Source organism: Methylobacterium sp. E-041, from assembly GCF_022829665.1.
GTDB lineage: Bacteria > Pseudomonadota > Alphaproteobacteria > Rhizobiales > Beijerinckiaceae > Methylobacterium.
In genome coordinates, this window is sequence record NZ_JAKSYQ010000228.1 from 112,721 (window position 1) to 285,689 (window position 172,969).

At 69.5% G+C, this 172,969-nt stretch carries 173 protein-coding genes, 3 tRNA genes, 3 pseudogenes and 1 riboswitch (1 of these 180 only partly in view); of the genes and pseudogenes, 73 read left to right on the top strand and 106 right to left on the bottom strand.

Going from position 1 to position 172,969, the window contains the following annotated elements; all coding sequences use genetic code 11:
* The 3 genes in view from MKK70_RS21020 to MKK70_RS21030 are tightly spaced (at most 51 nt apart) and all read right to left on the bottom strand, a layout consistent with a single transcriptional unit that may run on beyond the window.
* A protein-coding gene (locus MKK70_RS21020) for an ABC transporter permease (RefSeq protein ID WP_409568305.1) crosses the window boundary here: on the bottom strand, nucleotides 1–182 show its 5' end (the start). 724 nt of this gene lie to the left of the window's left edge; 182 of the gene's 906 nt are visible here — the first part of the coding sequence; it begins with the start codon at nucleotides 180–182; its stop codon lies beyond the left edge, outside the window.
* 44 nt (nucleotides 183–226) lie between these two features.
* Nucleotides 227–1,141: an ABC transporter permease gene (locus MKK70_RS21025; protein WP_243949671.1), complete on the bottom strand. Its 915-nt coding sequence runs from the start codon at nucleotides 1,139–1,141 to the stop codon at nucleotides 227–229.
* A 51-nt stretch (nucleotides 1,142–1,192) separates the two neighbouring features.
* Complete coding sequence (locus MKK70_RS21030; RefSeq protein ID WP_409568310.1) at nucleotides 1,193–2,719, bottom strand: ABC transporter substrate-binding protein; 1,527 nt, start codon at nucleotides 2,717–2,719, stop codon at nucleotides 1,193–1,195.
* Between the two features lie 171 nt (nucleotides 2,720–2,890).
* On the opposite strand from MKK70_RS21030, the gene MKK70_RS21035 reads away from it, so the two are divergent.
* On the top strand, nucleotides 2,891–3,799 hold the full coding sequence (locus MKK70_RS21035) for a LysR family transcriptional regulator (protein ID WP_243949675.1): 909 nt from the start codon (nucleotides 2,891–2,893) through the stop codon (nucleotides 3,797–3,799).
* A 30-nt stretch (nucleotides 3,800–3,829) separates the two neighbouring features.
* On the opposite strand, the gene MKK70_RS21040 is transcribed toward MKK70_RS21035, so the two are convergent.
* Nucleotides 3,830–4,840, bottom strand: a complete 1,011-nt coding sequence (locus MKK70_RS21040) for a 1-aminocyclopropane-1-carboxylate deaminase (protein WP_243949676.1) — start codon at nucleotides 4,838–4,840, stop codon at nucleotides 3,830–3,832.
* A 343-nt stretch (nucleotides 4,841–5,183) separates the two neighbouring features.
* Between MKK70_RS21040 and MKK70_RS21045 the strand changes: the two genes are divergently transcribed.
* Entirely contained in the window at nucleotides 5,184–6,455 is a 1,272-nt protein-coding gene (locus tag MKK70_RS21045; protein ID WP_243949677.1) for a D-serine ammonia-lyase, read from the top strand.
* A gap of 226 nt (nucleotides 6,456–6,681) precedes the next feature.
* On the opposite strand, the pseudogene MKK70_RS21050 reads toward MKK70_RS21045, so the two are convergent.
* Nucleotides 6,682–6,972, bottom strand: a pseudogene (locus MKK70_RS21050) (transposase); the annotation flags it as partial.
* A gap of 1,021 nt (nucleotides 6,973–7,993) precedes the next feature.
* Between MKK70_RS21050 and MKK70_RS21055 the strand changes: the two are divergent.
* A complete protein-coding gene (locus tag MKK70_RS21055) occupies nucleotides 7,994–13,102 on the top strand; it encodes a beta strand repeat-containing protein (protein ID WP_243949678.1) in 5,109 nt (1,702 codons plus the stop codon).
* A 160-nt stretch (nucleotides 13,103–13,262) separates the two neighbouring features.
* Here the strand turns inward: MKK70_RS21055 and MKK70_RS21060 are convergent, their stop codons facing one another.
* Nucleotides 13,263–14,270 carry an inorganic phosphate transporter gene (locus MKK70_RS21060; protein WP_147725666.1) on the bottom strand — a complete coding sequence of 336 codons (1,008 nt, stop codon included), beginning with the start codon at nucleotides 14,268–14,270 and terminating at the stop codon, nucleotides 13,263–13,265.
* A gap of 2 nt (nucleotides 14,271–14,272) precedes the next feature.
* Nucleotides 14,273–14,917 carry a DUF47 domain-containing protein gene (locus MKK70_RS21065; protein WP_147725667.1) on the bottom strand — a complete coding sequence of 215 codons (645 nt, stop codon included), beginning with the start codon at nucleotides 14,915–14,917 and terminating at the stop codon, nucleotides 14,273–14,275.
* A 107-nt stretch (nucleotides 14,918–15,024) separates the two neighbouring features.
* Here MKK70_RS21065 and MKK70_RS21070 point away from each other — a divergent pair, with 107 nt between their 5' ends.
* Nucleotides 15,025–15,261 carry a hypothetical protein gene (locus tag MKK70_RS21070; protein ID WP_147725668.1) on the top strand — a complete coding sequence of 79 codons (237 nt, stop codon included), beginning with the start codon at nucleotides 15,025–15,027 and terminating at the stop codon, nucleotides 15,259–15,261.
* 170 nt (nucleotides 15,262–15,431) lie between these two features.
* On the opposite strand, the gene MKK70_RS21075 is transcribed toward MKK70_RS21070, so the two are convergent.
* On the bottom strand, nucleotides 15,432–15,839 hold the full coding sequence (locus MKK70_RS21075) for a MucR family transcriptional regulator (RefSeq protein WP_147725669.1): 408 nt from the start codon (nucleotides 15,837–15,839) through the stop codon (nucleotides 15,432–15,434).
* A gap of 424 nt (nucleotides 15,840–16,263) precedes the next feature.
* Here MKK70_RS21075 and MKK70_RS21080 point away from each other — a divergent pair, with 424 nt between their 5' ends.
* The gene (locus MKK70_RS21080; protein ID WP_243935205.1) at nucleotides 16,264–17,358 is read left to right on the top strand and encodes an NAD(P)/FAD-dependent oxidoreductase; all 1,095 of its coding nucleotides are present in this window, start codon (nucleotides 16,264–16,266) and stop codon (nucleotides 17,356–17,358) included.
* A 10-nt stretch (nucleotides 17,359–17,368) separates the two neighbouring features.
* Here MKK70_RS21080 and MKK70_RS21085 read toward each other — a convergent pair whose 3' ends face one another.
* Genes MKK70_RS21085 through MKK70_RS21095 form a run of 3 tightly spaced genes read right to left on the bottom strand, consistent with a single transcriptional unit; the run spans nucleotide 17,369 to nucleotide 18,964 of the window.
* A complete protein-coding gene (locus tag MKK70_RS21085) occupies nucleotides 17,369–18,085 on the bottom strand; it encodes an LrgB family protein (protein ID WP_147725671.1) in 717 nt (238 codons plus the stop codon).
* Nucleotides 18,082–18,480 carry a CidA/LrgA family protein gene (locus MKK70_RS21090; RefSeq protein WP_243949679.1) on the bottom strand — a complete coding sequence of 133 codons (399 nt, stop codon included), beginning with the start codon at nucleotides 18,478–18,480 and terminating at the stop codon, nucleotides 18,082–18,084. Before MKK70_RS21090 ends, MKK70_RS21085 begins: the two co-directional genes overlap by 4 nt.
* Nucleotides 18,481–18,493: 13 nt before the next feature.
* A complete protein-coding gene (locus MKK70_RS21095) occupies nucleotides 18,494–18,964 on the bottom strand; it encodes a TerB family tellurite resistance protein (RefSeq protein WP_243949680.1) in 471 nt (156 codons plus the stop codon).
* Between the two features lie 217 nt (nucleotides 18,965–19,181).
* On the opposite strand from MKK70_RS21095, the gene MKK70_RS21100 reads away from it, so the two are divergent.
* From MKK70_RS21100 to MKK70_RS21130, 7 genes are all read left to right on the top strand, one after another.
* Nucleotides 19,182–19,257 (top strand) — tRNA-Thr (locus MKK70_RS21100).
* A gap of 135 nt (nucleotides 19,258–19,392) precedes the next feature.
* Nucleotides 19,393–19,653, top strand: a complete 261-nt coding sequence (locus tag MKK70_RS21105; protein ID WP_243949681.1) for a hypothetical protein — start codon at nucleotides 19,393–19,395, stop codon at nucleotides 19,651–19,653.
* Nucleotides 19,650–19,859, top strand: a complete 210-nt coding sequence (locus tag MKK70_RS21110) for a hypothetical protein (RefSeq protein ID WP_243949682.1) — start codon at nucleotides 19,650–19,652, stop codon at nucleotides 19,857–19,859. Before MKK70_RS21105 ends, MKK70_RS21110 begins: the two co-directional genes overlap by 4 nt.
* Nucleotides 19,860–20,242: 383 nt before the next feature.
* Entirely contained in the window at nucleotides 20,243–20,545 is a 303-nt protein-coding gene (locus tag MKK70_RS21115; protein ID WP_243949684.1) for a hypothetical protein, read from the top strand.
* Nucleotides 20,546–20,586: 41 nt separating this feature from the next.
* Nucleotides 20,587–20,820, top strand: a complete 234-nt coding sequence (locus MKK70_RS21120; RefSeq protein WP_243949686.1) for a hypothetical protein — start codon at nucleotides 20,587–20,589, stop codon at nucleotides 20,818–20,820.
* Between the two features lie 101 nt (nucleotides 20,821–20,921).
* The gene (locus tag MKK70_RS21125; protein ID WP_243949687.1) at nucleotides 20,922–21,272 is read left to right on the top strand and encodes a hypothetical protein; all 351 of its coding nucleotides are present in this window, start codon (nucleotides 20,922–20,924) and stop codon (nucleotides 21,270–21,272) included.
* 639 nt (nucleotides 21,273–21,911) lie between these two features.
* Nucleotides 21,912–22,706, top strand: a complete 795-nt coding sequence (locus MKK70_RS21130) for a glycosyltransferase (protein ID WP_243949688.1) — start codon at nucleotides 21,912–21,914, stop codon at nucleotides 22,704–22,706.
* A gap of 305 nt (nucleotides 22,707–23,011) precedes the next feature.
* Here the strand turns inward: MKK70_RS21130 and MKK70_RS21135 are convergent, their stop codons facing one another.
* The 9 genes from MKK70_RS21135 to MKK70_RS21175 form a co-directional block, all read right to left on the bottom strand.
* Nucleotides 23,012–23,524 carry a hypothetical protein gene (locus MKK70_RS21135; protein WP_243949689.1) on the bottom strand — a complete coding sequence of 171 codons (513 nt, stop codon included), beginning with the start codon at nucleotides 23,522–23,524 and terminating at the stop codon, nucleotides 23,012–23,014.
* Between the two features lie 81 nt (nucleotides 23,525–23,605).
* Nucleotides 23,606–24,013, bottom strand: a complete 408-nt coding sequence (locus MKK70_RS21140; RefSeq protein WP_243949690.1) for a hypothetical protein — start codon at nucleotides 24,011–24,013, stop codon at nucleotides 23,606–23,608.
* The gene (locus MKK70_RS21145) at nucleotides 24,013–24,279 is read right to left on the bottom strand and encodes a hypothetical protein (protein ID WP_243949691.1); all 267 of its coding nucleotides are present in this window, start codon (nucleotides 24,277–24,279) and stop codon (nucleotides 24,013–24,015) included. The genes MKK70_RS21140 and MKK70_RS21145 overlap by 1 nt, the downstream gene beginning before the upstream one ends.
* Nucleotides 24,280–24,289: 10 nt before the next feature.
* On the bottom strand, nucleotides 24,290–25,069 hold the full coding sequence (locus MKK70_RS21150) for a hypothetical protein (RefSeq protein WP_243949692.1): 780 nt from the start codon (nucleotides 25,067–25,069) through the stop codon (nucleotides 24,290–24,292).
* A 75-nt stretch (nucleotides 25,070–25,144) separates the two neighbouring features.
* The gene (locus MKK70_RS21155) at nucleotides 25,145–25,444 is read right to left on the bottom strand and encodes a hypothetical protein (RefSeq protein WP_243949694.1); all 300 of its coding nucleotides are present in this window, start codon (nucleotides 25,442–25,444) and stop codon (nucleotides 25,145–25,147) included.
* 8 nt (nucleotides 25,445–25,452) lie between these two features.
* Nucleotides 25,453–27,777: a hypothetical protein gene (locus tag MKK70_RS21160; protein WP_243949696.1), complete on the bottom strand. Its 2,325-nt coding sequence runs from the start codon at nucleotides 27,775–27,777 to the stop codon at nucleotides 25,453–25,455.
* 10 nt (nucleotides 27,778–27,787) lie between these two features.
* Complete coding sequence (locus MKK70_RS21165; RefSeq protein ID WP_243949698.1) at nucleotides 27,788–28,141, bottom strand: hypothetical protein; 354 nt, start codon at nucleotides 28,139–28,141, stop codon at nucleotides 27,788–27,790.
* A 68-nt stretch (nucleotides 28,142–28,209) separates the two neighbouring features.
* Complete coding sequence (locus MKK70_RS21170) at nucleotides 28,210–28,620, bottom strand: hypothetical protein (protein ID WP_243949700.1); 411 nt, start codon at nucleotides 28,618–28,620, stop codon at nucleotides 28,210–28,212.
* 7 nt (nucleotides 28,621–28,627) lie between these two features.
* Nucleotides 28,628–29,779 carry a hypothetical protein gene (locus MKK70_RS21175; RefSeq protein WP_243949702.1) on the bottom strand — a complete coding sequence of 384 codons (1,152 nt, stop codon included), beginning with the start codon at nucleotides 29,777–29,779 and terminating at the stop codon, nucleotides 28,628–28,630.
* Between the two features lie 291 nt (nucleotides 29,780–30,070).
* Here MKK70_RS21175 and MKK70_RS21180 point away from each other — a divergent pair, with 291 nt between their 5' ends.
* Complete coding sequence (locus tag MKK70_RS21180) at nucleotides 30,071–30,223, top strand: hypothetical protein (protein ID WP_243949703.1); 153 nt, start codon at nucleotides 30,071–30,073, stop codon at nucleotides 30,221–30,223.
* A 197-nt stretch (nucleotides 30,224–30,420) separates the two neighbouring features.
* Here MKK70_RS21180 and MKK70_RS21185 read toward each other — a convergent pair whose 3' ends face one another.
* From MKK70_RS21185 to MKK70_RS21220, 8 genes are read right to left on the bottom strand one after another with little or no spacing between them, the layout of a single operon-like run.
* Entirely contained in the window at nucleotides 30,421–33,684 is a 3,264-nt protein-coding gene (locus MKK70_RS21185; RefSeq protein WP_243949705.1) for a hypothetical protein, read from the bottom strand.
* 12 nt (nucleotides 33,685–33,696) lie between these two features.
* Nucleotides 33,697–34,869 (bottom strand): hypothetical protein, encoded by a 1,173-nt coding sequence (locus MKK70_RS21190; protein WP_243949707.1) that lies wholly within the window; start codon nucleotides 34,867–34,869, stop codon nucleotides 33,697–33,699.
* Entirely contained in the window at nucleotides 34,869–37,133 is a 2,265-nt protein-coding gene (locus MKK70_RS21195; RefSeq protein ID WP_243949708.1) for a hypothetical protein, read from the bottom strand. Before MKK70_RS21195 ends, MKK70_RS21190 begins: the two co-directional genes overlap by 1 nt.
* 10 nt (nucleotides 37,134–37,143) lie before the next feature.
* Entirely contained in the window at nucleotides 37,144–37,821 is a 678-nt protein-coding gene (locus MKK70_RS21200; RefSeq protein WP_243949710.1) for a hypothetical protein, read from the bottom strand.
* Complete coding sequence (locus MKK70_RS21205; RefSeq protein ID WP_243949712.1) at nucleotides 37,818–37,973, bottom strand: hypothetical protein; 156 nt, start codon at nucleotides 37,971–37,973, stop codon at nucleotides 37,818–37,820. The genes MKK70_RS21200 and MKK70_RS21205 overlap by 4 nt, the downstream gene beginning before the upstream one ends.
* The gene (locus MKK70_RS21210) at nucleotides 37,970–39,391 is read right to left on the bottom strand and encodes a hypothetical protein (RefSeq protein ID WP_243949714.1); all 1,422 of its coding nucleotides are present in this window, start codon (nucleotides 39,389–39,391) and stop codon (nucleotides 37,970–37,972) included. Before MKK70_RS21210 ends, MKK70_RS21205 begins: the two co-directional genes overlap by 4 nt.
* Nucleotides 39,391–39,765, bottom strand: coding sequence for a hypothetical protein (locus MKK70_RS21215; RefSeq protein WP_243949716.1), 375 nt, complete (start codon nucleotides 39,763–39,765; stop codon nucleotides 39,391–39,393). Before MKK70_RS21215 ends, MKK70_RS21210 begins: the two co-directional genes overlap by 1 nt.
* Nucleotide 39,766: 1 nt before the next feature.
* Nucleotides 39,767–40,324, bottom strand: a complete 558-nt coding sequence (locus tag MKK70_RS21220) for a hypothetical protein (protein WP_243949717.1) — start codon at nucleotides 40,322–40,324, stop codon at nucleotides 39,767–39,769.
* Nucleotides 40,325–40,334: 10 nt separating this feature from the next.
* Here MKK70_RS21220 and MKK70_RS21225 point away from each other — a divergent pair, with 10 nt between their 5' ends.
* On the top strand, nucleotides 40,335–40,538 hold the full coding sequence (locus MKK70_RS21225) for a hypothetical protein (RefSeq protein ID WP_243949719.1): 204 nt from the start codon (nucleotides 40,335–40,337) through the stop codon (nucleotides 40,536–40,538).
* Between the two features lie 19 nt (nucleotides 40,539–40,557).
* On the opposite strand, the gene MKK70_RS21230 is transcribed toward MKK70_RS21225, so the two are convergent.
* Both MKK70_RS21230 and MKK70_RS21235 read right to left on the bottom strand, forming a co-directional pair.
* Nucleotides 40,558–41,817, bottom strand: coding sequence for a P22 phage major capsid protein family protein (locus MKK70_RS21230; protein ID WP_243949721.1), 1,260 nt, complete (start codon nucleotides 41,815–41,817; stop codon nucleotides 40,558–40,560).
* A 12-nt stretch (nucleotides 41,818–41,829) separates the two neighbouring features.
* Complete coding sequence (locus MKK70_RS21235) at nucleotides 41,830–42,720, bottom strand: hypothetical protein (RefSeq protein WP_243949723.1); 891 nt, start codon at nucleotides 42,718–42,720, stop codon at nucleotides 41,830–41,832.
* 817 nt (nucleotides 42,721–43,537) lie between these two features.
* Here MKK70_RS21235 and MKK70_RS21240 point away from each other — a divergent pair.
* Entirely contained in the window at nucleotides 43,538–43,834 is a 297-nt protein-coding gene (locus MKK70_RS21240; RefSeq protein WP_243949725.1) for a hypothetical protein, read from the top strand.
* 236 nt (nucleotides 43,835–44,070) lie between these two features.
* Here the strand turns inward: MKK70_RS21240 and MKK70_RS21245 are convergent, their stop codons facing one another.
* The 14 genes and pseudogenes from MKK70_RS21245 to MKK70_RS21310 all read right to left on the bottom strand — a co-directional run bounded on the left by MKK70_RS21245 (nucleotide 44,071) and on the right by MKK70_RS21310 (nucleotide 55,417).
* Nucleotides 44,071–45,258 carry an SGNH/GDSL hydrolase family protein gene (locus MKK70_RS21245; RefSeq protein ID WP_243949726.1) on the bottom strand — a complete coding sequence of 396 codons (1,188 nt, stop codon included), beginning with the start codon at nucleotides 45,256–45,258 and terminating at the stop codon, nucleotides 44,071–44,073.
* A gap of 155 nt (nucleotides 45,259–45,413) precedes the next feature.
* On the bottom strand, nucleotides 45,414–46,829 hold the full coding sequence (locus MKK70_RS21250) for a beta strand repeat-containing protein (protein ID WP_243949727.1): 1,416 nt from the start codon (nucleotides 46,827–46,829) through the stop codon (nucleotides 45,414–45,416).
* 7 nt (nucleotides 46,830–46,836) lie between these two features.
* Complete coding sequence (locus MKK70_RS21255; RefSeq protein ID WP_243949728.1) at nucleotides 46,837–47,361, bottom strand: hypothetical protein; 525 nt, start codon at nucleotides 47,359–47,361, stop codon at nucleotides 46,837–46,839.
* Entirely contained in the window at nucleotides 47,361–47,693 is a 333-nt protein-coding gene (locus MKK70_RS21260) for a hypothetical protein (protein ID WP_243949729.1), read from the bottom strand. The genes MKK70_RS21255 and MKK70_RS21260 overlap by 1 nt, the downstream gene beginning before the upstream one ends.
* Nucleotides 47,693–49,996: pseudogene (locus MKK70_RS21265) on the bottom strand (portal protein). Before MKK70_RS21265 ends, MKK70_RS21260 begins: the two are co-directional and overlap by 1 nt.
* The gene (locus MKK70_RS21270; protein ID WP_243949730.1) at nucleotides 49,996–50,346 is read right to left on the bottom strand and encodes a hypothetical protein; all 351 of its coding nucleotides are present in this window, start codon (nucleotides 50,344–50,346) and stop codon (nucleotides 49,996–49,998) included. Before MKK70_RS21270 ends, MKK70_RS21265 begins: the two are co-directional and overlap by 1 nt.
* Nucleotides 50,339–51,961: a hypothetical protein gene (locus MKK70_RS21275; protein WP_243949731.1), complete on the bottom strand. Its 1,623-nt coding sequence runs from the start codon at nucleotides 51,959–51,961 to the stop codon at nucleotides 50,339–50,341. The genes MKK70_RS21270 and MKK70_RS21275 overlap by 8 nt, the downstream gene beginning before the upstream one ends.
* On the bottom strand, nucleotides 51,909–52,346 hold the full coding sequence (locus tag MKK70_RS21280; protein WP_243949732.1) for a DUF2280 domain-containing protein: 438 nt from the start codon (nucleotides 52,344–52,346) through the stop codon (nucleotides 51,909–51,911). Before MKK70_RS21280 ends, MKK70_RS21275 begins: the two co-directional genes overlap by 53 nt.
* 7 nt (nucleotides 52,347–52,353) lie before the next feature.
* Nucleotides 52,354–52,992, bottom strand: a complete 639-nt coding sequence (locus tag MKK70_RS21285; RefSeq protein WP_243949735.1) for a putative metallopeptidase — start codon at nucleotides 52,990–52,992, stop codon at nucleotides 52,354–52,356.
* A complete protein-coding gene (locus MKK70_RS21290) occupies nucleotides 52,992–53,309 on the bottom strand; it encodes a hypothetical protein (protein ID WP_243949737.1) in 318 nt (105 codons plus the stop codon). The genes MKK70_RS21285 and MKK70_RS21290 overlap by 1 nt, the downstream gene beginning before the upstream one ends.
* 109 nt (nucleotides 53,310–53,418) lie before the next feature.
* Nucleotides 53,419–53,625, bottom strand: coding sequence for a hypothetical protein (locus tag MKK70_RS21295; RefSeq protein WP_243949739.1), 207 nt, complete (start codon nucleotides 53,623–53,625; stop codon nucleotides 53,419–53,421).
* Nucleotides 53,622–53,807, bottom strand: coding sequence for a hypothetical protein (locus tag MKK70_RS21300; RefSeq protein ID WP_243949740.1), 186 nt, complete (start codon nucleotides 53,805–53,807; stop codon nucleotides 53,622–53,624). Before MKK70_RS21300 ends, MKK70_RS21295 begins: the two co-directional genes overlap by 4 nt.
* Nucleotides 53,804–54,745, bottom strand: a complete 942-nt coding sequence (locus MKK70_RS21305; protein WP_243949742.1) for a site-specific integrase — start codon at nucleotides 54,743–54,745, stop codon at nucleotides 53,804–53,806. Before MKK70_RS21305 ends, MKK70_RS21300 begins: the two co-directional genes overlap by 4 nt.
* A gap of 405 nt (nucleotides 54,746–55,150) precedes the next feature.
* The gene (locus tag MKK70_RS21310) at nucleotides 55,151–55,417 is read right to left on the bottom strand and encodes a hypothetical protein (RefSeq protein ID WP_243949743.1); all 267 of its coding nucleotides are present in this window, start codon (nucleotides 55,415–55,417) and stop codon (nucleotides 55,151–55,153) included.
* A gap of 335 nt (nucleotides 55,418–55,752) precedes the next feature.
* Here MKK70_RS21310 and MKK70_RS21315 point away from each other — a divergent pair, with 335 nt between their 5' ends.
* A complete protein-coding gene (locus MKK70_RS21315; RefSeq protein WP_243949744.1) occupies nucleotides 55,753–56,532 on the top strand; it encodes a hypothetical protein in 780 nt (259 codons plus the stop codon).
* 135 nt (nucleotides 56,533–56,667) lie between these two features.
* On the opposite strand, the gene MKK70_RS21320 is transcribed toward MKK70_RS21315, so the two are convergent.
* The 21 genes and pseudogenes from MKK70_RS21320 to MKK70_RS21420 form a co-directional block, all read right to left on the bottom strand.
* A complete protein-coding gene (locus MKK70_RS21320) occupies nucleotides 56,668–56,934 on the bottom strand; it encodes a hypothetical protein (RefSeq protein ID WP_243949745.1) in 267 nt (88 codons plus the stop codon).
* A complete protein-coding gene (locus MKK70_RS21325; RefSeq protein ID WP_243949746.1) occupies nucleotides 56,931–57,593 on the bottom strand; it encodes a hypothetical protein in 663 nt (220 codons plus the stop codon). Before MKK70_RS21325 ends, MKK70_RS21320 begins: the two co-directional genes overlap by 4 nt.
* Before the next feature lie 693 nt (nucleotides 57,594–58,286).
* Entirely contained in the window at nucleotides 58,287–58,628 is a 342-nt protein-coding gene (locus MKK70_RS21330; protein WP_243949747.1) for a hypothetical protein, read from the bottom strand.
* A gap of 39 nt (nucleotides 58,629–58,667) precedes the next feature.
* Nucleotides 58,668–59,078, bottom strand: a complete 411-nt coding sequence (locus MKK70_RS21335) for a MucR family transcriptional regulator (RefSeq protein WP_243949748.1) — start codon at nucleotides 59,076–59,078, stop codon at nucleotides 58,668–58,670.
* Between the two features lie 48 nt (nucleotides 59,079–59,126).
* Entirely contained in the window at nucleotides 59,127–59,891 is a 765-nt protein-coding gene (locus MKK70_RS21340) for a hypothetical protein (RefSeq protein ID WP_243949750.1), read from the bottom strand.
* Nucleotides 59,892–60,599: 708 nt separating this feature from the next.
* Nucleotides 60,600–60,839 (bottom strand): hypothetical protein, encoded by a 240-nt coding sequence (locus tag MKK70_RS21345; RefSeq protein WP_243949752.1) that lies wholly within the window; start codon nucleotides 60,837–60,839, stop codon nucleotides 60,600–60,602.
* Nucleotides 60,839–61,072: a hypothetical protein gene (locus tag MKK70_RS21350; RefSeq protein WP_243949754.1), complete on the bottom strand. Its 234-nt coding sequence runs from the start codon at nucleotides 61,070–61,072 to the stop codon at nucleotides 60,839–60,841. Before MKK70_RS21350 ends, MKK70_RS21345 begins: the two co-directional genes overlap by 1 nt.
* Nucleotides 61,069–61,638 carry an MT-A70 family methyltransferase gene (locus tag MKK70_RS21355; RefSeq protein ID WP_243949755.1) on the bottom strand — a complete coding sequence of 190 codons (570 nt, stop codon included), beginning with the start codon at nucleotides 61,636–61,638 and terminating at the stop codon, nucleotides 61,069–61,071. Before MKK70_RS21355 ends, MKK70_RS21350 begins: the two co-directional genes overlap by 4 nt.
* A gap of 308 nt (nucleotides 61,639–61,946) precedes the next feature.
* A pseudogene (locus MKK70_RS21360) lies at nucleotides 61,947–62,222 on the bottom strand (DUF2312 domain-containing protein); the annotation flags it as partial.
* Nucleotides 62,223–62,417: 195 nt separating this feature from the next.
* Nucleotides 62,418–62,624 (bottom strand): hypothetical protein, encoded by a 207-nt coding sequence (locus tag MKK70_RS21365; protein WP_243949757.1) that lies wholly within the window; start codon nucleotides 62,622–62,624, stop codon nucleotides 62,418–62,420.
* A 30-nt stretch (nucleotides 62,625–62,654) separates the two neighbouring features.
* The gene (locus MKK70_RS21370) at nucleotides 62,655–63,005 is read right to left on the bottom strand and encodes a hypothetical protein (protein WP_243949758.1); all 351 of its coding nucleotides are present in this window, start codon (nucleotides 63,003–63,005) and stop codon (nucleotides 62,655–62,657) included.
* A gap of 29 nt (nucleotides 63,006–63,034) precedes the next feature.
* On the bottom strand, nucleotides 63,035–63,382 hold the full coding sequence (locus MKK70_RS21375; RefSeq protein WP_243949759.1) for a hypothetical protein: 348 nt from the start codon (nucleotides 63,380–63,382) through the stop codon (nucleotides 63,035–63,037).
* A 3-nt stretch (nucleotides 63,383–63,385) separates the two neighbouring features.
* Nucleotides 63,386–63,979 carry a Gp49 family protein gene (locus MKK70_RS21380; RefSeq protein ID WP_243949760.1) on the bottom strand — a complete coding sequence of 198 codons (594 nt, stop codon included), beginning with the start codon at nucleotides 63,977–63,979 and terminating at the stop codon, nucleotides 63,386–63,388.
* Between the two features lie 58 nt (nucleotides 63,980–64,037).
* Entirely contained in the window at nucleotides 64,038–64,346 is a 309-nt protein-coding gene (locus MKK70_RS21385; RefSeq protein WP_243949761.1) for a DUF2829 domain-containing protein, read from the bottom strand.
* A gap of 2 nt (nucleotides 64,347–64,348) precedes the next feature.
* The gene (locus MKK70_RS21390; RefSeq protein WP_243949762.1) at nucleotides 64,349–64,801 is read right to left on the bottom strand and encodes a hypothetical protein; all 453 of its coding nucleotides are present in this window, start codon (nucleotides 64,799–64,801) and stop codon (nucleotides 64,349–64,351) included.
* Nucleotides 64,794–65,117: a hypothetical protein gene (locus MKK70_RS21395; RefSeq protein WP_243949763.1), complete on the bottom strand. Its 324-nt coding sequence runs from the start codon at nucleotides 65,115–65,117 to the stop codon at nucleotides 64,794–64,796. The genes MKK70_RS21390 and MKK70_RS21395 overlap by 8 nt, the downstream gene beginning before the upstream one ends.
* Nucleotides 65,111–65,263 carry a hypothetical protein gene (locus tag MKK70_RS21400; protein ID WP_243949765.1) on the bottom strand — a complete coding sequence of 51 codons (153 nt, stop codon included), beginning with the start codon at nucleotides 65,261–65,263 and terminating at the stop codon, nucleotides 65,111–65,113. The genes MKK70_RS21395 and MKK70_RS21400 overlap by 7 nt, the downstream gene beginning before the upstream one ends.
* 1 nt (nucleotide 65,264) lies before the next feature.
* Entirely contained in the window at nucleotides 65,265–65,831 is a 567-nt protein-coding gene (locus MKK70_RS21405; RefSeq protein WP_243949766.1) for a hypothetical protein, read from the bottom strand.
* Entirely contained in the window at nucleotides 65,831–66,085 is a 255-nt protein-coding gene (locus tag MKK70_RS21410) for a hypothetical protein (protein WP_243949767.1), read from the bottom strand. Before MKK70_RS21410 ends, MKK70_RS21405 begins: the two co-directional genes overlap by 1 nt.
* On the bottom strand, nucleotides 66,082–66,423 hold the full coding sequence (locus tag MKK70_RS21415) for a hypothetical protein (RefSeq protein ID WP_243949768.1): 342 nt from the start codon (nucleotides 66,421–66,423) through the stop codon (nucleotides 66,082–66,084). Before MKK70_RS21415 ends, MKK70_RS21410 begins: the two co-directional genes overlap by 4 nt.
* Nucleotides 66,420–66,713 carry a hypothetical protein gene (locus tag MKK70_RS21420; protein WP_243949769.1) on the bottom strand — a complete coding sequence of 98 codons (294 nt, stop codon included), beginning with the start codon at nucleotides 66,711–66,713 and terminating at the stop codon, nucleotides 66,420–66,422. The genes MKK70_RS21415 and MKK70_RS21420 overlap by 4 nt, the downstream gene beginning before the upstream one ends.
* An 86-nt stretch (nucleotides 66,714–66,799) precedes the next feature.
* Between MKK70_RS21420 and MKK70_RS21425 the strand changes: the two genes are divergently transcribed.
* The 10 genes from MKK70_RS21425 to MKK70_RS21470 all read left to right on the top strand — a co-directional run bounded on the left by MKK70_RS21425 (nucleotide 66,800) and on the right by MKK70_RS21470 (nucleotide 72,404).
* Nucleotides 66,800–67,573, top strand: coding sequence for a helix-turn-helix transcriptional regulator (locus tag MKK70_RS21425; RefSeq protein ID WP_243949770.1), 774 nt, complete (start codon nucleotides 66,800–66,802; stop codon nucleotides 67,571–67,573).
* Between the two features lie 389 nt (nucleotides 67,574–67,962).
* Nucleotides 67,963–68,304: a hypothetical protein gene (locus MKK70_RS21430; RefSeq protein WP_243949771.1), complete on the top strand. Its 342-nt coding sequence runs from the start codon at nucleotides 67,963–67,965 to the stop codon at nucleotides 68,302–68,304.
* A 112-nt stretch (nucleotides 68,305–68,416) separates the two neighbouring features.
* Entirely contained in the window at nucleotides 68,417–68,764 is a 348-nt protein-coding gene (locus tag MKK70_RS21435; protein WP_243949773.1) for a hypothetical protein, read from the top strand.
* Between the two features lies 1 nt (nucleotide 68,765).
* The gene (locus MKK70_RS21440; protein WP_243949775.1) at nucleotides 68,766–69,077 is read left to right on the top strand and encodes a hypothetical protein; all 312 of its coding nucleotides are present in this window, start codon (nucleotides 68,766–68,768) and stop codon (nucleotides 69,075–69,077) included.
* Nucleotides 69,074–69,367: a hypothetical protein gene (locus MKK70_RS21445; protein ID WP_243949777.1), complete on the top strand. Its 294-nt coding sequence runs from the start codon at nucleotides 69,074–69,076 to the stop codon at nucleotides 69,365–69,367. Before MKK70_RS21440 ends, MKK70_RS21445 begins: the two co-directional genes overlap by 4 nt.
* Nucleotides 69,364–69,804 carry a helix-turn-helix domain-containing protein gene (locus MKK70_RS21450; RefSeq protein ID WP_243949779.1) on the top strand — a complete coding sequence of 147 codons (441 nt, stop codon included), beginning with the start codon at nucleotides 69,364–69,366 and terminating at the stop codon, nucleotides 69,802–69,804. The genes MKK70_RS21445 and MKK70_RS21450 overlap by 4 nt, the downstream gene beginning before the upstream one ends.
* Nucleotides 69,801–70,094, top strand: coding sequence for a hypothetical protein (locus tag MKK70_RS21455; RefSeq protein WP_243949781.1), 294 nt, complete (start codon nucleotides 69,801–69,803; stop codon nucleotides 70,092–70,094). The genes MKK70_RS21450 and MKK70_RS21455 overlap by 4 nt, the downstream gene beginning before the upstream one ends.
* Nucleotides 70,091–70,429 (top strand): hypothetical protein, encoded by a 339-nt coding sequence (locus MKK70_RS21460; protein WP_243949783.1) that lies wholly within the window; start codon nucleotides 70,091–70,093, stop codon nucleotides 70,427–70,429. The genes MKK70_RS21455 and MKK70_RS21460 overlap by 4 nt, the downstream gene beginning before the upstream one ends.
* Before the next feature lie 5 nt (nucleotides 70,430–70,434).
* Complete coding sequence (locus MKK70_RS21465; protein WP_243949784.1) at nucleotides 70,435–71,409, top strand: PD-(D/E)XK nuclease family protein; 975 nt, start codon at nucleotides 70,435–70,437, stop codon at nucleotides 71,407–71,409.
* Nucleotides 71,406–72,404 (top strand): ATP-binding protein, encoded by a 999-nt coding sequence (locus MKK70_RS21470; RefSeq protein WP_243949786.1) that lies wholly within the window; start codon nucleotides 71,406–71,408, stop codon nucleotides 72,402–72,404. Before MKK70_RS21465 ends, MKK70_RS21470 begins: the two co-directional genes overlap by 4 nt.
* Nucleotides 72,405–72,477: 73 nt before the next feature.
* Here the strand turns inward: MKK70_RS21470 and MKK70_RS21475 are convergent, their stop codons facing one another.
* The gene (locus MKK70_RS21475; protein ID WP_243949787.1) at nucleotides 72,478–72,744 is read right to left on the bottom strand and encodes a hypothetical protein; all 267 of its coding nucleotides are present in this window, start codon (nucleotides 72,742–72,744) and stop codon (nucleotides 72,478–72,480) included.
* 196 nt (nucleotides 72,745–72,940) lie between these two features.
* Between MKK70_RS21475 and MKK70_RS21480 the strand changes: the two genes are divergently transcribed.
* Nucleotides 72,941–73,372 (top strand): hypothetical protein, encoded by a 432-nt coding sequence (locus tag MKK70_RS21480; RefSeq protein ID WP_243949789.1) that lies wholly within the window; start codon nucleotides 72,941–72,943, stop codon nucleotides 73,370–73,372.
* A complete protein-coding gene (locus MKK70_RS21485; protein WP_243949790.1) occupies nucleotides 73,369–73,740 on the top strand; it encodes a DUF4031 domain-containing protein in 372 nt (123 codons plus the stop codon). The genes MKK70_RS21480 and MKK70_RS21485 overlap by 4 nt, the downstream gene beginning before the upstream one ends.
* A 114-nt stretch (nucleotides 73,741–73,854) precedes the next feature.
* Here the strand turns inward: MKK70_RS21485 and MKK70_RS21490 are convergent, their stop codons facing one another.
* Nucleotides 73,855–75,114 (bottom strand): tyrosine-type recombinase/integrase, encoded by a 1,260-nt coding sequence (locus tag MKK70_RS21490; RefSeq protein ID WP_243949791.1) that lies wholly within the window; start codon nucleotides 75,112–75,114, stop codon nucleotides 73,855–73,857.
* A gap of 583 nt (nucleotides 75,115–75,697) precedes the next feature.
* On the opposite strand from MKK70_RS21490, the gene MKK70_RS21495 reads away from it, so the two are divergent.
* The 3 genes from MKK70_RS21495 (at nucleotide 75,698) to MKK70_RS21505 (ending at nucleotide 79,087) form a co-directional block, all read left to right on the top strand.
* Nucleotides 75,698–75,964, top strand: coding sequence for a hypothetical protein (locus MKK70_RS21495; protein WP_147725674.1), 267 nt, complete (start codon nucleotides 75,698–75,700; stop codon nucleotides 75,962–75,964).
* A gap of 267 nt (nucleotides 75,965–76,231) precedes the next feature.
* Nucleotides 76,232–77,650, top strand: coding sequence for an FAD-binding oxidoreductase (locus tag MKK70_RS21500; protein ID WP_243949792.1), 1,419 nt, complete (start codon nucleotides 76,232–76,234; stop codon nucleotides 77,648–77,650).
* 147 nt (nucleotides 77,651–77,797) lie between these two features.
* Entirely contained in the window at nucleotides 77,798–79,087 is a 1,290-nt protein-coding gene (locus MKK70_RS21505; RefSeq protein WP_243949875.1) for an MFS transporter, read from the top strand.
* A gap of 84 nt (nucleotides 79,088–79,171) precedes the next feature.
* Here the strand turns inward: MKK70_RS21505 and MKK70_RS21510 are convergent, their stop codons facing one another.
* The 3 genes from MKK70_RS21510 to MKK70_RS21520 all read right to left on the bottom strand — a co-directional run bounded on the left by MKK70_RS21510 (nucleotide 79,172) and on the right by MKK70_RS21520 (nucleotide 80,654).
* A complete protein-coding gene (locus MKK70_RS21510) occupies nucleotides 79,172–79,360 on the bottom strand; it encodes a hypothetical protein (RefSeq protein ID WP_243949793.1) in 189 nt (62 codons plus the stop codon).
* Between the two features lie 189 nt (nucleotides 79,361–79,549).
* The gene (locus tag MKK70_RS21515; RefSeq protein WP_243949794.1) at nucleotides 79,550–79,942 is read right to left on the bottom strand and encodes a nuclear transport factor 2 family protein; all 393 of its coding nucleotides are present in this window, start codon (nucleotides 79,940–79,942) and stop codon (nucleotides 79,550–79,552) included.
* Between the two features lie 136 nt (nucleotides 79,943–80,078).
* On the bottom strand, nucleotides 80,079–80,654 hold the full coding sequence (locus MKK70_RS21520) for a L,D-transpeptidase (protein ID WP_243935198.1): 576 nt from the start codon (nucleotides 80,652–80,654) through the stop codon (nucleotides 80,079–80,081).
* 279 nt (nucleotides 80,655–80,933) lie between these two features.
* On the opposite strand from MKK70_RS21520, the gene MKK70_RS21525 reads away from it, so the two are divergent.
* The 3 genes from MKK70_RS21525 to MKK70_RS21535 all read left to right on the top strand — a co-directional run bounded on the left by MKK70_RS21525 (nucleotide 80,934) and on the right by MKK70_RS21535 (nucleotide 82,725).
* Nucleotides 80,934–81,620 carry a response regulator transcription factor gene (locus tag MKK70_RS21525; protein WP_147725679.1) on the top strand — a complete coding sequence of 229 codons (687 nt, stop codon included), beginning with the start codon at nucleotides 80,934–80,936 and terminating at the stop codon, nucleotides 81,618–81,620.
* A gap of 7 nt (nucleotides 81,621–81,627) precedes the next feature.
* Nucleotides 81,628–82,206, top strand: a complete 579-nt coding sequence (locus MKK70_RS21530) for a methylated-DNA--[protein]-cysteine S-methyltransferase (protein ID WP_243949795.1) — start codon at nucleotides 81,628–81,630, stop codon at nucleotides 82,204–82,206.
* A gap of 66 nt (nucleotides 82,207–82,272) precedes the next feature.
* Nucleotides 82,273–82,725 (top strand): cyclic nucleotide-binding domain-containing protein, encoded by a 453-nt coding sequence (locus MKK70_RS21535; RefSeq protein WP_243949796.1) that lies wholly within the window; start codon nucleotides 82,273–82,275, stop codon nucleotides 82,723–82,725.
* A gap of 25 nt (nucleotides 82,726–82,750) precedes the next feature.
* Here MKK70_RS21535 and MKK70_RS21540 read toward each other — a convergent pair whose 3' ends face one another.
* Entirely contained in the window at nucleotides 82,751–83,653 is a 903-nt protein-coding gene (locus tag MKK70_RS21540) for an alpha/beta fold hydrolase (RefSeq protein WP_243949798.1), read from the bottom strand.
* Nucleotide 83,654: 1 nt separating this feature from the next.
* Entirely contained in the window at nucleotides 83,655–84,686 is a 1,032-nt protein-coding gene (locus MKK70_RS21545; RefSeq protein ID WP_243949800.1) for an SDR family oxidoreductase, read from the bottom strand.
* 321 nt (nucleotides 84,687–85,007) lie between these two features.
* Between MKK70_RS21545 and dapD the strand changes: the two genes are divergently transcribed.
* Both dapD and MKK70_RS21555 read left to right on the top strand, forming a co-directional pair.
* Nucleotides 85,008–85,853 (top strand): 2,3,4,5-tetrahydropyridine-2,6-dicarboxylate N-succinyltransferase, encoded by an 846-nt coding sequence (gene dapD, locus MKK70_RS21550; protein WP_147729790.1) that lies wholly within the window; start codon nucleotides 85,008–85,010, stop codon nucleotides 85,851–85,853.
* Between the two features lie 20 nt (nucleotides 85,854–85,873).
* Complete coding sequence (locus MKK70_RS21555; RefSeq protein WP_243949801.1) at nucleotides 85,874–86,734, top strand: alpha/beta fold hydrolase; 861 nt, start codon at nucleotides 85,874–85,876, stop codon at nucleotides 86,732–86,734.
* Nucleotides 86,735–86,740: 6 nt separating this feature from the next.
* On the opposite strand, the gene MKK70_RS21560 is transcribed toward MKK70_RS21555, so the two are convergent.
* Complete coding sequence (locus MKK70_RS21560) at nucleotides 86,741–88,003, bottom strand: SfnB family sulfur acquisition oxidoreductase (RefSeq protein ID WP_243949803.1); 1,263 nt, start codon at nucleotides 88,001–88,003, stop codon at nucleotides 86,741–86,743.
* Nucleotides 88,004–88,091: 88 nt separating this feature from the next.
* Entirely contained in the window at nucleotides 88,092–89,195 is a 1,104-nt protein-coding gene (gene sfnG / locus MKK70_RS21565; RefSeq protein WP_243949805.1) for a dimethylsulfone monooxygenase SfnG, read from the bottom strand.
* A 553-nt stretch (nucleotides 89,196–89,748) separates the two neighbouring features.
* Here sfnG and MKK70_RS21570 point away from each other — a divergent pair.
* The 7 genes from MKK70_RS21570 to MKK70_RS21600 all read left to right on the top strand — a co-directional run bounded on the left by MKK70_RS21570 (nucleotide 89,749) and on the right by MKK70_RS21600 (nucleotide 95,344).
* Entirely contained in the window at nucleotides 89,749–90,330 is a 582-nt protein-coding gene (locus tag MKK70_RS21570; protein WP_243949808.1) for an NAD(P)H-dependent oxidoreductase, read from the top strand.
* 8 nt (nucleotides 90,331–90,338) lie between these two features.
* Nucleotides 90,339–91,292 (top strand): aliphatic sulfonate ABC transporter substrate-binding protein, encoded by a 954-nt coding sequence (locus tag MKK70_RS21575; protein ID WP_243949811.1) that lies wholly within the window; start codon nucleotides 90,339–90,341, stop codon nucleotides 91,290–91,292.
* 75 nt (nucleotides 91,293–91,367) lie between these two features.
* On the top strand, nucleotides 91,368–92,324 hold the full coding sequence (locus MKK70_RS21580; protein WP_405044343.1) for a sulfonate ABC transporter substrate-binding protein: 957 nt from the start codon (nucleotides 91,368–91,370) through the stop codon (nucleotides 92,322–92,324).
* On the top strand, nucleotides 92,321–93,100 hold the full coding sequence (gene ssuC / locus MKK70_RS21585) for an aliphatic sulfonate ABC transporter permease SsuC (protein ID WP_243949814.1): 780 nt from the start codon (nucleotides 92,321–92,323) through the stop codon (nucleotides 93,098–93,100). Before MKK70_RS21580 ends, ssuC begins: the two co-directional genes overlap by 4 nt.
* Entirely contained in the window at nucleotides 93,100–93,996 is an 897-nt protein-coding gene (locus MKK70_RS21590; protein ID WP_243949815.1) for an ATP-binding cassette domain-containing protein, read from the top strand. Before ssuC ends, MKK70_RS21590 begins: the two co-directional genes overlap by 1 nt.
* Nucleotides 93,997–94,016: 20 nt before the next feature.
* On the top strand, nucleotides 94,017–95,192 hold the full coding sequence (gene ssuD, locus MKK70_RS21595) for an FMNH2-dependent alkanesulfonate monooxygenase (RefSeq protein ID WP_243949817.1): 1,176 nt from the start codon (nucleotides 94,017–94,019) through the stop codon (nucleotides 95,190–95,192).
* A gap of 78 nt (nucleotides 95,193–95,270) precedes the next feature.
* A tRNA-Gly gene (locus MKK70_RS21600) sits at nucleotides 95,271–95,344 on the top strand.
* 55 nt (nucleotides 95,345–95,399) lie between these two features.
* Here the strand turns inward: MKK70_RS21600 and MKK70_RS21605 are convergent.
* The 8 genes from MKK70_RS21605 to gyrA all read right to left on the bottom strand — a co-directional run bounded on the left by MKK70_RS21605 (nucleotide 95,400) and on the right by gyrA (nucleotide 102,463).
* Nucleotides 95,400–95,651, bottom strand: coding sequence for a hypothetical protein (locus MKK70_RS21605; protein WP_147841842.1), 252 nt, complete (start codon nucleotides 95,649–95,651; stop codon nucleotides 95,400–95,402).
* Nucleotides 95,652–96,115: 464 nt separating this feature from the next.
* Nucleotides 96,116–96,256, bottom strand: coding sequence for a hypothetical protein (locus MKK70_RS21610; protein ID WP_187275419.1), 141 nt, complete (start codon nucleotides 96,254–96,256; stop codon nucleotides 96,116–96,118).
* 114 nt (nucleotides 96,257–96,370) lie between these two features.
* Complete coding sequence (locus MKK70_RS21615; RefSeq protein WP_147841843.1) at nucleotides 96,371–96,829, bottom strand: peptidylprolyl isomerase; 459 nt, start codon at nucleotides 96,827–96,829, stop codon at nucleotides 96,371–96,373.
* 70 nt (nucleotides 96,830–96,899) lie between these two features.
* Nucleotides 96,900–97,397, bottom strand: a complete 498-nt coding sequence (locus tag MKK70_RS21620; RefSeq protein WP_147726644.1) for a hypothetical protein — start codon at nucleotides 97,395–97,397, stop codon at nucleotides 96,900–96,902.
* 6 nt (nucleotides 97,398–97,403) lie between these two features.
* Entirely contained in the window at nucleotides 97,404–97,952 is a 549-nt protein-coding gene (locus MKK70_RS21625; protein ID WP_147841844.1) for a peptidylprolyl isomerase, read from the bottom strand.
* 31 nt (nucleotides 97,953–97,983) lie between these two features.
* The gene (gene coaD, locus MKK70_RS21630) at nucleotides 97,984–98,487 is read right to left on the bottom strand and encodes a pantetheine-phosphate adenylyltransferase (RefSeq protein ID WP_147841845.1); all 504 of its coding nucleotides are present in this window, start codon (nucleotides 98,485–98,487) and stop codon (nucleotides 97,984–97,986) included.
* Between the two features lie 157 nt (nucleotides 98,488–98,644).
* Nucleotides 98,645–99,478: an outer membrane protein gene (locus MKK70_RS21635; RefSeq protein ID WP_147726649.1), complete on the bottom strand. Its 834-nt coding sequence runs from the start codon at nucleotides 99,476–99,478 to the stop codon at nucleotides 98,645–98,647.
* 249 nt (nucleotides 99,479–99,727) lie between these two features.
* A complete protein-coding gene (gene gyrA, locus MKK70_RS21640) occupies nucleotides 99,728–102,463 on the bottom strand; it encodes a DNA gyrase subunit A (protein WP_243949819.1) in 2,736 nt (911 codons plus the stop codon).
* A gap of 420 nt (nucleotides 102,464–102,883) precedes the next feature.
* On the opposite strand from gyrA, the gene treZ reads away from it, so the two are divergent.
* From treZ to MKK70_RS21670, 6 genes are all read left to right on the top strand, one after another.
* Nucleotides 102,884–104,689: a malto-oligosyltrehalose trehalohydrolase gene (gene treZ / locus MKK70_RS21645; RefSeq protein ID WP_243949820.1), complete on the top strand. Its 1,806-nt coding sequence runs from the start codon at nucleotides 102,884–102,886 to the stop codon at nucleotides 104,687–104,689.
* Nucleotides 104,686–109,572, top strand: coding sequence for a malto-oligosyltrehalose synthase (locus tag MKK70_RS21650; protein ID WP_243949822.1), 4,887 nt, complete (start codon nucleotides 104,686–104,688; stop codon nucleotides 109,570–109,572). The genes treZ and MKK70_RS21650 overlap by 4 nt, the downstream gene beginning before the upstream one ends.
* 90 nt (nucleotides 109,573–109,662) lie before the next feature.
* Nucleotides 109,663–113,061, top strand: a complete 3,399-nt coding sequence (locus tag MKK70_RS21655) for a maltotransferase domain-containing protein (protein ID WP_243949824.1) — start codon at nucleotides 109,663–109,665, stop codon at nucleotides 113,059–113,061.
* Between the two features lie 159 nt (nucleotides 113,062–113,220).
* A complete protein-coding gene (gene treS, locus MKK70_RS21660) occupies nucleotides 113,221–116,484 on the top strand; it encodes a maltose alpha-D-glucosyltransferase (RefSeq protein WP_243949826.1) in 3,264 nt (1,087 codons plus the stop codon).
* Between the two features lie 115 nt (nucleotides 116,485–116,599).
* Complete coding sequence (glgB, locus tag MKK70_RS21665; RefSeq protein WP_243949828.1) at nucleotides 116,600–118,888, top strand: 1,4-alpha-glucan branching protein GlgB; 2,289 nt, start codon at nucleotides 116,600–116,602, stop codon at nucleotides 118,886–118,888.
* Between the two features lie 67 nt (nucleotides 118,889–118,955).
* Complete coding sequence (locus MKK70_RS21670) at nucleotides 118,956–119,828, top strand: alpha/beta fold hydrolase (protein ID WP_243949831.1); 873 nt, start codon at nucleotides 118,956–118,958, stop codon at nucleotides 119,826–119,828.
* A 65-nt stretch (nucleotides 119,829–119,893) separates the two neighbouring features.
* Here MKK70_RS21670 and MKK70_RS21675 read toward each other — a convergent pair whose 3' ends face one another.
* The 5 genes from MKK70_RS21675 to minC (MKK70_RS21695) form a co-directional block, all read right to left on the bottom strand.
* Complete coding sequence (locus MKK70_RS21675) at nucleotides 119,894–120,295, bottom strand: PRC-barrel domain-containing protein (protein WP_147726433.1); 402 nt, start codon at nucleotides 120,293–120,295, stop codon at nucleotides 119,894–119,896.
* Between the two features lie 166 nt (nucleotides 120,296–120,461).
* Entirely contained in the window at nucleotides 120,462–120,788 is a 327-nt protein-coding gene (minE, locus tag MKK70_RS21680; RefSeq protein WP_147726434.1) for a cell division topological specificity factor MinE, read from the bottom strand.
* The gene (gene minD, locus MKK70_RS21685) at nucleotides 120,785–121,600 is read right to left on the bottom strand and encodes a septum site-determining protein MinD (protein WP_147726435.1); all 816 of its coding nucleotides are present in this window, start codon (nucleotides 121,598–121,600) and stop codon (nucleotides 120,785–120,787) included. Before minD ends, minE begins: the two co-directional genes overlap by 4 nt.
* A 53-nt stretch (nucleotides 121,601–121,653) precedes the next feature.
* Nucleotides 121,654–122,271: a septum site-determining protein MinC gene (gene minC / locus MKK70_RS21690; RefSeq protein WP_243949877.1), complete on the bottom strand. Its 618-nt coding sequence runs from the start codon at nucleotides 122,269–122,271 to the stop codon at nucleotides 121,654–121,656.
* 314 nt (nucleotides 122,272–122,585) lie between these two features.
* On the bottom strand, nucleotides 122,586–123,329 hold the full coding sequence (minC, locus tag MKK70_RS21695; protein ID WP_243949833.1) for a septum site-determining protein MinC: 744 nt from the start codon (nucleotides 123,327–123,329) through the stop codon (nucleotides 122,586–122,588).
* 270 nt (nucleotides 123,330–123,599) lie between these two features.
* On the opposite strand from minC (MKK70_RS21695), the gene MKK70_RS21700 reads away from it, so the two are divergent.
* The 4 genes from MKK70_RS21700 to typA all read left to right on the top strand — a co-directional run bounded on the left by MKK70_RS21700 (nucleotide 123,600) and on the right by typA (nucleotide 127,784).
* Entirely contained in the window at nucleotides 123,600–123,917 is a 318-nt protein-coding gene (locus MKK70_RS21700) for an iron transporter (RefSeq protein WP_243937300.1), read from the top strand.
* Nucleotides 123,914–125,452: a PepSY-associated TM helix domain-containing protein gene (locus MKK70_RS21705; protein WP_243949835.1), complete on the top strand. Its 1,539-nt coding sequence runs from the start codon at nucleotides 123,914–123,916 to the stop codon at nucleotides 125,450–125,452. Before MKK70_RS21700 ends, MKK70_RS21705 begins: the two co-directional genes overlap by 4 nt.
* Nucleotides 125,449–125,796: a DUF3325 domain-containing protein gene (locus tag MKK70_RS21710; RefSeq protein WP_243937304.1), complete on the top strand. Its 348-nt coding sequence runs from the start codon at nucleotides 125,449–125,451 to the stop codon at nucleotides 125,794–125,796. Before MKK70_RS21705 ends, MKK70_RS21710 begins: the two co-directional genes overlap by 4 nt.
* A gap of 155 nt (nucleotides 125,797–125,951) precedes the next feature.
* Nucleotides 125,952–127,784, top strand: coding sequence for a translational GTPase TypA (gene typA, locus MKK70_RS21715; protein WP_147728668.1), 1,833 nt, complete (start codon nucleotides 125,952–125,954; stop codon nucleotides 127,782–127,784).
* 293 nt (nucleotides 127,785–128,077) lie between these two features.
* On the opposite strand, the gene MKK70_RS21720 is transcribed toward typA, so the two are convergent.
* The 4 genes from MKK70_RS21720 to carA all read right to left on the bottom strand — a co-directional run bounded on the left by MKK70_RS21720 (nucleotide 128,078) and on the right by carA (nucleotide 130,302).
* Nucleotides 128,078–128,242: a hypothetical protein gene (locus MKK70_RS21720; RefSeq protein ID WP_243949837.1), complete on the bottom strand. Its 165-nt coding sequence runs from the start codon at nucleotides 128,240–128,242 to the stop codon at nucleotides 128,078–128,080.
* Nucleotides 128,239–128,556, bottom strand: coding sequence for a hypothetical protein (locus tag MKK70_RS21725; protein ID WP_147728666.1), 318 nt, complete (start codon nucleotides 128,554–128,556; stop codon nucleotides 128,239–128,241). The genes MKK70_RS21720 and MKK70_RS21725 overlap by 4 nt, the downstream gene beginning before the upstream one ends.
* Entirely contained in the window at nucleotides 128,556–128,885 is a 330-nt protein-coding gene (locus MKK70_RS21730) for a hypothetical protein (protein WP_147728665.1), read from the bottom strand. Before MKK70_RS21730 ends, MKK70_RS21725 begins: the two co-directional genes overlap by 1 nt.
* Nucleotides 128,886–129,042: 157 nt before the next feature.
* Nucleotides 129,043–130,302, bottom strand: coding sequence for a glutamine-hydrolyzing carbamoyl-phosphate synthase small subunit (gene carA / locus MKK70_RS21735; RefSeq protein WP_147862853.1), 1,260 nt, complete (start codon nucleotides 130,300–130,302; stop codon nucleotides 129,043–129,045).
* 190 nt (nucleotides 130,303–130,492) lie between these two features.
* On the opposite strand from carA, the gene MKK70_RS21740 reads away from it, so the two are divergent.
* From MKK70_RS21740 to MKK70_RS21755, 4 genes are all read left to right on the top strand, one after another.
* Nucleotides 130,493–130,954: a GatB/YqeY domain-containing protein gene (locus MKK70_RS21740; RefSeq protein WP_243937646.1), complete on the top strand. Its 462-nt coding sequence runs from the start codon at nucleotides 130,493–130,495 to the stop codon at nucleotides 130,952–130,954.
* A gap of 200 nt (nucleotides 130,955–131,154) precedes the next feature.
* On the top strand, nucleotides 131,155–133,065 hold the full coding sequence (gene dnaG, locus MKK70_RS21745; protein WP_147859423.1) for a DNA primase: 1,911 nt from the start codon (nucleotides 131,155–131,157) through the stop codon (nucleotides 133,063–133,065).
* Between the two features lie 196 nt (nucleotides 133,066–133,261).
* Complete coding sequence (gene rpoD / locus MKK70_RS21750) at nucleotides 133,262–135,256, top strand: RNA polymerase sigma factor RpoD (RefSeq protein WP_147842138.1); 1,995 nt, start codon at nucleotides 133,262–133,264, stop codon at nucleotides 135,254–135,256.
* A gap of 172 nt (nucleotides 135,257–135,428) precedes the next feature.
* On the top strand, nucleotides 135,429–136,688 hold the full coding sequence (locus tag MKK70_RS21755; protein WP_147842139.1) for an adenylate/guanylate cyclase domain-containing protein: 1,260 nt from the start codon (nucleotides 135,429–135,431) through the stop codon (nucleotides 136,686–136,688).
* Between the two features lie 8 nt (nucleotides 136,689–136,696).
* Here the strand turns inward: MKK70_RS21755 and MKK70_RS21760 are convergent, their stop codons facing one another.
* Complete coding sequence (locus MKK70_RS21760) at nucleotides 136,697–137,200, bottom strand: TIGR02281 family clan AA aspartic protease (RefSeq protein ID WP_243934744.1); 504 nt, start codon at nucleotides 137,198–137,200, stop codon at nucleotides 136,697–136,699.
* Between the two features lie 210 nt (nucleotides 137,201–137,410).
* Nucleotides 137,411–137,539: riboswitch (TPP riboswitch) on the top strand.
* Between the two features lie 75 nt (nucleotides 137,540–137,614).
* Between MKK70_RS21760 and thiO the strand changes: the two genes are divergently transcribed.
* Genes thiO through MKK70_RS21780 form a run of 4 tightly spaced genes read left to right on the top strand, consistent with a single transcriptional unit; the run spans nucleotide 137,615 to nucleotide 140,479 of the window.
* Nucleotides 137,615–138,841 (top strand): glycine oxidase ThiO, encoded by a 1,227-nt coding sequence (gene thiO, locus MKK70_RS21765; RefSeq protein WP_279603746.1) that lies wholly within the window; start codon nucleotides 137,615–137,617, stop codon nucleotides 138,839–138,841.
* Nucleotides 138,838–139,050: a sulfur carrier protein ThiS gene (gene thiS, locus MKK70_RS21770; RefSeq protein ID WP_243949839.1), complete on the top strand. Its 213-nt coding sequence runs from the start codon at nucleotides 138,838–138,840 to the stop codon at nucleotides 139,048–139,050. Before thiO ends, thiS begins: the two co-directional genes overlap by 4 nt.
* A gap of 3 nt (nucleotides 139,051–139,053) precedes the next feature.
* Nucleotides 139,054–139,854, top strand: coding sequence for a thiazole synthase (locus MKK70_RS21775; protein ID WP_147842141.1), 801 nt, complete (start codon nucleotides 139,054–139,056; stop codon nucleotides 139,852–139,854).
* Nucleotides 139,855–139,876: 22 nt separating this feature from the next.
* Nucleotides 139,877–140,479 carry a thiamine phosphate synthase gene (locus MKK70_RS21780; protein WP_243949841.1) on the top strand — a complete coding sequence of 201 codons (603 nt, stop codon included), beginning with the start codon at nucleotides 139,877–139,879 and terminating at the stop codon, nucleotides 140,477–140,479.
* 199 nt (nucleotides 140,480–140,678) lie between these two features.
* On the opposite strand, the gene MKK70_RS21785 is transcribed toward MKK70_RS21780, so the two are convergent.
* From MKK70_RS21785 to map, 6 genes are all read right to left on the bottom strand, one after another.
* Nucleotides 140,679–141,431 carry a peptidase gene (locus MKK70_RS21785; protein WP_147726286.1) on the bottom strand — a complete coding sequence of 251 codons (753 nt, stop codon included), beginning with the start codon at nucleotides 141,429–141,431 and terminating at the stop codon, nucleotides 140,679–140,681.
* A gap of 31 nt (nucleotides 141,432–141,462) precedes the next feature.
* Entirely contained in the window at nucleotides 141,463–142,290 is an 828-nt protein-coding gene (locus tag MKK70_RS21790) for a transglutaminase domain-containing protein (protein ID WP_147842143.1), read from the bottom strand.
* Between the two features lie 154 nt (nucleotides 142,291–142,444).
* A complete protein-coding gene (locus tag MKK70_RS21795) occupies nucleotides 142,445–143,389 on the bottom strand; it encodes an alpha-E domain-containing protein (RefSeq protein WP_147726288.1) in 945 nt (314 codons plus the stop codon).
* Nucleotides 143,390–143,472: 83 nt separating this feature from the next.
* Nucleotides 143,473–144,912, bottom strand: a complete 1,440-nt coding sequence (locus MKK70_RS21800; RefSeq protein ID WP_147726289.1) for a circularly permuted type 2 ATP-grasp protein — start codon at nucleotides 144,910–144,912, stop codon at nucleotides 143,473–143,475.
* 90 nt (nucleotides 144,913–145,002) lie between these two features.
* A complete protein-coding gene (radC, locus tag MKK70_RS21805) occupies nucleotides 145,003–145,749 on the bottom strand; it encodes a RadC family protein (RefSeq protein WP_409568306.1) in 747 nt (248 codons plus the stop codon).
* A 4-nt stretch (nucleotides 145,750–145,753) separates the two neighbouring features.
* On the bottom strand, nucleotides 145,754–146,572 hold the full coding sequence (gene map, locus MKK70_RS21810; RefSeq protein WP_147726291.1) for a type I methionyl aminopeptidase: 819 nt from the start codon (nucleotides 146,570–146,572) through the stop codon (nucleotides 145,754–145,756).
* Between the two features lie 170 nt (nucleotides 146,573–146,742).
* Between map and MKK70_RS21815 the strand changes: the two genes are divergently transcribed.
* From MKK70_RS21815 to ettA, 4 genes are all read left to right on the top strand, one after another.
* On the top strand, nucleotides 146,743–146,997 hold the full coding sequence (locus MKK70_RS21815; RefSeq protein WP_243949843.1) for a zinc-finger domain-containing protein: 255 nt from the start codon (nucleotides 146,743–146,745) through the stop codon (nucleotides 146,995–146,997).
* Between the two features lie 4 nt (nucleotides 146,998–147,001).
* Complete coding sequence (locus MKK70_RS21820; protein ID WP_243949845.1) at nucleotides 147,002–148,201, top strand: FAD-dependent monooxygenase; 1,200 nt, start codon at nucleotides 147,002–147,004, stop codon at nucleotides 148,199–148,201.
* Nucleotides 148,202–148,241: 40 nt separating this feature from the next.
* Nucleotides 148,242–148,327, top strand: a tRNA-Leu gene (locus tag MKK70_RS21825).
* Between the two features lie 214 nt (nucleotides 148,328–148,541).
* Nucleotides 148,542–150,194, top strand: a complete 1,653-nt coding sequence (gene ettA, locus MKK70_RS21830; protein WP_147728950.1) for an energy-dependent translational throttle protein EttA — start codon at nucleotides 148,542–148,544, stop codon at nucleotides 150,192–150,194.
* A 168-nt stretch (nucleotides 150,195–150,362) separates the two neighbouring features.
* Here ettA and MKK70_RS21835 read toward each other — a convergent pair whose 3' ends face one another.
* On the bottom strand, nucleotides 150,363–151,535 hold the full coding sequence (locus MKK70_RS21835) for an amidinotransferase (RefSeq protein ID WP_147842102.1): 1,173 nt from the start codon (nucleotides 151,533–151,535) through the stop codon (nucleotides 150,363–150,365).
* A 207-nt stretch (nucleotides 151,536–151,742) separates the two neighbouring features.
* On the opposite strand from MKK70_RS21835, the gene MKK70_RS21840 reads away from it, so the two are divergent.
* From MKK70_RS21840 to MKK70_RS21865, 6 genes are all read left to right on the top strand, one after another.
* Nucleotides 151,743–152,873 (top strand): flippase-like domain-containing protein, encoded by a 1,131-nt coding sequence (locus MKK70_RS21840; RefSeq protein ID WP_147842103.1) that lies wholly within the window; start codon nucleotides 151,743–151,745, stop codon nucleotides 152,871–152,873.
* On the top strand, nucleotides 152,864–153,469 hold the full coding sequence (locus tag MKK70_RS21845; RefSeq protein ID WP_409568307.1) for a phospholipid-binding protein MlaC: 606 nt from the start codon (nucleotides 152,864–152,866) through the stop codon (nucleotides 153,467–153,469). The genes MKK70_RS21840 and MKK70_RS21845 overlap by 10 nt, the downstream gene beginning before the upstream one ends.
* A 76-nt stretch (nucleotides 153,470–153,545) precedes the next feature.
* Nucleotides 153,546–154,730 (top strand): bacteriohopanetetrol glucosamine biosynthesis glycosyltransferase HpnI, encoded by a 1,185-nt coding sequence (gene hpnI / locus MKK70_RS21850; protein ID WP_243949849.1) that lies wholly within the window; start codon nucleotides 153,546–153,548, stop codon nucleotides 154,728–154,730.
* An 84-nt stretch (nucleotides 154,731–154,814) separates the two neighbouring features.
* Entirely contained in the window at nucleotides 154,815–156,248 is a 1,434-nt protein-coding gene (gene hpnJ / locus MKK70_RS21855) for a hopanoid biosynthesis associated radical SAM protein HpnJ (RefSeq protein WP_147725743.1), read from the top strand.
* A gap of 129 nt (nucleotides 156,249–156,377) precedes the next feature.
* Nucleotides 156,378–157,229, top strand: a complete 852-nt coding sequence (gene hpnK / locus MKK70_RS21860; RefSeq protein ID WP_243949851.1) for a hopanoid biosynthesis-associated protein HpnK — start codon at nucleotides 156,378–156,380, stop codon at nucleotides 157,227–157,229.
* A 243-nt stretch (nucleotides 157,230–157,472) separates the two neighbouring features.
* Nucleotides 157,473–158,234 carry a YfdX family protein gene (locus MKK70_RS21865; protein ID WP_243949852.1) on the top strand — a complete coding sequence of 254 codons (762 nt, stop codon included), beginning with the start codon at nucleotides 157,473–157,475 and terminating at the stop codon, nucleotides 158,232–158,234.
* A 116-nt stretch (nucleotides 158,235–158,350) separates the two neighbouring features.
* Here the strand turns inward: MKK70_RS21865 and MKK70_RS21870 are convergent, their stop codons facing one another.
* A complete protein-coding gene (locus MKK70_RS21870) occupies nucleotides 158,351–161,008 on the bottom strand; it encodes an MMPL family transporter (protein ID WP_243949854.1) in 2,658 nt (885 codons plus the stop codon).
* Between the two features lie 627 nt (nucleotides 161,009–161,635).
* On the opposite strand from MKK70_RS21870, the gene hpnH reads away from it, so the two are divergent.
* Nucleotides 161,636–162,799 carry an adenosyl-hopene transferase HpnH gene (gene hpnH, locus MKK70_RS21875; RefSeq protein ID WP_147725747.1) on the top strand — a complete coding sequence of 388 codons (1,164 nt, stop codon included), beginning with the start codon at nucleotides 161,636–161,638 and terminating at the stop codon, nucleotides 162,797–162,799.
* A 207-nt stretch (nucleotides 162,800–163,006) separates the two neighbouring features.
* On the top strand, nucleotides 163,007–165,493 hold the full coding sequence (locus MKK70_RS21880) for an esterase-like activity of phytase family protein (protein ID WP_243949855.1): 2,487 nt from the start codon (nucleotides 163,007–163,009) through the stop codon (nucleotides 165,491–165,493).
* 33 nt (nucleotides 165,494–165,526) lie between these two features.
* Here MKK70_RS21880 and MKK70_RS21885 read toward each other — a convergent pair whose 3' ends face one another.
* From MKK70_RS21885 to hpnA, 6 genes are all read right to left on the bottom strand, one after another.
* Nucleotides 165,527–166,291: a phosphorylase gene (locus MKK70_RS21885; protein WP_243949856.1), complete on the bottom strand. Its 765-nt coding sequence runs from the start codon at nucleotides 166,289–166,291 to the stop codon at nucleotides 165,527–165,529.
* Between the two features lie 148 nt (nucleotides 166,292–166,439).
* Nucleotides 166,440–168,437, bottom strand: a complete 1,998-nt coding sequence (gene shc, locus MKK70_RS21890) for a squalene--hopene cyclase (protein ID WP_147725753.1) — start codon at nucleotides 168,435–168,437, stop codon at nucleotides 166,440–166,442.
* 142 nt (nucleotides 168,438–168,579) lie between these two features.
* Nucleotides 168,580–169,866 (bottom strand): hydroxysqualene dehydroxylase HpnE, encoded by a 1,287-nt coding sequence (gene hpnE, locus MKK70_RS21895; RefSeq protein ID WP_243949857.1) that lies wholly within the window; start codon nucleotides 169,864–169,866, stop codon nucleotides 168,580–168,582.
* A complete protein-coding gene (gene hpnD, locus MKK70_RS21900) occupies nucleotides 169,866–170,717 on the bottom strand; it encodes a presqualene diphosphate synthase HpnD (RefSeq protein WP_243934676.1) in 852 nt (283 codons plus the stop codon). The genes hpnE and hpnD overlap by 1 nt, the downstream gene beginning before the upstream one ends.
* Nucleotides 170,714–171,613, bottom strand: a complete 900-nt coding sequence (gene hpnC / locus MKK70_RS21905) for a squalene synthase HpnC (protein ID WP_243949858.1) — start codon at nucleotides 171,611–171,613, stop codon at nucleotides 170,714–170,716. The genes hpnD and hpnC overlap by 4 nt, the downstream gene beginning before the upstream one ends.
* On the bottom strand, nucleotides 171,610–172,650 hold the full coding sequence (gene hpnA / locus MKK70_RS21910) for a hopanoid-associated sugar epimerase (protein WP_243949859.1): 1,041 nt from the start codon (nucleotides 172,648–172,650) through the stop codon (nucleotides 171,610–171,612). The genes hpnC and hpnA overlap by 4 nt, the downstream gene beginning before the upstream one ends.
* Nucleotides 172,651–172,969 lie beyond the last annotated feature (319 nt).

The window sequence follows — 172,969 nt, forward strand, 5'->3', positions numbered from 1 at the left end:
TGGGCGTAGGGATCGTGGGGCGCGATCAGCGGGGCGGCGAGCGCGCAGAGCAGGATGGTCCCGAGGATGCCGGCACCGATGACAAAGCCGCCGTGGCGGAGACCGCGCCGAAGCGCCAGGGCGGTGGGCGAGCGGGCGGCGGGCAGCGCCGTCGGCCTTTCGGCCGGGAGGGCCGCCGGCATCTCGGGCAAACCGGCGCTGAGCGGGGAAGCGGATGGCTGGAGGGTCATTGGCGCAGCCGGGGATCGAGGAAGGCGTTCAGGAGGTCGGCGGCCAGCGTCAGGGCGATGTAGATCATCGCCAAAACCAGCACGATCGCCTGCACCACCGGGAAGTCGTTGCGGGCGATGGATTCCCAGGCGAGCTGGCCGAGCCCCTGGAGCGAGAACACCGCCTCGATCACGATCGAGCCGCCGAGCATAAAGCCGAACTGGACGGCGGCGAGCGCGATCACCGGGATCACGGCGTTGCGCAACGCATGCCGGATCAGGATCTTTCGCGGCGGCAAACCTTTGGCGCGGGCGGTCCTGACATAGTCCGAGGCCAGCACTTCGAGCATGCCGTTGCGGGTCAGCCGCATCACCGCCGGCATGGCGTAGTAACCGAGCGCGATCGCCGGTAGCACGAAGTGCTTCCAGGTCGTGTTGCCGGAGACCGGCAGCCAGCGCAGGTTCACCGAGAAGATCATGATCAGGGTCAGGCCGAACCAGAAGCTCGGCATGGCCTGGCCCAGCACCGAGACCGAGAGCGCGGCCCGGTCGATCCAGGTGTCGCGCCGGACCGCGGCGAGCACTCCGAGGGGGATGGCCACGAAGAGCGCCACGGCCAGGGCCACCACGCCGAGGAACAGGGTGATCGGCAGGCGGGCGGCGAGCAGGTCGATCACGCTCTCGCGGAAGTAGAACGAGTTGCCGAAATCGAGCCGGATCGCCCGGCCCGCCCACGCGGCGAACTGAGCCAGGAGGGGCTGGTCGAGCCCGTACTGGACCCGGATCGCCTCGACCTGGACGGAGGTCGCCTCCGGCCCCGCGATCGCGGTGGCCAGGTCCCCGGACAGGTGCAGCAGCATGAAGCTCGCCACCGACACCGTCACGGCGACCGCCAGGGCCACCAGACTTCGTTGGATCATGAATCGCAGCATGGTCCGGCTCCCTCGGTCGGTCGGCGGTCGGTCGGCTTCAGGCGCCGGCCGTCACTTCCATTGCGCCGCGTAGAAGCGCGGCAGCTCGTCGGGCTGCGCCGTGAAGGTCAGGTCCGACGTGAAGGCGTAGTTCGTCGAGTACGAGAACAGCGGCAGGGCGTAGGCCTGGCCGGCGATGCGCTTAAGCGCTTCGGCGTACTTGACCTTCCGCACCGCAGGGTCGGTCGCCCCGTCCCCGGCTTGGAGAGCCGCGATGGTCTCGGGGTCCTTGGTCAGATCCTCGTCGCCGCCGCGGAAGTAGACGCCCGTGAAGGCCGAGACGTCGAGGACCGAGAACGACCCCCAGGTCTGGAAGGCGATCGAGATCTTGCCGCCGCGGATGAGGTCGCGGAGCGCCGCGTAGCGCAGGTAGTTCAGCCGGGCGGTGATGCCGACGGCGCGCAGGTAGCCGATCACGGCCTCGGCGTAGTCGCGCTCGCGGTAGGCGCCGAGATCGATCTCGAAGCCGTTCGGGTAGCCCGCCTCCTTGAGGAGCGCCTTGGCCTTGGCCGGATCGTAGCTGTAACGCGGCACGCCCTCGTCGGTGCAGCCGAACTGGTCGATGAAGCAGGCCGCGTTCATCACCCGGCTCCCGCCGCGCACGAGGTTGTCCACCATGGCCTTGCGGTCGACGGCGTACGAGATCGCCTGCCGGACGCGGGGATCCTTCAGGGGCGAGTTCTCCTTGGCCCGGCCGAGAGTGTCGAACTGCAGAAAGCCGACCCGCATGGTTTCGGCGCTGAGGACCGAGACGTTGGGGGCGCCCTTCAGCTGGTCGGCCTGATCGCTCGGCACGCGCCAGATCCAGTCGATGCCGCCGGTGACGAGCTCGGCCATGCGGCTGTCGGCGTCGGGGATGACGCGGAACTCGAGCTTGCCGATCTTGGCCGCGCCGATCGGGCTGCCGGGCCAATACTTGGCGAAGCGCTCCATCTTGACGCCGCGCCCGTTCTCGACCGCGGTGATGCGGTAGGGGCCGGTGCCGACCGGCGCCTTGGCGAAGCCGTCGAGGCCGACGCGCCTGAAATAGGTCGCCGGGAAGATCGGGGTCGGCCCGGCGAGGTATTCGAGCGCCGCCGGGAAGGCCGCCTTCAAATGGATGCGGACCGTGTGGGCGTCGACGACCTCCGTCGACTTCATCCAGTCGACGTTCTGCTTCGTCACCGTGCGGGCTTCCGGCGTCAGCACGTAGTTGAAGGTGAAGGCCACGTCTTCCGGGCCGAAGGCGTCGCCGTTGTGGAAGGTCACGCCCTCACGCAGGGTCAGTTCCAGGGTGACGGGATCGACCCACCGCCAAGAGGTGGCCAGCATCGGCTGGTAGGTGCCGGTCTTCGGGTCGCGGTAGATCAGGGTGTCCCAGACGTTGCGGGCCAGGATGACGCCCTCGCGGGCGCTGTTGTGGTAGGGGCTGACGTTTTCCGGCTCGGTGTCGGAGGCGTAGACCAGGGTGTCGTTCGCCTTGCCGGCAAGGGCCGGGACACTGGCGGCCAGCATCAGCAGGGTGAGCGCGGCGCGTGCCGTGGAGCCGTGTCTCGCCATGATCCCGCTCGCCATGATGTCGGTCCTTTTCGCCCGTCCGCGCGGTCGGCCTAGTGCCAGCCGCATCGGTATGCCGCTTTTTTCGTCGTGCCATGGTGTTGTGCAATTGGCATCGCAACAAGTAGAATTTCGCGATTGCTGCCGTGCCGTTTCGGCAATCGACAGGTTTCCATGAACGTTTCGGGCCTCCGCTACGTCTTGGCCGTCGCCAGAACCGGGTCGATCGCCGCGGCGTCGACGCACTTGAACATCGCGGCGTCGGCGATCAGCCGGCAGATCTCCAACCTCGAGAGCGAACTCGGCTGCGTCCTCTTCGAGCGGCGCCCGCGCGGCATGGTGCTGAGCCCGGCCGGGGAGCTGCTGGCGGAACACGCGCGCCAGACCCTCCTGCGCGCCGAGCAGGTCGCGGCTGACATCCAGGAATTGCAGGGCCTCGCGCGCGGCTTCATCCGCGTCGCCACCTCGGAGGGCTTCGCCCTCGACCTGCTGCCCAACGCGATCGCGGAGTTCCACGCCGCCCATCCGGGCATCCGCTTCGAGGTGCAGATGCTGCCCCCCGCCCAGGTCACGCACGTCGTGGCGGCGGGCGACGCCGACATCGGCATCACCTTCGCGCTCGCCCCCTCGAGCCTGGTCGCGGTCGCCTACGACAACGCCGTCGAGATGGTGGCGCTCAGTGCCCCCGATCATCCCCTGGCGCGCCGACCCGCGATCCGGCTCGCGGACCTGAAGGCCTACCCGATCGCGGTGCCGACCCTCGACACTACCGCTCGCCGGGTCTTCGACGCGGCCTGCCTCGCGGAGGGCATCACCATCGAGCCGACGCTCACGGCCAACATCCTTTCCGCCCTGCTGCCCTTCGTCCGGCGGACGAAGGGGCTCGCGCTGATGTCGGCCCTCACGGTGCAGACGCCGGTGCGCCTCGGCGAGCTCGTCTGCATCCCGGTGCATGCGCGGATGAGCCTGATGCGGGGCATCCAGGTCCAGGTGATGCGCGACCGCAAGCTGCCGCACGCCGTCCAGGCCTTCCTGCGCCGGCTCGTCGCCGCGCTGCCGCCGACGGAGCCCGGCGGCGTCTGACATCGGTCGGCCGGTCCGGCGCAAGTCGGCTCAGCCGTTTCGGAAGGTGTAGCTGTAGCCGTTGAGCGCGGGGGCGCCGCCCAGATGGGCGTAGAGCACCTTCGCGCCCTTGGGGAAGAAGCCCTTCCGCACGAGGTCGATCATCCCCTGCATCGACTTCCCCTCGTAGACGGGGTCGGTGATCATGCCCTCCAGCCGGGCCGAGAGGCGGATCGCGTCCACCGTCTCCTTCGAGGGCACGCCGTAGACCGGGTAGGCGTAGTCCTCGTTGAGCACGATGTCGTCCTCGGCGATCGCCGGCGCGCCGACGAGGGCGGCGGTATTTTTTGCGATCTCCAGCACCTGGGCCTTGGTCTGGGCGGGCGTGCAGGACGCGTCGATGCCGATGACGTTGCGGGCGCGCCCGTCGGCGGCAAAGCCCACCACCATGCCGGCATGGGTCGAGCCGGTGACGGTGCAGACCACGATGTAGTCGAAACGCAGGCCCATCTCGGCCTCCTGGGCGCGGACCTCCTCGGCGAAGCCGACGTAGCCGAGCCCGCCGAACTTGTGCACCGAGGCGCCGGCGGGGATCGCGTAGGGCTTGCCGCCCTTGGCTTTCACGTCCTCCAGGGCCCTGGTCCAGCTCTCGCGGATGCCGATGTCGAAGCCGTCGTCGACGAGCTGCGTCTCGGCGCCCATGATGCGGGACAGCATGATGTTGCCGACCCGGTCGTAGACGGCATCCTCGTGCGGGACCCAGGCCTCCTGGATCAGCCGGCACTTCATGCCGATCTTGGCGGCGACCGCCGCGACCATGCGGGTGTGGTTCGACTGCACACCGCCGATCGAGACCAGGGTGTCGGCCCCGCTCGCGATGGCGTCGGGCACGATGTACTCGAGCTTGCGCAGCTTGTTGCCGCCGTAGGCGAGGCCCGAATTGCAATCCTCGCGCTTGGCGTAGATCAGCACGTCGCCGCCGAGATGGGCCGTTAGCCGCGGCAGGTGCTCGATCGGGCTCGGGCCGAAGGTCAGGGGATAACGCTCGAACTTCGACAGCATAGGCGACGTCCTTTGTTGGTCAGCCCGAGAAAGCTAGCAAAGTCGGTGCGGAAGGTGCTCTCGAAATGCGCCGTTGTTTCCTATTGCAATGAGACGACCGGCGGTCTTAGCCGAAAGATCGTTGCGCCATCACCCATTGGAATGGAAGGATCGTTCATAAGCGCTCGGCGAGGGCGAACGAGCCGTGAGCTTCGCCGACGGCTTTATGATGGGCGGCCGCATGTGCGATGCCGTCCGGGCCCGGTGGACGAGGCCAGCCGCCCGGCCGCCAATTCGTCCCCGGCCGGCTCGGCACGCCGGCCCGGGCGATCCGAGCCGATTTCCGTCACAGGACACCGCCCGTATGAGCGCCGCCTGCACGCCCCCGCTCGATCTCCCCGATGCCGTGCGGGATGCCAAACCCACGGTCTGGCGCAACCCGCGCCTGGGCCGAGCCGCCGAGATCCTGCCGGGCCTGGCCTTCGGCCTCGCGGACGTCGCGGCGGCCGAGGCGCGCTGGCGCCGCTTCGATCCGCTCCTCGCCCGGCTGTTTCCCGAGCTCGCGACCGGTCGGATCGATTCGGCTCTCCTGCCGCTCTCCGCCGACTTGGCCGCCCTGGTGTCGGGACGCCCGGGGGCCTCGGCTTGGGTGAAGGCCGACCACGACCTCCCGATCACCGGCTGCATCAAGGCGCGGGGCGGCGTCTACGAGGTGCTGGTCGAGGCCGAGCGGCTCGGCCTCGCGGCGGGCTGGCTGTCGGGCGCGCCCTCCTATGCCCGCCTTGCCGACCCGGATGTCCGGGCGGCCTTCGGCGCCCATACGATCGCGGTGGGAAGCACCGGCAACCTCGGGTTCAGCGTCGGGGTGATCGCCCGCGCCCTCGGCTTCCAGGTCGAGGTGCACATGTCCCACGACGCCAAGGCGTGGAAGAAGCGCCGCCTGCGGGACCTCGGCGCCCGGGTGGTGGAGCATGCGGGCGATTACGGCAGCGCCGTCGCCGCCGCGCGGGTCGCCTTCGAGGGCCGCGCCGACGCGCACTTCGTCGACGACGAGAGCTCGGTCGACCTGTTCCTCGGCTACGCGGCGGCGGCCTTCGACCTGCAACGCCAGCTCGAGGCGGCGGGCGTGAGCGTGGACGCGGCCCATCCCCTGTGCGTCTACCTCCCCTGCGGCGTCGGCGGCGCCCCGGGCTGCGTCACCCTCGGCCTGAAGCTGCTCTACGGCGACGCCGTGCGCTGCGTCTTCGTCGAGCCCGTCGCCGCGCCCTGCATGCTCGTGCAACTCGCCGCAGGCTCGGCGCGGTCGGTGAGCGTCTACGAGATCGGCCTCGACAACCGGACCGCGGCGGACGGCCTGGCCGTGGCCGCCGCCTCGATGCTGGTGGCCGGCACCGTCGTCGCCCTCGTCGAGGCCGTGGTGACGGTGAGCGACGCCGACCTGTTCGCCTGGCTGCGCGATCTCTGGGACCGGGCGGCCTTGCGCCTCGAGCCGTCGGCGGCGGCGGCCTTCGCGGCGGTGGGGCCAGCCTGCGGCGTCCTGCCGGACGTCGCCCACGCGACGCACGTCGTCTGGACCACCGGCGGGGCGCTGCTGCCGGAGGCCGAGTTCCAGGCCGCCCTCGCGCAAGCGGCCTGAAATCTAGCCGCGGAGGCTGAGTGCTCAATCCGATGAAGGCCTGTCGTTCAATAGGCTGCGGCGCCGGCGCCATACGGCAGACGTCATAACGTACCGGGACCGCCGTTCGTCCGCTTTCGTGAGAATATCGCCAACCGTGGTCCGACCGCCTCCACCGAGGCAGTGTGGGAACGCGGTGTGCTGTGTTGGATTGGGGCGGCGATGGCGCACGGTGCGCCGCGTGCCCTCACGCCCGCAAGGCGGTGAGCAGCGGTCCGGTGCCGAGGATCGCCATCACCCGCTTCAGATCGTGGGCCAAGACCTGCAGGCTCATCTCGGTTGAGGCGTTCTTCAGCCTGTGCATCCGGAAGTGGGTCGCCCCCATCCAGCCTTTCAGCGTCCCGAACACGTGCTCGACCGTCTGCCGACGCGTGCGCATCGCGTGACGATCCTCGTCGAGCCGGTGCTGCACGGCTTCCAGGACCGCCTCGTCCCCCCAGCACGTCACCCGTCATTCTTTGGCCGGCGTGCTCCTCGCGCTACGGTGAAGAAGCCCGATAGTGCACCTAGGCGCAGCCTCCGCCGTTAACCGCGCGACGGTGTTGAGGTCGCCGCGAGGCGTTCCGTCGGGCACCGCACGTCGGTCGGTCCGTCGGCCCTTCGCAGCCGACGATGAATCAGAGATCCGCGCGGGGCGCACAGCATCACCGTCGGTGGGTATTCCTATCCGTGATGCAATCTGAGGGTATCAAGGACTCTGGTCCCCGACGACTCGTTCCGCGTTCACTGGCCGGCAGCTTCGTGGGTCCGTTCGAGTGGCACTGGCTCGTCGGCGGCGACGGGCCGAGGAAGGTTCAGGAAGCGGTCACCATCGACACGTTGTCCAGCGCTACATCGTTGTCATAAAATGATTCTTTCGACGGCGAGAGCGCTGTCGGCAGCGTGTGATCGTCCGGGCCGCGGCAGCTCAGCGTCGATGCATTCAACGTCCACACACCGCCAACGCCGACCTCGGCCGCGTTACAAATGCGGGGGCGTGTTGATATATTTCCTAGGTTGGTCATTGCCGAGGCCGCATATGGCTAATAGTTCTTAACACGCATGAAAAAAAGCAGCTCCAAAAGCTGCTCTCGATGCAGCGTGACCATGTCCCCCTGCGTCGGGTTCGTCTGGGAGGCGGGCCGATCGATGTCGAGACCAATGAAATACATCCTGTGCAACCAGGAGATGTTGCCCCTGGCCGAGACTGTCGACCGGGCGACGCGTCGCGTTGCGGATGGTGCACGCCTCTCGTGGGACGCGCCGCCGCATCCGGCCCGCTGCGATCGGCCATCCGTGCGACCGAGGATCTTCCTCCTCTCACGCCACCTAGCCTGATCTCTTTCGCGAAAAAATCGTCCGCGCCGATGCATCGCGCGTCGTTCGAAGGCTGAAGCGGTCAGCGCGGCGCGCGTTGCTGGCGCGCCTCGCTGCAAGCGTCGCCGCGTTCGCGGCGGATGCCCTCACGGCACCTGCCTCGAGACAATCAACAACGACGATCAGACCGGGGAGAGAGCATCATGGCCGTCTATGGCAGCCTCAAGGGGCACACGTTCTTCGACACGAACGGCAACGGCACGCAGGAATACGGTGAGGGCAACCTGTTCGGCGGGTTCCCGGTCGGCCTGTACAGCGCGGACGGCAAGACCCTGATCGCGACGACCTTGACCGACGCCAACGGCAACTACGATTTGGGCCAGCGCCCCGACGGCACCTACGCGATCCGATTCGGCAGCGGCGGCGGCTTCCGCGGCGACCAGGCCACGATGACCGCGGACGGCGCCAGCTGGATCACCAACGTCACCGTCGGCCGCGGCGCCACCACCACGGTCGATCAGGGCTTCTACGTCGGCGCCGGCGGCACGATCGGCGGCACGGTCGGGACCGACCTCGATGGCGACGGGCAGGTGACGGCAGGCGAGGGCCAGGGCGGCGCCATCGTCCGCGCCTTCGACGGCGTCGGGAACCTCGTCGGAAGCACGAGCACCGACGCCGACGGCCATTACGGCTTCTCGGGGCTCGCCGGCGCCTACACCGTGCAGGTGGTCAACCCGCTGGGTCAGACCGTTGTCGGAAGCGCCTACAAGGCGGTCGCGACCTCGGTCGCCTCGGGGTCCGACGGCAACAGCTTCGTCCTGGCGGCCGCGCCGACGCTCGCGCCGTCCGCCGGCAGCGGCAGCGTCGGCGGCCACACCTTCTTCGACACGGATGCCGACGGCAGCCAGCAAGCCGGCGAGTACAGCCTCGGCGCCGGCTTCCCGATCGACCTCTACAATGCGGCCGGAACGGTCCTCTACGGCAGCACCGCCACCGAAGCGAACGGCAACTTCATCTTCGCCAACCTCGCCGACGGACCCTACGCGCTGCGGTTCCACACCAGTGGCGGCTTCCACGGCGACCAGGGCATCACCACCGCCGACGGCTTCAACTGGCAGGCCGTCTCCGTCGATCACGGCGCGCCGACCCTCGTGAGCCAGGGGTTCAACCTGGCCCCCGCCGGCAGCATCAACGGCATCGTCTACGCGGATTCCAACGGCAACGGACGGATCGACACCAGCGACGGCGGAAAGACCGGCGCCGTCGTCACGCTGTACGACCCGAGCGGGCACGCGATCCAGTCCACGACGACGGGCCCGAACGGCGCCTGGGCCTTTCTCGGCCTGGGCGGCGGGCAATACACGGTCGCGTTCGATCCCGGTCTCGGGAACGCCGTCGTCGACGCGCCCGCGAGCGTCTCGCGGACGGTCGTGAACGGCACCGCCGTCAACTACGAGCACACCCTCGTCACCGGAGCTGCGAAGGTCGCGGCCAGCCTGTCGGGCACCGTGTTCGCCGACGCCAACGGCAACGGGCGCTTCGATGCCGGCGAGGCCGGCGTCGCCGGCGCGCACGTCGCGGTGATGGACGGCGGCGGCTACGTCGTCGCGACCCTGACCGCCGATCCGAACGGCCACTACACCCTGCCGGACCCCTATGCCGGGCAGAACTACCGCGTCGTCGTCAGCCCGCCCGCCGGCTTCGCCAGCGAGGACGCCCGCGGCGTCTCGGGCCTGGCGCTCGTCCCGGGCCAGGCTCTGGACCATGTCGACCTCGCCGTCGTCGCGGCCATCCCGCCGGCCACCGTGGTTCCGCCCACGGTCAGCAAGGTCATCAACGTCGTCGTGCGCGGCCAGTCCAACACCTACTACCCCACGGTCGAGGGGCAGATTGAGGTGATGCGCCAGGAGATCCAGAAGCTGCTCGGCTTCGACGGCATCAACCAGCGCGTGAACGTCGTCGCGTCGAGCAACGATCCGAACAAAGCCGACACCGAGATCGGCGGCACCTCGCTGACGGCCGACTGGCTCCATCCCAACGGAACCGACTGGTCCTCGACCTATCTCGAGCGCGGCTATCTCAGCGCGATCAACCAGTTGCCGGCCACCGACCGCGGCGCGCCGACCGCGATCGTGATGCTCCACAACGAGTGGGACAGCAACTTCACCACCGGGCTTACGGCCGACCGCTGGATGAGCGCCATGCGCTACGAGGCCGGCCTCGCCCGCGCCGTCCTCGGGCTGAGCGCCAACGACGCGCCCTACCTGTTCGTCTCGCCGATCCCCTTCGCCGCCGGCGCGCCGCAGCAGCCCCTGCAGAATCAGGCGATCGCGGTCGGGCAGGCCGAGCTCAGCGCCGACGCGGCGTTCAACGCGAAGGTGGTCACGCTGCAGAGCAGCGACGTGACCATGGATCACGACGGCGCCAACGGCGGGTTCCACCTCAATACGCAGGACCAGCAGGCGCTCTACGGCCGCGCCGCCCTCGGCCTAGCCCAGCAGTTCGCGGCATCGGCGATGCCGGGCTCGCCGTTCAGCCTGGCCAACGGCAACATCGACAATCTCGGGCCGCAGGTCACCCAGGTCTCGGCGGTGGCCGGGCACGCCAACCAGCTCCTCGTCACCCTGGCCTTCGATCAGGCCGCGAGCCTGCAGGGACTCGACGGCGTGGCCGCCTCGGGCACCGGTTGGTCCGTTCGCGCGGGCTACGACGACGCGACCGCGGAGGCCAACGGCACCGCCGCCCAGATCGTCGACGCCAACCACGTGCTGCTGACCTTCGACACCGCGGTGCCGGCCGGCGAGCGGCTGTTCTACAGCTGGGGCAGCTTGCGCCTGCAGCAGAACAACGGCCCGGGCAACGGCAACGCGATCTACGACAACAACGGGCTGCCGCTCTCCGTCGATCCGCACGGCCTGCCGATCGGCTACGTCGCCGCCGGGGGCCCGGCGATCACCGGCACGGTCGCCAACCAGACCACCGCGCAGGCCGCGATGAGCCCGTTCGCGACGACGACCCTCGCCGACCCGAATCTCGGCGCGACCGATACCCTGCGGATCACCGTCACGGGGGCCGGCGGCACGCTGTCCGGCGCCGGGCTCGCCGCCACCAACGACGGCGCCTACATCCTGTCCGGCTCGGCCGCGACCATCACCGCGGCCCTGCACGCGCTCACCTTCGCGCCCACGATCGGCCAGCCCGGCACGACGACCTTCACCCTGCAGGCGATCTCGAACGCCTACCCGACCGCCGCCACCGACAGCACAACCTCGGTGGTGATCAAGGCCCCCGGGATCACCACGGCGCTGGCACAGGACACCGGCACGTCGGCGATCGACGGCATCACGGCGAACGCCACGGTCAGCGGCGTCACCAATGCGGGCGCGACGGTGACGCTGGTCGACGAAGCCGGCCGCACGGTCGGCCGCGCGACCGCCGATGCGACCGGGCAATACACCATCGCCCCGGCCGGGCTCGTCGACGGCGTCCACACGTTGACGGCGACGGAAACCTATCTCGGCGTCGCCGCGGGCTCCGCACGTGTCGGCCTCGTCCTGGACCGTGCCGCGCCGGGCACGCCCGGGCTCGCGCTCGCCCACGACACCGGCGCATCGGCGAGCGACCGGATCACCTCGGACGCATCGCTCACCGTGAAGGCGGCGGAGACCGGCGGCAAGCTGGGCTACGTCGTCGACGGCAGCGCGGTCGGGGCCTACGACCCGAGCACGCTGAAGGACGGCGCCCATACGGTCTCGGTGACCCAGTCGGACGCCGCCGGAAACGTCTCCGCCGCCCGCACGGTCGGCTTCACCCTCGACCACACCGCGCCGGTTGCGCCGACGATCGCGCTCGCCCACGATACCGGCTTCTCCTCGACCGATCGGATCACCGCCGACGCGACCCTCAAGGTCACGCCGGCCGAGGCCGGCGGCAAGCTGAGCTATGTCGTCGACGGCAGCGCGGTCGCCGCCTACAACCCGAGCACGCTCAAGGACGGCGCCCACACCGTCTCCGTCGTGCAGACCGATGCCGCCGGCAACGCTTCCGTCGCCGGGTCCCTCGGCTTCGTGCTGGATCACGTCGCTCCGACCCTGAAGGCCGACACCGCCTCCGGCACCTTCGCGGCGGCGCTCGCCGGCAACGTGCTGGCCAACGACACCGGTGCCGCCAGGCTCCACCTGGTGGCGGTGCAGTTCGGCAACGGGCCGTCCCACGTCGTCCCGGCCTCGGGCACGGTCCAGGCCTACGACCCGAGCGGCACGCTCACCGTCTCGGCCGACGGCAGCTACAGCTACCAGCCGACGAAGGTCGGGCACGCGGTGTACACCGAGACGGTGGCGGATGCGGCCGGCAACACCAGCCAGACCACGCTGACGCTGAACGTCGCCAAGGCGGCGATCCCGTCGTCGCTGAGCTTCGGATTCGCGCTGACCGAGGCGCATTTCGACTTCCGCGACGGTCACGACCTGATGACGGCGCCGAACGGCACCGTCACCGACCTCACCGGCGTCGCCACCATCGCCTTCACCGACGGGACCGTGCGGGAGAAGGACGGGTCGCCCCTGGTCGACGACCTGTACTACGACGCGCACAACCTCGACGTCTGGCGCGCCCACATCGATCCGGACACGCACTACGCGCAGTACGGATGGCACGAGGGCCGCGACCCGAACGCCTCCTTCTCGACCAACGCCTACCTCGCGGCCAATCCGAAGCTCGGTCCCGCCGGCGTGAACCCGCTGACGCATTACGACGTGCCCGGGTGGCTGGACGGTCGCAGCCCCGGCGCCGACTTCTCGGCCGAGGCCTACCTAGCCGCGAACCCGGACGTGGCCGCCGCGAAGATCGATCCGCTCAAGCACTACCTCGCGACCGGACAGGCGGAGGGCCGCGCCGCGTTCCCCGGGCTGACCATCGCCAACGGCACGGGCGACCATCTCTACGGCGACTTCGACGCGACCTACTATCTCGCCCACAACCTCGACGTGGCGGCCGCCGCACGGTCGCAGAGCGGGTCGGCGGATTCGTTCGCCTTCACGCACTACCTCACCACCGGCGCGCATGAGGGCCGCGACCCGAACGCCTACTTCTCGACCGACGACTACCTCGCCGCCAACCCCGACGTCGCCGCCTCCGGGACCAATCCGCTGCTGCACTACGAGCAGACCGGCTGGTTCGCGGGACGCGACCCGAGCACGGCCTTCCACACCGACGCCTACCTCGCCGCGAACCCGGACGTGGCGGCTCTCGGCATGGATCCGCTCCACCACTACCTGCAGTTCGGCATGGCGGAAGGGCGCCATCTCGCCTGAAGCGCGCCGCGCCGGTGCGCCGCCTCGGCGGGACGCACCGGCGCTCTCAGGCCGGCGAAGGATCCGGCTCGGCGCGGGAGCGTGCACCGGGGCCAGGGTGCGCTCCGTCAGCCGGAATGTGCGAATCGGGGCAGGCTCGCGCGGCGACCCCGACGGCGGGTCAGGCGAACAGCCCGACGAGCGCGTAGCACCCCGCCGCGATCAGTGCGGCGGCGGGCATCGTCAGCACCCAGGCGATGACGATGTTGCCGGCCACGCCCCAGCGCACCGCGGAGGTGCGGCGAGCGGCACCGACGCCGACGATGGCTCCGGTGATGGTGTGGGTGGTCGAGACCGGAACGCCGAGCCAGGTCGCGGCAAACAGCGTGATCGCCCCGCCGGTCTCGGCGCAGAACCCCTGCATCGGGTTCAGGCGGGTGATGCGCGAGCCCATGGTGTGGACGATGCGCCAGCCGCCGAGCAGCGTGCCGAGCGCCATCGCGCCCTGGCAGGCGAGCACGACCCAGAGCGGGATATAGAACTCGGATCCGAGCAGCCCCTGCGAGTAGAGCAGCACCGCGATGATGCCCATGGTCTTCTGGGCGTCGTTGCCGCCGTGCCCGAGGGAGTAGAGCGAGGCGGAGAGGAACTGCATCACCCGGAATGTGCGGTCGACCGCGAACGGCGTCGCGCGCACGAAGCTCCAGGAGACAGCGAGCACCAGCAGCAGCGCCAGCAGGAAACCGAGCAGCGGCGACAGAACGATCGCGGCGATGGTCTTGCCGAGGCCGGCCCACACGATCACCGGCGGCCCGGCCTTGGCGAGGCCCGCGCCGACGAGCCCGCCGACGAGGGCGTGCGAGGAGCTCGACGGGATGCCGAGCACCCAGGTGGCGACGTTCCAGGCGATCGCGCCGATCAGCGCGGCGAAGATCACCGGCGCGTCAACGATGCTGGCGTCGACGATGCCGGTCCCGAGCGTCTGCGCCACGTGGAGGCCGAAGAACAGGAAGGCGATGAAGTTGAAGAACGCCGCCCAGATCACGGCGTAGCGCGGCCGCAGCACCCGCGTCGAGACGATGGTGGCGATCGAGTTGGCCGCATCGTGCAGGCCGTTAAGGAAGTCGAAGACCAGCGCGACGGCGATCAGTCCGACGAGCCAGGGCAGCGCGAGCGCGGTGATCGTCATCCTCAGACGTTCTCGATGACGATGCCGCTGATCTCGTTGGCGACATCCTCGAACCGGTCGACCACGCTCTCGAGGCTGCCGTAGATCTCGCGTCCGATCAGGTAGCGCATCGGGTCGGTGTGGCCGTGGGCCTGGTACAGCGCCTTGAGGCCCTGGTCGTGCAGCTCGTCGGAGCGGCCCTCGACGCGGGTGATCTCCTCGGTGAGGGCGGAGAGCCGCGTGGCGTGGGTGCCGATCGCGCTCAGCAGCGGGACGGCCTCGGCGGTGAGGCGGGCCGCCTGCACCACCGTGTCGCCCATCTCGCGCATCAGCGGCTCGAAGGTGCGGATCTCGTAGAGTTCGATGGTCTTCACGGTCTTCTGCATCTGGTCGATGGCGTCGTCCATCGACTGGATCAGGTCCTTGATGTCGCCGCGGTCGAACGGGGTGATGAAGCTGCGGCGCACCGCGAGCAGCACCTCGCCGGTGATCGCGTCGGCCTCCGCCTCGCGCGCCACGATCGTGCGGCCGAACTCCGGCACGGCATCGCCGCCCTGGAGCAGGCCGTGAAGGGCGTCGGCTCCGGCGACCAACGTCTCGGCGTGGCGCGCGAACAGATCGAAGAACCGATCCTCGCGCGGCATCAGCGCCCGGAACCATCCCAGCATCGCGGCGATACCCCTCGGCGCCCGACCGTCGACGCGCCGCTTCCGGTCCCTCGTGGCACGCTTTGCGGCTCGGCGCGAGGGCGGGCGCGTGAAAGGCTCGACCGATCATGCCGAAGCGTATCGGACGGCGCTACACCACCTTCCTCGTCGCGGTGACCGCGGACGCGGCCACAAGCACGGTGCCGGCTTCGGTCTACGCGGTGATGGCGCGACGCCCGGACGAGGCGTTGGAGATCGTGCGCGCGCAGGCCGATGGGAGCGACGAGGTCGTCGTGGTCGGGTCGCTGTCGAGCCGCATGGCGAAGGCGATCCGGCTGTCAGCGGGCGAGATGCGCGCGATCTGACAGGCGAGCCCGCGCATCGCCGCGACGGCGCCCGGCCGGGATCGTCGGATCCCGGGGATGGCATCGGATCGGGCCCGCACGGCGGTCGCCGCGGCAGCCCGATCCGGTTCGGCCCATCCATGCGCCCTCGGCGCCGACGTCGGACGCGAGGGCGGTCGAGGTTCAGCGGATCACTCCGCCGCCTGCTGCAGCCGCAGGCGCTGGTTCTGGCCGATGGTCCGGGAGATCACCGAGCGGCGGGCGCTGTAGCTCGCCGAGACCAGGGGGTAGTCGATCGGGAGGCCCCACTTGCTGCGGTAGGCCTCCGGCGACAGGCCGCGGAGCGTCAGGTGCCGGCGCAACGCCTTGTAGGGCTTGCCGTCCTCGAAGCTGATGATCGAATCCTGGCGGATCGAGGCGCGGATCTGGGCGTCGGTCGGCCGGGCGAGCACCGGCTTCGGCGGCGTCTGCAGGCCGGTGATCGAGCCGTGCACCGTCCGGATGAGGTCCGGCAAGCCGGCGGCCGGCACCGAGTTTCGGGCGACGTAGGCGGCGAGGATCTTCGCGGCGAGATCGATGGGGTCTGAGGTGGTCTGCACGGTCGTGTCCTTCCGAATTCAATCTGGTGGGTGCGCCGGGGCGCGAAGTCGTCGAAACCAGGATGCTTGAGCGGTCGATCGCTCTAGAGGGACGCGGCGGGAGGAGCCGCTGCCGAACGATTATGCGCCTGCGCGCTCAAAACACAACTTATGCGCGACCCATTCAGTGCGTTAAATCTACTTAGAATTGATTAACGCGCTCAAGCGGGTTGCAAATGCACGCACGCAGCGCGCTCGGGTCGCCAATTTCGCTCACGGCGACACACCCTTAGGTGAACCCTAAATCGTCCGCCACTCGCGCGAATCGCTATACACTTTCTAGTTGTATATCTCGTGCTGCCGCCCGGTGCGACGCCCTCGACGAGGCACCGGGCCTTTACCGGTCCGGCGACCTCGCCGAGAACGGGCGGCGGAGGATCGCATCATGGAAGTCCTGGTCGTCGGTGCGGGCGTCGTCGGCCTCGCGACTGCGCGCGCCCTGGCGCTGCGGGGGCACGAGGTCGTCGTCGCGGAGGCGGCGGAGGCGATCGGCACCGGCGTGTCCGCGCGCAACTCCGAGGTGATCCACGGCGGGATGTACTATCCGGCGGGCTCCCTGCGGGCGAAGCACTGCGTTGACGGCGCGCGCCGGCTCTACGCGCTCTGCGAAAGCCACGGCATCGCCCACCGCGCCTGCGGCAAGCTCATCGTCGCCACGACGGAGGCCGAAGCGGAGACGATCGCCGCGATCCGGGATCGCGGCGTCGCCAACGGCGTCGAAGGACTCGATCTGCTCGACGCCGCCCAGGCCCGACGCCTGGAGCCGAACCTCGCCTGCACCGCAGCGCTTCTGTCGCCGCGGACGGGAATCGTCGACAGCCACGGCCTGATGCTGGCGCTGCAGGGCGATCTCGAGGATCGCGGCGGCGCGATCGCCCTGCACACCCCCGTCACCGGCCTGGGGCGCCGCGACGGACGCTGGGCGGCGGCGTTCGGCGGTGCGAGCCCCGGCGACTATCCGTGCGACGCGGTGGTCAACGCGGCGAGCCTCGACGCACAGGCCCTGGCCGCGCAGACCGAGGGCTACCCGGCCGAGCGGGTGCCGCGCCGTGTGCTGGCGCGCGGCAACTACTTCGGCTTCACGGGAAAGCCCGCGTTCTCCCGGCTGATCTATCCGGCACCGGTCGAGGGCGGCCTCGGCACCCATCTCACCCTCGATCTCGCCGGGCGGATGCGCTTCGGCCCCGACGTCGAGTGGATCGAGGCGGTCGACTACCGGGTCGATCCGGCGCGCGGCGACGCCTTCTACGCGGCGATCCGGCGCTACTGGCCCGGCCTGCCCGACGGCGCGCTGGTCCCCGATTACGCCGGCATCCGCCCGAAGCTCACCGGCCCGGGCGAGCCGGCCGCCGACTTCGTGATCGACGGGCCGGCCGAGCACGGCCTGCCGGGCCTCGTCCACCTATTCGGGATCGAGAGCCCGGGCCTGACCGCCAGCCTGTCCCTGGCCGAAGCGGTGGCCGACCGCCTCGGCGCGTGACGGCGCGCCCTCAGGACAGGATCCGCAGCGCCAGCGGCACGAAGATCGCGGTGAGGAAGGCGTTCAACCCCATGGCGATGCCGGCGAAGGTGCCGGCGACCTCGCTCACCTGGAACGCCCGCGCGGTGCCGACGCCGTGGGCGGCGAGCCCGACCGCGAAACCGCGGGCGCGCATGTCGCGGATGCCCAAGGCCTGCATCAGCGGCGTCACCAGGATCGCGCCGGTGATGCCGGTCAGCATCACCAGCACCGCCGTCAACGTCGGGTCGCCGCCGAGCGCTTCCGAGATGCCCATCGCCACCCCCGACGTGACCGATTTCGGGCTGAGCGAGACGATGACGGGCTCGGGGATGCCGAGGAGGCGCGCCAGCACGATCGCGCTGCCGAGCGCCACCGTGCAGCCGGCGACGAGGGCGGCGAGCATCGGCAGCAGCGCCCGCATCACCGTGGCGCGGTGCTCGTAGAGTGGCATCGCCAGCACCACCGTCGCCGGCCCGAGCAGGAAGTGGACGAACTGCGCGCCGTCGAAGTAGGTGGCGTAGGGCGTGCCGGTCAGGGTCAGCACCGTGCCGGTGATCGCGATGGCGATGAGCACCGGGTTCGCCACCGGGTGGCGCCCGCTCGCGGCCGAGATCCGGTCCGCCACGAGGTAGGCGGCCAGCGTCACCGTCAGCCACAGCAGCGGCGTGCGCGCGAGGTAGACCCAGACCGCGAACTCGCCGCTCACCGGTCGCCCCCGACCCGCGCCGTCAGCCGCGCGACCCAGAGGAACACCAGAACCGTGGCGACGAGCGCCGCCGCGGTCGAGACCACGACCACGATTGCGAGGCGAAGCCCCTGCGCCTGCACCACGTCGAGGCGCCCGACGATCCCGGCGCCGGCCGGAACGAACATCAGCGACAGGTTCGCGAGCAGCCCGCGGGCCGTGTTCTCCAACGTCCCGTCGGTCAGCGGCTTCGGCAGGACCCGCGCCAAGTGCAGCGCGCGCCGGTCGCGCAGCACCAGGAAGCCCAGCATCAGGGCCATGCCGAGGACCGGGCCGGGGAGGGGCAGCCCGGCGCTGCGGGCAAGCACCTCGCCGAGGAGCTGCGCCAGCAGGATCAGGGTCAGGCTCGCGATCATCGATCGCCGCCGCTCAGGCCGGATCGGCGGCGATGCCGGGGATGCCCTCGCCGCGCGCCCGCGCGATCCCGGCCTCGTCGAAGCCGAGGAGCTTGCCGAGCCGCCAGACCAGCGCCTCCTCGAACTCGTCGACGTGGCCGTCGGCGGCGGCGACCGACCACGCCATCGCCAGGATGCGCCCGCGCTCGCCGGCATCGGCCTCGTGCGGCAGCATCTCGACGAGGCTCGCCACGTCGCGGGTCTCGGAATCGAAGGCGGCGGCCCGGGCGATCAAGGCGTCGGCGGCCTCGGCGCTCTCGGCGTAGCGCCCGCGCACCAGCCGCGCGAGGCGCTCCGATTCCGCCGGCGCGAGGATGCCGTCGGCCCGGGCCACGTGGACGAGGAGCGCGGTGGCGGCCAGGTGGGTGTCGTCGCCCGGCGTCTCGTGCGCAGCGACCCCGAGGGCCTCGGCGGCATAGGCCCGCAGGCGTGCGATCAGCGACATGGCGATGTTCCCGCGACCGGCGCGCCCGGTGCGGTGGGACCCTTCCCGCCGCATCCGCCCCCGTCAAGGACGCGAAGCGCGCCCCCGACGCTTCCCCGCGCCGCCGTGTCCCGCCTGCATCGCCGCCGACCTCGCGAATGGTGCCGCCTTGCCAACGGCAGACCGGACGGCTATGCACCGTGTCCTCGGCGATCGCACCCTGCGACCGCGGACGGATGCCGCTTTAGCTCAGCTGGTAGAGCACCTCATTCGTAATGAGGGGGTCGGGGGTTCGAATCCCTCAAGCGGCACCAACACTTAGCCTTCTGCTTGCTTACCGGAAATGATGACCGGTAAGCACATGGTAAGCAGACTGGGAAATCGGCATTCTTCGACACCGCCTCGATCCGCGTGTGGCGCCAGCATCCGCCGGTCGTTAGGATCGCCCCATGGCAGACCCGACGACCGGCGACCTCATCAAGGCCAAGACGATCGCCTCCGACGAGGTGAACGCCGCGGTCGACGTGTTCATGCGCGACCCGACGGTGAGCGTGTTCCGGTTCGCCAGCGGGCACACCGTGGATCCGGCCGCCGCGGTGAAGGACCACGAGCCATCGCGGAAGGCGGTCGCCGAGCCAGGCGCGTCCGACACCTTCCGTCGCGGGATGGTGCGGACCGCGATCCTGCTGGCGCGACCGGTGGCGTCATGAGCGATCCTGCGAACAGCAACACGCCGGCGCAGCTTTTCGACATGCGGAAGGACGACGAGGGCTGGACCGTCTACGACATCGCCACCGGCGAGCCGGCGCGCGTCAACGGCGTGCCGCAGACTGGCCTCGACATGGAAGCGGCCGACGACCTCGTCGACCTGCTGACCCTCCTCGCTCGGCAGAAGAACGAGAGTTCCGAGCATTGAGCGACGACCCCGTCGACGAAGCCGCCGAAGCCCTCCGCGCAATTGGCCACAAGCTTCCAAAAGATGAACAAGCAATCAAGCAAACAAGATCGATGTTAGATCGGAGAGTGCATCTTAGAGACCAGCACGCTAAGATAGTAAAATCATCTCAGATAAAGATCATTGCCACGAGAATCATTCTAGTCCGACAACCTAAAATCTGGATATAAATCTGTGATTGCTATGCGGTGTATTCCGACGCTCGATAATAACACAACAGAATTTATAGCGTTGGTCCAGTTGCCTCATGAGGCCGCAAACTACACGAGGAACCGCCTCCCGCTCTACCTGTTCGGCTCGGGCTTCCTGGTGATGCTTGCGGCCGAGATGTGGATGCGGCTGGCGTGACCGGCGTCCCGAGGCACCTGCGCAACCCGCGCCGCTGGTACGACGCCGACGGCATCGAGCAGCCGCCGGCCACGATCGCGAACAGCAAGGCGAACGGCGCCCGTGGGCTGCTCGTGTTCTGCGAGTGCGGGCACAGCGGCGCCATGTCTTTCGACGGCCTACCGGACGACTTCCCCGTGCCGGATGTCGCGCTTCGGCTGGTGTGCTCGGCCTGCAAGCGGAAGGACCGGATCAGCACCCGGCCCGACTTTACGGGCGTGCACACCGGGGCGGGGCCGAAGCTGCGGTCGGTTGATTAGCGCGGCGTTGATGATCGTCTGATCCACCCTACAAAATCGCGATGGCATCAAACGACCAGCCCATCCGGAAGCGCGCCCTGGAAGCCCTTCGCGCGGCAGCGATGCACCCGCTCGGCCTTCGGCTCTCCGCCCATCCAAAATCGATGCAGGCGCTCGTCGAGCTCGGCTACATCGACGTCCGGCCGGCGCAGTACCCCGGACGCCGGCGAGACGAGCAGGCGTGGTTCCTCAGCGACAGCGGGCTCGAACTGCTGAAGGTGCTCGGCCCGGGATAGGCCAGCGCCTGTCCGCCGCGTTGCGCCGCCCCGCCCGCGCCCCTATCCCCGCCGGCCCACATCCGGCGAGACCCATGGCATCACCCGCACCGATTCGACCCGTGCCTTCCGACGTCCAGACCTGGCGCGATGCGCTCGAGGCCATGAAGCCCACGGTGCCGCCCTGTCCCGGGTTCTCTGCGCAGCGCTGGCAGGAGATGCGCGAGGCGGCGATCGACTTCCTCGACCGGTTCGGGGAGGAGGTCGTCGCCCTGGGCTGGACAGTCACCGACCTGTTCGGCGTGCACCCAACGGTCGGCGTGGTCCGGGTCGACTACTGCGGCGGCCTGATGATCAACGCGCGCCGCGTCGAGGCGATCGGCGACACTTGGATCCGGTACGGGAACCAGACCTTCCGGCGGGACCGGCCGGGGCGACCTATCGGGGTGCCGGTGTGGGAGGCCGCGCGGTAGGCGACGCGCACGGAGAAGCCCGCCGCGGCGGATGCCGGGCGGACTGATGTCGTCCGCGACTGTGTAGGAGGCTTAGCTCATTTCGCAGAGCCGTGCGTTGGCTTCAGCAAGGGCGGTCTCCACAGACTCGTACTCGGTCTGAGACGCCTCGTAGAACAATGTCGTAGTCCCATAAATGGTCCAGAGGTACCGCTTCGGGTTGCTAGGCGCCGGGCGGACGCCAATCCGATAGCCGCTGTTTGATCCCGACAACGTTGCGCCTTTCTACAGAACCGGATCAGCGGGATAAAGACCGCCTCGGTGACCACAAATCCCATGCTCAAGATTTTACGCTGCAGCTTGTTCCAGCCAGACGAAAATGCCCCGCGCGGCGGTTGCCGGCGGGGCTGAAGTGCGACTCGGGTAGGAATGAGTAGGAAACGGGATTGCCTCACCGGGTTGGCATAAGCGATCCATGTGCCACTCGGACGAAAGACGTGAAAAGACCGCCACAGCGCTAAGGTGGGCGGACCCAATGGTGAGCTTGACGCGCCGTATGCTATCTCCCGCACATCGGTAGCGGCGCTCGGTTCATCCAGGATGCACAGCAGCAGAGACGCCTTCATGGCGCTGCTTTGCTCAAAGGAAGGTGGCTGATCAATGATTTCGGCACTAGCAATCTTATGTGTGCGCAACGAAGCTATTCACATTCATAGATGCATTGACGACTTAATATCCTCCGGTCTAGAAGTATATTTGATTGATAACGGCTCAACAGACGGCACTCGCGAAGCCGCCGAGACTTATTTAGGGAAAGGTTTAATTGGCATACACGACCTCCCATGGAGGGGCGCGTTTTCTTTAACAGATCAACTCGTCGCAAAGCGGGGCATCATAAGCGAAGCGGAGCACGACTGGATTTTACATTGCGATGCTGATGAGTGGTTGATGAGTCCAAATGATGGTCAGTCACTCTTAGAAGGGTTTGACGCAGCCGATAATGCTGGTTTCAACTGTGTAAATTTTCACGAAATAGTATTTTTGCCTCTGCCGGGCGAAGATTTTGAGCAAGAAGATTATGCCGAGAAAATGCAGAGCTATTATTTTTTCCAACCCTCCTACCCGCGCCTATACCGTGCTTGGCGACGAGATGCAGGTTTGGATAATAGCGCTTACGGCGGGCACTTGCTCATAGGAGAAGGACTGAACCCCTATCCGATCGATTTCATCTTGCGTCACTACATCGTGCTCAGTATGGCTCATGCCCAGCGTAAATACTATGGCCGGATTTTTTCCACTGAAGATCGGTCAAAGGGTTGGCATGGGAACAGAATTTCGATCACGAAGGACAACCTTGTGGTCAAGCCGGCCCCAGAGCTTCGAAGACTCGATGATCCCAATTCGCGCGAATTTGATTTAAGCGCGCCAGCGGGGCGTCATTTCTGGGAGTGGTAAAAAAAGACTTATGGATACTCCTAACAAGATCTTACAATCACTTTCATTCCCCTTTTATTACCCAAAAAGGCCCGCTTCGGCGAACCATGCAAGGCTGCGTTGGGGAGGAACCTGACTGCAGGGTCTCACCCTTCGGACGGTGGATCTCGGGATGCCGCGAGATCGCGAAGAACCGCCACCAGCACCAGCACGGCGATCGCGCCGCACAGCGCCGCCATCCAGAGGTGGCCGGCGGTGAACGTAGAAAAGGCGCCCCAGCCGAAGCCAGGGCGCCGAGGGTGTGAAGTAGGGTGTGAAGCGGCGGCTCAGGTCACGATGTGCGCCGCCGCCATGATGACCTTCACCAGCAGACCGACCGCGCCGAGGAGCACGGCCGAGGTCAGGCCCCAGCCCATCTTGCGCAAGCCGGCGACCTCGCCCTTGATCTCCGTGGCCGACTTCTCGATCTTCCGCTCGATCCCCTCGCGGGTCATGAACGACGCGATATCCTTCTGGTAGGCGACGCCGTCCAGACGGCGGCTGATCGCCTCGAGCTTCTCATCCATGCGGAACACCTGCGCTCGCGTTTCGTCGATTTGGTCGCCGTTGGCCTCGCTCCGGGCCAGCAGCTGCCCGAGCAGGTTCGCGATATGCCGATCCTGCATCGTGTCCTCCCGGGCGGCTCGATCCAGCAGCCCTTCGCCCAGCCCGGGCGGCACCGGCGGCTGGATTGCGGCACCGAGTTCGGAGCCGATGTGCTCCAGCGCCGATCGGCGCAGGGCGGTGGGATCGTGGCGGCGCGCGCGACGCGCCCGCTTCGGTTCGGCGGTGTCGGACATCGTGCAGCCCCGAGAGAGGCGCGCCGGTGTTCCGGTCGCGCGATGATCCCTCCCCCTCCTGCGGGGGAGGGTGAAGCGATTTCAGGCCTTCAGCAGGCGCGCCGCGCCCGCGCGGGCCAGCGTCGTCAACGGAGACGAGATGAAGAAGGCCGTCAGGATCGTCGCCTCGATCGGCACGTACTCCGTCGGCAGCGGGGTGATCGGCCAGCCGAGGTCGAAGGTGTGCGACAGGCACGTCGCGCCGAAGTGGATCGCCGGCGGGATGCCGATGCCGTAGATCAGCGCCTTGAACGCCGGCGCGATGGCGGCGCGGGCCTGGTTCGCGGCCATCTCGGCCTGAATGACCGAGACCGCCACGTCCTTCTGGGCGTTCTGCCCGTTCTGCATCGTCTTCAGGATCGGCCCGAGCACGCTGTCGCCGAGCACCTTGATGATGCCAGAGCCGAAGAACGCGGCGATCTTGCCGATGGGATTGAGCAGCCAGTCCATCAGCGCGGCCCTCCGTCCGGACCGTCGCCCGGCCGCGGACCGGCCATGCGCCCGGCGTCGCGGACGTTCTTGAGGATCGGCGGCAGGGCGAGACGGGCGAGCGCGAGCATCGAGCCGATGCGAGCACCGTAGCCCGCGTATTGGGCCGGCAGCACCGAGCTCCAATCGAACCCAACGACAGCGTTCAGGATGTCCGGCAGCGCGAACAGGACCGCGAGCAGGTAGAGCCTCGCGCCGGCGAGGCGGGCGTTCGCGCGTCTGAGCATGTCCATCGGATCAGACCTTTCGAGCCAGGGCGTTGTGGATGCCGGTAAAGAGGGCGTTCAGCAGGCCGCGCGTCGCGCCGCCGGTGGCCTGTGCCCCGGAACGAACAAGCCCGCCGGTGAGGGCGGGCTTGGCGGCGGGCGTTACGATTTTCGACGGACTGGGCGGCCCTGTGAGGGTTTTCGACGGCTGCGTGACAGAAATCGCCGGAGGTACGCCCTCCCGGATCCGCACCGACGCCATCAGGGCGACGCGGAACTGCGCGTGGTAGCCAGCGATCAGCTTGTCGCAGTCGGTGCCGTTGATGATGCGCCGGGCGCCGACGGCGTCGGCCCGGCCGGGCCCGAAGTAGTCGCCGAGCTTCTTGCCGGTGAACCCCCCCTCGATCATCCCGTAGAATAGGATGGCCGCCGCCACGTCGGGGCGCATCGCGAGCGCCGGCGTCTTCACCAGGTCCTCGCCCGCATTCAGGATCCCGAGCGCGCGAAGCCGCGCCGTCGCCTTGGCGTAGTTCGCCTCCCAGGTCAGCTGGACGTAGCCCCGCCCCCAGAAGCCGGTCCGGCCGTATGCCTTGCCCTTGCCGCGGCCGAACTCCTCGATCGGGCGCATGGTGCGCGCCGTCTCGTGGAACGTGGTCGCGAGGCAGTAGGCCGGCTTCTCGACGCCGAGGTCGGCCGGGCAGGCGTCGAGGATCGCTTCCATGCCGGCGACCTGGTCGGCCGTGAGGTGACCGGCGAACGGCTGCCGGCGCACGGCGTCGAAGAACGCTGCGCGGTCGATGTCGAGGGCCATGTGCGGGCATCCCTGCAATAGAAAAAGGCCGCACAAGGCGGCCAGGATGGGGGGCACTTCAGGGACGGGGCCGGTCTAGCGCGCGCCCTGGTCCCGAAGGGCCTGGACTGCGCGACCGCTGATCGTGGCGACGACCTTGCCGTCGGCATCCACGACCTCGAAGGGGCCGATGTTCGTGGCCCCGTCGCAGAGCTGCAGCCAGTCCGGGCCCTGCGTCGGGCCCGGCGTGACGCGATTGTCGCCGGGCGCGACCGGCGTGCCGGCGGCGCCCGCTCCGGTCGGATTGCCGGCCGGGCGAATGCAGCTCGTCGAGGCGGCCGAGGCAGGCAGAGCGAGCGCAAGCATCGCGGCCGCGGCGAGGGCGGTTCGGGTCATGGCGCGCCTCAATGGATCATCTTCGAGACGGTCGGCGCGGTGCTGTAGAGCAGCTGGTAGATCCCACCCGCGGGAACCGTGAACTGCCCACCGCTCGTGCCGAACGTGATGCTGTTCGTCTCGTCCCGCACGATGACGGACGCTCCGCCCTGGACGAAGTACGTCGTCGTCGTCGGGCCGGCCGGCAGAGGCATCGGCGAGGCCGTGACCGTGACGTTCGACGGACCGACCGGGTTGTAGCCCGGGTTGTCGTGGACGACGTTGTTGCGGCCGGTGGCGTTGAAGCCGACCGCCGCCACGGTGTTTCCGAAGAAGCGGTTGTCGTGAGCGACGATGAAGTTGCCGGCGCCGCCCTGCGCACGAAGGCCGATCCCGTTGGTGCGGGCCGAGGTCGCGACGTTGAACGGCGAGTAGGCGCCGATCCCGTTGTCGCCGATCGTGAAGTGCCCGCAGCCAGGCGCCAGGTCGATACCGACGCCCCAACCCGAAATCATCGCGCCCGTCACCGAGGTATCGATCGGGGAGGCGTCAGCGCAGACGAATCCGCTGCCGTTCAGACTGGTGCCCTGGCCGGTCGTCGATGCGATAAGGCCGCCCGACCAGCGCGTGTTCATCACCGGGCTTGTGATGCCGGTCAGCAGCGAGGCGCCCGCCCCGTTGATGATGAAGCCGTTCGTGTTGAGCGTGCCATCGCTGGCATTCGTGTTGGTGATCCAGGAATTGTAGATCCCGGTGTCGAAGACGTAGCCGGAGCCGACAGGCGTGATCGATCCGTTGTCGCGCTGCGCCGAGTCGAGATACGTCGAGTTGACCCGCGTCGCCTGGACCGTCTGCACCCGCGTAATGAAGGCCGCGCCGGTACCAGATCCCGAGCTCGTGGTGTTGCCGATCGTCAGCTTGGCGCCGGTCCCGGAACCCGAGGACGTCGTCGAAACGGGGTTCGTCGGGTAGGCCGTATAGCCGGCCGGCGAGACGGTGTAGGAGGCGCCGTTGTTGAGGCCGACCGAGGTCACCGCGCCGCTGCTCACCGACTTGACGGTGAAGGTCAGGGGGGCGCCGCCCGAGGCGAGCGTACCGCCGGCGGGCGTGAGGGTATCTCCGACCGCGTACCCCGAACCGCCCGCGCTGACTGCCGCCTGGGCATTCGGCACGGCGGTGTAGCCACCAGGCGTCGCGACCGTGAATCCGGTCACGGCCCCATTCGCGTTGACCGCGGTGACCTTGATCGTCATGGCCGCGCCGCCGGACGCGAGCGTGCCGCCGGTCAGCGTCAGGGTGTCGTTGACGGCATGCCCGCTGCCCCCGGCCACCAAAAAGGCGACGTTCGACGGCTGGATCAGCAGGTTGGTGCGGTTGCTGATGTAGTCCGAGTCCGTGATGACGGTCTCGCCGGTGTCGGACAGCTTCACCGCGAACGTCGGGTACCGCCGGTTTGCCGCCGTCGGGTCGATGAAGTTCGACATGATGATGGCGCGGTTGATCCAGTTCGCCGGACCGACCACGTCGTTTTCGACCAAGATGCCGTCGGAGCCGGGGTTCGTGCCGCCGTCCGCCATGTACTGCAGCATGACGTGGTCAGCGGAGTTCCAGCCGGCCTGCGCGCCCATGCGGAGGCAGACGAAGCAGTTCCGCATCGAGACGTTGCGGACGTAGCCGTAGCCGTTGGCGAGGTTGACGGTGAAGCCGGAGGTGCGGACCGCGTTGGTGTCGGTCGCGACGTGCTCGAAGGCGACGTCCGAGATGCCCGAGTTCAGGCCGGTGAACTTGAAAACGTCGCCGGTGGTGAAGCCGGCCGTGGTGCGTAGGCGCGTGCAGTTCTGGCCGCCGCCCTGGACGTGCAGGTACGAGTTCGTAACGAGAGCGGTCGAGGACAGCAGGTAGGTGCCGCACGCCAGCCGGAGGCGGGCACCGGTCGCCGGAAGCGTCTTCGTCGCGTTGACGATGGCCTGTGAGACGTCGACGCCCGTGTCCGGTTTCACGCCAAGGTTGGCCATCGAGTAGTCGGGCAGCAGCGCGTCGAGCTGATCGCTGAAGCGCGTCGCGATCAGCTTCTGGACGCCGTTGACGGTGGCCGAGAAGCCGCCGAGTTCGCCGGTCGAGCCCTGATCGGTCGAGGGCAGCACGATCTTGTTCGGCGTCGAGACGAAGCCGTGGGTGCTCGTGTCGACGTAGCCGAGCGGCACCATCGTGCTGTTCGAGCGGTCGCGGATCGCCAGAGAACGGGTCGCCCCCGAACTCTGCACGCCGAGTTCCGGCAGGGTGTAGGTCTGCGCGCCGGCCTGCGCGCACAGCGTCGCGAACGCGACGAGCGCGAGAATGGTCTTGCGGAGCATCGGGCGAGCCTCAGTTCGGGAGCGCGGCGGCTTGGGCGAGGACGGACGCGAGCAGCGCGTCAGAGAGGCCGAGCGTCGCCTTCACGAAGGTCGCGAGCGCGCATCCGGCGGTGACGAAAGCGGTGCCGTTGAAGGCCCGGTTGATCGGGTCGCCCGGATCGGACGGCACGGCGGCGGCCAGGACCGCGGTCGCTCCGGGCGTCAGGGCCTCAAGCGCACCGAAGAATTGGCTGCGGCTGGGTCCGGGGGTGCCGCCGACGCCGGTGGTGTCGAAGCGGAAGGCCGTGCCCTCGCGCGTCACCACGACCGTCGGCGTGGAGCGCACGTCGATCGGGAAGGATGGGCGGATCGGGTAGGAGGGCATGGCGGCTCCGGGCAAAGAAAAACCCGCCGGCGAGGGCGGGTTGGGCAGAACGGTGCGCGAGGCGCGCGTCAGGCGAATTCGATGGGCTCGTCGAAGATCTCCGCCGTCTCCGGCCCGATCGTGACCGAGACGCGGACGTCGTAGAGGCCGGGCGGGATCGCGAGCAGCGAGCCGGCTGGGAAAAGCGCCTCGACGAGGCCGGGGTTCGAGACGACGAGCGTCCCGGTGGACAGGGAAGCCAACAGGACGGGCGGCGCATCGCCGGCGCAGCACCCGATGCTCGACCAGCACCACAACTCGCGCCATTTCGGCGCGCGCGGCGTCACGGTGAGCACCACGTCGGACGCGGCCGAGAAGTCGATCAGCCCCGCATCGGTGATGTCGAGCCGCCCGGCCGGATCGGCGCTGCGGAAGACATGCCGGAACCGCCACTGCCCCCGCCGCGAGACCGCGCCGAGCGTGTTCATGAACGATGGCATGGCGCGCTCAGAGCTTGAGGTAGTAGGTGCCGAGGCGCGTCGGCTGCAGCGTCGAGATCGGCACGCCGCCGCCCGGGTTCGCGTTTGACACGTCGAAGTCCGCCGAAGGCTGCTGAACCGTAGGCGTTCTGACGCTGTGCCAGAGATCGTTGACTGCCACGCCGCCGGCGCCCTGCGACGCGCCGACCAGATCAACGAAGGTTGGCGTCTGGAATGGCGGGTAGTTGACCGTCACATGCCCGTTCGGCAGCGCGGCCGGAAGGTTCGGGTTGGCCAGTACCTCGGCGATGTCGCCGCCGGTCGCGCCCGGCAGCTGCGCATCACCAAAGGCCGAGAACCGCGCGGAAACGGTGCCGGTCGAGCCCGCGGCCGCAACCTGCGACAGCGTGATGTTGGTCCCGTCGATGGCGACGACGCGCGTGCCGGACGAGAGGCCGACCGCGGTCACGAACATGCCGAGCGCGAGACGGCCCGGGTCCACGACCTGTGCCGCCGTCGATCCGTCCGTCAGGGTGATGTCGGTCGTCACCTGGAGCCGGTTGGTAGGCGACGACCCCATGTCGTCCAGGCCGCCGGCCACGAAGCCCTGCATCGTCGGGACGGCAATCTGCTTGCCGGTGGCGAAGTCGTCGGCGGCCGACGTGCCGCGCCCGCCGATGACGGAGGCGATCCCATCCCCGAAGGTCGACCACAGGTAGATGAAGAGTGCCCGGGTCGTGTCGTCGGCGAGCTCCGTCGCGCCGGAACCGCTGCCGCCGACGGTGCGCTGGTTCATCCGAACCCAGCCCGGCTGGATCGAATTGTCGAGGCGCCACTTCACGTCGCCGGTCCGCGCGAGCGCGTTGGGGTCGACGGCCGCCACCGGATCGGTCGTGTCGACCACCGGGGCCTCGCCGAGCCCGTCGTCGTTCCAGATCAGGTCGCCGTAGGGGCCCAGGACCTCTTCCCGGTAGAGGACCTGCGGCAGGTACACCCGCGGGAATCGTCCGGTGCCGTCGGCGACGACCGGCTGCGTCAGCGGAACGGACAGCGCGGCATCGCTGAAGACGGTCAGCGGCTTGGTGGTGCCGGCGTCGAAGAAGAACGCGCGCGGCACCAGCAGCGGGCGGCCCGACGCATCGAGCACCTGCTGCCGCGAGAGCGGCCAGGATTGGGTCATTTCAGGGGTCCGACATGCAAAAGCCCCGCATGGGGGCGGGGCTTGCGGGCTGCGCGGCAGGTTGCTCACGCGCGTCTCGGGACGGTGGCTTATTCGGCGGGATTGCCCGTCGGGTCAAGGGTGCCGCACGCGGACCGTATGGACACCGGCACGCAGGCATGATGGAAAAGCGTGGCAATAGGGGCTTCTGGGGCCACTTCGATGATACGCCGCATCCTTGCTCTTGCCGTAGGTCTTGGCCTTTCGGCTTGCGCCGACCGTAGTCAGCAGCCGGGTCGCGGCGAGATTTTCATGGCACCCGCCGAGGTCGCCGCGAAGGATGATGCGATCTGTCGAGGCTATGGAGCCGTGCCAGGAACGCCGGTCTACATCCAGTGTCGCACCACTCAGGACCAGCGGCGTGATGCGGACAAACAGGCGCGGGCCAAGATCGTGAACGGGTGATGAGCCGTGCTCTCTGGATGATCGGACAGGCCATCGCCATCGCCACGCTCTCGTGGGCGATGCTTGGCGGAGCCGAAACCCATCCTGACCCGAAGCTCTCGACGCCCCTCGCGTTCGTCGTAATGCCGGTTTTCGCGACGATCCTCGTCGCCTTCGGCACCGCGGTCTTGGTCAACCTCGGGGACTGGATCGCTCGCCTACTCGGCCGGTCGAACCCGAAGCTGCAGAGCGCTCCCGTCCGATCGGTCCCCACCCTGCGCACCGCGGATCCCGAGCCGCGTCATGCGGTCGAGCAGCGCGATGGTCGCAGCGCCTGGCTTCGCCGTTGCCAGCTGGGCAAGCCGCCGGCCGCCCTCCGCTGAGGTCATCAGTTCGGCGAGCCGATCGAGGTTCTTCCCGAGCTGCCAATTCTGCAGCGCCTCCACGACCCGCTTCGGGTAGCCGAGGCCGCCCGACGCCAGAACCTTCGCGCCCTCGACCTTCGCGCCGCCGTTCCGCATCTCGGCGAGCGCCTCGTTGTTGAAGCTGGTGCGCGAGCCGACGCCCTGGCGCTGGCCGGTCGCCTCCAGAATGTCGAGCAGGCGGGAGAATCCGGCGTCGAGCGCCGCCCCGTTCGGCAGGGCCTGGATTGCCGCGCGCAGGCTGTCGTTCTGCAGGCTGTCGCCACGGATCGCAGTCGCGAACTTCGCACCGCCGGCTTGGTTCGGGCCGGACTGCAGGCGCTCCGTCTTCGCGGCGAACTGCGTCCCGAGGTAGTTCCGCACGAGCTGACGGGCGGCGAGCGGGTTGCTGCGCGAGATCGCCGTGACGGCCTGCCCGACCTCGTCTGCCGAGCCCTCGACTGTCTTGCCGATCGGGAACAGCACGTCGGCTGCGGCCTTCACGTCGGGCCGAGCCGCGATCCGGCCAAGCGGCGACCGCTCGATCGCCTCGCGCGCCTGGTGGGCGAGGGCGAGGCGCTGGAGCCGGCCGCGGGCTTCCGGCAGCTGCACCAGCAGATCCTCGTTCCGGCGCATGGCGGTCCGGAGCGCGCCGGCGGAGATCCCGCCCTCGCCGGAGCCGACCTCGTCGAGGATGCGGGTCACCTCTCGATCCGAGAAAGCGCGGCGCGCCGTCGGCGTAGCGTTGGCGAGGAACTCGCGCGCAGCGGTCGCGCCCTGCAGATGGGTCGGCACCTGCTCGGCCGGCGTCGCCATGCGCTGGGTGAGCGGATCGCGCTGCACGACACGCCCGAGCGGCGTGTTGCCGGTGAACGGCTCGACGGCGCGGCTGTTGCCGGCGAAGTTCCTGTCGGCGGTCGCGACCTCGGGCACACCCTTCAACTGCCCGTCGAGCGTCGAGCGGGCGATCTGCAGGTCGCGCACCTTCGTGTTGTCGCCGACCTCGCGTGCACCCTGGATCGCGGTGTCGAGCCGCTCGCGAGCGTGCAGCAGCCCCTCGACGCTGAGGTCGGTTTCGCCGCCGGGGCCGAACAGGTCCTTACGGGCCTGCGCGAGCGCGCCACGCACGTCGCCCTTGGCGGTGCGCAACTGCCCGTCGATCGCGTCGAGGGCGGCCTGCGGGTTCACCTGCCCGAACCGGACGTCCGGGATCTCCTCGGTGACGGTCGGCGTCTTCGTGTAGGGCTCGAGCGGCCCCTTCATCTTGCCCACGACCGCCTCGTAGGCCTCCACCGGGTCGGCGTTCCCGTCACGCATCAGCGTGCCGAGCACGCGATCGCGGATGTCCGGATGCACGCTCTCCGGATCGACGCCGACGCGGGTCAGGTCCTCGTTCAGGCGGCTTTCGGCGAGGTCGCGCGCATGGCCGTAGTCGTCGGCGATCTGGCCGGCCTTCAAGCGCTCGCCGAGTGGCGCGCGCTCCTGCCCGATCGGGTACGACGGCACGCCGCGGCGCTCGTTCGTGAGCTTGCGCATCAGCTCGCCGCGAATGTCGCGCGCCATGCCGCCGTCGGCATCCGGCCGCAGGTAGCCCGCCTCCATGAGCTTCACGCGCCAGAAGCTGTCGAGCGGCTTGCCGCCCTCGCGTGCCACCGTGCCGGCGCCCGGGATGTTGAACCGGTGGAAATCCTGGCTCTTGAGGTCGCTGGTGAGGTCGAGGCCTCCGTTCCGCGCGATAAAGCGGGCAAGGCTCTCGCCCTGCGCATCGGCCTCGGTCGCAGCGCTACGGCGCGGCGCCGGGTCGGCCGGGAGCGGCGCATCAGCCTCGAACTGCGGCCGGCTGTAGGCCGGCTGGGTTTCGATCGGCTCGCCGGGGCGCTCCACCGTGATGGTGCGCTCGACGCCGACGTTCTCGGGCGCGGCGCGGGCGGCCGCATAGTCGCGGGCTGCCTGCTCGGTGCGGGTCGCCTCGCGGGCGTCGGCGGTGGCGCGGAGGTCGCGCTGGATCACCTGGCCCGCCTGTTCCGGGCTGACGCGCGGGCCGGCGCCCTGCGTCGCCCGGATCACGCCCTGGCCCTCCGCCGTTCCGGCCACGCCGGCACGCGCCGCGGCCTGGACGTCAGCACCGAGGCGGGTCGGATTGGTCGTGGCCGGTGCGATCGCGTCGAGCCCGGCCTTGCCGGCGGCCTGGATCTGGTCGGGCCGAGCCGCGAAGAACTCTGAGAGGCCGCCCTGTCCCTCGACGACGCGCTGCAGGTCGCCCATCCGCCGGGGGCCAACGACCTGCTGCAGCGCCTCGGGCCACGTCAGAGCGACGCCGCGTTCGGCTGCATCCGACACGAGCGCCTGCGTCGCGGTAACCTCGTCGGGCGTGATCTTGCCGGCCGCGCGGTCGAACATGCGTTCGGCAGCACCAGGACGGCCGGCAATCGCTACGCCGGCGCCGGTCGCGAGCGCTGCGGCGCCACGCGCCCAAGGTTCGGCGGCCGTGCCCTTGGTGACCTGCCCGGCCGTCTCGCTGGCGACGGCCGGCGCGACCACCTGCTTTCCGAACGCCTTGGCGGCACCGGCGGCACCGGCTTCCAGGGCCTTCGCACCGACGCCGCCCGGGACGAACTCGGCAATGGTGCCGGCGTACTCACCCGCGGTCGTCTGCGGCTTGTAGAGGGGCCCGGTAGCGGCTTCGAGCCCGCGCAGCGCGACGTCGCCCGGATGCGGGAGATCGGCCGGGCTCGGCAGCGAGCCACGCATCCCCGTGTCTCGGCCGAGATCCGAATTCGGGGTCACACCGATGACGGCGCCGATTCCTTTCGCGGCGAGGTGCGCGAGACCACCCATGCCAGCATCGGCCAGCGCGTAGATGTTCTGCGGCAGGTCGACGAGGCCGGCCGCGCCGCGGATGATGCCCGCACCGGCACCCTGGACGACGTCGCCAACGACGGACGGCCCGGACGCCTTCGCATCAGGCACGTCGTCGAACAGGCCGCCGCGCGAGGCTGCAGGCGCAGGTGCCGCGCGACCGCCTGAGGGCGCGTACGCCTGCGGCGCGGCGTCGGGAACGTCGTCGAACAGGCCGGCCATGCGGGCTCCAGGTTACCGGTTCATGTAGGAGGCGACGAGCGCGTCCCGCAACGTCGAGGGGGCGGGCTGCTGTCCGCCGGATGTGGAGAGCGCCGTGCCCGCGGCAGCGCCGCCCGGGCCGCCGGAGTAAAGCAGCTGGTCGGGCGCGTAGAACGAGCGGACGCGGTTCGGGGTCAGGGCGATCACTTGGTCGTCGCCGCCATGCTCGCCGAGCCCCCGTAGAATCGCAGTATCTAGCCCGTCAGCCTTCGCTCGCTCGACAGCTGCTCCGATGTGCCCGTACCCGAACGGCACACCATCAGGACGTGAGGCTGGATAGCCCATCGCCTCAGCCTGAGCAGAGAAGGCGCGATGTTCGGTGCGATTGCGCGCGAAATCGGCCATGGCGTCGTCGAACACCGGCCCCCACGTCGCACCCTCATGTTGCGTGGTCAGCGCGCGAGCCCGCGCATTAAATTCGGGATCGTGCTCGACGAGGTGCTGTAGGTCGTAGACCGCGGTCTTGCCGGGCTCGACAGTGGTGCGGAAGACGCGCGGCCCGGCCTCGCCACCCTTGGTCGCGCCCGTTCCTGCGTAGCCGCTTGCTGTCACTGCGTCGGGGGCGAAGAACACCGCGCCGCGCTCCGCCGGATTGCTGCCGGCATTCGCATCGAAGCGCTTGAAATCCGGTCCCGCGTTGGAGCCATGGTAGAGATCCCAGGACTTGGCGTTCGGGTCCAACAAGCGAGGCCCGGCCGACGGCACTTCCGGGGCGATCTTTGACAGCGCCGCCTCTAGCCCAGCCAGTGGATCGTCCTTCCCCATCCCGCCGAACATGCGCAGCGCACCCTTCGGCGCCGAGAACGGCATCGAGCCCGTCATCGCCAGCCCGGCGATTCCGTTGGCGGCACCCATCGCTTCATCCGAGACGTGGCCAGTGCGCGGGTCGAAGATGTTCACCTCGCCCCGTGCCGCCCGCCCAGGAAAGCGCGCGGCGTCGATCGCGTCGAAGATGCTCTGCGGGACCGCGGGGACGAGGCGGCCGGAATCGTCCCGGCCAACCGGCAGCAGGCTCGCGCGCTGGCGCACCTCGCCGGTCGGCGCCGACGTGACGACGGCGTTGCCGGTCTCGGGATCAACTACGCCGCGCCGGAGCCCGGAGTACGGCCCGGTCAGCGCATCGAGGAAGGACACGCCGGCCGACATCAATCGAGCCGGGCGGGGTCGATGCCGTAGCGGCGCAGCTTCTCCGCGACCCCGGCCCTGTCCTTGCCGGCGGCGATCGCGGCCTTGCCCTCGGCGACCGCGCGCGCGCCGGAATAGCCCTCGGGCAGGGGCAGGCGGTCCGGCCCCTTCGCGACGGCGGGCGCCGGTGCGGATCCGGACGGCGCACTACCACCCTGCGCGGCCCGGTATTCCTTAAACCGCGCGTAGGGGCTGGCGAGCGACCGGATGCCCTGATCGGCCTCGGCCTGGCTGATCTCACCGCGCAGCGCCTTGCCCGCGATCTCGCCGACCTGCGCTTGGTAGTCGGCGAGGCCCTTGAAGGTGTCCGCGATCATGGCGTTGCCGCCCGGCGTCTTCAGGAGCGACGGCAGCGAGTTCCGGAACGCCCGGCCCTCGCTGTCCGAGGTCGAGCCGGAGCCCGGGACGCGCATGCGCGGGGTGAGCTTGTCGGCGAGCGCCGTGAAGGCTTCCATCTCGCCCATCTTGCCGCCCGTCAGGCTGCTCGCGATGGAATCGAACCCCGCCTCCTTCGCGTACTGCGCAAGGCCAAGGCGCGCCTCGGCCAGCTTGCCGGTGTTCAGCTTGGCGGCGAGGTCGGCCATCGTGTCGATGTCCGCACGGAGCGGCACGGCGTTGTCGGCCGCGTCGACCATCTCGCCGTAGCGCTTGGCCTGGATCTCGTTCGCCTTCTCGGAGAACTTGCCCGCGCCCTTCGTGTCGACGTTGACCTCGGTCTTGCCGCCGCCGATGCCGAACGGCTTGCCGTCGGCGCCCATGCCGCCGGCCTGGCCGGCTGGGATGCCGTAGGCCGAGCGCTCGTCGGCGGTGAGCGGGCGCGGCTGCTGGCCCTGGATGATGACCCGCGACTTGTCCGGATCGGTCGGATGCAGCGCGACCATGCCGACGCCGGGCATGCTCTGGTAGGTGAACTTGTCGTCCTTGCCCTCGTAGACGACGCGGCCGTCCGGATTCACCAGGGCGCCGCCTACCACCATCGGCTTCTCCGGCGCCTGATAGATCGGCTGGCCGGTCGCCGTGTCGACGATCGCGTTCCCCACGGTCGCCGTCTGCCGCTTGCCCGCGCCCACCGGCACGATCTGCGCGGTGCGTTCGTTGAAGAGCACCGGCTGGTCGCCCATCTGCTGCAGTTTCCAGGGGCTGGCCTGCCCCTTCAGCATCTCGCCGTAGATCTGCGTCGCCATCGGGCGCGTCACGGGGTTCTTCCATGCGGCCTGGAGCGCGGCGGCCTGCTCCGGCCCCATGCGGGAGGCGGTCGAGCCGAAGCCGGCGAACCCGGCCGGAGCGGCAGGGGCGGGCGCCGCCACGGGGGCAGCCTGCGGCGCCGGCTGGCCCGGGATCTGGAAACCGGCCGGCTGGGCGTTCGCGACGGGCGTGTCGGCCTCGTCGGTGTCCGGGGTCGGAGCGGCGGCCGTGCGCGTCGCCGGCATCATCCCCATGCGCTGCTCGAGCGCCTGCGTCTCGGCTTCGTTGTTGGCGATCGCGACCGGCGCGGTGCGCGGTCCGGCCGAGGCCTGCGCCACGGGCGCGCCACCGCCGCCGAAGCGGCTGGTGCGCTCGGCGTAGACCGCGCCGGCCGTCTTCGGGCGACCGTCCGCGTCGAAGAAGATCGAGCGGTTCGCCCGCGCCGCCCCGGGCGACACGAAGGCGACGGCCGGTGCATCCGGGTTCGACATGGCGCCGGCGATGAACTTCGGGCCGCCGGCCTCGCCCAGGAAGTGCGAGACGTAGAGGTTGCCCGGCGTGATCGGAATGCCGGCCGAGGTCAGCGCCTTCGCGTTGTCGTTCGTGAAGGCCTGTGCGGCCCTTTCCTGCTGCGCAGGATCCGAGCGGCCGTTCGGGGTCAGGCCGAGGTCCGGGTACTTCCGAGCCAGCCCGTTCCACGTGTCGGTGGTGAACTGGTAGCGGCCGGTCGCTGACGAGTTCGGGTTCTTGGCGTCGTCGTTGCCGCCACTCTCCTTCGCTCGCATGGTCGCGAGGTAGTCGCCGGCCCCGCCGCCGGTCGCAGCGAAGGACGGAAGGCGCGGAGAGGCGACGTCGGTCGCGGCCGCGACCGGCGGGGGTTGGGCGCCCCCCTGATACCCGCCGATCAGCTTTGCGATCAGGTCGGGCGCCTCGCGCTCGTTCCGGGCCTGGATGATCCCGTCGATGTCCGACGAGAACGATTTCCCGATGTTGGCGAGCGACGAGAAGTCGACGCGCGGGGGACCGTAGCCAGAGCTCATGTCGATCCCCTTACGCGAAGGCCGTGTAGGCCTTGCCGATGCCGCCAGCGAGGCTGCCGAGGCCCGACAGGCCGCCGATCAGAGCGCCGAACGTATTGGCGCTGGCCTGCTGCCCCGCCATCAGTCCGTTCGCGCCCGCCTGCCCGATGCCGGCGGCGGTCTGCTGGGCGAGGCCAGCCTTCGCCTGCCCGACGCCGAGCGCGGCCTGACCAAGCGCGCCGAAAGTGCCGGCCTGCCCCGTCGTCGCGGTGAAGCGCTTCGTGTCGAGCCCGGACAGGTTCGTGAGCCAGTTGTTGTAGTCCTGGCTCGCCAGCCCCGAGGCGAACTTCATCGCATCGGTGTCGGCGTTGCCCGACGCGAGCGTGCCATTCACCGCGCGGGTGCGGTCGAGGGCTTGCAGGCCCTGGTCCATGTTGAAGGTGTAGCCCGGGGCGGTCGTGTAGGCGGCCTTGGCCGCGGCCGATCCGTCGGCGCCGTTCACGCCGAGGGCGTCCTGGTAGAGCGTCGAGCCCGCGCTGTAGCTGTCCGCGAGGTTTCCGAGCGTCGTGCCGGCCTGCCCGTAGGCGGCCGATGCGCGGTCGTAGCCGGTGTCGAGCGCCGCGTTGCCCTCGTCCTGGCCCTTCTGAAGCTGGCCGGCCTGGAACATGGCGGCCTGTCGGCCAGCCTTGCCGGAGAAAATGCTGCTCACGGGCGGGCCTCCAAGATAGCGATGCGGGCCTCAAGCGCCTTCGCGTAGGCGAGGAGGGCGACGAGGAAGCGAAAGGCCTCAGCCGTCGGGGTGCCGGTCTTCGGATCAACGGCGGGCGCCTGCGCGCTCGGCTGGGTCGGGGCGGGGATCATTCGGTGCGAGCCTCCACGGCCATGGCCCCGCCGAGCAGGGCGCAGTAGACCGGATCGGAGACGTCGATCCGCCACGTGCGGCCCTGGACGCCGGTCATGCCGTTGCGCAGGAAGTTGATGCGGGTCCGGGTCGCGCCCTGGCGGCCGAGCGGACGCGACCGCGGGCTCGACCAGCGGTTCCCGCCGTCGTCCGAGTAGGACATGAGCATTTGCGGATCGGAGATCGTCGGGTCGGCCGAGAGCCGCCCGGTACCGAGCACGAAATCGAAGTCGACGCGGGGGATCGCGAGGCGCTGCGGGAAGCCCTGCGCCGGCAGGCTCTCGACGCGGAACCGCAGCGGCGCGCCGTCCTCGACGAACACGTCCTCGCGGACCTCGAGCAGGCCGGTGCCGGAGGTATCGCCGATCAGCCAGCGCCCGAAGGCCTTCACCGACTGCGACCCGCGCCAGCGTCCGGCCTGGTGGCTCGCCCGCTCGTGCCACTGCGCCGTGATCAGGTCGTAGACCCAGGTTCGGCCCGGCATCGACACGACCCAGAAGGCGTGGCCGGCGACGATGTGGACCGACGCCTCGATCTCCGTCGGATCGACCGCGGCCGCCGCAGCTAGATCCCGCTCGACGTCATGGGTCGAGAGGCGGACCGGAGCGTAGCCCGAGAGCTTGTAGACGACGGAATCGTCGCCGACCCAGATCATCTCGTTCGACCAGCCCTCTTCGTGCCCGGCGACCGCCCACGGCCCGATCAGGCCGCGCGGAATGCCGGTGACACGGGAGAGGGGGAAGCCGTTGGCCTGCGCCGAGCCGCCGTAGACGCCGATGCCGGACGGCCCGAACAGGAAGAGCTCGTCGCGGAACGGGATGCCGCGCAGCAGGCCGCCGGGCCGGGCCTGCTCGTAGGTGTAGTCGAGCGTCGAGAACGTCTTCTGGTTGACGCCCGTCGCGTAGCACTCGCCGTTTCCGGCGGTGAAGAACAGGAACCCGAACAGCTCGCACACCGAGTTCGGCGCCGGCAGGTTGCCGGGAATCGAGAGCGGCGCAGGCGCCATGTTCGGGAACAGGCTATAGGCGCCGTACTCCGTGACCGCGACGGCGTCCGGCGAGGGCGTCCGGTTGTTACGCGCGATCGTCACCCGCTTGGAGCCCGGCAGCGCGCCGAGGTTCGCCACGCTCCCGTCCTCGCTGACGCGCACCAGCGTGTCGCGGTAGGCCGCGAGCACGGTGGAGCCGACGAGGCGCGCACCGCGCGGCCCGTGAAGCGCCGTGTCGACGAACCGCGACAGGCCGGGGGTGCGACGGACGGAGATCGGGGCGCGGGCGCCGTCGCCGAGCTTCTCGACGAAGGCGTTGATGAGCCGGCCGGCGCCTTCGGCATTCGAGAGGCCCGGGCGGGACGAGGTCGGCCAGGAGATCGCGGGCATCAGCGGCAGCTGTGGTTGCGCCGCCCCCAGAACGGTTCGACCCGCATCGGCGGCCGTGCGTCGTAGACCCGGTAGGCGAGCTTCAGGTCCATGCGGGCCTGCTCGGCGAGCCCGCGGAGTTCGGCGGCCTTCGTGCCGCTGATCCCGAACGGCACCAGGGCGGTCTCGGCGATGATGGCGGCGAGCGGCAGGTAGGCCGCGTCGTCGACCTCGTCGCCGTTGAGCTTGGCGACGCCGTCATCGAGGAGCTTGGCGCAGATCGGCTCGACTAGGTCGTCGATCTCGGCCCGGTCCTCGTCGCTCGGCGCCTCGCCCGCGGCGAGAACGCCGAGGTCCTTCAGAACCCGGACGATCAGCTGCTCGCGGGTGCGCATGCTACTTGGCCTTGCCGGCGGACTTCGGCGCGGTCAGCGCGTCGAGGTCGGTGCGGGCGGTGGCGAGCTCGGCGGAGATGGCATCGACCTTGGCGACGAGGTCGGTCTTGTCCGTGATGGCAGCGTCCAGGGCCGCGCGGAGCGACGCGAGGTCGGCGGTGGCGGTGTCCAAGTCGGACGTCAGTCGATCACGGGCGGCGGCCGCCGTCGCGGCGTCGGCGATCGCGGCATCGCGCGCGGCCTCGGCGGCGTCGAGCTCCTCGAATAGGCGCTGGTTCTCGGCCATGCCCGCCTCGATCACGCCCTTGAGGCGGTCGATCTCGACCATCGCAGCACCGGCCGAGGCCGGCGGCGGGGTCGGATCGGCGCGGGGCGGCTGGTAGGCGCGGCCCGCGGCGGCGGCCGTGAGTGCATCCGCGGAGGCGAGCGCCGGGTCGGTGATGCAGGACGGGGAGGCGTTCCAGCCCTCGGGCAGGTCCGCGCCGGCCGCCAGATCGAAGATCCGGGCCTCGCCGTCGGGCTTGTAGCCCCAGGTCGGGATGGTGGTATCGTCGAGCATGGAGGCTCCGATGGCGGACAAAACGATGCTGACGTGGAAGGGGAGACCGCTGGCCACGATGAGCCACGAGGATCTCCACAAGGTGGCGGAAGAGATGCACGCCTACCTTGAGCAGCAGGCTCGGAGGCTGATCGAAAACGGCATCAGCGCCAGGATCGCAGCCGACGGGCCCCAGAACGACGAAGGGCGCCACGAGGGCGCCCTTTCGTCTTAGCGGTGGTGGAGCGGCTGGATCAGCCGTTCATGCGGACGGCGAGGCGCGGATCGACCGCCTTCACGCCGTAGAGGATGTCCAGGCGCCAGTTCGAGACGTCGTTGGTGCCGTCGTAGTACGGGATCAGGCGGACGCTGAGGTTCTTGTAGGACTCGCGCTCGCAGGACACCGCGCCCTCGGGCTTCACCAGCGGCACACAGGTGAGCGCAAAGGCGCTCTTATGGGCCATGATGTTCTGGGTGTAGGGCGTGGCGGCCGCACCCATCCAGGTCACGACGGCGCCGGCGGCCGGGGCGGCCGAGACGGTCGCGAAGGCCGAGGCCGGGAAGGCGCCGGGCGCGATGATCGCCGGGGAGATGGCGACGGTCGCGTTGCCGGAGGCGTCGGCGATCGCCGCGGTCATCACGGTGAACTGGCGCAGGTACGGCAGCACCTGCTTGGTCACGTGGTTGACCGCGAAGACGCCGGCGATGGTGAACACGTCACCCTTGGCGAGCGTGCCGGCGGCGCCGAGGCCGGACAGGTTGAGCAGCTGGCCGCCGAAGTCCTTCACCGCCACGCCGTTCGCGAGGGTCTGCGTGTAGGTGACGTTCTGCCCGGCGCCGTTGACCGTGCCGTTGGTGCGGGTACCGGTCATGTGCACCGGCACGTTCTGGCTCATGTAGGTGTCGACCTGCGCGATGCGGCCGACGGCGCCGTCGCGGTAGGCCTCCTCGACGAGCTTGTCCGAGTAGAAGGTGCTCTGCGCACCCGCCAGGCCGGACTCGTCGTCGGGCGAGAGCATGCAGAAGCGCGAATCCTTCGGGACCGAACCGTTGTTCATGCGGGTCGTGCCGCGCAGGAAGCCGGCGTAGCTCGACAGGACGTTGCCGGGGGTGCCGACCCAGTTCGGGACGCTCGCGTAGAGGCCCATCACATCCTGGTCGACCTGGTTCGCGAGCGAGACCATGGCCGGCTTGATGACGCGCTCGGAGAGCTCGCCGATCGTCAGGGTGCGATCCGTCGAGGAGATCTTGAGGTCGATGCCCTTGAACTTGTCGACGGTGACGGAGGTCGAGCCCTCGGTGATGTCCTGCGGCTGGGCCACGGCGCCGTCGCGGACCTGGAACTGCGGCGGGCGCTTGATGGTGACGGCGGCGCCGACGTTGTAGCCGTTCTGCTTGGCGGCGAACTCGTCCTCGTAGCCGCGGAACACCTTGGAGGCGGCCACGAGCTCGTTGTCGAGGATCTTGACCGCCGCCTTGGCGATCACGTTGGGGGTGAGGAAGGTGTTGGCCATGGGTGCTGGTCCTTATCGACTGGCGCGAGCGCGAGCGCCGTAGGTCTTGGCGAGGTACGCATCGATCTCCGCATCCGGAGACGAGGGCGCAGCTCCACCGGCGACGGGCTTCGCGGGGGCGGGGGCTGAGGGGGCTTTCTTGGGTTTCGCCAGGGTCAGGCGATGCTCGAGCGCGCCGACGGCCTTGGCGGCCTGCAGCGGGCTCATCCGGTTGAGCTTGTCGAGCTCGGCCGGGTTCTTCGCGAGGTAGTAGGAGAGCAGCCCACCCTTCTCGCTTTCGATCACGAGCTCGCCGACGTGCGACGAGACCGTGCGGTCCTTGGCGGCGCCGATGACCTTGTCGAAGTCGGGGATCGCGTCCCGGGCCTCGTCCATGCGGTCCTGGAACGCCTCGACGGCGGCCTCCTTCGCCTGCGACTGCCGGCTGGAGGTCTGTGCCTCGCGGTCGGCGACACGCTGCGTCGCGAGCGCCTTGGCGATGCGGTATTCCGCCTTGGCATCCTCGAACGCGACGTAGTCGTCGAAGTCCGATTCCTTCGGCGGTGCGCCGATCTCCTTCTCGATGGCGGCCTTCCGGTCCTCGCTGGCGCCCGTCGGCGCACTGCGGTTCTCGGCGAGCGCGGCTTCGAGCCGGGCGATCTTGTCCTGCATCCGCTGGATGCCGGAGCGCTTCTTCGGCGTTGCCGCTTCGCCGTCGTCCTCGCCATCGCCCTTCGGGGCGGGTTTCGGAGCGTCGGCGGCCGGTTCGGCCTGCTCTGTCCCTGGCTTGACGACCTGGTCCTCGCCGCCGGCCACGTGGCCTTCGACGGTGGATTCGGTCGCGTCCGAGGTCTCGCCACCTGCCGCCTGCGTTTCCGCTGGCGCGCCCAGCACGATCAGGTCCTCGTCCATGTTGTCGTCCATGAAAAAACCCGCCGCGCGCGAAGCGTGACGGGTCGGGGCATCATCGCGGCCTGCGCGGGGTGCACTGGCCTGCGTGAAGGGGAGCGGACATGCGTCGGCGCCCGTGTCGAGCGGGACGCGTCCGTGGGGATCATGGGGTGGCGCGAGGAAAGGGGCAGCGTGCCCGCACGTCTCGCGACGCTGGTCTGATGACGGGGTTCGCCCGTCGGGTCAAGGGGTGGGCCGGGCGCTTGTGGAAGCGGCCCGGCCCGGTCATCCTCGGAGATGCGACTCAACCGATGGATGATACAATTTAGCAGACGCTTTATGGCTCATCCAGCATCCTGGAAGCGCTATGCGCATCGGCATTAATCAGTGTATTTTTTGCGGAAACGGTGAACTTACGGGCGAGCATTTGTTCCCTAAATGGTCGCGAGATCTAGTTCGCCAAAGATACAAAAAATCGCAACATACTCTCCGGTCATTCGGAAGTGCGAGTTCCGGTTGTTTGACAAAAAAAATACCTCCCAGCGATCTTAGGCTTACGATAGTATGTGGCGCATGCAATAATAATTGGATGGGCGACCTACAAAAACGCGTTAAGCCGATACTAACCCCAATAATCAAGGGTGTGGATAAGCCAACAATTAATTATAGTGATGTCGAATATCTAATATCTTGGACTATTATGACAGCAATGGTCCTTGAGTACACTAACCCACGTCTCGTCAGCACACCCACTTCGGTGTGCCGAAAGTTCTATTCTTCTCGTACATTGCCGCCGCGATGGCGCGTTTGGATAAGCGCTTCGACGACGCATGAGGCTCCAGGCTTCCACGTGTCAGCAGCTGGCATTTACCTGAAAGAAGGCGCACCTTCGCCCGATCATGCGAGCGCAAATGTTTTTACCGCCAGCTTTGTGATCGGGAGCCTGTTCGTCCATGTTTACGGACGCGCTGCGGATTTAGATACAGATCCAGTCTCAAATTACAATATTGATTGCATGCTTGATTTATCAAATATTTCACCGGAGAATAGCGTTAGTGTTCCAAAAATCTTACCAGAACAATTTTGCGCCACGGCACTGTCTCTGGAAAAAGGACTGCTAGCCCGTCGTCTTGCGCTCGAACTATAACTCGCTAGGTTTGGAACGCGCTGCGGCGTGGGTTGAGGTGCCTCAGCAGGACTGATGACCACGACGTCCCGGGTGGCGAGAGGCTGTATCGTTCAGGATTAGCTCTAAGCCTGAGCGTTAGCGGGGTTGAATTCCCCCACCGGGCCGACCGATGAGGTTAGAGCCGAGCAGTGATGCCGGCCAGCGCGCGTGGATTTAATGCTTCGGCTCGGCGTTTGAGACGCCGAACTGAGGCATCAGTAGCCGGCCGCAGCCTGCCAAGTGGCTTCGCTGATAGCCGGGAATACCCCGTTGTGGACGAGGTTCGGTACACGGCCGCCGACGCCCGGGGAGCCCAGGTTAAGGACACCAGAGAAGAGGCGGCTGGCGCTGGGCTTGCGGCCGGTGCGGTACATGTCCGCGATGGTCTCAGGCCGCAGGGCCGACGCCCAGATATCGATGTCGGCGAAGGTGGAGCCGGTGGCCTGAAAGGCGTTCCCACTCTCGGCCCGGCCGCCGATCACGAACGTCTTGCACGGAGCGAGAACGGTACCCGGCGTGCCGCTCGTGAACTGCGTGCCGTCGATGTAGCCGATGATCGTGTTGGCCGCGTGGTTCACGGACAAGACGATGTCGTGCACCGTGGCGTCGGCGGTTGGGTTCACGGTCGAGGCAGTGCCGACGAGGCCCACGTTGTCCGCGACATCGTAAGGTCCGGTGCCGTTGCGGAACCTAATCGGCGCGGCGTTTCCGACATCTCCCTCGGCGTAAGCGCTCAGGTACGCGACGGCCTGTTTGCCAGCCGACGCCTGACCCTTGACCCGAGCCCGCATCGTGAACGACCGCGGGTTGGTCAGCAGCCCGGTTGTGCTGTCGATCATCAACCCCTTGCCGTTGGGGCTGTCGCTGCGCACGGCCCACGCACCCGACGATGCAGGATCCGGCCGGGTGAAGGCGGCGCCCCGAGTGAAGATGCCGAGGTCGATGGCGCGGAAATGCACCTCCTGCCCGGCATCCGTCAGGTGCAGGTTGTCTCCGACCTGATAGGTGGAGCCGCCGATGATGCCACCCGATCCGTTGTCGAGGGTGGACATGTGGTCGATGCGGTGGCGACCAAGCAAGTCTAACTGTTGGTTCAGCGACAGCATCGCTTGGTACTGCGCCGCAGTGTAGCCCCCATAGGTGTACGCGCCCCGGATAATCGGGATTGCCCCAATAGCGTCGCACATGCGGCACAGCTTCGCGGTGTTTTCGAAGTACGCCTGGGGATCAATGCTAGCTTCGTTGAAGGGGTGTGTCCCGAGAATAACATGCGATGGCCTGTACGGCTCAACAGCAGTCTTGAAGTTCGCAATGGTATCAGCGGTCTTACTTCCGCTCACAGCCCTATTGTAGATTTTCCAGTCGGGGTCGATAGCCTTGAGCGCAGCCGTGAGAAGGCCCATCGACGAGGTTGCAGGTGACGCATACCCGTTCGAGGCGCTAGGGTCACCGCTGTAGGTGCTGCAACCCTGCCCTGCTATGTTCGATGATCCCGTATAAACCATGGTCCTAGGCGACACGGAGCTATTTAAAGCAGTAATAAAATCAGTCGCCATTGCTATGCTCCATAGGTGACTAAGTCCCCGTTGTAAGTGACAGGATCGCCGCCATAGGTGACGGCATTGGAGGGCGCAGACCCCGAAGCTGGCGTCGTCGTTGACCCGCCCGAAGATGTGGTCTCGCTGAGGATAAGCGCGTTCAGGTGCACGAACGCTGCCGTGCCGACCTGGGCGAAGACGATGTCCAAGTTGCCGTTTGTATCGGCGACAGCGGAGGGGATCGAAACGATCGTACTGTTGCCCAGCGCATCGACCTGAACGGTTCCGCCGCCGGCGGTGATGCTCAGGGGGCGGGCCGCCGAGCCGTTCGCGGTCCGGCTGTTGTAGCTCTGGATCTTGTAGGCGTTGCCGGCGACCAGCCCAGCAAGCCGCAAAGTCATAGACTTCTGGCCGGTGTCCGTCTGAACATAGACCGAGCTTATTGCGATGTTGTCGGGGATGCCGGCAATGCCTGTATTGCCGAGCGTGTTGTCGTACTGCGGCGCCAGCGTCCACGTTGCGGTCCAGCCCGTCGCTACACCGCTCGGGTCTTTCAGGGCGATTGTCGCGGGCGATTTGTACGTGTTCGTGACGACATCGTTCCAGGCAGCGTTGTTCGCCGGGTTCGCCTGGGTGAAATTCATCTGCGCCGTTCTCAGCGCGGCGGGCGATGCGGCCGCGGTGACGGTGACCAAGCCGGTCGTCGTTCTTGGCGAGTTCGTTGCACCCGCGAGCGTCTCGATCACGTCAACGGACCCCGCCGTTGTGGGCGTGCCTGACAGCGTCGCACCGGTAATCGTGAGGCCCGCTGAGCCTGCTCCAGAGACCGAAAGGGTCGAGCCTGAGGTCTTCCCTGTGATTGTCCCGGTGTAGGCGACGCCAACCGTAGCCGTGCCGCTCGAGATGGTAAGGGCATTGAGCGTGACGCTCGCTGCAGCCGTGACTGTCACTAGCCCGCTCGTGGTCCGCGGCGAGTTCGTGGCGCCGGATAGCGTCTCCACCACGTTGACCGATCCGGCCGCGGTCGGCGTCCCAGAGATGGTCGCGCCCGAGATGGACAGCCCAGCCGCGCCAGTGCCCGAGAGCGAGAGCGTCGAGCCCGCGGTCTGGCCTGAAACCGTGCCGGTGTAGGGCGTGCCGATTGTTGCAGTGCCGGAAGACACGGTGAGGGCGGTCAGTGTCGTAGCCGGAGCGGACACCGTGAAAGCAGCGGACACCTGCGCGGATGCCGTCACGGTTGCGTTGACCGCCGGCGCACTCGGGAAGGTGTAGGTCCACAACCCGGTCGCATCGGCTTTCGGGGAACCTACCTGCGAGCCGTCCGTGATGGACACGGTCGAGCCGGCTGGGGCCTTTCCCATGAAGGTCTTGCCATCGGCGCTCGGCCCGAAATTGGTCACCGAGGCGCCGCCGGCACCGAGAAATTTGACTGCCATGCGGGCCTCAGGAGAACTGCTTCCAACCGGTCGCGGCGTCGAAGAAGAAGCGCTGCGTGCCGCCGAATGCGAGGGAGAGGAGGCCGCCGACGTTGAGCCCGGCGAGCTTCAGCGCGCCGAGGCCGGTCATGTCGTTGCGGACCTCGAACGAGGCGCCGGGGTAGGCGAGGGCCTGGGACAGCGTCAGGGTGCGCGTGACGCCCGTTCCGACCGCGCCAGTCAGGAACATCACGGACGGGCTCTTGAGCGCCGTCAGGGTCATGTCGGCCGCCACCGGTACGGTCGCTGCGAAGATTGGGCGGACCGGCTTCCAGTAGGCGAGCGAGCCTGTCTTAGCCGCGAGCACCAGGTCGCGCGTCGAGCCGAACAGGTCGGTCACGCGGGCGTAGCGGTCGACGTTCGCGGCCGGGTCCGGCAGCGTGTCGACCGTAAAGACGCCGTCGAGGATTGCCGACGAGCCCGCAACGGCTGTTGCTGCCGCTTCCTGCGCCGCGAGGATCGCGGGCCCGAGGCCTTGGACCCGCAACACCATCAGAGACCGCCACCGACCGTGACCTCGACGTCCGGCGTACCGGAGGCGGCGAGGACAGCGACGTGCCGCTGATTGGTCTGGAGCGTCTGGACCTCGACGGCGCCGGGCGGGATCCTCTGCGCGCCGCCGGTCGAGCTCGTGGGCGCAACCGGCAGCGGCATGTCGACCTTGCCGCCGAACTCGATGGACACCGGGACCGACCCGCGGTTCCAGATCCGGACCTGACACCCGCCACCGGCCGGGAAGCCAGCGAGCAGCGGCGCCGCGCCCGCGACGGTCGCGGCCTGGAGGCGGATCGTCCCGTTCGGGACAGCTCGGAATGCATGTTCCATCACGGGGCACCCATCATCGGAGCACCGGCCGGCTGGCCCAGCATGCTCGGGTCAAAAGAAAGGGCGCCCTGAGGCGCCCCGGTCGGTTCGGCGGGCATCTGGCCCGGCGGCATGTCGGCGGGCCCGGGCGGGCCGCCCTGGTCGGGCGCGGGGCCTTCCGGAGGCGTGTTGGCCTCCATCAGCATCGAGACGACGTGCGCGAGGTCCTGCAGGCCCTGCGCGATCGCATCGACGCGCGGATCCTCGGCCGGCGCGCCGGCGGCGGGCATGCCCTCGGGCGGGCGGGCGGCCTCGGCCATGCGCGCCTGGTGGTCGAGCGCCGCCTTCTGGATCTCGCCCTGGATCTTGGCCATCTCGGCCTCGATCTTCTGGTGCTCCACCTGGAGCTTCGCGCCTTCGAGCTGGTGCTGGGCCACCGCCATCTGCTCCTGGCGCTGCTGCGCGGCCATGGCGGCCTGCTCCTGCGGCGAGGGCGGCGGCGGTGCGGGCGGCGGCTCGCCGCTCTCCTGCGCCTCCTCGGCCTGGATCTGCGGCGGCAGCATCGTGCGGATGCGCTTGGCGATCTTGTCCGCCATCGGCCAATCCTGCGCCTTGGCGAGGAGGTCGAGCACGAGCGGGGCGACCTGCGGCGCGGCCTGGACGAGGGAGATCATCCCGTCGAGAGCGGCTTCGCGGCGGGTCGTGTAGCTCGGCCCCATCTCCATCGCGACGTCGTACGCGCCGACCGTGACGTCGTTCTGGATCTTCTCCGCGACGTTGTCGTCGGCGAGGCCTTCGGACTTGTTGATGTCGACGAGGTCGACCTTGCCGTCCTCACCCACGACCCGGAGCGTGCGCGACGTGTCGTAGATGTGCGGGATCATGCAGGTGACGATCGCGTCGGTGTGCCGGATCGCCCGGCTGAAGTTCACGATGTAGCCGAACGAGCCGACGTCGCCTTCCTGCTGGCGCGCGCGGATCGCCTTGCCCGAGGTCTCGTTCGAGCGGGCACCGAGCGAGGCGTCGTAGACGCCGGTCACCGCCTTGATGTCCTCGGCCGCCTCGCGGGTCAGTTCGGCGAGGCCGGCGCTGGCCACCGGCGGAGGGACGCGCTGCGGAGCGGCCAGCGGCGACTTCGGGTCGGTGTTGTAGGGCAGGAACGGGTGGTTGGCGGTGTTGGCGGTGGACCAGACGTCCTCGTAGCCCTTGAACATCACTTCGGAGCCGATGAATGGCGCCTTGGGCTGTAGGGCCACGACCTCGGTCTGGGTCGAGCGCGAGTAGTTGTAGGCGCGCTGAGCGTCCTTCGCCTTGCGGACGATGCCGCGGCGGACCCGGCGCTTGCCGATGACGGTCTCGATGCCAATCACCGGCACGATCGGGATGAAGGGCCCCGGGATCAGGTCCGGACCTTCGAGCACATCGGTAGCGGTGATGAGGTAGCGCTCGACCTTGTGGCCCGGGCGCTTCTCGATGCGGGCCTTCGCGGCCTGCGCCATCGCCATCTTCTCGGCGTGGTCCTCATCGTCCTTGTCGGTCAGGTCGAGGATCTCGCCATCGGGCATCAGCGCCAGCGTCTTCGAGACCGGCGTCTTGGTGTAGTACTCCGCGATCCGGACGGTATCGTGGGTCGCCCACTCGGCCAGGCCGGCCTCGGAGAGGTGCGTGTCGCCGATCTCCGCCGCAGACGTGTCGGGATACTTCTCGTCGTACACGTCCCGGCTCATGTCGACCGGCACGAAGCAGAACAGGCCATCCTCGCGGGTCGGAAGCACTGCATCGGGGTCTTAGCGCACGCCGATGCCGTCAGGGATCGGCGCGATGCGGATCTCTTGCTCGAACGTGGTGTCCGAGCCGTATTCCGTGATGACCTTCCAGTGGCCGATGCCGGCGGCGACCTGCTGGTCGGCGGCCGCGAAGTAGGCGGCCGGCGCGTCGGACCGGTTCTCGATGTAGCGGACCATGCCGGCGATCACGTCGGCGGTGTCGGGGTCGCCGCGACTGTCGACCGGCACGCCCTTGATCGCCGGCCGCATCTGCCGGATGTCGCCGGTGATCTGCGCGATGGTGGTCGCGAGGCGGTCGAACTCCAGGCACGGCCGGTCGCCGCGCATGGCCTTGGCCTCGGTGGTCCACTGCGCGCCCGGCACCTCGATGAACTCGAGGTCGGCATAGGCGTCGTCGCGGTTCTGGCGGTCGGCCGCGTCGGCACGCAGCCAGCGCTTCATGGCGACGTCGATCACCTTGTCGACGACGCGCTCCGGCTTCGGGTCGGGCTTGGCCGACGCGGGCTTGGCCGGGCGACGGGGCTGTTTCGCGGCCATCAGCGAGCGACCTTCGTGGCACGACGGCAGACGAATTCATCGGTGAGGCCGTCGTAGTCGACGACCCACTCACGACCGTCCTGGACGATGCGGACGCGCTCGGCGTTGCCGGGCATCTCGACGACATGCTCGCGGATGACGGCGCGAGCCTTGGCGAGGCGTTCCTGCCATGCCTTCTCCGGCATCATCACAATGAGATCCGACTGCGGATCGTAGGTGAGCCGGTACCGGTCACCACCAACGATGATCGGCGCATCCATCTGCACGTTCACCGGGTCGATATGCGCGACCGACGTGCAGTGCTGGACGTGGGCGCGGGCGGCTTCGGTTCGGGTCATGTCGTCAGGCACCCATCCATCCGCCGCCGCGTCGGGCGCCGAGGTTCAGCTTGAGCGGAGCGGTTTCGATGACCGGCTCGGCGAAGGTCAGCGCGATGGCGTCCCAGAGGTCAGGCGAGGGGATGCCCATGCCGCGCATCTTGTCCTTCGACCAGAGTTGCACCTGGCCGCGGGAGTTGTGGCCGTAGCCCGTCGAGCAGGCGTCGGCCTGGATCTCATCCTCGTCGGGCAGGTCGACGCCGGCGACGTCCTCGAGCCATTCGAGGGAGTTCATCCAGATCTCGGCGCGGCGGTTGAGCGGGCCCGGGAGCTTCTCGCCGGTGGTGGGCGAGAACCGGTCCTCCTGGATCGGCGCGCCACCGAAGTTCACCGGGACCACGATGCCGCGGCCGGGCGTGCCGTAGCCGCGCTCGACGAGGATGTCGTAGACGCCGGCGCCGTAGCCGCCCGTCACGTCGATGAAGGCCTTCACCGGGCTGTCCCGGTCGATGTGGCCGGCGAGGTAGTTCGCGCTCTCCGGGATCGACATGCCGGGCTTGCCGCCGGCCCAGAGCACCTTGCGCCCGCGGCGCTTGGCCAGCGCGTGGCGATCGCCGCCCTGGTGCGCCGGGTCGTACCCGAACACCAGCGGCCCGGAGGCCTCCACGGTGCGCTTGCGGGCGGCCATGACCAGCTTCGCGCTGATCAGCCCGTTGGTGTTCGCCATCTGGAAGGCCTCGGCCGCCGTCGCGGGGTATTCCTGCCGGAACAGGCTCTCGCCGAGGTCCGCGATCTTGCGGCGGCGCCAGAACATCTGCTCGTGGTCGAGGCCGTGCGCCTCGGCGTAGTCGACCTCTGTCTCCCCCTGCTCGTCGGGGTCGGTGGTCAGCGTGAAATCGGGCGGTGGGACCTTCCGGTAGCCGTCGTCCCAGAACCACGGAACGAAGATCGCCTGGAACTCGCTCTCGCCGCGCTCGGCCTTCCGCCACTGCTGGTGGAAGTAGTTGCCGACGCCGTTCGCGGTGCTCTCCAGGATCACCTCGGTGCCCGGCTCGTCCGCGATCGCCTGCAGGATGCCCGACGCGTGGCTGTGCGCGTGCGGCCAGAAGCCGACCTCGGAGCCGTGGAAGAACTGCAGGGTGTTGCCGCGGCCGACCGCCTTCGATCCGGCCGTGCCGACCTTGTAGCCGCTGTCCAGGCGGTCGAAGAGCAGCTCCTTCGCGTTGGCCGCGCCCGTCGAGGGCTTCACCAGCTTCGGGCAGTGCTCGTGGTAGCGCGACACCATCTCGAACAGCGCCGCGGTCGAATCCTCCTGGTGGGTCAGGATGAAGGTCCGCACGCCCCGCTTGTGGCTCGTGCGCCAGAAGAACCGGCCGCCGATGTAGGTCGAGGCGCCCTGCTGCCGGCCCTTCAGCACCAAGGCGCGGACGCTGCCGGTGGTCAGAAGCTGTTCCTGCAGCTTCGCGTGGATGTAGCGCTGGGCCTTGTTCAGCGTGAAGGCGACGATCTTGCCCGACTTCGTCCGGATGCGCAGGCAGCGCGGCGCGTAGTGCTCGAAGTCGTCCTTGAGCCGCCGGCGGATCGCCAGCTCGCGCTCACTCAAGATCGCCGAGAGCGTCTTCGTGGCTTCGGACGGTGTGGCTGGCATCGATCCGCTGCCGGTTCGTGAAGACGTCGCCGACTTCCTTCGCGACCTGCGCCAGCAGCTGCGCGGCGAGCGCCACGTTGCCCTGCGTCTCGGCGCGCTCGATCAGGCGATCCAGGAGGCGCAGGCGCGTGACGCGGTGCGCGACGCCGATGCTGGCCTGGTCCTCGAGGAAGGTCGCCCGGGTGCGGTCGAACAGCGTGCGCCATTCCTCCGCGAGATCGGCGCCAGCGACCTTCGTCGGGTCGTAATACTGGACGGCCTGCCGGCTGATGGTCTCGCCGAACTGATCCTTGACCGCCTTGGCCACGGTCGAGGGCGAGTCCCAGCACGCAAGGCTCTGGACGATGAAGGTTTTCACCGGATCGGGCAGCGTCGGGTTGGACATGGCGATGTCAGGGTCCGGTCAGAGCGCGGCCACAGGTCCCGCAGGCGCCGGCGATGTCCGCCTCGCAGACGAACGGGGTGCGCCGAGCCGCCTCGACCAGCGCCGCGGTCTGGCCCGCCGCGTTGCCGACGCCGTAGCGCTCAACGATGCCGACGAACTCCTCGACGTCGTGGCCGCGGATGCCGAAGACTGGCCGGCCGGTCTGGCTGTTGAAGCGCGGCGCGCCCCAGCGGTCCTTCTTCTGGCCCGCGTGGTAGAGCTCGTGTTCGACCAGCGCGCAGAACGCGGCGTCGGAGCACTGGTCGGCGTAGTCAGCGTGGAAGGTCAGCAGGAAGTCCGGGATCGACCCGAACCAGCCCGCGATCTGCATCGCCCACCGGGCCTTCGCCCAGCGGTTGCCGATGAAGGTCGCCTCCTCGCACATGCCGACGACGCCGTTGCCCTGGCGCTCGTTCGGGATCGAGCACCACAGGACGCCGAGGCTGGCGTCGCGGAGGTGGGCGTGATCCTCGTTCAGGAGCGGCGCGTCCTCGTCGATGAAGGTCGCGCGCATCCAGGCTTCGAGATCGATCGCGGGGGCGACCGGACTGGCGGTGTCCGCGCCGGCCTGCCCGAGCAGGTCCGCCGGCGGGCGCGGGCGCTGCATCACGCGCCGGCTATCCCATCGACCGCCGCGCAGCGCGCCCGGATCGTCCAGGCGCCCTTCGGCAGGCCGCGCACCGGCGGCAGGGCGTCGGCGTAGCGCTCGATGGTCTCGGCGTGGCCCTGGCAGGCGTAGCGACCGGCCCAGCGCCGCGCGGAGACCGGCAGGAGCCGGCATTCGGCGCCGCGGCAGGCACGGACCTCGATGCGGTAGGCGATCGTGTCGGCGTGCGCCGGCGTGAACGCCCAGACCCAACCCCAGCCGGCGGCGAGGATCAGCGCGACGCCGGCGGCGTGACGGAGGCCGACCACGTTGCGCATCAGTGCCTCGTCGGCGAGAGCGGGTGGACGTAGCGCGCCGGACGGGGCCGGGCGGACGTCGCTGCGGCCGCCATGCCGGCGAGCAGCAGTAGGGCGCAGAGGCGGGGCATCAGCCGATCACCCGCAGCGGGCGGCCGCACATGCGCTCGACCTCGTCGGCCGAGAGCTTGCGCGGCGGGTCGCGGTCCTCGCCGAGGTGGTCGAAGCCGGCGCACAGCTCGTGCTCGCCGCGGTGAACGATCGGCGCGTCGTCGTCGACGGGCGCGGCCGGCGCCGGCGCGAGCAGCTCGCGCAGCAGGGTGACGTAGCGCTTCATCGGAACGGCTTCTCGGTGATCCGGGCCGAGCCGCCCGGCGTGAACTCGACGTGGAGCGTGTGCCGGGGCGCGCGGACCGTGTTCGCGAGGATCGCGAGGGCGTCGACCCACTGCGCGGCGGTCGGGCGGCCGCGCTGGACGTTGAGCCCGGCGAGGGCGCGGGCGGTGGTCGCGGGGCTCACAGGAAGCTCCGGCCGGCGTTCTCGCGGAACAGCTCGCCATCTTCCATGTAGCCCAGCGTCGTCTCGAGCTTCGCGTGGCGCATGTGCTTGGCCGTCAGCCGGAGGTCGGCCCCGTCGTCACCGGCCGACGTCGCGAAGCCGCGGCGGGGCGAGTGGCCGCTGAAGGCCTCCGGGTCGAGCCCGGCCGCCGCACAGCGCGATTTCAGGATGCGGGCGAACTGCCCAGCGGTGAGGCGATCGGCGGAGAGCCGTCCGCGGTCGGCGCCGCGGAACACCGGGCCGTCGGCGATGCCCGAGACCTCGAGCCAGGCGGCGACGGCCGCGGGGATCTTCAGCTTGCCGTCGAGGATCGCCACCGAGCGGCCCATGCCCTGCTGGTCGGTCTTGCTCTTGCCGATCCGGACGAGGAGGCCGCGGCGGTGGCGCTCGAGGTCGGCGACGTCGAGCGCGACGAGCTCGGACCGGCGGAGCGCCGCGCCGAAGCACAGCAGGATCAGCGCGCGGTCGCGGTGGCTCGCGAGGTCCGTCCCGCGGATCCGCTTCACGACCTTCGCCACCAGGTCGGCGGTGAGGGCCTGTTTCTTGTCCGGGCGGCGCCCGAGCGTGTTGCGGATGCCGGTCAGGATCGACCGGACCTCTTCGAGCGCCGTCGGCGCGGTGTGGCCGGCGGCGCGGTGCACCGCGGCGATGGCGGCGGCCCGGCGGTCGATCGTCGAGACCGAACGGCCGAGGCCGGCGAGGTGGGTCAGGTAGCGCCCGACCGTGCGGCCCGAGGCGGGCAGGGTGGCCTCGCCGTGTTCGGCGCACCAGCCGAGGAAGTCGCGCCAGTCGGCGGCGTAGGCCCGGCGGGTCGCGGCCGACTTCGAGGCTGCCGCGAACCGGGCCGCGGCCTCGTCGAGCGCATCGGGAAGGGTCGCCGCATCCGTCGCCGGACGCACGATAATTGCGCCTCCGGCCATGCCGAAAAACCCCGTTTGGATGCACGAGAAGGGCGATTATCGTGCAGCCGTCCCTACCGGCTGAACGATGGGATGGACCTCTTTTTTCGACCCCGCGTTAGGCCGCCAAGGTGAGGTCCGATGTCCTGGTCGAAGGTGCTGCTCGTTGCCCTGCTGATCGACGCGGCATCGATCGCCGAGACCCACGCTCAGGGGATGGCTTTGACGGTTCCGCGAGCTGCGGTTCCGGCCGCCGAACCTGCGCAAACGCCGCCCAAACGAGGGCCATTGGAGCCTACGAACGAGAGGCCGGCCCCGGCTGATCGGCTTCCAAATCAGAAAACAGGCCCGAAGCGCGAACCTCGCACGGTCCGCGACATCTGCATCGGTTGCTGACGGCGCCGATCAGCCCCGAGCCGCGACCCGCTTCTGGGACGTGCGATCCCGGATCACGACCTGGACCGAGCGAGCGCCGAGGCGACGGGTACCGGGCTGGATCGAGAGCAGCGGCGGCGTGCCGATCGCGCGGACGAGGTCGGCGAGCAGCCGGTCCATGCGGCGGCAGTGATCGTCCTTGGCCTCGAGGTATTCGGCCTGGTCGCCGAAACGGGTGCGGCGCCCGAAGTCCCGGGCGGCGGCACGCATCTCGTTGGCGATCTGGATCGCGCTCATCGTGGAACCGATCATGGCACGGAACTGCGCTCACGTCTGCCGAGGCAACGCCTAAGCTGTTGAGCGGGTTCGCGGGATAAGGTGCCGGGCTACTGGCCCCCGGCAAGCCGCCCCAGGATCTTTTCGCAGGTTAGGGGTCAGAGCGCCCGGAGGCTCCTGCATCGGCGGTGGCAGCGGGTAGGGAGTGGCCGTCCCGCCGGTCCCGAATGGAAACGCCCGGCGGCTTGTGAGCCCCGGGCGCATGTCTTCCGACGGTGGTGATGTCTCAGGTTTTGCCCGACGGGTCAATTCCCTACTAACGTGCGTCGCCTCGGTGACCATCACAGGAGAGTTGAGTGTCAGTCGAAAAATTCACTTCCATCGCGCTGCTGATTCTGGCCTTCGCCGCTTCGATCGTGACCCTCATTTTGGCCTTCAAAGAGAGGAATTCGTCCGCAAGTATAAGCGCAGCCTTCGCGGTTGTTCTATTCCTTTTAACGAGCTTGCCAAATATCGAATTTTTTAAAGGATGGGGCGTTGAAACGAGGATAAGAGAACAAGTTAACAGAGCAGAAAACGCTCTAGAGAATATAAAGCTTTTGACCGCCACATTCTCTAAGCAAGCATACACTTGGCTTTCCTACGTTGGGCGCATCGATTCGCCTACATGGGAAGAAAGATTTTCGTTAAGCAGAGACATAACTTCGGCGATCGAGAAAACAGGGGTCAACGACCCTCAGCTGATTGAAGCAAAACACAATTTTGACAGGTTTTTTGTCATAAGCGTAGCCAGATTATACTTGGGCTTTCGGAACGATAGGCTGAGAAAAAGCGTAGAATACACGCAGCATGGGCAGACCGATCAGGCCGAAAAAATGGGGCTACTACTTTCCAGTATTTCTATTAGCAACTTCAAGTACACACTCAAAAACGATCCAGATGCTAAATATCTGGATCAAGCAGATCGTGACAAGTTAAATGTTTTTATCGATAAACTTGGCGATGAAATGGTAAAGTCTCTTAGCCAAGCAAAACCAACGCCATTTCTAAATTCAGTTATAGATCAATATGGCCAAGGTTTGAACGGAGCATATTCTGATGTATTTGGAGAAAAGCCAATTTCTGATATCTATTAATTTATATTCGGTTCGATCATGACGGAATGGCCTAAACAAATTCTCAATCTGTCTCACCCATCGAACCAATCCCGCGCCCAGACCCGGTCCCGCACCTTTGCGGTCCGCCCGGTGAGCGCCCGGGCCGTAGCGACTTCAAGGGACGATGCGAGAGTCCGCAGCCTTCTTGGCCCCGCGCAGCATTTCCAGGCTGGCGGCTGGTTTCACCAGCTGCCTCAGGAGCCGATAGCTTTCGTCGAAGAACTTCGGATGCGCTGGGCCGCCGGTACCGGCCGCGTTGCCGAAGTATCGATCGAACTCGGCAAGGAACAGTTGCGCCCCGGCCTCGACGCGAAGGTCCTTGCTGACGGCTGGATCCGTTGCGCGCTCGTAAAGCGCCGCTCGCTCGCGGTAGTCGTTCATCGCGCCGAGATCTCCCGAGCCCGAGCCGCGTACTGATCATCCGGGACCGCCCGACCCGCCCCGGTCGCGGTGTGCTGGCTCTCGACCAACCCTTCCAAGAGGAGCCGGAAGTGCCCCGCGATCTGGGCCGCGCCGCGCTCCCCGGCCTTACCGCGGGCCGCCGCGTAGGTCGTAAAGGTCTGGCCCTCGGAGAGGATCGCCCGGAGGAACCGGACACCCACCGCGCCGATCGCGCGCTCGAGGTGCCCGACGAATTTCTTGACCTTCTCGGCGTCCTCGATGGCGAAGATGATCTGCAGCTCGTGGGCGATGGTCTGATCGCGCGACCCGCCCGGGTTCCACCCGCCCGATCCGAGCTTCGCGCCGGACCAGCGCTCGAACACCGCCTGGATCATCCGGCCGACGAGGAACTGCGATTCCGTGATCCGGCCGGCGCCGTGTTCGGTGGCCAGCACGTCGACGCGGCGGTTGACCTGGCCAGTGCGGAACGATCCCATCGCGTAGGGATCGGCGATCGACGCCTCGCCGACCTCGATGTTCACGTCGCGGGCGGTGAGCGGACCGAGGCGGCCGTTCTTCGCGCGCCGGCGTTCGGCCGTGGTGGTGGCGATCCGGATGCTGCGGGTGGTGCTGGACGACTGGCTGGCCGACGCGGTCACGGTGCGTTCCCCTATGGCGCGGCGTCGTTGCCGGGCCCGTATTTCGGGGGTCGGACCAAATTGGCACAGCGGTCAAGTCGGATTGTATTCACTTTTTGCCATACCTGATCGGCACATAGCTATGGATTGGATACCGTGAGCGGAGATAGATGGAGCTCCACCCTACAGGTGCCTGATCGCTATGTCGGATAAGATACCTGTTTCCTCAATGTACCCCCCGTTCTGGCGAGTTGCCATTGGTTTCGTTGTTGCTCCAGCCTTAGCTGCAACAGTAATGCATGTATGTCTCCGGTGGGAGGGGGGATTTCATGCTATAACAAATAGGATTTTTGACGAAGTTCTCTTTATATCGCTTATCGGAGCATATCCTGCAGCGCTGTTTTTGGGCGTTCCTACATATTTGGTTCTTAGACAGATAATTAAGCCAAGGCTTATCAACTTTATAATAGTTGGAGGTCTCGTGGCGGCAGCACCCTGGCTGGTTTTAGTTATTTTCGGCCCACGCCCAGACAGCGCAAGCATCGGCGGCATACCAACAGAGATTGAAGGCGCGCGAACATTGTACGGGTGGTTCAGCGCAGCAATGCTTGTTCTACAAGCGGGGGGCCTCGGTGCGGTCGGGGGCGGAACGTTCTGGTTGTTGAGCATCGCCGGTTGGAGTGGGGCGAAGAAGCCTGCAAATCGACCGGCCCCTTAATCGTCGATCGCGCTCATAACGAGGAAGATCTGCGCGAGCGCGAGGTCGACGTGGCGCTGGGCGGTAGTGCGGTTCCAGCCTCGCAGCCGGCAGGCTTCGCGGAACGCGCCTTCATCCATGTGCGACCGGCACCAGGCCTTCAGCTGCTCGCGGTGTTCCCGGTCGGTCACGTGCTGCTCGACGAGGCGTCGCATCCGGAGGTCAGCCGGCGCCTCGCCGAACCCCGGCATCAGCGGCTTGTCCGTCAAGCCGGACGCAACCCACGCGACGACCTGTCGGTGGCTGTAGCGTGGCGGGTAGGCCAGGGCGCGCGGCCCCGGCGTCGGTGTGTTCGTCACGCATGCCGGCCTCTCCCGGCGGTTCGATAAGGGTCGGGGCTATTCGGCAGCCTGCAGGACCGGCGCGCCACGTCCGGCCTGGATCGCCTGTGAGATCGCCGACCGCCGTGCGGAGTAGTCCGCCGACGTCATCGGATAGTCGATCGGCAGCCCGTGCTTCCGGCGGTAGTCCGCCGGCGACAGCCCCCTTATCGTGAGGTGCCGTCGCAGCGTCTTGTAGGGCCGGCCGTCCTCGAAGCTCACGAGCGCGTCCGGGCGGATGGAGGCGCGGATCTGCGCCTCGGTCGGCTTGGCGGGCGCCGGAGCCGCTGCGGGCCGCCCCAGGCCGGCGAGCGCCCCGTGGATCGTCCGCAGCGCCGCGGGCAGGTCGGCAGCCGGCAGGTGGTTGCCGGAGACGTAGGCCGCCGCGATCCGGGCGGTGTGGGTCGTGAGGTCGTGGGCTTGGGACATCGTGGTCTCCTCGGGGTCAGGCGCCGGACCGCGGCGCGCGGTGAAGGATCAGGGCCGCCGCACGTCGAGCCGCGCATTCAGGCGAGCGAGCGTGCCGGCGTCGAAGGACCGGGCGGCGGCCGCACCCATCTCGCGAAGGCTGGCCTCGCGCGCGGCGGTGACCTCTTCCGGCGCTGGAGCGGGCCGGCCCCCATCCGTCGGGAAACCGCGGCCCGATAGGTAGGCGGCGGTCGCCTCGCGCACCTTCGCGGCATCGGCCTCCGTCGGCGGGTCGTAGACCTCGGCGTCGAGGACCCGGCGGACGTGCAGCAGCCTCGTGCGCAGCGCGATCAGGCCCTTGCGGACCTCGGCGGCGAACTCACCGGGCGAGGGACGAAACCGGCGATTCCAGGGTTCGAGCGTCGTGTCGTTCCGATACCGCTCGGCCGCCGCGTGGATCGCCGCCAGCGGGAAGCCCTTCAGCCCGTCGAGGTATTCGCCGACCAGCACGTCGGTCTCGTCGTCGCTGCGCCCGCGCCCCTGCTCGAAGCCGGTCAGGATCCGGGTCACGATCGCATCAACCGCGAGGTGGTCGGCCGTCGGACGGTCAGCCCCGGGCGGGGTGCGGCGCCACGGGGCCAATTCAGCCTCCAGCCGCTCGGCGCATGCGGAGAGCGCGTGACGCTCGGCTGTCGTGGCCGCCTTCACCCGCGGCACGCAGTAGCGCGTCGGATGGGCGGGATGCGCCTCCAGCCGACCATGCAAGGCCTCGATCTTCGCCTCGGGTAGGCTCTGCGGAAGGTTCGTTCGCGTCGACGGAAGGCGGTTCGACATCGTAGGCCCCGGTCAGGGATTGCTCGTGGAGACGGATCAGGCGGCCGGCGAAGCCGGAGGGGCGGTCGCGGGGCGGTGGCGATCGGCGGCCCGATGGCGGATCGTCATCCGGTCCGCGGTCGCGCCGCTGCCGGAGCTGCGCGCCGACCCAGGACGAGAAGTCGATCAGTTCGCGCCCGTCGGCCTCCTCGATCGTGGCCAGCACGACCGTCGCCTCGTCCCGGGCGATCCCGAGCCAATGGCCGATCAGGGCGCGTGCCGAGTGCTTCGACCGTCCCGTGTTCGCGCAGACCAGGTCGACGCCGCGACCGAGCAGGACGCGTCGGACCGCGTTCGGTCCCTCAGCGTCGCCGGCCCCGTCGCATTCCTCGGACCCGTCCCGTTGCTCGCCAGCGGCGCCCGCCGCCGACCCGGTAGGGTCGGAACCGGGGATGGCGGGGGGGTTAAGGGGGGGTGTAGGGGGTGCAGGGGGAAGAGGGGGACCACCAGGGGGGGCGGAAGGGGGTAACGCGTTACGCGCGTTACTGGCGTTACGATGCGTTTCACGGTGCCGGCGTACCCGTTCGGCCGTCGCCTCGCGGCGGTGCCTGGCCTTCTCGTCGACAGCGTTCGCCTCGGCAGCCAGCTGCGCCTTCAGGAGCGTGGCCATCTGCTCGGCGGTGAGGCCGGCCGAGACCATGGCGTCTATCATCGCGGGGGACATCGCCATCAGAGCATCCCCCGCAGGTCCGCCAGCATCCCCGCCTGCGCCCAAGTCTCACGGACCACGCCGACGGCAGCCCGCTCGCAAAGGACGCGCGCCATCGGGGCATCGCCGGCGGTGCGGTAGGCGATGAGCAGGCCGGCCGATGCCACCAGCTTCGCCAGCAGGTCGTCGGCAGCGACAGGATCGTGGCCGCACGCCGCGATGGCACCGGACAGCGAGCGGTCGAGGGTCTGGAGATCCATCACGTCCGCGCCTCCATGGTTGCGATCTTGGCCTGGAGCTTCGGGGGCAGGGCGTTGAGCACCGCCAGCGCGCGGGCGCGGCGGGCCGGATCGTGAGGGTCGCCGAGCGCAAGGAAGGCGTCGCGTGCCTCGGGCGTCTTGGCGATGGAGGCCGAGAGGCTGGCGCACGCCTCGCCGCGCGTGAACACGCCGGGCGTTCCGACGGCAAAGCAGGGGTGATCGGCGAAGGTCATGCGGCCACCTCGTCGAACCGGCCGACCTCGTTGCCCCAGGCCTTCCAGCCGGGTCGCGTCTCGCGCGAGAACAGGTCGGCGCGGCGGAGCGCGTCCGGCGCCAGGGCCTCGGCCGCGGCGTAGGCCTCATCGGGCTTCCGGCTATGCTCGCGGACCGGCGCCATGATCACGCTGCGGACCGAGCGCCCGGCGCGCGGCCGGCCGAACTTGCCGATCAGGAAGGGCTCGGACGCGGAGCGCAGGACGTAGCCGGTGCCGAAGGCGAGCTTCCCGCCGGTGGTCGTCTTCACCCACGTGCCTGAGGTCGAGAACGTGAAGCCCCAGGCGGCCATCACCTCGAGCGCCTGCGGCAACATCGGGTTGGTGGCCCAGAGCCAGAGGAAGGCATCGCCGCGGGCGAGCTGCGCGACCGGTAGGGCCTTGATCGCGTCGAGGGGCATGCAGGCGTATTGCGCCTGAGCGCTTTTGCCCTCGCCCTTCTCCGAGCGGAGCGCGAAGGCCCATGGTGGATCGACCATGAGCAGGTCGAAGCCGAAGGGCTGGAGGTCGCCGAAGGGCCAGGTCATGCCGCTCACCGGCTCGCCGCGATGGCGTCTTCGATATCGGTCTGTTGAGCACGGAGGTTCTCCTCGACGCGCCTCGCGATGCCTGAAGCGCCACGCCCGACCTGGATGGAGCAGCGCGTCCCGTCCTTCATCTCGAAGGCAGCGACGTCGCCTCTCGCCTTCTCCTCGTCGGTGCGAGGCATCGGCTTCCCGAACCCCTTGATCGCGGCTTGAACCTTGGGATCACGGGCGATCCGCCCAACGGCGCGCTGCCCTCCGAACTCACGCTCGACGGCGCTTGCACCGAGCGGGGTGTCGGCCAGTGAGCCGAGCATCCCCAGCGCCTGCATGTACAGTTCGAGGATCGCTTCCTCTTCCTGCCGCTCGCTATGGTCCTTCTTGCGCATGCGCAGGATGGTGCGGACCGCCTTCACGTCGAAGCCGCGGCCCTTCAACTCGGCGAACACCTCTTTTATGTCGCCCGCGATACCAGCTTTTTCTTCTTCGAGCCGCTCGATGCGCTCGATGAAGGCGCGCAACTCATCGGCGGCCACGCCCTCTGCGGCATCCTGAACTTGATCGACTGCTGATCTTGTGTTTTTCATCGGTTCGACCCGTCGCAGGGACTTCATCGACCGCTCGGCCTGTTAGCGCAGGCCGGGCGGTTTTCATTCTGGGGAAGGTCAGGCCGCGATCGCAGCCGGATCGGCGGCCGCAGCGGCAGGCGCGGCCTCTGCTGGCGCCGGCAGAGCCGACGTCAGTTGCTCGTGGAGCGCCGGCACTGCCGACAGGTCGCCGAGCTACGTCGTCAGGCCGGCATCGCCTGTGACGGCGGTGGCGTGGGCTTCGAGGTCCGCGATGCGCGCGGTGAGCGCGTCGTTCTCCTTGAGCAGCGTCGCGCGGTCGGCCTGCAGCTCGGCGATCTGGGCCTGCTGCATGACGACGCCGCCGACGATGTCCTTCAGCAGCGAGACGACGGAGGTCGGAACGGTCTGGGAATCGGCCATGGTGGGCTCCTGGTGCGGGACGGTGAAGGGTTAGGCAGCCGGCCGCGCGGCGGGCGCAGCGGCACGGGGCGGCGTGGTGCCGGTCGTCGCAGCGGGCGCCTTCGCAGCCTGCTCGACAGCCTCGAGGCGGCGGTGCAGCGCGTCGAGCGTGTCGGTGAGGTCGGTGGAGGCAGGCGCGACGGCGGCGACGGCGCCGCTCTTCAGCGCCTCGAACTCGGCGCGCATCGTTGCGACGTCGTCGCGGATCGGCTTCAGCGCGGCCTCGATCTCAGCCGCGACGTGCTCCTCGATGGACGAGACAGCGTTCTCGAGGTGCTCGACGGGCGCGCCGCTCATCTGGATGCGGAAGAAGGCGACGAGCTTGGACAGGGGATTCGACACGGGGCTCTCCTCAGGGTGACGGGGGAAGGTCAGGGGTGCGGGCGGCCGTGCGGCAGGCCGACGTCGCGCCGGGGCACCAGCGGTTCCTCGACGACGGGCGTTCGGGCCGGCGCGCGGGCGGGCTCGACGAGGTTCGCGTCGAGCGGCATCGCGTCCCGGAAGAAGACGTCGGCCGGGCAGTGCGAGAGGTAGCCGTCGACGTACCGGACGAGCATGTCGCCGACCGCGGGCGGGCGCGCCGAGAAGGCCTCCGTCACCGGCACCGAGCGTTGGCCGCCGTTCGGCAGATCGACCGTGACCCACGTCGGGCCGACAGCGGCGATCGGGTACGCCTCGACGCGCTTCACGGTCTCGTAGTTCGGGGCGAAGGGGGCCATCGGTCAGGCGACCCGATCGGTGGCCGCCGACAGCTGCTCGCGCAGCAGGTAGGCCTCGAAGGCCCAGATCTGCCGGAATGCGTCGTCGTAGGAGTAGCGCTCGCCGGCGGCCTGGTCGTAGTTCTCCACCGAGACGCAGGCCGACTTGCCGACGAAGGTGAAGCCGCTCACCATCTCGATGATGCAGATCGTCAGCACGCCAGAGCGGAAGAAGTCGGCGCTGGCGATCTTGGCCTTGATCGCGTCCGCGGTGACGCGCGGAGCGGTGGAGGCCTCGACGATGGCGTCCGCCTCACCGCGGGTGATGGCCGGCGTGCCACTACCGTCGGGAGCAGCAGAGGCGACGGCATAGGTCGCCTGGAACACCGAGTCCCGGCACGGGTAGATCTCGCCCTCGACGCCGCGGATCACCCAATCGCCCGGCGAGGCGTTCACCAGGCCTTCCGTCGTCTGGATGGCCATGAAGCCAGCCTCGACGAACTGGATCACGCCATCGCGGACCGCGTCGCTGGCCCAGACCGGATCCTCGCCCTGCTCCGGACCGCCGGTCCAGCGGAAGGCTTCGATCGTGACCGGCTTCTTCGTGTAGTGGCCCATGCTCGTGCTCCTGGAGGGTGAGCCGAGCGACGCCGCGCGCCGCCCGGTGGTGGCGGGATCAGGCGGCGGGGACGACCATCCAGTCGTCGGCGAGCATGTCCGTCTGCGAGGCGAGCCAGGGGACGAAGTCAGCCTGGACGGTGCGCATGCAGATGAAGGGCAGCAGGGCATACTGGTCGGGAGCCGGGCCGACGTTTCCGCTCCAGGTCGTGACCAGCGAGAGCCACATGCCCTTGCCGTTCCAACCGGAGCGGGCAACGCGAAGGCCGGCCTTCAGGGCCTGGATCGCGTCGCCGAACGGCGCCACGCCTTGCTTCAGCGCTTCGTTCGCTGCGAACCCGCGCAGCTGCTCGCCACCATCAACCACGGTCACTCTCCCTCGTTCAGCGCCCGCCACAGCGGCAGGTCGTTCAGTCCCGGGTCTCGTTTGCGGTCCGGCCGCCGGTTCGAGCCCAGATCCGCGTCCGCCACGCCCGCACCCGCGCCTTCAGGGCCGCCGTCTGCCGCGCGAAGAAGAGCCTCACCCGCGCGAACAGCACGGTGCGCAGGGCCGGCAACGGCGGCGGTGACCTGGACGTCATGGGCGAGCTTCCTCAGTTGCCGCTGCAGCTCGGCAGCGTGGGCGGCTTCGATGCGGGCGAGGACGTGGGAGGCGATCTCCTTCGGCGGCCGGTACCGGAGCGCCCAGAGCTTCGCGAAGGGGAGGGCGGAGCGCGTCGCGATGCGCCGCATGGCGTTCGCGGTGTCCCCGGGGCCGCGGATCTCCCACCGAAGAAGCTCGTCGGTGAAGGACTGCGCGCGCGAGATGTCCGCGTTAGACATTTGCGATTTCCGCAAAGACCTTTTGCACATGAGCAAACCCATCCGTGTTTTCTTGCGAATACGGACAGGAGAGGCAGACATGCAGCGGGAGGTTGACGGGGAACACGGTACGCACATGGGCGGGTTCGACGGCCGGGAAGCACAGACGATCACGCCGAGAGAGAAGGCTGCCCGCATGGGTCGACAGGCGTTGGCGCGCCTGATCGCCCATCACGGCAACCTCGTTCAGAGAGGGGGACGCGCGCCCGACGACAGGTCGGAACGAACGGGCGCGCGATCGGCCGGTGAGCCCGGCGCGATGGGAAAGGGTCACCATGGCAGCACCCCGCCGGCGAAGAAGCCGAGGGCGAGCAGGGCGTCGGCAAGGCCGAAGACGAGCGCGCGCAGCGAACCGGACAGGCCGGCAAAGGCAAGGCCCAGCGCCGAGAGCGCGGCGAAGAGGACAGCGAGCCAGGGCGCCATCTCAGGCCACCCGCTCGACGGGAGCGAAGGCAACGACGTCGCCCCCGCCCACGAATTCAGTAACGGTGCCGCACGAATTCGCGGTGACCGCGATGCGAACCGAGTCGCCACGCTCCAAATGTTGGAGCACGGTCAGCAGATCAGGGTAGAGCGCCAGACGTTCGGCAAGCTCGCCCACCGCCGCGAGATTGGAAACAGCGACATGGAAGGCTTTCGCCCGTTGGAGCGCATGGACGGCGCGCGGCCCCATCTCCAGGCAACGAGCCTGATGGGCGGCATCGCGCTCGCGCAGCACCGGCATGACCGTCTCGACGGCATAGGCGCATTGGGTGAGGTGAGCGCTCTGCGCCCCATCGGCCGACTGCATCGTGGTGAGCCCCAGGTCGGAGGGGGCCGCCACCGGATGGGCCGGCTGACCCTCCTGACGCTGGTCGGAGGCCGGGATACGCGGTGAAAGGGTTGGGACGCCTGCTGTGACGATGGGTTCGGCAGCGCAGGCGTCCCGCCGCACCCGGCCGGCCAGGCCATTGGTGGTGCGGATCTCGGAATGGGGGAGGGGCGCGCGCATCAGTGGCACCGCGCACCGGTAGTGGGGCCGCACGAGTCCACGACCGCGTGCATGTGCACGTTCGCATCGTGCAGCAGCGCGGTGCGGTGGATGTCCGGCGCCTTGGTGATCGCCTCGCCGAGGGCGACCGCCAAGCCCTCGACCACGGCGCAGAGGTCGACGGCGTCTTTCCCGTCCACCTTTTGGGTCATGTGCCGGCGGACGAACTTCGCCACCGTGTCGCGGATCGCGCAGTGGAGGCACGGCTTGCTCATCGCACCGCGCTCCCCGGCATCAGCGGGAGCCCGGTCGCGCGAGCAGGACGGTTCACCCGCGTGATGCGGATCGTGGCGCCCTTCCCGTAGCGGCCCTGCGAGCAGACGACGCCCTCAACCGGGATGCCTGTCGGGCCCTCGGCGGTGAACGGCGTCGCGTAGGTGTCGCGCTCGCCGCAATTCGAGGTCCACCAATGCGGGCGCTCGACGATGCGGACTTCGGAGTAGCCGGCGGCCTCGAGAACATCGCGCGACCCGTCGGGATCGGTGCAGCTGGCGAGGACGAGCAGGATGCTGAGCGCCACGCCGCGCGCGGTGAGCGCGCGGGGGCGGGTCACGCGGCGACCTCGGGTTGAGCAGCGGCATCGACATTGGCGGCGATGGGTGTTTTCGGTGGCCGCGGCACACCCGTTGGCCACGTGTCGTCCGCCTCGGACGGCCAGTTGTCGGAGAGGTACTGAACCAGCCGGTCGAAGGTCCGGACAGTGAAGCCTTCACCTCCGATCACGCGCTCCAGGTAGCGGCTGTCCTGAAGGGCGCGCCTGCTGACAACGCTCGGCTTTGTGCCGGTCGCGGCCTCGAAGGCGGCGGCGCATTCGCTGAGGTGCTGACGCAGGGTCTCTTCCATGACCCGCATAATGGGGAGATTTCCACATGACGCAAGTGTAAATTTACACGTCGCAATCCCCACGCACTGCGAGGATTATTCCCCGCATGACTCCCCATGAGCCCCAGACCGTGCGAGCTTTGCTTTCCAAGCTGATTGAGGCCGACCCGCAGTACGATGCGACGAGCCTTGCAAAAAAGATCGGCCGGGGCGGCGGGTACATTCGCGACTTCCTCAACGGCAGGAAGGACACGCTTGGCGCTGCCGAGACGCTGAAGATCGAACGGCACTATCAGCTCGAGCCAGGCGGCTTGATGAAGGGGCTAACGATGGATGAGCTGCGGCGCGTGCCAATTGGCGAGGAGTTCGAACCAGACCCCGAGTTTACGGACGATCGTGAGGGCTTGGAGATCGCCTCCCGCATCCAGGGCGGAAAGCTCGCGCCGGGCGAAGTGCCGGAGCGCAACGTGATCGCAGGCCTCGGCCAAGGCGGCCAAGCGAACGAGATCCGGGTGAACGGCGACGTGCTCGATGGCGTCCGCGACGTGTGGCGCGTCCCAGTCCCGTATCTCCACACCGAGCTTCGCGCCCGCGAAGGTGAGGTCGACTTCATCGCAGTGGACGGCGATTCAATGGTGCCAACGCTCCTGCCCGGCGACCGGGTGATGATCAACCGCTCGCAGACCGCGCCGTCTCCAGACGGCCTCTACGCGATCTTCGACGGCATCGGCATTTCGGTGAAGCGCTTGGAGATCATCAAGGGCAGCTCTCCGCTGCGACTGCGCATCATCTCGGATAACGCGCACCACAAGACGGACGAGATCATGGTGGGCGACCTTCATGTTGTCGGTCGGGTGATCTGTCGCGTGACCCGCTGTTAATATGAAAGGGATAATATGTTCACGAAGATAATGCTGGCCGCTATTGCTTCCGGCCTATGGGCTAATGCCGCCGTTCAATGGGTCAGGCCAGCCTACGCGCAATCGCAAGCTGAAAACTTCTTGTCGGAAATCGCATCTGCGACACGATCGCTCGCCAGGGACGATGGCGGATGCAGAAACACTAAGCTCTGCAACTAAGGCTTCGATCAGCCCCACAGTGAGCCCCGCCCAGCGCGGGGCTTTTCTGTTTCCGGGCCAGGCTGTGGACAGCGGGGACAAGACGAGAACGTTTTCCACGCTGCTGCATGAGGAAATTTCCACTTAACGCTTGACGCGGGGATATTTCCACACAATGATCCCTCCATCGCCTCTCGCGGTGGAGCCCTCCGGTGCCCAACCTTCCGACCCCTTCCGAGATCATCGCCGACAACCACGCGGCCGCCGAACGCCACGCCAGCGAACACGGCACCGTCACCCCCGACGCCGCCATCGCCACGCTCGAGGCCGCGTTCACCCCGACCCGCCAGGCGCTCCTCCGCGTCCTAACGATGGTCCAGAACTGCTCGCGCTACGCCGAGCAGGACATCATGACCATCTGCGGCCTGTGCTCCACGGCCGAGATCAGCGACCATCTCTGGACGAACTTCCGGTACCTGCCCAAGGCCGACAAGGTCCGCGTCTTGGCCGCGCTCCGCGCCGAGGCCGACGCCGCGCTCGCCGAGGCCGCCTGATCATGGCCGCCCTCTCCGACATGCAGGTGGCCGCGCTCGTCGCCACCGTTGCCTTCACCGTCCTCGGCCTCGGCTACGAGGGCGTCCGGTTCTTCATTGGGTGGGACCGCTGATGGCCCGGCCCCGCACCTTCAAGACCAGCATCGACCTGTCGCTGGCACACGGCGGTGAGTGCGAGCTGTCGCTGCTCATCACCTACGAGTTCACCCCCGGCTTCAGCGGCTCGCGGGACGAGCCTCCCTATGGCGCCAGCGCCGAGATCACCGACGTTCGCGTCACGGACGCCGGGGCCGACGTCGCCTCGATCGCTCCGTGGGTGACGGCTCTCTGCCAAGCCGACGAGGGCCTGTTGGAGTGCCTCGTCGAGGACGCTCACGAGCAGGACGCGAGCGACCGTGACCACGCCGCGGAGCGCCGTGCGGAGGCCGACCGCGATGACCGCATGATGGAGGGCCGCTGACATGGCCGTCCCCAAGCTCCGCACCCCGTCCGACGCCACGATCAGCGCGCCGGCGCTGCCCGACGACCTCCGCCTCTCGACCGAGCGCTTCCGCGCCGGCTGCCGCGCCCGGGAGGCCGCCTACCGCCTCGCCGAGGCCGACCGCGCCGTCGCGATGGCCGAGCACGGGCCGAGCCCGGCGTTCGCCGCCGCGGCCGCGGCGATGTCCGAGCACGCCGGCCGCTGGGCCGGGGCCCGCCGCGACGCGCTCGCCGGCTCCGACCTCACCCCCGCCCGTGACCGCAGCCCCAACCTGAAGGGCTTCCTCGCATGAACCAGCACACGCCCATCCCGCCTCTGCCGAGCATCGCCGAGACCACCGGACTCGCGTGCCGCCTCGTGCCAGCGACCGAGCGTGACAGGGACATCGCGACGATCGGCGAGCACCACGGTGCGAACCGGACGCTCGACCTCGACCTGATGAGCGACCTCTTCCGCGACTTCGGCTGGGCCATGCTCACCGACGAGGCGGCCTACTACCTGGCCAACGCCTACGAGCGGTACGCCGAGCTGGCCGAGCGGATCAGCGCCGAGAACCGCGCCATCCGGGAGCGCCGGTCGTGAGGCCCTTCCGCAACCTCGACCCCCGCGGCCCGTCCGAGGCCGCTTGCCTGCGCGATCCGCACGCGGCTCGCCTCCTCAGCCGCTACGGCGCCCGCAACCGCCCGGCCGCCCGTACCGCCGAGAGCGAGCAGCCGTATCGGCAGGCGATCGGCGAGTTCTTCGCCGGCGTCCGCCAGCGCAAGGGCATCCCGCAGAACGATGCGGCCGCCTCGCTGAAGGTGCAGCCGCGCGTCCTGTCCGCGTGGGAGCACGGCCGCCAGCCGATCCCCGATGCCGTGGTGGCGCAACTCGTCGCCCTCTACGGGCTCGACCCGGCCGACTTCGATGTGTCGGCGCCGGTCATCGCCGACACCGCCGACGAGCGCGACCTGCTGCTCGCCTTCCGCCACCTGCCTGAGGGCGAGCGCACCGCGCTGCTCGCGATGGTGCGGCCGTGAACCTGTCCCCCTTCGATCCCGCCGCCTTCGCCACGGTCCGCGCGGTCATGCGCGCCGGCCTCACCGACCTGCAAGTCCACCTGCTCGGCGCTCTCCGCGCCAATGCCCGGGGCGAGCCCGAGCACCGCGCCGACGGTTCGCTCTGGCGCGGCGTCACCCTCGCCGACGCCGACCTCGATGGCGCCTCTCCCCGCCACTTCGCCGCCCTTCGCGCCGCCGGCCTGCTCGAGCCGGCCGGGATCGCGGGCGGCAACGTCCTGATCTCTCACGCCGCCGAGGTGCGCCCATGAGCCCCTACACCCGCGCCAATCTCACCGCGGCCCACGGCCGGAAGGATCTGACCCTCCATTTCCGGCCGCCCTTCTCGGTCCGATCGGCCATCGAGCCGACGGTCGTTGACGCGGACAATCAGCTGGCCGGGCAGGCGCTGCCGGGACCGCCGCTGAAGGTTCGCATGCTCCTCGCCGAGGAGATGGCAGCCGGTCTCAACGCACGCTGCGGCGTCCCCGAGCCCGCCCTCGCAGACCGCTTCGACCCGCACCACGGGGCCGCCGTCGAAGCCGAGAGCCGCCAGCAGGCCGAGCGGATGAACCGCGGCGGTCGCCTTCCCGACGCAGCGGAGTAGCCACCATGAAGATCATCGACCACCGCGAGGGCCGCGTGACGCGCCCAGGCCTCTACCGAATGCCGGCCGCCGTCTACCACGCCGACCCGGCCCCGAAGCCGTCGCTGTCTTCGTCGATCGCCAAGTTGATCGTCTCGAACAGCCCGCACCACGCATTCGCCGAGCATCCCCGCCTCGGGAAGATTGCCGGCGACGAGCCCGACGCGACGCGCCCGAAGGAAATCGGGACGGCCGCTCACAAGCTGATCCTCGGCCAGGGCGTCGACCTCGTCGTCATCGACGCCGACGACTATCGCACCGCCTACGCGAAGACGGAGCGCGCCGCGGCCTACGCCGACGAGCTCGCGCCGATCCTGCGGCCCGATTTGGAGAAGGCCGAGCTGCTCGCCGAGAAAGTGCGGGGGGGCGTCGCCAGGATCGACGGTTGCGATGGCTTCGCGGGCGCCCCCGCCGAGGTCGTAGCGATCGCCCAGGACCGGTCCGGCGCGTGGCTGCGGATCATGATGGACCGCATCGAGATCCACGACACGCACGCCATCATCTGGGACGTGAAGACCGGCGAGCAGTCGGCCGCGCCGCAGGGCCTCGGGCGCCGCATCGAGGGCATGGGCATGGAGGTCCAGGCCGCGCTCTACGTCCGCGTCCTCGAAGCGCTACTGCCGCATCTCGCCGGCCGCATCCGCTTCCGCTGGATCTTCGTCGAGAACGAGTTCCCGCACGGCCTGACCGTCGCCGAGGCGGACAACGTCGGCATGACGGTCGGTGCCCGGAAGGTCGATGCCGCGATCCACCTGTGGAACCGCTGCACCGTATCCGGCGAGTGGCCCGGCTACCCCGCCCAGATCGTCCGCGTCGACTTCCCCGAATGGGCGGCAAACCGCTGGTCCGCGCGCGAGGAGATCGACCCGCAGCTCGCCGGCGTCGCCTACGACATCGCGACGAGCCCGCACCGTCCCCTCGATTGGGAGAGTGCAGCGTGAGCTTCACCTTCGCCGATTCCGACACCGCCCGCGAGCGCGTGGGCCTGTTCGTCTCCCTCACCGGGGGCACGAACTCCGGCAAGACCTGGTCCGCCTGCCGCCTCGCGCGCGGCATCGCGGGGCCGAGTGGCCGGGTCGCGGTCCTCGACACCGAGGGCGGCCGCACCAAGCGCGTCGCCGAGGATCATTTCGGCTTCAAGGCGAAGGTGATGGACCCGCCGTTCCGGCCCGAGCGCTTCGCCGACGTCGCGCTCGCCGCCGAGACCGAGGGGTTCGACGCCCTTCTGATCGACAGCTTCTCGATGGAGTGGGTTGGCCTCGGCGGCGTCCTCGACTGGCAGGCCGAGGAGCTTCAGCGGATGGCCGGCAGCGACTTCCGCAAGCAGGAGCGCATGAAGATGGCGTCCTGGATCAAGCCGAAGTCGGCGCACAAGAAGATGGTCTACGCGCTGCTCCAGCGCCGCATCCCGATCATCTTCTCGATCCGCGGCGAGGAGACCGTAAAGCCGGGCGAGAACCCCGGCGAGAAGCCGACACGCATCCTGAAGTCGGTCTGCAACTCGCAGTTCCCCTACGAGGTCACCGTCTCGTTCCGCCTCGAGGCCGAGCGCAAGGGCTACATCGATTTGTCCGACCCGAAGTCGTGGAAGATGGAGGGCGCGCACCAGGAGATCTTCAAGCACGGCGACCAGCTGAGCGAGGCGCACGGCGCCGCGCTGGCGGCGTGGGCGCGCGGCGAGCGGGTCGGCGTGCCGGCGCAGCAGCAGCCCGAACAGTCCCGCCAGCCTACCGGCCGTGACCGCCTCTACGCCGCCGCACGCACCGCGGCCACGGAAGGCACCGTCGCCCTCTCGCGGTTCCGAGAAGGCCTGACGGAGCAGCAGGACGGCGCGCTCGCGCCGATCCTTCCCGAGCTCGATGCAGCCGCGGCCGACGCCGACGCGCGCGACGAGGACACGTTCCCCGGCGACATCCCGAACAGCGAGGCGGCGTGATGCGTGGCGCTTCTCCTACAATGTGCCGCGCGACAGTAGCTGGTCGCCGCGCGATATCGCGAGCCGACCTAGGTCACGCCGCGATGGCGTCCCGCGCCGCGTGAAGATCGAGCCACAGGTCCAGGCCGAGCGGCCCTTGCTTACGGAGCGCCACCTGCGCGCGCTGATCCGCGCCGTCTTGAACGAAGGCGATCTCATCGGGAACGCGGCCGGTGGTGAACACGCGCACGTGGGCGGCGGATCCTGCGAGCGAAAGCACCGCACACGGGACGACCTCACCGTCGAAGCGGATCGATGCCGTCGTGTGCGTGGGAGCCTGGTTGAAGTGCTTGTTGGCCATGCTGAGCGTGTCCTCCATGCGGAAGCTGCCAGCGTAGAGCCCCCGTCCTCAATCGTCCGTTGCAGCGCAGCAACGCGCGTCGTGGCTGTGGTGGCCAGATCATGGCCGCGACCACCCCCACGCTCGGGAAGGACAGGTCCCCCTTGGCTGAGATCACATGGACGGTCCGCCCCGAGCAGATGGAGCTCGTCGCCTGATGGTTGCCTACAGCTTCAAGAAGCGGTTCGGTCCGCCGATCCTCGCCGGCACGAAGGCGCAGACGATCCGCGCCGACCGCAAGCGCCACGCCCGCCCGGGCGAGCAGCTGCAGCTCTTCACCGGCATGCGGACGAAGCACTGCCGGCGGTTGGGCGAGCCGGTGTGTCTCGCGGTGCAGCCGGTGCGCCTCGTGTTCGCCGAGCGCGGGATCCCGGAGGCCTTCCAGGTTGACCACGCGCCGATCGGGCCACGCGCGATGGTAGCGTTCGCGCAGGCTGACGGCTTCGTCGACCTAGACGACATGCGCCGCTTCTGGTGGTCGGAGCACCCGCCGGAGGAAGGCGACACCCTCGTCTTCGAGGGCTTCCTGATCCGCTGGCAGCCGCTCGTGCCGGCCGACGCGCTCGACATCGCAGCGAGGGCAGCATGAGCGTCTACGTCGATCAGCCCATCTTCCCGTTCGGACGGATGATGATGTGCCACCTCTGGGCCGACAGCCTCGATGAACTGCTGGCGATGGTCGACCGCATCGGCGTGCATCGGAAGTGGATCCAGGGCCACCCGACGCTGTCGTTCGGTAAGCACCGTAACGCTTCGTGGGTCCATTTCGACATCGCGAAGGGCAAGCGCATTCGCGCGATCGAGGCCGGCGCCATCGAGACCGACACCTACGGCGCTGTCTACTGGCAGGCCCAACGCGACGGGAACGCGGCGAAGGTGGCGATGATCGATGGCGTTCGGGCGAAGCGGCGCGAGACTGAGATCGCTGCAGCAGAGGAGGCGCGGCTGCATGGATAAGCCGCAGGCGGTCAAACCGTCGCCGAACACCCATCAGAACAGGGAGGGGAGGGCGTCATGACTGATGCAGCGCGCCACGTCGTGCCGTTTCAGGCGGCCGCCCGCGAGGTCGGGTTAAGTACGGCGACCCTTCGCCGGATCTGCAAGGACGGGCGCGGCCCGACGCTTCTTCGGCTTAGCGAGCGGCGCCTGGGCGTCCGCCGGGGCGACCTGGATGCGTGGCTCAAGACCCGCGAGATAGGCGCCGAGAAGGTCTAGGGCTTCGCGCTTCTCCGATGCGTAGACCGCCCGGTTGTAGATGCCGGCCACGCCGGCCTTGTGACCCGAGATGTGGTTCAGGACGGCCTCGACCACGTGCGGCAGCACCTTGAGCCGATCGGCCATCAGTGTCGCCGCGGTTCGCCGCAAGTCGTGCAGCCTCCAACCCGTCACGCCCGCGCGCGCGTCGAGCGCCGCCTTCGCCCGCGAGAACCCTTGGAATCCGCCATCGCCTTGACCGAAGACGAGAGTCCGCCCCTCGATGTGCTCGGTGGCGGTGAGGATCTGCAGGGCAGGGGCCGACAGCGGGACGTCGTGATCCTGCCCGTTCTTCACCCGGTGCGCCGGCAGCGACCAGAGCGCGCCGGCAAGGTCGACCTCGAGCCACGCCATGCCGGCGACCTCGTCGCGGCGCTGGCCGGTCAGCAGCAGCAGCCGCACGATCCGACCGAAGTCGTCGTTCCGGCACGCACCGAGCACCTTGGCAACCTCGTCCTCGGTGAGGATGCGGGCGCGCCGGACCTCGGGCGCCGGCTTCGGCACGCCGATCACCGGGTTGAGCTCGGCCGCCCCGGTCCCGACCAGCCACGCGAAGTGCGCCGAGAGGGCCGAGCGGGCGCGGTTCGCCGCGTGCGGGCCGGTCTCCCGCCGGATCTCAGCCAAGCGATCGGCGATCTGCTGCCGGCCGACCGAATGGAGTGGCAATCGGTGCAGGGGCCGCCATACCGTCCGCAGGTAGCGGGACGCCTCGCTGAGATAGGCCGGCCGTAGTTTCGGCGCGACCGCCTCCAGATAGGGCTCGACACCGGCGCCGAAGGTGATCGCCGCGCGCGCCTTGGCTTTCACCTTCTCGGCGTGCGGATCCTCGCCGAGCTTCGCCCGCGCCAGGCGTTCGCCGGCGGCGCGGCGCGCATCGCTCGCGGTGAGCACGCCGACCTTGCCCAGCGTCTCACGCTTCGATTGCCCCAGCGCGTTCCGGTACTGCACGACCCAGGTCCGCGAGCCGCCCTTGCTGAGGCTCAAACCGAAGCCGGGCAGGTCGTCGTCGAACACTACGAGCTTGTCGCGCCCGGCGGGGAGCACAACGGCAGCTGCGGTCTGGTTCGTAAGCCGCATCGCGCCCCGGTAAGCACATGGTAAGCAGCGCGGCGGATGCCTGCGCTCGCTCCCGCGCGCATGATGAGGTGTTACCCGTAGGCAAGCCCTCTCGCGGTCAGTACTTTTGGCGGCCGGTAAGCAGTCCTGTCAACTGTTGCGAGCTATAACCCGTGTTTCGTAATGAGGGGGTCGGGGGTTCGAATCCCTCAAGCGGCACCATTTTGGTTGCGCTCTCCGCAACGGTCCTGAACACTTCAGCTCGAATCGATGTCTGCCGCTCGCGCAGCAGTGACCCTGTGCGCCCGATCGGCTCGACGTCTTTGGAGCGATCGCCAGGACCATGCGATCCCGCAGGGTGACGTCACGCCGTCGCCTGGAGCCGATGCGGCGCTCGCGGCCGGCCCCCAAGCGCAAGCTTGCAATCTTGCCGAACGAGGACGGGGACGCTGGCAATCTGCTGTAGTTGCGGCAAGCTTTTTAATCCCGGCCGGTGCGTGCGCGGCGGCACGTCGAAAATGTAAGTGCCTCACCATCTCAGTCTCAAGCAGAGAGAAACGGACCCGGATCGGGGTTTGTCCTGCAGAGGAGCCGAGACGCCACCATGAAGACCCGTATCGCCGCCATCGCCGCCGCTACTATTCTTGGCGTCGCCACGATCTCGTCGGCAATGGCCTACGACCGTCCGGCGCGTTACACCGGTTTTGCGCCCTACGACGTCGAGACGACGGGTTCGTTCGACGGCTTCGATCAGCGGTTCGACCGCAATCCGGCTACCTGCCGGATGAGTTCCGCCGCCGAGGGCAATGCCAACCAGCAGAACTTCCCGGTGAAGCAGTACGGCCAGACCGCCGGCGGCAATCGCTGCTGATCGGCTGGCGGGCTTGGAGGTCGTCGCCGACGTCGTCCGTTGGGTCATTCCCCGCGGCGTGATCGCGACGGTCGTAACGCGCGGGCCGTCGTTGGTGAAAGGCGGCGCGCCCGAGCAGAGGGCCGAGATCCAGCGGCGGGGTGCGAGCCCTGCCGCTTTCTCATGCGTCCGAGGCGGATCGACCGGCTGAGGCTTGATCGCGGCTTTTCAACCGGGCGTTGGGGCGACATGGTCCGCGCCCGAGGTCCGAAACCCGCGCGAGCTGTCATGACCCTCTCCGATGCCGTCGCTCCGTTCCGCAGCCTCCTCGGCGAGGGTGGGGTGCTGACGGGCTCCGACACCGGGCGCTACACCCGGGACCAGCGCGACCTGATGCAGGGCGAGACGGCGGCCGTGCTGCGGCCGCGGTCGGTCGCCGAGGTGCAGGCGCTCGTGCGCCTCGCGAAGGCCGAGGGCTTCGGGCTCGTGCCGCAGGGCGGCAACACCGGCTACGTCGGCGGGGCGACGCCGCAAACCGGACGACGGCAGCTGGTCGTCAGCCTGGAGCGGATGACGCGGATCCGATCGGTCGATCCCCTCGATTTCTCGCTCGCCTGCGATGCCGGGACGATCCTCGCCGACGCTCAGGCGGCCGCGGCCGCGCACGACCTCCTCCTGCCGCTGAGCCTCGGCGCGGAGGGAAGCTGCCGCCTCGGCGGCAACCTCGGAACCAATGCCGGCGGCCTGCAGGTGCTGCGCTACGGCATGACCCGCGACCTGGTCCTCGGGCTGGAGGCGGTCCTGCCGGACGGGTCGCTGCTCTCCGACATGAAGCGGCTGCGCAAGAATAACATCGGCTACGACCTGAAGCAGCTCTTCGTCGGCGCCGAGGGCACGCTCGGCATCGTCACCGGGGTGGTACTGAAGCTGTGGCCGGCGCAGAGCTTCCGCGCCACCGCGTGGCTGCAGCTCGCCGCCGGCGCGCCGATTTCGGAGATCGCCGCGTTCCTGCGCCGCGAGACCTCGGACCTGGTCTCGACCTTCGAGCTGATCTCGGCCTCGTCGCTCGCTCTGGTCGCCGAGATGCGCGGCGCCGCGACCGGCTTCGCCACAGGAGGCGGCGGGGCGGTGCTGCTCGAGCTCTCGTCCTCGTCGCGTCACATCCCGCTCGACGACGTGTTGATGGCGGCCCTCGAAGCCCTGATGGAACGGGCATGGATCACCGATGCGGTGCTGGCGAGCTCCGAGGCGCAGCGCCGGGCGATGTGGACCGTGCGCGAGACCATCCCCGAGGGCGAGAAGCAGGCCGGCGGCTCGGTCAAGCTCGACATCGCGGTGCCGGTCTCGCAGCTCGGCGCGTTCCTGGCCCGCGGCGATGCGCTGGTGGCGGAGCGGATGCCGGGCGTGCGCCTGTCCTTCTATGGCCATGTCGGAGACGGCAACGTCCACTACAACCTGATGGTGCCGGCGGGCGAGGACCGCCTCGCCTTCACCCGCCGGGTCGAGGCGGGCATCGCGCACGACCTCTACGCGGTGGCGATCGATCTCGGCGGCAGCTTCAGCGCCGAGTACGGCATCGGCCGGTTCAAGCGCGACCTGCTCCGCCGCTACGCCGACCCGACCCGGCTCGCCCTGATCGAGACCGTCAAGGCCGCCATCGACCCGGACGGGCTGATGAACGCCGGCGCCATGGCCGGACGCGACTAGCGACGCACGCGCGCCGGCTCCATTCGGTCCGCCGCTTCGCCGGAAATCCGAGCTTGGCGTCCCGCCAAAATACATGCATATGCCTGTTTCGGGCGTGGGCGCCCCGAATCGTTCGAAGGTGTGATGATGGTCGCCAGTCCGTCCCCTGTGCTGTCCGGCGCGCTCGCCCGGGCGCTGACGCGCCGCGGCGTGCATTATGGCTGGGTCTCGGCCGCGGTCACCTTCCTCACCATGCTGGTCACGGCCGGCGCGGTCGGGGCGCCCGGCGTGCTGATCCTGCCGCTGCAGATGGAATTCGGCTGGGACACCGCCTCGATCTCCTCGGCGCTGGCGATCCGCCTCGTGCTGTTCGGGTTGATGGGCCCCTTCGCCGCCGCCCTGATGAACCGCTACGGCCCGCGTCGGATCGTGCTGGCGGCATTGGCGCTGATCGCCTCGGGGTTGCTGGCCTCGCTCGCGATGACGCAGCTCTGGCAGCTGATCCTGCTCTGGGGCATCGTGGTCGGCGTGGGCACCGGGCTGACCGCGCTGGTGCTCGGAGCGACGGTGGCGACGCGCTGGTTCTCGCATCGGCGCGGCCTCGTCGTCGGGCTGCTCACCGCGAGCTCGGCCACCGGCCAGCTGATCGTGCTGCCGATCCTCGCCGCGCTGACCGAGGCGCTCGGCTGGCGCGCCGCCCTGCTCACGGTCTGCAGCCTGCTCGGGCTGGCGGCCCTCTTCGTGTTCCTGTTGCTGCGCGACCGGCCGGAGGATGTCGGCCTGCTGCCCTACGGCGAGACGGCGGCGAATGCCGCCCCGCCGCGCGGGCCCGCCGTCGGCGCCATCGCGGCGCTTCGCGAGGCCGCGCGGACGCGGGTGTTCTGGGTGCTGTTCCTCACTTTCTTCATCTGCGGCGCGAGCGCCAACGGGCTGATCCAGACCCACTTCATCCCGCTCTGCGCCGATTACGGCCTGCGCCCGGTCCAGGCGGCGAGCGTGCTCGCCGGCATGGGCGTGTTCGACTTCGTCGGCACGGTCGCCTCGGGCTGGCTGTCGGACCGCTACGACAACCGCTGGCTCCTGTTCTGGTACTACGGCCTGCGCGGGCTCTCGCTCCTGTGCCTGCCGTTCTCCGATTTCTCCTTCGCCGGGCTGTCGCTGTTCGCGGTGTTCTACGGCCTCGACTGGATCGCCACCGTGCCGCCGACGGTGAAGCTGGCGGCGCAGCGCTTCGGGCGCGAGCGCGCCAACGTGGTCTTCGGCTGGGTCTTCGCCGGGCATCAGCTCGGCGCGGCGACGGCGGCCTTCGGCGCCGGCCTCTCGCGGACCGAGCTGCAGAGCTACCTGCCGGCCTTCTTCGCCGCAGGCGCGCTGTGCCTCGTCGCCTCGGCGCTGATTCTCACGCTGAGCCCGCCGCGGCGGGAGGCGGTACCGGGTGCGGTGCCGGCCGCCGGCTGAAACCGCGTGCCGGCGTCCGACACATCGCGATCAAGCATCGAGCCCGATCGCTGGCGCCGCTTACGACCATGGCGCAGGTGACGGCTACACCGTCCGGTCGACGACCCGTCCCTGACCGGCCGGCGCCGGGGGCGAAACGGCAACCGCCGTCTCCGCGACCAGCGCGGCGACCGCCTTCTGCGCGTCGATCTGCTGACGCGCGACGGCGGTGCCGATCGACTGAGACAGGGCACCGGCCTGGATCTGGACGGCTCGGGCGACGGGGCTGGTCATGGCGCATCATGACCCGGCGTCGGTGAAGGGCTGGTTATGCCGACGCTTCAAGAGTCTGTCCCGGCCGGAAAGAGATCGGTTCGGTCGACGGTCCGCCTGCGGTCCGAAGTCGACCGCCCGTCGCCGATGGCTCCCCGCACGCCGGCGAAGCCCCGTGCCTTGGCGGGCGCGTTGGTGCTCGACGCGCCCCTAGGTTTTCGGCGGGTCCAGCATGACCCAGAGGCGGGTGATCCGCCCATCGACGACGTTCGCGACGTCCGCGCCGGTGACGACGACCGGCCCGTTCCGGGGGCCGCCTTTCCAGCGCAGGACGCCGAGCCCGTGATGCCCGACCGCGGCGCCATCGGGCGCGAAGCGGAAGTCCGGCCCGAACCGCTCGAGAAGCTTGCCGGCGATCTCGGAGATCGCCGCACGGCCCACGACGACGGTCGTCGGCTCGTACATGACCGGGTCGGCGACGAAGAGCTCATCGAGGGCGCGCTCGCGCTTCGCGCCGTCGCGTTCGTTGAAGATGCGTTCGAGATTCGCGCGCAGCAGGCGGTCGTAGTCCGGCTCGTCCGGCGTCTTGGTCTCGTCCGGCACGGCTCATCCTCCGGCGGTGGCGATCTGCGCTAGGAGGGTATCGGCCCAGACGCCAGGTGAGAAGCCATGGATAGGCAAAGATTCTGGTGTCACGGCATCATGGCGGCCGACGGTCCTGGTCTCGATCCTCGCGCGATCACCCGATCACGAGGCGGGTGCGCGGCCCGAGGCGGCGCAGGAGCCGGAGCAGGTCGGCGCGCTTGAGCGCGACGCAACCCTCCGTCGGCGTGTAGCCCGGCCGGGCGATGTGCAGGAAGATCGCCGAGCCGCGGCCGGGGCGGATCGGGCCGCGGTTGTGGTCGAGGTCGATCACCACGTCGTAGAGACCGTCGTCGCGCCACATCCGTTCCGCGCTCACGCCCGGCGCGGGCAGGGCGATCGGCCGGTTGTAGCGGCGGTCGCGGACGTCGTCGCACCAGCCGTCGCCCGGCGCCGTCCGGCGTAAGGGGAGGGCGGTGGCAGGGCGAGGAAGATGGTCGGGCCGATAGCTGCCGCCGCGCAGGCGGACGCGACCGCGCGGCGATCCGCCGTCGCCCTCGCGCTTCACCTGCACGATGCCGCCGCTTCCCAGGGCGCAGGGGATGACCGCGTCGCCGGCCTGCAGCAGGCCCTTGCGCCGGTCGCCGACGCGCGGGTGCACGCGAAGCGTCGCCAGGGTGGTCGTCTTGCCGGGTCGGGAGCCGGTTCGGGGAGGGCGAGGTCGTTGAATCATGATGCTGCGCGAGAGTGATTCCAGGCTCGGCGTTCGGGGCCCCGATCGGCTCCGCCCGCCCGTGCCGGCCCCGTCATGCGAGGCCCATACGGGCAGGATGTCACCGAAATGGTCGAATAATTGTGCACAAGGCAATTCCCCGCCGCGAAAAGCGCGTTATTCTAAGGCGACTACCCGGGTCGAAGAACCCTCGGGTTTTTGGGAGCGAGATCGCCCGCGCGCCGGAGTTCCGGGGCACGACTCGTTCCGGTCGTGCCCTGTCGAAGAGTTCCTCGGACGATGTCCAACGCCTACCGCCTTCTCATCTGCGACGACGACGCGATCCTGCGCGAGACCCTGACCGAGCAGCTCGACCTCTGCGAGGAGTTCACGGTGGTCGCCGAGGTCGATGCGGGCCGGGCCATCGCCCGCGTCGCCGCCGACCGGATCGATCTCGCGGTGATGGATGTCGGGCTGCCCGACATGGATGGGCGCGAGGCCGTCCGCCTGATGCGGAAGAACGGCTTCAAGGGGCCGGTCATCATGCTGACGGCGCAGGATTCCGAGGCCGACACCGTCGAGGGCCTCGAGGCGGGCGCCAACGACTACGTCACCAAGCCGTTCAAGTTCGCGATCCTGCTCGCCCGCATCCGCGCGCACCTGCGCAGCCACGAGGCGTCCGAGGACGCGGTCTTCCAGATCGGCCCCTACACCTTCAAGCCGGGCGCGAAGCTCCTGGTCGGCGAGCGCGGCTCCAAGCTGAAGCTGACCGAGAAGGAGACCGCGATCCTGCGCTTCCTCTATCGCGCCGGGCGCGAGGTGGTCGGCCGCGACACGCTGCTCGCCGAGGTCTGGGGCTACAACGCGCAGGTCACGACGCACACGCTCGAGACCCACATCTACCGGCTCCGGCAGAAGATCGAGCCGAATCCGGGGCTCGCCGCGATTCTCGTCACCGAGGGCGGCGGCTACAAGCTGCTGCCGTGATGCCGGCATGAGGGCCGCCCCGGTCGCCCTTCGGCGCGAGACCCTTGCGAGCCCGATCGGAACGCTCGTCCTCCTCACCGACGCGGACGGGCGGCTGCGGGTCGCCGACTTCGACGATTATCGCGACCGCATGGAAACGCTGCTCGAACGCGGGTACGGCCGCGGCGGCTGGTCGATCGCCGACAGCCCGCATCCGAGCGGGGCGTTGCGCGCGCTCGCGGACTACTTCGACGGCGACCTCACCGCCATCGACGCGATCGAGACGGCCACCGGCGGGACCGTGCTGCAGCGGGCGGTCTGGGCCGCGTTGCGCGCCGTGCCGCCCGGGACGACCGAGAGCTACGGCGCGCTCGCGGCGCGAATCGGGCATCCGCGCGCGGTGCGCCCGGTCGGCGCCGCCAACGGTGCGAACCCGATCTGCGTGGTGGTACCGTGCCACCGCGTCGTCGGCGCGAACGGCACGCTCACCGGTTACGGCGGCGGCCTGGAACGCAAGCGCTGGCTCCTCGACCACGAGGCCCGCCATGTCGGGCGCGGCGGCGTGGAGCGTCACGCCGACCTGTTCGGGGCGGCGCTGCTGCGCTGAGCCCGTTCCCCGTTCCCGACGCTTCCGCTAAGGATCGCCGATCGGATGGGGAAGGACCGGCGCGGGTTGGGCATCGAAGACGACATCGCGATCCTCGCCGCCGCGCCGGTGTTCGAAGCCTTCGGGCGCGACGCCCTGCGCCTGCTCACCTTCGCCGCCGAGCGCCGGTCGCTGGATCCCGGCGAGCGGCTGTTCGCCCGCGGCGATCCTGCCGACGGCGGCTTCATCGTCCTGTCGGGCACGATCGCCCTCGAGCCGCGCATGCCCGGCGGCGAGACGATCCTGGCCGGGCGCTCTGCGTTGATCGGGCGGCTCGCCCTGTTCGTCCGCGGCGAGCGGCCGAGCGAGGCCACCGCGCGCGACGCGGCGGAGGTCATGCGCATCACCCCGACGCTGATGCGTAGGGTGCTGGAGGAGTTCCCCGACGCCGCGGCCGCGATCCACGACGCGTTGGCCGAGGACCTGACCGGATTGAACCGGGGCTTCGACCGGGTCCGCGCCATGCTCGACGCGGATTGAGCGACCGGGCCACTGTGGCCGACGGTCAGGATCGTGGCAGGACGGCGCGCGCGGCCTCCGTCACCGCGTCGACGCGGAAGTGGTGCAGCATGTGCCCGATGCCCGGCAGCCGCTCGTAACGGGCGCCGGGGATCAAGCGAGTGGCCAGGGCGCCGTGGATCATCGGGTTGACCACGATGTCGGCATCGCCCGCCAGGATCCGCACCGGCACGCGGCAGGTCGCGTAGGCCGTTGCGCTCCGGCTCAGCGCCACCCAGAGCGACAGCGCATCCTCCGCCTCGGCGACGATCTGGCCGGACCGCCCGGCGAACCCGAACGGAAACGCCTCGGCGAAGGCCTTCGGCATCGTCTGCGGCAGGAACATCGCGTTCCACAGCATCGGCAGCAGCGTCGGGTCGGCGGACGCCCCGAGAGCCCGCGACAGCACCGGGCCGGACACGGGGGCGGCGCGCGGGCCGAACAGCACCTGCTCGAGGCGAAGCTCAGGGAAGCAGACCGGGGCGAGCGCCACGATGCCGGCGACGTCGTCGGGGTAGAGCAGCCCGTAGGCCAGCGCGACGGCGCCGCCGTAGGAATGCCCGACGATCACCGGGCGATGCAGCCCGAGCGATCGCACGGCCGTGTGGATCAGCTCGGCCTGGCGCCAGGGCGAGGCGTCGGTTCCGCGGGCGCGGGTGCTAAGTCCGTGCCCCGGCCGGTCGACGGCGACCACCCGGAAGTGCCGGGCGAGCGCCGGCACCGGACCGAGCCACATGTCCTCCAGCGTCATCAGCGTGCCGTGGATGGCGACGAGGTCCGGCCCGGCACCGGTTTCGGCATAGGCGATCGACCGCCCGTCCGGCAGGTCGACCATCTTGCGCGGGACGATGCGCTGGGTCTCGGGGGGAGGGCCGGGCAGGCCGGACGTGTCGAGCAGCAGGGCGGCCATCCTAGAGCGAGCGCCCGCGCCCGCGGGACGGATTGCCCGCCTTGCTGCCGATGCCCGTCAGCGCCAGCGCGGCGAGGCCGAGCCCGATCAGCCCCGCCGTCGCGGCGACCGGATGCAGGGTCGCCCGGGTGTAGGCGCTGGTGCGCATCACGTAGCCGGGCTGGGTGCCGCGGACCGCGCCCGCATGCTTCGGCGCATGCAATGCGCCGGCCGGGTCGCGCGGTGCCTCGCCGCGCCTCTGCATCGCGATGATCGCCGGCGCCAGCAGATCGTAGGCACCCGGCGCGAATTCCTTGCCGGCCACCATCAGCTTGCCGCCCCCGCCGACGATGATGTCGCGCTGCGGATGCACGGCGGCGTGCAGGATGGCGTTCGCGACCTCCTCGGGCGGGTAGATCGGCGGCGGCAGCATCGGCTCCCGGTCCATGTAGTTGCGCGCCCGCTGCGGCAGCGGCGTGTCGATCGAGGTCGGCTTGACCAGCGTCACCGAGACCGGCGCATCCTCGGCCAGCAGCTCCATGCGCAGGGCGTCGGTGAACCCCTTCACGGCGTGCTTGCTCGCCACGTACATGCCCTGGAACGGGAAGGCGAGGTCGGAGGCGACGCTGCCGAGATTGATCAGCGCACCGCCGCGGCGGTGCAGGTGCTCGACGGCGACGAGCGACCCGAACACCGTGCCCCAGAGGTTGGTCTGGATCAGGCGGAGATTGTCCGCGTCGGACACCTCGCGCAGCGGCCCGTAGATGGTGAGGCCGGCGACGTTCACCCAGGTGTCGAAGCCGCCGAACGCGGCCACCGCGCGATCGGCCACGGCCTGGACCTCGGCCCGGTTCCCGACATCGCAGGCGACGGCGATCGCCCGGCCGCCGGACGCCTCGATCTCCGACCGCACGGTCTCGAGAACGTCGGCGCTGCGGGCCGCCAGCACCACGCGTGCGCCCCCGGCCGCGGCCCGGCGGGCGGTCGCGAGCCCGATGCCGCTCGACGCGCCGGTGACGACGACGACCTGATCGCGCAATGCCTTGTGTCTCATGCCGTCCCATCGCTCCACGCACCGGTCGGCACGGAGCCGCGGTCTTCGGGAGCTACCCGCGAAACCGTGAGATGTTGCCGAACGAGGCGCGATCCAGGCGCGTCCGTTGCACGCAGGCGTTCGAGTGCCCGAGCTGGCCGGCTCGGGTTCGAGCGGCTGCGGCAGCCCTGAGCCGGCGAGGCGATGTCGCGGGTGCTGCGCACGGTGATCCGTTCGCGGGACGGCGGCCGGACGCCGTCCCGCGCACCGGGACCGTCAGGTGACAGGGCGGTCGGCCGCTTGTAAGCACGGGCGCTCACGAAAACCCTGTCCGGAAGACCCATGTCCCACGCCGCCCTCGCCCAGACCATCGAAGCCGCCTGGGAGGACCGCGCCGGCATCGACACGAGCACGCGCGGCGCCGTTCGCGAGGCGGTCGAGGCGGCCCTCGCCCTGCTCGATTCCGGCGAGGCGCGCGTCGCCGAGAAGAGCGGCGACCAGGATTGGGTCGTCAACCAGTGGCTGAAGAAGGCGGTGCTGCTATCCTTCCGCCTCAACGACATGGCGCCGATCTCCGGCGGCCCCGGCGAGGCGCCGTGGTGGGACAAGGTGCCCTCGAAGTTCGAGGGCTGGAGCGAGGCCGAGTTCCGCGCCGCGGGCTTCCGCGCCGTTCCCGGCTGCTTCGTCCGCCGCGGCTCGTTCATCGCGCCCGGCGCCGTGCTGATGCCGTCGTTCATCAATCTCGGGGCGCGGGTCGGCAAGGGCACCATGGTCGACACCTGGGTGACGATCGGCTCCTGCGCCCAGGTCGGCGACAACTGCCACATCTCGGGCGGCGCCGGCATCGCCGGCGTGCTTGAGCCGCTGCAGGCCAACCCGGTGATCATCGAGGACAACTGCTTCATCGGCGCCCGTGCCGAGGTGGCCGAGGGCGTCATCGTCGGCGAGGGCAGCGTGCTGTCGATGGGCGTCTACATCGGCGCCTCGACCCGCATCGTCGACCGCACCACCGGCGAGGTCTTCTACGGCCGCGTGCCGCCCTATTCGGTGGTCGTCTCCGGCACGATGCCGGGCAAGGCGCTGCCGGACGGCTCGCCCGGACCGGGCCTGTACTGCGCCGTCATCGTCAAGCGCGTCGACGCCGGCACCCGCGCCAAGACCGCGATCAACGAGCTGCTGCGCACCTGATCCGAGCCGGGCCCGATCCGATGCGCGAGACCGCGACCCTCGACCTCACGGTGGCCGGCCGCTCGGTGCCGACGCCGTGCGATCGGATCGGGGGCGGCCCCGACGTGCTGCTGCTGCCGGCGCTCTCGACGATCGCGTCGCGGGCCGAGATGCGCGGCCTCGCCGACCAGCTTTCCTGGGACCATCGCTGCCTGATCCCGGACTGGCCCGGCTTCGGTGCGCATCCGCGGGCGCGGCTGCCGCTGAATCCGGCGACGTTCCACGCCTACCTCGACGCGCTGCTCGCGGCTGCACCCGGACCCTACGCACTCGGCGTCGCCGCCGGCCACGCGGCGGGCTACCTGGTGGCCGCCGCCCGCCGGCATCCGAAGGCGTTCGCCCGGCTCGTCCTGGTGGCGCCGACCTGGCGCGGCCCGCTTCCGACCGTGATGGGACCGGAGCGCCGGGGCCTGTTCACCGCGATCCGCCGCTCGGTCGAGACGCCGGGGCTGGGCGACGCCCTCTATGCCCTCAACATCCGCCCCAAGGTGATCGGCCGGATGATGCGCGCCCACGTCTACGGCGACGCGGCGCACGTCACCGACGCGCTGATCGCGGAGAAGACCGCGATCACCCGCCAGCGCGGCGCGCGCTTCGGCACGGCGGCCTTCGTCACCGGCGGGCTCGATCCGGTGCCGACGCGCGAAGCCTTCCTCGCCCTGTTCGGCGACGGCCTGCCGCCGATCCGGGTGCTGCGCCCGAGCCGCGCCCCGCGCCGGTCCGGCGCCGAGATGGACGCGCTCGTCGCGTCCGGCCGCGTCGAGGGCCGACCGGTGCCGGGCGCCCTCAGCCCGCACGAGGAATATCCGGCCGAGACCGCCGAGGCGATCCGCGCGGCCTGACGCGCCTCAACTCCAGGCGTGAGAGGGGGGCGCCACCCCGTTGAGCGCGTGGTTGCCGACGATCGCCACCTTCCAGCGGACGGGGTCGTGCAGCGTGTGCGTCCGCGCGTTGCGCCAGTGCCGGTCGAGGTTGTGCTCGGCGAGCGTCGAGCGGGTGCCGCCGAGCTCGAACAGCTTGTTCGAGGCCGCGAGCGCGATCTCGGTGGTGAGCACCTTCGACTCGGCGACCGCGATCTTGGCGGCGTTCACCAGCCCCGCATCGTGGTCGACGAGCGCGGCGTCGATCGCGAGGCCGGCGCGGTCGAGGATCGCGTCGGCCGCGTGCAGGCGGATGGTGAGGTCGCCGACGGCCTGGATGGTGTAGGGGTCGTCGGAGGCCCGATCCTGACCGGCATCGATCCACGGCCGCGCCTTCTCGCGCACGAAGGCGATGGTGTCGTCGAGAGCCGCGCGGCCGATGCCGGCGTCGATCGCCGCCTGGATGATCTGGAAGATCGCCCCGTCGAGGCGCGGCAGCTCCTGATAGGCCTTCCAGGCCGGGACGAGGTGGCTCTTCTCCACCCGCACGGCCTCGATCAGCACCGTGCCGCTCGCCGTGCCGCGCTGGCCGAAGGCCGACCAGTCGTCGATCACCGTCAGACCGGGCGCATTGCGGTCGGCGATCGCGTACCAGGCGAGACCCGCATCGTCGACGGCGACGATCGGCACGAGGTGGGCGAGCAGCGCCCCGGTGGCGTAGAACTTCTGGCCCTGCACGATCACGTGGTCGCCGTGGTCGGTGAAGTGGGTGGCGAAGTCGGCGGCGCGCGCCGTGCCCTTCTCCGAGAACGCGTTGCCGAAGCGGGTGCCGCGCAGCACCTCGGCGAACAGGAGGGCCTGCTGCTCGGGGTCCGACACGGTGCGGATCGCGGCGACGATGCCGAGGTGGTTCTGCGCGATCTGCGCGATCGAAGGGTCGGCCGCGGCGACGATGGCGATCACCTGCGCCAGCGTCCGATACGACACCTCGGGGCCGCCGTGCTCGCGCGGAACGTTGATCGACCATAGGCCGCTCTGCGAGAACCGGTCGAGCTCCGCCAGCGGCCGGGCATGCGCGAGGTCGCGCTCCGACGCCCCCTCGCGGATCGAGGCGGCGAGCGCGTGGGCGACGCGGATCGCCTCGGCGTCGTCGCGGATGATGTGGGCGGCCTCGGATGGACGGGCCGGGCCCGGGACGCCGCGAGAGGACGCTGTTCCGGACAGCGCCTGGGTGCTGACGGCGATGTTCATCGATCTCTCCGAAGTTCGAGGGCGGTCGTCGGATACGCATCCGCCTCTTCCCGATCGCGCGGCGAGGGGATGCTCGGCATCGGCGCGCCTACGCCGCCTCGGCGCGCTCGGCGCGGGCCGCTTCGAGCGCGCGGACCCGCGGGATGATGTGCGCGCCGAAATACGCCACGTCCTCCTGGAAATGCAGGAAGGCCAGCAGCGCGAGATCGGTCCCGGCATCCTTGAGCGCGATGATGCGCTCGGCGATCTGGTCCGGCGTGCCGATCAGGTTGGTCTTGAAGCCGTCGTTGTACTGGACGAGGTCCTCGAAGGTCGATTTCGCCCAGTTGCCCTCGCCCTCGGGCGAAGCCCCGCCGGCGTTCTTCGCCTCGTGGCCGAAAGCCTTCACCGCATCCGGGTTGGCATGGTCGATGATCTCTTGCAGCACGGCGCGCGCCTCGGCCTCGGTGTCGCGCGCGATGACGAAGGCGTTCACGCCGACCTTGACCGCATGGCCGTTGGCGGCGGCCTTCGCCTGCAGGTCGGCGACCTGCGCCCGGATGCCCTCGGGGGTGTTGCCGTTGGTGAAGTACCAATCCGATACCCGCGCCGCCATGTCGCGCGCCGCCCGCGACGAGCCGCCCTGGAAGATCTCCGGCGTCACCGCCGGCTTCGGCTTGAGGTTGTAATCGGTGTAGCGATAGAAATCGCCGCGGAACGTGTAGTTCTCCTGAGTCCAGATCCCGCGAAGCGCGGTGATGAACTCCTCGGAGCGCCGGTAGCGCTCGTCGTGGTCGAGCCACGGCTCGCCGATGGCGCGGAACTCGCCCGAGAACCAGCCCGAGACCACGTTGATCGCGATGCGGTTGTCGGTCAGCTCGCTGATCGTTGCGATCTGCTTGGCCGCGATGGTCGGGTTCCACGGCCCGGGCAGCAGCGCGGCGATGACCTTGAGCCTGGTCGTCACGGCGAGCAGCGCGTGGCTGAAGGCCACCGATTCGTGCTGGTACTCGGCGCCGTAGCCGGCGGTGAAGCGGATCTGCGTCAGCGCGTAGTCGAAGCCGGCATCCTCGGCGATCCGCGCGAGCTTGCGGTTGTAATCGCCGTCCCAGCTCGTGCGCTGCGGGATCGCGCTGATGACGAGCCCCCCGGAGACGTTCGGCACCCAGTAGGCGAAGCGGATCGGCTCTTCGGTCGCGTTGCGGTTGGTCATGGCGTTGCGCCTCCTCGTCGGTCAGGCCTCCCGCAAGGGCGAAGAGCGATCGTCCCGCATGGTCGCGGATCGAAGATCGCATCGAGCAACCGCTCGCCGTCGTGCCGATTTGCCTGCCCGCCAAGTATTTCCAAAGTCGATGCCGCAGTCAAAGGAAGCAACGCGCAATCTTTTGCCTGAACGAGCAAGAAATTTCCGTCGCCCGTCCTTCCGGGGAACGAAGCTTCCCCGAGCCGAGCGCAGCGGCCGACGCACCCCGCGAACGATCGTATCGGCGTTCTTCACAAAGAACGATGGTGGGCCGAGCTCGTGGAAGAGGTCGGTCGTTTCGTGTCGCACGAGTGGAAGGAGAACGAAAAACCCCCTCCCGGTCGCATCGGGCAACGATCACCTCAACCGGAGCGTTCTTTTGCAAGAACGTTTCATTGACCGCGTGCACCGCACGCCTCACCTTTGGGAGGACATCGCGGCACGGTCCGAACGGGTGGCGGCGCGGCCGTCCCGCGTCCGGACCGTGCCTTGCGCCACCTTCCTTTCGAGACGAGATCCGACGATGACGCGACCGAAACTCGTGGGCTTCAGCGCCAACCTTCAGCGCCCGTCCAAGACCCGCGCCCTGGTCGAGGCCGTGGCCGAGGCCGCCACCGTCGACGGCGGCCTCGACCTTCGGCTGTTCGATCTCGTCGATGCCGGCACCGGGCTCGGCGCGGCCTGGTCGCGGGATGCGCTGTCGCTTCCCGCCCGCCGGGTGATCGAGGCGATCGAGGGCGCCGACGCGCTGGTCGTCGGCTCGCCGGTCTACAAGGGCAGCTTCACCGGGCTGTTCAAGCACGTCTTCGACCTGATCGATCCAGCGGCCCTGGCCAACAAGCCGGTCGCGATCGTCGCCACCGGCGGCGGCGCCCGCCACGCGCTCGTCGTCGAGCATTCGTTCCGGCCGCTGTTCGGGTTCTTCGGCGCCCTCCAGGTGCCGACCACCGTCTACGGCTCCGATCCGGACTTCACCGACGGCATCCCGACCGATGCGGGCGTGCGCGAACGGATCGCCCAGGCCGGCGCCCAGCTCGCGGCCCTGGTGCGCGCCGGGATCGCGGCGGAATCGTCCGCCCCCGTGGCGCTCGCCGCCGCACGCTGAGACCCGCGATGATCGACCGCCGCCGCCTCCTCGCCACGGCCTTCGCCGCGGCGCTGCCCCTGACCCGTCCGGCGGTGGCCGCCGAGCCGGGCGAGCTGCGCATCGGCTACCAGAAGAACGGCATCCTCGTGGTCGCCAAGCAGCAGGGCGTGATCGAGGAGCGCCTGGCCAAGCTCGGCCATAGCGTGCGCTGGATCGAGTTCTCCTTCGGGCCGCCGCTGCTCGAGGCCTTGTCCCTCGACGGCATCGATTTCGGCCAGACCGGCGACGCCCCGCCGATCTTCGCGCAGGCCGCCAAGTCGAGCCTGGTCTATGCCGCGGCGCAGGAGGCCGGCGGCTCGGGCTCGGGCATCCTGCTGCCCAAGGGCTCGACGATCCGGTCGCTGGCTGAGCTGAAGGGCAAGCGCGTCGCCTTCGCCAAGGCGTCGAGCGCGCACAACCTCACGGTCGCCGCGCTGGAGAAGGCGGGCCTCACCTACGCCGACATCGAGCCGGTGACGCTGGCGCCCGCCGACGCCGCGGCGGCGTTCTCGCGGGGCAGCATCGACGCCTGGACGATCTGGGACCCGTACTACGCCATCGCGGAGGGCGGCGACGGCGTCCGCGTGCTGGCGACGGCCAAGGAGATCGCGCGACAGAACAACTTCTTCCTGGCGAGCCGCGCCTTCGCGGAGGGACGCGGCGCGGTGCTGGCCGAGGTGATCGACGTGCTCGGCGGCGTCGCGCGCTGGTGCGGCGACAATCGCGGCGAGGTCGCCGATCTGCTTTCGAAGGGCACCGGCGTGCCCCTCGCCGCCACCCGTCGCGCGGTCGACCGCACCGACTACCTCATCGGCCCGATGAACGACCGCGTCGCCGCCGAGCAGCAGGTGATCGCCGACCGCTTCCACGCCCTGAAGCTGATCCCGAAGCCGATCCGCGTCGCCGACGCGGTCTGGATTCCACCCGCACGCAACGGCTGATCCGCGATGACCGACGACCACTTCTCGCGCGCGCCGCGTGCGGCGCTCGACGCTCTGACGGAGGCCGGCGCGCACATGCGACGCCGCGCCCTGCTCTCGGCCGGCCTCGGCCTCGCGGCGGCGATCGCGCTACGCCCGGCCCGCGCTGCGTCCGCCATCCGGATCGGCTACCAGAAATACGGGTCGCTGGTCCTGCTGAAGGGCCGCGGAACCCTCGAGACGGCGCTCGCGCCCCTCGGCTACGAGGTCGCGTGGTCGGAGTTTCCTTCCGGTCCGCCGCTGCTCGAGGCGCTGAACGCCGGGGCGATCGACCTCGGCTCCGCCGGCGAGGCGCCGCCGATCTTCGCCCAGGCCGCCAACGCCGACCTGCGCTACGTCGGCACCGAGCCGCCGGCCCCGCGGGGCGAAGCGATCCTGGTGCCGAAGGACAGCCCGATTCGCGCCGTCTCGGACCTGCGCGGCAAGACCATCGCCTTGAACAAGGGCTCCAACGTCCATTTCCTCGTAGTGCGCGCCCTGGAGAAGGCCGGCATCGCCTACGATGCGGTCAGGCTCGTCTTCCTCTCGCCGGCCGACGCGAACGCCGCCTTCGTGCGCGGCTCGGTCGACGCCTGGGCGATCTGGGACCCCTATCTCGCCGCCGCCGAGCGCTCGACCGGTGCGCGCATCCTCGCCGACGGCACCGGGATCGCACCGAACCGCCAGTTCTACCTGTCGCGCCGCGCCTTCACCGAGGCGAGCCCGGACATCGTGTCCGCGATCCTGAAGGCGATCGCCGAGGTCGACACCTGGGCCGCCGGCAACGGCGGCACGGTCGCCTCCGAGCTTGCGCCCTCGGTCGGCATCCCGGCGCCGGTGCTCACGGTGGCGCTCGATCGCCTGTCCTACGGGGTCGCGGCCCTCGACGCGCAGACGATCGCCGACCAGCAGGCGGTGGCCGACGCCTTCCACGCCCTCGGCCTCTTGCCGAAACCGATCCGGGTCGCGGACGCCGTCTGGGCCCACCCGCAACGCAAGGCCGAGATCCGATGAGCGCCACCCCCTCCCGCATCCGCGACGCCGCCGTGCCCTGGCTGCTGCCGGTGGCGATTCTCGTCGGCTGGCAGGCGGCGGTCTCGGCCGGCCTGGTCTCGAACCGCTTCATGCCGGCGCCGCTCGACGTGGTCCGCGCCGGGATCGAGGCCGGCCGCACCGGCGAGCTCTGGACCAATCTCGGCGTCAGCACGCTGCGCGCGCTCGCCGGCTTCGTGGTCGGCGGCGGCATCGGCTTCGGCCTCGGCCTCGCCAACGGGCTCTCGCGCCTGTCCGAGCGCTTGACCGACACCTCGGTTCAGATGGTGCGCAACGTGCCCCACCTGTCGCTGATCCCGCTGGTGATCCTGTGGTTCGGCATCGGCGAGGAGGCCAAGCTGTTCCTGGTGGCGCTCGGCGTGTTCTTCCCGATCTACGCCAACACCCTGCACGGAATCCGCTCGGTCGATCCGGCCCTGGTCGAGATGGGCCGCGTCTACGGCATGTCGAACGCCGAGCTGTTCCGCCGCGTGGTGTTGCCGGGCGCGCTGCCGTCGATCTTCGTCGGCCTGCGTTACGCCCTCGGGATCATGTGGCTGACGCTCATCGTCGCCGAGACCATCTCGGCCTCCTCGGGCCTCGGCTACATGGCGATGCAGGCACGCGAGTTCATGCTGGTCGACGTCGTGGTGCTGGCGATCCTGATCTACGCCGCGCTCGGCAAGCTCGCCGACGCGCTGACGCGGCAGCTGGAGCGCAGCTGCCTCGCCTGGAACCCCGCCTACAGGAGCGCCTGATGCTGCTCGACGCCCAACTCCGCGACAAGCCGCCGGCGCGGGAACCGGACACCGGCGCGCGTGCGCTGTCCCAGGGGGAGAGGGTCGCGACGCCCTCGGGCAGCGCGCAACCTTCATCCCGATCCTCCCCCGACCGGGCGGGGGAGCAACGCGGCATCGCGGTCACCGTCCGCGACCTCCACAAGAGCTTCGACGGCAACGCCGTGATCGCGGGGCTCGACCTGTTCCTGCCCGCCGGCGGCTTCACGGCGGTGGTCGGCCGCTCCGGTTGCGGCAAGAGCACCCTGCTGCGCCTGATCCTCGGCCTCGAGACGCCGACCTCCGGGCGCATCGGCCTCGACGAGGCCGAGGCCGGCCCGCGCCGGTCTCAGCGGCCGCGGCGCATCATGTTCCAGGAGCCGCGGCTGCTGCCCTGGGCCCGCGTGGTCGACAACGTCGCCGTCGGCCTGTCCGGCACCGGCACCAAGGCCGAGCGTCGGGCGCGTGCGCTCGCGGCCCTCGAGGAGGTCGGCTTGGCCGACAAGGCCGGCGTCTGGCCCGCCACCCTGTCCGGCGGCCAGCGCCAGCGCGTAGCGCTCGCCCGGGCGCTGGTCAGCGGACCCGGCCTGCTGGCGCTCGACGAGCCGCTCGGCGCGCTCGACGCGCTCACCCGCATCGGCATGCAGGACCTGATCGAGCGGATCTGGCGGGCGCAGGGCTTCACCGCGCTCCTCGTGACCCACGACGTCGCCGAAGGCGTGGCGATGGCCGACCGCATCCTCGTCGTCGACGAGGGCCGCATCGCCCTCGATCTGCGGGTCGACGTGCCCCGGCCGCGCCGCCGCGGCGATCCCGACCTGGCGCGGCTCGAAGGCCGCATCCTCGAGCACCTGCTCGGCACGCCCTCGGCGGCCTGAGCCGACACGGAGACCTTTCGATGACTGCCTCGACCGACGGAAAGACCGACGTCCTCTGGTTCCTGCCGACGCACGGCGACGGCCGCTATCTCGGCGCGTCTGAGGGCGCGCGCGACGTGTCGCTGAGCTATCTCCGCCAGATCGCGCAGGGCGCCGACGCCCTCGGCTATTACGGCGTGCTGCTGCCCACCGGCCGCTCCTGCGAGGATTCCTGGGTGATCGCCTCGGCGCTCGCGCCGCTGACGCAGCGCCTGCGCTTCCTCGTCGCCGTGCGTCGCGGCCTGATGGAGCCCTCGGCGGCCGCCCGCATGGCCTCGACGCTGGACCGGATCTCCGATGGGCGCCTGCTGATCAACGTCGTCACCGGCGGCGATCCGGTGGAGCTGCGCGGCGACGGCGTGTTCCTCGACCACGACGCGCGGTACGCGGTGACCGACGAGTTCCTCCACATCTGGCGCGGCCTGATGGCCGGCGAGACCGTCTCGTTCACGGGCAAGCACCTCTCGGCGGAGAACGGCCGGCTGATCTTCCCCCCGGTGCAGAAGCCCTATCCGCCGCTCTACTTCGGCGGCTCGTCGCCGGCCGGCATCGACGTGGCGGCCGAGCATTGCGACGTCTACCTTACCTGGGGCGAGCCGCCGGCCGGCGTCGCCGAGAAGATCGCGACCGCGAAGGCGGCCGCGGAGGCGCGCGGCAAGACCTTCTCCTACGGCATACGCCTGCACGTCATCGTCCGCGAGACCGAGGGCCAGGCGTGGGCGGCGGCCGACCGCCTGATCTCGAAGCTCGACGACGCCACGATCGCCAAGGCGCAGGCCACGCTGAAGCGCCAGGATTCGGTCGGGCAGAGCCGGATGATGGCGCTGCACGGCGGAAGCCGGGACAAGCTTCAGGTCTCGCCGAACCTCTGGGCCGGCGTCGGGCTGGTGCGCGGCGGTGCCGGCACGGCGCTGGTCGGCTCGGCCGACCAGGTCGCCGACCGGATGAAGGAGTACATCGATCTCGGGATCGACCGCTTCATCCTCTCCGGCTACCCGCATCTCGAGGAGGCCTACCGCTTCGCCGAGCTCGTCTTCCCGAAGCTGTCGCTGCGCGCCACCACCGGCATCGGCCCCTCGAACGCCCGCAACGACGGCCCGTTCGGCGAGGTGATGGCCAACGACATCGTGCCGACGCGGCAGGTCGCGGCGCACTGAGAACCACGCCGGGAGGGGCCGGATCGCAGCGTCTCCGGCCTTCTCAAGCTCACCGCGCCATGCTATCCGGCGCGGATCGCGGGTGTAGCTCAATGGTAGAGCAGCAGCCTTCCAAGCTGAATACCCGGGTTCGATTCCCGGTACCCGCTCCACCCCTTCTGTAGATCATGCCGACGGTCGCGACGCCTGCCATTTACGGTTCGGGCGCTACCAGGTGACTGCGTTGAAGCGCTCGATCAGGCGCGGGCCGTCCCAGACCTCGATCACCCGGCCTTCGGCGAGCGCGAGCGCCTGCGCGATGGCTTCGTCGTCGCCGAATGCCGGCAACGGGTGAAGGCTCTTCGCGCCGTCGCGGGCGGTGATGACCGCGTGATAGCGCGGACCTGCGGGGGACGCCCTGCGGCTGCGGGCGATTGCGACCGGCGCCTGCAAGGTCTCGTCCTGGATCGCCTCGCTCACGCCCGTATCCCGCTTCTCGACCATCCGATGTGTTCTTGCTCGCGCATGGCCATGGACGACATCGTGTCGATTTGCGTCCGCACCCGCGAGCGCCGGCCTCGGCACGATTAATCCGCGGCGGAAGAGATCGATGCGCCAACCGTGATGTGTTCAAATGACGGGCGAGCGCAACCGTCACGCTAAGTTGCCGGCGCAAGACCGACACCAACATGGGTTAAATTCGCCGCGCGTTCTTGGTGCGCGCCAGCGACCCGGACGACGCCGAGCGAGCGGTCCCGCCCAAGCATCGCTACGGCGAGCGATGCGAGCGCCTTCGGGGCGCAGACGGGTTCGTGACGAGTCCGGCCACCGTGTCGAGCCCGATTACGAGCGGGATCGAGCGATCGCCGATCGAGCAACCGCCGGCGGGGCCATGGCGCTGCAAGCGGACGGCTCGATCCTGGCATAGCACCGTCGCGAATGGCTCAGCCGAATTGCATGATCCGGCATTCGCGGAGGGGGTGCGGGTAGGGCGTCGGCGCCTCCCGATCTTTTGATCCTCGATCCGATACGGCTGCCGTCGGCAGTTCGCGCTCGACGATCGTCTGCTCGATGGAGGCATGCATCGCCTCCGCCGCGGGCGAGGGATCGACGACTGAAACGGGTATCGCGTGCAGAAAACTTGGGGCGTGGGGTACCGCCCGTCGCCCGGTTCTCGGGGGCGACGGGCGGGTCCGGGTTCAGGCGGCGGCGATGCTCGCCTTGACGATCTTGTCGGGCGAGCGCGGCGGCTCGCCCTTGTTGATCGTGTCGACCACGTCCATGCCTTCGACGACCTTGCCCCAGACGGTGTACTGCTTGTCCAGGAAGCGGGCGTCGTCGAAGCAGATGAAGAACTGCGAGTTCGCCGAGTGCGGGAAGTTGGTGCGCGCCATCGAGCAGGTGCCGCGGGTGTGCGGCTCGGCGTTGAACTCGGCGTTCAGGTCGGGAAGGTCGGAGCCGCCCGAGCCGGTGCCGGTGGGATCGCCGGTCTGCGCCATGAAGCCGTCGATGACGCGGTGGAACGGCACGCCGTCGTAGAAACCCTGGCCGGCGAGCGTCTTGATGCGCTCGACGTGGTTCGGCGCGAGGTCGGAGCGCAGCGCGACGACGACGCGGCCCTTGGTGGTCTCGAGGACGAGGTTTTCGGTGTCGGCCATGTCGGTCTCCAGGTTGTTCAGGGCGGGGGCGCTGCGCCTGGCTGCGGCGCGGCGGGGTGATCGGTGGCCGTCATCCGGGTCGGTTCGCGGTGACCTTCCGGTAGACGAAACGTAGGGCGACGGGACGCCCGGCGATCGCTCGGCCGAGGCCGGGCGTGATCTGGGCCGGCAGGCAACGGTTCAATCCGTCGATCGTCGCATGCACCAGGGTCGGGCGCGTCTTCGGACCGACGCCCCTCGCATACGTGATCCGTGGCGGCCCGAGCAAGCTTCCGTCGCGCCGGAGCGACAGCCGCGCGGTGATCTCGACGTTCGACGCATCCTCGAGGATGGCGGGCGGGCGCCAGCACGCCGCGAGGGCGGGATAGAGCTCGGCCAGGGTGTTCGGGCGCGGAACCGGCTTCACCGCGAGCGGGACGACGATCGTCGCCCGCAACGTCTGCGGCAGGCTCAGCGGATAGCCGGGGCCTTCGCCGTCGAACGCGTAGCCGTAGAACGGCTGGGCGCCCGCGGCGGCGGGCACGAGGGCGACGAGGAGGGTCGCCGACGCGCGGCGCAGGCCCCGCATCGCCGCTTACTTGGCCTTCTCGGCCAGCTGCATCTTGACGATCTTGTCCGGGTTCTGGACCGCGCCGCCGGCGGCGCCGGGCGCCGCCTTCTTGATCTTGTCGACGGCATCCATGCCGTCGGAGACGAGGCCGACCACGGTGTACTGGCCGTTCAGGAAGGAGGCATCGCCGAGACAGATGAAGAACTGCGAGTTCGCCGAGTTCGGATCTGACGAGCGCGCCATGCCGACGGTGCCGCGGCGGAACTGCGCCGAGGAGAACTCGGCCGGGATGTCGGGCAGGCTCGAGCCGCCGGTGCCGTTGCCCTTCGGGTCGCCGGTCTGGGCCATGAAGCCGTCCATCACCCGGTGGAACTTCAGGCCGTTGTAGAAGCCTTGCGCGATCAGAGTCTTGAGCTGCTTGACGTGCTTGGGCGCGATGTCCGGGCGCAGCTCGATCGTGACGCGGCCGTCCTTGGTGTCGAGGTAGACGGTGTTGGCGTCGGCGGCGCGGGCGGCGGAGGCCCCGAGCGTAAGGGAGAGCGCGAGCGCGAAAACGGCGTTGCGGCGGTTCATGGGGATCGTTTCCTTGAGAAGCGTTGGGGGCTCAGCTGCGGCTCGCGAAGCGAGCCGCGAGGCGTTCGGCCACTTGGGCCGGCACGAAGGGCGAGACGTCGCCGCCCATCGCGGCGATCTGCCGGACGAGCGTCGCGGTGATCGGGCGGACCTGGATCGAGGCCGGCAGGAACACGGTCTGGACTTCGGGCGCCATCGCGCCGTTCATGCCGGCAAGCTGCATCTCGTAGTCGAGATCGGTGCCGTCGCGCAGGCCGCGGATGAACAGGCTGGCGCCGCAGCGGCGCGCCGCCGTCACGGCGAGGTCGTCGAAGGTCGCGATCTCCAGCTCCGTCCCCTCGGCGGCGGCGAGCGGCGCGCAGGTCTCCGCGAGCAGCTCGGCCCGCGCCTCGGCGGAGAAGAGCGGGGCCTTGCCGGGATGGACGCCGATCGCGATCACGAGGCGCGGCACCAGCCGACAGGCTTGGCGGACGACGTCGAGATGGCCGTTGGTCACCGGATCGAATGACCCGGCATAGAGCGCGGTGCGGTTCATGCCCGCAACGCCCTAGAGGATTTTCGTGACGAACGGAACCGCCGGCCCCGGCGAATGGACCGCCGGCCGGAAACGCGAGGAAGGGCGGAAGCGCTTCCGCTCCCACCCTTCCGGTCGATCTCGATCGATCCGGGCGACCCGCCGCCCGGCGCAGATCCTAGTACGTACCGAACTTGTAGTTGATGCCGGCGCGGGCGAGGCTGCCCTCGGTCGAGAGGCGCGAGATGTAGCCGATGCCCGGCGTGCCGGCGGGGCCGACATTGGCGACGAAGAGGTTGCGGCTCCCGAGGTCGTAGCGGAGGTACTCGCCCTTGATCGTGACCGCGCTGGCGCGGAAGAAGTTCAGGAACGACTCGGTCGGCAGCGCGTACTCGATGCCGCCGCCGTAGGCGTAGCCGGTCTCCATGCTGGAGCGGCGGGCGGCGTAGGTCACCGGAGCGCCGGTCTGGAACGTGACGGACTGGGTCACGTCGCCGTAGGCGAAGCCGCCGGTGCCGTACACGAACACCCGGTCGAAGGCGTAGCCGATGCGGCCGCGCACGGTGCCGAGGTAGTTCAGCTCGGTGCGGTAGCTGTTGGTCAGGACGTTGGGGTTGAAGGCCGGGTTGAAGATCGTCTCGGTGCGGCGGCGCTGCAGGTCGGTGTACTGCGCGTCGGCCTCGATGCCGACGACGATGCCGGAGCCCGGGGTGAACTGGTAGTTGTAGCCGATCTGGCCGCCGCCGGTGAAGCCGTCCTGCGGCAGCGGCACGCTCGAGCGGCGCAGGCCGCGGTCGACGTTGAGCTGCAGCGCGCCGATGCCGGCGGTGCGGACGTTGTCGCGCTCGGAGAAGGCGTAGCCAGCATTCGCGCCGAGGTAGAAGCCGGTCCAGGTGAAGACCGGGACGGGCGTGAACACCGGCGGCGGGGCCCGGCGCGGAAGGTCGGCGGCGCCGGCTGAGGCGGCGAGGGTCGCCGAGGCGACGGCGGCGAGGGCGAAAGACTTCAGCACGGGCGGCATCCGGGGTTGGGGACTGACGTTGCAGACCAGTAACCCCGCCGCCTCACCTTGAATATGACTTCGCGGCAACACTCGGAACATCGTTAGTCCAGTCGCGACGATGCTTTCGTCAAATGTATACGCTACGTTTATCCCGGAAAAATCATCCCACGCCGAGCATCATTTTTTCTAACACGCGCAAAAAGCCGGTGCGAAAACTCTGCAGGACGACTGGATCCGCCGCCCTGCAGGGCCTCCGCCTCACGCCGTCTCGTCGATGATCTCGCCGCCTTCGTCCTCGCCAGCGATGTGCTCGACGGAGACGACGCGCTCGTCCTTGGCGGTGTCGAACACGGTCACGCCCTGCGAGGCGCGGCCGACGACGCGGATGTCGTCCACCGGCACGCGGATGAGCTGGCCGGCATTGGTCACCAGCATGATCTGGTCCGCCGCCTCGACCGGGAAGGAGGCGACGAGGTTGCCGTTGCGGGCGTTGACCTCCATCGCCTTGATGCCCTTTCCGCCGCGTCCCGAGGTCCGGTACTCGAACGACGAGGTCCGCTTGCCGTAGCCGCGCTCGGCCAGCGTCAGAACGAACTGCTGGTTGGCGCCCATCTCGGCGTAGCGCTCCTGCGACAGCAGCGGCGCATCGGTGGCGGCCTCCTCGGCATCGGCGTCGCCGGCCTCAGGTGCGGTGTCGCCGATGACGGCGCGCTGCATCTTCAGGAAGCCGACGCGCTCCTCGGGCGTCGCGTCGAAGCTGTTGAGGATCGTCATCGAGATGACGCGATCGCCCTTGCCGAGGCTGATGCCGCGGACGCCGGTGGAATCGCGGCCCTTGAAGACGCGGACGTCCTCGACGGGGAAGCGGATGCACTGGCCGAGCGCGGTGGTCAGCAGCACGTTCTGCTCGGGGCGGCAGATCTCGACGTGGACGATGTGGTCGCCCGGATCGAGCTTCATCGCGATCTTGCCGTTGCGGTTCACCTGCACGAAGTCGGAGAGCTTGTTGCGCCGGACGCCGCCGGACGCCGTCGCGAACATCACGTCCAGCGTGTCCCAGGACGATTCGTCCTCGGGCAGCGGCATGATCGTGGTGATGCGCTCGGCCTGGTCCTGCAGCTGCAGGATGTTGACGAGCGCCTTGCCGCGGGCGTTCGGCGCCGCCATCGGCAGGCGCCAGACCTTCTCCTTGTAGGCCTGGCCCTGGCTGGAGAAGAACAGCACCGGCGTATGCGTGCTCGCCACGAACAGGCGGGTGACGAAATCCTCCTCGCGGGTGGACATGCCGGAGCGGCCTTTGCCGCCGCGACGCTGGGCCCGGTAGGTCGAGAGCGGCACGCGCTTGACGTAGCCGGCATGGGACACGGTGACGACCATGTCCTCGCGCTGGATCAGGTCCTCGTCGTCGACGCTCGAATCGTAGTCGAGGATCACCGTCCGCCGCGGAGTCGCGAACTGGGTCCGCACCTCGGCGAACTCGTCCTTGACGATGGTCTGGATGCGGTGGCGCGAGCGCAGGATGTCGAGGTAGTCGGCGATCTCGTCGGCGAGCGACTTTAGCTCGTCGCCGACCTCGTCGCGGCCGAGCGCGGTCAGGCGCTGCAGGCGCAGGTCGAGGATCGCGCGGGCCTGCACCTCCGAGAGGCGGTAGGTGCCGTCGTCCGCCACCCGGTGGCGCGGGTCGTCGACCAGGGCGATCAGCGGGGCGATGTCGTGGGCCGGCCAGTCGCGGGCCATCAGCGCCTCGCGCGCCGAGTTCGGGTCGGGCGAGGTGCGGATCAGCCGGATCACCTCGTCGATGTTGGCGACCGCGATCGCGAGGCCGCACAGCACGTGGGCGCGCTCGCGGGCCTTGTTCAGCAGGAACTTGGTGCGGCGGGAGACGACCTCCTCGCGGAAGTCGATGAAGGCCTGGAGCAGGTCCTTCAGGTTCATCAGCTCGGGGCGGCCGCCGTTCAGCGCCACCATGTTGCAGCCGAACGAGGATTGCAGCGGCGTGAAGCGGTAGAGCTGGTTCAGCACCACCTCCGCCATCGCGTCGCGCTTGATCTCGACGACGATGCGCATGCCGTCGCGGTCGGACTCGTCGCGCAGGTCCGAGATGCCCTCGACGCGCTTCTCCTTGACCAGCTCGGCGATCTTCTCGACCAGCGTGGCCTTGTTCACCTGGTACGGGATCTCGGTGAAGATCAGAGCCTCGCGCTCCTTGCGAAGCTCCTCGACGTGGGACTTCGCCCGCATGATGATCGAGCCGCGGCCGGTGGCGTAGGCCTGGCGGGTCCCGGCGCGGCCGAGGATCGCCCCGCCGGTCGGGAAGTCCGGGCCGGGTACGATCTCGGTGAGCTGCTCGATCGTCAGCCCCGGATCGTCGATCAGCGCGATGCAGGCGTCGATCAGCTCGCCGAGATTGTGCGGCGGGATGTTGGTCGCCATGCCGACGGCGATGCCGCCGGCGCCGTTGACGAGCAGGTTCGGGAACCGCGCCGGCAGGACCGACGGCTCCTCGCGCGACTCGTCGTAGTTCGGCTGGAAGTCGACGGTGTTCTTGTCGATGTCGGCGAGCAGCGCGGTCGCCGGCTTGGCGAGCCGCGATTCGGTGTAGCGCATCGCCGCCGCGGGATCGCCGTCGACCGAGCCGAAGTTGCCCTGGCCGTCGATGAGCATCAGCCGCATCGAGAAGTCCTGCGCCATGCGGACCAAGGCGTCGTAGATCGATTGGTCGCCGTGCGGGTGGTAGAGACCGATCACGTCGCCGACGATGCGGGCCGACTTGACGTACTTGCGCTCCGGCAGGTGCCCGCTCTCGTAGGCGGCGAACAGGATGCGCCGGTGCACCGGCTTGAGGCCGTCGCGCGCATCCGGCAGCGCCCGGCTCACGATCACGCTCATCGCGTAGTCGAGGTAGGACCGGCGCATCTCGTCGGTGATGGAGACGGGCTTGATGTCGCTGGCGGGCGGCGGCGTGCCGGCCCCTGTCTCGTCGTTGTCGGCCAAGGGCTTTTATCCGTGTGGCGAAGGCCCCGCGTCCGGGGCCGTTGTCAGGTGCATCCCACGCCGAAGCGCCGCGCGCGGCGCGACGTGGGGGAAGACGAATGATATCAGACGGTTAATTATTCCTCCCGTCGCACCGGCGCAAGCACCCGATCCCGGCCCGTCCGCCGCCTTTTTCGCGACCGCGAGCGACGCCTGCAACCGCAGGATCCCCGCGCGTTCCCGCCTTGCGCCGGCTCCGGCCAAGCTCGCGCCCGAATGCCGCCGCGCGATCGGCAGGGTTTGGGTGCGGTGCGGGGAACAAGAGCTGGGCCGACCGCTTCTGTGACAGACGTGGCTGTTCACGCCCGGCACCGTTCCGGGGATCGCCCCCGCGCGATCCGGACCGACCCGTGAGCCCCGAACGATGAGGATGGTGGCCCGATGCGGCGCACGCACAACATGGCCTTCGGCGCCGAGATCGCGGACCAAGGCGTCCGCTTCGCGCTCTGGGCCCCGACGGCACGGGACGTCGTGCTGGTGGTCGACGGGACGGATCACGCGCTTCCGGATGCCGGCGAGGGCTGGCGCCGAACGACCGTCCCCGGGGTCGCGGCCGGCGCCCGCTACGGCTTCCGCGTCGACGGCGACCTCGTGGTGCCCGATCCCGCCTCGCGCTTCCAGCCGGACGACGTGTCGGGCCTGTCCGAGGTGATCGACCCGGCCGCCTTCGCCTGGAGCGACGACGCGTGGAAGGGCCGCCCGTTCGAGGAGGCGGTGATCTACGAGACGCATGTCGGCACCGCGACGCCGGAGGGCACCTATGCCGGGCTGCAGAAGCGGCTGGCGGACCTGAAGGCGCTCGGCGTCACCGCCATCGAGCTGCTGCCGCTCGCCGACTTCAAGGGCACCCGCAACTGGGGCTACGACGGGGTGCTGCCCTACGCGCCGGACGCCGCCTACGGCCGCCCCGACGACCTCAAGCGCCTGATCGACGCCGCGCACGGGCTCGGGCTGATGGTCTACCTTGACGCGGTCTACAACCACTTCGGGCCGGCCGGGAACTATCTCCACGCCTACGCCAAGACCTTCTTCACCGAGCGGCACCAGACCCCGTGGGGCGCGGGCATCAACTTCGACGGCAAGGAGAGCGGCCACACCGTGCGGCAGTTCTTCATCCAGAACACGCTGTACTGGCTCGAGGAATACCATTTCGACGGCATCCGCTTCGACGCCGTCCACGCGATCCTCGACGATTCGCCGACGCACTTCCTGGCCGAGCTCGGCGAGACGGTCCGCGCGGCCTTCCCCGATCGCCAGATCCATCTCATGCTCGAGAACGAGGCCAACCAGGCCAAGTGGCTCGAGCGCGACGGCTCGGGCAAGCCGCTCCAGCACGACGCCCAGTGGGCCGACGACCTGCACCATTGCTGGCACGTGCTGCTGACGGGCGAGGATTCCGGCTACTACGAGAGCTTCAGCGACAAGCCGGTCGAGCGGCTGGCGCGCTGCCTGTCGGAGGGGTTCGCCTATCAGGGTGAGCCGTTCAAGACGCTGGGCGACCATCCGCGCGGCGAGCCCTCTTCCCACCTGCCGCCGACCGCGTTCGTGACGTTCCTGCAGAACCACGACCAGGTCGGTAACCGCGCGCTCGGCGAGCGCCTGAGCCAGCTCGCCGATCCGAAGAAGCTCGATCTGGCGCGCGCCGGGCTCCTGCTCAGCCCGCAGATTCCGATGCTGTGGATGGGCGAGGAATGGTCGGCCTCGACGCCGTTCCTGTTCTTCGTCGATTTCGCGCCGGACGCGGAGCTGAACAAGGCCGTCCGGGAAGGGCGCCGCAAGGAGTTCAAGAGTTTCGCGGCCTTCGCCGACGACACGTCGGTGATCCCGGATCCGACAGAGGCCGAGACCTTCGAAGCGTCGAAGCTCGACTGGTCCGAGCGCGAGCACTCGCCGCACCGGGAGGTGCTGGCCGAGACCACCCGGCTCTTGGCCCTGCGCCGGGACGTGGTGGTGCCGCTCGCCAAGTCCGGCTATCGCAACGCGAAGGCGATCCTTCCCCGCGCCGACGTGGTCGACTGCACCTGGTCCTACGCGGGCGGGACCCTGCGGTTCGTCGCCAATGTCGGCGATGCGCCGTTCTCCGTCGAGGCCGGCGACGACACGCCGGTCTGGACCAATGCGCCGGACGGCACCGGTGCGACTCTGCCCGCCTGGACGGGTGTATTTCTGACGAAAGCGGCCCGATGAGCAGTGCACTGCAACGCCTTGCCGACCTCGCAGGCATCGCCGACGGCTACGTCGACGCCTTCGGCAAGCCGGTCGAGACCGCGCTCGAAGTCCGCCGCGGCATGCTCGCGGCGCTCGGCTTCGCGGTCGGCACCGACGAGGAGATCGCCCAGAGCCTCGGCGAGGTCGAGGCCCTGCGCAACGGCCTGATCCCGCCGCTGCTGCCGGTCGAGGCGCGCCGCGCGGTGCGCGTTCCGGTTCGCGGGGAGGGGACGGCGGTCTGGCGCCTCGTCGACGAGCGCGGCAACGCCCGCGAGGGCCGGGCAACCCTGTCCAGCGATACCGCCGGGTTCGAGCTGCCGCCGCTGACGCCGGGCTACCATCACCTCGCCGTCACCCTCGGCGACCGGACCGCGGAAGCCTGGATCATCTCGGCGCCGCAGCGCTGCTGGCGTCCGCGCGCCTATGCCGACGAGGGCGCCAGCGATTGGGGTCTCGCGGCCCAGCTCTACGGCCTGCGCTCCGACACCAACCTCGGGATCGGCACCTATGCCGACGCGGGTCAGGCGGCGCGCGATGCGGGCCTGCGCGGCGCATCGTTTCTCGGCCTGAGCCCGGTGCACGCCCTGTTTGCCGCCGACCGGACCAAGATCTCGCCCTACTCGCCGTCCTCGCGCTTGTTCCTCGACACGCTGTTCATCGCGCCGACGAGCATGCCGGGCTTCGTCGGCTCGCGGGCGGAAAGGCGTCTCGCCGAGATGGCGCCCCGCGTCGAAGCGTTGCGCGCCGCCGCCCTGGTCGACCATCAGGGCGTGTGGGACGTGCTCTCGCCGGTGCTGCAGGACTTCTGGGCGGAGTCGGATGCGAGCCGGGGCGCGGATGCGGGCTTCACGGCCTTCCGGGAGGAGGGCGGCGAGGATCTTCAATCGCACGCCACGTTCGAGGCCTTGTCCGAGCACTTCAAGGGGCGGGGCGCCCAGTGGCTCGGCGACTGGCCGGAGGAATTCCGGCGCGCCGGAACGGACGCCGTCGCGGCCTTCGCCGACGAGCACCGCGACGCGGTGTCGTATCACGCCTGGCTCCAGTACCTCGCCGACCGGCAGCTCGCAGACGCCTCCGAGCGGGCGCTCGCGACCGGCATGCGCATCGGCCTCTACCGCGACCTCGCCGTCGGCGCAGACCGTGGCGGCTCGGAGATCTGGTCGCATCCCGAGCGCTTCGCCGACCGCGTCTCGATCGGCGCACCGCCGGACCTGCTCGCGCCCAAGGGCCAGGATTGGGGACTGCCGGCCTTCGATCCGCTCGAGATGGAGCGCGACGGGCTCGCCGCCTTCCGGGCGCTGGTGCGCGCCAACATGCGCCATGCCGGCGCGATCCGCATCGACCACGCCTTCCAGCTCGCCCGCCTGTTCCTGATCCCGCTCGGCGGCGGCGCGAAGGACGGCGCCTACGTGGCGATGCCGTTCGAGCCGATGATCGCGGTGCTGCGCCTGGAGAGCCATCGCAACAAGTGCCTCGTCATCGCCGAGGATCTCGGCACCGCGCCGGAGGGCTTCTCGGACGCGCTGATGCAGGCCGGCATCCTCAGCTACCGGATCTTGGCGTTCGAGCGTGAGCAGGACGGGCGGTTCAAGGCGCCCGAGGCCTATCCCCGCGACGCGCTGACCGCGATCACCACGCACGACCTGCCGACCTTCGTCGGCTGGTGGCGCGGGGTTGACACCGACACGCGCCAGTCCCTCGGCCTCTACGACGCCGAGCGGGCCGAGGCGGAGCGCAACGAGCGCGTCACCGAGCGCCGGCGCCTGTCCGAGGCGCTGGCCGCGCAGCAGCTCATCGTCGGCGCCGAGCCGCCGGACGCGGCCCCGTTCGAGGCGGCTGCGCGCTACCTCGCCCGCGCTCCGTCGATGCTGACCGCGGTGCAGTACGAGGACGTCGTCTCCGAGCTGAGCCAGGCCAACGTGCCGGGCTCGACCGAGGGCTACCCGAACTGGCGGCGCAAGCTCGACCGCGACCTCGCCGCCATCGCCGCGCCGGGCGGCCCGCTGGCGAAGCTCGCCGCCGCCCTGTCGGCCGAGGATCGCGGCCCACGCTCCGGTGCCGCCCGCCTGGCGACCGCCCCGCCGCGCGCGACCTACCGCCTGCAGTTCCACAAGGACTTCACCTTCGCCGACGCGGAGAAGATCGTCCCGTACCTGGCGAAGCTCGGGATCAGCCACGTCTACGCCTCGCCGCTGCAGAAGGCCCGGCCCGGCTCGACCCACGGCTACGACATCGTCGACCACGGCGCGATCAACCCTGAGCTCGGCGGCGAGGCCGGCTTCGTGCGCCTGTCCGACGCGCTGCGGGCGCACGGGCTGAAGCTGCTGCTCGACATCGTCCCCAACCACATGGGCGTCGGCGGCGCCGACAACCCGTGGTGGCTGTCCGTGCTCGAATGGGGCGCGCTCTCGCCCTTCGGCCATGCCTTCGACATCGATTGGGAACGCCTGGGCGCCAACCGCAACCTGGTGATCCCCTTCCTCGGCGAGCGCTACGGCGAGGCGCTGGAGAACGGGAACCTCGAGCTCAAGTTCGACGCGGTCGCCGGGGCCTTCAGCGTCTGGCACTACGAGCACCAGTTCCCGATCCGCCCGCTGAACTACCCGACCATCCTCAATCGGGTGCTGGCGGCGCTCGGCGACGTGGACGAGGAGGCGCAGGGCGAGCTGCTCGCCATCTCCGAGCGCCTGCGCACCATGGGCGCCGAGACCGACGCGAGGCGCCGCGTCGCCTTCCCGGAGGAGGCGGAAGGGCTCAAGCAGCGGCTCGCCGCCGTCTGCGCCGCATCGCCTGAGATCCGAGCCGCGATCGACCGCAGCCTGAAGCTGCTCAACGGCTTCAAGGGCCGCCCGGACAGCTTCGGCCCGCTGCACCGGCTCCTGGAGAGCCAGGCCTATCGCCTCGCTCATTGGCGCGTCGCGTCGAGCGACATCAACTACCGGCGCTTCTTCGACGTGAACTCGCTGGCGGGCCTGCGCGTCGAGCTGAACGACATCTTCCACCGCTCGCACGAGACCGTGTTCCGGCACGTCCGCGAGGGGCGGATCGACGGTCTGCGCATCGACCACATCGACGGTTTGGCCGACCCGCAGGGCTATGCGCGGGCGCTGCAGGCGGCCGTCGGACCGGGCTTCTACGTCGTGGTCGAGAAGATCCTGGAGCCGGGCGAGAAGCTTCGGCCGTGGCCGGTCGCCGGCACCACCGGCTACGACGTGCTGAACCACCTCGACGGCATCCTCGTCGACCAGGGCAAGCGCGGCAAGATCAAGCGGCTCTACGAGTGGGCCACCGGCTTCGACGAGCCCTACGGCTTCCAGCTTCGCGCCGCGAAGGCCGAGATCCTCGAGATTAGCTTCGCCAGCGAGCTCGAGGTGCTGACCACCGACCTCAAGGAGATCGCCGATGCCGACCGGCGCACGCGCGACTTCTCGGTCAACGCGATCCGCCGGGCGCTCATCGAGATCATCGCGCGGTTCCCGACCTATCGCAGCTACCTGCCGCCGGACCTCGACGAGAGCGATGTCGAGGCCGAGGACGTTCGGCTGATCGAGGGCGCGGTCGCCAAGGCCAAGCGCTGGTCGGCGCTGCCGGACCGCTCGGTCCACGACTTCGCGGCCGCCGCGCTCATCGGCCGGATCGAGACCTCCGGGCCCGGACGGCCGGACCCGATCGTGATCCTGCGGTTCCGCCGCCGCTTCCAGCAGCTCACCGGCCCGGTGATGGCCAAGAGCCTGGAGGACACGCTGTTCTACCGCTATGCAATGCTGCTCGGCCTCAACGAGGTCGGCGGCGATCCGGGCGAGTACGGCCTCGACGCGGAGCACTTTCACGCGCTCCAGGCGGCGCGTGCCCGCGACTGGCCGAACGCGATGATCACGACGGCGACCCACGACACCAAGCGCGGCGAGGACGCGCGCTCGCGCCTGCTCGCCCTGTCCGAGCTGCCGGAGGAATGGGCCCGCGCCTGGGACCTGTGGCGCACGATTGCCGTCCCGCACCTGACGACCATTGACGACGAGCCGGCGCCGGACGCCAACGACCAGTGGATGTTCTTCCAGGCCATCCTCGGGGCGTGGCCGCTCGAGCTGCTCGATGCCGACGAGCCGAACGCCATCGAGGATTTCCGCAAGCGCCTGACCGCCTACAGCGAGAAGGCGATGCGCGAGGGCAAGCGCAGGTCGAGCTGGGTCAACGTCGACGAAGCCTACGAGGGCGCGGTCGCCAATCTGTTCGAGACGCTGATCGCGCCGGGGTCCGAGTTCCTGGCCAAGCTGCGGCCGTTCGCCCGGCGCCTCGCCCATCTCGGGATGATCGCCGGCCTCGGCCGCACAGTCCTCAAATGCACGCTGCCCGGCCTGCCGGACGTGTACCAGGGCACCGAGTTCTGGGACTTCTCGTTCGTTGATCCCGACAACCGCCGGCCGGTGAACTACGCGGCGATGGAACGCGCTCTTGCGGACCAGGGTGTGCTGCCCGAACTGCTGGCGCATTGGCCGGACGGACGGGTGAAGCAGGCGACGCTGACGCGTCTGCTCGCCGACCGCGCCGCGCGTCCGGCCTTCTATGCCGAGGCCGACTACCGGGCGATCGAGGCGACGGGGCCGCGTGCGGACAACGTCGTCGCCTACCTTCGCTCCGACGCGAGCGCGGACGGCGACATCTTCGTCGCGGTCCCGCGACTGGTCGCCGGACTGGTCACGGACGCCACTTGGTCGGGGGCGGGGTTCGCCGGCACGACGGTCGATCTCGGCGCGGGCACGTCCTGGCACGACATCGTCACGGGGGCCGGCTACGACGGCTCCGCCGATCTCGGAGCGTTGTTCTCCGCGCTGCCCTACGCCGTCCTCCGGCGCCGGGCGTGATCCGAGCGTGCCGCGCCGCATCCGCGGGCACGGCACGCACCCGGCATTCGGGCGTTAGTCGATGACGCCATCCAACAACTCGAGGCCAGCATGAACGCACCGACCACCGCATCGAGGAATGCCGCAGCGGATGGGGCTGCCCCCGTCGCGCCGCCGGCCGGCCTCGCGACGCGGGCCTCGGACGCGCGCATCCAGGGGCCGCGGATCTACAACCTGTTCCCGCTCCTCGTCGGGCGGGTCTCGGACTGGACGGCCGAGCTGCCGCGGATCGCCGCCCTCGGCTTCGATTGGGTCTACCTGAACCCGTTCCACGCCACCGGCGGCTCGGGCAGCCTCTACGCCGTCGCCGACCCCGAGCGGCTGGACGATCGCTTCCGCGATCAGGACGGCACCTCCGACGACAATCAGATCCGGTGCTTCTGCACGGCGGCCGAGGCCATCGGCCTCTCGGTGATGACCGACCTCGTCATCAACCACACTGCCAACGACGGCCGCCTCGCCCGCGACAGGCCGGACCTGTTCGTGAAGGAGGCCGACGGCTCGATCGCGAGCCCGGCGGCGGTCGATCCCGACGATCCGTCGATCCGCACCGTCTGGGGCGATCTCGCCGAGCTCGATTACCATTCCGAGGGCCCGCGCAGCGAGCTGACCCGGATCTGGGACGCCTACATCGCCCATCTCCAGAGCCTCGGCGTCGCCGGCTTCCGCTGCGATGCGGCCTACAAGGTTCCGCCGGAGACGTGGCGCGCCCTGATCGGGCAGGCGAAGGCGCGCGAGGCCGGCTGCCTGTTCGCCGCCGAGACCCTGGGCTGCACCTTCGAGGAGGCGAAGGCCACCGCCGGCGCCGGGTTCGACTACCTCTTCAACTCGTTCGCGTGGTGGGACCTGAAGAAGCCCTGGGCGCTGGAGCAGTACGAGCGCCTGCGCGTCATCGCCCCCTCGATCGCGTTTCCCGAGAATCACGACATGCCGCGGCTCGCGGCCAAGGTGTCGGGCGGCCCGGAGGCCGTCGCCGCGCAGCTGCGCAGCCGCTACGCCCTCGCCGCGTTCTACTCGGCCGGCGTCCTGATGCCGATCGGCTACGAGTGGGGGTATCGCCGCGCGGTCCACGTCGTCGACACGACGCCGGCGGACCGCGAATCCGAGACCGGGATCGACATCTCGGCCTATGTCGCCGCGATCAACGCCCTGCGCGCCGAGCTTCCAGCCGCCAACGTCGAGGGCGCGCAGGCCCGGATCTCCGCGCCGGATGCCGATTTCGTCGCGCTCGCCCGCTACGATTCCGGCCATCCGGCCTCCGCCCGGCACGCCGTCATCCTGCTCTTAAACCCGACCGACAAGCCGGTGCCGGTCGATGCCGGGGCGCTGATCACCCGGACGGGCGGCCAGCTCGGGCCGTTCGTCGACCGCACGCCGGAAGCCGAGCCGATCGCCTTCCATCCCGGCAGCGCCATCGACCTGGCGCCGGGCGAGCTGCGCATCATCAGCGCCGTCGCGGCGGCCGTGACCAAGCTGCCGAGCCGCGGAACGCCGGACGGCACCGGCCGCGTCGTGATCGAGGCGGTGACGCCGGAACTCGACGGCGGCCGCTCTCCGGTCAAGCGCGTCGTCGGCGAGAGCCTGCGGATCGAGGCCGACATCTTCTCCGACGGTCACGAGATCCTGAACGCGGCGATCCTGTCGCGCGTCGTCGGCGCGAGCGAATGGCGCCGGGACCCGATGGTCTTCGTCGACAACGACCGCTGGGCCGGGCAATTCCCGCTCGAGAAGAACGCCCGCTACGAGTTCACCATCGAGGGCTGGCGCGACGGATTCTCGTCCTGGATGCGCGATACGCTGAAGAAGCGCGACGCTGGCGTCGACGTCCGCCTCGAGACGATCGAGGGCGTCACCCTGGTCCAGACCGCGGCCGACCTCGCCGAGGGGCGCGACAAGGAGCGGTTGCAGGCGCTCGTCGCCGCGCTCGGCGCCGAGGAGACCGGCTCGGCCGCCCAGCTCGACCGCATCCTCGTGCCCGACGCGGCGAGCCTTGTCCGCCGCAACGCGGAGCGGGTGAACGCCTCGCGCTACCCCGTGACGGCGCAGGTGATCGCCGATCGGCTCGCGGCCCGGTTCTCGGCCTGGTACGAGATCTTCCCGCGCTCGCAGTCGATGGACGTGAATCGCCACGGCACCTTCGACGACGTGATCCGCCGCCTGCCGGAGATCCGCGAGCTCGGCTTCGACGTGCTGTACTTCACGCCGATCCACCCCGTCGGGCGCACCAACCGCAAGGGCAAGAACAACACCCTGAAGGCGCTGCCGGGCGACGTCGGCTCGGTCTACGCGGTCGGCACCGAGGAGGGCGGCCACGAGGCGGTCCATCCCGAACTCGGAACGCTGGCCGACTTCGAGCGCCTGGTCGCGGCGAGCCACGCCCACGGCATGGAGGTGGCGCTCGACTTCGCGATCCAGTGCTCGCCCGACCATCCCTGGATCAAGAACCATCCCGAGTGGTTCGAGTGGCGCCCGGACGGGACGCTGAAGTTCGCCGAGAACCCGCCGAAGAAGTACGAGGACATCTCCAACGTGCACTTCTACGGCGGCGCGCTGCCGTCGCTGTGGATCGAGCTGCGCGACATCCTGCTCGGCTGGTGCAGCCGCGGCGTGCGCATCTTCCGGGTCGACAACCCGCACACCAAGCCGATCCCGTTCTGGGAATGGGTGATCGCCGAGGTGAACGGGCGCTATCCCGACGCGCTCTTCCTCGCCGAAGCCTTCACCCGGCCGAAGATGATGAAGAAGCTCGCCAAGGCTGGCTACCAGCAGAGCTACACCTACTTCACCTGGCGCAACACCAAGGCTGAGCTGACCGAGTACGCGACCGAGCTTGCGGGCGAGATGGGCGAGTATTACCGGCCGAACTTCTTTGCCAACACGCCCGACATCAACCCGCATTATCTTCAGACGAGCGGCCGCGCCGGCTTCGTCGTGCGGGCGACGCTGGCCGCGACCCTGTCGTCGGTCTACGGCATCTACAACGGCTACGAGATGTGCGAGGCGGCGCCCTATCCCGGCAAGGAGGAGTACCTCAACTCCGAGAAGTACGAGCTGAAGGCTTGGGACTACGACCGGCCCGGCAACATCCGCGAGCACATCATCAAGCTCAACCACATCCGTTGCGAGAACCCCGCGCTCTGGGATTTCCGCAACGTCGTGTTCACGGCGGCCTACAACGACAGCATCATCGCCTACGCCAAGACGACGCCCGACCGCGACAACTGCGTGTTCGTGATGGTCAACCTCGATCCCAAGAACCGCCAGGAATGCACCTACGAGGTGCCGCTCTGGCTGCTCGGCGAGGGCGACGGCGGGGCGGTCGCCGTCGAGGACCTGCTCGATGGCTACACGTTCGAGCTGCGCGGCAAGTCGCACCGCATCGCCCTCGATCCCGTCGAGCGCTCGTGCATCATCTGGCGGCTCAGCCGTCCGAAGCGGGTTGCGGGCTGAGGCTGCCCGTGTGAACAGAAATCCAGCGCGATCGGCCCGGTCGGTCGCGCTGTCGCCACCATCCTGCGGTTCTACAGCCGCACACCGATCACGCGACGATCATCCTCGCGCGGGACCGGCACGAACGCCCCTGAATCCGACGTGCGAGGCAACGACGCGATGATCGATCGCAGCGATCCGCAATGGTACCGTGACGCCATCATCTACCAGATCCACGTCAAGTCGTTCTTCGACTCGAACAACGACGGGATCGGGGATTTCGAGGGCCTTACCCAGCGGCTGGATTATGTCCGAGACCTCGGCGTCACCGCCATCTGGCTGATGCCGTTCTATCCGTCCCCGCTGCGCGACGACGGCTACGACATCGCCGACTACGAGGAGGTCAACCCGTCCTACGGGACGATGGCCGACTTCCGGCGCTTCGTGGACGCCGCGCACGAGCGCGGCCTGCGGGTGATCACCGAGCTGGTCATCAACCACACCTCGGACCAGCATCCGTGGTTCCAGCGCGCCCGCGAGGCGCCGGCCGGATCGCCCGAGCGCGACTTCTACGTGTGGTCGGACACCGACACGCCGTATTCGGACACGCGGATCATCTTCCTCGACACCGAGACCTCGAACTGGACCTGGGACCCGGTCGCCAAGCAGTATTTCTGGCACCGCTTCTACAGCCACCAGCCCGACCTGAACTTCGACAACCCGAAGGTGCTGGAAGCGGTCATCGAGACGATGCGCTACTGGCTCGACATGGGCGTCGACGGCCTGCGCCTCGACGCGATCCCGTACCTGATCGAGCGGGACGGCACGAACTGCGAGAACCTGCCCGAGACCCACACGGTCATCAAGGCGATCCGCGCGGCGCTGGATGCGAGCTATCCCGACCGGATGCTGCTGGCGGAAGCCAACCAGTGGCCGGAGGAGACCGCGCAGTATTTCGGCGACGGCGACGAATGCCACATGGCGTTCCACTTCCCGCTGATGCCGCGCATGTACATGGCGATCGCCCGCGAGGACCGGCACCCGATCACCGACATCATGCGCCAGACGCCCGAGATCCCGGAAGGGTGCCAGTGGGCGATCTTCCTGCGCAACCACGACGAGCTGACGCTCGAGATGGTGACGGCGGAGGAGCGCGACTACCTGTGGTCGTTCTACGCGGCCGAGCGCCGCGCCCGCATCAACCTCGGCATCCGCCGCCGGCTCGCGCCGCTGCTCGAGAACGACCGGCGCAAGATCGAGCTGATGAAGTCCCTTGTGCTGTCGATGCCCGGCACGCCGGTGCTGTACTACGGCGACGAGATCGGCATGGGCGACAACATCTACCTCGGCGATCGCGACGGCGTGCGCACGCCGATGCAATGGTCGCCCGATCGCAACGGCGGCTTCTCGCGGGCCAACCCGCAGCGGTTGTTCCTGCCGGCGATCCAGGACCCGATCTACGGCTTCGACGCCCTCAACGTCGAGGCGCAGACGCAGTCGCAGACCAGCCTGCTGAACTGGACGCGGCGGATGATCGCCATTCGCAACAACAGCACCGCGTTGGGCCGCGGCTCGATGCAGTTCCTGTATCCGTCGAACCGCAAGGTGCTCGCCTGGATCCGCGAGTTCGAGGGCGAGCGCGTGCTCTGCGTCGCCAACCTGTCGCGGGCACCGCAGGCGGTGCAGCTCGACCTGTCCGAGCTGCGCAGCGCCGTGCCGATCGAGCTCACCGGCGGAACCGAGTTCCCGCCGATCGGCGAGCTGCCCTACCTGCTCACCCTGCCATCCTACGGCTTCTACTGGTTCTCGCTGTCGTCGGCGAACACCGGCACGATCGGGCCGATGAAGGAGGCGCCCGAGCTGTTCACGCTGGTGCTCACCGGCGGCATCGAGAGCCTGATGGCCGGTCGCGAGCGCCTCGCCTTCGAGCGCACGGTGATCCCGCCCTTCATCGCCAGCCGGCGCTGGTTCGGTGCCAAGGGCTCGCGGATCAAGAGCGTGCAGGTCGTCGACTGCGCGACCGTGAAGGAGGCCGGCGGCGAAGCCCGCTTCCTGCTGCCGCGCCTCGACGTCCAGCTCTCCAACGGCGAGCGCCAGCAATACTTCGTCCCCGTCGGCGTCGACGAGGGGCGCGAGGACGAGACCCTGCTCGAATTCGCCGTGGCGCGCGTGCGCCGCGGCCCGCGCACCGGCCTGCTCTACGGCGCGGCGGCCTCGCCGGACTTCGCGATCTGCCTCGCCGAGGGGATGCGCGACGGTCGCGAGATCCCGACCGAGGGCGGCAAGCTCGTGTTCTCCTCGACCTCGGCCTTCGACCACAGCGTGCCGTTCGAGGCGAGCGACGTCCGCCGGCTCTCGGCGGAGCAGAGCAACACCTCGATCGCCATCGGCGCGAAGATGATGCTCAAGCTGCTGCGCCGCCTGCAGCCGGGCACGCACCCGGAAGTCGAGGTCGGGCGCTTCCTCACCGAGGAGGCCAAGTTCCCGAACACGCCGGCGCTGCTCGGCACCCTCGAGCACGTCGCCGAGGACGGCACGCGCACGGCGCTCGCCGTGCTGCAGAGCTTCGTCCTCAACCAGGGCGACGCCTGGACGGTGATGCTCGAAGGCCTGCGCCGCGATTTCGAGACCGTGGTGCTGGCCCCCGAAAGCGAGGCGCCGACGCCGGCGGAGGCGTTCCACGATCACCTGCGCTGGGCCGACCTGCTCGGGCGGCGGACCGCCGAGATGCACAACGCCTTCGCGATCGAGACCGGCGACGCGGCCTTCGCGGCGGAACCCTTCACCGTTGACGACCTGGCGGTGCTCGGCGCCGATGCCCGGCACCAGGCCGATCGGGCCTTCCGCGGCCTGAAGGCGATCGCGGAGCGCGGGCTCGATGCAGGCCGCCCGTCGAGCGTCGCGCTCGCCGGGCGTCGCGCCGAGGTCGATGCCCTGATCGCGTCGCTGACCCGCGACCCGCCGAAGGGCGCGTTCAAGACGCGGATCCACGGCGACTACCATCTCGGGCAGGTGCTGGTGTCGAGCGGCGACCTGGTGCTGGTCGACTTCGAGGGCGAGCCCTCGCGTCCGGCCGACGAGCGCCGGGCGAAGTCGACGCCGCTGCGCGACGTGGCGGGCATGCTGCGCTCGTTCGCCTACGGCGCCGAGACGGTGACCCGCGAGATCGCCGGCCGCTTCGCGGATTCGGAGGATCGGGCGCGCACCGCCGCCTTCGCGTGGCGTGGCATGATCGATGCGGCGTTCCTGAAGGGCTACGAGACCGCGGTCTCGGAAAGCCGCGCCGCCGTGACCGACCCCGAGACGCATGGCCGGCTGCTTCGCCTCTGCCTGCTGACCAAGGCGCTCTACGAGGTCGATTACGAGGCCAACAACCGCCCCGACTGGATCGAAATCCCCGCCCGTGGGGTTCTGACCATTCTGGAGGACGCCAAGGCGTCCTGATCCCATGCGCGTGCCGACGGGGCAAGAACGGCTTCGTCGGCGCGCGGAGACTGACCGGCCTGAAGCCGTCCGACCTTCTCGGACGCCGCTTCGGTCACCCGAGAGAGGCACCTGAATGACGGCCATCGACCAGACCTTCGCGACCCGCACCGATCCGTCGGACACGAACCCGGTCTCGAATGTCGCCCCGTCCGGCTCCGCGCAGGCGGGCACGACGCACAGCGTGCATCCCGATGCGATCGCGGCGGTGATGGCGGCCAACCACGGCGACGCGTTCAGCGTGCTCGGCCCGCATCAGGTCGGGCCCGGAGCCTGGGAGGTCCGCGCCGTGCTGCCGGAGGCGAAGTCCGCCGCGCTCATCGTCGGCGGCGAGGCGGTGCCGTTCGAGCGGCGCCACCCGGATGGGTTCTGGGTCGCCAAGGTCGAGAGCCAGGGCCGGCCGCTTTACGAGATCGAGGTCGAGACCTGGGACGGGGCCAAGCGCCGCCGTCACGACCCCTACGGCTTCGGCTCGTCGCTGGAGCAGCACGACGTCGACACCCTGCGCGAGGTCGGGACCAACCTCGTCTACAAGATCCTCGGCGCGCAGCTTGGCTGTCTCGATGGCATCGACGGCTTCCGCTTCGCGGTGTGGGCGCCGAATGCCCGGCGCGTCAGCGTCGTCGGCGACTTCAACGAGTGGGACGGCCGCCGCCATCCGATGCGCCTGTGGCAGAACGGCGGCCTGTGGGAGCTGTTCGTGCCCGGCCTCAAGGCCGGCCAGCACTACAAGTTCGAGATCCGCGGCCCGGACGGCGCGCTGCTGCCGCTGAAGGCCGACCCGGTCGCCTTCGCCGCGCAGCACCCGCCGGAGACGGCCTCCGTGCTGCAGGGCACCAGCGAGCCCGCCTGGCACGACAAGCAGTGGATGGCGACCCGCGGCGACAAGGACCCGCGCCACGCCCCGATCTCGATCTACGAGGTGCATCTCGGCTCGTGGGCGCGCGTGCCCGATGAGGGCAACCGCTACCTGACCTACAAGGAGATGGGCGAGCGCCTGATCCCGTACGTCAAGGAGATGGGCTTCACCCATATCGAGATGCTGCCGATCACCGAGTTCCCGTTCGACGGCTCCTGGGGCTACCAACCGGTCTCGCTGTTCGCGCCGACGAGCCGGCACGGCACGCCCGACGACTTCGCGGCCTTCGTGAACGCGGCGCACGAGGCCGGCATCGGCGTGATGCTCGACTGGGTGCCCGGCCACTTCCCGCTCGACGCGCACGGCCTCGGCCATTTCGACGGCACGCACCTCTACGAGCATGCCGACCCGCGCCAGGGCTTCCACCAGGATTGGGGCACCTACATCTACAATTTCGGTCGGGCCGAGGTCGCGACGTTCCTCGCCGCCAATGCCCGGTTCTGGCTCGAGCACTACCACCTCGACGGCCTGCGCGTGGATGCCGTCGCCTCGATGCTCTACCTCGACTACTCGCGCCGCCAGGGCGAGTGGATCCCGAACCAGTACGGCGGCAACGAGAACCTCGACGCGATCAACTTCCTGCGCAAGACCAACGAGGCGACCTACGCGCACGCCCCCGGCACGATCACGGTCGCCGAGGAATCCACCTCCTGGCCCGGCGTCTCGCACCCGACCTACACCGGCGGGCTCGGCTTCGGCTTCAAGTGGAACATGGGGTGGATGCACGACACCCTGAACTTCGTTTCGACGGACCCGATCCACCGCCGCTACCACCACCACGACCTGACCTTCGGGCTGCTCTACGCCTTCTCCGAGAACTTCATCCTGCCGCTGTCCCACGACGAGGTGGTGCACGGGAAAGGCTCCCTGCTCGGCAAGATGCCCGGCGACCGCTGGCAGAAGTTCGCCAACCTGCGCGCCTATTTCGGGTTCATGTGGGGGCATCCCGGCAAGAAGCTGCTCTTCATGGGCGGCGAGTTCGGCCAGGAGCGCGAGTGGAACCACAACCAGTCGCTCGACTGGCACCTGCTCGACGACCCCGCCCATGCTGGCGTCAAGGACGTGATTCGCGACCTGAACCGGCTCTACGTCTCGACGCCCGCATTGCACAGCCGCGACACCGAGGCGGCGGGCTTCCAGTGGCTGGTGGCCGACGACCAGGACAACAGCGTGATCGCCTGGGCCCGAAAGGGCCGCGAGGCCGGCGAGATCGCCATCGTCGTCTCGAACTTCACGCCCGTGCCGCGCGAGAACTACCGCATCGGCGTCCCGACGGGCGGCTTCTATCGCGAGGCGTTCAACTCGGATGCCGGCATCTACGGCGGCTCGAACATGGGCAACATGGGCGGCCGCGAGGCCGACGCGGCGGAGAGCCACGGCCAGGGTCATTCCCTGAGCCTGACCCTCCCGCCGCTCTCGACCATGATCTTCGTTCGCGAAGCCTGACGGCATCGCTGGGGCGGCGGTGCCGAGGGGTCCCGCCGCCCGCGACGCGCGACGAGGGGAGGTCGCCTTGCTCGAATCGGTGCGGACGTCGTCGGTCACTCTGCCGAGCATCCGCCTGCACGTCGCGGAAGCCGGTCCGGCGGACGGGCTTCCCACGATCGTCCTGCACGGCTTCCCGGAGTTCTGGTACGGCTGGCGCCGCCAGATCGGCCCCCTGACGGAGGCGGACCTGCGCCTCGTTCTGCCCGACCAGCGCGGGTACAATCTCAGCGACAAGCCCGAGGGCCTTGCCGCCTATCATCTCGACCGGCTCGCCGCCGACGTGATCGAGCTGGCCAACCATTACGGCTTCGCGGCGTTCCGGCTCGTCGGCCACGATTGGGGCGGCCTCGTCGCGTGGTGGACGGCCTCGTTCCATCCCGAGCGGATCGTGCGGCTGGCGATCCTCAACGCGCCGCATCCGGCGGTCTTCGGCCCCTACGTCCGGCGGCATCCGACGCAGATGCTACGCAGCCTCTATGTCGGCTTCTTTCAGATCCCGCGCCTGCCCGAAACGCGCCTGACCGCGAACGACGGTGCGGTGCTACGCCAGGCGCTGGCGAAGACCGGGCGGAAGGGCAGCTTCACCGCGGCGGACCTGGATCGCTACGCCGAGGCCTGGGCCCGGCCCGGAGCGATGACGGCGATGCTGAACTGGTACCGGGCGCTACGCCTTCCGCGGCCCGGCACCGCGCCGCGGATCACGATGCCGACCCTGATCCTGTGGGGGCGGCGCGACCACGCGCTCGAATCCGGCCTCGCCGAGGCGAGCCTCGCGCTCTGCGATGCGGGCCGCATCGCGTGGTTTCCCGAGGCGACCCACTGGGTCCAGCACGACGCGGCGGAGGCGGTGAACGCGTCGCTGATCGCCTTTCTGGCCGACGGGAGGATCGAAACATGAGGAAGCCCGCGGATCCTTCGATCCGCGGGCTTCCACGCGCTTGCGAAACGTCGCGAGGCTGAGGTTCAGCGCTTGAACTTGCCGTCGTACTTGAACTCGGGCGCCGCCTTGAGCTGGTCCTTGGTGGCGCCGATGATCGCCTTCCACTTCTTCGCGCCCTCGTCGTAGCCGAGCGCCACGGAAGACGGCTCGACCGAGACGTAGCGCTCGCCCATGCCGAGGAAGCCGCCGACCGAGAGGATGTAGCTGCTGAGCTTGCCGTTCTCGATCGCGAGATCCTTGATCTCGCCGACGTTGTTGTTCGAGCCGTCCATCACGTTCAAGCCGATCAGGTTGTAGCTCAGCACCGCGTCCTGCGGGACCGGGACGAACTTCGCGGCCGTGGTCGGGGTGGTCTGCTTCTCGGCGGCGAACGCCGTTCCGGAAACGGTGAGGGCAACCATGGATGCCAGGATCAGACGACGCATTGCTATCTCCACAACCCGAATGGGGTGGCTAGGAATGCTGCGCGGCCGCGATCGTTCCGTCACCGATTCGTGGGTGATCGCGCCTGTTCCGATGTCCCGGGGCCGAACGGAAAAAGCCCGCGGATCGCTGGGATCCGCGGGCTGGGCAGTCGGGCCGAGCAGCCATTCAGGCCGCTTGCTTGCGCTTCTCCGGCGCCGCCTTCTCCAGGGCCGCCTTCTCGGGCTTCGCCTCGGTCCGCGTCTTCGAGGCTATCAGCGGCAGCTCGATGTCGAGCCCGAGCGTCGAGACGCCCTCGCCGCGTTCGAGCGTGATCTTGACCTTGTCGCGCTCGACCGAGACGTGCTTGGCGATGACCGCCAGGATCTCCTCGCGCAGCGTGATCACGAGGTCGGGCTGGCCGGTCTCGGAGCGCTCGTGGGCGAGGATCAGTTGCAGGCGCTCGCGGGCGACGGAGCCGGATGCGCGCTTGTTGAAGAGACCGAGGAGGGTCATGCGGCCCTCCGCAGGAACAGCTTGTCGAGGAAGGACTTGCGGTCCGTCGGCATGGTCATCGGCAGCTCTTCGCCCTTGAGCCGGCGCACCGCGTCGGAATAGGCACGGGCCGGCGCGCAGTGCGGGTTGTTCAGCGTCACCGGGCAGCCGACGTTCGAGGCGCGCAGCACTTCCTGGCTCTCGGGGATGATCGCCAGGAGCGGAATCGAGAGGATCTCGAGCACGTCCTCGACCTTGAGCATGTCGCCGCGGTCGGCCCGGGCGGGGTCGTAGCGGGTCAGGATCAGGTGCTTGTCCATGTTCTCGCCGCGCTCGGCCTTGATCGTCTTGGAGTCGAGCAGGCCGATGATGCGGTCGGAGTCGCGCACCGACGAGACTTCCGGGTTGGTCACCACCACCGCGACGTCGGCGTGGCGCATGGCGAGCTGGGCGCCCCGCTCGATGCCGGCGGGCGAATCGCAGATCACCCAGTCGAACTTCTCGCGGAGCTCTTCCATGACGCGGGCGACGCCCTCGTCGGTGAGCGCGTCCTTGTCGCGGGTCTGCGAGGCCGGCAGCAGGTGCAGGGTCTCGAGCCGCTTGTCGCGGATCACCGCCTGGTTGAGCTTGGCATCGCCGTTGACCACGTTGATGAGGTCGTAGACGACCCGGCGCTCGGCACCCATGACGAGGTCGAGGTTGCGCAGGCCGACGTCGAAATCGACGACGCAGACGCTCTGCCCGCCCTGCGCGATCGCGGCACCGAGTGCCGCCGTTGTCGTCGTCTTGCCGACGCCGCCCTTGCCCGATGTGACGACCAAAACCTTTGCCACGCGTGTCGCTCCTTGATCTGCGGTGATCGGATCGAGTTCTGAAAGTTCGAAAGTCAGTCCAGGCCGGCCATGCGGATCGCGCCGCCGTCGAGCCAGATCTGTACGGGTTTGCCCTGCAGCTGCGTTCCGATGTCCTCGGCCGTGCGGACGAGGCGATCGATCCCGAGCAGCTCGGGCTGGAACTTGCGGCAGTAGATGCGGGCCCGCGGGTTGCGGGCGGCGCCCGCGATCGCCCGGCCGCGCAGCGCGCCGTAGATGTGGATGGAGCCGCCCGCGAGGATCTCCGCCCCGGACGAGACCGAGCCCATCACCGTGACGTCCCCGGTGGGATGCACCACCGTCTGCCCGGAGCGGACCGAGCCCTCGATGGTGATCGAGGTGGAGACCGGCTCGTCCGGCACCTTCGGCAGATCCAGATTGGTCGCCGGACGCCCGCCGACGAGCAGCGGCGGCAGGCCGGGTGCGATCGTCTCCACGCCCTCGAAGCCGAGGATGCGGACGCGTCGTCCGACGAGGTCGGCCACCAGCGCCTGCAGCGCGTCGTGGTCCGGGCGCAGGGCGACGAGATCGAGGATGATCGCGCGCCCGTCGAACAGGGTCGGCGAGCGCTTGAGCGCCGCGTCGAGGTCCGCCAGCCAGTCGGCGAGCGGCGGCTCGGGCTTCAGCGCCATCGCCTTGAACGCACGCCCTCGGAAGGCGAGGGCGCGTCGGGCGGCGGGCTTCGCCGGGGCGGCAGGTTTTGCCGGGTCCGAGGCGGCCGTAGCCGGCTCGGGCGCGGACGATTCGGTGCCGGCGGGCGCAGCAACCGTCTCCAGGGAAACGGCTTTCTCGGGCTGTGCCGGAACGGGGCGATCGGGGTCCGGAACGATCTGTGTTTTCACGGGTCAACGATTCCTTACCGGATCATTGACGGCGGATATGGTTACCGAACGGTTAAGGATGAGGATCCTGTCGCAATCTCATGCCCGGATCCTGTGATGTCGGCTCAGCCGCGCTCCAGCAGCGCCAGGCGGATCGCGTCCTCGACGAGCCGCACCTCGACGCCCTGGCCGGTGAAGCTCGGATCGAGGTCGTCGGCGGCCTTGTACAGGCCGTCGATCGCGATCAGCTCGGGCTCGAACTTGCGGCACCAGATCCGCGCGTTCGGGTTGCCGGCGGCACCGGCGATCGCACGGCCGCGCAGGGCGCCGTAGACGTGGATCGAGCCGCCGGCGATCACCTCGGCGCCCGAGGCGACGGCGCCCATCACCGTCACGTCGCCCTCGAGATGCAGGACCGCCTGGCCCGAGCGCACCGGTGCGTCGAGGATCAGCGAGACGGCCGAGGCCTGCGCGGGCGGCGCCGGCACGGCCGCCTCGGGGGAGGGGGCTTCGGCCTCGGGGATCTCGATCTCCCCGGTCGGCCGCCCTCCCGCCAGCGCCGGCGGCAGGCCCGGCCCGAGCAGCGCGGGCGCCGCGCCCTCGATCCCGTAGATCGCGATGGTGCGCGCCGAGAGCTCGGCCACCAGACCGGTCAGGTCGTCGCGATCGAGCGTGAGCCCCGTGAGATCGAGGATCACCGGGCGCCCGGCGAAGAACGCGGGTGCGCGCTGGCGCAGGGCGTCGAGATCGGCGAGCCAATCCTCGATCGGGGGCAGCGGCGCGAGCACGGTCGCCATGAACGAGCGGCCGCGGAAGCGGATCGGCGGACGGGGCGCATCGGGCTTGGCTTGGGTCACGGGGGTCGGCATCTCGCGTGTCGGGCCTGGACCCTGCCTGCATGCGGCGTGCGCGCCCGCGGAGCAATCCTTGCCGGGCGCTTGCCCACGCCCCTTGTCGCCCGCCGATGGTCACGCACGTTCGAGACGCACCCCGCAATCCCGTCGTCGACGGCAGCTAAACCGTTGGGCGAGAACTGGAATGGTTCTGAAACATAGCGGTTGCGCGGCCGCAGGGCGCCTTGCTACCCCCGGCACGGAACGCCGCCCTTCGAGGGCGTGAAGCCCCGTGGAGTCGGCCCGATGGCACCGCAGAAGGACGCACGCCGCCGTCCGGCCTACCGCCTCGCGGTCGTGGGGCGGATCGTGCTCGCGGTCGCCGGCGGCTACGCGGTGGCGGCGCTGCTGACCGCCCTGCTGTCGTTGACGCTGCCGCTCGTCCGCTCCGAGGCGGTCGCGACGGCGACCCTCCTGAGCTTCGCGGTGATGGTCGCCGTGGTGATCTACGTCTTCGCCGCGCCGACGCTCGGCCGTGCCGCCCTGACGGTCGCCGGGCTCGCGGCCGTCCTCGGCGGCGGGCTCTGGCTCGCCGGCGGCTTCGCCGCGGTCGGTGCCGCATGAGGCAGGGTTTTCGCCAATCGATGGCGTGGCTGCACGCCTGGTCCGGCCTCGTCGTCGGCTGGGTGCTGTTTTGCGTCTTCGTCACCGGCACTGCGAGCTACTACCGGACCGAGATCTCGCAGTGGATGCGGCCGGAGCTCGCCGAGACCGCGAGCGACCCGGCCCGCTCCGCCGACCTCGCCGCCGCCTACCTGCAGAGGGCGATGCCCGACGCCACCGGCTGGTACATCGAGCTGCCGAAGCCCGAGAAGCCGCTGATCGGCGTGATGTGGTGGAAGAGCCTGGAAGGCCCGTTCCATCAGGCCCTGCTCGATCCCGCCACCGGGACGCCGACCAAGGCCCGCGACACACGCGGCGGCGACTTCCTCTACCGCTTCCATTTCGAGCTCGGCATGCCGCCGCTCTGGGGCCGCTGGATCGTCGGCACCTGCGCGCTGGTGATGCTGGTGGCGCTAGTCTCGGGCATCGTCACCCACCGCAGGATCTTCGCCGACTTCTTCACCTTCCGGCGGCGTCGCTCGCAGCGCGGCTGGCTCGATGCGCACAACGTGTTCGGCGTGCTCGCGCTGCCGTTCCACCTGATGATCACCTATTCCGGCCTCGTCACCCTCGCGCCGATGTACATGCCGTGGGGCGTCGTCTCCGCCTACAAGGGCGACGAGATGCGCTTCTACGTCGACAGCGGGCTGATGCCGGAGCTGCGCGCCCCGTCCGGGAAGCCCGGCACCTTGGCGCCGCTCTCCGGCATGGTCGCGCGGGGCATCGCCGCCAGGGGCGAGGCGCCGGAAGGGGTCTCCGTCTTCAACCCCGCCGACGCGACGCCCTCCGTGCTTGCGGTCTTCGAGGAGCCGCACGGGCTTGCCCACGAGCATCCGCAGATCGCGTTCGACGGCGCGACCGGGGCGATGCTCGGCAGCAACGGCGCGACCCGCGCCGCGGCCAAGACCTCGACCGTCATGCTCGGGCTGCACGAGGGGCACTTCGCCGGCGCGGCCCTGCGCGTGCTGTTCTTCCTGTGCGGGGTGATGGGCGCCGCCACCGTCGCCACCGGGCTCGTGCTGTGGGCCGTGGCGCGGGCGCCGCAAGGGGCGGAGGCGGAAGGCTTCGGCCTGCGGCTGGTGCGGACGCTCAACGTCGGGACCATCGTCGGCCTGCCCGCCGGAATCGCCGCCTACTTCCTGGCCAACCGCCTGCTGCCGCTCGACCTTGCCGCCCGCGCGGATTGGGAGGTCGGAACGTTCTTCGGCGCCTGGGCGCTGGTGGCGGTCGCCGGCGCCCTCCGCCCGGCCGGATCGGTCTGGCGCGAAGGCCTCGGGCTGGTCGGAGGCCTGTTCCTGGCGGTGCCGGTCGTCGGCGCGCTCACCACCGGCCTGCATCCGCTCGCCGGCGAGACGCGCTTCCTCGGCTTCGACGCCGCGATGATCGCCCTCGGCATCCTCCTCGGGCTCGCCGCGCGGAAGGCGGGGCAGGCGCGGCTCCGGCCGGCGCTCCGGGCGGACGCCGGCATCACGGGCGGGGAGGCCCTGCGCGCGTGACCGCCATCGTCGTCGGCCTCAACCTCGCCCTGTGCTTCGCCGGACTGTCGGCGCTGGCGCTCAGCCTCGACCGTCACCATCGCGACGCCTTCCTGGTGCGTCCCGGCGCGGCCCGCGCCCGGACCCTGCGCATCGCCGGCTGGGCCGGCATCGGCCTCTCCTTCGTGGCGGCGGTGGCGCTGGAAGGCTGGAACTTCGGTCCGGTGCAATGGATCGGCGCCCTGACCGGCGCGGCGCTGCTCGTGGTCGCCTTCCTGTCCTACCGCCCGGGCTGGCTCCGCCCGGCGGCGTTGCTGGCGCTACCGATCGCGCTCGTGGCGCTGCCGCTCGCCCTGAACGGTTGAGCAGGGCTCGCGATCACCGCAGAACCGCTGCCCCCTTGCCGCCGAGGCCGACTCCTTATATTGCGGCGCAATAGCTCGAACCCGTTCTCGACCCGGCGTGGCCGACTGCAATCGCGGTCCGTCCCGTGGCGGGTTCTACTCGCTTCGGAAACACCATGAAGCTGCGCAACATCGCCATCATCGCCCACGTCGACCACGGCAAGACGACGCTCGTCGACAAGCTGCTGTCGCAGTCCGGCTCCTTCCGCGACAACCAGCGGGTCGAGGAACGGGCGATGGACTCGAACGACCTCGAGAAGGAGCGCGGCATCACCATCCTGGCCAAGGCGACCTCGGTCGTCTGGAAGGATACCCGCGTCAACATCGTCGACACCCCCGGCCACGCCGACTTCGGCGGCGAGGTCGAGCGCATCCTGTCGATGGTCGACGGCGTGATCGTGCTGGTGGACGCGGCCGAAGGCCCGATGCCGCAGACCAAGTTCGTGGTCGGCAAGGCCCTCAAGATCGGCCTGCGCCCGATCGTGGCGATCAACAAGGTCGATCGTCCCGACGCCCGCATCACCGAAGTGGTGAACGAGGTGTTCGACCTGTTCGCGGCGCTCGACGCCACCGACGACCAGCTCGACTTCCCGATCCTCTACGGGTCCGGCCGCGCCGGCTGGATGGCCACGACGCCGGACGGCGATCAGAGCGAAGGGCTCGCGCCGTTGTTCGATCTCGTGCTCGAGCACGTGCCGCAGGCCCGCGTCGAGGAAGGCCCGTTCCGGATGCTCGGCACCCTGCTCGAAGCCAACCCGTTCCTCGGCCGCATCATCACCGGCCGCATCGCCTCCGGCACCGTGAAGCCGAACCAGGCGATCAAGGTGATGGACCGCGAGGGCAAGCTCGTGGAGACCGGCCGCGTCTCGAAGATCCTCGCCTTCCGCGGCCTCGAGCGGGCGCCGATCGACGTCGGCGAGGCGGGCGACATCGTTTCCATCGCCGGCCTCGTGAAGGGCACCGTCGCCGATACGTTCTGCGACCCGCAGGTCGAGACCCCGATCCAGGCCCAGCCGATCGATCCGCCGACCGTCACCATGTCCTTCATCGTCAACGATTCGCCGCTCGCCGGCACCGAGGGCGACAAGGTCACCAGCCGCATGATCCGCGACCGCCTGTTCAAGGAGGGCGAGGGCAACGTCACGCTGAAGATCGAGGAGGCCGCCGACAAGGACAGCTTCTTCGTCTCTGGTCGCGGCGAGCTGCAGCTGGCGATCCTGATCGAGACCATGCGCCGCGAGGGCTTCGAGATCGCCGTGTCGCGTCCCCGCGTCGTGCTCTCGAAGGACGAGGACGGCGGCATCCTCGAGCCGATCGAGGAGGTCGTGGTCGACGTCGACGAGGAGTACTCGGGCGTCGTCGTGCAGAAGATGTCCGAGCGCAAGGCTGAGATGATCGAGATGCGTCCGTCGGGCGGCGATCGCCTGCGCCTCGTCTTCCACGCACCGACCCGTGGCCTCATCGGCTACCAGAGCGAGCTGATGACCGACACGCGCGGCACGGCGATCATGAACCGCCTGTTCAAGGCCTACGAGCCCTTCAAGGGCGAGATCGCCGGCCGCCGCAATGGCGTGCTGATCTCGAACGACAAGGGCGAGGCCGTGGCCTACGCCATGTGGAACCTCGAGGACCGCGGCCCGATGATGATCGAGCCCGGCGCCAAGGTCTACCAGGGCATGATCATCGGCGAGCACAACCGCGAGAACGACCTCGAGGTGAACGTGCTCAAGGGCAAGAAGCTCACCAACATCCGCACCACCTCGAAGGACGAGGCCGTGCGCCTGACCCCGCCGATCCGGATGACGCTGGAGAAGTCGCTCGCCTGGATTCAGGACGACGAGCTGATGGAAGTCACCCCGAAGTCGATCCGCCTGCGCAAGACCCACCTCGATCCGAACGACCGCAAGCGCTTCGAGCGCTCGGGCGGAGCGGCGAGCAGCGCGAGCTGAGGATCCATAAGGATCGGAATACGAAGGGCCGGGCGGCGATCGCCCGGCCCTTTTTCGTTGGGTCGAAATCGTGACGCTATCGAAATAGGGGCAGCTCCCTCCCCCCTCCGCGGGGGAGGCGGCCCGCGAAGCGGGTCGGGAGAGGGGAGCGCGCTGTTCGGAGAGGTCGCTCCCCTCTCCCGACCCTCGCTCACGCGAGGCCCACCCTCCCCCGCAGAGGGGGGAGGGAAGGTGCGACTGCCGCGACGAGGGAGCGAGGGCTCCCGACAAGAGGAGGGCTCCGGCGGCGACTCTCACCCGCCGCCCGGGTCGGTATCCTTGTCAGTGCCGCCGCCCTTCGGCCCCATGCCCGGATGGCCCTCGGTCTTCTCGTTCGGGTCCATCACCGCGTCGGGTGCGGAATTCGCGGGCTTCTTCGTGTCCGGCGTCTCGTCCGTCGGATTGTCGTGATCGCTCATTCGCCCTCCTCGCGCTCGGCCTTGTAATGCCCGGAGGCGACGGTCTCGTCGGCCTGCGGGCCGCGCGACGCCTTCTGGTCGGAATGCCCGCCCGACGAACCGCCGGGCGTCGGCGGAGCGCGGCCGGGCTCGCCGCCCTGCTTCCAGTCGGACTTGCGCTCGGGGTCGGACTTGCCGCCCGTGCCCATGTCGGTGATCGCCGACTGCTCGGCGGTGTGGCCGCCGCCGCCGGCCGCGGGCTCGCCGCTGCTGCCGACCTGATCGTCCGGCTTGCGGGTGACGGTCTGCGAGGCCTCGTCCGTGTCGCGGGCCATCAGCGCTTGCCGTCGTCGTGGCCGACCGGCGCGGTGGCACGGTCGATCGCCTCGGAGGCGGAGGCGCCCGGCTGACCCTCGCCGCGGATCGCCCGCAGGTTCTCGGCCGGCGTCTCGGCCTCGGTCTGGTCGGTCGCGTCCTCGCTCGGCATACCCGAGGCGATCCGCGCGGTCTCGGCCTCGCCCGCCGGGTCGCCCTTCAGATCGGCCTGGGTCCGGGCCGGGCTGCCGACGTCGAGGGGCGAATCCTGCCCGAGATCCTGCCCGTTGCGGTCCGCGTTCGCGGAAAACCCCTTCAGCGAGGGGCGGTCTGCGTCGTGCTCGGCCATGATGCGCCTTTCGGGCTGTCGATCCATCGTGTGGACCAACAACACCGACGGCAGGCGGCGGTTGCTTCCGACCGCCGGGCGCGATCGTCACGCGCCCCGCCCGCCACATGGCGCAACGCGGCGTCTACGGCGTCGCGAGGGCGGCGGAACCGGTCGATCAGGCGGCCGTCTCGGGCTTGCGGGATTCCGGCGTGCCCGAGCGCATCAGCGTCACGAACCGCTCGAACAGGTAGTGGCTGTCGCGCGGGCCCGGCGAGGCTTCCGGGTGGTGCTGCACCGAGAAGGCAGGCCGGTCGGTGAGCGTCAGACCGCAATTCGAGCCGTCGAACAGCGAGACGTGGGTCTCGACCGCGGTCTCCGGCAGGCTCGCCGGATCGACGGCGAAGCCGTGGTTCATCGAGACGATCTCGACCTTGCCGGTGGTCTTGTCCTTGACCGGATGGTTCGCGCCGTGATGGCCCTGGCCCATCTTCACCGTGCGGCCGCCGAGCGCGAGCCCCATCAGCTGATGGCCGAGGCAGATGCCGAAGGTCGGCACCTTCTCAGCGAGCAGCTCGCGGATCACCGGGACGGCGTACTCGCCGGTCGCCGCCGGATCGCCGGGGCCGTTCGAGAGGAAGACGCCGTCGGGCTTCAACGCCAGGATGTCGGCCGCACTGGTGGTGGCCGGCACGACCGTGACCGAGCAGCCGGCCTCGGCCAGCAGCCGCAGGATGTTGCGCTTCACCCCGTAATCGATCGCGACGACGCGCAGGCCCTCGCCCGGAACGCCGCGGCCGTAGCCGGCCTTCACCGTCCAGGTCGATTCGCTCCAGTCGGAGCGCTCGCGGCTGGTGACCGGGGGCACGAGGTCGAGACCTTCCATCGGCGCCAGCGCGGCGGCGCGCGCCTTCAGGGCCTCGCGGTCGAAGTTGCCCTGGGGGTCGTTGGCGATCACCGCGTTCGGCATGCCGTGGTCGCGGATGCGGGCGGTCAGCGCGCGGGTGTCGATCCCGGTGATGCCGAGGATGCCGCGGGCCTTCAGCCACGCATCGAGGTGGGACGACGAGCGCCAGCTCGACGGCTGCGTCACGGCCGAGGCGATCACCGTGCCACGCACGCCCGAGGCCGGGGCCGCGTCGAGGCTCTCGAGGTCCTCGTCGTTGGTGCCGGTGTTGCCGATATGCGGGAAGGTGAAGGTGACGATCTGCCCGGCATAGGACGGATCCGTCAGGATCTCCTGGTAGCCGGTCATCGCTGTGTTGAAGCAGACCTCGCCGTCGGCGATCCCGGTCTGGCCGATGCCGAAGCCTTCGAGGATGGTGCCGTCGGCCAGAACCAGCAGGGCGGTTGCGACGGGCTCGGCCCAGGGGGCGGGGGCGGGGCGCGCCTGAGCGGCGGCGCCGTCTTTCGGCGCGGAAGCGCTGTCTTGCAGCATCGGCGTGATCTCGCTTATGTCCGGCCTCGACCGGCGCCGTCGAGACGGCGCGAGCGGGCGGCTGATGATCGTGTGCCGCGGTCTTATCGAGCCCGCGGCGATGGGGTCAATGTGGGGCCGCGTCGAAGGCGGCTCAATCGCTGCAAACCGCAGGCCAGCCACCCGTTTCTGCACAACAAGGACAACATCGATGCTGCGCGCCCGCCTCACCACCGAGATGAAGGAGGCCATGAAGGCCGGCGAGAAGGCCAAGCTCGCCACGATCCGCATGATCCAGGCGGCGCTGAAGGACAAGGACATCGAGGCGCGCGGGCTCGGCAAGGAGCCGGCGACCGACGACGAGATCCTGGCGCTGCTGCAGAAGATGATCAAGCAGCGCGCCGAATCGGCCTCCGTCTACGAGCAGGGCGGCCGGCCGGAGCTCGCCGAGAACGAGCGCGCCGAGATCGCGATCATCGAGGGCTACCTGCCCCGGCAGATGGACGAGACCGAGACCAAGGCGGCCGTCGACGCCGCGATCGCCGAGGCGGGCGCCGCCGGCCCGAAGGACATGGGCAAGGTGATCGCCGTGCTGAAGGGCGCCTATGCCGGCCGCATGGACTTCGCGAAGGCGAGCGGGCTGGTAAAGGCGGCGCTGAACGCCAAGGCGTGAGGGCACCTCAGGCACGGAGGTCCTTTCTGCGCGCTTCCGCGTTGGCACGCAGCCCCGCGTCGACGCGGCGAGTCGTTACGATCGAAGGGTCGATCCGGCGCGTCGGCCGGCCGCCTGGATCGGGCGATTCGACCCGGAGGACTCGTTAGGACCGAAAGCGCTATACTCGGCGGCCAACGACATTCGAGTCCCGCATCTCCGTGCGCTACCCGCCCCACATCCTCGAAGAGATCCGCAACCGGCTTCCCGCCTCCGACGTGGTCGGCCGGCGGGTCAAGCTGAAGAAGGCCGGGCGCGAGTGGCGCGGGCTGTCGCCGTTCAACGCCGAGAAGACGCCGTCCTTCTACGTCAACGACCAGAAGCAGTTCTACCACTGCTTCTCGTCCGGCAAGCACGGCGACATCTTCAGCTTCCTGATCGAGACCGAAGGGCTGAGCTTCCCGGAAGCCGTCGAGCGGCTCGCCGCCGACGCCGGCGTGACGTTGCCGGCTCCCACCGCCGACACCCGCGAGATGGAGACCAAGCGCCGCGGCGCGATCGAGGTGATGGAGCTGGCCACCGCGTGGTTCGAGGAGCGGCTGGCCTCGCCCGCGGGCGCGGCCGCCCGCGCCTATCTCGACCGGCGCGAGCTCGGCCCCGAGATCCGCCGGAGCTTCCGCCTCGGCTACGCGCCGGCCGACCGCTACGGCCTGCGCGACCACTTGGCGGGCAAGGACGTCGACAAGGCGCTGATGGGCGAGCTCGGCCTGCTGGTGACCGGCGACGACATCGCCGTTCCCTACGACCGGTTCCGCGACCGCATCATCTTCCCGATCGCCGACGTGCGCGGCCGGGTGATCGCCTTCGGCGGCCGGGCGATGCAGGCGGACGCCAAGGCGAAGTACCTGAACTCGCCCGAGACGCCGCTCTTCCACAAGGGGCAGGTGCTGTACAACCTGAACCGGGCGCGGAAGGCCGCCCACGATCGCGGCACGATCATCGCTGTCGAGGGCTACGTCGACGTCATCGCGATGACGATGGCGGGCCATGCCAACACCGTCGCTCCGCTCGGCACCGCGCTGACGGAGGAGCAATTGGCGTTGCTGTGGCGGCATGCCGACGAGCCCGTGCTGTGCTTCGACGGCGACGGCGCTGGGCAGCGCGCCGCCTTCCGCGCCCTCGACGTGGCGCTGCCGATGCTGGAGCCGGGCCGGTCGCTGCGATTCGCGATGCTGCCGGAGGGCCAGGACCCGGACGACCTGCTGCGCTCGGGCGGCTCGGACGCGATCGACAAGGTGGTCGAGGCGGCCAAGCCCCTGGTCGAGATGCTGTGGAGCCGCGCCGTCGAGACCGGCTCGACCGACACGCCCGAGCGCCGGGCGGGCCTGGCCAAGACGCTGCGCGGCCTCGTCGCCGGCATCCGCGACGAGACGGTGCGGGGCTACTACCGCGACGAGATCGAGGAGCGGTTGCGCGGGCTCTCGCCGCGCGGCGCGACGCAGCAGCGCGGCGCCTACCAGCCGGGCGGGCGGCCGAATGCCTACGTCCGCAAGCCGCGTCCCGGCGATCCGCCGCCCTCGCCGCGGCTGACGGCCGGGCCGAGCGCGGGCCTCGCCCGCTCGAACGGCTTCTCCGGCAGCGGCGGCTCGCGCGAGGCGATGATCGTGGCGAGCCTCCTCGTGCATCCCGAGCTGCTCGGGCTCGAAGCCGAGGATCTCGCCGCCCTCGATCTCGAGGACGCGGATGCGGTGGCCCTGCGCTCGGTTCTGCTCGACCGCGCCGCCGACGCGGCGGACCCGGACGTGGCGGTGGTCGAGAATCGGCTGGCGCGGGCCGGTCTCGAGGCGGCGAGCGCGCGGCTGGCGGCACGGGTGCGCCCGGGCGACCGCTGGGCCCTCGATCCGCACGCCGATCTTGTCAAGCTGGAGGACGCTTTGCGGCAGGCCGTGATCTTGCACCGCAAGGCCGGCGCGCTAAATAGCGAACTCCGACAGGCGGAACGGGCGCTCGTCGAAGAAGAAACAGAGGCGAACTTCGCTTGGCTGTGCGACGTCAAGGAGCGCTTGGCGGTGATCGCGGGAGCGGAGACCGAGGCGGACCTGCAGGACACGAACGACTCGACTGTGTCGTAGGGCCTGTGCGATGGCGGAATACGACACGCCTTCGCGGCATGGTTAACAATCGGTCAAGCGTCTCGCTTGCATACCGAACTCGATAATACGACGCGGTCGAAGCGGTTCGCCCGGGTCTCACACGCATTGCGGCGCCAACGGCGCGGCGTGGCCGAAAGGCCCCCGCATCGTGGCGCGCCGAAACAATAGGCTGATCATGGCGACGAAGGCAACGGAACGGGACGAGACGGACACCGCTCCGGCAGAGCAGACCGATGGGCCGCTCCTCGACCTGACGGATGCTTCGGTCAAGCGGATGGTGAAGCTCGCCAAGAAGCGCGGCTACATCACCTACGAGGAGGTCAACGAGGTCCTCCCCGAGGGGCAGTCCGACCCCGACCAGCTCGAGGACGTCTTGTCCCAGCTCTCCGAGATGGGCATCAACGTCGTCGAGGCCGAGGAGACCGACGAGGCTGCCGCCGACAAGCCGGCCAATGGCGAGGCGTCGGACGACGAGGAGAGCGCCGAGGGCACGGAGGTGGCCGAGGTCGCCCCGACGCGCGCCGTCGCCGTCGTCACCGCGACCAAGGAGCCGACCGACCGCACCGACGATCCGGTGCGGATGTACCTGCGCGAGATGGGCTCGGTCGAGCTGCTGTCGCGCGAGGGCGAGATCGCCATCGCCAAGCGGATCGAGGCCGGGCGCGAGGCGATGATCGCCGGCCTGTGCGAGAGCCCGCTGACCTTCCAGGCGATCATCATCTGGCGCGACGAGCTCGTCGACGGCAAGGTGCTGCTGCGCGACATCATCGATCTCGAAGCGACCTATGCCGGCCCCGACGGCAAGAACCCGCAGATCGCGGAGGCGGCCGCCGAAGGCGAGGATGCCGAGCCGGAAGCGCCGACGCCCGAGGGCGGCGACGACGACGACGACATGGAGAACAACGTCTCGCTCGCGGCGATGGAAGCCGAGATCAAGCCGCGCGTGCTCGAGACGTTCGACGCGATCGCCAACAACTACCGCAAGCTGCGCAAGCTCCAGAACGAGGAGACCGAGCGCAAGGCGAACAGCGAGAAGACCACGCCGGCCCAGGAAAAGAAGCAGGCCGAGTTCAAGGACACCGTCGTCGCCGACGTGAAGTCGCTGTCGCTGAACAACAACCGCATCGAGGCCCTGGTCGAGCAGCTGTACGACATCAACAAGCGCCTCATCTCGCATGAGGGCCGGCTGATGCGCTACGCCGAGAGCCACGGCGTCGCCCGCGACGAGTTCCTGCGCCACTACCAGGGCTGGGAGCTCGACCCGAACTGGATGACCCGCGTCGGGACGCTCGGCGGCAAGGGCTGGAAGAACCTCGTCGAGAAGGGCTCGAAGCAGGTCTCGGACCTGCGCGAACAGATTCTGACGCTCGCCTCCGAGACGGGCCTGGAGATCGGCGAGTACCGCAAGATCGTCAACATGGTCCAGAAGGGCGAGCGCGAAGCCCGCCAGGCCAAGAAGGAGATGATCGAGGCCAACCTCCGCCTCGTGATCTCGATCGCCAAGAAGTACACCAACCGCGGTCTGCAGTTCCTGGACCTGATCCAGGAGGGCAACATCGGCCTGATGAAGGCGGTCGACAAGTTCGAGTACCGCCGCGGCTACAAGTTCTCGACCTACGCCACCTGGTGGATCCGCCAGGCGATCACCCGCTCGATCGCCGACCAGGCGCGCACCATCCGCATCCCGGTGCACATGATCGAGACGATCAACAAGATCGTCCGGACGTCCCGCCAGATGCTGCACGAGATCGGCCGCGAGCCGACCCCGGAGGAGCTGGCCGAGAAGCTGGCTATGCCGCTCGAGAAAGTCCGAAAAGTCCTGAAGATCGCCAAGGAGCCGATCTCCCTCGAGACGCCCATCGGCGACGAGGAGGACAGCCACCTCGGCGACTTCATCGAGGACAAGAACGTCGTCCTGCCGATCGACGCGGCGATCCAGAGCAACCTCCGCGAGACCACGACGCGCGTCCTCGCCTCGTTGACCCCGCGCGAGGAGCGGGTGCTCCGCATGCGCTTCGGCATCGGCATGAACACCGACCACACCCTTGAGGAGGTCGGCCAGCAGTTCTCGGTGACCCGCGAGCGCATCCGCCAGATCGAGGCGAAGGCCCTGCGCAAGCTGAAGCATCCGAGCCGGAGCCGGAAGCTGCGGAGCTTCCTGGACAACTGAGCGTCGGATACGCCATTCTCGAATTCGCCGAATGCGATCGTCGGATCGCGCCGTGCTCGCGGCGCGATCTCGCGTTCCAGGCGGCGAAGGGATGATGGTCTTCGATCCGGATCGATCTCGCCATCGTCAGCCGGAACCTTGCTTTGGCGGTTCGTGAACCCACCTTGGCCGTATGCTTGAGCGTCGCCAGCATCCACCCGTGCCGCCGACCGCCGCAGCCGACGGCTCGGAGGCGGACGACGTGCCGTTCGGCGCGCTGCAGGATTGCGTCGCGATCCGCGACTGGCTGCTGAGCGAGGGCGCCCGCCTGCCCGAGCCCGACGACCTGATCGCGGGCTTCGCCGAGCGCCTCAACGCGGTCGGCGTTCCGGTGGACCGGACCTCGACGGCGATCGATACGCTGCACTCGGAATATTCCGGCATCGGCCGCATCTGGACGCGCGAGTCCGGCACGACGGTGCGCCTGTTCCCGCACGGCGAAGCCTCCGAGCGCGCCTACGCGGCGAGCCCGTTCCGCAAGGTGCACGAGGACGGCGAATGGCTGATCCTCGACCTCGCCGAGACGCCGGACGACGCCTACTCGGTGATCCCCGACCTGAGGGCCGCCGGCTACCGCCACTACATCGTGGTGCCGCTGTTCTTCACCAACGGCACGCATAACGGCATCACCTTCGCCACCCGCGACCCGGACGGATTCCGCGACGAGGACGTGGCGATCCTGCGCTTCATCATGCCGGCCCTGGCCGCGGTGATGGAGATGCGGATCGTCACCAAGCAGCTCGACACGGTGCTGCGCATCTACGTCGGCGACGAGCCGCACCGCGCCATCCTGTCGGGCGATATCCGCCGCGGGCAGGTGAAGCGCATCCGCTCGGCGATCCTGTTCGCCGACATGCGCGACTACACCCGCATCTCGGCGAACATGACGCCGGAAGAGGCGGTCGACCTGCTCAACATCTTCTTCGACTGTCTCGTGCCGCCGATCGAGCGGGAGGGCGGCGAGGTGCTGAAGTATCTCGGCGACGGCCTGCTCGCCATCTTCCGCGAGCCGGGTGACGACCTCGGCGGCGCCGCCAAGGGGGCGCTGACGGCGGCACAAAGTGCGCTCGCGGCGCTGGAGGAGGCCAACACCCTCCACCAATTCACAGTGCCGATGATGGCCGGCATCGCGCTCCATCACGGCGAGGCGGCCTACGGCAACGTCGGCTCGGGCACGCGCCTCGACTTCACGGTCATCGGCCGCGACGTGAACATGGCGAGCCGCATCGCCCGGCTCAACAAGACGCTCGGCGAGCCGCTGCTGATGTCGAAGCCCTTCGTCGACTTCCTGTGGGGCGATCCGGTGCCGCTCGGCGAGCACGTGCTCGACGGGTTCGCCGAGCCGATGATGGTCTATCGTCCGCGCCCGAAGCCGCACCGCGGCCAGGGCTGAGGCGGGCCTCAGCCCCGCAGCGTCATCGTCCCGCCGGCGATGCTGAAGTCGCGCACGCGCTTCAGGAACGACATGCCGAGGAGGTTCGTGCCGAGGCGTCCGCTCGGGACGATCACGGCCTCGACGTCGCGCACGGTGACGGGCCCGATCCGGATCGTGCCGATCCGCACCGGTGCGACGCGGATCGTCCCGTTGGCGGTCATCACCGGGCGCGTGAAGTCCCGCGGCCCGACGACGATGCCGAGGCGGGCGGCATCCTCTTCCGCAAAGCTGCACGTCGTGGCCCCGGTGTCCACCATCATGCGCAGCGATCGCCCGTCGACCAGCGCGTCAGCGAGGAAGTGGCCGTTGCGGTCGGCGCCGAGCGCGATCGCCGTCGGCGCGGACGCAACCAGTTGCACCGTCGGCACCGGTGGGGCCGCGGCCTTGCGGCTGGTCAGGCGGTTGCCGATGCCTCCGAGCACCCCCGCGACGAGGCCGGCCGCGAGGCAGAGCATCAGGATCGTCCGCATCGCCTACCTTCGCCCCCGCCGATCGAGGACGCATAGACGAGCACGACGCCGGTGAACGATGCGTGGCGGCGTGCCCACCGCCGGACGGAACCGCGCGGCCATCTGCCGACAGGGTTTCCGGTCCGTCTCGGCGCGACGACGAATCGCGCGCATCCGCAGGAGGGGATCGGCCCGCGGGGTTGACCGAGGCGACCGGCGGGACCACATCTGCGGTGTTCCAGGGAGATCCCCGGCAAGGGGCTGAGAAACCGCTGGCAGGCTCGTGAGGGCCCGCGGCGCGGAAATCCTTCGAACCTGATCCGGTTCACACCGGCGTAGGGATTGGACCGTGGGCGCCGTCTTCGACGACGGGGTGCCCCAGCTTCTCAGATGAAGCGTCAGGCCCGGTCTCTGCGACAGCACGCGGAGGATCACTTGGGTCGTCATTCGGGTCGTCACGCAGCATCACCGATCGGGACGCGCCGGACGAGCGGCGGCGCCCGGCCAACCGTCCCGCTGCCGGCGCGTGCCGACGTCGCGATCGTCGGCGGCGGCCTGATCGGACTGTCGATCGCCTGGCGGCTGGCGCAGGCCGGGCGGTCCGTCGTCGTGGTCGAGCGGGAGACCATCGGCTCCGGCGCGAGCCTCGCCGCCACGGGCATGCTGGCGCCGGCGGCCGAGCACGAGCCCGGCTCCGACCCGCTGCTGCCGCTGGCGCTTGATTCGCTCCGGCGCTGGCCGGGGTTTCGCGCCGAGCTCGAAGCGGCGTCCGGCCTCGACATCGACTACCGCGAGGACGGGACGCTGGTGCTGGCCATCGGGCGCGACGAGGTCGAGCGCCTGCGCTTCCGCTTCGACCTGCAGCGCCGCTCGGGCGTCGCCGCCGAGTGGATCGCGGGTGCCGACGTGCGTCGCCGCGAGCCGGCCCTCCGCCCCTCGGTCACCGCGGGCGTGCTCTGCCCGCTCGATCATCAGGTCGACCCGAGCCGGGTGATGGCGGCGCTCGTCGAGGCGTGCCGTGCCGCCGGCGTGGCGCTCGTCGAGAACAGCCCGGTCGTCGCCCTCGAACGCACGGGCGGCCGCGTCGCGGGCCTGCGCACCGCCGACGGCGTGGTCGTGGCCGAGACCGTGGTGCTCGCCGCCGGCGCCTGGAGCGGCGAGGGCGGCCTGCTGCCGCAAAGCCTCGCCCTGCCCGTGCGCCCGCTGAAGGGACAGTCGCTGGCGCTGAAGACCACGGCCCGCACCGGCACGCTCTCCCACATGGTCTGGACCGAGCAGGTCCACATGGCGCCGAAGAGCGACGGCCACATCGTCGTCGGCGCGACGGTCGAGGATTGCGGCTTCCGCCCCGGCGTCACCGCCGGCGGGCTCTATGCCCTGCTCGAAGGCGCGCGCCGGGTGCTGCCCGGCATTGAGGAGATGGAGGTCGAGGCCGTCTGGAGCGGGTTCCGCCCGACCTCGGACGACGACGCGCCGATCCTCGGTGAGATCGCCCCCGGCCTGGTGGTCGCCACCGGCCACCATCGCAACGGCTACCTGCTCGCCCCGGTGACCGCCGACGCGATCGCCGCCCTCGTCACGACGGGCGCGATGCCGGCGGTCGCGCAGGACTTCTCGCTGGCGCGGTTCGCGCCGGGCGCCGAGCTGAGGGCGTCGGCATGAAGCTGACGGTGAACGGACAGGCTCGCGAGATCGAGGCCGCCGACGTCGCCGCCCTGTTCGCGCAGGCGGCGGAGGAGACCGGCAGCACCGATCCGCAGGGCGTCGCCATCGCGCTCAACGGCCGCGTCGTCCGCCGCCGCGACTGGGACACCACACCGATCTCCGAGGGCGACCGCATCGAGATCATACGCGCCATGCAGGGAGGCTAGAGGATGGTCGACACGCTCACACCCCTCCGACCGGAGGCCGACGACCCCTTCGTGATCGCCGGCGTCACGCTGGGCTCGCGGCTGTTCATCGGCACCGCGGGCTACCCGACGCAGGTGATCATGCGCGATGCGGTCGCGGCCTCCGGGGCCGAGGTCGCCACCGCCTCGATCCGCCGGGTCTCGCTGCAGGGCCACGGCTCGGACACCGTGAAGATCCTGAAAGGACGCCGCTTCCTGCCGAACACCGCCGGCTGCGAGACCGCCCGCGACGCGATCATGACCGCCGAGCTGGCCCGCGAGGCGCTCGACACCAACTGGATCAAGGTCGAGGTGATCGGCGACCGCGAGACCCTGTACCCGGACGTCGCCGAGCTGATCGAGGCCTGCCGCCACCTCGTCGACGACGGCTTCGTCGTGCTGCCCTACTGCAACGACGACCCGATCGTCTGCCAGCGGCTCGCCGACATCGGCTGCGCCGCGGTGATGCCGATGGGCTCGCTGATCGGCTCCGGCATGGGCATCGCCAATCCGGCCAACCTCGAGTTGATCTGCCGCCGCATGAGCGTACCGGTGATCGTGGATGCCGGCATTGGCACGGCCTCCGACGCGGTGATCGCGATGGAGCTGGGCGCCGACGCCTGCCTGATCAACACCGCGGTGGCGAAGGCCGACGATCCCGTCCGCATGGCGCGCGCGATGCGCAACGCCGTGCAGGCGGGCCGCGATGCCTACCGCGCCGGCCGAATCCCGCGCCGCGGCCGGGCCGAGCCGTCGAGCCCGCAGCTCGGCCTTGTCGGCTCGTAGCCTGCCGTCGCCGCTCCTTGCGGTGACCGACCGGCACGGGCCCCGCCCCCTGGGCGAGACCATCGCCGCCGTGCTCGACGGCGGGTGCCGGTGGGTCTGGTTTCGCGACAGGGATCTGCCACCGCCCGAGCGCCGGGTGCTGGCGGAGCGCATCGCGGAACGCGTCCGCGAGGCCGGCGGCGTGCTCTCGGTCGGCGGCGATCTCGAGCTTGCCGCGGCCCTCGGCGCGAGCGTCCATCTCGGCGGCGGGACGGATCGTGCCGCCATCGCCGATGCCAGGCGCCGCCTCGGCACCTCGGCGCTCGTCGGCGTCTCGGCGCACGGCCTGCGCGACGTCGAGGCGGCGGAAGACGCGGATTACGTGACCCTGAGCCCGGTCTTCGCCACGGCGAGCAAGCCCGGCTACGGTCCCGCCCTCGGCCTCGGCGCCATCGCAACGGCCGCGCGGATCGGAATCCCGGTCGTTGCGCTGGGTGGCATCGGCGTCGCCACCGCCGCCGCGTGTCGCCGAGCGGGCGCGGCGGGCGTGGCCGTGATGGGCGGCCTGATGCGGGTCGACGACCCTTCCGCCGAAGCTCGGGCACTGTTGCGCGGCTGGGAAGCGGCCTCGGACGGGCCACCGTGAGCCTTACGCAGGATCAGAATTCGACGCTCGCCGATTCAGCCCCGTCCCCACCCTCGACCTCATCCTGCGGTGCCGCGTCGGCGACCTCGAAGGGGGGCTCCAGAAATCGCGCGCGCGCTGCAGGGCTCCTTCGAGGCCTCCGCTTCGCTGCGGCACCTCAGGGTGAGGCTCACGGTTGGAGGATGTCCGGCGTGAGAAACTACTTCGCTGCGGCAGGCCCGTAGGGCGGGCGCGGGATCGCCCGATGCGCGGCGCGGAGCGCCGCCGACCAGCGCTCGCGCAGGTCGTGGAAGTAGCCCTCGCCGGCCTCGATCCGATGATTCACCTCGAGGTCGAGGGCGTTGCGGCGCGCCAGCGCGATGTCGATCGGCAGGCCGACGCCGAGATTCGAGCGCATGGTCGAATCCATCGAGACGAGTCCGACCTTGAGGGCGTCGTAGAGCTCGGTCTCGAACTTCACCGCCCGGTCCAGGATCGGCTTGCCGTACTTGTGCTCGCCGATCTGCAGGAACGGTGCATCGGTGCTGCACTCGATGAAGTTGCCGGCCGAGTAGATCAGGAACAGCCGCATCGGCTCGCTGCCGATCTGGCCGCCGAACAGCAGCGAGACCGAGAAGCGCAGGCTCGCCGCCTCGAAGCCCGCCTTCTCGATCGCGCGCACGTGGCGGATCGCGCGGCCGACGAGCTGGGCCGCCTCGAACATCGTCGTCGTCTCGACGAGCTTCAGCTTGGCCTCGCCGTTGTCGCCGGGCACGCCCTCGGAGAGCAGGCTCAGGACCGATTGCGTCACCGACAGGTTGCCGGCCGAGGCCAGCATCATCACCCGCTCGCCCGGCACGTTGAAGTGATGGAGCTTGCGATAGGTCGAGATGTCGTCGAGCCCCGCATTGGTGCGGGTGTCGGCGATCATCACCAGGCCTTCCTCGACGAGGACGCCGACGCAGTAAGTCATGGGATCAGGCTTTTCGAAGAGGCGCGGAGCGTCAGGATTGCGGTGCCGCCTGGGCTTGCTCCACCCGGAGCTTCACGTCCAGCGTTTCGGTGCCGCCGCCGGTGCGACTGCCGCGAATCGGGGCAGCCCCGAGGTAGTCGAGCCCGGATGCGACGCGGATATAGGCTTCCGTGGTGGCGTCGCCGGTGGTCGGATCGAAGCCGACCCAGCCGAGATCCGGCACCAGCGCCTCGGCCCAGCCGTGCGGCGTCTCCTGCTCGGCGTCGCTCCCCTCCGGGCGGTGGTAGCCGGAGACGTAGCGCGCCGGGATCGCCCGGTGGCGGGCGGCGGCGATGAAGACGTGGGCGAAGTCCTGGCATACGCCGGCCCCGGCCTCGAAGGCCTTCGGCGAGGGCACGGCGGCGCTCGCGGGGCCTGGCGTGTAGGCCATGTGCGCGTGCACCGCGGCCATCAGCCGGTGCAGGAAGGGGAGGGCGGCCGGGTCTCCGGCGCCGGCGACCGCGTCGGACAGCGCCTGGATCTCCGGGCTCGGCAGCACGAGGTCGGTGTCGCGCAGGTAGAACGTCTCGGGCAGGCGCTCGACGGCGCCGCGGACGATGCCGTGGGTCTCGTGGGTGTCGACCTCGCCGGTGACGCGAATCACCAGCGCGTCGGAGGCCTGGTCCGGCGTGAACCAGTGGACGACGTTGCCGTAGCCATCCTCGCGCTCGGTAAGCCGTCCGTCGACCGAAGGCTCGATCCGCCAGCGCCGGACGTACTGCCCGTCATGGTCGCGCGGCGTCATCCGCAGGACCTGGATCAGCCCGCGTGCCGGTTGCTCGTAGCTGTAGATGGTCTCGTGGACCACGCGAATGCGCATGCGTCGATTCTGCCCGTCCTGGCTCCGCCGGTCTCGGCGACACGGCGCCCGCGATGGACGCCACGGCGCCCGGAGTCACACGTTTTACACGACGTTCCGACGGAGCGCGCAACCGCGGAAGCGGAACTGCGCGTATTCCGCTGGGGCTTGAGCCTTAGCCGAGATACTGCTCGGCGATGGCGGCGCCGACCTTGTTGTTCTCGCCGATGAAGGCGATCACGAACTCATGCAGGCCGGACGCGAAGACGCGGTCGATCTCCTCGCTTTCCAGCCGTGCGAGCAGGTTGCTCGCCAGGCGCTGGCTGGCGCCGCGGCGTCCGTAGGCGTCGGCGATCAGGTCGAGATGCTCGACGAGGACGCCGTAGCAGTTGGCGAAGGAGCGCGGCATCTGCCGGTTGAGGATCAGGAGGTCGGCGACCAGCAACGGCTTGACGCTCTCGCGATACACCCAGTGATAGGCGTTGAAGGCCGAGACTTCGCGCAGGATCGTCGTCCACTGGAAGTAGTCGAGGCTGCCGCCGATCTTCTCGGTGTCCGGCAGCAGGATCTTGTACTTCACGTCGAGGATGCGGGCGGTGTTGTCGGCCCGCTCGATCGCGGTGCCGAGGCGCGTGAACCAGTAGGTGTCATTGCGCAGCATCGTCCGGTAGGCCGAGCCGTCGAAGGTCAGCGAGATGCCCTTCACCCAATCGAGGAAGCGCGTGAACGCGTCGCGGTCGAGGTCCTTCTTCTCGTAGGACCGCAGCTCGAGCCAGGCGCCGTTGATCGTGTCCCACATCTCGGTGGTGAGCGCGGTGCGCACGCTGCGCGCGTTCTCGCGGGCGCTCTCGATGCAGGAGCGGATCGAGGACGGGTTGTGGGGGCTGAAGGCGAGAAAGTCGCACACCGTCGCGGCGTTCACGCCGTCGTAGTGTGGCTTGAACACCTCCGGATCGCCGGCCGAGGCAAGGGCCGAGGCCCACTCGTTGGTCTCGCCCCCGCCGTAGCTCGTCGGCAGCGAGGCCAGGCGATGCGCCGCATCGAGGATGCGGGCGACGAACTCCGCCCGTTCGACGTAGCGCGAGAGCCAGTAGAGGTTGTCGGCAGTCCTGGAGAGCATGGCTGTTTCGCTGGGGTCTCTTCGGCTTCGGCCCGGGGGCGTCCACCGCTGGGCGGTTCTCGGTGAAAGCAGGCGTCACGCCATCACGCGTCGAGAACCCAGGTGTCCTTCGTACCGCCCCCTTGGCTGGAATTCACCACCAAAGATCCTTCCTTCAGCGCCACGCGGGTGAGACCGCCCGGCACGATGCGGATCTCGTCGGCGCCGCACAGCACGAAGGGGCGCAGGTCGACGTGGCGCGGGGCCACCCCGGAGGCGACGAAGGTCGGGCAGGTGGAGAGCGACAGCGTCGGCTGGGCGATGAAGCCGTCCGGGGCGTGGCGCAGGCGCTTGGCGAATTCCTCGATCTCGCGCTTGGTCGCGTGCGGCCCGACGAGCATGCCGTAGCCGCCCGAGCCGTTGACCTCCTTGACCACCAGCTCGGACAGGTTGTCCATCACGTAGGAGAAGGCCTCCTTCTCGCGGCAGCGATAGGTCGGCACGTTGTGCAGGATCGGCTCCTCGCCGGTGAAGAACTTCACGATCTCCGGCATATAGCTGTAGACCGCCTTGTCGTCGGCGATGCCGGTGCCGACCGCGTTGGCAAGCGTCACGCTGCCGCGCTCGTAGGCGTTCATGATGCCCGGCACGCCGAGCATCGAATCCGGCCGGAACACCAGCGGATCGAGGAAGTCGTCGTCGAGGCGGCGGTAGATCACGTCGACCCGGCGCGGGCCTTCGGTGGTCCGCATGTAGACCACGTCGTCCTTGGTGAAGAGGTCGCCCGCCTCGACCAGCTCGACGCCGAGCTTGTCGGCCAGGAACGAGTGCTCGTAGAACGCCGAGTTGTAGCGCCCGGGCGTCAGCAGCACGACGGTCGGGTCGCGGGTCGCCGTCGCCGGCGCGAGGCTGCGGAGCGTCGCCAGCAGCGCGTCCGGATAGTTCTCGACCGGCGCGACGCGGTGGCGGGAGAACAGGTCCGGGAACAGCCGCAGCATCACCTCGCGATTCTCGAGCATGTACGACACGCCGGACGGGATGCGGGCGTTGTCCTCGAGCACGAAGAAGTCGTTCTCGCCGGTGCGGACGATGTCGATCCCCGCGATGTGCACGTAGAGGTCGTGCGGCACCCGGAACGACCGCATCTCCATGCGGTAATGCGCGTTCTTGTAGACGAGGTCGGCCGGGATGATGCCGGCCTTGATGCATTCCTGCGCGCCGTAGATGTCCTTCAGGAACATGTTGATCGCGGTGACGCGCTGCTTCAGCCCGCGCTCCAGGAAGCCCCATTCCGGCTTGGTGATCACCCGCGGGATGATGTCGAACGGGATCAGCCGCTCGGTCGATTCGTTGTCGCCGTAGACCGCGAAGGTGATGCCGATGCGCCGGAACAGCAGCTCGGCCTGGCTGCGGCGGGTGTTGAAGTGGTCGGCCGGCGTCGTGTCGAGCCAGTTCTTCAGCTGACCGTAGGCCTCGCGGACGTCGTCGGGACTCGTCGCGGCGCCTGCGAAGGCGGTCATCTCGTCGAAGGCCACGGCCGCCATTCAGTCTCTCCCAGATCCGTCACGCTAGAGGCAAGAGGCGCGCCACGCAAAGGGATTACGGCCTCGTTCGGGGCTCGTTCCAAACACGCGTCAGATGAGGCGCAGGCCTTTCAGGCTGGCATGGCCTGACCGGCCGAGGATGACGTGGTCGTGCACCACGATCTTCAGCGGGCTGAGCATGGCGATCACTTCGCGCGTCATCGTCACGTCGGCGGCCGAGGGCGCCGGATCGCCGGACGGGTGGTTGTGCGCCAGGATGATCGCGGTGGCCGAGAGCTCCAGCGACCGCCGCGCCACCTCGCGCGGGTAGACCGGCGTGTGGTCGACGGTCCCGCGCCCCTGGATCTCGTCGGCGATGAGGTGGTTGCGCTTGTCGAGGAACAGCACCCGGAACTCCTCGCGGGTGGCGAAGGCCATAGTGGCGCGCAGGTACTCGATGAGCTCGGCCCAGGAGGAGAGCAGCGCGCGCTGGGCGATCGCGCCGCGCGCCAGCCGGCGGCCCGCCGCCTCCATCAACTTGAGGTCGGCGACCACGCCGGCGCTGACGCCCTCGACCTCGGCGAGCCGGGCCGGATCGGCGCTCAGCACCTCGGCGAAGCTGCCGAAGCGGCGGATCAGCGCCTTGGCCAGCGGCTTCACGTCCCGCCGCGGGATCGCGCGGAACAGGGCAAGCTCGAGCATTTCGTAGTCGGGCAGGGCGTCGGCACCCTGCTTGGCGAAGCGCTCGCGCAGGCGATCGCGGTGGCCGAGATAGTGCGGCGGCTCCTCGGGCTTCGGCGCGACGGCCGGCCGCTCGGCGAACAATCCGCCCTCGGCCGCGTCGCCCGGGCCCGTCACGAGCTCAAGCGCCCGGGTTGCCGGGCTGGTGCAGCCCCTTCGGCGAGACCGTGAAGATCTCGACGCCGGTCTCGGTGACGGCCACCGTGTGCTCGAACTGCGCCGACAGCGAGCGGTCGCGCGTCACCGCGGTCCAGCCGTCGGAGAGCACCTTCACCGCCGGCCGGCCGAGGTTGATCATCGGCTCGATGGTGAAGAACTGCCCCGGCCGCAGCGGCACGTCGTAGCTCGCCTCGACGTAGTGCAGGATGGTCGGCGCATCGTGGTAGCTCCGGCCGAGGCCGTGGCCGCAGAAGTCGCGCACCACCGAGCAGCGCTCGCCCTCGGCGTAGTCCTGGATCGCGCGGCCGATGTCGTTGGTCGATCCGCCGGGCTTCACCGCGGCGACGCCCCGCATCAGCGCCTCGTAGGTGATCTCGCACAGGCGCGCCGCCTTGCGCGGCACCTCGCCGACGAAGGCCATCCGGCTCGAATCGCCGTGCCATCCGTCGAGGATCAGGCACATGTCGAGGTTGACGATGTCGCCCTCGCGCAGCGGCTTGTCGTTGGGGATGCCGTGGCAGACCACGTGGTTGATCGAGGTGCAGATCGACTTCGGATAGCCGCGGTAGAGCAGCGAGGCCGGGTAGGCGCCGTGATCCATCGCGAACTCGTAGGCGAGCTTGTCGAGCGCCTCGGTGGTCACGCCCGGCTGCGTCGCCTCCATCAGCACGTCGAGGCCTTCCGCCGTCAGGCGTCCGGCACGGCGCATGCCCGCGAACCCCTCCGGCCCGTGGATCGGTGCCTGGGGCACGCGCCGCGTCGCTTGGTCTTGCTGGGTCATCGAGGGGCTTGTCCGCGCCGGGTCGGTCTTCGAACGCTTATGTACGGCGTGGCCGCCGAGGCGCCAAGTGACGGGCGTTCGCCCCCAGGCTTGCGCCGGACGAACGCACGGCGGCATAAGCGGGGCTCGGGCGACCCGGTGCGAGGGGTCCCAAGGCACAGGACGGCGCGATGGCTGACAGGGCGGTACCGCACTTCCACAACGAGCTCGGCGTCGCGGTCATCCATGTCGGCTCGCGGGAGTTCATGTGCATCGGCGCATTGCCGCCGTTCGATCATCCGCACGTGTTCCTCGACATGGGCGCCGACAACGAGATCATCTGCCAGTACTGCTCGACGCTGTATCGCCACCGCGCCGACCTGAAGGCCGGCCATGGCGACCCGGCGGCATGCGTCTGGCACGATCAGAAGGCGGCGGCCGAATAGGGTCATGCCCCGAGACCCTCAGCCGCCGCTGACCGTCGCTATCGTCGGAGGCGGGATCGGCGGCCTGACCGCGGCGCTGGCGCTGAACGCCGCCGGCCATGCGGTGACGGTGGTCGAGCGCCGCACCGGCTTCAGCGAGGTCGGCGCCGGCCTCCAGCTCTCGCCGAACGCGAGCCGCGTGCTCGCCGATCTCGGGCTCGCGGCGGCGCTCCGGCGCGCCGGCTCCGAGCCGCCGGGCGTGACCGTCCGCGCCCTCGATTCGGGCCGGCGGATCGGGGCGGTGGCGTTGGGCGCCAAGGCCCGCGAGCAGTTCGGCGCGCCGTACTACGTCATCCACCGGGCCGACCTTCAGACCCTGCTCCTCGACGCGGTGCGCTCCCGCCCCGGCATCCGCCTGATGATGGGCCGTGCCGTCATGGGCCTCACCGAGACCGAGGACGCCGTCACCCTCGCCCTCGAAAGCGGCAACGGCACCCGCAACGACAGCCTCTCGGCCGACCTGGTGATCGGGGCGGACGGCCTGCGCTCGCGCATCCGCGGGCACCTCGACCCACGCCCGCTCGCGCCTGCCGGGATGGCGGCGTGGCGGGCGATCGTGCCGCGCGAGGCCGTGCCCGAGGCGCTGGCCGGCGAGGCCACCGGGCTGTGGCTCGGGCGCGGCCGGCATGTGGTCCACTACCCGATTCATGCCGGCCGCGACCTCAACGTCGTGGCGATCGTGCCCGAGCGGCAGGGCGACGAGGATTGGGGCCGGCTCGGGGATCCGGCGGTGCTGCGCGCGCATTTCCGCACCTGCGCGCCGGAGCTGCTCGAGCTGCTGACCGTGCCGGATTCCTGGCTGGTCTGGTCGCTCGCCGACCGCCCGGTGGCGCGGCCGATCGCGCGCGGCCGGGTCGCGCTGCTGGGCGATGCCGCCCACCCGGTGCTGCCGTTCCTGGCGCAGGGGGCGGCGCTGGCGATCGAGGACTGCTCGATCCTGACGCGGTGCCTCGCCGAGCATCCGGTAGCGGACGCGCTCGCGGCCTACACCAAGGCGCGCCGGCGCCGCGTCCGCCGGGTGCAGCGCGCCGCCCGCGGCAACGGCCGGACCTACCATGCCGGCGGCCTCACCGCCTTCGTGCGCGACGCGGTGATGCGCCGCCTCGGGCCCGACGGCATGCGCGCGCGCTACGCCTGGCTCTACGGCTGGACGCCGAACGCTTGATCTCGCCGACGCCGGCGGCTACCGCTTCGGCACATCGAGGGGCCGCTTGCCGAAATTGGTAGACGGAAGGCACTTAAAATGCCTCGGGCTTCGCCCGTGTGGGTTCGAGTCCCACAGCGGCCACCACGCCCCGATCCTTGCCCGGCACCGGCCGTCCTGATACGCGAGCGGGATCATCTCCAGGGATTGCGGGGAAGGGTGCGACGCGCACGCTCCGCAGAACCGTACCGCGCAGGGTTCGCCGCGGGCATGGCGCGTGCCTGCCCGTGCGGCCCTGTACCCGTCATCGGGCCGGGCGCGCTCCCGCGCCGGCCCCGCCGAACCTGATAGGATGCCTGCGATGGCCCGCGAATTCATCTACCACATGAAAGGCCTGACCAAGACCTACACCGGCGGGAAGAAGGTGTTGGACAACGTCAACCTGTCCTTCTACCCCGACGCCAAGATCGGCGTGCTGGGCATCAACGGCTCGGGCAAGTCGACCCTGCTGAAGATCATGGCCGGCATCGACACCGAGTGGACCGGCGAGGGCTTCGTCGCCCAGGGCGCCCGCGTCGGCTACCTGCCGCAGGAGCCGCAGCTCGATCCGACGAAGTCGGTCCGCGAGAACGTGATGGAGGGCGTCGCCGAGAAGCAGGCGCTGCTCGACCGCTACAACGAGCTCGCGATGAACTACTCCGACGAGACGGCGGACGAGATGACCCGCCTCCAGGACGAGATCGAATCGAAGAACCTGTGGGAGCTCGAATCCAAGGTCGACCAGGCCATGGAGGCCTTGGGCTGCCCGAGCGACGAGCAGCCGGTCGCCACGCTGTCGGGCGGCGAGCGCCGCCGCGTCGCGCTGTGCCGGCTGCTGCTGTGGGAGCCGGAGCTGCTGCTGCTCGACGAGCCGACCAACCACCTCGACGCCGAGACGGTGAACTGGCTCGAAGGCCACCTGAAGAACTATCCCGGCGCGATCCTGATCGTGACCCACGATCGCTACTTCCTCGACAACGTCACCAGCTGGATCCTCGAGCTCGATCGCAGCAAGGGCATCCCGTACGAGGGCAACTACTCGGCCTGGCTGGTGCAGAAGCAGAAGCGCCTGCAGCAGGAGGGCCGCGAGGACATGGCCCGTCAGCGCTCGATCGCCCGCGAGCAGGAGTGGATCGCCGCCTCGCCGAAGGCGCGCCAGTCCAAGTCGAAGGCGCGCATCACGCGCTACGAGGAGCTGGTCGCCAAGCAGAACAACAAGGTCGATGCCGCGGCCCAGATCGTGATCCCGATCGACGAGCGGCTCGGCAACAACGTCATCGAGTTCGACCACCTCAACAAGGCCTTCGGCGACCGGCTGCTGATCGAGGACCTGTCGTTCAAGCTGCCGCCGGGCGGAATCGTCGGCGTCATCGGCCCGAACGGCGCCGGCAAGACGACGCTGTTCAAGATGATCACCGGCCAGGAGAAGCCCGACGGGGGCGCGATCTCGGTCGGCGAGACCGTGCATCTCGGCTACGTCGACCAGTCGCGCGATGCGCTCGATCCCAACGCCACGGTCTGGCAGGAGGTCTCGGGCGGCAACGACATCATCTATTTCAACAAGCGCGAGATCAATTCGCGGGCCTACTGCGCGGCCTTCGCCTTCAAGGGCGGCGACCAGCAGAAGAAGGTCGGCACGCTGTCGGGCGGCGAGCGCAACCGCGTGCACCTCGCGCGAACGCTGAAGGGCGGCGCCAACGTGCTGCTCCTCGACGAGCCGACCAACGATCTCGACATGGAGACGCTGCGGGCGCTCGAGGACGCGCTGGAGGATTATGCCGGCTGCGCCGTGATCATCAGCCACGATCGCTGGTTCCTGAACCGGATCGCGACCCACATCCTCGCCTTCGAGGGCGACAGCCACGTCGAGTGGTTCGAGGGCAACTTCTCCGACTACGAGGCCGACAAGATGCGCCGCCTCGGTGCCGACTCGCTGATGCCGAAGAAGATCAAGTACAAGAAGTTCTCTCGCTGAGGCCGGTTTCCCTCCCCCTTCTGCGGGGGAGGGTGGCCCGCGAAGCGGGTCGGGTGAGGGGGCAACGCTTCCGGAGAGGCCGATCCCCTCTCCCGACCCTCGCTGATGCGAGGCCCACCCTCCCCCGCGGAGGGGGAGGGGATCATGCGGCGGACGATCAGTGAAATCCTAGAAGTACGACTTCAGCGTTCCGCGACGGCGCACGTCGAGCGTCGCGCAGTGGAACGAGCCGCCGAACGGGCCGTAGCTCAAAAACGGCGCCGGGATCGGATCGAAGCCCCAATCCTTGAGCGCCTTGATCAGCGTCGGCTGGCTCTGGTCGACGACGATCTTCTTCTCGTCGATGGCGAGCACGTTGATCGAGGTCCAGGGCGAGCACATCGAGATCTTGCTCATGAAGCCCTCGACCGGGTCGGGACGTGGGGCGACCAGCACGTCCCACTTCTTCAGCACCGCCGGCAGCTTCTCGACGTCGATGTAGTCCGGGTTGACAAGCACCTTGCCGGGCGCGAGCGGCATGAACGACGAATCGATGTGCATCGGCTGCGGGCAGCGGCTCTCGATCTCGTGGACGCGGAAGCCGGACCCGAGGTGGCGCCGCAGCCACTCGATGCCCATCAGGTTGGTGACGTTCGAGCGGGTGACGAAGATGTCGCGGCCGCAGCGGACGAAGTCGGCGGCGTCGAAGACCGGCTCGAACTCGTTGACCGTGAACTGCATCGGCTCGCCGGCCTTCAGGTTCGGCACGCGATAATCGTAGTTGTAGAGCTCGTCCGTCAGCTGCGGCCGCGGTGCCGAGGTCCAGCGCGCGCCGTTGCGGAAATACTCCTTGAACAGCGAGCGGTAGGCATCGCCCTCGAAGTAGCGCGAGCGCCAGCACATCGGGCTCTCGATGATCTCGTCGCCGATCACCAGGTACGGGTCGCGCGGGCAGGCGACGCAGAAGCCGCGGGACGACCAGCGCGGGGCGCGGTACTTCTTCGAGAAGTCGATGCTGTCCGGGCGGCGGATCTTCACGCCCTCGCCGGCGAGGATGCCGATGAAGTTGTCGAGCTCCTTCTGCGCGAGCTTCTTCATGAAGGCCGGATACCGGAAGCCCGAGGCGAAGCGGTAGAACGGCTGCGCGGCGCGCGGCAGGTTGAAGATCACGGTCAGGTGGTGCGTCGGGATCGTGGCGCCGTCGAGCGAGCCGACGATCACCTCCTCCAGCGGGTCCCACTCGTTCCAGGCCATTACCGGCGAGTGCGGCGCCGGCACGCCCGGGTCGCCGCGGACGAAGCCGTCGGTACGGGCGTCGTCGAGCACGGCCTCTCCGGCCGAGTGGGAAGCGTCGCGGTCCATGGTGATCCCTTCGTGATACGCTGCGCGGGCGGTCTGCTCGGGGCGAAACCCCTGGTGCCGCTTTGGTCCGCACTGTGTCTATCGGGTGATAGACATTGCCGATCGTTGCTGCAACTTGAGCCTTACTCCTCGTCCGCAGCGGTCTTTTTCGGTCGAAATCGCGGCGAGAATCCAGCATCAAGCCACCCCCGAGCTTGAAAGAGGATCATGAAGCGTCTGACGACCCTGGCCTTGATCGCCGGCCTCTGCACGGTCGTCGGCCTGTTCCTGTCTTCCGGTCTCGAGGATGTGGCGGCGGCGGTGGTGAGTGCCGGCTGGGGCGCGCTGGCGGTGGTCGCCGCGCGCGCGGTCGCCGTCGCCTGGGCCGGCCTCGGCTGGTTCGTGATCTTCCCCGTCGCCGGCCGCCCGAGCCTGGCCGCCTGCATCAACCTGCGCTTCGTGCGCGAGGGCATCAACACGCTGCTGCCGGTCGCGACGGTGGGCGGCGACTTCATCGGCGCGCGCCTTCTGGCCAAGCGCGGCATCGCCGGGGGCCTAGCCGGCGCCAGCATGTTCGTCGACATGATGACGCAGGCGCTGACCCAGTTGCTCTTCACCGTCGCCGGCCTCGGGCTCCTGATCTGGCTCGCGGGCGACGGGCCGATCGTGCGCACCGTCGCCGGCGGCCTCGCCATCGCCGCCCCCGCCATCGGCGCGTTCTACCTGATCCAGCGCCGCGCCGGGCACCGCCTGATCCAGGGGATCGTCGACCGCTTCGCCTCGGGCCGCGAATGGCAGGCGCTCGGCGCCGTCGACGTGCTCTACGACAACCTGCGACGCCTCTACGGTGCGCCCCTGCGCATCGTCTCGGGCATCGGCGTGCACCTCGTCGGCTGGGTCATCGGCTCGCTCGAGGTTTACGTCTGCCTGCACTTCATGGGCTATCCGGTGAGCTTCGCCGAGGCGATCGTGATCGAGAGCCTGGCCCAGGCCGTGCGCGGCGCCGCCTTCGCGGTCCCCGGCGCGCTCGGCGCGCAGGAGGGCGGGCTGATCGCGCTCTGCGCCCTGTTCGGCATCCCGGCCGAGGCGGCGCTCGCCCTGTCGCTGGTCAAGCGCCTGGCCGACCTCCTCGTCGGCGTTCCCGGCCTGTGGCTCTGGCACACGCAGGAGGGCCGCCTGCGCCGCGAGGCGAGCGAGCCCGGGGCCTCCGCGCAGGAGGAGGGCCGGACCACCTTTCGCCGGGTCGGGGCCGTCCCCGCACCCGCGACGCTCGGACCGTTCTACAGCTATGCACCCCCCCGCGGGCAGAGCGCCCACATCGAGGACACCGCGGTGCCGGAGTTGAAGAAGTGCGCCTGATGCGCCGGTTGATCCTCGCGCTGGCGCTCGTCGCCAGCACCGTTCCGGCCTTCGCCGCCGACGACCCGGCGGTCGCGGTGGTCGACGGGCTCTACGCCCGCTTCGACGCCGCCGTGAAGAACGGGGCCGGCACCCTCAAGGACCGCATCGACGCGGTCGGCCCGACCCTGGAGCGGTCCTTCGACTACCCGGCGATGGTCCGCCTGGCGATCGGCGCCAAGTGGGCGGAGTTCTCGCCCGAGCAGCAGGGTGCGATCACCGAAGCGTTCCGCCGCAACTTCGTTGTGACCTACGCCAACCGCCTCGCACGGGCGGCGGGCGCGAAGTTCGAGGTGACGCGCAAGAGCGAGGCGAGCGGAACGAACCAGCGCGTCCTCACCCACGTCACCACCCCGGACGGGGACGATTCGCAGATCGACTTCGTCGTGAATTCGGACAACCGCATCCAGGACGTCCTGCTCAACGGCAACGTCAGCGAGGTCGCGGGTCAGCGGGCGAGCCTCGGCCAGCCGCTCAAGGCCGGCGGCGCCGACGCGGTGCTGAAATTCCTGCGCGAACGCACCGACGGCATGCTGAACGCCAAACCGGCGCCTTGAACGGCCTGCACAGAGCTTTCGTGCCGCACGCCGCGGCCCATCGATCCCACGCACCTTGCGACCGAGCGACGTTCCCATGGACCTGACCTGGCTCTCGCCGATCCTTCTGGTCCCCGCGCTCGCGGGTTGCCTGTACGCGCTTACCGCGGCGTTCCTCGCCGGGCGATGCTCCGCGACGGTGGCGCCCGCCTTCGCCGACGATGCGGCGCGGCCCTCGGTGACGGTGCTGAAGCCCCTCTGCGGCCTCGAGCCGAACCTGTTCGAGAACCTGCGGACCTTCTGCGCCCAGGACTATGCCGGCCCGGTGCAGATCGTGTTCGGCGTGCAGAGCGCCGGCGACCCGGCGATCGGCGTCGTGCGGCGCATCGAGGCGGCCTTCCCGCAGCTCAGCATCGACCTCGTCGTCGACGCACGCCAGCACGGCTCGAACCGCAAGGTCTCGAACCTGATCAACATGTCGGAGGTGATTCGGCACGAGGTGGTGGTGCTCGCCGACAGCGACATGGTGGTGCGCCCCGACTATCTCGAGCGCGTCGTGGCCGAGCTGTCCGCCCCCGGCGTGACCGGGGTGACCTGCCTGTACCACGGCGTTCCCGGCGACCGGGGCGTGTTCGCGCAGCTCTCGGCGCTCGCCATCGACGTGCAGTTCCTGCCCAACGTCGTGATGGGCACGGCGCTCGGCCTCGCCAAGCCGTGCTTCGGCTCGACCATCGCCTTCACCGCCGCGTCGCTGGCGAAGATCGGCGGGTTCGCCACCTTCAAGGACGACCTCGCCGACGACTATGCCATCGGCGAGGCGCTGCGCGGGCTCGGCGGCCGGGTCGCGATCCCGAACTTCACCATCGGGCATACCTGCGTCGACACCGCGATCGCGGGCCTCTGGAGCCACGAGCTGCGCTGGAACCGCACCATCCGCAACGTCGACCCGGCCGGCTATGCCGGCTCGATCGTCACCCACGCCTTCCCGATCGCGCTGATCGCCGCGCTGATGCCGGAGGCCGGCGCGACCGCGCTCGGCGTCGCGGCTCTGGCACTCGCCTGCCGCATCATCCTGTCGATGCGGCTGGAGCGTGCCTTCGGGATCGGTCCCCATCCGTACTGGCTGTTGCCGATCCGCGACATCCTCTCGTTCGCGAACTTCTCATGGAGCTTCGTATCGGGGGCGGTGACATGGAAAGGTCACGATTATCGCGTCGTTGCGGATGGAACGCTTATTCCGGAGGGCAATCTTGGCCAGGATGCTGAGTCGCCCACCGTCTGACCTTGCCGGCCCGTCGTCTAAACTTGCCATCCTCGATCCGTCATCCTTTCGATCCGATCGCCCTGCTCTGAGGCCTTGAACCCCATGCGCACGCTCTTCCTCCAGGCTCCCACCTTCGACGGCTTCGACGGCGGCGCCGGGTCCCGCTACCAGGCCAAGCGCGAGATCAAGTCGTTCTGGTACCCGACCTGGCTCGCCCAGCCGGCCGCCCTGGTGCCGAACTCGAAGCTGATCGACGCGCCGCCGCACAACATCAAGCTGGCCGAGATCGTGGCCCAGGCCAACGACTTCGACATGGTGGTGCTCCACACCTCAGTGCCGTCGTTCAAGTCGGACGTGAAGACCGTCGAGGCGCTCAAGGCCGCCAACCCCAAGCTGATCGCCGGACTGATCGGCGCGAAGGTCGCGGTGGACGCCGCCGGCGCGATGGCCCAGGCGCCGTGCATCGACTTCTGCGCCCGCAACGAGTTCGACTTCACCGTCAAGGAAGTCGCCGACGGCACGCCGATGTCGGAGATCAAGGGTCTGTCCTATCGCAACGCCGACGGCGTCGTGGTCCACAACGAGGACCGCGAGATCATGACCGACATGGATCAGCTTCCCTTCGTCACGAGCGTGTACAAGCGCGATCTCGAGATGGAGAAGTACTTCATCGGGTACCTCAAGCACCCCTACATCTCGTTCTACTCCGGCCGCGGCTGCAAGAGCCGCTGCACGTTCTGCCTGTGGCCGCAGACGGTGGGCGGGCATACCTACCGCACCCGCTCGGTCGCGCACGTGATCGAGGAGATCAAGTACTGCCTGAAGGAGTTCCCGCAGACGAAGGAGTTCTTCTTCGACGACGACACCTTCACCGACAACCTGCCCCGCGCCGAGGAGATCGCGCGCGAGCTGGGCAAGCTCGGCGTCACCTGGTCGTGCAACGCCAAGGCGAACGTTCCGCGCGAGACCCTCGAGGTGCTGAAGGCCAACGGCCTGCGCCTGCTGCTGGTCGGCTACGAGTCCGGCAACCAGAAGATCCTGAACAACATCAAGAAGGGCATGCGCGTCGAGGTCGCCGAGAAGTTCACCAAGGATTGCCACGACCTCGGCATCGCGATCCACGGCACCTTCATCGTCGGCCTGCCGGGCGAGACCCGCGAGACGATCCAGGAGACGATCGCCTTCGCCAAGCGCATCAACCCGCACACCATCCAGGCCTCGCTGGCGGCGCCGTACCCCGGCACCTTCCTCTACAAGCAGGCGGTGGAGAACGGCTGGCTCGACGTCGAGAACGCCGAGCTCGTGGATGAGAACGGCGTGCAGATCGCGCCGCTGCACTACCCGCACCTGTCGCACGCCGAGATCTTCGCGGCGGTGGAGGAGTTCTACCGGAAGTTCTACTTCCGCGCTCCGAAGATCGCCTCGATCGTCTCCGAGATGGTGCGCTCGCCCGACATGATGAAGCGCCGCCTGCGCGAGGGCGTGGAGTTCTACCGCTTCCTCAAGGAGCGTCAGGGCACCGCCAAGGCCGCCTGATAAGGGCGCCTGAGCCCCATCGCATGACCGATCCAGACGGCCGGGCCCCAAAGCCCGGCCGTCTTCGTTCAGGGGTCCGGGCCCGAGGCCCCCGGCAAACAGCCGCGCCCCCGTACACCGGAGTGTCTCGTGAAGCGTCTCGTCGTCACCGCCGACGATTTCGGCCTGAGCCCGGAGGTCAACGAGGCGGTCGAGCAGGCCCATCGCGACGGCATCCTCACGGCGGCGAGCCTGATGGTCTCGGCCCCCGCCGCCGCGGACGCGGTCGCCCGCGCCAAGCGGATGCCGTCGCTACGCGTGGGATTGCACCTGGTGCTCGTCGAGGCGTGGCCGACGCTGCCGGCCGCCACCTTGCCGGATCTCACCGATGACGCCGGCCTGATGCGTCGCGACATGGAACGCCTCGGCCTGGACCTTGCGCTGAAGCCGGCAGCCCGCCGCCAGCTCGCCGCCGAGATCACCGCGCAGTTCGAGGCCTACCGCATCACCGGCCTGCCACTCGATCACGTGAACGCGCACAAGCACTTCCACGTGCATCCGTTGATCGCCGGCGCGGTGCTGTCGATCGGGCCGCGTTACGGGATGCGCTCGATCCGCGTGCCGCGCGAGCCGCGGGCGGTGCTGAAGCGTGCCGAGCCCGGTGCGACCCCACGGGTGGCCCTCGATACGGCACCCTGGGCGGCCCTGCTCGCCGTCCGGGCCCGGATGATGGGGCTGACTATTCCCGATCGAACCCTGGGTCTGGCCTGGTCCGGAGCGATGACGCCCGCCCGCGTGGCCGGCCTGCTCGCGCACCTGCCCGACGGCCTGACCGAGCTCTACACCCACCCGGCCACCGCCGGCGGCTTCCTCGGCGAGGCGCCGGGCTACGCCTACGCCGCGGAGCGGGACGCGCTCGTCGCGCGGGCCTCCGTGGATGCGCTCGCGCGGTCGGGGATCGTCTGCGGCGGGTTTTCGGATTTCGCACCGAATAGACGATGACAAGGTCATCACGGAGCCCGCAGAAGATTTCGCCTCAAACGCTTCAGAAACGACGCCGTCAAACGACTGTATATCTTCGAAAATAGCTCATCAGGACTTGCGTTTCGGAAGCATGTCCGATTGATGACCAAAATTTCATGCAACATGGGCCTCGGCGCCCGCGTTCCGACAGCAGCCCCAGGGCACAAGACGATCGTCGCAACAGACCCTCGCCGCCGCATGGGACGGATCGGAGATGTCGTCATGACCCGCTACACCCTCCTCGCCACCGTCTTCACCGCCTCCGTCGCCCTCGGGGGCGCCGCCTACGCCGCCGACCAAGCCGCGACGACCGCCGCCTCCCACGAAACCGCGATCCAGAAGGACGTCGGCAAGCTGTCGGCCGATGGGGCGAAGGGCTTCCGCGACCTGCATCTCGCCCGGATCGCGATCTTCGATGCCGACCCGGCCCAGGCCAAGACGCTGGTCCACGATGCGCAGGCGGTCCTCGCAAAGGCGAAGACCGACGAGAGCGTGTTCACCAAGGCGGAGGCCGATCTCAAGCCGCCCGCCGCCGCCAAGGCGATGCCGGCCAAAGGTACCGGCGTCGGCGACATGAAGCAGCCCGTCGCGTGGCTGCCGGTCGACGGGCAGCTGCTGCTCGACGAGGATTTCGTCGCTACGCCGCAGAAGGCGGCAGCTGTGGCCGATGCCAACAAGAATCTCGAGAAGGGCGACCGGAAGGGCGCGGCCGAGAAGCTGAAGCTCGCCGGCGTGAACGTGAACTTCACCATGGCCGTCGTGCCGCTGGCGAAGACGACGGCGGATGTCGACCAGGCTGCGACGCTGCTGGACCAGGGCAAGTACTACGAGGCGAATGCCGCGCTGAAGCAGGCCGAGGACGGCGTCCGCTTCGACGTCATCGATGCGACGAGCCTGCCGCAGGCCTCCAAGGCCGCGGGAGCATCCGCCAAGGCGAACGTGACCGAGCCGACCGGGACCGGCACCGCGACGCCCGCGCACTGATCGCAGCCTGCACGCCGATCGAGGTCGCTCGCGGATTAAAGCCTGCCCACCAAACGAGAACGGCGCCGTCCCCGTGGGACGACGCCGTGCATTTGAGCAGAAAGGCCTGCCGTCCGTCACTTCACGGTGGCGGGCTCCGGGCGAACGGCCTGACCCGTGCCGGGCAACCGGCCGGCCTCTTCCCCCTCGGGGCGATCGGCATCGGGCTTGGCCGGCGGCGGACCGAGGAAGGCCGGCACCACGAAGAAGGCGGCGATGAGCGTGAAGAACAGCGACAGCGCCAGCAGCTTGCCCATGCTCGCCGTGCCGGGATGGCTCGACAGCACCAGCGAGCCGAAGGCGGTCCCCGTGGTCAGCGCCGAGAAGAAGATCGCCCGCGTCAGGCTGGAGGCTAGCATGTCGGTGACACCGGCCCGCCAAGCGATCACGTAGTAGATGTGGAACGCCACGCCGACCGCGAGCATCAGCGGCAGGGCGATGATGTTGGCGAAGTTCAGCGGCATGCCGACGACGTGCAGCGCCATCAGCGTCCACAAGGTGGCGAGCACCAGCGGCCCGAGCGTCATCGCCACGTCCCAAGGCTTCCGCAGCGCCACCGAGAGGATGATGAAGATCAGCACCAGGGCGGTCACCGCCGCCTGCACGAAGGCGCCGAGGATGGTGTAGCTCGACGAGGTCGTGGCGATCGGCGCGCCGGTGGCGTGCGGCGCGACGCTCTGGATCTCGGATGCGAACTGCCGCAGCACCTCGTCGTCGTTGGAATTGCCCTTCGGATGCACCTCGATGCGGGCGCGGCCGTCGGCGGCGACCCATTCGGCCTTCAGCTGCGGCGGCAGGTTGGCGAGGGTGATCTTCTCGGGATGCAGCACCGTCCGCAGCCGCGAGAGCAGCGGGCCGAGATCGGTGGTGAGGGCGACCGAGGCGGCCTCGCGCGTCGCCGGCTTGGCGGCCGCCAGCTTGTCGAGCGTGCTGGAGAGACGGCCGGCGGTCTTGTTGCCGGGCGCATTGCCGCCGGCGATGCCGGTCAGGGCGGCCGCGGTGTCCTTCAAGGCCTTGACGTTGTCGGCATCGGTCGGCGGCGGCGGCTTGCGCGTCGGGTTGAGGATCGGATCGAGCAGCTCGGCCGTCTCGGCGACGGTGGCGAGCTTCTTGTCCTGGTCGCGCGGCACGAAGGTGTCGATGCTCATGATGTCGGCGGCCAGCGGCAGCGCGGCGAGCTTCTTCGTGACCTCGGGCACGGCGTCGACGCTCGGAGCCAGCACGTCGGCGACGTTCGGGCTCGTGGCGGGATCCTTGATCAGGTCGAGATAGGTCGCGATCGATTCCACGTGCGGGCTGCGCAGGTGCATCGGGTTCGAATCGAAGGGCAGCTTCCACAGCAGCGGGGCGCCGGCCAGCGTGACGAGGCCGACGGCGATCAGCACGGGCTTGCGATTGCGGATGATCCACGGATCGACGCCTGCGAGCCACGTGGTCTCGACGGCGGCCTTCTCGCCCTTCGGCCGGAACACGGCGATCAGCGCCGGGAGGAGGGTGATCGCGAACAGGTAGGCGACGACCATGCCGACGCCGGCGATCAGGCCGAGCTCGGACACGCCGCGGAACGCGGTCGGCAGGAAGGCGAAGAAGCCGGCGATCAGCGACACCGCCGCCAGGGTCAGCGACCAGCCGACCCCGCGCGCGGCGGCGCGGATCGCGTCCTCGAGCGTCGGCTGCTCGTAGCGGTCGGCGCGGTAGCGCACCGAGAACTGAATGCCGAAATCGATGCCGAGGCCGACGAACAGAGCCGCGAAGGCCACCGAGATCGGGTTGAGCTCGCCCACCATCAGCAGCCCGAGCGCCGCCGTGACGATCAGACCGGAGAAGGTGGTGATCAGAACCGACACCACCAGCGGCGCCGAGCGCAGGGCGAGCCAGAGGAACAGGACGATGGCGCCGACGGTGACGAGGTTGTTCAGCAGCGCGTCGTCGGACAGCGTCGCGAACTCGTCGTCGGCGACCGCGACCGGGCCGGTGAGACGCATCTCGAGCCCGTGCTCGGGATCGATGTTCAGCTCCTTGGCGACGTTCCGGATCAGCTTCGTTGCGGTGTAGCCCGGCTGCAGCGCGTTGAAATCGAGCACCGGCTGGATCAGCACGAACTTGCGCAGGTCGGTGGTCTTGCTCTCGCCGCCCGACAGCAGGAGCTGCCAGGACATCCGCGCCGGCTTGCCGTCGAGCACCGTCTGCAACGTCCGGTCGATCTCGCCCATCGGCTTGTCGAGATCCTCGATCTTGGCGTCGCCGCTCTTGATGCCGCGGGCGCCGAGCGCCAGCACCCGCATCACGCCGCGCAGGCTCGGATCGGAGGCGAGCGGCCCGAGCAGGCCCTGCTGCTGCACCAGCTGCTCGGTGGTTTTCTCCAGTTCCGCCTGCGGCAGCAGCAGCAGGCCGTTCTTCTCGAAGAAGGGGCCGCCGTCGGGCCGGTAGACCGTCTCGATCAGGTTCTTGTGGACGGCGATCGCCTTGGCGAAGGCGCTCGCGGCCTCTTCCGCCTGCTCCGGGGTCTTGCCGTCGATCACCGCGACGACCGTGTTCGTGCGCTGCGGGAACGCCTTCTCGTAGTTGATCTCGTCCTGGCGCCAGGGCTCCTTCGGATCGATCAGCCGCTCGACATCGGTGTTGATGCGGAACAGATGCGCCGCGATGCCGGTGCTGGCGGCGGTGACCAGGGCCACCAGGGCGATCACGACCCAGCGATGTCGGACGGAAAACGCGACGAGACGTTCGATCACGAGTACCCTACCTGCCTGGAGCGGCTGCCCTTCGAGGCCGCACGACTCTCACATCTTGTATGCTGCCGGGACGGTTCCCGCGGGACCCGTCGACGGCGCGAGACCTTCGCCACATCCACCCGGTCGCATCGAGGCAGGATCGGACCTGATCGAGACGCGGTCGTCTCACGATGCCGTGTGGCCGAAGACGCGGCGCCGACCCGGTGAACGCACCGGACGACGCGGGATGAGGACGCATCCGAGGCACGATCGTTGCGCCAAGGCCGCAGCGCTCAGTAATCTTGCAGCCCTGCGATTGCAACGCAGCGACCTCCGACGCGGGTGGCTCTCCCCATCGATGTGTGGCGCCGGCGCCGTTTCGCACCGCAATATCACGGGATGCGCCGTTTCGCGGGACTGCCGTCGCATTGCCGACGCATTGGCAGGATGGGGTCCCCCCCGAAGCAGGACGCGTTCGCAGGAACGGCCCTCGGGCTGTGGCGCGGTTGCGTCAGCCCCGCAAACACGCACGCGAAACGGCCCAGGACCGGCCCGTTCAGATCGGTTCCAGGCTAGAGCGCTGGAATTCGAATTTTTTTCACGTTAAGCAGCCCCTTGGTTCGGGGCTACGCAAACAGGAGCCGTATCTTGGGAATCCCCCTCCGGTATGTCGCGACGATCGGCAGCTACATCATCAAGCAGCATCTCACCGGCCGGAAGCGCTATCCGCTCGTGATGATGATGGAGCCCCTGTTCCGCTGCAATCTCGCCTGCGCCGGCTGCGGCAAGATCGATTACCCCGACGAGATCCTGAACAAGCGCCTGCCCGTGGCGGACGCGCTGGAATCCGTGCGCGAGTGCGGCGCCCCGATGGTGGTGATCGCCGGCGGCGAGCCGCTGCTGCACAAGGACCTGCCGCAGATCGTCGAGGGCATCATCGCGCAGAAGAAGTTCGCGATCGTGTGCACGAACGCGCTGCTGCTCGAGAAGAAGATCAAGGAGTACAAGCCGAGCCCGTACTTCACCTGGTCGATCCATCTCGACGGCGACAAGGAGATGCATGACGGCTCGGTCTGCCAGCGCGGCGTCTACGACAAGGCCGTGGCGGCGATCGCCAAGGCGAAGGAGATGGGCTTCCGCGTCACCATCAACTGCACCTTCTTCAACAACTCGTCCTCGGACAAGATCGCCGACTTCTTCGACAGCGTGACCAAGATGGGCATCGACGGCATCACCGTCTCGCCCGGCTACGCCTACGAGCGCGCGCCCGACCAGCAGCACTTCCTGAACCGCAAGGCGACGAAGGACCTGTTCCGCGGCGTGTTCCGCGCCGGCAAGGAGAAGGGCCGCCAGAAGTGGGCGTTCCAGCAGTCGGGCCTGTTCCTCGACTTCCTCGCCGGCAACCAGACCTACCATTGCACGCCCTGGGGCAACCCCACCCGCACCGTGTTCGGATGGCAGAAGCCATGCTACCTGCTCGGCGAGGGCTACGCGGCCACGTTCAAGGAGCTGATGGAGGAGACCGACTGGGATTCCTACGGCACCGGCAACTACGAGAAGTGCGCCGACTGCATGGTCCACTCGGGCTACGAGGCCTCCTCGGTGGTCGATTCGGTGCGCAAGCCCTGGAAGCCGCTGATCCACGCCATCCGCGGGATCAAGACCGAGGGCGAGATGGCCCCCGAGGTCAGCCTCGAGAACCAGCGCCCGGCAGAGTTCGTGTTCTCCCGCAACGTCGCCCAGAAGCTCTCCGAGATCAAAGCCTCCGGCGTCGACACCAAGCGCGAAGCCCGCAACCGCACCGCGGCCTGACGGCTCGGCCACGCGCATTCGAGGAGGCCCGCCCGGGAAACCGTGCGGGCCTCCTTCGTTTCGGCGAGGCTCGGTGGAGCGTCGTGCCTTTCGCGACACGGTGTCTGCAGCCGACCCAACGCAGGACAAATATCCTTCCTGCCGTCACCGGGCCGTCATGCCCGATCCCTAGCTGCGGCTCAGCTTGAGTGGCTGGGGGATCCCGCGATGGTGACACGGTACGGCGCGGCGCGAGCCGTGGGCTCATTCGGCGTGCTCGCGTTCCTGACGGGCGCGGCCTCGGCCCAGGCGATCCGCACGCCGAACCTGACGACCGCCGACGGCCCGGTGGCGGTGACGGTCGGCGATGCGACCTTCGTGAACCAGGGTCTCCAGGGCGTCGGCCGGCTGCCGGCCACCACCCGCGACTTCCTCGGCGACACGCTGGGCTCGTTCTCCGCGCTCGCGATCGACCTCGCCAGCTGGCGGCGCTCGGGGGCCACCTACAGCGGCAAGCTCTTTACGCTGCCCGATCGGGGCTACAACGATCCGAGCGGCGGGCTGTTCTCCGATTACGCCGGCCGGCTGAACCGCTTCAATCTCAGCTTCACGCCCGATCCCGGCGCGGGCCTGCCGCAATCGATCGCCTCCCAGCGGCAGATCGCGATCGTGCCGAACGGCGGCATCGTGCTCACCGATGCCAACGGCCGGCGCTTCAGCGGTCTCGATCCGGCCTCCGGCACCACGACCCAGCTCGGCGCGGTGCTGCCTTCGGTGGCGAGCGGGCCGAGCGCAGGCCGGATCAGCCTCGATGCGGAAGGTCTCGCGCGGCGACTCGACGGCTCCTTCTACGTCAGCGACGAGTACGGGCCGAACATCTATTACTTCAGCGCCGGCGGGCAGCTTCAGGGCGTGCTCGGCGTGCCCGACGCGATCCGGCCGCGCACGGCCGGGGCGCTCGACTTCAACTCGATCAACCCGCCCGACACCGGCCGACGCAACAACCAGGGCTTCGAGGCGCTGTCGCTGTCCCCCGACGGCCGCAGCCTCGTCACCATTCTGCAGAGTGCCACGCTCCAGGATTCCGGCCCGAATCAGCAACAGCGCAACAACACCCGCATCCTGATCTACGACCTCGCCGGCAGCGCGGTACCGGCCGCGCCCGCGCGCGAATACGTGCTGCAGCTGCCGACCTACCGCGACACCGGCAACGGCGGCGCGCCGAACCGGACGGCGGCACAGAGCGACATGCTGGCCCTCAACGACACCCAGTTCCTCGTGCTCTCGCGCGATTCGAACGGGCTCGGCACCGGCAACACCACGCCGATCGTCTACAAGAGCGTCCTGCTGGTCGACATCGCGCAGGCCACAAACATCGCCGGCACCCCCTACGACGGGGCCACCCCGATCTCGCCGGGGGGCACCCTGCGGCCCGGGGTCCAGCCGGCGCAGACGACCGAGATCGTCAACCTTCTGAACCCGGTCCAGCTCGGGCGCTTCGGCATGAACCTCAACACCAACCCGGCGACCCAGACCACGCTCTCGGAGAAGTTCGAGGCCCTCGGACTCGTGCCGGTGCTGAGCGAGCGGGCGCCGAACGACTATTTCCTGCTCGTCGGCAACGACAATGACTTCCTCACCCGGCAGGGCAGCATCAACGGTCAGGGCTACGATGCCGGCATCAACAACGATTCGGTGCTGCTCGCCTATCGCTTGACGCTGCCCACCTACGTCGATCCGCTCTCCCTCGCGGTGATGAAGCAGACGGCGCCCGTGGTGCTTCAGGGGCTCGGCGGCGCGACCCTCGGCTTCGCCGCGTCGGCGACACGGGGCGTGCAGGACCACCTCGCCGCCCTGCGCCGCGGCCAGGGCCTCGCCGGGCCCTGGAGCCAGTCCGGCGGCTTGTGGATCGGCGGCGATGTTGTGTTCGCCGACCAGCCGCGCAACGGCGGCCTCGCCCTCGACCGCACCATCGCGCAGGGCAGCGCCGGACTCGATCTTCCGCTGCCCGGAGTTTGGCGCGCGGGCGTCGCCGTCGGCGGCGGCGGCGGGTCGCTCAGCCGCGCCGGCGGCTTCCGGCAGGACCAGAGCGCCTTCACGGTCTCGGCCTATGCCGGCTACTACGGTGCGGACTTCTACGCCCAGGGCATCGTCGGCGGCGCGCCGGAGGTCAGCCTCGACGGGATCCGCCGACCTGCGGCCTACGGGCTCACCGCGTCCGGGCGCAGCTCGGGCAGCGCCTTCGCGATCGACGGCGAGGCCGGCGTGCCGATCCGAGCCGGCGACCTCGGGCTGACGCCGTTCGCAGGCATCACCCACCTGTCCGGCACCGTCGACGGCTTCACGGAGACCGGAGCGGCGGGCAACAACATCGCGTATCGCGACCTCACCCTGGTTCAAACCACGGTGCGCTTCGGCGGCGAGCTGGCCTATTACGGGCTCGCCGGACTGATCCCGTCGGTGCGCTTGGCGTACAACCTCGCCACGGGTCCGCAAGGCAGCAGCGGCACCGTGCGTCTCGCCAGCGTCCAGAACGGTCTCGCCACCGCCGCCGTGGCCGTGCCGTTCCTGCGCGACGACTTCGTCAGCGCCGGCGCCGGCCTGCAGGGCAGCCTCACCGACGACCTGGGCTGGCGGGTCGACTATCAGGCGGCCATCGGCACCCGCACGGGCGTCGCCCACGGCGTCACCGCGGGACTTCGCTATCAGTGGTAGCAGGCGAGCTAGAGGATCGCCGAAGCCGCACGCTCAGGCGCCGCGGCGATCCTCGTGCGGCGGCACCCCGAGGCTCGGGCCGAGGAGCGTGCGGCAGCGGCTGAGCGCCGCGAAGGCGGCGTTCGAATCGCGCGCGAGACGGACAAGATCGCCAATCCGGGCCGATCCTCGTGCGACAGCCGAGAGGACGGCGAGGATGTCGGGCTCGCCATTCGGCTTGAGGGCCTGCGCGGCGAAGGCGGGTAAGGCCCGGTGCGCCGGATCGCAGACCACCCGGATCGCCGCGAACGGCAGACCGTGCCGCTCCGCGAAGGCGGCGGCGACGTGCGATTCCATGTCGACGGCGAGCGCCCGGGTGCGCGCCCGCAGCTCGGCCTTGCCCGCGACGCTCATCACCGCAGCATCGACGCCGGCGAGGTCGCCGGAGCGAATCGTGTCGCCGGGCAGACCGAGGCGCGCGAGCAGGGCGGCCGCGACCGCCGGATCGGCCTCGTAGCGCCGGTCCGCCGCGACGATTCCGGCCGCGACCACCACGTCGCCCGGAACGAGGTTCGGATCGAGACCGCCCGCGATGCCGATGCTGACGATCGCGCGGCAGCCGGGCGGGTCCCGCGACGCCAGCAGGGCGGCGAGACGGGCGGGATTTCCGCCGGCGCCCACCGCCTCGACGCCGGGGCCCGAAGCGAGCCGGCGTTCCTTGGCGAGGCCCGTGACGGCGAGCACCGGAAGGCTCGACGCGGGGTCGGGCGCATGGAGACCGACCGCGCGGGCAGGGGACGCCGGCTCCACGCGGGTCATGGGTCGACGATCGTGAAGGGTGGCATCCGCGAAGCGATCACCGGCGGTCCGTCCTACAAATCACCCCGACCGCTCGCCGAGCCCGGGGTGGCGCAGACGGTCCTTCCCGCCCGTGCCCGCTCCGCTCGGATCGCGCAAAGTCGGCCGATCACATCCCGAACGCCACCCGGCGGCTGTTGCCGCGCTTGAGGTTGCGGTAGCGCGCCATCGCCCAGAGCGGGAAGAACTTCGGATAGCCATGGTAGCGCAGGTAGAACACCCGCGGGAAACCGGTCGCGGTGTAGCGCTCCTCGTTCCAGAAGCCGTCGGTTCCTTGCGTGCGCGCTAGGAAGTTGATGCCGCGGGTCACGGCCGGGTCGTCGCATTCCCCGGCGGCCATCAGTGCGAGCAGCGCCCAGGCGGTCTGCGATGCGGTGGAGGAGCCGGCCTCGAACGCCGGATCGATCTTGTAGCTCGACGCGTCCTCGCCCCAGCCGCCATCCGGATTCTGGATGCGGATCAGCCATTCCACGGCGCGCCGGATCTCGGGCGAGGCGGGATCGACCCCGGCCGCGTTCAGCGCGCACAGCACCGACCACGTGCCGTAGATGAAGTTCATGCCCCAGCGGCCGTACCAGCTGCCGTCCTGCTCCTGGTCGTTGAGCAGGTAGGTCACGCCGCGATCGAGGGCCTTCGACGATTCGCGGGTCTCGCCGAGCTGCGACAACATCGACACGACGCGAGCGGTCACGTCCGCGGTCGGCGGGTCGAGCAGCGCGCCGTGATCCGAGAACGGGATGTGATTGAGGTACATGTGGTTGTTGTCGGCGTCGAACGCCGCCCAGCCGCCGTCCTTCGACTGCAGGCCCTCGACCCATTCGCGCGCCCGGGCGATCGAGGCGGTGTAGTCCGGCATGTTGGCCACCAGCCCGTGCTGGCGCATGGCGCGATCCATCGCCATCACCACGACGGCGGTGTCGTCGAGGTCCGGGTAGTGGGCGTTGGCGTACTGGAAGGCCCAGCCGCCGGGGCGGACCTTGGGCTTGGCCGCCGCCCAGTCGCCAGCGATGTCGAGCACCTGGCGCGGCAGCAGCCAGTCGAGGCCGGCGCGGGCCTGCCCCTCGGCATCGGTGCCGCCGGCCTCGAGCAGCGCGTGCCCGGCCAGAGCGGTGTCCCAGACCGGGGAGACGCAGGGTTGCACGTAGGCCTCGTGCGCCTTCACCACGACGAGCTTCTCGATCGCGTCGCAGGCGACGCGGACCTGCGGATGGTCCGGGCCGTAGCCCATCGCCTCGTACATCAGCACGGTGTTGACCATGGCCGGGAAGATCGCGCCGAGCCCGTCCTCGCCGTTCAGGCGCTCGCTGACCCAGGCCCGCGCCTTCTCCATCGCCCGCAGGCGGATGCGATGGGGGAAGTAGGCCTCCACCTTCTGCAGCACGCGGTCGATCGCGCCGAAGATCGGCGTCCACGGCCAGGTCGCGTGCGGGCTGCCGGGCCAGCGGCGCACGCTGGACGGGGGCGTCAGGAACAGCTCGCCGATGCCAACGCCGCGCGGGTTCTTCGCCCGCGGCTTGGTCGCCTGCAACACGAAGAGCGGCACCATCACGCAGCGGGCCCAGTACGACACCTTGTCGAGGTGGAACGGGAACCACTTCGGCAGGAACATCACCTCGACCGGCATCACCGGCACCGCCGACCACGGCACCTCGCCGTAGAGCGCCAGGATGAAGCGGGTGAAGACGTTGGATTGCGCCGCGCCGCCGCGCGACAGGATCGCCTCGCGTGCCCGGCGCATGTGCGGCGCCTCGATGTCGTCGCCGATCATCTTGAGGGCGAAGTAGGCCTTCACCGTGCAGCTCATGTCGAACGGCCCCTCGTGGACGAGGGCCCAGCCGCCATGCTTCTCCTGCGTGCGGCGCAGGTAATTGCCGATCTTCGGCTCTAGGCCCTCGGGGGGGCGGGTGTCGCGGAACTGGTGGAACAGGATGTACTCGGACGGGATCGTGGCGTCGGCCTCGAGCTCGAAGCAGATGTGCCCGTCGGCCTGGGCGAGAGCGGTCAGGGCGCGGGTCGCCCGCGCGACGCCGTGATCGACGTCGTCGAGGGAAATCGCCTGGGTCTTCGGGCGTTGCAGCGCCTCGACCTTGTTCACAGCCTCTCGCATCATCCTCGCCTCAAACGGCCACAGCTCTCGATCCGCGCCCGATCGTCCCGGATCGGATCACGGCTCGCCCGTCTCGTCCTGCCTACGCATGGGCCGTACCGGCCCGTCGCCGGTCCGAACGCATGCTCGTCTCGGTCCTGCCTCATGCGGCGCCGCGCGTGCGTGCCGGATCGCACGACAGGGCGAGGGCCGCCGTCTTGCCCGAGCGGATCGACCCCTCGATCGTCGAGGGAAGCCCGGTGGCCGTCCAGTCGCCCGCGAGCACGAGGTTCGACCACGCCGTCTCCGCGCCGGCGCGGCGCGCGGCCTCGGCCGGCGTCGCGGCGAAGGTCGCGCGCTTCTCCTTGACGATCTGCCAGCTTGGCAGTTCCGGGGCAAGGTCGGCCACGGTCGCGATCTCGGCCCAGATCTGCTTGGCCAAGTCTTCGCGCGGCACGTCGAGCAGGCGGTCGGCGCCGCTGATCGTCACCGAATAGCGGTCGGGATAGGCGAACAGCCATTCGGTCAGTGAGTTCACCATGCCGAGGATCAGCGGCGAGCCCGCCTTCGGCACCATCTTGAAATGGGCGTTGACGATCGAGCGGAACGCCTTCGGCGCGGACAGGCCGGGCAGCATCTCGGAGGCGACCCAGGGCGGCAAGGCCAGCACCACCGAATCGCCGGCCGCCACGTCGACCGCCCCGTCGGCGAAGTCGAGCCGCTCGACGCCGGCCGCGCCGAGGCCCAACCCGCGCAGGCGCCGGCCGAAGCGGACGGAGGCGCCGCGCGATGCGAGGTACCGCAGTGCCGGGTCGACGAAGGCGTAGGACAGGCCCTTCACCGCCACCAGCGGGCGGCAGGCCGCCCCGCCGGCGCCCAGCGTCTCGCGGAGGATCTTGGCGGCCAGCCCGACATCGCTCTCGGCGACCTCGGTGTTCAGCGCCGCCAGCAGGACCGGATGCCAGAGCCGGTCGTAGAGCGCGCCCTCGCAGGCCATGCTGGCGCCGATCGTCCCGCCGGCACCGTCCGCCTTGCCGGCTGCCGCCCGCAGGATGCCGAGCGGCGCGAGGTAGTCGCGCGCGCGGCTGCCCGGCACGCGGCGCGCCTTGCTCAGCACCCACCACGGCACCCGGCCCGCATTCGGGCGAAGGGTCCAGCGCTCGCCGGTCTTCAGGTCGGCGAACGGGAAGGCGGCCTCGTCCGGGCCGGTCAGCGCGTCGTCCGGCGCGCCGACGCGCTTCAGGAATTCGAGGGCGTCGGCGTTGCCCGACAGCAGCAGGTGATTGCCGTTGTCGAGCTCGAGACCGAGCGTCGGGTCGTAGTACGACCGGCAGCGGCCGCCGGCCTGCTTGGCCGCCTCGTGCACGACGACGCGCGCCCCGCGCTCCGCCAGCGACACCGCGGCCGACAGGCCCGCGAGCCCGGCACCGACGACGTGGACCGTCGCCATCAGACGATCCCGTGCCGAAGCGCCACGGCGACGAGGGCGAGCTTCCTCGGCTTCACCCGCGCCCGCGGCATCGCCCAGCCGCGCTTGAGCAGCGCGACGAGGTAGAGCCGGTAGGCCGCCGCCATCAGGCGGGCCGCCTTGGTGGGCTTGCGCGGGCTCTTGGCGATGATCGCCCAGGTCGCGGCGTAATGCGCCTCGGCCTCCGCCGCGAGCGCGGCGCAGACCTCGCCGATGCGCGGATGCGTGATCGCCGCGTGCGGCGTCGGATCGGTCAGGCCGATCGCGGCGAGCCTTTCCCGCGGCAGGTAGAGCCGGCCGCGCTCGGCATCCTCGTCGATGTCGCGCAGGATGTTGGTGAGCTGCAGCGCCCGGCCCTCGTGCCAGGCGAGCTCGATGCCGAGCGCCTCCGGCATGCCGAAGATCCGCACGGACAGGCGCCCGACGGCGCTGGCGACCCGGTCGCAGTAGAGGTCGAGGGTCGCCGCGTCGGGCGCGACTATGTCCTCGAACGCGTCCATCGCCATGCCGTCGATCACGGCGTGGAAGTCTTCCCGCTTGAGGTCGTAGCGCTGCACCGGAACCACGAGGTCGCGCACGCGCGCCGCGGGCCTGCCGGCATAGAGCCCGTCGATGTCGGCGCGCCAGCGGTCAAGCTCGGCCGCGCGCAGGTCGGCCGCGCCGCCGTCGTCGGCGACGTCGTCGACCGCACGGCAGAACGCGTAGACGGCGTACATCGCCTCGCGCCGCTCCTTCGGCAGCAGGCGCATCGCGGTGTAGAACGACGAGCCGGCCGCCGGCAGGGCCGGGGCCTCGTCGGCGGGCAGGGCCGTCGCGGTGGCGGTGACGGTCATGGGTAAGCCTTGCCCTGCGGCGCCGCGCGGACGATGCGGCCTCGGAACGGCCGGCGGGCCAGCGTCGCGCCGATGCCGCCGAGCGCCGTCAACGCGAAACCGGCCTTGCCGTGATGGACCTTCTCCGAGAGCGGATCGCGATCGAGCAGCCCGCGGGCGAGGACGACGGCGAGCCGGTGGATCGCCGCGATCTCCAGCGACAGGCGCAGGTCGTCGATCAGGTCCGGCAGCACCTTGCCCGCGTCGAGCAGGCCCAGCGTCCGCTCGGCCAAGTCGCGGATGACCGCGCGCAATTGCGGCGTCGCCCTGGCGGCTCCCAGCATGGCGACGGTGGCGCCGTGCCGATCGAGCGCGTCCTGCGGGATGTAGACCCGGTCGAGAGTGCGGAAATCCTTGCCGCAATCCTGGAGATGGTTGACGATCTGGAGCGCTGCGCAGATCGCGTCCGAGGCGGCCCAGACCCGGGCGGGATCCTCGCCGTGCACGTCGAGGACGTAGCGACCGACCGGCATCGCCGAGTAGCGGCAGTAATGGATCAGCTCGTCCCAGTCGGCGTAGCGGTTCTTGCGCGCATCCATCCGGAACGCGTCGAGCAGCTCAAGGGCGTGGCGCGGCGGCAGCCCGCGGGCGGCGAGCTCGCGCTTGAGCGGCTCGGCCTCCGGGTCGGCGGCCCCCGCGCCGGTCAGGGCGTCGGCGAGACCGTCGAGAAGCGCGAGCTTGCGCTCGGGCGACAGCGCGGCATGGTCGGCGACGTCGTCGCCGGCGCGGACGAAATCATAGAACGCGAGGATCGCGCCGCGATTCTTCGGATGGATCAGGTGCGAGGCGACGGGGAAGTTCTCGTCGTTCGCACCCTTGCCCGAGCGCAGCTCCGTGGCGGTGCCGGACGCGCTCATCGCTCGGCTCCCGGCAGGTATCCCGCGCCGCGGAACCAGTCGATCGCGTCGGACAGCCCCTCCCGGTAGGGGCGGGCGGCGTAGCCGAGCTCGGCCTGCGCCTTCGCGTCGGAGAAGAACATCCGGTAGCGCGACATGCGGATGCCGTCGATCGTGGCGAAGGGCTGCTTGCCGGTGATGCGCGCCATCTGCTCGGAGACGAAGGCGATCGGGTAGACCACGGCCCGCGGCAGGTTCACCGTCGGGGGCTTGCGGCCGACCATGCGGGCGATGTCGCCGAGCATCTGCGAAAGGAGCACGTTCTCGCCGCCGAGGATGTACTTCTCGCCGATCCGCCCCCTGCGCAGGGCGAGCAGGTGGCCGGCGGCCACGTCGTCGACATGGGCGAGGTTGAGGCCGGTGTCGACGAAGGCCGGCATCTTGCCGAGCGCCGCCTCCTGGATGATGCGCCCGGTCGGCGTCGGCTTGACGTCGCGCGGGCCGATCGGCGTCGACGGGTTGACGATCACCGCGGGCAGTCCGCTGCCGGCCACCATCAGGTCGACCACGCGCTCGGCCACGACCTTGCTGCGCTTGTAGGCGCCGATGGCGGTCTCGGGCGTCAGCGGCCGCGTCTCGTCCGAGGGCGTGACGCCGTCGTCCGGCGGCTTGATGGTGGCGACGCTGGACGTATAGACCACGCGCTCGACGCGCGCCTCGAGGGCGGCGCGCATCAGGTTGCGGGTGCCGTCGCGGTTGGTCCGGACGATCTCCTCCATGTCCGGCGCCCAGAGCCGATAGTCGGCGGCGGCGTGGATCAGGTAGCGCTGCCCTCGCATCGCGGCCGCGCAGGCCTCCGGGTCGCGCATGTCGCCCTCGACGACCTCGACGTCGGACCAGGTCAGGTTCGTGCGCGGGCTCGTGGCACGCACCATGATGCGCACCGGAAATCCGGCGTTGCGGAACACGTCGACCAGGGCCGGCCCGAGAAAGCCGCTCGCGCCGGTGATCAGCACCGGGCCGAGGTCGGAAGAACCGCTTGGGGTCGCCTCTGCCATCACGCTCGAATCGTCACGGGAACGCGGGCGATGCCTTCGTTTTGGGCATCGCACCGCAGCAAGCCGGCTTTTGTCATCGAATGACGTGCACGACAAGGCGATCCGGGCCACAGGCGGCCCGGATCGTGGCGCGCGACGACGCCCTCAAGCGAGGCGGAGACGCGAACGCCCTTCCTGACGCTCGGGGAGGATGTCCTCGACCTTCCGGACGATGCTGGCGGCGTCGAGGCCGGCCTCGGCGTACATCTTGTCCGGGCTGTCGTGGTCCTGGTAGCTGTCGGGCAGGGTCATCGTGCGCACCCGAAGCCGCATCGCGTCG

Bases quoted from the DNA above. Each gene is read 5' to 3' on its own strand.
- MKK70_RS21070 (WP_147725668.1), top strand. From the start codon at position 15,025: ATGCCGAAGCGTATCGGACGGCGCTACACCACCTTCCTCGTCGCGGTG.
- MKK70_RS21545 (WP_243949800.1), bottom strand. From the start codon at position 84,686: ATGAGACACAAGGCATTGCGCGATCAGGTCGTCGTCGTCACCGGCGCG.
- MKK70_RS21500 (WP_243949792.1), top strand. From the start codon at position 76,232: ATGACCCTCTCCGATGCCGTCGCTCCGTTCCGCAGCCTCCTCGGCGAG.
- rpoD (WP_147842138.1), top strand. From the start codon at position 133,262: ATGGCGACGAAGGCAACGGAACGGGACGAGACGGACACCGCTCCGGCA.
- MKK70_RS21205 (WP_243949712.1), bottom strand. From the start codon at position 37,973: ATGATCCCCGCCCCGACCCAGCCGAGCGCGCAGGCGCCCGCCGTTGAT.
- MKK70_RS21480 (WP_243949789.1), top strand. From the start codon at position 72,941: ATGGTTGCCTACAGCTTCAAGAAGCGGTTCGGTCCGCCGATCCTCGCC.
- MKK70_RS21275 (WP_243949731.1), bottom strand. From the start codon at position 51,961: ATGCCAGCCACACCGTCCGAAGCCACGAAGACGCTCTCGGCGATCTTG.
- MKK70_RS21460 (WP_243949783.1), top strand. From the start codon at position 70,091: ATGAGCCCCTACACCCGCGCCAATCTCACCGCGGCCCACGGCCGGAAG.
- MKK70_RS21560 (WP_243949803.1), bottom strand. From the start codon at position 88,003: ATGAACATCGCCGTCAGCACCCAGGCGCTGTCCGGAACAGCGTCCTCT.
- minC (WP_243949833.1), bottom strand. From the start codon at position 123,329: ATGCCGACCCCCGTGACCCAAGCCAAGCCCGATGCGCCCCGTCCGCCG.
- MKK70_RS21150 (WP_243949692.1), bottom strand. From the start codon at position 25,069: ATGGCCCTCGACATCGACCGCGCAGCGTTCTTCGACGCCGTGCGCCGG.
- MKK70_RS21865 (WP_243949852.1), top strand. From the start codon at position 157,473: ATGACCCGCTACACCCTCCTCGCCACCGTCTTCACCGCCTCCGTCGCC.
- MKK70_RS21060 (WP_147725666.1), bottom strand. From the start codon at position 14,270: ATGACGATCACCGCGCTCGCGCTGCCCTGGCTCGTCGGACTGATCGCC.
- MKK70_RS21495 (WP_147725674.1), top strand. From the start codon at position 75,698: ATGAAGACCCGTATCGCCGCCATCGCCGCCGCTACTATTCTTGGCGTC.
- MKK70_RS21110 (WP_243949682.1), top strand. From the start codon at position 19,650: ATGAGCGATCCTGCGAACAGCAACACGCCGGCGCAGCTTTTCGACATG.
- MKK70_RS21540 (WP_243949798.1), bottom strand. From the start codon at position 83,653: ATGGCCGCCCTGCTGCTCGACACGTCCGGCCTGCCCGGCCCTCCCCCC.
- MKK70_RS21155 (WP_243949694.1), bottom strand. From the start codon at position 25,444: ATGACCCGAACCGCCCTCGCCGCGGCCGCGATGCTTGCGCTCGCTCTG.
- MKK70_RS21785 (WP_147726286.1), bottom strand. From the start codon at position 141,431: ATGACTTACTGCGTCGGCGTCCTCGTCGAGGAAGGCCTGGTGATGATC.
- MKK70_RS21475 (WP_243949787.1), bottom strand. From the start codon at position 72,744: ATGGCCAACAAGCACTTCAACCAGGCTCCCACGCACACGACGGCATCG.
- MKK70_RS21465 (WP_243949784.1), top strand. From the start codon at position 70,435: ATGAAGATCATCGACCACCGCGAGGGCCGCGTGACGCGCCCAGGCCTC.
- hpnC (WP_243949858.1), bottom strand. From the start codon at position 171,613: ATGAGCGCGTCCGGCACCGCCACGGAGCTGCGCTCGGGCAAGGGTGCG.
- MKK70_RS21405 (WP_243949766.1), bottom strand. From the start codon at position 65,831: ATGCGCGCGCCCCTCCCCCATTCCGAGATCCGCACCACCAATGGCCTG.
- MKK70_RS21400 (WP_243949765.1), bottom strand. From the start codon at position 65,263: ATGGCGCCCTGGCTCGCTGTCCTCTTCGCCGCGCTCTCGGCGCTGGGC.
- hpnA (WP_243949859.1), bottom strand. From the start codon at position 172,650: ATGGCAGAGGCGACCCCAAGCGGTTCTTCCGACCTCGGCCCGGTGCTG.
- MKK70_RS21420 (WP_243949769.1), bottom strand. From the start codon at position 66,713: ATGGAAGAGACCCTGCGTCAGCACCTCAGCGAATGCGCCGCCGCCTTC.
- MKK70_RS21065 (WP_147725667.1), bottom strand. From the start codon at position 14,917: ATGCTGGGATGGTTCCGGGCGCTGATGCCGCGCGAGGATCGGTTCTTC.
- MKK70_RS21120 (WP_243949686.1), top strand. From the start codon at position 20,587: ATGGCATCAAACGACCAGCCCATCCGGAAGCGCGCCCTGGAAGCCCTT.
- MKK70_RS21380 (WP_243949760.1), bottom strand. From the start codon at position 63,979: ATGGGCCACTACACGAAGAAGCCGGTCACGATCGAAGCCTTCCGCTGG.
- MKK70_RS21140 (WP_243949690.1), bottom strand. From the start codon at position 24,013: ATGGACTGGCTGCTCAATCCCATCGGCAAGATCGCCGCGTTCTTCGGC.
- MKK70_RS21815 (WP_243949843.1), top strand. From the start codon at position 146,743: ATGGCTGACAGGGCGGTACCGCACTTCCACAACGAGCTCGGCGTCGCG.
- MKK70_RS21730 (WP_147728665.1), bottom strand. From the start codon at position 128,885: ATGGCCGAGCACGACGCAGACCGCCCCTCGCTGAAGGGGTTTTCCGCG.
- MKK70_RS21320 (WP_243949745.1), bottom strand. From the start codon at position 56,934: ATGAACGACTACCGCGAGCGAGCGGCGCTTTACGAGCGCGCAACGGAT.
- MKK70_RS21490 (WP_243949791.1), bottom strand. From the start codon at position 75,114: ATGCGGCTTACGAACCAGACCGCAGCTGCCGTTGTGCTCCCCGCCGGG.
- MKK70_RS21675 (WP_147726433.1), bottom strand. From the start codon at position 120,295: ATGCGTCGTCTGATCCTGGCATCCATGGTTGCCCTCACCGTTTCCGGA.
- MKK70_RS21580 (WP_405044343.1), top strand. From the start codon at position 91,368: ATGCGACGCCGCGCCCTGCTCTCGGCCGGCCTCGGCCTCGCGGCGGCG.
- ssuD (WP_243949817.1), top strand. From the start codon at position 94,017: ATGACTGCCTCGACCGACGGAAAGACCGACGTCCTCTGGTTCCTGCCG.
- MKK70_RS21365 (WP_243949757.1), bottom strand. From the start codon at position 62,624: ATGGCCGATTCCCAGACCGTTCCGACCTCCGTCGTCTCGCTGCTGAAG.
- MKK70_RS21650 (WP_243949822.1), top strand. From the start codon at position 104,686: ATGAGCAGTGCACTGCAACGCCTTGCCGACCTCGCAGGCATCGCCGAC.
- MKK70_RS21055 (WP_243949678.1), top strand. From the start codon at position 7,994: ATGGCCGTCTATGGCAGCCTCAAGGGGCACACGTTCTTCGACACGAAC.
- MKK70_RS21130 (WP_243949688.1), top strand. From the start codon at position 21,912: ATGATTTCGGCACTAGCAATCTTATGTGTGCGCAACGAAGCTATTCAC.
- treS (WP_243949826.1), top strand. From the start codon at position 113,221: ATGATCGATCGCAGCGATCCGCAATGGTACCGTGACGCCATCATCTAC.
- MKK70_RS21610 (WP_187275419.1), bottom strand. From the start codon at position 96,256: ATGCATGCCTCCATCGAGCAGACGATCGTCGAGCGCGAACTGCCGACG.
- MKK70_RS21080 (WP_243935205.1), top strand. From the start codon at position 16,264: ATGGAAGTCCTGGTCGTCGGTGCGGGCGTCGTCGGCCTCGCGACTGCG.
- MKK70_RS21425 (WP_243949770.1), top strand. From the start codon at position 66,800: ATGACTCCCCATGAGCCCCAGACCGTGCGAGCTTTGCTTTCCAAGCTG.
- MKK70_RS21835 (WP_147842102.1), bottom strand. From the start codon at position 151,535: ATGGACCGCGACGCTTCCCACTCGGCCGGAGAGGCCGTGCTCGACGAC.
- MKK70_RS21390 (WP_243949762.1), bottom strand. From the start codon at position 64,801: ATGTCTAACGCGGACATCTCGCGCGCGCAGTCCTTCACCGACGAGCTT.
- MKK70_RS21880 (WP_243949855.1), top strand. From the start codon at position 163,007: ATGGTGACACGGTACGGCGCGGCGCGAGCCGTGGGCTCATTCGGCGTG.
- MKK70_RS21570 (WP_243949808.1), top strand. From the start codon at position 89,749: ATGACGCGACCGAAACTCGTGGGCTTCAGCGCCAACCTTCAGCGCCCG.
- MKK70_RS21520 (WP_243935198.1), bottom strand. From the start codon at position 80,654: ATGATTCAACGACCTCGCCCTCCCCGAACCGGCTCCCGACCCGGCAAG.
- MKK70_RS21555 (WP_243949801.1), top strand. From the start codon at position 85,874: ATGCGCGAGACCGCGACCCTCGACCTCACGGTGGCCGGCCGCTCGGTG.
- MKK70_RS21795 (WP_147726288.1), bottom strand. From the start codon at position 143,389: ATGCTCTCCAGGACTGCCGACAACCTCTACTGGCTCTCGCGCTACGTC.
- MKK70_RS21345 (WP_243949752.1), bottom strand. From the start codon at position 60,839: ATGGATCTCCAGACCCTCGACCGCTCGCTGTCCGGTGCCATCGCGGCG.
- sfnG (WP_243949805.1), bottom strand. From the start codon at position 89,195: ATGACCAACCGCAACGCGACCGAAGAGCCGATCCGCTTCGCCTACTGG.
- hpnI (WP_243949849.1), top strand. From the start codon at position 153,546: ATGGACCTGACCTGGCTCTCGCCGATCCTTCTGGTCCCCGCGCTCGCG.
- MKK70_RS21280 (WP_243949732.1), bottom strand. From the start codon at position 52,346: ATGTCCAACCCGACGCTGCCCGATCCGGTGAAAACCTTCATCGTCCAG.
- MKK70_RS21340 (WP_243949750.1), bottom strand. From the start codon at position 59,891: ATGTCGAACCGCCTTCCGTCGACGCGAACGAACCTTCCGCAGAGCCTA.
- carA (WP_147862853.1), bottom strand. From the start codon at position 130,302: ATGCTGCAAGACAGCGCTTCCGCGCCGAAAGACGGCGCCGCCGCTCAG.
- ssuC (WP_243949814.1), top strand. From the start codon at position 92,321: ATGAGCGCCACCCCCTCCCGCATCCGCGACGCCGCCGTGCCCTGGCTG.
- MKK70_RS21485 (WP_243949790.1), top strand. From the start codon at position 73,369: ATGAGCGTCTACGTCGATCAGCCCATCTTCCCGTTCGGACGGATGATG.
- MKK70_RS21760 (WP_243934744.1), bottom strand. From the start codon at position 137,200: ATGCGGACGATCCTGATGCTCTGCCTCGCGGCCGGCCTCGTCGCGGGG.
- ettA (WP_147728950.1), top strand. From the start codon at position 148,542: ATGGCCCGCGAATTCATCTACCACATGAAAGGCCTGACCAAGACCTAC.
- map (WP_147726291.1), bottom strand. From the start codon at position 146,572: ATGACCCAGCAAGACCAAGCGACGCGGCGCGTGCCCCAGGCACCGATC.
- MKK70_RS21655 (WP_243949824.1), top strand. From the start codon at position 109,663: ATGAACGCACCGACCACCGCATCGAGGAATGCCGCAGCGGATGGGGCT.
- MKK70_RS21510 (WP_243949793.1), bottom strand. From the start codon at position 79,360: ATGACCAGCCCCGTCGCCCGAGCCGTCCAGATCCAGGCCGGTGCCCTG.
- MKK70_RS21135 (WP_243949689.1), bottom strand. From the start codon at position 23,524: ATGTCCGACACCGCCGAACCGAAGCGGGCGCGTCGCGCGCGCCGCCAC.
- MKK70_RS21190 (WP_243949707.1), bottom strand. From the start codon at position 34,869: ATGTCGGCCGGCGTGTCCTTCCTCGATGCGCTGACCGGGCCGTACTCC.
- shc (WP_147725753.1), bottom strand. From the start codon at position 168,437: ATGCGAGAGGCTGTGAACAAGGTCGAGGCGCTGCAACGCCCGAAGACC.
- MKK70_RS21820 (WP_243949845.1), top strand. From the start codon at position 147,002: ATGCCCCGAGACCCTCAGCCGCCGCTGACCGTCGCTATCGTCGGAGGC.
- MKK70_RS21235 (WP_243949723.1), bottom strand. From the start codon at position 42,720: ATGGACGACAACATGGACGAGGACCTGATCGTGCTGGGCGCGCCAGCG.
- MKK70_RS21410 (WP_243949767.1), bottom strand. From the start codon at position 66,085: ATGAGCAAGCCGTGCCTCCACTGCGCGATCCGCGACACGGTGGCGAAG.
- MKK70_RS21030 (WP_409568310.1), bottom strand. From the start codon at position 2,719: ATGGCGAGACACGGCTCCACGGCACGCGCCGCGCTCACCCTGCTGATG.
- MKK70_RS21530 (WP_243949795.1), top strand. From the start codon at position 81,628: ATGAGGGCCGCCCCGGTCGCCCTTCGGCGCGAGACCCTTGCGAGCCCG.
- MKK70_RS21160 (WP_243949696.1), bottom strand. From the start codon at position 27,777: ATGCTCCGCAAGACCATTCTCGCGCTCGTCGCGTTCGCGACGCTGTGC.
- MKK70_RS21285 (WP_243949735.1), bottom strand. From the start codon at position 52,992: ATGCAGCGCCCGCGCCCGCCGGCGGACCTGCTCGGGCAGGCCGGCGCG.
- hpnD (WP_243934676.1), bottom strand. From the start codon at position 170,717: ATGACCGTCACCGCCACCGCGACGGCCCTGCCCGCCGACGAGGCCCCG.
- MKK70_RS21255 (WP_243949728.1), bottom strand. From the start codon at position 47,361: ATGGTGTTGCGGGTCCAAGGCCTCGGGCCCGCGATCCTCGCGGCGCAG.
- minC (WP_243949877.1), bottom strand. From the start codon at position 122,271: ATGGCGCTGAAGCCCGAGCCGCCGCTCGCCGACTGGCTGGCGGACCTC.
- MKK70_RS21355 (WP_243949755.1), bottom strand. From the start codon at position 61,638: ATGACCTGGCCCTTCGGCGACCTCCAGCCCTTCGGCTTCGACCTGCTC.
- MKK70_RS21575 (WP_243949811.1), top strand. From the start codon at position 90,339: ATGATCGACCGCCGCCGCCTCCTCGCCACGGCCTTCGCCGCGGCGCTG.
- MKK70_RS21885 (WP_243949856.1), bottom strand. From the start codon at position 166,291: ATGACCCGCGTGGAGCCGGCGTCCCCTGCCCGCGCGGTCGGTCTCCAT.
- MKK70_RS21445 (WP_243949777.1), top strand. From the start codon at position 69,074: ATGAACCAGCACACGCCCATCCCGCCTCTGCCGAGCATCGCCGAGACC.
- MKK70_RS21435 (WP_243949773.1), top strand. From the start codon at position 68,417: ATGGCCCGGCCCCGCACCTTCAAGACCAGCATCGACCTGTCGCTGGCA.
- MKK70_RS21225 (WP_243949719.1), top strand. From the start codon at position 40,335: ATGGCGGACAAAACGATGCTGACGTGGAAGGGGAGACCGCTGGCCACG.
- MKK70_RS21195 (WP_243949708.1), bottom strand. From the start codon at position 37,133: ATGAGCTCTGGCTACGGTCCCCCGCGCGTCGACTTCTCGTCGCTCGCC.
- MKK70_RS21095 (WP_243949680.1), bottom strand. From the start codon at position 18,964: ATGTCGCTGATCGCACGCCTGCGGGCCTATGCCGCCGAGGCCCTCGGG.
- MKK70_RS21230 (WP_243949721.1), bottom strand. From the start codon at position 41,817: ATGGCCAACACCTTCCTCACCCCCAACGTGATCGCCAAGGCGGCGGTC.
- MKK70_RS21165 (WP_243949698.1), bottom strand. From the start codon at position 28,141: ATGCCCTCCTACCCGATCCGCCCATCCTTCCCGATCGACGTGCGCTCC.
- hpnJ (WP_147725743.1), top strand. From the start codon at position 154,815: ATGCGCACGCTCTTCCTCCAGGCTCCCACCTTCGACGGCTTCGACGGC.
- MKK70_RS21440 (WP_243949775.1), top strand. From the start codon at position 68,766: ATGGCCGTCCCCAAGCTCCGCACCCCGTCCGACGCCACGATCAGCGCG.
- MKK70_RS21185 (WP_243949705.1), bottom strand. From the start codon at position 33,684: ATGGCCGGCCTGTTCGACGACGTTCCCGACGCCGCGCCGCAGGCGTAC.
- MKK70_RS21620 (WP_147726644.1), bottom strand. From the start codon at position 97,397: ATGCGGGGCCTGCGCCGCGCGTCGGCGACCCTCCTCGTCGCCCTCGTG.
- MKK70_RS21090 (WP_243949679.1), bottom strand. From the start codon at position 18,480: ATGATCGCGAGCCTGACCCTGATCCTGCTGGCGCAGCTCCTCGGCGAG.
- MKK70_RS21260 (WP_243949729.1), bottom strand. From the start codon at position 47,693: ATGGAACATGCATTCCGAGCTGTCCCGAACGGGACGATCCGCCTCCAG.
- MKK70_RS21840 (WP_147842103.1), top strand. From the start codon at position 151,743: ATGAAGCGTCTGACGACCCTGGCCTTGATCGCCGGCCTCTGCACGGTC.
- MKK70_RS21775 (WP_147842141.1), top strand. From the start codon at position 139,054: ATGGTCGACACGCTCACACCCCTCCGACCGGAGGCCGACGACCCCTTC.
- MKK70_RS21705 (WP_243949835.1), top strand. From the start codon at position 123,914: ATGAGGCAGGGTTTTCGCCAATCGATGGCGTGGCTGCACGCCTGGTCC.
- dapD (WP_147729790.1), top strand. From the start codon at position 85,008: ATGTCCCACGCCGCCCTCGCCCAGACCATCGAAGCCGCCTGGGAGGAC.
- MKK70_RS21590 (WP_243949815.1), top strand. From the start codon at position 93,100: ATGCTGCTCGACGCCCAACTCCGCGACAAGCCGCCGGCGCGGGAACCG.
- MKK70_RS21725 (WP_147728666.1), bottom strand. From the start codon at position 128,556: ATGGCCCGCGACACGGACGAGGCCTCGCAGACCGTCACCCGCAAGCCG.
- MKK70_RS21245 (WP_243949726.1), bottom strand. From the start codon at position 45,258: ATGGGCCTTCTCACGGCTGCGCTCAAGGCTATCGACCCCGACTGGAAA.
- MKK70_RS21035 (WP_243949675.1), top strand. From the start codon at position 2,891: ATGAACGTTTCGGGCCTCCGCTACGTCTTGGCCGTCGCCAGAACCGGG.
- MKK70_RS21375 (WP_243949759.1), bottom strand. From the start codon at position 63,382: ATGGCCCCCTTCGCCCCGAACTACGAGACCGTGAAGCGCGTCGAGGCG.
- MKK70_RS21145 (WP_243949691.1), bottom strand. From the start codon at position 24,279: ATGCTCAGACGCGCGAACGCCCGCCTCGCCGGCGCGAGGCTCTACCTG.
- MKK70_RS21290 (WP_243949737.1), bottom strand. From the start codon at position 53,309: ATGCGCAACGTGGTCGGCCTCCGTCACGCCGCCGGCGTCGCGCTGATC.
- MKK70_RS21180 (WP_243949703.1), top strand. From the start codon at position 30,071: ATGGCACCCGCCGAGGTCGCCGCGAAGGATGATGCGATCTGTCGAGGC.
- MKK70_RS21350 (WP_243949754.1), bottom strand. From the start codon at position 61,072: ATGACCTTCGCCGATCACCCCTGCTTTGCCGTCGGAACGCCCGGCGTG.
- MKK70_RS21740 (WP_243937646.1), top strand. From the start codon at position 130,493: ATGCTGCGCGCCCGCCTCACCACCGAGATGAAGGAGGCCATGAAGGCC.
- MKK70_RS21295 (WP_243949739.1), bottom strand. From the start codon at position 53,625: ATGAAGCGCTACGTCACCCTGCTGCGCGAGCTGCTCGCGCCGGCGCCG.
- thiS (WP_243949839.1), top strand. From the start codon at position 138,838: ATGAAGCTGACGGTGAACGGACAGGCTCGCGAGATCGAGGCCGCCGAC.
- MKK70_RS21335 (WP_243949748.1), bottom strand. From the start codon at position 59,078: ATGTCCCAAGCCCACGACCTCACGACCCACACCGCCCGGATCGCGGCG.
- MKK70_RS21025 (WP_243949671.1), bottom strand. From the start codon at position 1,141: ATGCTGCGATTCATGATCCAACGAAGTCTGGTGGCCCTGGCGGTCGCC.
- typA (WP_147728668.1), top strand. From the start codon at position 125,952: ATGAAGCTGCGCAACATCGCCATCATCGCCCACGTCGACCACGGCAAG.
- MKK70_RS21045 (WP_243949677.1), top strand. From the start codon at position 5,184: ATGAGCGCCGCCTGCACGCCCCCGCTCGATCTCCCCGATGCCGTGCGG.
- MKK70_RS21175 (WP_243949702.1), bottom strand. From the start codon at position 29,779: ATGACCCAATCCTGGCCGCTCTCGCGGCAGCAGGTGCTCGATGCGTCG.
- MKK70_RS21215 (WP_243949716.1), bottom strand. From the start codon at position 39,765: ATGCGCACCCGCGAGCAGCTGATCGTCCGGGTTCTGAAGGACCTCGGC.
- glgB (WP_243949828.1), top strand. From the start codon at position 116,600: ATGACGGCCATCGACCAGACCTTCGCGACCCGCACCGATCCGTCGGAC.
- MKK70_RS21800 (WP_147726289.1), bottom strand. From the start codon at position 144,912: ATGGCGGCCGTGGCCTTCGACGAGATGACCGCCTTCGCAGGCGCCGCG.
- MKK70_RS21210 (WP_243949714.1), bottom strand. From the start codon at position 39,391: ATGCCCGCGATCTCCTGGCCGACCTCGTCCCGCCCGGGCCTCTCGAAT.
- hpnE (WP_243949857.1), bottom strand. From the start codon at position 169,866: ATGGCGACGGTCCACGTCGTCGGTGCCGGGCTCGCGGGCCTGTCGGCC.
- MKK70_RS21525 (WP_147725679.1), top strand. From the start codon at position 80,934: ATGTCCAACGCCTACCGCCTTCTCATCTGCGACGACGACGCGATCCTG.
- MKK70_RS21220 (WP_243949717.1), bottom strand. From the start codon at position 40,324: ATGCTCGACGATACCACCATCCCGACCTGGGGCTACAAGCCCGACGGC.
- MKK70_RS21700 (WP_243937300.1), top strand. From the start codon at position 123,600: ATGGCACCGCAGAAGGACGCACGCCGCCGTCCGGCCTACCGCCTCGCG.
- MKK70_RS21395 (WP_243949763.1), bottom strand. From the start codon at position 65,117: ATGGTGACCCTTTCCCATCGCGCCGGGCTCACCGGCCGATCGCGCGCC.
- MKK70_RS21615 (WP_147841843.1), bottom strand. From the start codon at position 96,829: ATGGCCGACACCGAAAACCTCGTCCTCGAGACCACCAAGGGCCGCGTC.
- MKK70_RS21040 (WP_243949676.1), bottom strand. From the start codon at position 4,840: ATGCTGTCGAAGTTCGAGCGTTATCCCCTGACCTTCGGCCCGAGCCCG.
- MKK70_RS21790 (WP_147842143.1), bottom strand. From the start codon at position 142,290: ATGCGCATTCGCGTGGTCCACGAGACCATCTACAGCTACGAGCAACCG.
- MKK70_RS21250 (WP_243949727.1), bottom strand. From the start codon at position 46,829: ATGGCAGTCAAATTTCTCGGTGCCGGCGGCGCCTCGGTGACCAATTTC.
- MKK70_RS21105 (WP_243949681.1), top strand. From the start codon at position 19,393: ATGGCAGACCCGACGACCGGCGACCTCATCAAGGCCAAGACGATCGCC.
- MKK70_RS21625 (WP_147841844.1), bottom strand. From the start codon at position 97,952: ATGAACCGCCGCAACGCCGTTTTCGCGCTCGCGCTCTCCCTTACGCTC.
- MKK70_RS21170 (WP_243949700.1), bottom strand. From the start codon at position 28,620: ATGCCATCGTTCATGAACACGCTCGGCGCGGTCTCGCGGCGGGGGCAG.
- minE (WP_147726434.1), bottom strand. From the start codon at position 120,788: ATGACCCTCCTCGGTCTCTTCAACAAGCGCGCATCCGGCTCCGTCGCC.
- MKK70_RS21720 (WP_243949837.1), bottom strand. From the start codon at position 128,242: ATGAGCGATCACGACAATCCGACGGACGAGACGCCGGACACGAAGAAG.
- treZ (WP_243949820.1), top strand. From the start codon at position 102,884: ATGCGGCGCACGCACAACATGGCCTTCGGCGCCGAGATCGCGGACCAA.
- MKK70_RS21310 (WP_243949743.1), bottom strand. From the start codon at position 55,417: ATGAGCGCGATCCAGATCGCCAACGAGATGCGTGCCGCCGCCCGGGAC.
- coaD (WP_147841845.1), bottom strand. From the start codon at position 98,487: ATGAACCGCACCGCGCTCTATGCCGGGTCATTCGATCCGGTGACCAAC.
- MKK70_RS21755 (WP_147842139.1), top strand. From the start codon at position 135,429: ATGCTTGAGCGTCGCCAGCATCCACCCGTGCCGCCGACCGCCGCAGCC.